This is a genomic window from Leuconostoc palmae (assembly GCF_019656075.1).
GTDB classification, from domain to species: domain Bacteria; phylum Bacillota; class Bacilli; order Lactobacillales; family Lactobacillaceae; genus Leuconostoc; species Leuconostoc palmae.
This window is the reverse complement of the sequence record NZ_BPKZ01000004.1, coordinates 1-170,274: the sequence shown is the minus strand read 5'-3', so window position 1 is coordinate 170,274 and position 170,274 is coordinate 1. Positions and strand designations below refer to the sequence as shown.

Annotated in this window: 171 protein-coding genes, 2 tRNA genes, 1 other RNA gene, 1 pseudogene and 1 riboswitch; of the genes and pseudogenes, 20 read left to right on the top strand and 155 right to left on the bottom strand. The window is 34.9% G+C overall.

The window, feature by feature from the left end; all coding sequences use genetic code 11:
- Positions 1-160 precede the first annotated feature (160 nt).
- From K5Q12_RS03570 to gmk, 5 genes are read right to left on the bottom strand one after another with little or no spacing between them, the layout of a single operon-like run.
- The gene (locus tag K5Q12_RS03570; RefSeq protein WP_220742348.1) at positions 161-529 is read right to left on the bottom strand and encodes a hypothetical protein; all 369 of its coding nucleotides are present in this window, start codon (positions 527-529) and stop codon (positions 161-163) included.
- Positions 530-538: 9 nt separating this feature from the next.
- The gene (locus tag K5Q12_RS03565) at positions 539-919 is read right to left on the bottom strand and encodes a CvfD/Ygs/GSP13 family RNA-binding post-transcriptional regulator (protein WP_220742347.1); all 381 of its coding nucleotides are present in this window, start codon (positions 917-919) and stop codon (positions 539-541) included.
- Between the two features lie 42 nt (positions 920-961).
- Positions 962-1,471: a peptidylprolyl isomerase gene (locus tag K5Q12_RS03560; protein WP_220742346.1), complete on the bottom strand. Its 510-nt coding sequence runs from the start codon at positions 1,469-1,471 to the stop codon at positions 962-964.
- A gap of 34 nt (positions 1,472-1,505) precedes the next feature.
- A complete protein-coding gene (rpoZ, locus tag K5Q12_RS03555) occupies positions 1,506-1,718 on the bottom strand; it encodes a DNA-directed RNA polymerase subunit omega (RefSeq protein ID WP_220742345.1) in 213 nt (70 codons plus the stop codon).
- 11 nt (positions 1,719-1,729) lie between these two features.
- A complete protein-coding gene (gene gmk / locus K5Q12_RS03550) occupies positions 1,730-2,326 on the bottom strand; it encodes a guanylate kinase (protein WP_220742353.1) in 597 nt (198 codons plus the stop codon).
- Positions 2,327-2,483: 157 nt separating this feature from the next.
- Here gmk and K5Q12_RS03545 point away from each other — a divergent pair, with 157 nt between their 5' ends.
- Positions 2,484-2,813: a hypothetical protein gene (locus tag K5Q12_RS03545; RefSeq protein ID WP_220742344.1), complete on the top strand. Its 330-nt coding sequence runs from the start codon at positions 2,484-2,486 to the stop codon at positions 2,811-2,813.
- A 37-nt stretch (positions 2,814-2,850) separates the two neighbouring features.
- On the opposite strand, the gene K5Q12_RS03540 is transcribed toward K5Q12_RS03545, so the two are convergent.
- From K5Q12_RS03540 to K5Q12_RS03250, 59 genes are all read right to left on the bottom strand, one after another.
- The gene (locus K5Q12_RS03540; protein WP_220742343.1) at positions 2,851-3,930 is read right to left on the bottom strand and encodes a metaphase chromosome protein 1; all 1,080 of its coding nucleotides are present in this window, start codon (positions 3,928-3,930) and stop codon (positions 2,851-2,853) included.
- A gap of 14 nt (positions 3,931-3,944) precedes the next feature.
- Positions 3,945-4,295, bottom strand: a complete 351-nt coding sequence (locus K5Q12_RS03535) for a hypothetical protein (protein ID WP_220742342.1) — start codon at positions 4,293-4,295, stop codon at positions 3,945-3,947.
- Positions 4,296-4,439: 144 nt separating this feature from the next.
- Positions 4,440-5,012, bottom strand: coding sequence for a hypothetical protein (locus K5Q12_RS03530; protein ID WP_220742341.1), 573 nt, complete (start codon positions 5,010-5,012; stop codon positions 4,440-4,442).
- Between the two features lie 2 nt (positions 5,013-5,014).
- Entirely contained in the window at positions 5,015-5,413 is a 399-nt protein-coding gene (locus K5Q12_RS03525; protein ID WP_220742340.1) for a DUF948 domain-containing protein, read from the bottom strand.
- A 119-nt stretch (positions 5,414-5,532) separates the two neighbouring features.
- A complete protein-coding gene (gene rny, locus K5Q12_RS03520; protein WP_220742339.1) occupies positions 5,533-7,089 on the bottom strand; it encodes a ribonuclease Y in 1,557 nt (518 codons plus the stop codon).
- Between the two features lie 98 nt (positions 7,090-7,187).
- Positions 7,188-7,655: an SsrA-binding protein SmpB gene (gene smpB, locus K5Q12_RS03515; protein ID WP_220742338.1), complete on the bottom strand. Its 468-nt coding sequence runs from the start codon at positions 7,653-7,655 to the stop codon at positions 7,188-7,190.
- A gap of 34 nt (positions 7,656-7,689) precedes the next feature.
- Positions 7,690-10,014 (bottom strand): ribonuclease R, encoded by a 2,325-nt coding sequence (gene rnr / locus K5Q12_RS03510; RefSeq protein WP_220742337.1) that lies wholly within the window; start codon positions 10,012-10,014, stop codon positions 7,690-7,692.
- 65 nt (positions 10,015-10,079) lie between these two features.
- Positions 10,080-10,316 carry a preprotein translocase subunit SecG gene (gene secG / locus K5Q12_RS03505; protein ID WP_220742336.1) on the bottom strand — a complete coding sequence of 79 codons (237 nt, stop codon included), beginning with the start codon at positions 10,314-10,316 and terminating at the stop codon, positions 10,080-10,082.
- A 107-nt stretch (positions 10,317-10,423) separates the two neighbouring features.
- Positions 10,424-11,197 (bottom strand): TrmH family RNA methyltransferase, encoded by a 774-nt coding sequence (locus K5Q12_RS03500; protein WP_220742335.1) that lies wholly within the window; start codon positions 11,195-11,197, stop codon positions 10,424-10,426.
- A 64-nt stretch (positions 11,198-11,261) separates the two neighbouring features.
- A complete protein-coding gene (gene yidC, locus K5Q12_RS03495; RefSeq protein WP_220742334.1) occupies positions 11,262-12,179 on the bottom strand; it encodes a membrane protein insertase YidC in 918 nt (305 codons plus the stop codon).
- A gap of 47 nt (positions 12,180-12,226) precedes the next feature.
- Entirely contained in the window at positions 12,227-12,502 is a 276-nt protein-coding gene (locus tag K5Q12_RS03490; RefSeq protein WP_220742333.1) for an acylphosphatase, read from the bottom strand.
- Positions 12,495-13,586 carry a sensor histidine kinase gene (locus K5Q12_RS03485; RefSeq protein WP_220742332.1) on the bottom strand — a complete coding sequence of 364 codons (1,092 nt, stop codon included), beginning with the start codon at positions 13,584-13,586 and terminating at the stop codon, positions 12,495-12,497. Before K5Q12_RS03485 ends, K5Q12_RS03490 begins: the two co-directional genes overlap by 8 nt.
- Before the next feature lie 5 nt (positions 13,587-13,591).
- Positions 13,592-14,281 (bottom strand): response regulator transcription factor, encoded by a 690-nt coding sequence (locus K5Q12_RS03480; RefSeq protein WP_220742331.1) that lies wholly within the window; start codon positions 14,279-14,281, stop codon positions 13,592-13,594.
- Between the two features lie 95 nt (positions 14,282-14,376).
- Complete coding sequence (locus tag K5Q12_RS03475; RefSeq protein ID WP_220742330.1) at positions 14,377-14,919, bottom strand: YceD family protein; 543 nt, start codon at positions 14,917-14,919, stop codon at positions 14,377-14,379.
- An 18-nt stretch (positions 14,920-14,937) separates the two neighbouring features.
- Positions 14,938-16,110, bottom strand: a complete 1,173-nt coding sequence (locus K5Q12_RS03470) for a nucleotidyltransferase (RefSeq protein WP_220742329.1) — start codon at positions 16,108-16,110, stop codon at positions 14,938-14,940.
- Positions 16,107-16,871, bottom strand: a complete 765-nt coding sequence (locus K5Q12_RS03465; RefSeq protein WP_220742328.1) for a class I SAM-dependent DNA methyltransferase — start codon at positions 16,869-16,871, stop codon at positions 16,107-16,109. The genes K5Q12_RS03470 and K5Q12_RS03465 overlap by 4 nt, the downstream gene beginning before the upstream one ends.
- A gap of 49 nt (positions 16,872-16,920) precedes the next feature.
- Positions 16,921-17,292: a ribosome silencing factor gene (gene rsfS / locus K5Q12_RS03460; RefSeq protein ID WP_220742327.1), complete on the bottom strand. Its 372-nt coding sequence runs from the start codon at positions 17,290-17,292 to the stop codon at positions 16,921-16,923.
- Between the two features lie 33 nt (positions 17,293-17,325).
- Positions 17,326-17,916, bottom strand: coding sequence for a bis(5'-nucleosyl)-tetraphosphatase (symmetrical) YqeK (gene yqeK, locus K5Q12_RS03455; protein ID WP_220742326.1), 591 nt, complete (start codon positions 17,914-17,916; stop codon positions 17,326-17,328).
- On the bottom strand, positions 17,909-18,547 hold the full coding sequence (locus K5Q12_RS03450; protein ID WP_220742325.1) for a nicotinate-nucleotide adenylyltransferase: 639 nt from the start codon (positions 18,545-18,547) through the stop codon (positions 17,909-17,911). Before K5Q12_RS03450 ends, yqeK begins: the two co-directional genes overlap by 8 nt.
- A 12-nt stretch (positions 18,548-18,559) precedes the next feature.
- Positions 18,560-18,874: a ribosome assembly RNA-binding protein YhbY gene (gene yhbY, locus K5Q12_RS03445; RefSeq protein WP_220742324.1), complete on the bottom strand. Its 315-nt coding sequence runs from the start codon at positions 18,872-18,874 to the stop codon at positions 18,560-18,562.
- Positions 18,874-20,019 carry a ribosome biogenesis GTPase YqeH gene (yqeH, locus tag K5Q12_RS03440; protein ID WP_220742323.1) on the bottom strand — a complete coding sequence of 382 codons (1,146 nt, stop codon included), beginning with the start codon at positions 20,017-20,019 and terminating at the stop codon, positions 18,874-18,876. Before yqeH ends, yhbY begins: the two co-directional genes overlap by 1 nt.
- Entirely contained in the window at positions 20,009-20,545 is a 537-nt protein-coding gene (locus K5Q12_RS03435; RefSeq protein WP_220742322.1) for a YqeG family HAD IIIA-type phosphatase, read from the bottom strand. The genes yqeH and K5Q12_RS03435 overlap by 11 nt, the downstream gene beginning before the upstream one ends.
- A 416-nt stretch (positions 20,546-20,961) precedes the next feature.
- Positions 20,962-22,200 (bottom strand): PTS sugar transporter subunit IIC, encoded by a 1,239-nt coding sequence (locus K5Q12_RS03430; protein WP_220742321.1) that lies wholly within the window; start codon positions 22,198-22,200, stop codon positions 20,962-20,964.
- Positions 22,201-22,326: 126 nt separating this feature from the next.
- Positions 22,327-23,325, bottom strand: coding sequence for a D-2-hydroxyacid dehydrogenase (locus tag K5Q12_RS03425; protein WP_220742320.1), 999 nt, complete (start codon positions 23,323-23,325; stop codon positions 22,327-22,329).
- A 125-nt stretch (positions 23,326-23,450) separates the two neighbouring features.
- Positions 23,451-24,056, bottom strand: a complete 606-nt coding sequence (locus tag K5Q12_RS03420; RefSeq protein WP_220742319.1) for an ATP-dependent Clp protease proteolytic subunit — start codon at positions 24,054-24,056, stop codon at positions 23,451-23,453.
- 123 nt (positions 24,057-24,179) lie between these two features.
- A complete protein-coding gene (gene whiA / locus K5Q12_RS03415; protein ID WP_220742318.1) occupies positions 24,180-25,124 on the bottom strand; it encodes a DNA-binding protein WhiA in 945 nt (314 codons plus the stop codon).
- Entirely contained in the window at positions 25,124-26,098 is a 975-nt protein-coding gene (locus K5Q12_RS03410) for a gluconeogenesis factor YvcK family protein (RefSeq protein WP_220742317.1), read from the bottom strand. The genes whiA and K5Q12_RS03410 overlap by 1 nt, the downstream gene beginning before the upstream one ends.
- A gap of 123 nt (positions 26,099-26,221) precedes the next feature.
- Positions 26,222-29,080, bottom strand: coding sequence for an excinuclease ABC subunit UvrA (gene uvrA / locus K5Q12_RS03405; RefSeq protein ID WP_220742316.1), 2,859 nt, complete (start codon positions 29,078-29,080; stop codon positions 26,222-26,224).
- Positions 29,081-29,157: 77 nt separating this feature from the next.
- Positions 29,158-31,170, bottom strand: a complete 2,013-nt coding sequence (gene uvrB, locus K5Q12_RS03400) for an excinuclease ABC subunit UvrB (protein WP_220742315.1) — start codon at positions 31,168-31,170, stop codon at positions 29,158-29,160.
- A 68-nt stretch (positions 31,171-31,238) separates the two neighbouring features.
- Entirely contained in the window at positions 31,239-33,380 is a 2,142-nt protein-coding gene (locus K5Q12_RS03395; protein ID WP_220742314.1) for an LTA synthase family protein, read from the bottom strand.
- A 45-nt stretch (positions 33,381-33,425) separates the two neighbouring features.
- Entirely contained in the window at positions 33,426-33,692 is a 267-nt protein-coding gene (locus tag K5Q12_RS03390) for a DUF1797 family protein (protein WP_220742313.1), read from the bottom strand.
- Positions 33,693-33,695: 3 nt separating this feature from the next.
- Entirely contained in the window at positions 33,696-34,721 is a 1,026-nt protein-coding gene (locus K5Q12_RS03385; RefSeq protein WP_220742312.1) for a lysylphosphatidylglycerol synthase transmembrane domain-containing protein, read from the bottom strand.
- A gap of 28 nt (positions 34,722-34,749) precedes the next feature.
- Complete coding sequence (locus K5Q12_RS03380; protein WP_220742311.1) at positions 34,750-35,757, bottom strand: LTA glycolipid anchor biosynthesis glycosyltransferase, IagA/BgsA family; 1,008 nt, start codon at positions 35,755-35,757, stop codon at positions 34,750-34,752.
- A 1-nt stretch (position 35,758) separates the two neighbouring features.
- A complete protein-coding gene (locus K5Q12_RS03375; protein ID WP_220742310.1) occupies positions 35,759-36,988 on the bottom strand; it encodes a glycosyltransferase family 4 protein in 1,230 nt (409 codons plus the stop codon).
- Positions 36,989-37,132: 144 nt separating this feature from the next.
- Positions 37,133-38,914, bottom strand: a complete 1,782-nt coding sequence (locus tag K5Q12_RS03370) for an ABC transporter ATP-binding protein (protein ID WP_220742309.1) — start codon at positions 38,912-38,914, stop codon at positions 37,133-37,135.
- The gene (locus K5Q12_RS03365; RefSeq protein WP_220742308.1) at positions 38,911-40,635 is read right to left on the bottom strand and encodes an ABC transporter ATP-binding protein; all 1,725 of its coding nucleotides are present in this window, start codon (positions 40,633-40,635) and stop codon (positions 38,911-38,913) included. The genes K5Q12_RS03370 and K5Q12_RS03365 overlap by 4 nt, the downstream gene beginning before the upstream one ends.
- 110 nt (positions 40,636-40,745) lie before the next feature.
- The gene (locus K5Q12_RS03360; RefSeq protein WP_220742307.1) at positions 40,746-42,728 is read right to left on the bottom strand and encodes an ABC transporter ATP-binding protein/permease; all 1,983 of its coding nucleotides are present in this window, start codon (positions 42,726-42,728) and stop codon (positions 40,746-40,748) included.
- 63 nt (positions 42,729-42,791) lie between these two features.
- Entirely contained in the window at positions 42,792-43,286 is a 495-nt protein-coding gene (locus K5Q12_RS03355) for an NUDIX domain-containing protein (protein WP_220742306.1), read from the bottom strand.
- Between the two features lie 17 nt (positions 43,287-43,303).
- Positions 43,304-43,966 carry a YfbR-like 5'-deoxynucleotidase gene (locus K5Q12_RS03350; RefSeq protein ID WP_220742305.1) on the bottom strand — a complete coding sequence of 221 codons (663 nt, stop codon included), beginning with the start codon at positions 43,964-43,966 and terminating at the stop codon, positions 43,304-43,306.
- 33 nt (positions 43,967-43,999) lie between these two features.
- Complete coding sequence (gene mprF, locus K5Q12_RS03345) at positions 44,000-46,567, bottom strand: bifunctional lysylphosphatidylglycerol flippase/synthetase MprF (RefSeq protein WP_220742304.1); 2,568 nt, start codon at positions 46,565-46,567, stop codon at positions 44,000-44,002.
- Positions 46,564-47,292 (bottom strand): alpha/beta fold hydrolase, encoded by a 729-nt coding sequence (locus K5Q12_RS03340; protein ID WP_220742303.1) that lies wholly within the window; start codon positions 47,290-47,292, stop codon positions 46,564-46,566. Before K5Q12_RS03340 ends, mprF begins: the two co-directional genes overlap by 4 nt.
- Before the next feature lie 50 nt (positions 47,293-47,342).
- On the bottom strand, positions 47,343-47,714 hold the full coding sequence (gene yajC / locus K5Q12_RS03335) for a preprotein translocase subunit YajC (RefSeq protein ID WP_220742302.1): 372 nt from the start codon (positions 47,712-47,714) through the stop codon (positions 47,343-47,345).
- Positions 47,715-47,797: 83 nt separating this feature from the next.
- Positions 47,798-49,015 carry a tRNA guanosine(34) transglycosylase Tgt gene (gene tgt / locus K5Q12_RS03330; RefSeq protein WP_220742301.1) on the bottom strand — a complete coding sequence of 406 codons (1,218 nt, stop codon included), beginning with the start codon at positions 49,013-49,015 and terminating at the stop codon, positions 47,798-47,800.
- A gap of 126 nt (positions 49,016-49,141) precedes the next feature.
- Entirely contained in the window at positions 49,142-49,756 is a 615-nt protein-coding gene (locus K5Q12_RS03325; RefSeq protein WP_220742300.1) for a JAB domain-containing protein, read from the bottom strand.
- Positions 49,757-49,784: 28 nt separating this feature from the next.
- Complete coding sequence (locus K5Q12_RS03320) at positions 49,785-51,179, bottom strand: MFS transporter (protein ID WP_220742299.1); 1,395 nt, start codon at positions 51,177-51,179, stop codon at positions 49,785-49,787.
- Entirely contained in the window at positions 51,176-52,360 is a 1,185-nt protein-coding gene (locus K5Q12_RS03315; RefSeq protein WP_220742298.1) for a bifunctional folylpolyglutamate synthase/dihydrofolate synthase, read from the bottom strand. Before K5Q12_RS03315 ends, K5Q12_RS03320 begins: the two co-directional genes overlap by 4 nt.
- Before the next feature lie 112 nt (positions 52,361-52,472).
- Positions 52,473-54,035, bottom strand: a complete 1,563-nt coding sequence (gene cshA, locus K5Q12_RS03310) for a degradosome RNA helicase CshA (protein WP_220742297.1) — start codon at positions 54,033-54,035, stop codon at positions 52,473-52,475.
- Between the two features lie 33 nt (positions 54,036-54,068).
- The gene (locus K5Q12_RS03305) at positions 54,069-55,196 is read right to left on the bottom strand and encodes a serine hydrolase domain-containing protein (protein ID WP_220742296.1); all 1,128 of its coding nucleotides are present in this window, start codon (positions 55,194-55,196) and stop codon (positions 54,069-54,071) included.
- A gap of 27 nt (positions 55,197-55,223) precedes the next feature.
- A complete protein-coding gene (locus tag K5Q12_RS03300; protein WP_220742295.1) occupies positions 55,224-56,552 on the bottom strand; it encodes a UDP-N-acetylmuramoyl-tripeptide--D-alanyl-D-alanine ligase in 1,329 nt (442 codons plus the stop codon).
- A 47-nt stretch (positions 56,553-56,599) separates the two neighbouring features.
- Positions 56,600-57,976 carry a 23S rRNA (uracil(1939)-C(5))-methyltransferase RlmD gene (gene rlmD / locus K5Q12_RS03295; protein ID WP_220742294.1) on the bottom strand — a complete coding sequence of 459 codons (1,377 nt, stop codon included), beginning with the start codon at positions 57,974-57,976 and terminating at the stop codon, positions 56,600-56,602.
- Positions 57,977-58,095: 119 nt separating this feature from the next.
- Complete coding sequence (locus K5Q12_RS03290; protein WP_220742293.1) at positions 58,096-58,362, bottom strand: type B 50S ribosomal protein L31; 267 nt, start codon at positions 58,360-58,362, stop codon at positions 58,096-58,098.
- A 103-nt stretch (positions 58,363-58,465) separates the two neighbouring features.
- Entirely contained in the window at positions 58,466-59,752 is a 1,287-nt protein-coding gene (gene murA, locus K5Q12_RS03285) for a UDP-N-acetylglucosamine 1-carboxyvinyltransferase (protein ID WP_220742292.1), read from the bottom strand.
- A gap of 77 nt (positions 59,753-59,829) precedes the next feature.
- Positions 59,830-62,286: a phenylalanine--tRNA ligase subunit beta gene (pheT, locus tag K5Q12_RS03280; RefSeq protein ID WP_220742291.1), complete on the bottom strand. Its 2,457-nt coding sequence runs from the start codon at positions 62,284-62,286 to the stop codon at positions 59,830-59,832.
- Positions 62,287-62,288: 2 nt separating this feature from the next.
- A complete protein-coding gene (pheS, locus tag K5Q12_RS03275; RefSeq protein WP_220742290.1) occupies positions 62,289-63,338 on the bottom strand; it encodes a phenylalanine--tRNA ligase subunit alpha in 1,050 nt (349 codons plus the stop codon).
- 351 nt (positions 63,339-63,689) lie between these two features.
- Positions 63,690-64,058 (bottom strand): winged helix-turn-helix transcriptional regulator, encoded by a 369-nt coding sequence (locus K5Q12_RS03270; protein ID WP_220742289.1) that lies wholly within the window; start codon positions 64,056-64,058, stop codon positions 63,690-63,692.
- Positions 64,059-64,128: 70 nt separating this feature from the next.
- A complete protein-coding gene (locus K5Q12_RS03265) occupies positions 64,129-64,995 on the bottom strand; it encodes an ROK family protein (RefSeq protein WP_220742288.1) in 867 nt (288 codons plus the stop codon).
- 282 nt (positions 64,996-65,277) lie between these two features.
- Positions 65,278-65,661 (bottom strand): VOC family protein, encoded by a 384-nt coding sequence (locus K5Q12_RS03260; protein ID WP_004907397.1) that lies wholly within the window; start codon positions 65,659-65,661, stop codon positions 65,278-65,280.
- Positions 65,662-65,726: 65 nt separating this feature from the next.
- The gene (locus tag K5Q12_RS03255; RefSeq protein ID WP_220742287.1) at positions 65,727-66,458 is read right to left on the bottom strand and encodes a DUF6198 family protein; all 732 of its coding nucleotides are present in this window, start codon (positions 66,456-66,458) and stop codon (positions 65,727-65,729) included.
- Positions 66,459-66,462: 4 nt separating this feature from the next.
- Positions 66,463-67,479, bottom strand: coding sequence for a zinc-dependent alcohol dehydrogenase family protein (locus K5Q12_RS03250; protein WP_220742286.1), 1,017 nt, complete (start codon positions 67,477-67,479; stop codon positions 66,463-66,465).
- 163 nt (positions 67,480-67,642) lie between these two features.
- Here K5Q12_RS03250 and K5Q12_RS03245 point away from each other — a divergent pair, with 163 nt between their 5' ends.
- Positions 67,643-68,626, top strand: coding sequence for a LacI family DNA-binding transcriptional regulator (locus K5Q12_RS03245; RefSeq protein ID WP_220742285.1), 984 nt, complete (start codon positions 67,643-67,645; stop codon positions 68,624-68,626).
- An 11-nt stretch (positions 68,627-68,637) separates the two neighbouring features.
- Here the strand turns inward: K5Q12_RS03245 and K5Q12_RS03240 are convergent, their stop codons facing one another.
- From K5Q12_RS03240 to K5Q12_RS03210, 7 genes are all read right to left on the bottom strand, one after another.
- The gene (locus tag K5Q12_RS03240; RefSeq protein WP_220742284.1) at positions 68,638-69,555 is read right to left on the bottom strand and encodes a phosphoglycerate dehydrogenase; all 918 of its coding nucleotides are present in this window, start codon (positions 69,553-69,555) and stop codon (positions 68,638-68,640) included.
- Positions 69,556-69,589: 34 nt separating this feature from the next.
- Positions 69,590-69,991: a cytidine deaminase gene (locus K5Q12_RS03235; protein ID WP_220742283.1), complete on the bottom strand. Its 402-nt coding sequence runs from the start codon at positions 69,989-69,991 to the stop codon at positions 69,590-69,592.
- A gap of 33 nt (positions 69,992-70,024) precedes the next feature.
- Positions 70,025-71,824 (bottom strand): oligoendopeptidase F, encoded by a 1,800-nt coding sequence (pepF, locus tag K5Q12_RS03230; RefSeq protein WP_220742282.1) that lies wholly within the window; start codon positions 71,822-71,824, stop codon positions 70,025-70,027.
- An 85-nt stretch (positions 71,825-71,909) separates the two neighbouring features.
- On the bottom strand, positions 71,910-72,941 hold the full coding sequence (locus K5Q12_RS03225; protein ID WP_220742281.1) for a competence protein CoiA: 1,032 nt from the start codon (positions 72,939-72,941) through the stop codon (positions 71,910-71,912).
- A gap of 48 nt (positions 72,942-72,989) precedes the next feature.
- Entirely contained in the window at positions 72,990-74,429 is a 1,440-nt protein-coding gene (locus K5Q12_RS03220; protein WP_220742280.1) for an ABC transporter substrate-binding protein/permease, read from the bottom strand.
- Positions 74,430-74,518: 89 nt separating this feature from the next.
- On the bottom strand, positions 74,519-75,271 hold the full coding sequence (locus tag K5Q12_RS03215; protein ID WP_220742279.1) for an amino acid ABC transporter ATP-binding protein: 753 nt from the start codon (positions 75,269-75,271) through the stop codon (positions 74,519-74,521).
- A gap of 191 nt (positions 75,272-75,462) precedes the next feature.
- Positions 75,463-76,524 carry a BMP family lipoprotein gene (locus K5Q12_RS03210; protein ID WP_220742278.1) on the bottom strand — a complete coding sequence of 354 codons (1,062 nt, stop codon included), beginning with the start codon at positions 76,522-76,524 and terminating at the stop codon, positions 75,463-75,465.
- Positions 76,525-76,726: 202 nt separating this feature from the next.
- Between K5Q12_RS03210 and K5Q12_RS03205 the strand changes: the two genes are divergently transcribed.
- Positions 76,727-77,704, top strand: a complete 978-nt coding sequence (locus K5Q12_RS03205; RefSeq protein WP_220742277.1) for a sugar transferase — start codon at positions 76,727-76,729, stop codon at positions 77,702-77,704.
- 34 nt (positions 77,705-77,738) lie between these two features.
- On the opposite strand, the gene K5Q12_RS03200 is transcribed toward K5Q12_RS03205, so the two are convergent.
- The 13 genes from K5Q12_RS03200 to K5Q12_RS03140 form a co-directional block, all read right to left on the bottom strand.
- A tRNA-Cys gene (locus tag K5Q12_RS03200) sits at positions 77,739-77,809 on the bottom strand.
- Positions 77,810-77,890: 81 nt separating this feature from the next.
- Complete coding sequence (locus K5Q12_RS03195; protein WP_220742276.1) at positions 77,891-78,286, bottom strand: immunity protein Imm33 domain-containing protein; 396 nt, start codon at positions 78,284-78,286, stop codon at positions 77,891-77,893.
- A gap of 36 nt (positions 78,287-78,322) precedes the next feature.
- Positions 78,323-78,625, bottom strand: a complete 303-nt coding sequence (locus tag K5Q12_RS03190; RefSeq protein WP_220742275.1) for a hypothetical protein — start codon at positions 78,623-78,625, stop codon at positions 78,323-78,325.
- Positions 78,609-79,391 (bottom strand): YibE/F family protein, encoded by a 783-nt coding sequence (locus K5Q12_RS03185; protein WP_220742274.1) that lies wholly within the window; start codon positions 79,389-79,391, stop codon positions 78,609-78,611. The genes K5Q12_RS03190 and K5Q12_RS03185 overlap by 17 nt, the downstream gene beginning before the upstream one ends.
- Positions 79,388-80,467, bottom strand: a complete 1,080-nt coding sequence (locus K5Q12_RS03180) for a YibE/F family protein (protein ID WP_246570479.1) — start codon at positions 80,465-80,467, stop codon at positions 79,388-79,390. Before K5Q12_RS03180 ends, K5Q12_RS03185 begins: the two co-directional genes overlap by 4 nt.
- A gap of 5 nt (positions 80,468-80,472) precedes the next feature.
- On the bottom strand, positions 80,473-81,399 hold the full coding sequence (gene dnaI / locus K5Q12_RS03175) for a primosomal protein DnaI (protein WP_220742273.1): 927 nt from the start codon (positions 81,397-81,399) through the stop codon (positions 80,473-80,475).
- A 1-nt stretch (position 81,400) separates the two neighbouring features.
- Positions 81,401-82,738, bottom strand: coding sequence for a DnaD domain protein (locus K5Q12_RS03170; protein ID WP_220742272.1), 1,338 nt, complete (start codon positions 82,736-82,738; stop codon positions 81,401-81,403).
- The gene (gene coaE, locus K5Q12_RS03165; protein WP_220742271.1) at positions 82,713-83,345 is read right to left on the bottom strand and encodes a dephospho-CoA kinase; all 633 of its coding nucleotides are present in this window, start codon (positions 83,343-83,345) and stop codon (positions 82,713-82,715) included. The genes K5Q12_RS03170 and coaE overlap by 26 nt, the downstream gene beginning before the upstream one ends.
- Complete coding sequence (locus K5Q12_RS03160) at positions 83,345-84,076, bottom strand: DUF975 family protein (RefSeq protein ID WP_220742270.1); 732 nt, start codon at positions 84,074-84,076, stop codon at positions 83,345-83,347. Before K5Q12_RS03160 ends, coaE begins: the two co-directional genes overlap by 1 nt.
- Positions 84,077-84,084: 8 nt before the next feature.
- Positions 84,085-84,924 carry a bifunctional DNA-formamidopyrimidine glycosylase/DNA-(apurinic or apyrimidinic site) lyase gene (gene mutM / locus K5Q12_RS03155; protein ID WP_220742269.1) on the bottom strand — a complete coding sequence of 280 codons (840 nt, stop codon included), beginning with the start codon at positions 84,922-84,924 and terminating at the stop codon, positions 84,085-84,087.
- 170 nt (positions 84,925-85,094) lie between these two features.
- Positions 85,095-87,500, bottom strand: coding sequence for an endonuclease MutS2 (locus K5Q12_RS03150; RefSeq protein ID WP_220742268.1), 2,406 nt, complete (start codon positions 87,498-87,500; stop codon positions 85,095-85,097).
- A gap of 37 nt (positions 87,501-87,537) precedes the next feature.
- A complete protein-coding gene (locus K5Q12_RS03145) occupies positions 87,538-88,059 on the bottom strand; it encodes a CvpA family protein (protein ID WP_220742267.1) in 522 nt (173 codons plus the stop codon).
- Positions 88,056-88,460, bottom strand: a complete 405-nt coding sequence (locus tag K5Q12_RS03140) for a cell division protein ZapA (protein ID WP_220742266.1) — start codon at positions 88,458-88,460, stop codon at positions 88,056-88,058. Before K5Q12_RS03140 ends, K5Q12_RS03145 begins: the two co-directional genes overlap by 4 nt.
- A gap of 74 nt (positions 88,461-88,534) precedes the next feature.
- On the opposite strand from K5Q12_RS03140, the gene rnhC reads away from it, so the two are divergent.
- The 3 genes from rnhC to K5Q12_RS03125 all read left to right on the top strand — a co-directional run bounded on the left by rnhC (position 88,535) and on the right by K5Q12_RS03125 (position 90,456).
- Positions 88,535-89,473: a ribonuclease HIII gene (rnhC, locus tag K5Q12_RS03135; RefSeq protein WP_220742265.1), complete on the top strand. Its 939-nt coding sequence runs from the start codon at positions 88,535-88,537 to the stop codon at positions 89,471-89,473.
- A 20-nt stretch (positions 89,474-89,493) separates the two neighbouring features.
- A complete protein-coding gene (locus tag K5Q12_RS03130) occupies positions 89,494-89,790 on the top strand; it encodes an AFWIR motif membrane protein (RefSeq protein ID WP_220742264.1) in 297 nt (98 codons plus the stop codon).
- Positions 89,791-89,958: 168 nt separating this feature from the next.
- Positions 89,959-90,456 carry a hypothetical protein gene (locus K5Q12_RS03125; RefSeq protein ID WP_220742263.1) on the top strand — a complete coding sequence of 166 codons (498 nt, stop codon included), beginning with the start codon at positions 89,959-89,961 and terminating at the stop codon, positions 90,454-90,456.
- A 9-nt stretch (positions 90,457-90,465) separates the two neighbouring features.
- On the opposite strand, the gene K5Q12_RS03120 is transcribed toward K5Q12_RS03125, so the two are convergent.
- The 3 genes from K5Q12_RS03120 to K5Q12_RS03110 form a co-directional block, all read right to left on the bottom strand.
- Positions 90,466-91,383: a DMT family transporter gene (locus K5Q12_RS03120; RefSeq protein WP_246570477.1), complete on the bottom strand. Its 918-nt coding sequence runs from the start codon at positions 91,381-91,383 to the stop codon at positions 90,466-90,468.
- A gap of 104 nt (positions 91,384-91,487) precedes the next feature.
- Positions 91,488-92,060, bottom strand: a complete 573-nt coding sequence (locus tag K5Q12_RS03115) for a uracil-DNA glycosylase family protein (RefSeq protein WP_220742351.1) — start codon at positions 92,058-92,060, stop codon at positions 91,488-91,490.
- 141 nt (positions 92,061-92,201) lie between these two features.
- The gene (locus K5Q12_RS03110; protein ID WP_220742261.1) at positions 92,202-92,807 is read right to left on the bottom strand and encodes a TetR/AcrR family transcriptional regulator; all 606 of its coding nucleotides are present in this window, start codon (positions 92,805-92,807) and stop codon (positions 92,202-92,204) included.
- A gap of 99 nt (positions 92,808-92,906) precedes the next feature.
- On the opposite strand from K5Q12_RS03110, the gene K5Q12_RS03105 reads away from it, so the two are divergent.
- A complete protein-coding gene (locus K5Q12_RS03105; RefSeq protein WP_220742260.1) occupies positions 92,907-93,428 on the top strand; it encodes a folate family ECF transporter S component in 522 nt (173 codons plus the stop codon).
- A 142-nt stretch (positions 93,429-93,570) separates the two neighbouring features.
- Positions 93,571-93,861, top strand: coding sequence for a hypothetical protein (locus K5Q12_RS03100; protein WP_246570475.1), 291 nt, complete (start codon positions 93,571-93,573; stop codon positions 93,859-93,861).
- A 233-nt stretch (positions 93,862-94,094) separates the two neighbouring features.
- Here K5Q12_RS03100 and K5Q12_RS03095 read toward each other — a convergent pair whose 3' ends face one another.
- The 18 genes from K5Q12_RS03095 to metG form a co-directional block, all read right to left on the bottom strand.
- Positions 94,095-95,057 (bottom strand): cation:proton antiporter, encoded by a 963-nt coding sequence (locus K5Q12_RS03095; RefSeq protein ID WP_220742259.1) that lies wholly within the window; start codon positions 95,055-95,057, stop codon positions 94,095-94,097.
- A gap of 512 nt (positions 95,058-95,569) precedes the next feature.
- Positions 95,570-95,927: a transfer-messenger RNA gene (gene ssrA / locus K5Q12_RS03090) on the bottom strand.
- 62 nt (positions 95,928-95,989) lie between these two features.
- Complete coding sequence (gene accA, locus K5Q12_RS03085; RefSeq protein WP_220742258.1) at positions 95,990-96,790, bottom strand: carboxyltransferase subunit alpha; 801 nt, start codon at positions 96,788-96,790, stop codon at positions 95,990-95,992.
- A gap of 1 nt (position 96,791) precedes the next feature.
- Positions 96,792-97,631, bottom strand: coding sequence for an acetyl-CoA carboxylase carboxyltransferase subunit beta (locus K5Q12_RS03080; RefSeq protein ID WP_220742257.1), 840 nt, complete (start codon positions 97,629-97,631; stop codon positions 96,792-96,794).
- Positions 97,632-97,766: 135 nt separating this feature from the next.
- A complete protein-coding gene (locus K5Q12_RS03075; protein WP_220742256.1) occupies positions 97,767-99,143 on the bottom strand; it encodes an acetyl-CoA carboxylase biotin carboxylase subunit in 1,377 nt (458 codons plus the stop codon).
- Between the two features lie 2 nt (positions 99,144-99,145).
- Complete coding sequence (fabZ, locus tag K5Q12_RS03070) at positions 99,146-99,577, bottom strand: 3-hydroxyacyl-ACP dehydratase FabZ (protein WP_220742255.1); 432 nt, start codon at positions 99,575-99,577, stop codon at positions 99,146-99,148.
- Positions 99,578-99,651: 74 nt separating this feature from the next.
- Complete coding sequence (accB, locus tag K5Q12_RS03065) at positions 99,652-100,119, bottom strand: acetyl-CoA carboxylase biotin carboxyl carrier protein (protein ID WP_220742254.1); 468 nt, start codon at positions 100,117-100,119, stop codon at positions 99,652-99,654.
- 3 nt (positions 100,120-100,122) lie between these two features.
- Entirely contained in the window at positions 100,123-101,385 is a 1,263-nt protein-coding gene (gene fabF, locus K5Q12_RS03060) for a beta-ketoacyl-ACP synthase II (RefSeq protein WP_220742253.1), read from the bottom strand.
- Positions 101,386-101,400: 15 nt separating this feature from the next.
- Positions 101,401-102,132: a beta-ketoacyl-ACP reductase gene (locus K5Q12_RS03055; RefSeq protein WP_220742252.1), complete on the bottom strand. Its 732-nt coding sequence runs from the start codon at positions 102,130-102,132 to the stop codon at positions 101,401-101,403.
- A 1-nt stretch (position 102,133) separates the two neighbouring features.
- Entirely contained in the window at positions 102,134-103,078 is a 945-nt protein-coding gene (locus tag K5Q12_RS03050; RefSeq protein ID WP_220742251.1) for an ACP S-malonyltransferase, read from the bottom strand.
- 51 nt (positions 103,079-103,129) lie between these two features.
- Positions 103,130-104,095 (bottom strand): nitronate monooxygenase, encoded by a 966-nt coding sequence (locus K5Q12_RS03045; protein ID WP_220742250.1) that lies wholly within the window; start codon positions 104,093-104,095, stop codon positions 103,130-103,132.
- 59 nt (positions 104,096-104,154) lie between these two features.
- Positions 104,155-104,394 (bottom strand): acyl carrier protein, encoded by a 240-nt coding sequence (locus K5Q12_RS03040; RefSeq protein WP_220742249.1) that lies wholly within the window; start codon positions 104,392-104,394, stop codon positions 104,155-104,157.
- Between the two features lie 80 nt (positions 104,395-104,474).
- Positions 104,475-105,446, bottom strand: coding sequence for a beta-ketoacyl-ACP synthase III (locus K5Q12_RS03035; protein ID WP_220742248.1), 972 nt, complete (start codon positions 105,444-105,446; stop codon positions 104,475-104,477).
- An 11-nt stretch (positions 105,447-105,457) separates the two neighbouring features.
- Positions 105,458-105,916, bottom strand: a complete 459-nt coding sequence (locus K5Q12_RS03030; RefSeq protein WP_220742247.1) for a MarR family winged helix-turn-helix transcriptional regulator — start codon at positions 105,914-105,916, stop codon at positions 105,458-105,460.
- On the bottom strand, positions 105,909-106,355 hold the full coding sequence (gene fabZ / locus K5Q12_RS03025) for a 3-hydroxyacyl-ACP dehydratase FabZ (RefSeq protein WP_220742246.1): 447 nt from the start codon (positions 106,353-106,355) through the stop codon (positions 105,909-105,911). Before fabZ (K5Q12_RS03025) ends, K5Q12_RS03030 begins: the two co-directional genes overlap by 8 nt.
- A gap of 157 nt (positions 106,356-106,512) precedes the next feature.
- Positions 106,513-107,322, bottom strand: coding sequence for a metallophosphoesterase (locus K5Q12_RS03020; RefSeq protein ID WP_220742245.1), 810 nt, complete (start codon positions 107,320-107,322; stop codon positions 106,513-106,515).
- A 111-nt stretch (positions 107,323-107,433) separates the two neighbouring features.
- Entirely contained in the window at positions 107,434-108,453 is a 1,020-nt protein-coding gene (gap, locus tag K5Q12_RS03015; RefSeq protein ID WP_220742244.1) for a type I glyceraldehyde-3-phosphate dehydrogenase, read from the bottom strand.
- Positions 108,454-108,704: 251 nt separating this feature from the next.
- On the bottom strand, positions 108,705-110,825 hold the full coding sequence (gene metG / locus K5Q12_RS03010) for a methionine--tRNA ligase (RefSeq protein ID WP_220742243.1): 2,121 nt from the start codon (positions 110,823-110,825) through the stop codon (positions 108,705-108,707).
- Positions 110,826-111,054: 229 nt separating this feature from the next.
- On the opposite strand from metG, the gene K5Q12_RS03005 reads away from it, so the two are divergent.
- The 4 genes from K5Q12_RS03005 (at position 111,055) to K5Q12_RS02990 (ending at position 114,391) form a co-directional block, all read left to right on the top strand.
- Entirely contained in the window at positions 111,055-111,711 is a 657-nt protein-coding gene (locus K5Q12_RS03005; protein WP_220742242.1) for an HD domain-containing protein, read from the top strand.
- A 216-nt stretch (positions 111,712-111,927) separates the two neighbouring features.
- Positions 111,928-112,722, top strand: a complete 795-nt coding sequence (locus tag K5Q12_RS03000) for a transporter substrate-binding domain-containing protein (RefSeq protein WP_220742241.1) — start codon at positions 111,928-111,930, stop codon at positions 112,720-112,722.
- A gap of 21 nt (positions 112,723-112,743) precedes the next feature.
- A complete protein-coding gene (locus K5Q12_RS02995) occupies positions 112,744-113,445 on the top strand; it encodes an amino acid ABC transporter permease (protein WP_220742240.1) in 702 nt (233 codons plus the stop codon).
- Positions 113,446-113,521: 76 nt separating this feature from the next.
- The gene (locus K5Q12_RS02990) at positions 113,522-114,391 is read left to right on the top strand and encodes a DNA/RNA non-specific endonuclease (protein ID WP_220742239.1); all 870 of its coding nucleotides are present in this window, start codon (positions 113,522-113,524) and stop codon (positions 114,389-114,391) included.
- An 85-nt stretch (positions 114,392-114,476) separates the two neighbouring features.
- Here the strand turns inward: K5Q12_RS02990 and K5Q12_RS02985 are convergent, their stop codons facing one another.
- The gene (locus tag K5Q12_RS02985; RefSeq protein WP_246570474.1) at positions 114,477-116,042 is read right to left on the bottom strand and encodes a zinc ribbon domain-containing protein; all 1,566 of its coding nucleotides are present in this window, start codon (positions 116,040-116,042) and stop codon (positions 114,477-114,479) included.
- A 7-nt stretch (positions 116,043-116,049) separates the two neighbouring features.
- Positions 116,050-116,931 (bottom strand): hypothetical protein, encoded by an 882-nt coding sequence (locus K5Q12_RS02980; protein WP_220742238.1) that lies wholly within the window; start codon positions 116,929-116,931, stop codon positions 116,050-116,052.
- A gap of 271 nt (positions 116,932-117,202) precedes the next feature.
- On the opposite strand from K5Q12_RS02980, the gene K5Q12_RS02975 reads away from it, so the two are divergent.
- Entirely contained in the window at positions 117,203-117,472 is a 270-nt protein-coding gene (locus tag K5Q12_RS02975; RefSeq protein WP_246570473.1) for a hypothetical protein, read from the top strand.
- Between the two features lie 330 nt (positions 117,473-117,802).
- On the opposite strand, the gene K5Q12_RS02970 is transcribed toward K5Q12_RS02975, so the two are convergent.
- Positions 117,803-118,273, bottom strand: a complete 471-nt coding sequence (locus K5Q12_RS02970) for a helix-turn-helix domain-containing protein (RefSeq protein WP_220742237.1) — start codon at positions 118,271-118,273, stop codon at positions 117,803-117,805.
- 130 nt (positions 118,274-118,403) lie between these two features.
- Complete coding sequence (locus K5Q12_RS02965) at positions 118,404-119,399, bottom strand: NAD(P)/FAD-dependent oxidoreductase (protein ID WP_220742236.1); 996 nt, start codon at positions 119,397-119,399, stop codon at positions 118,404-118,406.
- A gap of 173 nt (positions 119,400-119,572) precedes the next feature.
- On the opposite strand from K5Q12_RS02965, the gene K5Q12_RS02960 reads away from it, so the two are divergent.
- Positions 119,573-120,532 carry a nucleoside hydrolase gene (locus K5Q12_RS02960; RefSeq protein ID WP_220742235.1) on the top strand — a complete coding sequence of 320 codons (960 nt, stop codon included), beginning with the start codon at positions 119,573-119,575 and terminating at the stop codon, positions 120,530-120,532.
- A 31-nt stretch (positions 120,533-120,563) separates the two neighbouring features.
- Here K5Q12_RS02960 and K5Q12_RS02955 read toward each other — a convergent pair whose 3' ends face one another.
- The 3 genes from K5Q12_RS02955 to K5Q12_RS02945 form a co-directional block, all read right to left on the bottom strand.
- Positions 120,564-121,814 carry a glutamate-5-semialdehyde dehydrogenase gene (locus tag K5Q12_RS02955; RefSeq protein ID WP_220742234.1) on the bottom strand — a complete coding sequence of 417 codons (1,251 nt, stop codon included), beginning with the start codon at positions 121,812-121,814 and terminating at the stop codon, positions 120,564-120,566.
- Entirely contained in the window at positions 121,801-122,631 is an 831-nt protein-coding gene (gene proB, locus K5Q12_RS02950; protein WP_220742233.1) for a glutamate 5-kinase, read from the bottom strand. The genes K5Q12_RS02955 and proB overlap by 14 nt, the downstream gene beginning before the upstream one ends.
- Before the next feature lie 153 nt (positions 122,632-122,784).
- On the bottom strand, positions 122,785-123,714 hold the full coding sequence (locus tag K5Q12_RS02945) for an alpha/beta hydrolase (protein ID WP_220742232.1): 930 nt from the start codon (positions 123,712-123,714) through the stop codon (positions 122,785-122,787).
- Between the two features lie 145 nt (positions 123,715-123,859).
- On the opposite strand from K5Q12_RS02945, the gene K5Q12_RS02940 reads away from it, so the two are divergent.
- Positions 123,860-125,659, top strand: a complete 1,800-nt coding sequence (locus K5Q12_RS02940; protein ID WP_220742231.1) for a M3 family oligoendopeptidase — start codon at positions 123,860-123,862, stop codon at positions 125,657-125,659.
- A gap of 104 nt (positions 125,660-125,763) precedes the next feature.
- Here K5Q12_RS02940 and thiE read toward each other — a convergent pair whose 3' ends face one another.
- The 7 genes from thiE to K5Q12_RS02905 all read right to left on the bottom strand — a co-directional run bounded on the left by thiE (position 125,764) and on the right by K5Q12_RS02905 (position 131,421).
- Entirely contained in the window at positions 125,764-126,411 is a 648-nt protein-coding gene (gene thiE / locus K5Q12_RS02935) for a thiamine phosphate synthase (RefSeq protein ID WP_220742230.1), read from the bottom strand.
- Positions 126,401-127,234 (bottom strand): bifunctional hydroxymethylpyrimidine kinase/phosphomethylpyrimidine kinase, encoded by an 834-nt coding sequence (thiD, locus tag K5Q12_RS02930; RefSeq protein ID WP_220742229.1) that lies wholly within the window; start codon positions 127,232-127,234, stop codon positions 126,401-126,403. Before thiD ends, thiE begins: the two co-directional genes overlap by 11 nt.
- Positions 127,227-128,003 carry a hydroxyethylthiazole kinase gene (gene thiM / locus K5Q12_RS02925; RefSeq protein ID WP_220742228.1) on the bottom strand — a complete coding sequence of 259 codons (777 nt, stop codon included), beginning with the start codon at positions 128,001-128,003 and terminating at the stop codon, positions 127,227-127,229. The genes thiD and thiM overlap by 8 nt, the downstream gene beginning before the upstream one ends.
- A 123-nt stretch (positions 128,004-128,126) precedes the next feature.
- Positions 128,127-128,215: riboswitch (TPP riboswitch) on the bottom strand.
- A gap of 61 nt (positions 128,216-128,276) precedes the next feature.
- Entirely contained in the window at positions 128,277-128,780 is a 504-nt protein-coding gene (locus K5Q12_RS02920; protein WP_220742227.1) for a hypothetical protein, read from the bottom strand.
- The gene (locus K5Q12_RS02915; RefSeq protein ID WP_220742226.1) at positions 128,777-129,073 is read right to left on the bottom strand and encodes a hypothetical protein; all 297 of its coding nucleotides are present in this window, start codon (positions 129,071-129,073) and stop codon (positions 128,777-128,779) included. The genes K5Q12_RS02920 and K5Q12_RS02915 overlap by 4 nt, the downstream gene beginning before the upstream one ends.
- Before the next feature lie 21 nt (positions 129,074-129,094).
- Entirely contained in the window at positions 129,095-130,267 is a 1,173-nt protein-coding gene (locus K5Q12_RS02910) for a vWA domain-containing protein (protein WP_220742225.1), read from the bottom strand.
- The gene (locus K5Q12_RS02905) at positions 130,264-131,421 is read right to left on the bottom strand and encodes an ATP-binding protein (RefSeq protein WP_220742224.1); all 1,158 of its coding nucleotides are present in this window, start codon (positions 131,419-131,421) and stop codon (positions 130,264-130,266) included. The genes K5Q12_RS02910 and K5Q12_RS02905 overlap by 4 nt, the downstream gene beginning before the upstream one ends.
- Before the next feature lie 63 nt (positions 131,422-131,484).
- On the opposite strand from K5Q12_RS02905, the gene K5Q12_RS02900 reads away from it, so the two are divergent.
- Positions 131,485-132,102, top strand: a complete 618-nt coding sequence (locus K5Q12_RS02900) for an NAD(P)H-binding protein (protein WP_220742223.1) — start codon at positions 131,485-131,487, stop codon at positions 132,100-132,102.
- A 30-nt stretch (positions 132,103-132,132) separates the two neighbouring features.
- Here the strand turns inward: K5Q12_RS02900 and K5Q12_RS02895 are convergent, their stop codons facing one another.
- Positions 132,133-134,181: a penicillin-binding transpeptidase domain-containing protein gene (locus K5Q12_RS02895; protein ID WP_220742222.1), complete on the bottom strand. Its 2,049-nt coding sequence runs from the start codon at positions 134,179-134,181 to the stop codon at positions 132,133-132,135.
- 95 nt (positions 134,182-134,276) lie between these two features.
- Between K5Q12_RS02895 and K5Q12_RS02890 the strand changes: the two genes are divergently transcribed.
- Both K5Q12_RS02890 and greA read left to right on the top strand, forming a co-directional pair.
- Positions 134,277-136,886 carry a YfhO family protein gene (locus K5Q12_RS02890; RefSeq protein WP_220742221.1) on the top strand — a complete coding sequence of 870 codons (2,610 nt, stop codon included), beginning with the start codon at positions 134,277-134,279 and terminating at the stop codon, positions 136,884-136,886.
- A gap of 57 nt (positions 136,887-136,943) precedes the next feature.
- Positions 136,944-137,426, top strand: a complete 483-nt coding sequence (gene greA / locus K5Q12_RS02885) for a transcription elongation factor GreA (RefSeq protein ID WP_220742220.1) — start codon at positions 136,944-136,946, stop codon at positions 137,424-137,426.
- Between the two features lie 40 nt (positions 137,427-137,466).
- Here the strand turns inward: greA and K5Q12_RS02880 are convergent, their stop codons facing one another.
- The 22 genes from K5Q12_RS02880 to rihC form a co-directional block, all read right to left on the bottom strand.
- Entirely contained in the window at positions 137,467-138,423 is a 957-nt protein-coding gene (locus tag K5Q12_RS02880) for a GRP family sugar transporter (protein WP_220742219.1), read from the bottom strand.
- 156 nt (positions 138,424-138,579) lie between these two features.
- On the bottom strand, positions 138,580-139,914 hold the full coding sequence (locus K5Q12_RS02875) for an endolytic transglycosylase MltG (RefSeq protein ID WP_220742218.1): 1,335 nt from the start codon (positions 139,912-139,914) through the stop codon (positions 138,580-138,582).
- A gap of 108 nt (positions 139,915-140,022) precedes the next feature.
- Positions 140,023-141,279 carry an acetate/propionate family kinase gene (locus tag K5Q12_RS02870; RefSeq protein ID WP_220742217.1) on the bottom strand — a complete coding sequence of 419 codons (1,257 nt, stop codon included), beginning with the start codon at positions 141,277-141,279 and terminating at the stop codon, positions 140,023-140,025.
- Between the two features lie 103 nt (positions 141,280-141,382).
- Positions 141,383-142,393, bottom strand: coding sequence for a class I SAM-dependent methyltransferase (locus tag K5Q12_RS02865; RefSeq protein WP_220742216.1), 1,011 nt, complete (start codon positions 142,391-142,393; stop codon positions 141,383-141,385).
- A gap of 31 nt (positions 142,394-142,424) precedes the next feature.
- The gene (locus K5Q12_RS02860) at positions 142,425-142,718 is read right to left on the bottom strand and encodes a hypothetical protein (RefSeq protein ID WP_220742215.1); all 294 of its coding nucleotides are present in this window, start codon (positions 142,716-142,718) and stop codon (positions 142,425-142,427) included.
- Entirely contained in the window at positions 142,715-143,137 is a 423-nt protein-coding gene (locus tag K5Q12_RS02855; RefSeq protein WP_220742214.1) for a ComGF family competence protein, read from the bottom strand. The genes K5Q12_RS02860 and K5Q12_RS02855 overlap by 4 nt, the downstream gene beginning before the upstream one ends.
- On the bottom strand, positions 143,121-143,321 hold the full coding sequence (locus K5Q12_RS02850; protein WP_220742213.1) for a hypothetical protein: 201 nt from the start codon (positions 143,319-143,321) through the stop codon (positions 143,121-143,123). Before K5Q12_RS02850 ends, K5Q12_RS02855 begins: the two co-directional genes overlap by 17 nt.
- Positions 143,308-143,703 (bottom strand): prepilin-type N-terminal cleavage/methylation domain-containing protein, encoded by a 396-nt coding sequence (locus K5Q12_RS02845; RefSeq protein WP_220742212.1) that lies wholly within the window; start codon positions 143,701-143,703, stop codon positions 143,308-143,310. The genes K5Q12_RS02850 and K5Q12_RS02845 overlap by 14 nt, the downstream gene beginning before the upstream one ends.
- Complete coding sequence (locus K5Q12_RS02840) at positions 143,687-144,007, bottom strand: competence type IV pilus major pilin ComGC (protein WP_220742211.1); 321 nt, start codon at positions 144,005-144,007, stop codon at positions 143,687-143,689. The genes K5Q12_RS02845 and K5Q12_RS02840 overlap by 17 nt, the downstream gene beginning before the upstream one ends.
- Positions 144,004-145,041, bottom strand: coding sequence for a type II secretion system F family protein (locus K5Q12_RS02835; RefSeq protein ID WP_246570471.1), 1,038 nt, complete (start codon positions 145,039-145,041; stop codon positions 144,004-144,006). The genes K5Q12_RS02840 and K5Q12_RS02835 overlap by 4 nt, the downstream gene beginning before the upstream one ends.
- Positions 144,992-145,951 (bottom strand): competence type IV pilus ATPase ComGA, encoded by a 960-nt coding sequence (gene comGA / locus K5Q12_RS02830; RefSeq protein WP_220742349.1) that lies wholly within the window; start codon positions 145,949-145,951, stop codon positions 144,992-144,994. The genes K5Q12_RS02835 and comGA overlap by 50 nt, the downstream gene beginning before the upstream one ends.
- A 102-nt stretch (positions 145,952-146,053) precedes the next feature.
- Positions 146,054-147,406 carry a glucose-6-phosphate isomerase gene (locus K5Q12_RS02825; RefSeq protein ID WP_220742209.1) on the bottom strand — a complete coding sequence of 451 codons (1,353 nt, stop codon included), beginning with the start codon at positions 147,404-147,406 and terminating at the stop codon, positions 146,054-146,056.
- Positions 147,407-147,487: 81 nt separating this feature from the next.
- Positions 147,488-148,189 carry a glucosamine-6-phosphate deaminase gene (locus K5Q12_RS02820; protein WP_220742208.1) on the bottom strand — a complete coding sequence of 234 codons (702 nt, stop codon included), beginning with the start codon at positions 148,187-148,189 and terminating at the stop codon, positions 147,488-147,490.
- Positions 148,190-148,529: 340 nt separating this feature from the next.
- Positions 148,530-149,615 (bottom strand): sensor histidine kinase, encoded by a 1,086-nt coding sequence (locus K5Q12_RS02815; RefSeq protein ID WP_220742207.1) that lies wholly within the window; start codon positions 149,613-149,615, stop codon positions 148,530-148,532.
- Positions 149,615-150,304 carry a response regulator gene (locus K5Q12_RS02810; RefSeq protein ID WP_220742206.1) on the bottom strand — a complete coding sequence of 230 codons (690 nt, stop codon included), beginning with the start codon at positions 150,302-150,304 and terminating at the stop codon, positions 149,615-149,617. Before K5Q12_RS02810 ends, K5Q12_RS02815 begins: the two co-directional genes overlap by 1 nt.
- 12 nt (positions 150,305-150,316) lie before the next feature.
- Positions 150,317-151,018: a DUF1129 domain-containing protein gene (locus K5Q12_RS02805; protein ID WP_220742205.1), complete on the bottom strand. Its 702-nt coding sequence runs from the start codon at positions 151,016-151,018 to the stop codon at positions 150,317-150,319.
- Between the two features lie 49 nt (positions 151,019-151,067).
- Positions 151,068-152,168, bottom strand: coding sequence for a redox-regulated ATPase YchF (gene ychF / locus K5Q12_RS02800; protein ID WP_220742204.1), 1,101 nt, complete (start codon positions 152,166-152,168; stop codon positions 151,068-151,070).
- Between the two features lie 72 nt (positions 152,169-152,240).
- The gene (locus K5Q12_RS02795; RefSeq protein ID WP_220742203.1) at positions 152,241-152,444 is read right to left on the bottom strand and encodes a DUF951 domain-containing protein; all 204 of its coding nucleotides are present in this window, start codon (positions 152,442-152,444) and stop codon (positions 152,241-152,243) included.
- Position 152,445: 1 nt separating this feature from the next.
- A complete protein-coding gene (locus tag K5Q12_RS02790; RefSeq protein ID WP_220742202.1) occupies positions 152,446-153,354 on the bottom strand; it encodes a ParB/RepB/Spo0J family partition protein in 909 nt (302 codons plus the stop codon).
- Positions 153,344-154,105, bottom strand: a complete 762-nt coding sequence (locus K5Q12_RS02785; RefSeq protein WP_220742201.1) for a ParA family protein — start codon at positions 154,103-154,105, stop codon at positions 153,344-153,346. Before K5Q12_RS02785 ends, K5Q12_RS02790 begins: the two co-directional genes overlap by 11 nt.
- 53 nt (positions 154,106-154,158) lie before the next feature.
- Positions 154,159-154,878, bottom strand: coding sequence for a 16S rRNA (guanine(527)-N(7))-methyltransferase RsmG (gene rsmG / locus K5Q12_RS02780; protein WP_220742200.1), 720 nt, complete (start codon positions 154,876-154,878; stop codon positions 154,159-154,161).
- Positions 154,879-154,953: 75 nt separating this feature from the next.
- Entirely contained in the window at positions 154,954-155,907 is a 954-nt protein-coding gene (gene rihC, locus K5Q12_RS02775; protein WP_220742199.1) for a ribonucleoside hydrolase RihC, read from the bottom strand.
- A gap of 448 nt (positions 155,908-156,355) precedes the next feature.
- On the opposite strand from rihC, the gene K5Q12_RS02770 reads away from it, so the two are divergent.
- The gene (locus tag K5Q12_RS02770; RefSeq protein ID WP_220742198.1) at positions 156,356-156,565 is read left to right on the top strand and encodes a hypothetical protein; all 210 of its coding nucleotides are present in this window, start codon (positions 156,356-156,358) and stop codon (positions 156,563-156,565) included.
- Positions 156,566-156,691: 126 nt separating this feature from the next.
- The gene (locus K5Q12_RS02765) at positions 156,692-157,852 is read left to right on the top strand and encodes a DUF2075 domain-containing protein (protein ID WP_220742197.1); all 1,161 of its coding nucleotides are present in this window, start codon (positions 156,692-156,694) and stop codon (positions 157,850-157,852) included.
- Positions 157,853-157,883: 31 nt separating this feature from the next.
- On the opposite strand, the gene K5Q12_RS02760 is transcribed toward K5Q12_RS02765, so the two are convergent.
- From K5Q12_RS02760 to K5Q12_RS02700, 13 genes and pseudogenes are all read right to left on the bottom strand, one after another.
- Positions 157,884-157,967: transfer RNA gene (locus K5Q12_RS02760), tRNA-Leu, on the bottom strand.
- A gap of 76 nt (positions 157,968-158,043) precedes the next feature.
- On the bottom strand, positions 158,044-158,343 hold the full coding sequence (locus K5Q12_RS02755) for an ArsR/SmtB family transcription factor (RefSeq protein ID WP_220742196.1): 300 nt from the start codon (positions 158,341-158,343) through the stop codon (positions 158,044-158,046).
- Between the two features lie 306 nt (positions 158,344-158,649).
- Complete coding sequence (locus K5Q12_RS02750) at positions 158,650-159,120, bottom strand: universal stress protein (RefSeq protein ID WP_220742195.1); 471 nt, start codon at positions 159,118-159,120, stop codon at positions 158,650-158,652.
- Positions 159,121-159,151: 31 nt separating this feature from the next.
- Positions 159,152-160,549: an Nramp family divalent metal transporter gene (locus K5Q12_RS02745; RefSeq protein WP_220742194.1), complete on the bottom strand. Its 1,398-nt coding sequence runs from the start codon at positions 160,547-160,549 to the stop codon at positions 159,152-159,154.
- A 359-nt stretch (positions 160,550-160,908) separates the two neighbouring features.
- Positions 160,909-161,814, bottom strand: coding sequence for a cation diffusion facilitator family transporter (locus K5Q12_RS02740; RefSeq protein ID WP_220742193.1), 906 nt, complete (start codon positions 161,812-161,814; stop codon positions 160,909-160,911).
- Between the two features lie 72 nt (positions 161,815-161,886).
- Entirely contained in the window at positions 161,887-162,588 is a 702-nt protein-coding gene (locus tag K5Q12_RS02735; RefSeq protein WP_220742192.1) for an NAD-dependent protein deacylase, read from the bottom strand.
- Between the two features lies 1 nt (position 162,589).
- A complete protein-coding gene (locus K5Q12_RS02730) occupies positions 162,590-163,546 on the bottom strand; it encodes a nitrate ABC transporter ATPase (protein WP_220742191.1) in 957 nt (318 codons plus the stop codon).
- Positions 163,536-164,756 carry a hydroxymethylglutaryl-CoA reductase, degradative gene (locus K5Q12_RS02725; RefSeq protein WP_220742190.1) on the bottom strand — a complete coding sequence of 407 codons (1,221 nt, stop codon included), beginning with the start codon at positions 164,754-164,756 and terminating at the stop codon, positions 163,536-163,538. The genes K5Q12_RS02730 and K5Q12_RS02725 overlap by 11 nt, the downstream gene beginning before the upstream one ends.
- On the bottom strand, positions 164,737-165,669 hold the full coding sequence (locus K5Q12_RS02720; protein WP_220742189.1) for a Ppx/GppA family phosphatase: 933 nt from the start codon (positions 165,667-165,669) through the stop codon (positions 164,737-164,739). Before K5Q12_RS02720 ends, K5Q12_RS02725 begins: the two co-directional genes overlap by 20 nt.
- A gap of 305 nt (positions 165,670-165,974) precedes the next feature.
- A pseudogene (locus K5Q12_RS02715) lies at positions 165,975-166,972 on the bottom strand (phosphatase PAP2 family protein).
- A 120-nt stretch (positions 166,973-167,092) separates the two neighbouring features.
- The gene (locus K5Q12_RS02710; protein WP_220742188.1) at positions 167,093-168,307 is read right to left on the bottom strand and encodes an LCP family glycopolymer transferase; all 1,215 of its coding nucleotides are present in this window, start codon (positions 168,305-168,307) and stop codon (positions 167,093-167,095) included.
- A gap of 92 nt (positions 168,308-168,399) precedes the next feature.
- Positions 168,400-169,650 (bottom strand): peptidoglycan bridge formation glycyltransferase FemA/FemB family protein, encoded by a 1,251-nt coding sequence (locus tag K5Q12_RS02705; protein ID WP_220742187.1) that lies wholly within the window; start codon positions 169,648-169,650, stop codon positions 168,400-168,402.
- 71 nt (positions 169,651-169,721) lie between these two features.
- Positions 169,722-170,274 (bottom strand): CAP domain-containing protein (locus K5Q12_RS02700; protein ID WP_220742186.1); only part of this gene is annotated, 553 nt, incomplete at its 5' end.

Sequence of the window (170,274 nt, the reverse complement as noted above, 5' to 3'; positions counted from 1 at the left end):
ATGTTTTTCTCTCTCGCGCTTTCCGCTCTTAACACAACTTTATTACTATACTATCTCTTCTCAAAGTTGTCAACCCTTTTTAAAGTTTGCAAAAATCAGAATATTTGTGAGACAACTATTACTACTATACTAGTAATTTTAAAAAAGTCAATACTTATATTTATTCTTCAAAACTAACAAATGATGTTGTTTGCAGAGTTTCTAACAATTTATGCAATTGATTAGCTGGAACAAATTCTAATTTACCTTCTAGACATTCCTCAACCCCAGACATTTCAGGAACTTCAAATGAATATAATGACATAAGAGCGCCTTCTCTATTAACACTTGTTAACTCTCCTAAGTGCCAAGTATCAAAATTAACTATACCTATTGATTTAAAAGCTCTCAATACTGCACCTAAAGATGTATCCTGATTATGACGATGCATTTTTGCAGTATAAAATTGATAGCCTTTTTCACTGTTCTCGACCAAAAAATAAGGCAAATTGTTTTTTACTGATATTACTGTTGCTGCAATGAGGGACATTTTTTTCTCCTACTTATTTGTACGCTTCAATCCTTCTTCAATCCACTGATCTAACTGATCTTCAATGGGTTTAAAACCTATATTCAAGTGATTATTTGTCCAAAATCTTTTTCGGTAATTAACATTTTTTGTTGGTCCATTACTCTTGGGTATATCTTCTTGACGTAATGATAAACTAATTTTTTTGTTATATTGTTCGATGTCTAATATGGTGACTGAGACTTCTTTTCCAACACGAAGTTCGCTTTTTAGGTCATGCACAACACCTGATTTGCATTCAGATATATGAATTAACCCTTGCGTTTGATCATCTAAAGAAACAAATGCACCGTACGGTTGCACGCCAGTGATTCTGCCATGTACAGTCTGCCCAATATGATAAATTGTCATAAATAAATCCTCAAAAACAATTATAACAAAAAAAACAGACTATCAGTCTGTTATTTCAATAGTTTCTATTTTTACTTCTTTTTTAGGCTTATCGTACATATCAACAGCAACGCCAGCAATTTTGTCTACGATATCCATACCTGAAATCACTTGTCCAAATACAGTATGTTTACCATTAAGCCAAGGCGTTTCTTCAGTTTGTACAATAAAAAATTGCGAACCGTTTGTATTTGGGCCTGCATTAGCCATTGACAGCGCACCACGTATATTTATCAGTTTGTCCGAAAATTCATCTTGGAAACTGCCGCCCCAAATACTTTCTCCGCCCATTCCCGTACCATCTGGGTCTCCGCCTTGAATCATAAAATCTTTAATAACTCTATGAAAAATACTATTATCATAATAACCATTTTGTGCGTGAGAAATAAAATTTTCTACTGTTTTTGGTGTAATATCTGCAAAAAGTTTAATCGTTATATCACCTAAATTTGTCTTAAAGACAGCAGTAGGCCCTGTATATTCTTCAGCATTATGTTGAGGATATTCCGTCATTTTAACCGTTCCTTTAGTCTAATAGTTTATAAATTTAAACTTGATCTTCCAAATCGGGATCAATAATGACATCCCCATTTTCAATTTCTTCCAATGCTTTACCGACAGATTTATTAGAGTCAAATTTTTCTTGTGTTGCTGGCAAACCAGCATCTAATTCACGAGCACGTTTTGCACCAAGTGCAATTAATTTGTAGCGCGAATCAACTTTCTCAAGCAATTTATCAACAGATGGATATAATAGCATAATAAATCTCCCTATAATGTTTTTTCAAAAACACGTGCAACGCGTAAACGTTCTGACGTAATAATAGACTTAATACGTGATACTGCTTTTACCACTTGATCATTTTCTACAGCATAATCATAATTAATCATCTGTTTGAGTTCATCACGTGCAGCACTTACTCTTTTTTCAATAACTTCTTGTGAATCAGTTCCTCTACCAACTAAACGCTCTCTTAAATTAGTTAAGTCAGGAGGTGTTAAGAAGATATAAATGCCTTCTGGCATTTTTGATTTAACTTGCAAAGCACCTTGTACATCAATTTCCAGAAATACATCGCGACCACTAGATAGTGTTTCGTCAATAAAACTTTTTGGTGTGCCATAGTAATTATTAACATACTGAGCATACTCTAACATATCACCATTCGCTATTTTTTCTTCGAACTCATCTTTTGAAACGAAAAAATAATCTTCACCATCAACTTCGCCAATTCTTGGTTGTCTTGTTGTTGCTGAAATAGAATATTGAAAATCAATACCATCTTCTTCGAAAATAGCTTTACGAACTGTCCCTTTACCAACACCTGAAGGGCCAGATAACACTATCAGTAAACCACGCTGCGTCATCATTTTTCCTCTTTATGTACTAATGTGAATATTATACAGGCTTTCCAGTTGATATACAATAACTGTTTTATATAGATTATTTAAATTGAAATTTTGTTTGTTTTTGTGAACACTTGTTCGTATAATATAGATAGAAAAAAATTAAGGAGTGAACAGCATGCAGAACTATATCGCACAAAACTCAATTAATTCACCTTTTTTTAACGGTATTCGTATATTGGAAACAATCAAGCAACTATTCATTCCTAAAAAAAGAGTGCCTATCAAACAACAATTGAATGCGAATACAATCATTAGATTATTGGAAGATGCTTTAAATTCAAACAAGAGTGTTACGATTCAAATTAATCAATCATTACTCTCTGAAGAAGTTGAAAATATTCACGGTGTCGTTTATCAAAATAATGAAGGCCAACTACTTGTTCAGTCACTAATCGATCATAAATTTACCATTATATTACCTGGCACAATTAGACATATATCATAAAAAGAACTCGAAAATTGACATAATTTTCGAGTTCTTTTTATGATAGCTCTGCTACTTGATCAAGCGTTAACTGTGCCAACAAATAATTTATGGCCTTAACATCGATGTATCGCCCAATTGATTCAATATTATTGGTTTCAGATTTAAACCCACTAATTATATTTTTCTCACTCAAGAACAACAAATATGACTTCACTTCTCCACCTATACCGTCTAAATTGTGCCACTCTGGTGTCCAATAATCAAGTAAATGATCCATAATAAATTGATTAATGATAATCGGTGTCCACTCTCTATGCGTTAGATTATATTCCTTTGCAATACCTTCATGTAATGCAAAAAGCATCTTCAAAACGTTTTCAGATATAACATCCTTGACTGAGGTTGCCTTAAATTGTGATAATTTAAGTTCTGCATAGGCTAGTTCATTATTAATATCGTCAGTTGTTAAATTAATATCCGCATTGCCAATATTCCCCTCCACCTCTACTAATGGTTTTAACTTTGGTTGGAGACCTTTGAACGTTTCTGCGATAATCTTTAGATTAAAATCATCATCTTTTTCATTTTCCAATAAAAATTTAAATTGCAGATCATCAATAGCTGATGAAGTCTTAATCATCTCAGAAACATCTTTATTTTGCCATTTGAAAAAATTGATCGACATAATTGTCCTCATAATCATACGCCAAAAATTAATATCAAACTTACTTGTTTCAGTGATAAATCTTGGGTTAACACTAGACTCTTTAACAATAAATTGCTGGATATCATATATTACTGGTACTAATAATACAAAATACCGCCAATCTTTATCATCACTATTAACCAAAGTTGCTTGCATAACTTCATTCATTTTAACAACTGCTTGCTCGTTACTGGTAAACTTTGAGAAACTCTGATTAACCATCATAGCGATAAGATCATCTAAGAAAAAAGAGGCAACCTCAAAAGTTTTTTCATCATATTTATTATGGTGTGTCAAAAAAAATCTTGCGCGAAGAAATCCTGCAAAATCATTATAGTTAAATGGTGGTAATTTTTCTTGCATGTTAAATTTTTGTTTCCGCTTGCGATTTTTTATTTGTTTAATTTGAGCTGATTTTCCTTGTTTCATAATGTCAAACCTTTCTAAATACTTAAATCTAAATTATATTTCCCATTACCAAATTCTTTTAATTTGAATTGAAAAACCTGTTCTTCTCTCTCTAAGTTTAACGTTTTCACTACAGCTTGTCTTTTGCCTTCAAGTTCTGCAATTTCTATTGCAGCATTTATTGAAGATAATACGCTAGCGAAAACTTTTGGCTCAGCAGAGACATAAAACATTTCAGCATGCCCATAAGTACTAGATTTTCTAACGAGGTTAACAGAAATTTTATATCGATTTACATCAAAAACAATATGATTGAAATTAAAATCACGTGCGTAATGAAACAAAGAAGATAAAAAAGCTGTTGAATCAAATTTTTCTTTTATCATGACATTTTTAATGTGCTTAATTGCACTTCCTTTTTTTGAATAGATTATCACTTTTATTGTACCTATAAAAAGTAATTTATACAAAAACTTATTACTTGAAAATAGTTTTGAATAAAAAAAGCCTAAATCAGCTTAGACTTTTTATTACTTTGTTTTATCTTCAATTTTTTCAGTAATATCAGCTATTTTCTTGTTAATTTGACTTTTAGTAGTATCAATATTTTTTTCAACATCTACTTTAACGTCTGCAACTTTAGCTTCTGCTTCTTCAGATAAATCATTCAAATCATCTTCAAGATGCAAATCACCTTGTGTTAATTCAATATCTTCATTACTAAACTTATCTTTTAAATCTTGCAAAGAATTTTGTGCTTTATCAACATATGTCGTTGCAAAATTTTTTGCTTTATCAACATATGGTGCAGCTTGATCAGTTAAATTTTTGACTTTATCATTTGCCAATTCAACTTTTTCAGCATATTTTTCTTGACTTTTTTCTTTCAAATCCATAGCTTTGTCTTTTGCTAAAGTAGTAACATCCCCAGCCAGTTCAGCCCCAATATACGCCGCATCATAAGCTTTATTTTTAACTGATTCAGCCGTATCTGCTGCTACTCTCTTCAACTCATCTTGTTTATCTTTAGGTAACGCTTTAAATGCAGCATATGCTGCAACACCTGCTAATACACCTGCTAAAAATCCTTTTGCTTTTGACATGATTATTTCTCCTTCTTATGAGATTTACGTTTTTTGTAATTACCCATTACTGTTTTTGCTACTGCCGCTGCAACCCCACTAGCACCAAAACTCGTCGCTGCTTTTGCTGATGAAAATTTATTAGTCACTACTTGTATCGAACTATTTAATTGTGAAACAGTAACAGAAAGATCAGCAACGGCCTGGACTGTAGGATCAAGTGTTTTCACTTTCTCATTAACATCATCTAGCAATGTATTTGCATTTCCTAAAATTTCGTTACTTGATCGTGCTATTGTATCAACATCCATTGTTATAATACTCAAAGAATGTGTTAATTTTAGTAAAAAAACACCAATAAACAGCACTAACAAAAGAAACGCAACAGCAAAGATAATGAGTGCAAGTTGTCCTAGTTCCATAATCCCCTCCAAAATATTAATAGTCATAAATCAACAATGTAAATACTAATATGAAAATTTAATGACTTTCATATGATATCAGTATAACAAAAAAAACTACTCATTGAGTAGTTTTTATATTAATGTGCGTAATCAGTTGCTCTTGTTTCACGAACTACAGTAATTTTAACATGACCTGGATATTCAAGATTTTCTTCAACATCCATTTTGATATCATGGGCTAATACAGTGGCTTGCAAATCACTAAGTTTTGTAGGTTCGACAATTACACGAACTTCCCTACCTGCTTGAATTGCAAATGCTGTTTCAACTCCATCATATTGATTAGCTATTGATTCCAACGCTTTTAACCGCTGAACATAATTTTCTAGTGATTCACTACGTGCACCAGGTCTTGCAGCACTTATACCATCTGCGGCTGCCACCAATTCTGAAATTGGTGATATAGCCTCAACATCACCGTGATGCGATGCAATTGCATTAATAACAACTGGTTTTTCATTAAACTTTTCTGCTAAACGGACACCAAGTTCTACATGAGAACCTTCTACTTCGGCATCCACCGCTTTTCCAATATCATGTATTAAACCAGCGCGCTTCGCAAGCGCGACATCCATTTTAAGCTCGGCTGCCATCATTCCCGCAAGTTTTGCGACCTCTATTGAATGTTGGAGCACATTTTGACCATACGAAGTACGATAATTCATACGACCTATCATTTTTATTAAATCAGGATGAATACCACGTAATCCTAATTCAAAGACTGCTTCTTCGCCTTTTTCACGAATTGTTTCATCAATTTGTCGTCGTGCTTTTTCAACCATTTCTTCAATTCTAGAAGGATTAATACGACCATCTGAAACTAGTGTATCGAGCGCCATTTTGGCAATTTCACGTCTAATTGGATCAAATCCGCTCAATACAACTGATTCTGGTGTGTCGTCTATGATTAAATCGATTCCAGTTAATGATTCAAGTGTCCGAATGTTACGACCTTCACGACCAATGATACGACCCTTCATGTCTTCACTTGGAAGATGAACAACCGATACTGTAACATCAGCTACAGCATCGGCTGCTGAACGTTGAATAGCCTGTACAACAATATTTTTGGCGCGCTTATCAGCTTCGCTTAGAGCATCTTCTTCATACTCCTTGATCAAAGAAGCTCTTTGTTGTATTAGTTGATCTTTGGTTTTGCTTAAAATCTGATTTTTGGCATCTTCAGGAGTTAATTGTGCAATTAACTCTAGCTTTTCCTGTTGTGAAATTACCAGGCTTTCAGCAACCTGTTGTTTATGATTTACATCATCAAGACGCTGCTGAACCTGATTCTCTTTTTGAATCATCTGAGCATCTCTTTGATTTAAGGCTGCATCTTTTTTATCGAGGTTTAAAATGCGGTCTTCAAGCCGTTGTTCTTGTTGCTGCAACTGTTTTTGACGGTCTTTAAATTCGTTGTCTATTTGATAACGATAATCTTGAGCCATTTCTTTTGCATCAGTTCGAGCTGCACGTGTTAAACTTTTAGCTTCATTATTAGCTTGTTCAAGAATGTTTGCTGCAATTTGTTTCGTTGAAGCTATTTGCTTTTTGTCATGCGACATATGCAAATAATAGCCTAAACAAATACCCATTACAATTGCGAAGAGCACTGAAATGATTGTAACTACCATGAGTTTTTTCCTTTCAGTTTGTGAAAATTTAATAATCACATGCTTTAAGTATATCTATAAAAAAGCTTAAGGTCAAACAAAAAAAAACTAGAAAATACTTAATGCTTAAGTCGTCTCCCTAGTTCTCTTTCTTGATCTCTACGCTTGATATCATCGCGTTTATCGTACTTCTTTTTTCCACGACCAATACCTATTAACACTTTTGCAAAACCATTTTTGAGATACACTTTTAGCGGGACAATTGTCACACCAGGCTCACTACTAGCCTTCAATAAGGTCTTTATTTCTCGTTTATGCAATAATAGCTGTCTAGTTCTCAATGAATCAACATTAAAGCGATTTCCCTGTGTATAAGGAGCAATATTAACATTTGTTAACATCGGATTACCATTATGAATAGTAACAAAACCATCTCCAATAGTGATCTGCCCAGCACGTACAGATTTAATTTCTGTTCCTGTCAGTGCTATTCCTGCTTCAAACGTTTCAGATATTGCATAATTAAATCTTGCTTTACGATTTTGTGCCAAAATGCCTTTATGGTCATTTTTCTGAATTTTTGACATGCTATGTTAGTACCACCTTTTAAAAAAGAATAAACTAAAAATTACGCTTCGAGTCTCGTCTTTGCCCTTGTTTTTGGTCTAATGGACCTTTTTTAGTTATTGGTCCTTCAGACTTTCCTCTTCTTTCATTTTTTCTACGTTCATCACGATTACGGCCTTTGCCAAACTTACCTTTTGTTTTTGATGCAACTCGTATGTCTGTAGTTGGTGCACTTTCTGGGTCAACTAAAATAAAATCAACCGTTCGTTCTTCCTTATTAACACGTAATACTTTAACTCTAACTTTTTGCCCAATTTGAAAAATACGGTGTTTAGATCGACCAATTAAGGCAGCATGGCTCTCATCATACTCATAATGATCATCAGTTAGATTAGAAATATGTACTAATCCTTCAACTGTATTCTCCAAACTAATAAATAGACCAAACTTTAAAGCAGAATTAACAACACCTTCAAATTCTAAGCCAACTTTATCCATCATATACTCAGATTTTTTCAAGGCATCAACATCACGCTCAGTATCAATAGCTCGACGTTCTCGAGTACTGGTATCTTCACCAATTTGTTGCAATTTATCAGCATACTTTGCTTGCGATTCAACGCCTAGACCATGTTTTTCATACCATTTAATTAAACGGTGTACTGTTAGGTCAGGGTATCGACGAATTGGCGATGTGAAATGTGTATAGTATGATGCACCCAAACCAAAGTGGCCAACAGGATCAGGTGAATATTTTGCTTGTTTCATTGCACGTAACATCATCGTTGAAATCATTTGTTCAGCCGGATCACCAGCCACGTCTGCCATTAGTTTTTGTAACATGGCTGGCGTAACTTTACTTGGATCACCATAAACAGGATGCCCCAATGCTTTAGAAAACTCAAAAAATGATTTTGCTCTTTCTTCATCGGGTGTTTCGTGGATACGATATAAGAAAGGCACTTCTAATTTATCAAAATGTTCAGCAACTGTTTCATTTGCAGCTAACATAAAGGATTCGATCATGCGCTCTGCAGTACCGCGCTCTCTAAGTTTAATATCAATTGCCTTACCGTCATCATCAACAATAATTTGCGCTTCTGGTGCATCAAACTCTATAGCTCCACGCCTTTTACGCATATTATAGAGAATTTCATGAAGTTCCCCCATCACTTTAAACATTGGGGTTAACTGTGCATACTCTTCTTGAACAAAAACATCCCCTTCAAGAATTTTATTCACAGCGTCATACGTCATCCGAGCGTGTGATTTAATAATTGAGGTATGTAAACGGTGATTAACAATACGTCCCTCTGGATTAATTTCCATCTCAGCAGACATCGCTAAGCGATTTACGTTAGGATTTAAAGAAGCAATACCGTTAGAAATATTTCTTGGTAGCATAGGTATAACTCTGTCAGTCAAATACACAGATGTGCCCCGACGATAAGCTTCTAAATCAATTAATGATCCTTCCGTAACATAATGAGAAACATCTGCGATATGGACCCCCAAATGATAGTTACCATTATCTAATTTCCAAGCAACTACTGCATCGTCAATATCTTTGGTATCGGCACCATCTATTGTAACTAAGGTTTGTTCAGTAATATCTTCTCGACCCTTAAAATCAGTAGCATTAACTTCATTCGGAATTTTTTTAGCTTCATCCAAAACTTCTTGTGGAAAATCACTAGGAACTTTTTTAGAGTGAACAATCTGTAAAATGTCCATACCTGGCTCATCTTTAAAGCCAAGTGTTTCTGTTACATGTGCTTCAAGTTCACGAGGATGTGTTTTATCAGGAAAACGAGTCACTTCAGCTACAACAACTTGTCCATCACTTGGAACCAACCCTTTGTCGTTAACCAAAACTTTATAGTTCATGGCTTTCTTATCACTAATTCGCAATTCTCCAATGGCGTGCTTAGCTTCTGAACCCAAAGAAAACGTACCCACGATTCTTTCATAGGCATGCTCTAGAATTTCTGAAACTTTACCCTCCGCGCCACGATCTGGTGAAGATGATGGTTTAAGTGTGATAACTCTAACTTTATCGCCTTGCATTGCCTGTAATGTATTTTCTGGGTTTATAAAAAAATCAGGTAACTCGTCATCGTACTTAACAAAACCAAATCCTTTGTCATTGGCACGATAGTCACCCACAGTTTCCCCTGACTTTAAATTAAAAGTATATTTGTCAGATTCAACTGTCAGTGTTCCTTCGCGAACTAATGCGTTCATTGCATTCACGACTTTTTTATATTCAGATGCCGAATTCATACGTAAGCCATCTGCTAAATTCTGTGCTGTAAAACTCTGCCCTTGATTTGCTTTTAAAAATCCACTTATTTGGTGTTTTAATTCTTCTATTATCATTGATTATTTCTTTCTTTTTTCAAAAAAAAAGTCAGTCTACAAAAAAGCAAACTGACCATCATATTCTAGTGTGCTGATAGATACATCAGAGCAAAACCGATAATAAACCATACAGTGCCTAAAGTCGCAGTTGCTCGTCGCATAATTGCCTCAAACCCCCGAGATTTACGCTCAGCAAACAGTTCCCCAGCGCCACCTGAGAGAGCTGACAATGCATCTTGTTGTTTACTTGGTTGCATCATGACTGTCACTATGAGTAAAAAACCCACAACAATCAAAGCAACAGTTAGTACTTGTTCCACAGTCGTTCCCTCTACTTTAAATCGTTAATACCAATTATAGCAAATTACTAATAAATTTGCACATGATATATTTTAATATGAACTTAACCTGTTCAAAAGTATAAAATTTAGTTTCCAGCCAATAAACTAAACATCAAAATGCCACCTGCAATTCCAACGTTAAGGCTTTCTGCTTGACCTTGAATAGGAATGTATAAGTTAGCAGTTGTTTTACTTGCTAATTCATCTGACATTCCTTGTCCTTCATTACCCACAATTAAACCAAATTGTGTACTAGGTTCAATTGAACGATATGATTTAGCAGACTCATTTAATTGAGAACCATAAACAGGCAAACCATTAACAGATAAGGCTTCTGTCCAAACTGTCAAATCTCCACTTAATACCTCTAAATGAAATTGAGACCCCTGCATTGCACGAACGACTTTTGGTGAATAAACATCTGCTGTTCCTGCACCAATTACCACACCCTTGAAACCAGCAGCATCTGCTGTTCGTACCAAAGTTCCTACATTTCCAGGATCTTGAACATTATCTAGTAATAACCACGCACCATCATGAACATAACTTGGATCAAATGTTTTTTCGGGTAATGAAATTTCTGCAAAAATACCCTGTGGCGTGTTAGTTCCTGCAATATGTTTTGCTACTTCTTCACTAATTTCAAATGCGGGTACCCCATGAGGAACATCGCTCAAGTGAAGTGCCATTTGCGCTTCAGTAGCCATAACAGCATGGAATTTTGCATTAGCTTTGATAGCTTCTTCTACCAAATGCCAACCATCTAATAGATAGGTACGATTTTCTTGTCTTCCTTTTTTAGTAGCTAGCTTTGCCCATGCTTTAACACGATTATTTTGATTTGATAAAATACGATCCATTTTTTTACGCTTTCTTTATTATAAAAACTGACAAAAGTACGCCAAAAAATGACGTACTTAACTATTAACGTTGCTGTTTTCCAGCATTACGTTTTGAATTATTGCTCTTTTGGCTTTTTGATGCCGTTTTTTCTTTAATATCTGTATTAGAGGTTGCTTGACTAGGTATTTTAGTCTCTGCTAATAAATCATCAGCTGTTTTTTTAATTTTAAATTCCAGACCAACTCTCTTTTCAAGACCTGGACGTTGAAAATGTAAAATCAATGTTTGTAGTAATGCAAATAGTCCGCCCACTACAAAGTATAATCCAATGGCACCACTTGCAATCATTGCAAAAACAAAAATCATTATTGGACTAATAAACATCATTGCAGCTGAAGTCTTTTTTTGTTCCTCAGGCATATGTTGCATTGCAAGCCAAGCTTGAATTAAATAAATAATTCCCGCAAGTATTGCAAAAACAATTTGCGGATTAGTTAGATTAAACCCTAAAAACGTTGCACCTTTTAAAGATGGAGAATGTAAAATGGCAGAATAGAGACCAGAAAAAATTGGTAACTGCATTGCCATCGTTAAGAAAGAGATACCGCCAATTACGCTAACATCATTTTCACGATATAATGACATCATTGCCATGCTTGCTCGTTGTTGTTCTTCAGTTGTACCAGCTTTACGAGAACGTGCTTGAAGCTTATCTATTTCCGGCTTAAGCGTTTGCATCTTAATTTGATTAATAGTTGTGTTGACTTGTTGATTTAAAAAGAAAGGTAATAATACTAATCGCAAAACTGCTGTGATAATAATAATTGCCCAACCAATCCCATCTACACCACCAATTAAATGTGCAATATTGGACATAATGTCAGCCAATGGGTGCCCAATCCAACGATACATTTTACTATGTTGATCATAGCCACCGGTAATTAAAATAATGTCTAAAATGACAAAAGCTGCTGTTAAAATGCGCTTTACTTGTTTCATATTTTTTATTTTCTCCTGATTATTACAGAAGTTAATTATACCAATAATTACGACACAATAGCAAAACTATTCGCTTGAAAATGATCAATAGTTTTTTGTTCAATTCTATCAACATGCGCAAAAAATCCCGGACCTTTCGACAAATCATATAGAAAATGCTGCATAAGTATATCGTCTGACTGTGCATGAATTATTACAGATCCATTATCTTGATTCATAACCCAGCCGATAATACTGTACTGCTCAGCTAGTTGTTTTGTAAACCACCTAAATCCAACACCTTGAACTTTGCCAAACACAGTGATTTCTAAACTTTTAGTCATTAGCATTCTCACGATACAATGGCATTCTTACTGTAAAAACTGATCCTGATCCTAAAGCGCTTTCTAGAGTTATTTCACCACCATAGGCATTGACTAATCTTTGCGCAATACTTAATCCTAAACCGTTACCCCCTTTTGCGCGAGATCGAGCTTTATCAACACGATAAAAACGATCAAATACGCGTGAAGCATCTTCTCCTGATAGTCCTTCGCCAAAATCCTGTACACCAATTTCTACTCGATTTGCTGTTTGCGATAAAGCAAAATGTATTTCTTTACGCTCTAAGGAATATTTAACAGCATTATCAGCAAGTATGATCAATATTTGTTCCATGTGATCCTGGCGGACTTTAACATTTGCGATTTGGCTTAAATCGTCATCAAAAGTAAAAATAAATTCTGGATGTATTAACTTAAAATTATCAAAGACACGATGTACTAATCCGCCCATATCAGTTATTTCACTAACATTTTCAATCGGAATCTGTTCCGCACGCGTTAAATTAAGCATTTCATTAATCAATGTTTCCATTCTTTGCATTTCGGCAAGAGATGATTTAATTGAGTCTTCTAACACGTCTGGTTCATCTTTTCCCCATCTATTTAGCAAGTCCATATGTCCTTTAACAATAGTGACAGGTGTACGTAACTCATGTGAAACATCTGAAACAAACTGCTGTTGTGCACTAATTAAATTTTGCAAACGATCAATCATACGATTTAAAACGTTGACTAAATCAGAAAATTCATCATTAAGTCCCGATCGCTTTGCTCTAACATCTGTCATTGGATCATCTTCAAATGCTTCAATAGTGGCCTCAATAGATTTAACAGGACGCAAAATATACCTTAACAATAAAAACGCATACGCAAATACGCAGGCACCACCAATAATAATAGTAACGCCTAACCATTGATATAGTGCTTCAGGGATTTTGCCATAATATTGACGAATGATTTGGGACAAAATAAATGCAAACACTAAGAATATAATAAAAAAACCAGACGCCATTCCTAAAGAAAGTTGCCAACTTAATGAGAAACGACGCGCGGTTTTTTCGATTGTTTTTTTATTAACATTCATAGTCATTAGCTACGCATAACATATCCGGTACCGCGAACAGTTTGAATATACGATGCCTTACTTTCTGGATCATCAATTTTGTTACGAAGATATCTAATGTATACATCAACAACATTTGTCTCTACTTCAGAATCAAATCCCCAAACCTCTTTTAGTAACTGCTCTCTTGACTGCACCACATTGATATTTTCAACCAACGTCAGCAACAAATCATATTCACGTTTCGTTAAATTAATAATTTGATCGTCACGTCGGGCAATACGATTTTCTTTTTCAATACGCAAATCTTTAAAATTGATAATTGAACGGTGCTTATCACTTGATTCAGTTTCAATAGCAATTCGACGAAGCAATGAGCGGATACGTGCCAAAAGTTCTTCTATTGCAAAGGGTTTTACTAGATAATCATCAGCACCGTAATCCAAACCAGACACACGATCAATGACTGAGTCACGGGCTGTCATCATGATAATAGGTGTTTTTTTAGATTCACGTAAACGTCGAGCTACTTCCAAACCATTTAATTCAGGCAGCATTAAATCAAGCAAAATAACGTCGTAGTTATTCTCTAAGGCTGCATCTAGTCCTGATCTACCGTCCAAAACGGTTTCAACTTCGTAGCCTTCGTGCTTGAGTTCAAGACCAACAAACTTTGCCAAGTTTTCTTCATCTTCAATAACTAATACTTTACTCATTCTTTGTCCTCAACATTTAAATCGGCACTAGCCAAATTAATTTCTTTTACTTCTCCCTATTTTAGAGTAGTTTCTAAACTTTTGCAAGGTTTTTCTCATTCTTTGAAAAAATCATCTAATTTAGCAAGCCTAGGGTCAAGCTGTGCTTCATTCCTATCTTTTTTCTCATTTTCAAAATTTATCTGGCTCACAACATGCCAATCATTTCCAGAGGGCAATGTATCTGATTGCTCTTCTGTTGGTGTTAAAATTTGAAGTGGCAATTCAGCAATAATATTATCTAAAATTGCCTCATCGACATTCAATGTATCATTTTCTAATAGAAATACTGCTTCTGTTTCTTCAAAATCATCTAGTTTTTTTTCATCTTCTATATAGCGTTCATTAATTATTAAATCAACATCTCGGACAACGGGATCAAGCGAACGTGATGACGGTACTGTTATTTGCCCAGATACCGATGCATTTAACAACAAATCATCATTATCATACTGAATATTACCAATGACCTGCAATGGTGATAAGCGAATTACGGTCTGCGGAAAACGTTCTCTTGCATCATGTTCAAGTGATAATACTTCGTTAAATTCTAATGGTTTTTGGCGGAATTTTTGTAATTGGTTCTTGAGAAATTTCATAAAATAACTCCTTTTTTATTATCTTTTATAATATATTGGTTGACGTTTCACATCTTGCTCATTTCCAGATTGACTAGCCAACATTTGCCAGAGTTTTCCTGCTTTATAATCTAATCGTAAGTTTGCTTTAGCTAAACTCTGATCTACTTTGCTAATTAAAGGTAACGTCAACTGTTTTTTGACGTTATTTAAATAAGCTTGTCCTTGTTCTGTAAATCCTAAAATCCTTAAATAAGGATCCTGCATAGCTGCTTGCATTTGATCAACTTTAACGTTTAACAATGTGTAAAACAACGTTCTTTGTATTCTTGAAAAGGTATAGCGTTTTGACTTCACCGATTTTATGAAACTTTGATAACTTTGTGGTCCGTCATCGCTTAAAGTTGTCGCTGCTAAACGATGTTCTAAACCTTCTGCCATTTGATAAACTTGTCCTAATTGCCCAATTGTGTCAGTTGTTAAACGGTACTTTAGCAACTGCCAAAAATTTTTTTCAAAATCAATAGTATGATTAGCCGTATTAATATTTTTTAATGTCTCCAATGGTACAACATCTTGAACTTTTTCAAGTTTTGACTTATGTAAAGCTAAACGAATAGATGAGGCAGAAGCAATTATTTGATTATTAGAAAATGTTTGATCATGATAACCCGCTGCAATGCGTTGAATTGCATGTAAGTTAATCGGTGATTCAATATTTAGTGCTGCTTTTGCATATCCAAAAGCTAAAATATCATTTGGATCTTCTAATTTAAAACCTGTTTCGGCTTCTAACTGTGTTGCATATGCCTGTGCAAATGTTTGATTTTTTTCCTGAAAATGCTTACTATTTTCGATGCTTGGTGCTTGCTGAGCTAACAATTTAAAATCAACATCAGCATGTTCACTACCAAAAACCATATCGGTCACTCCTAATGCCGTTAACAATTTAACAGCACCTTCAGCAAAAATATGACTAGGTTGAACAGCATAAAATGTGGGTAACTCAATAACCAAATCAACGCCGTTAGCAAGGGCTGATTCAGTTCGTGTCCATTTATCAAAAATAGCCGGTTCTCCACGTTGCACAAAATTGCCAGACATAACAGCAACAACAACATCAGCATCTGTCACTTTTTTTGCTTGTTGAATATGATAAATATGTCCGTTATGGAATGGATTATACTCAGTTACCAGGCCAACTGCTTTCATGACTTCACCGCCTTAAAAAACCATCTTGTTGTCTTATCAGTAATCGAACCATTGCCAAAATCTGAGGATACTTCAATATTTTTAAATCCCGCATTGATTAATGATTGTTTGTATACAGATAATGCATAAGTTTGTTCATGGTGAATTTCGCGAATAATTTTAAATCCGTCAATAGTTGTGTCATATTCAAAAAACTTCAAATCATGATCAACGCTGTCAGGATTTTCACCGGGATAAGATGTCCACATAAAAATGTTATCTTCATCTTCATCATTATTATAATAATATTCCTGATACAAAACATTCACTTGGTACGGCGTAATAACATCAAACAAAAGTTGCCCACCACTATTTAGATGATTAGCGACTTGATCCAGAGTCTCCTGAAAGTCTTTCAAAGTAGATAGATAGTTAAACGAATCCGCAAAACTGATAATAACATCATACATTTTTTGCCAGTCAGACCAGTCCCGCATATCGGCCTGTAACAAATTAATATTTACATTATCATGATTCGCATGCTGTTGAGCTAAAGACAACATTTCTTGTGAAATATCCAAAACATCTAGCTGATACCCCGATTTAGCCAATAACACTGCTAATCTACCAGAACCACCACCTAAATCTAAAATGGTCTTTGTTTTTTTATCAACGTTTTGCTTCACAAAATCAGCCCAACTTTGATACATTTCACTATCAAAAAGTTGATCATACTTTGCTGCAAAAGTAGAATAATTGTTTTGTAAGTTTTCATTTTTCATATTATCATTTTAACAGAAAAAAACGAGCCGTTGCTCGTCTGTTAAGTATTTAATCAGCAACCAACAATGTTGTTAAATCAACATAAGGTGCATCATTCCATAAACGCTCTAAATTGTAAAAATTTCGTTGTTCAGTAGAAAAAACATGAACAATAACATCCCCTAAATCAATCAGTACCCAATCAGCTGACTGATAACCTTCAATTAACTTAATAGTACCTCCAGCTTCTTGGACCTTATCTTTAACTTCAGTCACGATGGCTTGTACCTGTCTATTTGAAGCAGCATCCGCAATGACAAAATAATCTGCCATTAAACTAACATTGCGCATATCTAGAGCAACTATATTGTTAGCCTTTTTATTATCAACTGCCTTTACTGCAGTTTCTAAAATTGTTTGTACATGTACTGTCGTTGTCAACTGTCTTTCCTTTACTTTCTATAAATAAATGATCTAATTACCATTGCCCTTATCCAGCCAGTAGTTATAAGTTTCAATACTTTTAGGATAAATTTTAGTTTCCTTTGATACTAATCTCGAAATTGTATGAACGATTTGAAACCTAACACCTGCTGCTAACGATTTTTCAGTAATGGCTCGAGCCTCTTCTACGCCTTTAAAATGTCGCCCTAATTCTAAATAATCCGCCATAAAAATGACCTGAGACAATTTTGACATAGTTTCTCCTGCTCCTGTTGTGTGTTCTCTAACCGCATTTAGAATTTCAGAATCATCAATATTCAATTCATCGCGAATTATTTCTGCACCAACTACACCATGCCAAATGTAATTACCCCAATTTTCCAAATCTTTATCTAATGACTTTAGCTCAATAATTGATAAAAACTCTCGATCTGATCTTTCTTTAGCATAATCATGCACTAATGCTGCGATTTCTGCTTTTTCAGGATCAACACCATTTTTTTTAGCCAATTTAACAGCATAGTCGCGCACTCTTAAAACATGTTGAAAGCGGTAATCAGATAATTTACTAGCAACTTTAGTTTCTAATTCTTGGATTGTCCCATTAAAGTATTTAGTCATATAGCCCTCTGTATAAATTATACTCCTCAATGAAGTAAGCTTCACGTTCAGGAACTAAATAATTAATGCTTTGGTTCATACGTCTTTTAGTTCTGATTTCAGAAGATGAAATATCGATATTTGGTACATCAAACCATAAAACAGGATAATCACATTGTTTTCGTTTACCACCACGTGCACCTGCTGCAAATGTAACAATTTTAGATAATTCATCAATATAATCCCACGTGGTAATCTTATCAACTTTATCACCACCCAAAATGAAAAAATAGTCGTTTTCTGGATGTCTTTCGATTAATTCTCGCATTGTTTGATACGTATATGACTTACCACCATTCTTGATTTCAATTAATTCAATATCAAAAAATGGGTTCCCCATAATCGCAGTTTTTACCAATTGTGCACGATATGAAGGCTCAATTGCACTTGAATGTGTCCCATCCACAGGCTGAGCATTGGGCATCCAAAAAACTTTTTCAAGTCCTAACTGTTTCCCAACACTTTCAGCTAGAATTAGTTGCCCAATGTGTGGCGGATTAAACGTGCCACCAAAAATACCAATACGCTTCTTTGATTTTAGTGTCATTGTTTCTGGACTAATTTTTGGATAAACTGTGTACGTATCATTCATGGTCATTACCCTTTACATTTTAGCAAGCAATAAGGATACTTTTTTATATTTGTCTTCTTGAGCGGGCAAATATAAAACTAAAGTACGTCCAATAGATTGGACAACCGTGATAGATGATGCTTTTTCAATAAATTCAGCAACCTCTTTAACCGTTTGTTCGGCCCCTTGTTGCAAACTAATTTTAATCAATTCTCTCTTAGCAATCGCCATAACAACTTCATCAACCCAGACCTGTGTTAAGCCGTTCTTTCCCACTGAAAAAATTGGAGTTAATGTATTTGCTTGAGCACGCAAGAAGCGTTTTTGTTTACCTGTAAGTTGTAGCATTAAATCATTGCCTTTCTAATAATAACTGAAACATTTTCTGGTGCCCAACCAGACACCTTGATACCTGCGGGAAGCGTTATCCACCCTAATCCAGAGAAAACAAGATCACTTTTCTCTGAAATATTAAAACTATGACGAATTAGTTTTGGTTGTCCATTTTGATTTGTAATCGGAGATAGTAGATGTCCAGCATGTTTGGTATAGAATTCATCGGCACCAGCTAGTTTTGTACGATGTAACATCAAATTGTTTTCAAAATAGGCTGTTACAGACGATCTGTTCCCCTTTTCAAAATCAAATCTTCCTAATCCACCTAAGAAAATAGTTTGCCCTTCATTAAGTTGGTAAGTTTTTGGCTTAATTTCATTTTTAGGTAATGCATACTTTAAATTCTTATCATCCAAAACATGTGCAAACTGTTCTCTCTTGATAATTCCTGGTGTATCAATAAGGTAATGTCCATCATCAAGCGGTATTTCAATACGATCTAGCGTTGTTCCCGGAAATCGAGATGTTGTTATCAGATCTGCAACACCTGTTCGTGATTTAATAATCTGATTAATTAATGTTGACTTTCCCACATTAGTTGCACCAACGACAAAAACATCTCTATTCTGTCGCAAAACATCTACTTTTTCCAGTAGATCGTCTAGATTTTGTGGTTTTGCAGCAGATGTTAACAAAATATCAACTGGATTTATACCCTGCACTTTTAATTCTGAGCGAATCCAATTTTTTAGATGATTTTTGTTTAATAACTTTGGTAATAAGTCTACTTTGTTACCAACTACTAAAATAGGATTGTCTTTACCCACAAATCTTGGTAAACCTGATATTTCTGAACCATTAATATCAAAAACATCGATTACATATAAAATGAGTGCATGACTATCTGAAATTTGATGTAGTAGCTTTGCAAAGTCATCATCTGTCAGCTCAACAGGCTGTATTTCATTATAATGTCGTAATCTAAAACAACGTTGGCAAAATAATTCATCGTCATTAATTGATTTTTTTAGTGCACTTAAGGGTAAATAACCTGAAGTTTTTGGACTACTGATTTGCATGTTTGCTCCACAGCCAACACAACGTAGACCCTCTGCTAATTGTTCTTGAATATATTCATCTGTTATTTCAGTTGTCACGAAGTGATTTCTCCCATTTTAATTGTGGATGTGCTTTAAAAACAATTTTCTTAACTAATTTTTCAATATTACGATTTAACCATGTCTGCCACATATCAGATTCTATTAGTCGTTTAACTAAAACACTACGTACGCCAGCTCCATGTGCAGCCCAAATATCAGTTAACATCTGATCTCCAACCATAATGACTGATTCTCGCTTTAAATGATGGGTCCGGATAACATGTAAGATACCTCTTGGCAGTGGTTTGAGAGACCAAGACACAAACTTAACACCTAATGGTTCCACTGCTTTAGCAACTCGCGAGGTCGTATTATTTGAAACTACAATAAGTTCAATACCACCTTCTCGTAAATCATCCAGCCATTGCCTTAATTCAGGAGTTCCTTCAGGATTATTCCATGCCAACAGCGTATTATCTAAATCAGCCAGTACAGTCTTGACACCGTGCTGTTTTAAATCATCAACTGTTAAATCATATATTCTTTCTACCATATAAGTAGGCGTAAAATGTTCTAAGCGCATTAAAAAACCATCATCCAATTTATTTATTCTTTACTATTATACACTAGAATATCATTATTTTATAAACTAAAAAAGTAGTCTCAATGGCTACTTTTTAAACTGCTACCAATTATTTGATTGTCAGTGATAAATTACGTTGTCAACAGTATCATTTTGATTCTATTATTATCCTTAAGTAATTGAATTAAGTTTATAGTGATATTTTATTTTGTTGTTATCGTACTGACTAGATTAAATGTCAAACCACCCAATCGATTATGACAAGTAATAAATTTTTGAATGGCATGCCAACTATTTTCACTCTGATTTCTTACGTTATTATGACGTCATGTAGCAATTTAGTATACAATCAATTGATAATCGATACTATCTATAATTAATTAGTGTTAAAAAAAGCATGCTTAGCATGCTTTTTTTTAAAGATCTTGTTGAAAATCAAGAGGCTTGTATAGTTTTAACACATTACTAAAAATTAATTGTGAAATTAATCCAGCAATAATAGGTACAACGACCCAAGCAATTAGTGCCACTACTGGATTGATAAAATGATTCATCACCGTTGTAGGAACTGTGGGATCTTTTACCATTGATTGTATTGGAGAAACTAATCCAATATAACCAAATCCAGCTGTCGTTGGTGTTCCTTGTATATTAAACAATGCTACCGGAATACCAGAAATAGCAGCAGTTAGCAAGAATGGTAACATCGTTACTGGTTTAGCAAAAATTGATGGCATCATGCCTTTCATAGCTCCTAAAGCAATAGCAATAGTTACACCTGGTTTATTAACACGCCAAGAATTAATTAACAGTACAATTGTTGTAGCAACAACTCCCATGGCAGCTGCACCAGAGCCAATTCCAGATAATGAAATCGCCAAAGCAATCCCAACTGTTGATATTGGCGTAATAATGATAATTGAAAATGCCATAGCGATTAAAATTGCCATAGGAATCGGTGCAAATTTCGTAAATGTTTCAACAATTTGTCCAATCCATGTCGTCAAAGCACCAACATATGGTGCAATTGATTTACCAAGTAAGCCAACACCACCACCTACTAAAATAGGACTCAAAATAATAGCAATTGATCCAAAACCTTTAAGATAACGTGCTACCAACCAGGTAACCAGTACAGCAATAGCTGCAACTATCATCGCATTGATAACATCCCCAGCACCATTAGCAATAAAAATATTTGCAGGTGCCGTCGCTTTAACATGAGTAACTGGGTTAACAAATCCCGGTGACACTTTTGTCCATTTGATAGACCCAGACGCGACTGCTGTAGCAATTGCAACGACACCAACATCTAAGCTTTTCATCTTAAATTGCAAGGCTACTGCCATACCAATAAGAAATGGAATCAGCGACGTGAACAATGTCAATATGGCACTAAGATTAGCACCAAAAGCTGTTGTTCCTAATCCAGAATACTGGATAATGTATTTCATGACAGCTGAAGGCAAAACACCAATCAAAATACCTTGAGCTGATCCAGATAATACTTTAAAGAAAAAATCTTTTAATTTTAGTTCGGTTGATCCATTAAAAACTTCTGTCACGTTTTCAGATGCTTTTCGTGCGTACTCTTTGTTGCGCACAAGTTGTGATTCTTTTGTGGCCCATTTTTGACCATCTGCTTTAATTGTCATATCATTTTCCCACTAATTTAGTAGCTGTTTAATAAATACTTTTTCAGTAGCATGAATAGCCAGTTAACTTTGCAACAATTTAAATATAGATTAATTACTCAGCTTTTCACAACTCTGAACAGAGAATTAATATTTCACAGCAATTGATGGTGTATCCCCTTTTGCAAACGACACAGCTGCATCAAATGATTGATGTACCATTTCTTGAACAGCATGAGTCGTATAGAATGCTGTATGCGGTGTCACATAAACATTCTCACGAGAAATCAAATCATCCAAGCGGTGGTCATCAAGTCCATTAGTGGACCAATCTTTGTTAAACACACCTACTTCTCCCTCATATGTATCCATTACAAAGCCAAATAATTTTTTTGTATCTAATGCTGATACAACTGCATCAGTATCAACAAGTAGTCCACGAGAAACATTGACCAACACAGCATTATCTTTCATTTTAGCAATTGTGTCAGCATTAATCATCTGATCATTACTACCTGGGATGTGTGGTACGTGCAAAGAAACAATGTCTGATTGAGCTAATAATTCATCAAGCGAGTCAACATAAACACCTGTTTTTTCAAGTTCGGCATTACGGTAAAGATCGTAAGCAATGACTTTAGCACCAAATCCTTGCATAATTTGCATAAAGACACGTCCAATATGTCCAGTCCCAACCACGCCAACTACTTGGTCTCTAACCTCACGACGAATAGTTGGTTCCCAACGCAAATCACGCTTTTGAACTTTATTTTCCATGACTTTTGATTGTGACAACAAGGCGGCAACTTGAATAGCAGCATGTTCTGCAATAGCATTTGGTGAATAAACTGGCACATTTGATACATTAAAGTTAAATTCTTTAGCTGCTTCAAAATCAATGTTATCTGTTCCCACATTACGCAACGATAAGTTTGTTACACCGTTTTCTGATAATGCTTCCAAAGTCTCGCGTGTGTAGTCTAATTGCTGATAAACAACAGCTGAATCTGATCCTTTAGCTAATTTCGCTGTTTCAGGTGTCAATAACTGTTGTGTGAAATCAACTTCAACTTCAGGATGTGCAGCTTTCCAATCTTCAAGTGATGGTTTCTCATCATCTCTAATTCCATATGCAAAAATTTTCATAAGATCCTCCAAGTTTTTTATTACAAGACCATTTTACCTTATTTTGTGCATTTTTGCACGTGTAATATCACAGTGAAAACAAATGGTATAAATAAAAAAGCAGGACCTTTTAAGGGTCTGCTTTTCTACTTATTTGATTGCGGTTTTTCACCTGATTTAGTTAAAATACCATCAATGAATCCATATTCAAGCGTTTCTTTAGCACTCATCCAATGATCTCTCTCAGTGTCGCGAGCAATTTCTTCTAAATCTCGTCCTGACGCATCAGCTAAAATTTTGTTTAATTTGTTGCGTGTTTTTGTCAGCTGATCTGCGATAATTGCCATATCAGTTTGTTGCGTACCACCAACTGCTCCACCCATTGGTTGGTGAATTAGGTACTCAGCATTAGGAAGCATGAAACGATGTCCTTTTTCTCCTGAACTTGCAATGATGGTTCCCATGGACGCAGCTAACCCCATAACAATTGTTGTAACAGGAGCTTTAATAAAGTTCATAGTATCAGTTATGGAAAGTCCTGCCGTAACAGATCCCCCGGGAGAGTTGATATACATTGAAATTTCTTTATTTGGATCTTGGGCTTCTAAGAAAAGTAATTGGGCAACAATTGAAGTTGCCATGCTATCTTCTACTTCACCTTGAACCAAAATAATACGATCTTTTAATAAACGTGAAGGTAAATCATAACTTTCTCGTCCATTGGCTGTTTGTTCAATAACTCCTGGCCACATAATTGTTCAACTCCTTGTTTTTAAATGCGCAAAAATTAACTTTTGCATACGTACAAATATCCCATTGATAAAAGGATTAATTACATTTTAGCACAAACATAATTAGAGTGCTAACTTTAAAATTCAAAGTTTCTCAAAGTCATAGTCAATGCCATCAATAATCAACTGTTCCAATTTTTTCAATTTACGCATACGATGATTAGCACCTGACTTACTAATATTCAAATGTTCCCCTAACTCTGCCAGGGAATCATCTGGATATTCAAGTCGCGTCTTGGCAATATCTCTCAATTTTTTTGGCAACAAATCTAAGTCTCCTATCTCATTAGCGATAAATAGAATCTGTTGCACTTGTTTGTTAGCCGCATTAGCTGTTTTTTGTATATTAGCCATTTCTGCATTAGTCATGCGATTAACCGAATTACGCATATCACGCATCATACGAATATCTTCAAATTTAAGCATTGTTTGCGTGGCTCCAATTGTCGATAGAAAATCGACAATTTTTTCTGCACGTTTGATATAAACGATATAACCCCCCGTCTTATCAGTAATTTTTGCCGGCAAACCAAATTCACTCATTAAACGTCTCAATTCTTCAGCTAGTTCTTCATGAGAAGTAAAAATTTCAAGGTGATAGTTTGCTTTTTCTGGCGAATTAACAGATCCTGCAGCAAGAAAGGCTCCTCTTAAAAACGAACGTCGCTTATCAACTTGATTTAAAATCCGAGACGGTATTTCAGGATGCAATCCAAAAGCATCCACACCCAAATCTACCATAACATCATGAGATTGATTTTTTACCAAAACACCATATGCCTTATGATGAGACATATGATTATTCTCACTAACTTGAACTTCAACATCAATCTCAGAATAATTTTCTTTAAGTAATGTGTATATTCTTCTGGCAATAGCCGCGTTTTCAGTTTTAACAGTAACTGTTTGATCAAAGCCAAGTGTGCTAACACCATTCATTCTCATAAGAGCAGATAACTCAGCCTTAGCATTACCATCGTGTACTCTGAGACTAGTTAGTTCTTTTTTTACATCAGATGCATAAGACATTATTTTTTCTCCAAAATATCTAACAACTCTACCATGATTTTGTTGCCATCATGAAATGCGCCAGCGTCACGCAATTGTAAAAAGTCTCCTGGAATTTGAATTGCTCCTTGTACTTCAACAGCTGCTTGATCTACTTTGACTTGATGAGAGATTTCATGCCATTTTTGATAATCAACGAAATCTTCAGGAACTTTAGCATTGTTTGAAATCACGTAATTAATTACTTGTTTACCAACATGCGAGTTTAAAGCGAGCAAGTGTTGTGCATCTGTGTAAGCATCGGTTTCACCTTTTTGTGTCATAATGTTAGAAATATATACTTGCTTAGCAAGTGTTTTTTTTAATGCTTCTTGGACTTCTGGCACCACGACGTTCGGCAAAATAGATGTAAACAAACTACCTGGACCATAAACAATCATATCCGCTTCAATAATTGCTTTCACTACCTCAGGAGCAGCTTTAGGTTCTTCACCAGGTTCATCCCCGGTAACCCACACATGATCAATTACTTTGTGTGCCTTTGTGATTTCAGATTCACCTGCAACAATATCCCCATTTTTAAACTCAGCATGTAAGATTAATGGCTCATTTGATACGGGATATATTTTGCCATCAACTCTCATAAATTTTGCTAAGTGTTGTACTGCATCAAAAATATTCCCATACATTTCAGTCATAGCGGCAATAACCAAATTTCCAACAGCATGTTTAGCAAAAAAATCATCTTTTGCATCAAAACGATATTGCATAACTTCAGTTACTTCAGGATTCACGCGTGACATTGCTACTAGAATGTTCCGAATATCACCTGGTGGCACAATGTTAATATAATTACGTAATAAGCCACTTGATCCACCATCATCGGCGACTGTCACAATTGCTGTTAAATCAATTTTTTCTTTTACCAATGGTTTGATAATAACAGGCAGCCCTGAACCACCACCAATAATTACAATTTTAGGTTTTTTTAACATATAATATTTTTAATGTTTCTTTTTACTAATTAAGCAAAAATAACCGTTACCACCTTTCTTTGTCTAGTGATAGTTATCTACATTATTCTATCACGTATAACATTTTTTAAAAATATCATACACCTAAACTCTGGCAATATCGCGTTCGATAACTGCTTTTAAATATTTTCCTGTGTAGGATTGGCTACTAACCATAATTTTTTCAGGTGTTCCTGCAGCTATAATTTGTCCTCCACCTTCTCCACCTTCAGGCCCCATATCAATGACCCAATCAGCAGATTTTATAACATCTAAATTATGTTCAATGACAACAATTGTATTGCCCGCATCAACTAATCTCTGCAATACCTGTAGTAGCCTAGAGATATCATCAACATGTAATCCCGTCGTTGGTTCATCTAGTATGTACATTGTTTTACCATTTGAACGCCGATGTAGTTCAGAAGCTAATTTCATACGCTGCGCTTCACCACCAGATAATGTTGTCGCTGATTGTCCCAATTTAATATACCCTAAACCAACATCACTAATGGTTTGCAATTTACGGGCAATTTTAGGAATCGGTGCAAAAAAAGCCAATGCTTCGGTAACAGACATATTCAAAACATCCGAAATAGTCATATTTTTGTATGTAACCTCAAGCGTCTCGGAGTTATATCGTGTGCCATGACAAACCTCACAGACAACATAGACATCCGGCAAAAAATTCATTTCAATTTTAATAACACCATCACCACGACAATTTTCGCAACGTCCGCCTTTAGTATTGAATGAAAAACGTCCTTTATTATAACCACGCATTTTAGCTTCATTAGTCTGTGAAAAAAGTTCTCTAATATCATCAAACACACCTGTATAGGTCGCCGGATTAGATCGCGGCGTTCGCCCAATCGGAGTTTGATCAATATCTACGACTTGATCAATATAATTCACACCTTCAATACTTCTGTACTTTCCTGGTTTTTCAGAGTTGTTATTTAATTTTTGTTTTAATGCACGTTTTAGAATTTGATTAACTAAAGTTGACTTGCCTGATCCTGATACCCCAGTCACTGACACAAATTTACCTAACGGAATCTCAACAGTGATATTCTTCAAATTGTTTTCCTGTGCACCTTTTATCGTGACAAACTCACCATTACCCGCCCGCCTTTTAGTGGGTACTTGAATAAATTTTTTACCAGATAAGTACTGGCCTGTAAGTGATTTTTTGCTTTTTGCGACTGACTTTGGCGTTCCCGTTGCAACAATTTCTCCACCTAAAATACCAGCACCTGGTCCAACATCTATTAGATAATCAGCAGCCAACATCGTATCTTCATCATGCTCAACAACGACTAAGGTGTTTCCTAAATCACGCATATTTTTCATCGAAGCAAGTAACATATCATTATCTCGTTGATGCAATCCAATGGATGGCTCATCTAAAACATAGAGTACCCCTGATAAGTTAGAACCAATTTGGGTTGCTAAACGTATCCTTTGGGATTCTCCACCCGAAAGTGTTCTAGCCGATCGAGAAAGAGTTAAATAATTCAGTCCAACGCTGGCTAAAAATCCTAGACGATCTTTTATTTCTTTAATAATAGGTGCTGCAATTTCGGAATCTTGTTGCCCTAATGTTAATGTTTCAAAAAATAATATTTCTTGATTAACTGGTAACTCAGATACCTCACCAATATGTTTCCCATTAATTTTTACAGATAATGCAGCCTTATTTAAGCGATAGCCGTGACATGCTTGACATGTCAATTCAGTCATATAATTAGACATCTGATCTCTGGTGAAATCAGAATTTGTTTCATTAAAACGTCGTGAAATGTTTGTCATAACGCCTTCGAATGGTATATCTACATCTCGCACACCACCAAAATCATTTTGATAATGGAAATGAAAATTTTTAAGGCCAGAGCCAGTGAGAATCAACTTTTGGTCTTTTTTACTTAATTTTTCAAATGGTGTATCCATATCAACATTAAATTGCTCGGCAAATTGTTTTAACATTTCAGGATAATAATTCGATGATATTGGATTCCACGGTGCTATCGCACCCTCACGTAATGTTTTTTTACTGTCAGGTACAACTAAATCTAAATCTACTTCACGTGTCACACCCAGTCCTTGACAAAATTCACAAGCACCTAAAGGGGCATTAAAACTAAATAATCTAGGTTCTAATCGTCCAACACGAAAATCTTGTAATTCTCCAATATAATGGTCAGAATACTTTATTGATGGGATTTTTTCCGACTCACCTCTAGTCAAAGCATCTAGTTCGACTGACCCATTGGTTAATTTAACTGAAGCTTCAATCGAATCAAATAAACGTGATCGCGAGTCATCACGCAAAACGATGCGGTCTACCATTACATCAATTGTATGCTGTTTATCTTTATCTAGAGTAGGGGGAACCATATCTAATTCAAAGATTTCCCCATCAACTCTAGCCCTTATATAACCTTGCTTCCGCATGTTTTCAAAAGCTGTTTCGTGAGAACCTTTTTTTTGTGAAATAATTGGTGCAAATATTTGTAAGCGAGAACCTGAAGGAAAACTTTTATAGGCATCTTCCACCATCTGATCAACAGTGGTCATTATTCTAGTACCATCATCAGGGTTATCAGGTCTTCCTACACGTGCATACAATAATCGAAAATAATCGTTAATTTCAGTTACCGTTCCTACTGTTGATCTCGGATTATTCGAAGTTGTTTTTTGATCAATTGATATTGCTGGTGATAATCCATCAATTGAATCAACATCTGGCTTATCCATTTGTCCTAAAAATTGACGTGCATAAGATGATAAGCTTTCTACATATCTTCGTTGTCCTTCGGCATAAAGTGTATCAAAAGCTAAAGAAGATTTTCCTGATCCTGATAACCCCGTAATAACTGTCAATTTATCTTTTGGAATGTCCACATCGACATTTTTTAAATTTTGAGTACGCGCACCACGTATTTCAATGTTCTTTTTTGCCATATTATTTCACTTTCAACCTTTGATTATTATTTTTAATACAAACCAAAATGAACTCATTTAATTATTCGAAATAAAAATTATTTGGAAATTGTCGCTTTTAGAGCCATAACATTATCTCTTAACTGTGCTGCTTCTTCAAAATCTAATGCTTTAGCTGCTGCTTTCATTTGACTCTCAAGATTTTTGAGAATTGCGCCTTGCTCATCCTTTGGTAAATCTCTAAATGCAATTTCAGTTAAATCTATTGGCTTAGATTCATCACCACTCTTTGTTCTGACAGATATTAGATTTCTAATATCTTTCTTAATTGTCGTTGGGGTAATGCTATGATCAACGTTATATTTTATTTGTATCTCTCGGCGCCGTGCAGTTTCATCAATTGCTATCTGCATTGAACGAGTTATGTTATCAGCGTACATGATAACATGCCCATTAGAATTACGAGCAGCACGTCCGACAGTTTGAATCAATGAACGCGGATTACGTAGGAACCCTTCCTTATCTGCATCTAAAATGGCTACTAAGGACACCTCTGGCACATCAATACCTTCTCGTAGCAAATTAATCCCAATTAGAACATCATATTTTCCCAAACGCAAATCTCGAATAATTTCTGTTCGCTCTAACGTTTTAATATCAGCATGCAGATAGGCTACTTTAATACCGATATTTTTTAAATAATCAGTCAGATCTTCGGCCATACGTTTCGTTAACGTAGTAATGAAAACACGTTCATCCTGACTGGCTCGTTTATTAATTTCACCAACTAAATCATCAATCTGCCCCATGACTGGTCTAACCTCAACTTCAGGATCTAATAATCCAGTCGGTCTGATTATTTGTTGAGCAACATGTTCCTCAGAAACACGTTCAGTTTCATAATCACCTGGTGTTGCTGACATATAAATAATTTGATTGACATGCTTTTCAAATTCTGGTAATTTAAGTGGTCGGTTATCTAACGCAGAGGGCAGCCGAAATCCATAATTTACTAACGTTTCTTTCCTTGCTTTGTCGCCATTAAACATACCTCTAACTTGAGGCATAGTAACGTGACTTTCATCTACAATAATCATATAGTCTTTTGGAAAAAAATCGAGCAAAGTAAACGGTGCTTCACCAGGTTGGCGACCATCCATCCATCGTGAATAGTTTTCAATTCCTCCAACGAATCCCATTTCTTCAAGCATTGCTAAATCATATTCGGTACGTTGTTTAATTCTCTGTGCTTCAATTAGTTTACCTTCAGATTCAAATTTAGCCACCTGATCAGACATTTCTTGCCTAATACCAGACAACGCATATGTCATTTGATCATCATCCGTCATAAAATGCTTAGCAGGATATATGGAAACGAACTCACGCTCAGATATTGTTTCCCCGGTTAACGAATTAATTTCTCGAATCCGATCAATTTCGTCACCAAAAAACTCAACCCGTAACGCCAACTCATCTTCTGATGCTGGAAAAATCTCTACAACATCACCACGAACACGAAAACTACCACGATGGAAATCAATGTCGTTTCTTATAAATTGGACATTAATCAGATCTTTCATTAGCTGATCTCGCCCATATTCGTTTCCTATACGTAAATTAATGACGTGTTCTTGGTATTGATGCGGATCTCCCAACCCAAAAATTGAGCTGACTGATGCAACAACGATAACATCACGCCTAGATAACAAAGAACTAGTTGCTGAATTACGTAGTTGATCTATCTCATCATTAACAGCAGAATCTTTTTCAATAAAAGTGTCAGAGCTTGGAACATAGGCTTCTGGTTGATAATAATCATAATAAGAAACAAAATACTCAACAGCATTATTTGGAAAAAATTCTTTCAGCTCACTGTATAATTGACCAGCCAGTGTTTTATTATGACTCAACACTAATGTTGGCTTTTTCACGTTCTTAATCACATTTGAAATTGTGAAAGTTTTGCCCGTTCCAGTTGCACCTAACAGTATTTGTTCTTTTACGCCTGCATTAATCCCTCTGACTAACTGATTAATAGCTTGCGGTTGATCACCAGTTGGCTGATATTTTGAAACAAGATCAAATTCTTGAGTTGCAACTTTTTCACGCATTGGATTCTTCCTTTTCACTTTTTTCCATTATACAATAAAACGAACAAACGTTCTAATGTTTGTTCGTTTTATTTACTAGTGTTATTGTTGTGATTGTTAGACAATTCCGGTGCATCAGTTTTATACATTCCTAATGTAGACTGTCCTTTATTTTGGGCCAAGATACTTGATGGATTACTTTCTTGAGCTGCTTTTAATTGTGCTAACCCTGAAGTTTTCTTATAATCAAAACTCTTTTTATTAACCGCATTAAAATCTGAACGATTTTTATCGAAACGTAATAAGTCACCAGTAATGACGGCATCAGAATAACTTAACACTTTATCGACATAAGATTGTGTTTTAGTGGCTACTTGTTTCAAGTCACTATTATCATTTAATATTTCTTGCTCTCCACTTTGCGTATTAAAATACTGATTGTTAAATTTCATATACTGTGGCGTTATCCAATCACCATCACGCATGGCAACTACGCCTTGATATTTTGGTGATAATAAATCTTGTCCAAACATCGTCATGTTATCATCTGGTACACCCAACAAATCCAATAATGTTGGTAACATATCAATTTCACCACCATAAGTATGATTAATGCCACCTTTTAAATTGTTAGCATGAATCATAAATGGTACTTTTTGAAACTGTGCCAAATCATAATTAGTAACTTTATCTTTACCTAGTAGTTGCGCAATCGCTGGTTGATGATTTTCAGAAATACCATAATGATCCCCGTATAATACAAAGACAGAGTTATCATAAAGTCCTGCTTTTTTAAGATAATCCATTAGCTCAGCAAATGCCGAATCTAAATAATGCGCAGTTTGCACATACCCATCAACAGTGTTATCTCCTGTTTTAGTCGCAGGAAAATCAATATTTTCTTTATCTAAATCATAGGGATAATGATTAGTGACAGTAATTAATTTTGCATAAAATGGCTGCGGTAGTTGTTCAATATATTTTGCACTATCTTGTAGGAAAATTTTATCTTTCAACCCATACCCAACATTAAAATTGGGTTTATTGGCATTAGGATAATATGCTTTAGAAAAGAAATAATTGTACCCAAAAGATTTATAAGTATTGTCTCTATTCCAAAAACTGGCTACATCCCCATGAAAAGCAGCACTAGTATAGCCACGTTGATTCAAAATGGCTGGTAAAGATTCAAAAGTATTGTTTGTCCCATATTTAACCATGGCTGAACCAGTTGCTAATCCAAAAAGGGAATTTTCTTGCATCATTTCAGCATCTGATGTTTTACCTTGGCCAACTTGATTATAAAAGTTGTCAAAACTAAGCGTACTTTGATCATGATAGAACTTATTTAAGTTAGGCGTTACTTCTTGACCATCTACTTTGTAATCAATTAAAAATTGTTGGAATGATTCTAAATGAATCATAAAAACATTTTTACCTTTTTGTGTGCCATAATACTGAATGTTGTCAGGTAATTTTTGTGTTGACACAAACTGCTTAATTTTATCTAAATCAGCTGGTTTAGCCCTTTTTCGACTTTCTGTTTGATTATATGTTTGAACAGCGTTAAACGCAGCATATTCATTCAAGCCAAGATATTTAACAATATAATTATTATCAAAGGAACGTGTCAACAAACCTGAACGATCTGAGGAAGCTATGCCGTAATCTACCAGCATCAAAACAACTCCTAAAACTGTTGTTAACACCGCAAACTTTTTTTGTACTCCTTTACGATCAATTGTTAGTTGTTTAAAAATAACTAACCCAATCAAAATAATGATATCCAAAAAAATTAAGTAATCAGACCAATGGATGATAGCAGCTATAGATTTTCCTAAATTATTGCCAGTTGAGCTACCAGAACTCAAAATACCCATCGATAAAAAGTCCGAAAACTCCCGATAATATAACATATTTGAAAACAACCACAAGGATTGAATTGCATTAAATAATATAGCAATCCAATAGCTCAAGGCGCCCCTAAAATAAAGTGCAATACTCAAAAATATAATCGCAGTTGGAATTGGATTTAAAAATAGTAAAAATTGTTGAATCGCACCCTCAGCACCCAAGTTAAAATTCATATGATAATTGACAAATGTCTTAAACCAAACCAAAATAACGTTAAGTACAAAAAACCAAACTAACGGTGCTGAAGTATCCATTGTTTGTTTTATTTTTTGCCAAATTAATTTAGGGCTAGGTATTTTTTTTAAGAAGTTTAGCATAATCTTTTCTTTCAAACATATTTAACTAGTTATACAAAGATACTCTTAGAAAATCAAATTAAAATCATGTAAGATATCATATATTTCAATTGCTACTAAGTCGACATTATCAAATTGGAAATTTTTGGACTGTCGATGTTCATGTATCGTCCATATTTTAGTTAACTGATCATAATCAACACTTAGAGCTTCAATACCAAACGCATCAAAACTTCTTGTTTGAAATTGACTATCTGTTGAATCAACCATAGCTCGTAAGCGATTTAATATTTTGTTAAGATCTGTTAATTGCTGTGTTTCTGATATTTTCATACGTCACCTCTTTACTCGTCTTGCAGGTATAATATAAGCGATAATTCCGGCAAACAAACCAAAGTAATAGGTAATCAAACGCCAAATAAGAATGACTAAAATTAATGTCGCGGGATTTTTAACAAACGGTGAAAATAGTAACTGAAAACTTAATTCTGCACCACCCACGCCTCCTGGAATCGGAAATAATGAAATGACCATTACAATCATAATGTTCATTGTTACAATTAGCCACGGATTAACGCTTTCATAACCAAAAGCTCTAATTACAAAATAAGGAATCATATAAAAAACAAGTAGTTGTAAAATAGTAAAAAAAGTTGCACCTACTAATGCTTCCCAACTACTAATCACACGTCGCGATTCTTCATGAAAATTAGCAATTTTTTGTTTAATTGTTGTTATTATTTTATCAAAGCGATGCTTAGATAATATTTTACCAAATAATGGTGCAATAACATCGACTAATTTCACCGTAAGGGCTGGCCAAAACATTACGAGCGCAATACCAACAATCACAATAGCATGAATTGTAATTGCAAATGGAATAAATGTTGCAAAGGTTGGGTCAACCTGCGCATAAATAAATTGATCGGCTGCAAAGTATGCAATAATGAAAAAAATAACCACAACCACTTGGTAAACCAAAAATTTCATTAGTATAACTGAGAGTGCACGTCCAGACTCAACTCCTGATCTAGCTAAACCAAACAGTTGAGCTGGTTGCCCACCAGTAGCAAACGGTGTAAGTCCTGTTCCTAATTGATTTAGTAAAGGAACACGTAGAAGCGAAACAATAGATGTTTCGTGTCTATCTTTTTTATTAAGCATAGTATAAGTTGCTGCTGACTCTAAAAACAAAGACATAATCATCATGATTAACCCTAAAATTAACCATCGCCAATCAAGATGTTCTAATGCTATTTTAAGTTCATGACCTTTTCCGTACAATTCAGTTGTTAAAAAATAGACAACTGCTGCAGTAAGAACAATCACTACAATGGCAGAAATCTTATCAGTTTTTGACATATTTCTGACTCCTTAATAAAATCATGCCTTAACTTTCTAGAACTGAGCGATATACTGTTGACAGTTGCTGTCCTATTGCTGGCAAATTACGTTCAACTGCAAGTTGATATCCTGATTCATTAACTTTAGGCAATTGATTATTTAATAGGCTAACCATTTTTTCTTCAAATGTCTCAAAACTTGAAGCCTTGTAACAGTTCACACCATCAATAAGCCAATTACTGTACACTGGAATATCTCTAAGCAAAACATTTTGTTTAGAAGCCAATGCTTCTAATACAACAATGCCTTCTGTTTCTTCAAAGGATGGATACAAGAAAAGATCAGCGCCTTGATAAGCACCCTGAATAACATCCCCTGTAATATATCCCGGAAAAATTAAATTACGTGGATGATTGCCTTTAATTAACCGACTAATTTTTTTTGGTACCAAACGCAAATCGGTATAACCAAACCAAATAAACACGTATTCTGGATGTTTTTCAGCTAATGCTACAAAATCTAATATTCCTTTTCTTTCAAAAAAAAGTCCTACACTCATAACAACTTTTTGATCTTTTGATAAATCAAAGTATTCTCGGAATTTAGCTACCTTATCATTATTAGACTGGTACTTTTCAAGTAAGATACCATTCGAAATTGGAAAAATAGGTTGTGTTAAACGGTACCCTCTTAACAACTGTTTAGAATATGGTGTTGGTGTAATAATAGCATCAGCTTTTCTATAAAGTGAGACGAGATATTTTTTAAATAATGGTGCTATTGTATTAGATCCAGTAAACGAATTACGGAAATCTTCATAAGTTGAGTGCCCATGATAAATAACTTTTTTATTCATTTTATGTGCCTTATCAACCATATGGTGACTATTAATACCATAGGTGTTAATATGCAAAATGTCATAATCTGTTGACTTTGGATCAGTTGTAACTTCTACATCTGTATATGCTAAAGCAGCTTTTTGTAACTTCAATGCTCTACCAATACCCGACTTAGCAATCCATTTTTGATTTTCAAAATAAAGCAATACTTTCAACTTAATTTCTCCTAAATGGATTGCGTAAAATCCTTTTCATATATCCCACTTCATCATCTGTCGGATAGTCATCGCCTGCATCATCTGGCTGATGATGCTCCGACAATACAAATTCGTAAAAATTTAGCACACGACTAGCAAATGTATTAGCATCTACGTCTTTCATTTTCATATCTCGAATTTTTTTATCCATGTCAGTTAATGGTCGCAATAGATATTTTTTGATACCAGATAAAAGTTCGTCATAATCTGATACCAGTGTACCAATCGCCTCGTTATCGACTAAATTATCTAAATAAGGAGAATGTATCGCCACAAATGGCCTATTAGATGCCATTGCTTCTATAAACGTTAACCCTTGGGTTTCTGTATCTGATGAGCTCACAAAAACATTACTCATTTTGTAATAATCAGCAATTGATTCGTGATCAACCATACCAGTAAACACAACTTGCTCAGTTAAAGAAAGTTCCGAAACCTGTTCCTCCAGTGATTTTCTAGCAGGTCCATCACCTGCTATTACAAGACGCGCTTCTGGATATTGTTGGCGTAATTCTGAAAAAGCTGATATCGTCAGAGCAATGTTTTTTTCAAAAGCCAGTCTACCTAACGATAAAATAATGGGTTGTGTTTCTGTAAATCCAAATTTGTGTCTTAAATCATTATTGGATGCATTCGTATCTGGTAACGAAATACCCGTTGGAATAATTCGAATAGGTGATTTAACACCATATTTCAACAGTGTCTCTTGCACTAATTGAGATGGCGCAATAACCCCAGACATTCCCATCATATAGGCTTTCATAATCGTGCCAACACCTTTAGCACCAATCAATAAGCCTTTGGCAACATAGTGTGTGTAGTCCTCATACATGGTGTGGTAAGTATGTACGGCAGGAATTTTTAATTGTCGTGCAACAAATTTACCAAGCAATCCTAATGAGAATTCTGTTTGTGTATGTACAATATCCAAGTTTACTGACTTAGCAATTTCCACAGCTTGAATTAAACCTCGAAATGCCAAGCGCCTGTCCTTGAACCCAACATAAGGTACACTTGAAAATCTATAAATATGTGGTTCAAATTGATTTTTTGATACTTTTGGATCGGTAGAAGTGAAAATATACACTTGATGTCCTTGCGCTTCAAGGGCATCTTTTAGCGTTTTAATCGAAGTCGCAACACCACTTACTTGTGGAAAATACGTATCCGTGAAAAGGCCAATATTCATTGTCTCCTCCAAAAATTATATAGACATTAAAAATTTATACGCCAAGGAATGGCAATATTAGTATTATATCACAGATTGTTTGAACACCTCATCTGTGCCTCGATATAAACAATAAAAAGGTTCTCCCATAATGGGAGAACCTTTTTATTCAAATACCATTTGATTGTGGTATAACTCTGCATAGAATCCATTCTCTTTTACTAACGCATCGTGTGATCCTTGTTCAATTACACGTCCATTTTTCAATACTACTATTTTGTCAGCACCTAAAATAGTTTTCAAACGGTGTGCAATCACAAAACTTGTCCGTCCCGCAATCACATTGTCCATTGCAGCTTGTATTCTAGATTCAGTAACTGTATCAACATTGGAAGTTGCTTCATCAAGAATTAAGAAATCAGGATCAGTCAATATAGTCCTAGCTATAGAGAGCAACTGTTTTTGTCCTGTTGAGAAAACTGAACTTTCATCATTAACCATGGTCTCATATTTATCAGGTAAACTCATAATAAAGTCATGTATATTTGCTTGTTTTGCTGCAGATATCATGGCATCATTACTAGCATTTGGCTGTCCAAATTTGATATTATCTGCTACTGTACCACTAAATAAGATAGCATCTTGTAACACAATGCCTACATTATTTCGCAACGATTTTAAATCAAATTGACGTACGTCAGTATCATCAAATTTGACTGTCCCAGAATCAACATCGTAAAAACGATTCAACAAATTCATTACTGTTGTTTTACCTGATCCAGTAGGACCTACAAGCGCAACCATTTCGCCTTTTTTAACATCAATAGTGACATCATGAAGTATCAATTGATGATTATTATATCCAAAATCAATATTTTCTAGTTTCACACCATCTTTCAATTTATCTAATTTTATACCTTTTTCAGGACTCATTTCTTCGCCTTGGTCATGTACATCAGATAATCTTCTAGCACCTGTTATGGCTAACTGTAGCATATTATATATTGAGGTAACCTGAGTAATGGGTTGATAATACTGTTGAGAATAATTGACAAAAACAACAATCAAACCAAGTCCCGTACCGGCACTTAGACTATTATTTACTACAAGCCAAGAACCAAAGAAAATGACTATAGCTAAATTAAGCAATGATAAACCTTGCATTAGTGGGAATAATACACCAGAGTATACTTGACCCTTAAACGTTGCTTGTCTCACCTTTTCATTGTACGGCTGAAAGCCTACTATCGATTTTTTTTGTAAACCTTGCGTAATAATGATTGCTTCGCCATTAACTTGTTCATTAATATAACCATTCATTTCTCCAATAGCATCTTGCTGTAAATTAATAAAAAAGCGAGCATGAGATATAACAAACCATGCTATGACAATTGCAAAAGGGGTTGATGCCATCGTAACCAATGCCAAATGTATATTCTGATTAAACATCATCCAAATAACGCCAATAAATAATGCTAATTGTGAGACTAACTGAAAAATAGCTTGATTCATAGCGTTGAAAATATTGTCTAAATCTGACGTGAACAAAGATAAAATTTGTCCATCTCTATGTGTATCAAAATATTTAATTGTCATTTTTTGCAACTTGCGAAATAATCCAATACGCATTTGACCAGAAGTTTGAGCAGATATTCTGGAAGATAAGAAACTAGAAATCAGCATTGTGATTGCCGTCAATAAAAAGAATAGCATCATAGCTTCTAATGCATGATAAAAAGGTTCTTTGCTAGCCATTGGACGAGTATTTGGATTAAAATATTGTCCTAAAAAAACCGATAGGTCAGTAATTGCCTTTCCCATATATATGGGTGCTTGTACCTGAAAAAAAGTAGATATTGCTGTTATAGCAACTGTAAAACTTAATCCTAACCAGTAACGTCTAAGATATCTGGAGAAATAATTGAAAGCCCGTGTTAAATCTCTCATCTTTCCTTATCCCCTTTTGCTTTTTGAGTTTGGTAAATTTCTGCATAAATTGTCGATGTTTGTAACAATTCTTGGTGAGATCCAATACCAACTAATTCACCTTTATCTAAAACCAAAATACGATTAGCATGAATCACAGAACTAATTTTCTCAGCAATAACAATTGTCGTTGTCCCTTTTAGTTCTTTATTAATTGCTTCTCGAACTTTAACTTCAGACTTGGCATCAAGAGCCGAGGTTGAATCATCTAATATTAAAATTTTAGGACGTCCAACGACCCCTCGTGCTATTGATAGCCTCTGCTTTTGTCCTCCTGACAAATTAGCTGATCTTTCTTCAACCATATGCTCAAACCCATCTTCATATTGCTCAATAAATTCTGTGGCTTGGGCAATATCTGCTGCCTTTCTAATTTCTTCTTGTGTTGCATCTTTTTTCCCCTGACGTATATTGTCTGAGATACGTCCGCTAAACAAAATACTTTTTTGTAAGACATAAGAGACAGTTTCCCGAAGAGCATCTTCATTAATTGATTTAAGATTAATACCGCTTACAAATACTTCGCCTTCAGAAGGATCATACAATCTAGGAATCAATTGTGCCAGAGTTGATTTACCGGATCCTGTAGCACCAACAATACCAATCATTTCTCCCGGCTCAATATCAAATGAAATATTTTTTAAAGAAGGTAAATCATCGTTTGGATAATTAAAAGTAACATTCTTAAATGAAATGGAGCCTTTTAAGTCCGTTTTTTCGGCATTAATATCATATGATAAATCAATTTTTGTATCTAGAACTTCTTTAATACGTCCAATTGAAATAAAACCTCTTGAAGCAAAAGTGGAGGTCAATCCTCCAATCATGAAAGCAAACAAAATCTGCATTAAATAGGAAATAAAAGATGTGATGGCAGCTAAATCACTAGGGTGATTAACAACTCCTTGACCAACAAAATAGATGGCCGTTCCAATACCAATATAAGAAATCAACATAAACATCGGGATTAGAGTAGAAAATAAATAACCAATCATTGTTGTCGTTGCAGTCAAATCATTAGAATTATCAACAAAACGTTTAATTTCATTGTCTTCTTGATTAAATGACTTCACAACACGAACACCCTGTAGGTTCTCTTTAGCTAAAGTATTTGTTTTGTCAATTAACTTTTGTATCCTACCAAAATACTTACCCATTCGTTTAAAGATCATTTGAGATGATAATACAATTAAAACAATCATCAAGACCACAATCCACCATAGTCTAGGTATAGTTAAAATAGCTAGTATAAATGAGCCGATAAATAAGATAGGTATCCGTGTCAAAGTTTGCAAAAGTGTCATTACCAATTGTTGCACTTGGTTAACATCATTAGTCATTCTAACGACAAGATTTCCAGCTGAAAACTGTTCAACATTTCCAAATGAAAAAGATTGTATTTTTTTATACTGACGTTCTCTCAGATCAGCCGCAATACCTTGGGATATCTTAGCAGCAAAAATTGTATTAGTCACACCAGCAATCAACCCAATTATTGCTAATGAGATTAATTCAACACCATATATTGTGACATCGTTTTTATCGTTATTAATAATTGCTGTCATCACATATTGTAATAATTTGGGTTGCCAAAGTGCTGCCCCCGACATAATAACAACGGCTAAAATAGAAAAGAATATGTCTCTACGATATGGTTTAGCTTGCTCTTTTAAAATTTGCATAATATCCTCTATCATGTGTTTTGATGTCATAATGTTTACTTTATAAATCTGACATCTGATTTATAAAGTAAACTATAACACAAAAAAAGTGCAGAGAACTGCACTTTTCATTAATCTGCTGCTAACGCATCAATTGTATTTAGCTTGGCTGCACGCCGTGAAGGAACAAAGCTCGCAACTAAGGCAATTATAATTGAAATAACCACCGCAAATATAACATTCCCAATCGAGACACGTACAATATCAAAATGAATTAAACTTTTCAATGCTAAATTCATGGCGATTTGAGCACCATAAGCTAAAACAATCCCAACAACTGCTGAAATCATTCCAATTAAAAGTGCCTCATTAGTAAATAACCCACGAATATCTTTAGCACGAGCACCTAAGGCTCTGAGTACACCGATTTCACGTGTACGTTCTGAAACAGACATATACGTTGTTACAATAATCATGATGGCTGATACAAGCAATGAAATACCCGCAATGGCTGCTAATACATATGAGGCCAAGCTAGTTATTGTATTAATTGTGCTAAGAATATCGTCCAATGAGACCCCAGCAAATTCTTGCATCCCATTATTTTTAACTTGATTAATACGTTTCATAGTTGCTTTAACTTCTTTAGTGTCTTTAATTTCGACGGAAGTATAATTAGCATCAGTAACAGCACCACTCTTTTTCAAATCACCTTGTATTGTTGACCAGTTTTGAATAAACAGCGCACCAGACTGTCCACCATCTGTAATACCAGCTATTTTAGCTGAAGTCACAATAGGCACTGGTCTATTATTTTGATCAAACGCAACATAACTAAATGAAATTGTTTTGCCAATTAAGTCAGAATAATTAGACTGTATTTTTTTTGCAAAGTCCTTATCAATAACAATTTCACCATTTCCAGGGCGATGTCCATTCTTAATGGTTTTTTCAGAGTATTGTGGTGTCCAAGACTGTAACTGGAAAGGTTGTGACTTAACATTACCATAGGTAAATACGGTATTGTTGAAACGTCCACCAGCATAAACATTATCTACACCCTTAACTTCAGATAACCGTTTAAGCATCGAATCATTCATCGTTGTTGAGCTGTAGTCTGTGGCCATTGCACGCATTGTTTCCTGTACACGTTGTCCTGGGCTTGCCTTCGTGTCATTGGTAACGTTTCGAACAACTGTTTGATAATTAGGATTGACTAAATCGTTTACTTGATCAGCTATGTAAGCTTTTATGCCATTTCCTAATCCTAAAAATAAAATAACTGAAAATACACCAATTGCTGATCCAAGAATAATTAATGCATTTTGTAATTTTTTATATTTTAAATGATCAAAAGCCATATTCCAAATTGATGATTGTTTTAATGGTTTAGATTTAAACTTATCGAGAGATTCAGGGACAATAAATTTGTCTTTTAACTGCTTCTCCTCATCAATTTTACCGTCTGCCATATGTACAATACGTGTACCATAGTCAGCGACTGCTTGCGAATGCGTGACAACAATGACTAACTTGCCTTCTTCAGCAATTTGCTTAAGTAGCTCTAAAACTTCTGATGTGTTTACTGAATCTAAGGCACCCGTTGGTTCATCAGCAATCATAATATCGGGATTGGAAGCCAAAGCTCTGGCGATTGCAACACGTTGTTTTTGACCGCCTGAAAGTTGAGAGGGATATTTATGAACATGTTCACCTAGCCCTACTTTATTAAGCAATTCAACGGCATACTTTTTACGTTCAGAGCTAGACAAATCTGTCATATTGAGACTAGTTTCGACATTTTCCAGATTAGTTTGATAATTTATTAAATTGAAACTTTGAAAAATATAGCCAACAGTCTCTCGCCGATAAATATCTAACTTTTTTTCCTGAGTATGGTCCAGTTTATCACCATCAACTAAAACCGTACCATCAAAATTACGATCTAAGCCACCGATGATATTCATCAACGTTGATTTTCCACCACCAGATTCACCTAAAATTGAAACAAATTCTCCTTTTTCAAATGATAAATCAATACCTTTCAAAACAGGAAATGCTTCCTTACCTAAATAATAAGATTTTTTAATGTTTTGTAATTCTAAAAATGCCAAGGTTACTTACCTTTCCTCTCGAATACGCATATTATAAAGTGAGATCATCATAACACAAATTATTTATTGTCTTGTTTCTCTGAACCATGGCTGTTGACTTTGTTCATTTTCAGTTAAAATACGATGCAACGTATCTTGAGCCTGTGGGACAAACATGGTTGGTTCGGGATTTATCGGAACAAAAGCTAAATCTAAAGTTTCGGTTCCGTCTTTTTGTAATTCACCACCTATCTTTGATACCTCAAAACCGACACCAATCGTTTCTTGTGCATCACCCCAACTATTTTTTCCCGTTAAATGTGTTGTTAAACTCAACATACGTTCAACTTTCACATCTAATCCTGTTTCTTCCTTAAATTCTCTAATCACAGCCTGCATAGGCGAATCACCATATTCAAGATAGCCACCAGGAAATCCCCATCCTTTATCTGAATCCCAACGCTTTTCTAATAAAATCGCATCGTGTGCTTCATTCCACAAGACACCAAACGCCGAGACAAAGATCATCCCTTCATGTCCAACCTTTTCTCGCATGCGAGCAATGTAATTTTTTGCCATTATGGATTAAATCCCTTCTATTGATTTGATTTACACTGAGATTCATAAAAATCAGGTAATAAGCTCTTTGCCAGATCATATAATTGATCTTTATGAATAAAACTTTCCAAGAAAAGATCAGGTAAAATATCTGTGGCAATATATTTAACGCTTGCCATATGTTTAAACTCTGCTAAAGCTTCTAGGCTACTTTGGAATATGTTGACGAAAACAGGTTCAGGATTAAACTTCTCTAATTCACCATACGCTTCGTACATTAAATCAAACTTATCTGCAATAGATAGGATTTGGCCTTCGATGGTATCATCTTTGCCCTCTCCAAGACGCCTTGTATATGCCGACTGATATTGGACTGGAATTTCTGTTTTAATGAAATTTTCAGTCATTGACTCTTCAACATCTGCTAACATTGAGCGCAAGGTCGACGTAGCATATTTAACAGGTGTTTTAATGTCGCCAATGAATCGTTCTGTGTAGTCATGATTCAAGGCTTTTTCATAAACTGATTGCCAATTAATAGTCGCACCGTTTTGTTCCTCAACATCCGCTAAAAATTGAGCTATTTGCGTTACTTTCCAAGAATGCGCTGCTACGTTATGTGGTTGATATTTAAAAAAACCTGGGGCACGATTAATTAATTCTAATTGATTCATTCCCATAAAAAACTCATGCATTGGCATATAATTATTTTTATAACACACTAATTTAATGTGTTATATCTCCTCTCCTTTAGTAATTTCATTATCTTTATCATACAGGAATTTAACTTCAGGCGCATGATTAACACCTTTGTTGTCTATCTTTAATAATCCTATCATAACCATAATAATCCAAGATTTTCTTGAGTAGGCGATATACATTGGCACCCAGTTTTTTGTAAATTTATTTTTATAATGGTGTAACCCTTCAAATGAATAAACCCGTGATCCAAATTGATATACCAAATTTGCCAGTTTTTCTCTCCCAAAACTTTGTCGATGAAGACCAACATTTGCCAGTGGAGACATGCCTAAATTTAATGTTTCTAAACCGAGTGATTTAGCATAATTAATTGTATTGACGAATAAAACGTCCATTACACCGCTCGGTGCTTTTTTAGTAAATCGCATTAAATCAACTGCCATTTGATTTTCCGTATGAGATGTTACCAATGTTGCATAAGCTTCAATTTGATCATCTTTTGATAAAATAGCGATAGGGTATCGTTGAATGTAATTTTCATCAAAAAATCCCAACGAGTAGCCTTTTTCTTCTCGACCATTAAGCCATTCACGGCTAATATCACTAAGCTGTTTCATGACATTGGTATTGAACGGTGGTTGCAAAACTTTGAAAGAAAATCCTGCTCTCGTTGACTGGTTAATGACAGATCGAACATTTTGCATTTTTTTGCCTGCAGTTGAAAATTCGGCCAAAATGACTTGTGCTTCTTCCCCTAATTTAAAGAAATCATATCCGAATTCATGAGCTAGCATGGCAATTTTTTCACTCACTTCATAAAATACCGGTATGAAATTCAATTTGTCTGCTTCTTCTACAAATTCTTGCATTGCTTCTGAAAAATAGCCTACATCTCCGAACGGATCTCCCATAACCATAGCCTTGTTATTCACTATTCTAAATTGTAATCCTACTTTGTCTTCTTGATTAACTTGGAAATAATAAAATCTTTTATCTCCCAAAAAAGCTAGATTTGTATAATGTGTGTCACCAACTGTTAACAAATTTTGTAATCGTTTTTCATCAAAAAGCTCCCCAAGTTTTTTTTGCCGTGCACGAAGATACTTTGATAAGATCAAGCTAAACAATGAAACCACACTTATAATAACAACACCAATAATCCACCAATGAATGGAAGGAAGCATACTGGTTTCATAAAAATGGTTAAAATGGCGTTTAATAAGTGGCGCATTCATAACTCCCAATAACAGGTAACTAATAATTAGCGCTCCCCATATAATACCGTCAATAACTTGTTCTTCCCAAGCATAAATAAATTGTTCACGATATAATGTTCTTTTCGTAGTAATAAACAAAATTAGCAAAATACTGACAAAAACCATTGGTATAATGTGACGATATTCAAATAACGCATAAATGATAATGAGCATTAATAATGCTATTGTGGAATCATAAGCTCGTTTAACGCAGTTAGCTACTCCTCTAGCACTAATTAATAATAGGAAACCTAGTAAAATATTAGGTAACTGATTAGCCAGTGCATGCGTAATTGGCCAAGATCTAAAACTGTTTAATACAACAACACGTGTTACAACCGTTGGCATAGTGCCTGATAATACTAGTAAAATACCTGTCATATACAATGCTACCGTAGTTAATTTATGAGTGATAACCCCCGCAACATAGTGTGGTACCCCTCGATAAGTTTCATTAATTTGCTTTGATAAACGGTATCCAAATAATATCAGTGCTGATAATAACGGTATAATATTGTAAACCAGACGATACAATATTAACCAAACAACAACTTTATCTTGTCCGACTGCAATATCAGACATAATAATTAAAACTGCTACATCAAATGATCCCCATGTTCCAGGGGTCATTGTAATTAATGCAATAACGCTAGCAATTGTAAAAATAATGCCCATATCAGGGATATCTATATCAATCCCAACAGTCAATCCAATAGTAATGAATAATATTGCTTGAATGACAAAAGATAATAGCGATACACCAGCTAATTTTTTAAGCACACTACCTCGCATACCTTGCCAAAAGTTGATTCTTGGAATGAGTAAAATACTAAATATAATTAGGGCAAGAATCACAATTGCAACAAACCAAATAATGTCATCTTCAAACCCTTTCACAATATCGAAAAAACAAACAATACCAACTAGCGTGCTAGCGATTAATAATCCAAGTAAACCAATAACATACATTTGTACAAATGTTTTGATTCGATTATTTTTTTCTTGATCGAAAAAGAACACTCTACGTAGTAATATGCTCACAAATCCAATAAATCCAGCATTAATATTAAAAACATTGATTTGCCAAGAACGCTGTATTAACTCAATAGTACTGATTTTATATTCTTGCCACCGAGCCAGTATGAAATCATTTAATATTGAAGGTACAATAGCCATAAATCCAAAAACAATTAGCAGAGAGGTCTGCCACCAAGCGATGTTCCCAATTGTTTCTAGAATCATATCCCATGTAATTTCTCTAGTCATAAATACTAACTGACTAATTAAGATAATGGTTACAGCTGGCACAATTAAATGTGACAAAATTTTTTTGATTTTATTCATCGATAAATTCCTTTGAGTAAATATGGCATAACAAGTTGACTAAATTTTTTAGGGTTAGTATAAGTTATAAAATGACTATGTCTAGGAATAATCATAACTTCTGAGTTCGGTATTAATTCGGCAATTCTTTCAATATGTCGGCGTTTCACTAAATCAAAACTACCAATTACCAATAATGTTCTAGAATTGATTAATAATAAGTCTTTTCGAGAAATATTCAATGGCTCACTCATAACATGCAATTGTTTATGTCGACGTTCGGCATAGTGGCTAATAGGTGCTAGTACTTTCGTTATAAATTGTGCGATACTATCCAACCACCAAAGAATCTGATATATTCCTTTTTTGGATAGGTTGGGCGCATTCAAAACCATTTGAATAACCCGATTTGGGTATAATGTTGCATACTTCACTGCAATATTAGCACCGTCACTATAACCGAGTATGGATATGTGTTTTAAATTTAGCTTGACACGCAAACACTCAATATCAGAGACAATGTCTAAGATTTCAATGCTTTTCTTAACGTTATTAGAACGCCCATGTCCTCTTGTATCGATAGCTATAACATGAAAATGACTAATATATTCAGCAATTTGTCGCTTAAAATATTTTGCTGAGCTACCGTTACCGTGGAGTAAAAAGAGCGTCTCTGTATGTTCACTGGCGTACTCATCGTATACAATTTTTGTACCATCTTTAACATTAATTGACTGTGTTATCATAAATTTTTCCATTCAAAAAAAGAGAGCCATTGCTCTCTTAATTATACCGCTTATTTTTCTGATGGCTTGTCAGCATCAGAGGTAATTGTTTCTTTATTGTCAACAGTTTCTTCATCGCCTAAAGGTTTCAAATCTTCAACTGCTACTGCATCATTTGCCTTTTCAACTTGAGGTAACACAGTACGAATCGCCGCCATATCAAAAGTTAAAATCACACCTTCAGCATCCAAATCAACTGTTTTATCTTCCTTATTTATAGCATCAACGACAGCATGTAATCCACCAATAGTTACTACAGAGGCGCCCTTAGCCAAATTATTTTGACGTTCTTCTTGGGCAGCACGCTGCTTCTTTTGTTGGCGTCCCATAAACCAAAACATACCAACAATTAAAATTAATGGGAGAATTAAATTCAAATTCATAAAATTTTTCCTGCTTTCTTAATATACGTGGGAATAAAAATAATTCATACCATATAATTATAACAAAAAAATACTAGCTTGTTTTAAAATAGTCTGGCATTTGGTTTATTATATCCATATTCCTCCATCACAGTCTCTCTAAATGCCAACAATTCATCATTTTCAATAGCCATTCTCATATCTTCCATAAATTGAAGTAAATATCTCAAATTATGTTGTGAAGCCAATTGAGCGCCTAAAATTTCGTTTGCATTAAACAAATGATGTAAATATGATCGCGTAAGCGTGTTAAAAGGATTATATTCAGGATTGTCAAACTGTGCCAAATTACCAAATTGTTCATGCCGTATTTTATTTGAGGAATAATAACTCAAATCAGGATCAAGTGGCGTGAAATCATGTTTATATTTCGAATTTTTTATAACAACACGACCAAATCTCGTCATTAAAGTACCTTTACGTGCAATTCGCGTCGGCAACACAGAATCAAACATGTCAACACCCCGTATAACACCGTCAATAAGCGAATCTGGAGCAGCAACTCCCATTAAATAGCGTGGCTTGTTTTCTGGCAACAAAGGCATTGTAAAATCTAGCACACGGTTCATTTCGATTTTTGACTCACCCACTGATAAACCACCAACTGCATACCCTGGTAAATCCATTCCTACAAGCCCTTTTGCTGATTCTGTTCTCAATGCTTTAAAACCAGCACCTTGAACAATACCAAAAAGGGCTTGCTTATCTGGGCTACGATGAGCAATTTGAGCACGATCAGCCCACCGCAAAGAACGTTGCATTGATTCTTTAATATACTGGTAACTTTCAAAGTATGGTATAGCTTCATCCAATTGCATCATCACATCTGATCCTAAGTTATTTTGAATGCGCATAGCCACTTCAGGTGATAAAAACATCTTATCACCGTTAACATGATTTTGAAAAGTTACACCTTCTTCTTTTAGTTTTCGTGCATCTGATAAAGAAAACACCTGAAAACCACCTGAATCGGTTAATATAGCTTGATCCCAACCCATATATTTATGCAACCCACCAGCTTGAGCAATTAGCTCATCTCCAGGGCGCACCCATAAATGATAAGTATTACTTAAAATGAACTGCGATCCAATCTCTTTTAATTCTCTTGTTCCAACGCCTTTAACTGTCCCTTGTGTCCCGACTGGCATAAACATGGGGGTTTCAAAAGTACCGTGAGGAGTATGAATCCTCCCACGACGTGCCCCAGTATATTTCTCGGTGTGTAAATGTTCATACCAAACTGCTGGTTTATTTGTTGTCATAAATATATTGCATTGATTAGTTGCCTAGAAATCGCACTAATCATATTCCTTTTCTATAGTTAAATTAATCTCTTTTATTTTACCAGTTTTATCAAGAAAGCACATTAAGATAACTACTATACAGCATTATGCAGTAATTACTTTCAGTTGGCCATTTTCTGATAAGCTCCAATAACTATCATGCGTCACAACAAATGAGTCAAACATAGGCGCTGCCATCTCTTCTCCTAAAATATTTAATCTTCTACTGAAATTAATATCGGCTTCAGATGGCATAACATTACCACTGGGATGATTATGGATAATCATAAAACCTAAAGCATTAGCTTTTAATACCCGTTGAAATATTTCACGTGGTGAAGCCTGCACTTGAATTAAACTACCTATAAATACTGTTTCCCAACCAATCACATTCAACTGAGCATCAAGTAATGCAATGCATAACTGTTCCTGACGTAAATGGCCTAATTGTCGTTGTGCGTAACGGCCGATTTCTTCTGAAAATTTCGCATTCAAAATTTTTGGCCGTGTTACTGATGCTACCATTTGGCCTATTTCAATGGCAACTAGTAGTGCCTTGTTAACCGATTGATTTTGTAAGATAAAGTCCTCAGCACTATTAGTCGTTATTTCAGCTAAATCATAATCATTGGGGAAGTGTTGTCTTAACACATTGACACTTTTATCGCCTTCGTGCCCTAATAATTGATAAAATTTTTTAATTTGATTATTGATTGTCATTCTCTACCTCTAATGAGATAGTACGTAATTAATGACGTTGCGTAACAACCCTTAGGGCACTCAATGATAGTAGCGATGCAATAAAAATCAATGCAATGTCTAATCGAAATACCAATGATGTAGCAAACTGTGTGCCAGTTATATATGAACCTTTATTTTGACAAATTGTCATAATACCTGCTGCTAGTGCGATTCCAACAGCTGCTGAATAATTATTGGTCGCTGAAAAAATAGAATTACCAGCACTATGATACTGAGTTGGTACATGGCTAATAGCATGTGTCATGTTATTACCAAACCAAAAACCGGCACCTAATTGCACAAACATAAAACTAACCATCATATTAAACACACCTATTGGTAATATAGCCATCATAATTGTTCCAAAAACCATAAGTACAATACCTGTATATATCGGTACTTTTGGGCTAAAACGATCGTACAATCGACCAGAAATAATTGCCATAATTGCATATCCTAAAGCACCCGGTAGCAAAGTTAGTCCCGCAACTTGAGAGTTTTTAACTAATACTATTTGTAATACCATTGGAATAGTATAGTTGAATGTTAAGTTAGTAACTTGTGTTATAAATGAAGCCATGACACTAAGTGAAAATGTTTTAAATCGAAATATTGCAGGGCTAATCAGGGGATGACTAATTTTATTGCCCCATATAACGTAACTTACTAAACTGATACACATGATAACAATCAACAATAAACTCAATAAATTAAGCAAGCCGTGTGTGCTAAATCTTTCAATCATAAATATACCTGAGACAAAAAATGAGCTCAACAGTAGCCAACCAACCCAATCTAATTTTTCATGTGTTACTTCAGCAACTTGTTTAATCGTAAACCAACCTAAAATCAATGATCCTAGTTGAATAGGTAATACAACCCAAAAAACCATATGCCATCCATAGTTTTGAGTTAAATAACCACCAAAAGCTGGCCCGAGTGCCGGTGCAAAAGATATAATAAGTGATCCTAATCCTACCATTGTACCACGCCTATTTTCAGGAACCTGTTCAAAAATCACATTATACATCAGTGGCATTCCTACACCACCACCAATACCCTGTAGTAGCCTACCAAATAAAATTAAATTAAAATTATTACTTGTAGCATCAATTAATACACCAATCAAAGAAATAATCGTGGCTACAATAAACTGACTCCGATTTGTAAATCTCTTTTTAAGCCACGGTGATAATACCACAACGATACTAGTCAATAAAATAACACCCGAGGTTAACCATTGAACTGAATTTGACGAAATATTAAAACGCTTCATTAAGACTGGAAAGCTAACATTCAATGCTGTTTCTAGCATGATATCTGAAAATCCTAACAAACCTATGGCTAAAATACTCATTACTAATCTTGGTGTCAGTTGTTTTTCTAGTGTTATATTATTCATAGTTTGTCTCTCACCTCACTTACAAAGTACAATGACCCAGTAAATACAACAGGATTGTCTTTTACTTTTTGATAAGCTTCCTGCCAACTTTTATATGATCTAATTTTATATTTCTGGGCTACTTTTTCTATATCTAAACTAGGTCTTCCATTAGGTCCCATAAAAGGAACTAATATCATTTGAAAGTCTTTTTTTGACATAATTTCTTCAAATGCCTTAACAACATTTTTGTCCATCAAACTACCAATTATCAGTGTCTTTGTTTTACCTTCGAAAGGACGATACTCTGATAATGATTCAACCAACTTTAACAGACCTTGTTCATTGTGTGCGCCATCAATCATCACGTTTGGCTTAATTAATTCAAAACGTGCATTGAAATTACTTTCCAATAAGCCCTTTTTTATGATTTCAGGAGAAATACTTGCATTAAATGCCGTAACTGCTGCAACAGCAGTAGCAGTATTTTCAATCTGATAGGAACCAGGCAATCCAGGATCATATATACCACTTTTCCCCTCTATTAAGGGGTGAATTGATCGTTTTTCAATAACCTTCTTCGCTTCAGCAGGTATATTACCCACAACCACAGACATACCTTCATGAATAATTCCAGCTTTTTGTTCTGCAATCTCCTCTATTGAACGACCTAGAATTTCTTGATGATCTAGTCCTACACTTGTAATCACTGCAACTTTTGAGTTTTTCATAACATTAGTTGAATCCAGCTGTCCACCAATTCCAACTTCAATAACTAAGGCATCTAAAGATTTCGTAGCAAAATATGTCATCATGATGGCAGTCAAAACTTCGAATTCGGTTGGAATATCAGGTTTCAATGCATCATCAACTACTGACAGCTTATCAAATACTTCAACTGTTGCGTGGATTAAGTCATTTTGGCTGATCATATCATTATTAATTTGAATCCGCTCTCTAAAATTTACAATATATGGTGATATGAATAATCCAGTTTTATAGCCAGCATTTCTTAAAATATTACTAGTCATGGTAGCAACAGACCCTTTACCATTGGTACCTGTTATATGAATAGTGGGAGGCAATTTTTCTTGTGGGTGATCTAGCGCATCCAAAAGAGTAAACATGCGATATAAAGATTCTTTTTTCCCACCTTTTGGACGAGCATGAATCATATTAATAGCTTCTTCTACCGAAATCATAATTTTAAACTATTTCTCCTCTATCTCGAATATGAAAAACCGTTCAAAGTGTTGTTTGAACGGTTTCATCGTAACTATTTGATTAAAATTAAGATTAATTTGATAATTAGGCTTAGTCTTTTTCACGAACAGTAAATTCACGCTTTTGGCGAGAAGCACCAGTATTAGAAGATGAACGACGATCTGTCGAACGTCCATCACGTCGCTTATAATCACCAAAACGTCGCTCACTGTTGCCACGTCGCTCACGACCACTATGATTTCCGCGATTACCACCACGGTAACCACCGCCATTGCTACGGCGATCGCCACCACGGCCACCACCATTACGTGACCCATTACCATTTCTGCGGCGTGGTAATGGTCGTTCGCGGGTAATTTCAACTGGTGTATTTTGCTTTTCCAAATCTGCAACTGAGGCTAATAAAGCCCCGGCTAATTGTTCAGATGAGTATTGATTAATCAATTTATCAACTTCAGATTGAATTTCACTAATATCCGTTGTTTTAACAATTTTGTGAACTTCACTAGTTGCATTCTTAATTTTACCAATACGTGCATCTTGAAGAGAAGCTGGTTGAAGCGCGGTCATGCGTTTCTTTGTCAAATCTTCGACAGCACGTAAGTAATCCATTTCATTAGGTGCCACAAATGTTACAGAAACACCTGCTGCTCCGGCACGTCCTGTACGTCCAATACGGTGTACATATGATTCAGGGTCTTGAGGAATATCAAAATTATAAACGTGACTCACATCTTTCACATCTAATCCACGCGCTGCAACATCAGTCGCTACTAAAATATTGATTTCATGAGACTTAAACTGAGCGAGAACACGAGAACGCATCTGTTGTGTTAAATCACCGTGCAATCCTGCAGCACGATAACCACGTGCTTCAAGCCCTCTAGATAATTCTTCAACACGACGCTTTGTACGTCCAAAAACAATTGCTAATTTAGGTGCTTGAACATCAAGAATGCGCGTCATTGTATCAAACTTTTCATTCTCTCTCATGCGAACAAAATATTGATCAACTAAATCAGTTGTCAACTCCTTGGCCTCAATTTGAATATGTTCGGGATTAGTCATAAACTTGACACCAATGCGTTTAATAGCAGGTGGCATTGTTGCTGAGAAAAGTAATGTTTGACGCTCTGCAGGTGTGTTTTTAATAATAGATTCAATATCATCCAAGAATCCCATATTTAACATCTCATCAGCTTCATCTAACACTAATGTTTTAACATGATCAATTTTTACTGTCTTACGGTTAATATGGTCTAATAAACGACCAGGTGTCCCCACCAAAATTTGCGGATGAGACTTCAAATTTTGAATTTGACGTCTAATATCGGCGCCACCAAATACAACTTGAACATCAACACGCTTGTCTTGCCCCAACTTCTTTAATTCATCAGCTGTTTGAATAGCCAATTCACGTGTTGGTGAAACAATAACAGCTTGGATGTTCTTGTTGTCTAAGTCAATATTTTCTAGAATAGGTAACCCGAACGCTGCTGTTTTTCCAGTTCCTGTTTGTGCCTGTCCAATAACATCCTTACCAGATAATGTTAGCGGAATTGTTTTTTCTTGGATGGGTGTTGCTTCAACATACCCGTGTGTTGTAATTGAATCCAAGATATTTTGTGATAAACCTAATTCACTAAACTTCAAAATTTTTCTCCTCTGCGCATTTAGCGCTTATAATTATTTAACGTTAATATTTGTTACTTGCATAAAAATCTGTTTGGTTAATGGTTGCCAACTGCTACCCTCTAAGTGACGATTACTTAATAAAATAACACAATTTTTACCATCTTTAGTAAGAAAAACCGTTGGCTCAAAGCCTCCAAGAAATCCATGTCCATAGTGATAATCTTCATAATGGTATAACCCACTAGCATAGGCAGAATTATAAGGATGTGTCCACATATCAGCCAAAAACTGTTTTTTCAAAATCTTGTTATCTATTAACAATTTATAGTACTGATATAGCATTCCAGCAGACATTGCCACATTTCCAGTACCAGTTTCTTGCGCATAGTTTTGCTGACTAATATTAGATACTTTTTTACCTGTATAGCTTGTTGTGCTATAAACATTATCTTTAAAGTGTTTATAATCGACTACGTTCAACTTTAGTTGTTTGTTAAAAAAATTATCAACTAATGACGTGTATGACTTATTCGTAATCTTCATTAAAATACCAGCCAACAACCTAAAATTGATTGATTGGTATGTCCACGTTTTGCTTGGTAATAATTGAGTATGGATAGCATCAAACTCAATATTTTCCTGTTCAGAAGATACATTCTCGTTAATATCGGATTCTTTTAATCCACTAGTCATAGTCAACAATTGCCTAATCGTAATGTGTTTAGCATCGGGAATCCGTGGATAAAATTGACTCAGTGTAGTATTCATCTGAAGTTTACCTTGCTCAACTTGCTGCATAATCAAAGTAGCTGTCAAACTTTTTTGTAAAGACGCAATTTGATAAAGCGAGCGCGGGGTATTTAATTGATGTGTATCTAAATTAGCATATCCATAGCCCCTGTTTAGAACGACCTGATTATTTTTAACAATCAGAGCAGTACCAGTAAACCGACTTCTTTTCAACTGTTTATCAATCGCAACAGACTCATGATTACCTGGTAAATATACCTCTTGCCGAAATGGGTCAGTGATCTTTGAGGTTATAGATTGATTATTAACTGATACTACAGTTGTAACTACAATGACCGTAGCAATCAGTACTAGAGCAATTACGATCACCGGGCTCAATGTTGTATGCGATAAATTACCTTTTAATTGTTGATGTTGTTTACGTTGCACATTCGCAGACCTGAACTCTCTTTATAATTATAAAGTCATCAACAACTTAACAACTTCTTCCAAATGAATGCCATGGCTTCCTTTTAAAACAATTAGATCATCCTGATTAGCTATAGTCGATAATTCATTCGCTAGTTGATCAAGTTGCTTAGCTCTATACTCATGTACGTTATCTCTACCCATTGCCTTTATAAGTAGTGGTGCAGTATTCAAAATAAATAAATCACCAACTAGAAATACACCATCGACATTACTGTCTAATATTTGAGTTGCCAAGCTAGCATGCAACTTGTCAGCTTGTTCACCCAATTCTAGCATATCCCCCAAAACAACATACTTTCGACGAGCTGGAATCGTCTTAATTGTTTTTAATACAGCAGCAACAGCTGTGGGATTAGCATTGTAAACATCACTAATTAAAACAACACCTTTGCTGGTTACCATTTTTTCGGTGCGGTTTTTTGTTAAATCAAATGTTTTTAATGCCAGAGTGGCTTGTTTTAAATTAATACCTAATAACATACTCGCAGAAATCGCTGCGAGCGCATTCATAACATTATACCTACCTATGACAGGAATTGCAAATCTTTCGTTTTTAAAAACAAAAGTTGTCTCGTCTGATTTTGCTTCAATTTGCTCGACTTCTTGTCCAAAAAATTGCATTGACTTGTCCAAATTAGCTTTTACTAGTAGTGGTTCATCAAAGGGTACTAATAATATCCCGTTCTTTTTTAACCCCTTTGTAATTTCAAGCTTTGCTTTAGCAATATTATCTCTAGTTTTGAAAAATGCTATATGAGCTTCCCCAATCATTGTAATAATAGCAATATCAGGTTGGACTAATTTTGAAAGTATCGTCAGCTGACCAGATCTATCCATTCCCAGCTCAATTACTAACAATTCAGTATCTTCAGGCATTGCTAATAACGTTAGCGGCACGCCAATTTCATTATTATAATTTTCTGGGGTTTTAAAGGTTTTAAACTTTGTTGATCCAATAGCAAACATCATATCTTTAGTAGTTGTTTTACCATTTGACCCAGTAATAGCTATCACTTTCGGATTAATTTGTTCACGTCGAATACGTCCCCATTGCTGTAGTGCTATTAACGTATCCTCGACAATGATTGTTGGTACATTTTTTAATATTTTGTGTTTGTGATCAATCATCACTGCCGAAGCACCACGTTCGATTGCTTGTGTTATGTAGCGATGCCCATCATTTGCAGCGACTAAAGCAACAAATATATCACCAACTTTAACTTGTCTAGAGTCAAAAGCAACTCCTGTAATAACTGCATCACCACGAACGTCTGCTTTCAGTAGACTAGCAATATTTTTTAATGATTCATTCATTTTCCACCCCAAGATCATACATTTTTATTTAAATAAAATTGATAGCATTAAAATCTTTTCTTAAATACAGTAATACTTTCAACATGAGAAGTTTGAGGAAACTGATCAACCGGAATAATCGGTCCATCAATTTGATAACCACTAGCTATAATTTCTTCTGCATCTCTAACTAGACTCACTGGATTGCAACTGATATATACGATTTTATTTGGTGCCATATCAACAGTAGCTTGAATAAGTTGTGTCGTTAAGCCACGGCGTGGTGGATCAACAAAAACAACATCTGGATTTAATTTTTCTGCTTGCCATTTCTTAAATTGTTCAGGCGCATCTGACAAAATATATTCAGCATTTCTAATATTATTATTACGCAAATTTGATTGTGCATCTACCACGGCACCAGGAACGACTTCCACACCTAAAACTTTTTTGACATGTTTTGAAATTGTTATACCTATTGTTCCGATCCCTGAATATGCATCAATTACCGTATCAGTTGATTTTAATTTTGCTTTTTTAGCTGCTAAATCATATAGTATTTCAGTAGTCTGTGGATTGACTTGGTAAAAAGAATTTGGCCCAATGATAAATTGATATCCCAACAAAGTATCATTTATAGTAGTCTGCCCCCAAAGCGTTCGATTATTTGGGCTTAACAATACAAAATCTTTTTTGGGACTATAGTTAAAAATCAAGCTTTTTAACTCCGGTAATTCAGACTTGATATCATCTATAATTTCAGCTTCTGATTTTATCTGCTTTTCATTTGAAACTAACACAACCATTAATTCATGTGAATAATATCCACGCCTTATCATGATATATCTTATTGCGCCAGTTTGCGTATCAGGATCAAAAGCACTAATAACGTATTTTTCTAAGATGTTTCTAACGATAATAATCGCCTGATCAATTTTTTCATCATTTACAAAGTAATCATTCATTGGAACCAAATCATGAGTCCCACGACGATAAAAACCACTAGTTAAACGTCCATTTTGCCACTTAACAGGTACAATAGTTTTGTTTCGATAATAGGTAGGATTTTCCATACCGATAGTATCACTAACAATAACATCTATATTTTTCTGTTCAAATAAGCGTCTAACTTGCTGTTTTTTCAAATCAAGTTGTGCATTATATTTCAAGTTAACTAATGGTGCTGTTCCGGCATCAATCAAATATTGTCGATCACTATTTTGACGCTTATCTGATGCTATTAATCTTTTGATAATTTTTCCGTAACCCGAGAATTTGTCAACTTGTGTCACTTCAAACAAAATTTTTTCATCGGGAATAGCATCTGCTACAAAGATTGGATAATCAGGTGTGATATAGACAATACCCATACCGTCAATACGAATATCATCAACATCGGCTGTAATCTTTTGATTCAACTTAACTGGAAGTACTGTTCTTGTCATGTTTATTCTATAGTGCAGAGTTAATAGCTATCAAAAAGCATATTAACCTACAGTATCCCTCCATCTGTTTTAATAAAAAATAAAAGCGTTCACTTAAGTGAACGCTTTTAACAGAACAATTACTTATCTTCGTTGTTCTTGAAACCAAATCCAGCAAACTTCTTGTTGAACTTGTCGACTGCACCATCAGCTTGCGTAAACTTTTGCTTACCAGTGTAAAATGGATGTGAGTCTGATGTAATATCCATACGAATTACAGGATATTCTTGTCCTTCAAAATCAGTTGTATCATTTGATGTTACTGTTGAAGCTGACAAAAACTTTTTACCTGTAGTAGCATCAAGAAAAACTACTGGACGGTAATCTGGATGAATTTCTGCTTGCATAACTATTTCTCCTTAGCGCCCTGATACTTCTGTAACAGAGTCAGTATATAACCAGTATATTTTATCATGGTACACAATTTGTTGCAAGAACTTAAATTATTATTTAAGGCATTAAATTAATTAAATCAATACCTTCAATTGTTATATCAGCACCTAACGCTGTCAACTTATCTTGTATACGATCATAACCACGCAAAATGTGATCTGCATCATTAATGACTGTTTGGCCTTCTGCCATAATAGCAGCTATAACAAGGGCAGCTCCTGCTCTTATTTCTGCGGCTTCAACAGTTGTTCCGATTAATCGTGGCGAATGATTTACCCTGATTTTCCCTGGAATTTCAGAATCAATATCTCCTCCCATTCGTCTTAATTCAGCAATATGTTTAACTCGCTTTGGATAAATGGTATCACGAATAAGACTTTCACCTTCTGCCATAAGCAATAATGGTGTGATTGGTTGCTGTAAATCGGTGGCGAAGCCAGGATAAGGCATTGTTTTAATGGTAACTGGTTGCAATGTGTTTGATGGATAAACATGGATAGTATCTTCACCTATTTCAAGATTAACCCCCATTTCAATTAATTTTGAAGTGTAAGATTCCAAGTGTTCAGGAATAACATTTTTAATCGTTACGCCATTACCAAACGCAGCAGCCATACTCATATATGTTCCTGCTTCAATCCTATCAGGAATAACAGTGTGTGTATTCCTTGCTTTCAAACTTGGTACACCCGCAATACGTATTGTATCTGTTCCTGCCCCGCGAATGTTTGCTCCCATGTTGTTTAAAAAAGTTGCAATATCAATAATTTCGGGTTCTCGTGCAGCATTTTCAATGACTGTCTGTCCCTTTGCACGAACAGCAGCCAAAATAATATTGATAGTCGCACCTACAGAAACAGTATCTAAGGCAATGCGAGCCCCAGTTAAACCATTCTCAGTAGCATCTATATGAATAATATCATTTGATTCTGTTACACTAGCTCCAAGTGCTTCGAAACCTTTTATATGCTGATCAATAGGTCGACGTCCTAAATTATCACCGCCTGGAAAAGTGACAGTAGCACGATTAAATCTACCCAACAGTGCACCCATAAAATAATAGGAAGCTCTCAATGATTTAATCGCACCACTAGGTAACTCACTTTCCGCAATTTGTGTTGGATCAATATCTAAATCACCATTTTCAAATTTCGAATGTACATTCATTGCATCTAAAATCAATTGCAAGTTTTTAACATCGAGAATCTGAGGTACAGTATCAAATTTTACTGGCGTATCAGCCAAAATAGCAGCGGGTATTAACGCTACTGTCGAATTCTTGGCGCCACCTATTGTGACCTCTCCTTGAATGCGCTTTCCACCATTTACAATTATTTTAGCCATGAATTTTCCTTAAAACGTTATAGTCCACAGTCAATTATACAGGGAAACTGTACTTAACTCAAATTAATTTAAATTGACTAACGAATTTCTGCTTTTATTTCTGATACTAATGCTTGCAAAACCCTATTAAAAGCAACATTTATTTCTGATTCGACTAATGTCGTATTCTCGTCTTGGAAAACTAAGTTATATGCCAATGATTTTTTACCTGCGGGTAGTTTATCGCCAACATATACATCAAATAATTTAACTTCAAACAGTTTATCTCCTGCATAATTTTGGATCACTTCAATAATATCTTCATGTGTGATTTGATTATTAACGAGTAACGCAACATCACGGCTGATTTGCGGGAATCGCGACACAACTTTATATTCCGTAGAATGATTTGTAGCAGAAAGCACAGTAAATAAATTCAATTCAAACCCAAAAATTGCAGGTAGCTTTTGTGATTTAGTTAATTTAGGATGAATTTGTCCTACAAATCCTAAATAAGTATTATCACTGTATACATCAGCGGTTTGTCCTGGGTGCATATTATCATGCCGTGTTGTGGCACGATATGTTACGTTTGCAACACCTATTTGTTCGAGATATGAGTCAACAATTCCTTTGATATCATAAAAATCTACAGGTTGAGCCATTTTTGACGTCTGCCAAGTTGAGGTTTGTAAAGTACCCGTTAGTACTCCTGCAATATGCTCAATTTCTGTTGGCAATGATTCTTTGTTATTTGATATAAAAATTCGCCCTTGTTCATAGAGTGCAATATTATGAACAGAATGACTAACATTATAAGAAACATCTTCTAATAAACCGGCCAGTAAATTTTGACGAACAGTTGTACGATCAGAACTCATTGGATAATCTAATGATACAACTTCATCGATAGCATTTTCAGCAAATTGTTTAGCTTTTTCAGGTGTCGTTAACACATATGAAATAGCCTGATTCATCCCTAAACTTTCCATAATGCGTCGACTCGCTCTAATTTGTCTCTGCGTTGTTGTCAATTTACCCGGTGTTGTTGGTCCATAAGGTAATGTCATTGGTAAGTTATCATATCCATAAAGGCGAGCTATTTCTTCAATCAAATCCGCCTCAATAGACAGATCAGGACGGCGAGCAGGTAATACCACCTCAAAAACATCTTTGGAGACTGTATATTGAAAATTTAGTTTAGCAAAAATATCAGATATTTCTTTTTCAGATAAAGCTGTCCCTAGGATTTTATTAACTCTCCGGATACTTAACTTTTGTTTTTTTGTTTCATATGGTTCGTCTACTGCAACAACCATACCATGACTAATCTGGCCATGGGCTACTTCATCAGCTAACTGGGCTGCATGGTCTAAGGCAACAAACGTATTATCTCTATTGATGCCTCTTTCAAATCGCGCAGATGCCTCTGAATGTATATTATGGCGACGAGCAGTAGCTCTAATCAAACTAGCATTAAAAATGGCACTTTCAATTACAATATTTTTTGTATTGCTATCAACTTCTGAACTAACACCACCCATTACACCAGCTAACATTAGTGCTTCATCATCTGTAGCTACCACAATATCTTCATTAGCTCTTAAATCACGTTTTTGTCCGTCAAGTGTTGTGAGAGTCTCGCTATTTTTTGCGCGACGTACAATAATTTTATGGCTGTGTAACTTATCAAGATCAAATGCATGAAGGGGTTGTCCATACATAAGCATCATATAATTTGTGATATCAACAATGTTATTGATTGGTCGCATACCAGCGTTCCATAATATTTTTTGTAACCAAAGCGGGGAATCCGTCACAGAAACGTTATTAATCACTCGAACTGCATATTTAGACGTTAGGTCTTTATCTTGAATATCTAAGGTAATTTGATCCTTCGTCTCTTTTTCATATTCTGCTAAATCAAATTCAGGAAGTAATACTGATAAATTGAGCATAGCTCCAAATTCGTACGCTGTGCCAATCATTGATAGCATATCTGCACGATTTGGTGTTAAATCAGTATCTATAACCGGTTCGTTCATCCCCAAAACTTCAAGCGCATCTTCTCCTACTTGCATACCATCTTGTTCATCAAAAACAAAAATGCCTGCTTCAAAATCTTTTGGCGCAATTTTATTATCAAAACCAATTTCTTGTAATGCAACTAACATACCAAATGATTCTTGACCACGTAAATTAGCTACTTTAAGTTCAACAAGTTTACCTGTTGCAGCATCCAAAATATGCGCTCCAACTTTTGCTAAAATAACTAATTGCCCTTCAGCGACATTAGGTGCACCTGTAACAACTTGGACTAACTCTTTTTGACCAATATCTAATTGTGTGATGACCATATGATCAGAATCAGGGTGCGCTACTATGGAACAAACTTTTGCAACAACCAACCCATCTTGTTTTTTTGCAAGTGTTGAAACAGAATCCACCTCAACACTTGTTCGTTCAACTTTTTCGGCCAAGTCATTCACAGTTTTTTCATCAAGCGAGATATTTTCTGACAAAAATTGATTTAACCATTTCAAACTAATCTTCATTTTTAATTACCCTTTCGATTAAATTGTGATAGAAATCTAACATCATTTAAGTAAAATTGACGTATGTCATCAACACCATATTTCAGCATTGCAAATCGGTCCGGTCCCAATCCAAAGGCAAAAGCTGAATACTTTTCTGGATCTATACCGTCCATCCGTAGTACATTTGGATGAGTCATACCAGCACCAAGCACTTCAATCCACTGAATATCTTCTGGTTTCATGTCAGGTGTGACTTCATTCCAAGAAACATCTACTTCTACTGATGGTTCAGTAAATGGAAAATATGATGGTCGCATACGTATTTGATGTTTTTCACCAAATAATTCTTGCATGATTGAAAGTAATGTACCTTTCAAATCAGCCATGGTAATATTTTCTCCGACAACCATTCCCTCTACTTGATGAAATTGATGTGAATGCGTTGCATCATCAGTATCCCGTCGATAAACTTTTCCTGGTGCAATCATTTTCAATGGTCCCTTTGAAAAATCATGCTTTTCTAACGAACGCGATTGAACAGGAGAAGTTTGCGTTCTGAGTAAGATTTCGGGCGTAATATAAAAAGTATCTTGCATATCTCGAGCAGGATGATCTTTAGGTAGATTTTCTCTTTCAAAATTATATTCATCAGTTTCCACTTCAGGTGAATCAACAATATCATCAATCACTTCAAATCCAAGTCCTAAGAAGTGTTGTTCTATCTCATCAATAATTTGTTGTAAAACGTGTGGTTGTCCAACGTGATGATTGCTACCAGGCATAGTAACATCAACAGTTTCAGAAGCTAATTGTTCGTTTAGACGTTGCTCTTCGATTGCAGCTTTTTTTTCAGATAATAATGTCGTAATTTTTTGTCTAACATCATTTCCAATTTCACCAACTGTTTTCCTATCTTCAGGAGCGACATCCTTCATACCTTTTAGTAATAACGTTAATTCGCCTTTTTTTCCCAATAATCCAACTCTCAGTGCTTCTATATCCGCTTCAGTTGCATTAATACGCTTGACAGCTGTTTCTTTAAGGGACTTTAAATCCTCAATTAAACTCATAATTATTCCTTTCAAACTATACTAGAATCTTCAAATAACTTTTTGTGGACTTTTTCAATAAAAAACGTCCCATGTTATCTAATATTAGATAACATGGGACGTTTTAAACCGTGGTACCACCCAAATTTCCAGCATTAACACTGGCTTATGTAGCGATATCGCTGCTATGCGTCGACCATTACGTCAAAACACTCCTGACTGAAATTCAATGTTCATAATAAGATGGTCTTTTCATCAAAAATTAACCACTCGCTAAACAGATTATGACAAATACTAGGTCATTCACAGTGTTAGAAAATATTTAAACTGAACGTTTTATTTTACTTTCGCTCAATCCCTACTAACAGTATATCATGACAAAGCGTTGCTGTCCTTATGTTTGGCAATAGTTAGACTATTGTATTTATCTGACCACTCATGAATAGCCGCCATCATAGGTCTCATAGCTTCACCAGCCTCTGTCAGTTTATATTCAATTAAACTTGAATCCTCATAAGTCACTCGTTTTACTAAATTAGCTGCTTCTAGTTCTTTCAAACGTTCAACTAAAACACGGTCAGAGCAGGCTGGAATAGCTCTTGAAAGTTCAAGAAAACGCTTTTTTCCACTAATTAAAAATATCTCAATAATTAAGCCATTCCACTTACGTCCTAAAATTTTAAACGTATTGGTAAAATTTTCGCATATCGCAATATCATTGTCCTTGATTGTTTTCGCCACACTTTTGTCCTCGAAATATTAATATGTTCATAATAACATAAAAACATTACGTCGACAAAAAGTAAGAGAATTACAAAAGTGTTTTAGCTAGATAGAAACAACCCAATATGCCAGCATTATCACCATTAGCAACAGGAACAATATAATCATCCAAGTCCGGTACATCAAGATAATCACTCATTTGTTCTGCAAAGCTTTTTCTAATTAATGGAAATAATGTTTCTCGGTGAGGTACACCACCACCAAGTACAATCTTTTCTGGACGCAAAATCATCGTATAATCCACTGCTGCTTGTGCCAAGTAGTATGCCTCAATTTCCCAAGCCTTGTGCCCATCTGGAATTTCCTTAGCGCTCATTTGCCAACGATCTTCAATAGCAGGACCAGCTGCCAAACCTTCCAAACAATTATCACCATGGAATGGGCAATGACCTTCATATTTGTCTTCTGGATGTTTTTGCAAGAAAATATGTCCTGCTTCTGGATGTCCATAACCACTCACTAAATGCCCACCAGAGACAATACCAGCACCAACACCAGTACCAACTGTTAGATAAACCATATTGTTGACATCTTTAGCAGCTCCAGTTTCAAATTCTGCCCATCCAGCACCATTAACGTCAGTCGTCCAGAAATATGGAATATCACGCCATGCCTTCATACGTCCAAGGAAGTTATATCCTGACCAACCTACTTTTGGTGTGGCTAGCACATATCCGTAGGTCTTAGATCCCTCAACAATATCAATTGGTCCAAATGCAGCAATTCCAATAGCATCAATGTTTTCAAATTTATCAAAGAAAGCAATAACTTGATCGAGTGTTTTTTCACCGTCCAATGTTGGAAAGGCTGTTCTTTCAATAATGTTAAAATTTTCATCTGCCACAGCAACAACAAATTTTGTTCCACCAGCTTCAATTGCACCTAATAATCCCATGACTATTCTCTTTTCTTTTTATAATCTAAGTATTTGTACACCACAGTGTAACAATGCACTACACAAGTATCATACTAGGCACTTTATCAGTTAAATAATAAATGATGTTAAGCGCTTACATGAATAGTTTAATAGATTTTATATTCCCGTGTCAAGCGATTGTCACATAAATAAATAACTTAACCAAATGAAAATTATGTAACATTTTCTGAAATAATGTTGAAAACATTTTTAAATCAATACTTCTAAAAAAAAGGGACACAGTAAACTGTGTCCCTTTTTTTACTTAACAATTTCGCAAAATTCAACAATAACTGCATCAGGTCCCTCAATGTTAAAGAACTTAATACCTTTTTCCCAGAAAGCTAAATGTTGCACTTCTGAATCAATTAGTTTAAAACCTTCAGCCTTAGCAGCAACAAATGCTGCATCAGCATCTGTAGTATCCATAGAAATATGATTAATTGCGCCAGGTTTTCCAGCAACTTCATCTTGTTGCCAAGTTTCAATCACAAGATTGTCGCGCTTCATGAAAATAACATTTCCAACTGGAAAATCACCTGTTTTAGTGAAACCTAGCTTTGTCCAAAAAGCTTCAGCAGCTGCTAAATCTTTTGTTGGAATACCAATGTGTTGTACGCCTGAATAATAATCTGAAAATGACATGATATGCTCCTATAATTTAGAATGCAAAGGCCGGAACTATCTTTTGTTCCACGTCTTCATGATAATTAAATCCCTTGGTGCTTAAGATTTGGAAAAATTGCTTTGTCTCCCCAACCCGTAATGCCACCTTGAAATAGAAATGCGAACACTGTACCGACACCATAATTGGTAAAATCAGGTAAGATAATAATAGCAATAATACCAATAATTGTTGGCGGAATATATGACGCCCACATCGCTTTAGCGGCAGAGCCTTTGAAATACTTAAATCTCAAAATCTGCATTAAATCATCTGCTGGGTGTAATACAAGATTAGTGCGCTGATAAATTGAAATAGCGATTGCAATCATCGCAACGCCAACAAAATTCAGTACCGTGTAAATTACGGTTGTTACGAGACTATGTGATTCAGGTAATACTTGTGAAAACAGGCCCGCAAAAAAGCTAATTAGAACTGAAAATGGCACCATAAATGCTATATTACCAACAAACTTTTTCCAATCGAAATAACCTTGTAAAAATACATTTAAAACGGCAATTAAAACCCCTACAATGAAAAACACCCAACCAAGCATCAAGTTTGATCCTTGAAATACTGCTTTATTAAAACCAGACTCTGCGGCTGTCCAATAAGCAGAACCCAGAAAAGCTGGGTGGATTTTTTGACTTGTAACGACTGTTAAGACATTACCAGCCGCGTTGATTACCAAAGAAATCACAAAATATGATAATGAAGCGCCAATCGTCAGCGTGCGACCAGTTTTAGATGTCGTCTGTGCTACGTTTTTAGCGTTCATCGAATTATGCCTCTTCTCCACCAACTTTAACAACGGCCTTTGAAACTACGCCAAGCTTACCATTAACAAAGTCGTCAACTGTGTTATAGTCCAATTCGTGTGACATCAATGCTTCAACGTTCAACTTACCTGATGACAACAAGGCCAATGAATCTTCAAATGCATTAGGGTTAATAAATGAACCTTGAATTGTCAATTGCTTTTGGAAGACTTCATATGTGTTCATTTCGAACTTGGCATCAGGACCACCAACACCAAACATCAAAACTTGTCCACCACGAGCTGCTGCTTCAATTGCAGCTTCTTGTGTTTGTGGCATACCTACTGCTTCAATCACAACGTCATATTCACCATCTGGGATCTTGTCACCCTTCATTGTGTTAAATGTATTCTTTGCGCCAAACTTTTCTTTGTTCATTGCCAACTTTTCGTCAACAATACCTGCCAAGTCAACTTGGTGAATACCGTAGGCTTGCAAAATTTGTACAAAAAGTTCACCCATGAAGCCATCACCAATAACCAAAGCTTTTTGATATGGTGTAACCTTCAATAATTTAATACCATGAACAGCACATGAAATGGGTTCAACAACAGCTGCTGACTTCAATGAAACATTATCAGGAATTGGGTAAACAACTGATGCTGGTGCTGTGAAATATTCTTCAAAACCACCATCACGAGTAACACCAACAGCTGACAAATGTTCACACAATTCTGGACGTCCTGTACGGCAGAACTTGCATTGTCCACAATAAATGTTAGGATCAACAGTTACACGGTCACCTACTTTAACATTTGTTACAGCCGAACCAACTTCGGCAACAACACCTGAATTTTCGTGTCCCAAAACGATTGGAGGTACAGCAGGTGCTGAACCTGGCAAACCAGCGTACAATGCATGGTCTGTACCACAAATACCAGCAAATGCTGTGTGAATCTTAACCTCGTTTGGTTTTACTTCTGGTTGTGCAATGTCTTGCAACTCTAATGACTTGATGCCTGTCAATACTAATGCATCCATGATTAATTCTCCTCTTCTATTGTGATCTATTTAACTTACATGGACAATGTTAAACCTTTGTAATTTTATTGTCAAGGCAGAATTATGAGAAAATTATGCAACATTAAATTTTCACAAAAAAGTGTATAATGGATTAAAGAAAACAAATTATTTGGAGGTTTCCATGGTTGCAAAATTAAGTGACGTTGCTGAACTAGCAGGTGTCTCTGTAACAACAGTTTCCCGTGTTATCAATAACTACGGTTCATTGAGCCAAAAAACAATTGATAAAGTTCATGATGCTATGCGTGAACTTCATTACCAACCAAACGCAATGGCAAGGTCTCTACAAGGAAAATCTTCACAATTCATCGGTCTAATATTTCCTAACATCCAAAATCCATTTTTTACTGCTTTAGCCAGTGAAATTGAACAACAATTATTCGAAAAAGGTTATAAAGTGATTATTGCCACAAGTGCTAATAATATCGAAAAAGAAGAGCAATATTTACAAATGCTTGCTGCTAACCAAGTTGAAGGCATTATTACATCATCACATAATCTGGGTATTGAAGACTATAAAAACGCATTCTTACCAATTGTTGCCTACGATCGCCATTTAGCAGATAATGTCCCAATAGTTAGCGAAGATAACTATCAAGGTGGCTATTTAGCCGGCGACTATTTACTCAAACAAGGGGCTAAAAACCTACTTGTGCTAAATGATAATGATAACTCACTTTCTCCGACAACAAAAAGATATGACGGATTCATGGATGCTGTTGGTAATCAACAAAAAGTAGTTACCTTAGAATTCAACTCAAATAGCACACCTGATTCAGAAGTTATAGAGCGTGTTGTTAATCATATTAAAAACCAAAAAGTAGATGGTGTCTTTGCTTATAACGATGTGATGGCTATTCAACTTAAAAATACGTTGGAATCTCTTGGATTTAATGTACCAAAGGATGTCATAATTGTTGGCTATGATGGTTCCCCGATCGTACAATCACTACATCCAAATTTACCAACAATTGTACAGCCAATTCATGAAGCAGCTACAAAACTGATTGATGTATTATTTGCTGAAATTTATCAAACGCCAGAAATTAGTACTGAACCACTACCAGTCAAACTTTATGAACCGAAAAAAAACAACTCGCTATAAGCGAGTTGTTTTTAATTAACTTGATTTAATGGTTTCTCATTATTTAATACCCTTACAACCTCTTTAGCTGCTGCTAATCCAACAGAATCAAAGGCTTCTATTGATTTAGCAGCAATATGAGGAGTAACAAAAACATTAGGCATTTTAAGTAAAGGATTATCTTTAGTCGCTGGTTCTTCGGTAACCACGTCTAAACCTGCACTTGCTATTTCACCATCTTGCAATGCATTAATTAAAGCTGGTTCATCAATCACTGCGCCACGTGCAATGTTCACAAGTACAGCAGTATTTTTCATTTTCTTGAAAACTGTTTCATCAATCATATGTGTTGTCTCAGGAGTTGCGGGTAGGGCAAGAATAATAAAATCAGACTGTTTATAAATTTCTTCTAATGATGCCATTCTGCCATTTCTCACTGTTTTAGCATGGCGTGCATAAGCTAAAATATTGACATTAAAACCCGAAAGTAATTCATCAATTTTTTGTCCAATAGCACCAAAGCCAATAATACCCACTGTTTTACCAGTTATTTCTTGCCCTTTTTGTGGTTTTAAAGATTCACCTGTAATACTTTGCCGTTCCTGATAAAAGTATCTCCCCGCCATTAGCATATGCATAACAGCAGTCTCAGCAACAGCTGTCGCATTCGCACCAGGTGTATTTGTAACAACAACACCATGTGACTTAGCGTCTTCTAAATTGACATTATCATACCCCACACCATAACGCGCAATGATTTTAAGATTATTCAACTGATTTAATATTGGTTCAGCTATTTGATGCATCATTAAAATGATCGCATCAGCATCCTGATTATCTAAAAAATCACTGTCACGACTTTGTTTATTAGACACAACTGTTAAATTATTTTCTTTTAAGTAATCAATCGCCTTTTGTGCAATACCATCAAAAACTAAAACTTTTTTCATAAATAATCCTCCGATTTTCAAACGGCTATTATGCTCAATTGAGCGATTTAAATGAACCTGGCATTAGAGACTCAACATTAGTTAAAATTTCATCACCTTTATTATTAATCAACCATATAAGCATATCAGGTTCGAAAAATTCCACCATTACTTGGCGGCATGCCCCACATGGTGTAATAGGTTTCTGCGTTCGACCAGATATAACAAGTCCCTTAAATTTGCGATGTCCCTGAGCTATTGCACTAAATATAGCTGTTCTTTCTGCACAATTTGTTAGTCCAAACGAAACATTTTCAATATTAATACCCTTAAAAACTTCATTACTGTTAGTCAATAAAGCTGCCCCAACAGGAAAATGTGAGTAAGGAGTATAGGTTTCTTCTAATGCTGATAGCGCAATATTTTTGAGTTGTTTTGGTGCTTTGTTATCCAACATTTTTTCCTCATCACATCACAAATTTATTAAATATTATTGTTCATTAGTTTTTGTTAAAAGCAATTCTAACTGCGTTAATCGAGACTCGAATACATCAAATGCTTGCTCTAAATAAGTATCACTCTCCATGTCCACACCTGCTTTTGCAATAACATTTAGTGGATAATCTGAAGAGCCAGCTTTCAAATAATCTTTATATGAATCAGCTCCATTTTTGTTAATAATACGATCTGCCAATGTTGTAGCAGCTGCCTCTCCAGTAGCATATTGGTAGACGTAATAATTATAATAAAAATGAGGAATGCGCGACCATTCATAGGCAATTTCTTCATCTGGAAACAAGTCTGGACCATAATATCTTTGATTAAGCTCTGCATAATAATTACTCATTTTATCAGCAGTCAATGCTTCTCCAGCAGCAGATTGTTCATGGATCCAGTGTTCAAACTCAGCAAACTGCGTCTGTCTGAACACTGTTCCCTTGAAACCATCCAAGTACTGGTTTAATACATATGCTTGAAACTTAGGATCATTATTAGTTTTCAAAAGATAATCTGTTAATAAGCTCTCATTTGTTGTAGATGCAATTTCTGCCAGAAATATTGGATAATCACCATAATGATAATCTTGTGTTTTCCGAGTGAAATAAGAATGAACAGAGTGTCCCAATTCATGTACCAAAGTGTAAACATTATTCAAATTATTTTGCCAATTTAACAAAATATAAGGATTGGTATCATACGCACCACTTGAATAGGCACCAGTTCTTTTCCCTTTATTTTCTACAACGTCAATCCATCTTTCATTGAACGCCCTTTTCACAATGCTTATATAGTCATCTCCCAATGGTGATAGCGCATCAAGAACAATATTTTTTGCCTTATCATAGGAGACATCAAAATCAATATCTGCTACCAGTGGCACGTACAAATCATAGCTATGGACATCCTCTACATTCAAAAGTCGACGACGTAATGCCACAAATCTATGCAATAAAGGTAGATGGCTATTTACTGAACTACGTAGTGTCTCAAAAACACTTGTCGGCACATTATGTGGCAAAATAGCAGCCTCTTTAGCAGACTGATAATGATGCACCTTAGCTAGAAAATTATGCCCTTTAATATGCGATGACAAAGTTGATGCAAATGTATTTTGTAATCCAATGTAACTGTCATATAAGGTTTCAAAAGCTTCTTTCCTAAGTGATCTATTTTGTGACTCTAATAGCAGACTGTATAAACCGTTAGTTAACGGCACTACCTCACCAGATTCAGTATGTACATTGCCAAAAGTCAAATCAGAATTATCTAGTGCCCCGAATGTATTCTCAGATGCACTAAAAATATCACTTGCTCCCGCCAATAACGCTTCTTGATCAGCTGGTAATGTATGTGATTTCTGTGCTAATATTACCTCAAAAAGATGCCTATACTTTTTGAGACTAGGTGTTGATAAATAGTCGCTCAACGTATCATCTGGAATATCTAGAATTTCTGGTTGGAAATAAGCTGTTGCTTCACTTACTTGAGCCCATAGCGCTTGCACTCGTGCATTAAAACCAGCATATTTTTGATTTGTCGTGTCTTGATCGTATATTTGATGAGCATAAACATAAACTTTTTCTAATCTACGTTCAACAGATAAGTTTGATTCCAAAGCTTTTAGCAATGTTTCTGCCGAATCACCCACATGTCCCATAAATTTAGTTAAATGATTTACTTTTTCTTTTACTTCAGCAAAGGCTTTCTCCCACTCATCATCAGAATTAAAAATACTCGTCAAATCCCAAGTTAATGCTTGAGGTACTTCTTCACGACTTAATTGTCCCATAATTTGCTAAACGTCAATTATAGTTTCTACTATGTTATAGCCAACTAAATTGATATGCCTTTCTTAAATATAATATCTTATTTTATCACTTTTCTCTCACTTTAGATAATTTTTCACTAAAAGAGTCATACCAAGAAAATTGATTAACTATCATTAAATCTGATTCCTTTATTCTAACAATGTTCAATCTTTCAAGATCTGATAATAATCTACAGACCTGGTTTGTCTGATAATTTGACGTCCCGAGAACATATAACTTAAGCTGTTGTACAACTTTAATTAAACTTATTTTATTTCCTATTCCCACTTCTCTCAATAAAGAAATAGCAATTAATCGCCAATGCCAATTCGCAATTTTTAAACCAAAAGTTGAACCACAATGAATCCATATTGGTGCGTTTAGCAAAGATAATTTATTTTGATAGAGATAATTTACTAATGCTTTATCGATTCTCTTTTGCAGTAAAAGAGTTTGTAATTTATAAAGTTGTTTTTCAATTTCAACTGTCCTTATAACATAATCAGCTGGTTGAGTTCGTAAAGGATAGTTTGTCTCAATGAAATTAAGTCGTTGAAAATCTATTTTTTGAAACTGTCCTCTATAATAAAATTTTTGACGGCTACTTAGATAAAAAATCAGCTGTTCACGTCTATCGATAAATTTCATAATGGTTGCTTGAGTGAGATTTTTAAAGTAATAGCTATCTCCTAATATCCAAATCACCTCAATATTTAATGTATCATATCCTTGATTACGCTCTTTCAACCGTTTTTCTGAAATAGGACTACATTGATATTCAATTGCTATTACTCTATTATTTTTTACTAACAATATATCAGGACGTTGCTTAATGCCTTTTAAAACTGCCTCAATTTTAACTTCCCCATGCCTCATAAGTCGGTTGGCAATTTGTAATTTCCCCATCAAATGCTCTTTGGTTTCATTTTCGCTTAAAGTATTACAATTTGAACTGACAAGATGAGCAAAATGACGTTGCTTGATTTCTCCAGTTTTTAACATAACGGTTTCCAAACAACTAGGACAACGATATGTATTTTCTTTGTCAGCCTCATGTGCTTGAATGTACTGATTAGTTGTATTGACTGCAATTAACATAAAAACCTCCAATTCATTATACGAATTGGAGGTCAGTATTAGAAAATACTATTTTAACTTTTTTTCCACCCAGTTGCTTAACCAAGTAAGTAATGTAATTACAATCAGATAAATAACAGCTACAATTGCCCACACACGGAATCCTTGAGAGTTTCGAGCAACAATCAAGGTTCCTGTCTGCGTCAATTCTAGTAAGCCAATTGCTGATAGAATTGAGGTATCTTTTAGCGTAATAATAAACTGATTAATGAAACTTGGTACCATGATTCGTAATCCTTGAGGCATAATTACTCTACGCATAGCACTACTATAATTCATTCCAAGTGAACGTGCTGCTTCCATTTGACCTCGTTCAACTGCTTCAAAACCGCCACGCACAAAGGCACCTGTGTAGGCTCCTTCATTTAAAATCAACGTAATAATTCCCGCGGTAAATGCAGGTATTTTAACCCCTGTTACACCAGGTAAACCAATGTAAATGAAGAATGCCAATACCATTAGTGGCAACCCACGGAAAAGATAAATAATTGTCGTTGAGATACCACGTACCCACTGAGATTCGCTAACTCCCATAATGCCTAATAACGTACCCCATATCGAGGCTAGTACGATTGCAATAATGGTAAGTTCAACAGTTTGCCATAATCCTTTTAAGAAAGCTGACTTATTAGATTTTAGAATACCCCAAACAGAGCTATTATCTTGTTGGGAGCCTGAAAATGTTTGTTGAGTCGCTCCAAGATATTTAGCTGTTATTTTGTCATAAGTGCCATCAGCTTTAATTGCAGCAAATCCCTTATTGAAATCGGCTAGTAACGCTTTATTTTTACCTTTTTGAACCGCAAAACCATAATAACCTGCGTTTCCTGGATGGTCCGCATTCATAATTTTAAGTTTCATACCATTTTTAATGGCATATTGAATCACTGGCATGTCTTCAAAAGTTGCAGCTGAATTGCCTACAGCGACATCATTGTACATTGTATCAGTATCATTAAAATACTTCACTTTAAAACCATACTTTTCCTGTAATGACTTACCATATTCTGATGCTGCCGTACCTGTTTTCAATGCAACAGTTTTACCTTTTAAATCGTCTAAACTTTTAATCGTACTATTTTTTTTAACTATCCAAGCAACACCAGTTTTATAGTATGGTGTACCAAAATCATAAACCTCTTTACGTTCTGGTGTAATAGACATACCTGCAATAATACCATCTGCTTGACCATTTGAAACCAATTGAGCGGCTGAGTTAAAACTCATTGGCTTCATTGTATAAGTAAAACCTTCTCTTTTAGCAATTGCTTGCATCATGTCTTGTTCAATACCGACATAATTATTATTTTTATCTTGAAATGTAAATGGTGCATATGTTGCATCTGTCGTAATAACATAGTGGGGTTGAGATGCTTGAATTGATGAAACGAAAGCAAAAAAAGCAGCAAACGTTGCCAAACCAAGTAAAAACTTTTTTAAAATACTCATCACCTTTTCCTTTCTCACAAAAAAATCGACCTATTGGTCGCTTTTTAATATTTTTACATACTTATAAGCTTAATGATATTAATGTTAACTTACGCATGCATGACTTTACTTAAAAACTCCTGCAAACGTGCATTCTTCGGCGCATTGAATACTTGCTCTGGAGAACCTGACTCCTGAATTTTACCTGACTCGAAGAAAACCACACGATCCGCGACTTGCTTAGCAAATCCCATTTCGTGCGTAACGATAATCATTGTCATACCAGATTCAGCAAGATTTTTCATAACTTCTAGCACATCTCCGACCATTTCAGGATCAAGTGCAGAAGTAGGTTCATCAAATAGCATAATATCTGGCTCCATTGCTAAGGCTCTAGCAATCGCAATACGCTGTTTTTGTCCACCGGACAAAGAATTAACTGAAACACCTGCTTTATCTAATAATCCTACCGTATCAAGCAATTCACGCGCTTTTTTCTCTGCAGAGGCTTTATCCATTTTACCAAGTTCAACTGGTGCCAACATAATATTTTCAAGAACAGTATAGTTATTGAACAAATTAAAATTTTGGAAAACCATTCCAATATTTTGGCGTACCTTATTAATATCTGTTTTCTTATCAGAAATATCAAAACCATCAACAATGATTTTGCCATTATCAGGCATTTCAAGTTGATTAAGCATACGCAAAAACGTTGATTTTCCTGAACCTGATGGGCCAATCATTACGACAACTTCATTTTCTTGAATATCTAATGATATATCACGTAGCACGTGGTTATCACCGTAAGACTTATTTACTTTTTCAACATGTACTTTAACTTTATTGTGCGTTTCACTCATGCACCTGACCTCTTTTCTAACTAATTACTCAATTTGAGTAAAAGTAATCACATTTCAGTATATCATAGCTACAAAGTTCATTGAATGGCAAAATATAATTACACTAAAACAGCTGTTTTACTTTGATCATATGTCAATACTAGATAAAAATGCTCTCAATAATAATTGAGAGCATTCTTAATTTTTAAAAATTATGGATGCACCGGAACATTAATGTCACCATCGATAATCTTTTTCTGTGCTTTTTCTACAGCTGACCATACTTCTGAAGAAGCTGAATCATTTGTTAAGCCAACACCGTTTTCTTTCATACCATAAGTGATTGTTTGACCACCTGGGAACTTACCATTACGTGCTTTATTAGAAAGCGATTTAACCGCATTATCAACACGCTTAACAGCTGAAACGAGTGTAAAGTTAGACTGCTTGTTATCCTTGTCTGTATATTGACCATCACGCTTTTGATCCATATCTACACCAATAACCCAGACTTTTTTATCTGAATCTGCAGTTAGCTTTTGGTTTGTTGCCTTTGCTTCAGCAAATACACCTGACCCCGTTCCACCAGCTGCTTGGAAAATAACATCGGCATTACCTGCAATCATTGAGGCAGCAATTGTTTTACCTTTGGCTGCATCTGTAAATGAGTCAGCATATTGCGTTACAACTTGAACATCAGGATTAGTTGCTTTGACACCAGCCTTAAAGCCGGCTTCAAATGTATCAATTACATCACCATGGATTCCACCAATGAAACCAACTGTCTTTGACTTAGTTTGTTTAGCCGCAGCCACACCGGCTAGATAAGATGACTGTTCAGATTTGAATGTTAATGATGCCACATTTTTGTCTGGAACCACTGAATCAATAATAGCGAAGTTAGTCTTTGGATTTGCTTTTGCAACAGTATTTATTGCTGGTGCAGCAGCAAAGCCAACGCCATAAACTAACTTATAACCACCTTTAACGGCTGTTTGTAAGTTTGTTTTAATATCTGAGGCATCAGTACTTTGGAAATAGTTGTAACCTTTTGTACCTTGAGATAACTTATTTTCCTTACCATAAGCTTTCAAACCTGACCAAGCTGATTGGTTAAATGAACGATCGTCAACACCACCGCCATCAGTCACCAAAGCTACTGTATAATTGTCTTTACCTGCTGACTTAGAATTTGTTTGTGTAGCAGCATAAATACCACCACCAATAACCAAAACTGCTGCAATACCAATACCAATTTTTGCTGAGCGTTGCATATTATCTATAACGTATCCCCTACTAAAAGTGATACATCTCCTCTCAAATTTATAATTCTATTATGCGACTTTTGATGATGAAAACCATGATAAAAAGATTAAAAAATTAAATTTAAAGCGAACATTATTATTACAATCAAAATATAGTTCGTATTTTTATTATTTACCAGAAAAAACGTTCGGTTTTTGTTAGAATTAAGCTATGACAAAATATGTGACACAAACAATTGAACCTTGGATGCCCCTAGGCGCACTTAAAGCTAAGGCTGATTATGCTACAATTGCTTCTTACTCAGGTTGGCAAGTACTACCTATAGAACGCTATAATGATACGCGCTTTGATAATCAAATACTTCACGATAAAATTAAACATTGGCTTTCAAAAGTCCAATCAAAAGATGTCGTCATTCACCAATTCCCCTCTTATATGAGTAAAAATTTTGAACTGTCTTTTGTAAATATGCTACATCATCTTGATATTAAAAGTGCAGTTCTTATCCACGATATTGAACCTCTTAGGTTAGAGAAAACGTTTGTTTGGGAATTTGAATTACTGAAAAAATACGACACAGTTATCGTGCATTCAGAAGCTATGAAAGCACGGCTCCAAGAGGCAGGTGTTTCCACTAACTATATTATTCAGCCTTTTTTTGATTATTTAGGTAAAACACCAACATTAGCAACGTACAATAAAAGCATTAATTTTGCTGGTACATTTCAAAAATCTCCATGGTTGCAAAATCCTTTAGCGTTCAGTATTAATTTATTTGGGTCAATACCTAAAAAATGGCAAAATATTGAGTTACCTCAAAATATTAATTATTGTGGTAATTTTGATCCAGAAGACATCGTTGAACAGTTACAAGGCGGATTTGGATTGATTTGGGATAGTGATTTTGAAGATAAAACCTATCAAACATATACTAAATATAATACGCCACACAAAGCCAGCTTATATTTAAAAGCCGGATTACCACTAATTGCATGGAAAGAAAGCGAGATTGGAAAATTAATTGTTAAATTTAATATTGGCTTTGTCATATCGAATTTAGATGACATTCCTGATATAATTGCGCATACCTCTAGTAACCAGTTTGCTTTATGGCAAAAAAATATCCTCCCTCTTAGAAGCAACATTTCAGAAGGTATTAATACTCAAAATACGTTAGCTCAATTGTAAAAAAAAAGCATTGCCTACGGCAATGCTTTTTTTAAGGTAATAACCGGAGTCGAACCGGCGATCACGGTTTTGCAGACCGTTGCCTTACCACTTGGCCATATTACCATCATAATTAATTGTGCAATTTTATTATCACAACAACGCTTATAATTATAGGGTAAAACATTAAAAATTACAATCTTTTTATCATTTTGAACTTTTTTCAACCACCTCACCATTATTATAACTAATATTCGTTTTGACAGAGCCATCAGACAACCACACGGGTGTGTGGGTTTTTGGATCCCACCATCCAAGCGTTCCCATCCTTTTATCAAGCATTAAGTCTGTTCCATATGGTAAATCTAATACATGTGTTAGGCTAGATTCTAAGGCAATAGCTGTTTCAATGACTATTGGTAAAAAGTTGTCTGGTTCTTGATTCCATTTAGCTGTATCGTTATCGGCAAATAATAGCCATCCTGTATCTTGCGATGTTGTTGGCGCTAATTCCCGATAAATCCATCTCAAATTACCTGTTCCATCGAGTAAATGTTTTGAAGCAAGTACAACTGCCTCCGGCTGACTGAATACTGATTGCAAAATAAATTCCTTTCAAAATATATTATTCTTTGTTGGTTACCCTAATTTATTTTCTAATAAAATATGGGTCATGGCCTCTTCCATTTCAGGTGTGCGTACCCACTCTTCCCAACCCTCATACTCAAGAGGTAATAACTGATAATGACTATTAATATAGCTTTCTAATTTTTCGACATAGCCAGATCTGGCTATATTGATTTTTAAAATTCTAACACTTTTAATATAACCATGTTCAGCAGCAAATTCTGCCCGCCCATTATGTGTAATATTACCTAGCTCATGATAAATTGTATCATCTAAACGGGTTATTTCTTCAATTAAATTAAATATTTCTTTCATCAGTTATCTTTAACCTCTTTTGTCGCATGTGTTCGTGAACCGTTAACCAGCTCGCTACCCAAATACTGAGTAAAATCCCCAACATTCCAAGTAACATGGTTACAATTTCAGCTGCTAAAAGCTTCGCATTTATGAACATCGCTAGGGAGTATTTTAGTCGCGTAAACCAAATAAGCAATGGTAAATTACTGCCCAATACACCAAAAAATAATGTATTGATAGCTGTTCCTAAAATTTGTTCACCAATAATTCTAGAATGTGCGTACAGACTACTACTAGTCATGTCTGGAGTTCGTTCAAGCACTTCATTTAAATCAGCTACGATTGCCATGGCAGCTTCAGCAACAGCACCTAAAACAGAAATTACCATTACTGCCATGGCAATATTATTGAAATTAAGACCAACTGTCATAGACAGACCTTCCAATTCCTCAGAATTTTCAGTTGTAAACCCTTGAAATTGACCAAAATATTGCATCATAATAGTTAGTAACATTAACAAGCCAACAACAATAAGACTCGTTTTGAATGCTCTATTTGTCACCAAACTACTATCAGCGCCAAGATAAATTGCAATTGCTAAAATAATGACACTTATTACTGCTATCACAACATAGACATTAAACTGCCAGTTAATTAAAATAATCATAGTAAATATAGCAACAAAGTTAAATATTAAACCCAAAAATACTTTTAGACCTTGCCATCGCCCCACAAACAGCATAAGCATTAATAGAATAATAATTAAAACACTAATAGAATTCATTTGGTTACTCGCTTTCGTGTCACAACTAATCCAACAATGATACTCGTTACTGGAATTGCCAACACAATACCTATTGCAGACACCACAGATTGTAAGATTCCTAAATTCATAATCTGATCCATAATATAAGACCAATTATTGCCGTTTCTTAGCATTAAAAAAACCATTGGTAATGTTTCAGCCATAAATATCATGAACAACACATTAATCAAAGTACCCATGATATCTCGTCCCACAGACATTCCAGCATCCCAATACTCAGAAAACTGACGTTGATTATTTTCTCGTCGCATACCAAACTGCATGGCAACAATATCTGAAGATTCATCCATTACAGCTCCTAAGACACCAATGACTGTCTGTGCCATAAACAAACTTGATGGTACTTGGGTAACATAAGACATAGTCTCAAAATGTACCCCAACATTATGTGTTATTTTCAGAACAATCATTAATATGATTATAGTAAAAATAGTCGTTAACAATGTCGCTAGTAAAGTCAATAACATTTGAAGTGTTTTACCCAAAACTAATAGTAAACTAATCGTTGCAAATAAAATACTTAAAACACTAAAAATTAGCAAAACATTGGCATTTTTGTCATGTATGTCTATTAATAAAGCTAAACCAAAAAGAACCAAGTTCACTAAAACACTGAGTAACAACCATCTAGATGAACGCCATTTACCATAAACTATCAGCAGAATAATTAGCAAAACAGCCAGCGTCCCAACCCATACATCTCTTTTTAGAGACAAAATATGCATTGTCCCATCAACATTTTCTAGTAATAATTGATCTCCGATACGGTAACGATTAGTAATGACTTGAGATTCTGCATAACTATTCTCAATTTTTAAGTATCCATGATTTTTATTTAAAAGCCTCACACTCAACCGCTGATTTTTTATGACATCATTATTATTATGCTCATCTGTTGTTTTTTGATTAATAGTCTCTTTAACGCTGACGACTTCCCCAACAGGATTAGTATACAAAAAAGCGTCATGTCGTAAAAAAATCCACACAGATAACATAACTAAAAATAATACGCCATATTTTATTATGTTCTGCAATTTAATCACTGATTTAACCGTCTATTTTTTCCTGTTACTGTGACTTGTTTAGTCAAAAACTGAATGCGTTGCATTAAACGCGCTGCCTTCCCAGCATCGCGATCATCACGTGTCTCTGCCAAGTAGGCAGTCATCTCGTCCATATCTAGATTTGAGGTAATAAAGGTTGAAAGCTCGTTTTGCATTCGATATTCTAATATCACACCTAAAATATCATCGCGGATCCACATACTTAAATTTTCAGCGCCAAGGTCGTCTAAAATAAGTACGGACACTGTTTTGGCTTGGTTCATTAACGTCGTCTTTAAGTTATTTGATTTTCCAATGGCATCTTTTAAATCGACAGCAAATGATGGAAAATGCAACATCATTACATCAACATTATTAGCAGCCAATGCATTGGCTAACGCACCCAGCAAATAAGTTTTCCCAACACCAAATGATCCATACAAGTACAATCCTTGAACATAGTTCAAACTATCATCTAGTATGTTAGTTAATACATTAACTATTTCCGTAACCGCCTGTGCTCTACCAGGTTCAAGAGCAATGGTCTGTAAATCAGCATCTGCAACCGCTTTTGGCATCTTGTAAGTTGTTAATTTTTCAGACTGCATACGCTTTTTTTTCGTTTGCTCATCAGCAACGTAACGAACGTGTGGATAACCTTTTTCAATTTCAAGTTGTGGATAATATCCCGGATAAAGTGACTTTTCACCAGCTTTTATGCGTTCTTTTTGTTGTACAAACTCATGCAGATCTATTAACTTTCTTTGAAAAGCATCTGAACGCAATTCATCTTGATGTGTTTGCCAAAAATTGCGTACATCATCATCTTCAGAAATTTTTTGAATCATCTCTGTAATATTTGTTTGTTCAATTTTAGGATACTGTTTTTGAAATTGTTTGAGCACTTCTGATAAATTTTGCATATTAGTTTTTCGTCTTTATATTTTTTAATTTTGCCAATGCTGCTGCAGCTTCGTCAGATGGCACACTGTCCAATGAGCCACTTTCTAGAGTGGCTTCTGCTTGCTTTAAAAACTTAGGAGTCGTTTTTTCCATTTTTTTAGAACGACTAAATCTTTTCTCCTGTCTTGTTTGACTTGCTTGTTGATGTTGTTGAATCTGAATGAGTGCTTTTTCTGGTGAATCAACATGATTTTGTGTCCAAGAGTCAGCAATGGTTGTTACTAAAGCTGCCTTTAAGCTATCATTTTGCAATCCAATCAAAACATAATGAACTAATATATTAATGACCGCCATTGATAAAGCACTTTGAGCTAATAAATAATCGACTAAGTCGCGTTCATTTTTTAGAACTAATCCGTTTTTTAGTGTTGTCTTCACATACATCAAAAAGTCCTGTGCATTAGTATGACGTGCTAGTTCAATTAAAGCACGTGCTTCTGAATTTTTAATTTCTGGTACTTGCTCATCATTTGGCCGCAGTATTTTTTCAGTAGCTGTCTTGCTCAATCGCATATTATTCGAGATACTCCGCAATTGTCTTTGAATATCTCGTTCATTAATTTCATGTTTATCCAAGGTCACACTTTGACTGACTACGTTAGCAAGCGTGACTTCATCCACACCATAGTTTAGATGCATCGCAACCAAGAAATTATGGTGTTTCTCAACTTCATCGCGACTCGCACCATGGATCATATCAGCAAAATCATCAAATTTAAAATTAACCGGATCAATTTGTACTTGGGCTTCTTGATAAACAATGGGTGTTTTGGGGATATTCATATCATTTTGATTTTGAAACACATGTAAAAATCTTGCAGAAATGTCATTTCCAACCAAGACATCTTGTCCTTGTTTATCATAACGTTTTTGAAGTTCCAAATATCGTTCCTCACCAACAAATTTATATAGCAAACTTGCCAGTAATGGCTCTTTAAAAAATTTTTCGGCACTTAAAGGTGTCAGCAAACGATATCCGTAAACTTCACCAACAGCATCATTTTCATGATAAGTCTTAATTAGACCAGCAGCTTCTAAACGTCTCCTAAATTTAACAAAATTCGGTAAACTAACATTTAAACTGTCAATTAAGAAGTTATGATCTTGTCTATGTAAATGACTGTTAGCAAATGGTAACTCGTTTACCAATAGATGATACAGTGCATAACTAGTGGCACCAATAAATGGTAAATAAAGATTAAACACACGTTCTAAATCATCTGGGTTAATTAAGTGATCACTTTGTATAAACACACCCGATGTGGCATGAAATTCAATTGTCTCGTGGCTCTTTGTCATAAGCGATTGCAATCCTTTTTAGTTCGGAAATCAAGTGATTTACATTACTTACCAGCTGGTCTTCATCCCCATTATTATCAATAACATAATCTGCTTGTGACACTTTTAATGACATGGGTAGCTGTGCTTTAATTCGATTTTGTGCCTGAAAATTATCAAGTTGGTCTCTTAATTTCAAGCGTTTAAATTGTATTTCTGAAGAAGATTTAACAACAATAATTTTATCTACAGGATATTTTTTGTGATAGTTATGTTCAAATAACAATGGTATATCTAATATTAATATAGGTGTTTTTTGTGCTCGCCAGAAAGCAATTTTGTCAGCCATGGCAGAACAAATTGCTGGTTCCATCAATTTATTCAGACGAGAAAGCGCATGAGGATTACCAAAAACAATATCGCCCAGTTTTTTACGATTTAAAACACCATTATCGATCATATCAGCACCAAACTCTAATTTGATAGATTCTAAGGTATGTGTTCCTGGTTCAACAACTTCTCTAGCAACCAAATCAGCATCTACAATTGGTAATCCTGCTGCTTGCAAAAGTCGACTAACGCTAGATTTCCCGGTAGCAATACCACCAGTTAAACCAACAATCATCATTAGTCTACCTGCCTTTCTGCTAGCGTCAATGTTAACAAATGTCTAGAATAAGCAACGCGTGTCGCATTAAGATAAGGTACAACATAGATGTACGCTAAACCAAGCGTAATAATCCCCAGAACATGCCAACCTATAAAGCTTAATTCTAACAAAAACAATTCCCACTTACGCCCATCCATAATACGACGGCTAATAGTAATATAATCGGTAAGTTGGCGCTGTTGCTTCCCATTTTCAATATCAATTTTATAAATAAAATAAGTTTGCGAATAAGAAAATGATTTAATAACACCTGGGATAACAAAAAGCAGTGTCCATAAGAATTGCAAAATACTTTGCACAATTACTAGAATGAGCGTATGCCCAAGATTGCCTTTTCTTATAATTTGAAATACTGACTTTGCAACTGGTTTAGCTCTTGGGTTTTCGTACCAGTCAATTAATGTCCAGTAAGTACCCCATATTAACATCATCTCAATAGCATCGCTCAAAATATTTTGAATGATAGAGAACATTTGGGAAAAATTATCATTTGTATCAGTATCTGCTACGACACCATTGCGCATCTGTGCAAAGATCGTGTAGATTGTCAATATAAAACTAATTGTTGTTATAATTGTTAAAATAATTGGTATGATATTAACTTTGATAGCTAAGCCCATTCTACCACGATATAACAATTTCGCTTCATGTTTGACAGCTTTAATACTAATTGTTTCTGTTGACTTCATTACTTCTCCTAAGGGGTATTTATATTTATCTGACACTGCGGACAAAATGTGGTCCCACGTTGTCCAACTTTAATTTTAACCATTGGTGTTCCACATCTTAAGCATGGCAGGCCTACACGACCATATGCCTGTAATTGATTTTGAAAATTTCCAACTTCCCCAAAAACATTACTAAAACTATGTACAGTAGTACCATGATGCGCTATTGCTCTTGACATCTCATCAATAATATTTTTTCTCAATTCAGCAAGTTGTTCAACTGAAAGTTTATTAGCCGAAACCTCAGGGTGTATCTTACTTTGCCACAATACCTCATCAGCGTAAATGTTTCCAATACCAGCAATTTGATTTTGATCAAGTAGAAAACTTTTAACAGCTTTTTTAGAACGGGAAAATGCATTAACCATGTAATCAAGTGTTAATTCAGATTCTGTTGGTTCAGGTCCTAATTTACCTAAAGTCGGAACATCTATCATCTCATGATTGGTTGTCGTTAAAGTCATACGACCAAATCGACGTGTATCATTATAAAAGACGGCTCTATTATCTGTTAACTCAAAAATTATTTCGGTGTGCTTATGTGGCTTGGATGTAATGGATTCGACTGAATACTGACCTTCCATTCTTAAATGAGAAACTATGGTATGCCCGTTTGACAGCCTAATAAAAAGATATTTGCCGCGACGATCAATTCGTGTAAACTCAGTGTTTAACACGCCTGCTATAAATGCTTGCGAATCGCCATTAATGACCTTAGGATAAGGAATTTTCACATTTTTAATTTGCCCACCAATGATTAGATTTTCTAAACCACGTCGAACAGTTTCAACTTCTGGTAACTCTGGCATAGTAATAGGGATCCTCTCAAACTTATAGTGTTTTATCTGATATTTTTTGACATAAAATTGATATCAACACTCATTTTACCATAGAATAACAACCACATTTTCATAGTTCAATATGGTTATTATGATTAAAAAAAAGAAGTTTGCCTAATGTAGACTGACTTCTTTTTAATTTAAGCTAATTCCGCAATAGTGGCACCATCTCCACCAGCATTAGCATTAGCAAAGTGAAAAGTTTTGACACGTCGATCTGAACGCAAAAACTCTGTGACACCCTTTCTCAGAGCACCAGTTCCTTTACCGTGAATAATTTCTACTGTGCCTAAGTTTGCCAGTACCGCTGTATCCAAATACCTATCTAATTCAGACAAAGCAGCTTCGTAACGAACACCACGTAAATCCAGACTTGATTTAGCAGTAGCACGTGCAGATCCTCCATATGTCTTTGTTTTAATCATTTTCTGTTGTTTTTGCTTGCGCTTTTTCTCCTGTGCTTTAGCAGTTGCCTGTGTTTTAATAATGTCCTCTTCATCAACAAGCATTTTTAAAATGCCCATCTCAACTTCCCACTGTCCATTACTATGTTGTTTAATCAACGTACCTTGTTGCCCATAAGATTTTACAACAATTTCATCACCTTGACTTAGTTGCTTGGCTTGCTTAGCTTTTTGCAAAATTTTATTTTTTTCAAGATGATTATTCTGTTTTAATTTATCAAGCTGACTTTTTTTAGCTTGTAATTCTTGTTCAGTTAAGTTACCACTTTGTTGACCAGAATTTAACCTATCTTTTCTGATTTCCGAAATTAGCGCTTCAGCTTGCTTTTTTGTAGCAGCAACAATATGGTTAGCTTCATTTTTAGCATCTAAAATCAGGCGTGCACGCGATTTTTCAAGTTTTTCTTCTTTTTCAATCAGATCATCCGCTTTTTTTTGAGTTGCTTTGAGTTTTTCTATTAATTCGTCATCATGTTGTTTCACTGCATCACGTTGAATCACCAGATCTTCAATCATATGATTTAAGTCTTGATCCGCTTCATTTGTCAATGCTGTTGCAGCACCAATAACATCTGATCCAAATCCAAGTCTCTTGGCAATAGCTAACGCATTAGACTGACCTGGTACGCCGATTAAGAATTGATAAGTTGGTTTCAAAGTTTCAACGTCAAAAACCATTGATCCGTTAATGGTTTCAGGCCTATCATAACCATACAATTTGAGTTCAGGGTAATGTGTTGTAGCGATAACGTATGCACCTAAGCTTGCCATTTTATCTAAAATAGCAATAGCAAGAGCTGCACCTTCTGCTGGATCTGTCCCTGCTCCTAATTCGTCGAAAATAATCAACGTTTTATCATCGACATGATCAATCATCGATACAATATTTGCCATATGTGAACTAAATGTCGATAAGCTTTGTTCAATAGACTGTTCATCCCCGATATCGGCAAAAATTTCGTTAAATATACCAACAGTAGATGGCCTTTTAGTCGTAATGAACAGACCCGATTGCGCCATCAGTTGCAATAATCCAAGTGTCTTTATCGTAATTGTTTTACCACCAGTATTGGGTCCGGTAATGATAATTGCTTTATAGGCATCTCCCAGAACAATATCATTCGCAACTGCACTATTTCTATCAAGCAAAGGATGCCATGCTTGTTGTAAATTAACGTGATTTTCTGAATTAACTGTTGGCTGCATAGCATTGAAGCGACTGGCTAACCGAGCCTTAGCATTAACAAAATCAAAGTGTCCGAGAATAACAACATTTTGGTTAATTTGTTCTGCATAAGGTGCTAATTCAGCAGATATTTGCTGTAATATACGCTGCTCTTCAGCTTTTTCTTTGACACGTAATTCGCTTAATTTGTTATTAATTTCGACAACAGCCTGTGGTTCAACGTAAAGTGTTTGCCCAGTTTGACTTTGATCATGTACCACACCACCAAACTGACTACGATACTCTGCTTTAACGGGTAAGACATACCTGTCAGATCTTATTGTCACAATTGGATCACTTAAGTATTGAGCCGTTTTACCGCGTGTATACGCCTGCATTTTATTTTTTACAGATTGCTCATTACCAGTAATTTTAGCTCGAATTTGCTTAAGCTCATAAGACGCTTCATCAGTAATATGACCAGTTATATCAATAGCCTCTTGTATGGTGCGACTAATTTCTGGTAAAGTTTCTAATTCTGTTGCTTGGTGTGGCAACGCTACTAAAGAGTCCCCAATTGTTTCATCCGTCATTTGTTTAAAAAAATTAGCAATGGTATTCGTATTACGAAGCACCACACTAATTTCAGACAATTCTGTAGCACTTAAACTTGCATTAATATTTAACCGCTTTAAATGAGGTGTAATATCCGATAACTTACTCAGCGGAATACCACCTTTTAAACGATCAATTAAAACAGCATCTGCTGTTTCAAGTAACCATTGATTAATAACGTCAGAGTTCGTACTAGGCTCTAAATTATATGCCTCTTGTCTGCCAGTAGGTGTTGTCAAAAAATCTTGTAATTGTGCCTTGATTTTATCGTACTCTAAAGTTTGTAATACCTTTTGATTCATATCTGTTTAGTCATTCTTCCTTTTTGATAATAATCAATTAAAGCCACCATTGATAAATTTGTCCTGCAAAAAATGGTGCTTGATCTAATATTTGATTAAGTTGTGGTGTATTTAAAAACTGATCTTGCACCCAAGGTTCTGGGATGACTGATAACAATTGCAAAACAAAAAATGAAATAACAGCTCCTATGGTTCCATATAAAATGGCACCTAATAACCCATCAACCCACCCTAGAAAGGGAATGCGACGAATAATACTCATGGAACGAAGCACATAGTGACTAATTACGCCACCAAGTATCAAGAGAACAGTAAAAGCAATACCAGAACCTAAAAACTGTGACCCATGGCCTGCAACGTCTTGTGGGATAGTTGTCCTTATAAATTGTCCATTAACAAAGTTAGCAATATAGCTACCGACTGGCTTTGAAAACTTAATTGCGATGTACCAAACAATAATCCAGAGCGCCAATCGCAATACACCATTAACAAAGCCATGCTTATAACCGGATATTATCCAACATAAAATAAAAACGGCAGAAATGCCTAAAATAATCATAGTGTTTTTCCTTGCTTAAAAAGTTTGTCTGTTGTATGTGTTTGACTGTCTTGACGAGCGTTGTCAATAATAGAGCCTATTGCATTTTTAGGTTCTCGTTTTATCGAGTGTTTTGCCATTTGTGCTTGATTTGCTATTTTCTCTTCTAACTCTGCCACACGTTTTTTTAAATGGTCAATCTCAATTTGTTTATAAAGCTGGTCTGAAATTGTATTAAATGTTAACAAAATGGCTTGATCTATTTGTGACAGATTGGGGGCAACTGTTTCTATTTGTACCCATTGTTGATTATAAATTTTTTCAGTTGCCTTAAAATGTGATAAAGTGGCCTGCCCCGAGATGGTATAGTTTTTTCCAGCCAAGTTAGCTTTATATTGGCGTTTCTTATTTTGTGTTACCATATCATTTTCCTTCATTATGTTCTATTAATTATACACCATATATGTTTATCAACAAAAACTGATATACTTATACTATGCAAAGTGTAATTCAAGTGTCAATGCAACAATTAAAAATAATGGCTGACTATTATCAACAATTTTCGATTGCAAAGATACCAGTTGGCGCTATTTTCTCTGCAAAGACCAATCATGGTGTTGTAACAGGTTATAAATCAGGAAAAATTCTTTTTCAAGGTAATGGCTTTGAAAAAGAATTGTCTCGTTGGCAATCACATGCTATCACCCCTAATAATGCACTAAAACCCAAAAAAACCTTTTCAAAAACTATTCCTGGTGAAAATATTCCCGCTAATTTTTCTGAATGGTCGGTTTTGGGTTCAGACGAGGTAGGCGCTGGCGCTTATTTTGGTCCATTAACTACTGCTGCAGTATATGTATCTAAAGAAAATCTGTCTTGGGTTAAACAATTAGGTATTGCAGATTCAAAAACGCTAACGGACGACAAAATGAGACAAATTGCACCGCAGATTATTGAAAATCTACCTCACCATGTGGTTAATTTAATGCCTGAGAAGTATAATCAGCTGCAACCTAAGCATAATGTTAATCAGATGAAAGCTATTTCACATAATTATGCTCTAAATAAAGTGCTTCAAAAAATTTCACCCGATCAACCTCAAGGCATTTTAATCGATCAATTCGCACAGAAAACAACCTACTATAACTATCTTTATCGTGCTCAACAGTCTCCTATTGTGAAAGATAATGTTTACTTTTCAACTAAGGGTGAGCAATACCATCTAAGTGTTGCTGCTGCATCCATTTTAGCAAGAGTTGTTGAACTTAATGCATTAGAAGAACTAAGTGCTAAAGCCGGTATTGTTTTACCAATTGGTGCTGGCAAGCCAGTTGATTTAGTTGCAGCAAAACTCATTAAAAGTGGTCAAGATCTCAAGTATTTTGCTAAGCTCCATTTTGCCAACACTCAAAAAGCCCAACACCTTATTCACTAAACTATATTGGAGATAAACTTATGTTTACATTATTATTTTTCCCTTTAATTATTATTTTATCGGTTGTTTATTTTTTCGCTTTTTTGTTCTCAAATACTTTCGGTGTTATTCCTAGATTAATTTTGGCAATTATTCTGGTGCTCATTGTCGCATTTGTGATTAAAAACTTTTTTGCAATCGTTGGTATTTTATTCCTTATTGGACTGGCTTTTTATATTCGATTCAAGTTTATTCTTCCCAAAAGACAATCCTATCAAGACACCACAAGTCACACTTTCGATGGTGAGTTTGAAGAAATTGATGACAACAAAAAATAATTTTCTAAAAAACACGTATTGATCCTATTAATACGTGTTTTTGTTAACAATATCTATTAAATATTACCAGTAAATATGCTTTATATTTATTTTCTTATCTGATAGAACGTTTATATTTGAGTCTTAATTTTATTCCCCTTACATTTTTATCACAAGGAAGTCAATTATATGAATTTGTTGCGTCGTAAGTTCAGTCAAGTGTTACATCACCCTAATACTCTAGTGGTCACAATATTAAGTACCATGGTCATGATAATGTTAAGTTATAACACCATTATACGGTATGGCATATCTCTTTCTGTGATCCTAACTATTGTCAAAGTATATCCTGCAGCGGTTATATTTATATATTACTTAAGGCGGTTTGTCACATTGCCACTTGTTTTACGGCTTCATGATTTCTATCCCAATATTTTTTCAAAAATGGCGCCACGTCATGTCACAATACCTTTTTTGGTGATTGCAGGGAATGTATCTGTAATGATGGTTATTCTAACCGAAACACATCGTAGCCTATACCCACTTTTCTTACAAGGTTATATCGATAACTGGTTCAAAACATTTCTGGTAGCTGTTCCACTGTTCTTTTTTATTGTTCGTCCGCTTATTATATTAATTTTTGACCAGCTCAAAACGATTTTTCCATTAGTTGACGACTTAAGTTAAAAGGCATCCCTAGTTAAGGGGATGCTTTTTTATTTTATTTAGTTGTTTTACCGGTAGACTAATCAGTAAAACCGTTGACAATATCAATAAGATACCGACAAATTGAAAGGCTTCCAAACGTAATTGTAATAATGTAACTGAAAGAGTAGTAGCAGTAAGTGGCTCTACTGTCCCCAATAAACTAGCAACTGTTGGTGGTAATGCAGATAAACTAGCAATATATAATGCATAAGCTAGTAATGTACCGCCTAGGGTAATAAAAATAATAAGTAAAATACTATCTTCATTCATGTTAATAGGTATGATCCAAATCGGATGAATGCTATTTTCAACAACCCCACCGATGAATAATCCCCAAGCAACAACAATTAAAGCATTGTTATTTTTTAATAATGGTCGAGGAATTAAAGTATATCCTGCCACACCAAAAGCTGAAATAATTCCCCAAATAATTGCTTGCCCATCAACATTTAAATGTGTCAAGCTACCATTAGTAACCAATAAAAAAACACCTATTAATGCTAAACTAATTGTAATATATTCTATTCGACTCGGTAAAACACGATGCTTAAAACTGATTAATAACACAATAATTGTTGGCCCTAAAGACTGTAAAACAGTCGCAGTTGCAGCATCCCCATAGTATACTGACATAAAAAAACTTGATTGCGCCAAAAAAACGCCTAAAATGCCAAAACTAATGAGTAAAATCACGTCATTTCGATGCTTAAATAGAGTAAAAATATTATAGCCTCTGATCGCCAATAGTGTCAGTAAAATAATGCCACCAAAAAACATGCGAATGCCAACCAACCATTCAGGTGAAATGCTCTTATTTCTAAACACAAAACTCGCTAATATGCCACTAACTCCAAAGAGAATTGCACTACCAATACCGTAACAAATACATTGCCTTTTTTTCTGCATAACCATTCTTCCTGATTTAAATCTTCCATGTATATGTTACATTATTTTAATGTTTAATTCATCTTTTTATCATAATATGTAGTAATGTTTAACTAAAAGTGTTCTTAATAATCTAGTGTTTGTTTTACTTTTTTTTGCAGATAAGGAATTACAGATTCCTCAAACCATTGATTTTTAGTAATCCAAATATTATTTCTTGGTGAAGGATGTACAATTGGAAAGTATTTGGGTAAGTACTTCTTAAATGACTTAACCGTTTGCGTCAGTGTATCTTGATAACTTAAATGTAAGTAGTACTTTTGTGCATATAACCCCACTAAAATGACTAACTTAACATTCGGCATTTCTTGTAAAAGTCTTGAATGCCATTTTTCTGCAATGCCTTTACGTGGTGGCAAGTCGCCGGATTTACCCTTTCCAGGATAGTAAAAATCCATCGGAATGACACTAATCAGACCAGAATTATAAAAAATATCATTATCTATGCCCATCCACTCCCTTAGCCTTTCCCCAGATGCATCGTTCCACATGATACCTGTATTTTGAACTTTTAATCCAGGTGCTTGCCCAATAATAACAATTCTGGCATTTTTTGAAACGGCATATATTGGTTTTAAGCCATTTTGAGTATATGTTTTATTCATTTCATCATTAACAATCTCATCAAAAATATTCATTGCCATCATCTCTCATCTTCATAAACAATCCAACTGCTTATTCAAAATTATTCTTTATGCTAACCCAATTCTATATACTGATTTTATTTTTTTCAAACAAAACTAGCATGCTATCTATCCCCATTCTTAGTTATGTTCAGTTTATAAATGAATAATTTCTTTATAAAACATGTCAAACTGTTCATCAATTTGCTTTTCTTTCAAATTACCAGTTAAAGTCAAAATACTCATACCTTCAATAAGTAACATAAAATTGTCAGAAATTAATTTTACTTTCTCACTACTTACTTGGTTTTGTTGCACACCGACATCTAATACCGACCTAACAGTTGCTCTTGTAGCATTTATTTGTTTTTGCTTTAATTTTTTGTCAGTATCAGAATTGTGTGTGAAAGAATATTCATACATTGCTCGTAATAACGAGCAGTCATTATTGATATGATTGATTAACCTTTTTTTATGTTCCATTAAGTAGTCCTCTAACAGTTCATTAAAAGGCGGATTATCTTGTATTGCTAGTCTAATCTCATCAAACTGACGTACAGATCTCTGTGTAATCGTTTCAAAAAAAAGTTCGTCTACTGAATTAAAGTACAGATAAATACCACCACGACTAATGTGACACTCATCAATAATATCCTGCATTGATACGGATAAAAATCCTTTTTTTGAAAAAACTTTTCGCGCACCATTTAAAATCGCTAGTCTTTTAGATTCACTTTTGTTACTTACATTTGTTTTAATCATATAGGTTCTCCTTAAAACAAAAATGACACATGTGTCATTTTATAGTACAATTATATTTAATTAATGACATACGTGTCATTTTTAAGAAAGGTATTATTTATGAAATTTACTGTTTATCATATTTCAAGTACTGCAGTATTAGTTGCGCTAAATATCATTTTAGGCAAGATCAGTATTGGTCCATCATTTGCTAGTGTGAATTTAGGCTTTATTGCACTTATTATTTGCGGTTATTTGTACGGCATTAGACTAACAATATTAACTGCTGTAATCGCTAATCTATTAGCTTTCACAATCATGGGACATGGAACGTTCTCTATTTTATTTATTATTCCAGCTCTTTTAGCTGGCGCAACATACGGCATTTTACAAAAGCTAACATTATGGAAAATCATTGTTGTCAATGTCGTTGTCGTGGTAGGCATCAGTTTCTTTATAAACACACATCTAATTGCATATGTTTATCACTTAAATTATACAGCCTTATTAAGCACTAGATTATTTAAAATGATTGCTAGTTTAATTGTACAAATTATTGTAACCTATTTCCTATTGAAACAATCAGCAATTAAAAATTTTAAGACGAAATTACATATAATGACCAATAGAAAATTAAGTTAATGGTTTGCCAACAGTATAATCAATAATATGATTTAAATAAAGAATTCATACTATATAATAAATAATATATAAAATAAGATTAATCAATGTCACTTTACGCATCCAATAACTAGTTAAACTATACACAAAAAAGATAAACCCTATGAACAATGCAAACCTAACTCTATCATTTCATCATATCGGAAAGCCCGTACCATTAATGGAAATTAAAGATAATGAGCAAACAAGATATAGTCCACTTTTTGATATGTATACTTTTGACATTCTTAATGACTTATCTTTGCCAATACAGTTACATGCATTTGGACCATCATCAAGTTTAAATGTCAAAATCCAAACAGAGTCTCATGGTGCTTTTAAAGTTTCTAACATCCAAAAAGCCTTACAAGGTAAACAAATTGTTATGCCCTTATATGAACCCTTTGCTGGCTAGCAATGTGCCATGATTCTAGTGAACCAACAACTTATTGAATTGATTGAAACGCATTTATCAGAAAGGGAAATTTGGGGAGACGGCGTTTTTAAAAACAGCATTTTGTATCCCTAAATCTCGCTCTCCAAGACATGGAGAACGGGATTTTTTTTAGTGTAAACAAAAAACAATACGGTTATTATGATACTGGATATCTTAATTGAATCAGTCCATACCTCATATAAATCAATAGATCAGATCTTGTTAAACAACGGTTTCATAATTATCGGTGCTACCATCGTTGAAATAATCACGGTAACAATAAACTCTGCTGAAATATTATCATTAATAATATGTGATGATATCCCTATTTGAATAACAACTAGAGCCATCTCACCTCTAGAAATCATACCAGCTCCGATTGCACTTGCAATATGAACACCTATTCCCGCTAATCTTGCACCAATATATGAACCAAAAAACTTTGTAAAGATAGCCAAAATACTCACTATTAGTATTAAACCTACTTTATTATTTAATCCTTGAACCACTAATTCTAGTGCAATAGATCCAAAAAAAATGGGGTAGAAAAACCACTTACCTAATTTTGTACTTATAGTAGCAACCTGGTGAGACACATCAAACTTTCTGACAAACATTCCAAATAAAAATGCAAACAAAGGTAGTAAGCTAGTCAAGCGAAACGTTTCTACACCAACAAATATAGAGAATAATGTTACTGCAATAAGAGCTATAATGTCATCCAAAACAGCTGCTGAAAGTATGATTGCTCCCGTTGGGGTAGCTAATTTGTCTTGTTCAGATAGCACAGCTAAAGTTATTGAAATAGAAGTTGCCGAGAAAACAATACCTGCAAATACAGAAACTTGTAAACTGTATCCGATCATCAAAAATGAGATAGGAAAAGCAATTGCAGGTAATAACACTCCCATCATCGCAATAAGTGTCGACGCTTTGATATGTTTTTTCATTTCTTTTAAATCAGACTCTAGCCCTGAGTGAAACATTAATAAAAAGATGCCTATCTCAGCACTCAAATGTATTAAATTACTTGGTTGTACAATATTCAATAGACTAGTTCCTAAAACAATACCTGCTAATAATTGCCCAACTACTTCTGACAATCCAAACCATCTACCTACCTTTCCAAAAATAACCGTAACGACAACCAACAACAAAATTAATAGATAGTCCATTATTTCTCCTAACAATTAAAAAGCTCCAAAAACAGTTAGTTCCCCGACTAACTATTCTTGAAGCTTACGCCCAACCGTCTACGTTTAATTAAGATAAATATATCATATTTTTGCTATTCAAATCAAATTTTGTTAGTTAACTCACTAGATAATTCATATAAACAATCTGTAATGTCATTGCGTCCTGTAAAGTATTTTCTTAGTATCTGTCTATTAGTTCATTGGGTCGTCATAGTTCACTCGTTAAACAACATGATTATCTATGAATATTATACTGTATATATACAGTTATTTTCGCATATATTTTACATATTTACCATATTTTGGTTTGTGTGCTATTTTGTATCATTTAGACAAATAAAAAACCGCTTAAACGCCGCCATCTCAATCAATCATCCGTTTAAATTTTGTGTTATTTTTCCTGAAATCCCATGCAATCTAATGAAATCTTTTTCATAAGAAAAGGCGCTACATTAGGCTTTTTAAAACCTTATGCAACGCCATGAAATGATTAGTGGAGTCGAGGGGAGTTGAACCCCTGTCCAGGCCACCCGGTACATCAACATCTACGCTTATAGTATTGTCATTTAAAATTCATATTTTGAAACGCCACAACACACGGCTCACACAAAATACAAATCTGAAATTTTAACTTGCATTATCCAGATTTAATAATACAAGCGATCTGACCTTTTATGACCTAACCTTAGACGTCAGCTACCAAAGTTAAGTTACGCGTCACTGGTTTTTAAGCAGCGATTGCGAAAGAGTTTTCGTTTTTTGCAGTTAAAATTTCTGCCCGTTTTAACGCCCGGATGGCGAAACGCAGTCAATGCCCTAAATAACCTGTCGAATTCCAAAAACGACCCCAAGTATTATGACTTTAAGCAATAAAAAAATCATTAACCTAAGTCAATGACTATTATAACACATTAAAAAGCTCTAAAACGTGCACGACGCTTTTGAATCAACTCTTCTGGAGACAATTCATTTAAGAGTGAAAATTCATCATCCAGTTTCTTGCGAATTAAATTAAACACACGTGGATGATTGCGTGATTCTGGTATAACATACTCAATAACATTTTTTTCTAACAAATCTTTTGGGGTAAGCCCCATAACTGCTGCTGCCTCTTCAGAACGCTTACTGTCTTTCCATAGGATAGAAGCAAATCCTTCCGGAGACAAAATTGAATAAGTTGCGTTTTGAAACATCCAAACTTGATCAGTTGTGGCCAAAGCTAATGCTCCGCCAGATCCACCTTCACCGTATATGATAGAAATCATTGGAACCGCCAGTTTCATAGATTCTAAGATAGACTTAGCAATCGCTTCACCTTGCCCTTGTACTTCAGCAGTTTTGCCAGGGAAAGCACCAGGCGTATTAATAAATGTCACAATAGGACGATGAAATTTGTTAGCTTGTTGCATCAACCTTTGAGCTTTTCGATATCCCCAAGGTTCTGGCGAACCATTGCGTTTGCTTAACTTATCATGAATATCAGTCCCTTTATCAATTACAATAACAGTGACTGGTTTGTCATTCAATGTCGCGATACCACCAATAACAGACATATCATCCCCGCTTTGACGATCACCATGAAACTCAATAAAATCATTAAAGACACCATCAATGATTTCTCGAGCAAAAAAACGATCTTCACGTGATTTTTTAACTACTTCAGCAGGTGTGGGTTCGTGTTTAAAAAGTTTTAAGCCAATATTAACTGCCATGTTATGCCTCCGCTCTATAGTGTAACTTTACCAATTGACTAATAACATGCCCCAGTTCTGGTCTTGGCACAATTTTGTCAACGAAACCATTTTCAAGTAAAGTCTCAACACGTTGAAAATCTTTTGGTAATTTTTCATGAATCGTAGATTCAATGACTCTAGCACCTGCAAATCCTACTAACGCATGAGGTTCTGCTAAAGTGATATCTCCTTGCATAGCAAAACTAGCTGTCACACCACCTGTAGTTGGATCGGTCAGTACTACAAGATACAATAGCCCAGCTTCTTGATGTTGAGCAACAGCTGCAGAGACTTTAGCCATCTGCATTAATGAATTGATGCCTTCTTGCATTCTAGCACCACCAGAAGCAGTAAACAAAACAACAGGCAATTTTTTTTCTGTTGCATATTCAAACAAACGGGTAATTTTTTCACCAGTCATTGATCCTAATGACCCCATCATGAAATAGGAATCCATGATACCAAGTGCCACTTTAGCATCTTCAATTGTTGCGATACCTGTTAGAACAGACTCACCCAACTCGGTTTGTGACTTTGCGCGAGCAAGTTTATCAGCATAACCTGGAAAATCAGGTGCAACTATTTCAATGTCTGAATCCATTTCTTCAAATGATTGTGTCAACAGTGCAACACGTTCTCGAGCTTGAAGTCTAAAACCATAACCACAGTGTGCACAAACACGATGTTCACCTAATTGTTTATTATACATTTGTACCCCGCAGTAGGGACAAGCTAGAAATAGACCATCTGGTATGCGATCATTGACAGAAGCATCCCGTTTAATTTTAGAGGTTGATTTTTGATTATCGTATAAATCCATTGTAGTCAGGCGAACTGGTTACCAAAATAATTGAATAACCAAGCACACACATCTCCTTTTCATTCTCGTAGAACTTAATAATAGTTAGTATTAAGACAACAATACCGCATATGTGAACCATACGCGGTAATTTTTTTATTCACTATCTGGCAAACTTTCAACCCATCTAGGTAAAAATTCACTTTCTAGGTAACGCGTATCAAATTCACCACGTTCAACTTGTGGATCTTGTAGCAATGCTTTTTGGAAACTACGGCTAGTTTCAACACCCCGAATAACCGTTTCGTCCACAATACGGCGAATCTTTGCCATGGCTTGCTTTCTGTCATCAGCATGTACAATAAGTTTTCCAATCATCGAATCATAGAATGGTTGTACTTTATCCCCATTAAATAATGCTGAATCAATTCTCACACCCGGTCCACCTGTTGGTAGGAACACAAAGTCAACTTTACCTGCACTTGGCGCAAAATTCTTTTCAGGTTGTTCAGAAGTGAGACGAACTTCAATTGAATGTCCTTGAACTTCGATTTCATTTTGAGTAACAGGAATATCTTGTCCATCGGCAACTAAGACCTGTAATTCCACCAAATCTAACCCTGTCACCATTTCAGAAACAGGATGTTCCACCTGAATACGCGTGTTCATTTCCATGAAGTAAAACTTACCTTCACGATCTTGCAAAAACTCAATTGTACCAGTATTAACATACTTAAGCGCTTGAGCAGCACGTGTAGAGATATCACCCAAATGAGCACGCATTTCTGGTGTCATACCTGTTGCCGGTGATTCTTCAATTACTTTTTGATTATTGCGTTGTAGAGAACAATTTCGCTCAGGTAAATAAATCACATGGCCATTTTCATCTCGTAATAACTGCATCTCAATATGACGGACGTGCTCCATCACTTTTTCGATGTACATGTGATCATCACCAAATGATGCGCGGGCTTCATTTTGAGCATCATCAAACTTGTCTGATAGTTCATCTTCACCGTAAACGAAACGCATCCCTTTACCACCACCACCGGCAGCAGCCTTTAATAATAATGGATAACCAATACGATCAGCAACTTCTTTAGCTTCTGAAAAATTTCGTATAAATCCTTCAGATCCAGGAATCACAGGTACACCAGCACGTCTCATTTCTTCACGAGCGTTAGCTTTATTTCCCATTAAGTCAATCGTTTCAGGTCTAGGACCAATCCACTTAATTCCAACCTCACCAATCATTTCAGCAAATAATGAATTTTCAGCTAAAAAACCATAACCTGGATGAATAGCTTCAGATCCTGATAGCAATGCCGCACTCAATATATTTTTCATATTCAAATATGAATCTTTTGGTTTTGGTCCACCAACACAAATTGCTTCATCAGCAATTTGAACATGTAAACTATCTTTATCAGCTGTTGAATATATCGCAACTGATCCAATACCCATCTCTTTTAATGTTCTGATAATACGAACCGCAATTTCGCCACGGTTTGCAACCAATACTTTTTTAAACACGATTAATCTCCAATGATGAATGTTAATTCAGCTGTCGTTGCTTTTTTGTCACCAATCCAAACAATGCCTTTACCTGTTCCGATTGGTCCGCGCAAGCGATCAATAGTAACCTCAAGACGCAAACGATCGCCTGGACGAACCATTTGACGATAACGTGCCTTTTTAATACCACCAAAGTATGCTGTCTTGCCTTTATACTCAGGTAATGATAATAGTGCCACTGCACCGGTTTGTGCTAGTGCTTCAACTGTTAATGCACCCGGAAAGGTAGGATTGCCTGGAAAATGTCCTTGAAATATTTCCTCATTAATTGAAATGTTTTTAAAAGCTACTGCTTTTTCACCAGGAATCAGCTCTTCCACAGTGTCTAACATCAACATTGGGTAGCGGTGAGGGATAATTTCCATAATTTGTTGTGTGTTCAATACAGTCATTTTATTATAAACACATAGCGTCCTGCTACGTGCATTTCCTCCTATTCAGGTATGTACGCGGGTAAACCCGCATTTTAATCTTCTGTTACTAAGTATAACGGTTTATTGTAATCTACAACTTCTTCATTTTCCACAAGAATTTCGGAAATTGTACCAGACACTTCACTGTGTATTTCTGTCATCAATTTCATTGCCTCAATGACAGCAACTGTTTCACCAACAGAAACTTTATCACCAACTGATTTAAACATAGGTGCATCAGGCTTAGGTTGCAAGTAAACAGTTCCAACCATCGGTGCTACAATTTCTTTTCCTGGTTTCACAGGTTTAGCTAATGGATGTTCAGTGGAGGCCACTTCAGAAGTCACATTAGGCGCCATTGTAGGAGTAACAGCTGGTGATGAAATCGGACTAACTGTAGCGACATTTTCATTCTTTGAAAGATGTAAACTAAAGTCTCCATCTAATATTTGGAATTCTCTTAATGAACTATTTTCTAAATCATTCATTAAATTACGTATTTCTTCAATTGTTAAACTCATGTATTAAGCCTCTTCGTGCCAATTCTTGAAAATGATAGCGGCATTATGTCCGCCAAAACCATAGTTTGCACTCAAAACATATTCTGGTGCTTGTTGTTTTGTTGCTGTTGATACTAAATTAACCAACTTGGTATCTTCGTCTTGTTCGTCCACACCAACGTTAACTGGTAATTCACCACGTATAATTGATCCAACTGATATCACCGCTTCTATGGCTCCCGCAGCACCCAACAAATGACCAGTCATTCCCTTAGTTGATGAAACAGGCAATGAGTTTTCTCCGAATACTAATGCAATGGCATGCGCCTCACCAGAATCATTTGCGCCAGTTGCTGTACCATGAGCATTGATATAAGAAATCTTTTCAGGTGACAAGTTGGCATCACGCAAAGCATCATTCATTGCGCGTGCAGCTCCTTCACCATCTGGAGATGGTGAAGTCATGTGATAGGCATCAGATGATGCACCATAACCTACTAATTCAGCTAGGATTTTGGCACCACGAGCTTGTGCATGCTCTAAACTTTCAATAACAAGAATACCTGATCCTTCGCCAAGAACGAAACCATGACGATTCTTATCAAATGGCTTCGAAGCGTCTTTAGGATCTTCTTCTGTTGATAATGCAGTTAAGGCAGCAAAACCAGCGATTCCGATTTCATTGACAGTAGCTTCTGAACCACCAGTAAGCATAACATCTGCCTTCCCTGATTGGATACGCCAGAAGGCTTCACCAATAGCGTTAGTTGCCGAAGCGCATGCCGTTACTACTGTGTAATTCACACCTTTAGCGCCAAATCGAAGCGAAACATTTCCAGAAACCATATTAGGAATTGATTCAGGAACGAACAATGGGCTAACACGTTGTGGTCCTTTTTCATGCATTTTGATTACTTGTTCTTGAATAGTTGTCAAACCACCAATACCATTACCAAGAATAACACCAAAACGGGTTGGATCTGCAACCGTTGTTGGATTTTCAGAACCTTCTTCAGACTTTAATCCAGCATTTTCTAATGCTTGATCAGCAGCATCAATAGCATATTGTGAAAACAAATCTAATTTTCGAGCATCACGCTTACCAACGCGCTTAGCAGCATCGAATCCATCAACTTGCCCTGCTACAGAAATACCTGTCTCTGAAGCATCAAATTTTGTAATTGGCTTAATGCCAATTTCTTCATTAAAGATACCATTTAAAAATGATTCTGTATCGTTACCTAGTGGTGTCACTGCACCAAGACCAGTAATTACTACTCGTGACATGTGATTCTCCTTTAATTAAATATACAAACCGCCATCAATAGTTAATGTTTGTCCTGTAATGTAATTATTTTTAGCTAAAAATAATACTGCATCCGCAACTTCTTTTGCTTCTCCGAAACGTGACAATGGAATATTTTTAAGTATTTCAGCCTGTGTTTCTTGAGGCAAAACAGCTGTCATATCTGACACAATCATACCTGGTGCAACTGCATTAACACGAATACCTCTACGAGCACCTTCTTTAGCCAATGACTTTGTAAACCCAATTATCCCGGCTTTAGATGCAGCGTAGTTAACTTGCCCCATGTTTCCCATAAGACCAACAACTGAACTTAAGTTAACGATGGATCCATGCTTTTGACGTATCATTTTTTTAAAAATAGGTTGTGTCACATTAAATGTACCATTCAGATTAACATTAACAACATTTGCAAAATCTACTGGAGACATTGCCATTGCCAATTGATCCTTTGTAATACCAGCATTATTAACTAAAACGTCAATTCCTTCAAAACCTTCTTGTTTATAGAGTTTCTTAATATTTTCTTCAACAGCTTCAGCATCAGAAATATCAAATTGAAGTGTCTGGGGTGTTTTTGTAAATTCGGCTAAAATTTCCGGATTAATTTCAGAACGCGCATGTAAAATTAAGTTCGCGCCAGCAGCATCAAATGCCTTAGCAATTGATAAACCAATACCACGCGATGATCCTGTCACCAAGACAGTTTGATTAGTAAAATCTGTCATATTAAGCTTTCTCCTTTTCTGACAATAGTAGTTCTTTAACTTTATTAAAACTTTCTAAATCAGTGATAGCATATCGTTTCACATCTTTTGGCGCTATCTTCTTAGCAAATTTAACAAGTGTTTCTGAGGGGCCAACTTCTAGAAATGTGTCTACACCCTCATCTAACATTTTTTGCATTGCTTGTGCAAAATAAGTTGGTGAAATAATTTGTTTAGTCAGGGTGCCGAATAGTTCTTCTTTGATAAACGGATTACTTGTTGTATTTGAATATACTGGGTAGTTAAAGTTACTGAACGTTTCACCCTCTAATCGTTCACTAAGCATGTCTGCTGCTTTAGTTAACAATGGTGTATGAAAAGCGCCAGAAACTGGCAACTCAACAATACGTTGTATACCAGCTTCTGTTAATGCAGAGATAGCAATATCAACATCTTCGGGCACACCACCAATAACCAATTGAGCAAACGTATTATAGTTAGCAGGATATACTTGTTTACCATCAGCTCGTAACTTGGCCAGAACATCTTCAACTAGTTTTTGGTTTTCACCCATGACAGCTGCCATTTTACCAGGTGTGGCATTCCCTACCGTTTGCATATACATGCCTCGGTCTTTGATGATGGCAACTGCTTGTTCAAATGACATAGCACCACTGGCAGTTATGGCTGAGTATTCTCCCAAGCTCAATCCCAATCCAGCAACAGGTTGTGGCAGTAAATCACCCAAAGCATTAATAATTGCAGAACTCATTGCTAAAATAGCTGGCTGAGCATACATAGTCTGTGCTATTTTAACTTCGTCGTTTGTTATTTCTTGTAGATCGTAACCAAGTATTGCAGAAGCACGATCAAATGTTGCTCGATATTCAGGTAATTGCTCGTATAAGTCAGAACCCATACCAGCTTTTTGCGCCCCTTGTCCGCTAAATAAGATGCCTAATTTCATGTTAAACCCCATATACTATCTATCTATAACAAATGGCAATAGCCATTTAGTTTATAGTGTTTTATTTTCAATACCCATTAGTTCAGTTGCTTGTGCCCAAATATCTGATAAAATATCTGCGGCTGGCTTTTCATCTTTAATCAAACCAGAGATTTGACCAGCCATGAATGCCCCTTTATCTTTATCACCCTCTTGAACGGCACAACGTAATGTTCCTGATTCAAGTTTTTCAATAGCAGCTGCATCTGGCTTTTCTTTTTGAATTTCGATCACTTCATTTTTTACAAAATTTTTAGCCATCTTATTTTTAAGCACACGTGCACGGTTACCCATTAAATTACCTGTAACAATTGTGTCAATATCTTTTGCTTTAATAATTTTAGCTTTAAAATTAGGATGAATTTCTGATTCAGTAGCTGTTAGGAATCGTGTACCCATTTGAGCACCAGAAGCTCCAAGCATAAATGCAGCAGCAACACCACGTCCATCAGCAATACCACCGGCAGCAATAACTGGAATGCTAACAGCATCAACAACTTGAGGTACAAGTGTCATAGTGGTTAGCATTCCAATATGACCACCTGATTCCATACCTTCAACAACAACAGCATCAACACCTTTTTTTTCCATCATTTTTGCTAATGAAACGGAAGGTACAACTGGCATAACAATTATTCCTGCCGCATGCAATTCATCCAAGAATGGCGAGGGATCTCCTGCTCCAGTTGCGACAACCTTAACACCTTCTTCAATAATGACATCAAAAACTTCACGAATATGTCTACTCAACAACATAACATTGACACCGAATGGCTTATCTGTCAAAGCTTTGACACGCTTAATTTCTTTACGAACATCTTCACCGTGCCAATATCCCGTACCGATGAAACCTAGTCCGCCTGCTTCTGAAACAGCCGCTGCCAATGCGCCTGTTCCTGCCCAAGTCATACCACCTTCAACGATTGGGTACTTCATGCCTAATTTTTTAAAAATTGGGTTTTCTACATTTATTGCCATATTATTGTCCTTTAAGTAACTATGTACGTGATTATCAAATTGATAATCACCTGTAACATTTATGCTGTCAATTGTTCTTTAACTTTGTTAACCAAGTCTTGAGTTGTCTTAATATCTTCAGCTACAGCTAACTTAATATCAAAATCATCTTCAACACGATTCAAAACTTCAAACAAGTCCAAAGAATCTGCATCAATATCATTAGTCAAATCAGTTGTCAAAGTTACTTCATCTTCTTCTAAATCAAATTGGTCAACCAAGATTTCCTTAACCTTGTCGAAAATTTCTGCGTCTGTCATAATTACTGTCTCCTAGTATAATTTTTATGTATTTTCGTTAGATTTTTGCGGTGCAGCCGTTCTACACCGATTATGGTTAATTAAATTGTCCAAATTTGGGCCCCAACAGTCAAACCACCACCAAAGCCAACAAAAGCTATCTTTTGTCCTGAGTGAACCTTGCCACTCTCAATTAAGTCATCTAACAATAGGCCAACACTTGCAGCACTTGTATTACCATTATTAGACATATTCATTGGAAACTTTTCAATGGGTTGCCCGAAACGTTTGGCAATCGAAGATACAATTCTGGCATTAGCTTGATGTAATAAATAATAATCAATATCATTTGCTGTTAAATCGGCTTTTTTCAACGCGTTTTCTAATGCTTCTGGCACTTCTCTAGTAGCGAAATTGTAAACTTCACGCCCATTCTGAGCAAAATACGGATCTAACGTTGAAATTTCACCTGAAAATGGATTTTGATTAGCTAATCGACCTGCAACGAGATGATGCCCTTTATCGCCAAATGTCCGTAATTCTTCACTGAGTAATCCTATTGATTCTTCAGTCCTTTCAATTAGAACACCGGCTGCACCATCTCCAAATAATACAGCCGTTGTACGATCTTCCCAATTCACTAACTTTGATAAAACTTCCGCACCGATTACTATCCCCCGACGATATCTTACTGATAGTAAACTAGAAGCAACACTCATACCATAAATCAATCCTGAACATGCTGCACTTAAATCAAATGCAAATGCGCGCTCTGCGCCAATGTTCCCTTGAACAATAGCTGCAGTGCTTGGCGATAGTGTATCTGGTGACATGGTACTTACAATAATAAAATCAAGATCACTAGCCAAAATATTAGCTTTATTTAATAATTGTTCAGCAACACTTGTTGCTAGATCACTTGTATTTTCAGTTGTCACAATATGACGTTCATGAATCCCTGTTCTACTAAATATCCATTCATCATTTGTTTCCATCATTGTGCTCAATTCATCATTAGTCACAATTTTTTCTGGAAGTTGTTTTGCTGATGCCACAATTTTTAAATGTTCCATGGTGCCCCTATTTAATGTTTAATGACATTTGCTAAATAACAAACTAAATTATGGATTGCTTTTTTGACAACAACCATTTCTTCAGGTTCCATGTTATTTAACAAATTATGCGCTAAGTCACGATGAAAACCCTGATGTGCACGGTAAACAACACGTCCTTTGTGTGTTAAACCCAATCTAACAACACGACGGTCTTGATTAGAACGTCGACGCTCAATGTATCCTTTATCAACCAATTTGTCAATTGCAGTCGTCATAGCACTAGGTGTTAGATGTACTATCCTAGCAACTTGAGATGCACTTTTTTCAGAATACATAGAAATAGCGTCAATAGTGTGCATATCTTTTAGCGTAATATCAGAAAAATCACTTTTCTTTAAGGCAGCCTCTTCAATCCACATAACATTGTTAAATACATCAACTAATTCATCATTGAGTGATTCAAAATCTAATGGTGCAATTTCATTCATTTTTTTCATCTGGTGAAACAACAAACATCAATTCTGCAGATGTTGCTGTCTTTCCGTCAACTTTTGCTTCGACAATAACACTTCCCATGTTTGAACGTAACTTACCAAAAGTAACATGTAACTTCAAAACATCACCTGGAACAACCATTTTTTTGAACTTAGCATCATCAATTCCTGTCATGTAAGCTGTTTTACCTTTAAATTGAGGAGATGATAAAATCAATATTGATGCTGCTTGTGCAAGTGACTCGATAATTAAAACACCTGGCATGACTGGATTTCCAGGAAAATGACCTTGGAAGAATTGTTCATTGATTGTCACATTTTTTACAGCAACGATTGACTCACCTGGAACCATTTCTTCTACATAATCCATGTATAAGATGGGATAGCGATTAGGTATAAGATCCATAATTTCTGTGGTTGTAAGAACTGGCATAATTTATTTTTACTTTAACTTTAACTAGTGAGTTAAAGTTTATTCCTTTCGTGAAATACTTCGATAATCGAAATATATAATAGTCAAATTATCTCATGGATTATTTCGATAGTCAAACTAATTATTAAAAATTTAAAAAGATGTCTTAAATGACATCTTAAAACTGTAACATCAATAACCGGCTTTGCCATTCGGTAATAAAATTATCAGATGCCCATTCATGCACCCTTGCAGTATTATAACCGACAGCAACATTATTATACACATTATTTCCCACCTTTAATGGTGATGGATGTAAGTGTAAGTGCCCTGTGATTGTGTTTGTTGTATATGACTTATCAAGTAAATCACCCACTTTTGTACTCCCCAAAAGTGCGTTGGCCATGTCTAGTCGTGTATTTCTATTGGGAAAACGTCTGATGTAATCATTACGTGGGACAAAATGAGACACAACAATTGTTTCTTTACGTCCGGCCTTAGCTAATTGCGTTTTAATCTGGTTAAGGTTGATATCAAATCGTTCCTTATCAGACATAGGTTGTTTTATACGTCGATCATACCAAAAAGCATTCTTAAATTGCAAAATTTCATCATCTGAATAATCATTGCCAATAAAATCGTAATCATACCAACCATTATTACCAATAATACGAACTTCATCTGTAATGTCAATAAATTTATTATGAAAATAAAGCGGATCAACATCACTTTCAAGTTCATCATAGGTGATTCCTTCACCCATTTCATGATTACCTGCAATAAAACGAATCATTACTTTATCTCCCAAAGCATCTTGCATGTCTCGGGCAAATTTTAAAGATTTATTGAAGTCATTGAAAAGATCACCAGCTAGAATATAAAGATCAACATCATTATTCAGTAAATAGAGTGCTTGAATATGCATCATTCGCTGAGCATCAAGCTTGTTCAGATCAAAATGATTATCAGATGAGAATGCAACTTTCACAAATAAACCCTCTTTCAAATAGATGAATAAAGTATAGCATATATTATTCTGAAAAGTGACAAACAAAAGAGCTTACAATTAATGTAAGCTCTTTCAAAAAGTCAACTGATATTACAATGTAGCAAAGTGCAACAATGTACGGATCATGTTTGAAGTGAAACCGTATTCGTTATCGTACCATGCAGCAACCTTAACAAGTTGAGCATCTTCACCTGAAACGATTTCAGTTTGTGTAGGATCGAATACTGTACCGTGTGTGTCACCAATGATGTCTGTTGATACCAAACCGTCACCATTGTAACCGTATGAATCTGATTCATACTTCTTCATAGCTGCGTTAACTTCTTCTACAGTTACTTCTTTTTCCAAAACAACTGACAATTCAGTGATTGAACCTGCAGGAACAGGCACACGAATAGCTGAACCAGTCAACTTACCATCCAATTCAGGAACAACAAGACCAATAGCCTTGGCAGCACCTGATGAGTGTGGCAATGAATTTGAAGCAGCATCACGGTTAGCTTGACGCTTTTCAAACTTTGAACTCTTAGGTCCATCTTGCAAGCTTTGTGAAGCAGTGTATGCGTGCACTGTCAACATCAAACCAGTCTTAACACCAAATTCCTTTGACAAAGCATTAGCCATTGGTGCTAATGATTGCGTTGTGCATGAACCGGCGGAAACAATCTTATCTTCTGCTTTCAGAATGTTTTGGTTAACACCATAAACAACTGTTGGCACCTTACCTGCTGGTGCAGAAATCAAGACTTTCTTAGCACCTGCATCCAAGTGAGCTTGTGATTTTTCAGCTGATGTATAGAAACCAGTAGCTTCCAATACATATTCAACACCATCATTTTGAACCCACTTTAGATCGGCAGCATTACGTTCTGCGTAAACTGTGTAGTGCTTACCATCAACGATGATACCTGTTTCATCTGATGAAACTTCTGCCTTCAATACACCATGAATTGAGTCATACTTCAACAAGTATGCCAACATTTCTGGTGAAGTCAAATCGTTAATTGCAACTACTTCAATATCTGAAGCTGTATCTGACAATTCAAGGATACGACGGAAAGCCAAACGGCCAATACGTCCAAATCCGTTAATACCAATCTTAACAGTCATGTGTTTAGATCCTCCAAAAATTTTTGACTTATGTCAACACCAATATTATAGCACAAAGTTATCTTTTGAGCGAAACAAACCAATCGATATCGCTCAATTTATCACTTTATCTGATACTGTCCCTATCACCAAATCAACTGGTTATAAAACCGTTATTTAGTCTAATTTTATCTACAAAGACAACATTTTATTAACTTAACATGTGAAAAAATAATCATTCAATTTAAAATACAAATTCTCGTATTAATTTTTTATTCAATGCCTGATCCCGCTTCAATCGTATCAGGCAAAATAGTCACTGTCACAATATTATTTTTCTCAGCCGATAAAATCATACCTTCAGATAATTCTCCCGCCATCTTCCGAGGCTTCATATTAGCGACAATAGCTACTGTTTTACCTACCAATACTTCTGGATTTGGATACCACTTACGAATACCAGATAAAATTTGACGTGTATTACCTGATCCGTCATCAAGTTTAAATTTCAATAATTTATCTGATTTTTCAACGATTTCTCCAGAAATAATTTTCGCCGCTAAAATTTCCACTTTATCGAAGTCATCATAAGTAATTAATGTCTTACCTTCAATAGGCGTTTCTACTAATTTCGATGCTTTTTTAGCTTCTTCTTTAGCTGCGCGACCTTTCCCTTTAGTATCCTTAGAAACTAAGCCAGATATGAAGGCAACTTCTTCTTCGACATTTTGTCGAGGGAAAATTGGCTCACCTCTATCAACTACTTTTCCACCTGTTGGTAACTTACTAAAAGTTAATCCGGCAATTTTTACACCATCTTTAGGATACTCAAACCCTAGTTGTTCATATATTTTCTTTGGTGCTTGAGTTAATACAGGTTGCAACAAAACAGCCACAACACGAAGTGCGCCTGCTAAATGAGCCATTACACTGGACAATACAGCCTTTTGTGAATCGTCTTTTATGAGTACCCATGGCTGTGTTTCATCAATATATTTATTTGCACGTCTAATAATTGTCCACACTGATTCTAAAGCATCTGCTGTTCTCATAGCCTGAAAATGATCGTTATAGTTAGCAATCGCTTCCTCTATTGTTTTTACTAATTCTTCGTCAAACGCTGTTTTACCTGTATTAAGTGCTGGAACAACACCGTTTTCATATTTATTAATCATCGCAACTGTACGATTTAATAGATTGCCTAAATCGTTAGCCAAGTCAAAGTTTACACGTGCTACAAAGTCTTCAGGTGTGAACACACCATCATTACCAAATGGCATTGCTCTTAGTAAATAGTATCTAACAGCATCAAGTCCATAACGATTTTCAAGTACTTCAGGGTAAATAACATTCCCCTTTGACTTAGACATTTTGCCATCTTTCATAACCAACCAGCCATGTCCAATCACAGACTTTGGTAATTCTAGTCCCAAAGCATGCAACATTATTGGCCAATATATAGTGTGAAAACGCACAATTTCCTTACCAACCAATTGTACATTTGCTGGCCAAAACTTTTCAAACAATGCGGTATCATCAGAATCATATCCTAAAGCTGTAATATAATTAGACAACGCATCAATCCAAACATATATGACATGCTTTTCATCACCAGGAACTGGAATACCCCAATCAACCGCTGTACGTGTTACTGCTAAGTCTTCTAGTCCTGGTGCAATGAAATTATTGATCATCTCGTTCATTCGTGCTTCAGGTTGAATGAATTCTGGATGACTTTTATAATAGTCAAGCAACCAATCAGCATATTTACTCATTTTAAAGAAATAGGCTTCTTCTTTAACAAGTTCAACATCATGACCTGAGGGCGCTTTACCACCAATCATCTTACCAGAGTCGTCCCGATAAACTTCAGCCAATTGAGATTCTGTAAAGTATTCTTCATCAGAAACTGAGTACCAGCCTTCATACTCACCTTTATAAATATCCCCCTTTTCTAGTAAAGTCGTAAATATTTTTTGAACAGCTTTTTCATGACGTTCTTCTGTCGTACGAATAAAGTCATCGTAAGAAATATCCATCAATTGCCACAGTTCAATAATCTGTTTAGCCATGCCATCGAGGTAATCAATTTCAGAAGTACCAACTGCTTCAGCCTTTTGTTGAATTTTAAGGCCATGTTCATCAGTACCAGTTAAAAATCGTACCTGTTCCCCTAACAAACGATGATATCGCGCAGCAGCATCTGCTAAAACTGTTGTATAAGTATTCCCTAGTTGTAATTTACCCGAAGGATAATAAATTGGTGTTGTAATATAAAAAGTTTTATCTTTTTGAACAGAAAATTGTTGTTCAGCTTTTGAAAACTTATCGTATACAACGGTTGAATCAGTTAAATTAGCCGTGTTGAATAAAACATTATTTGGTTCTGACATATGAGTCTCTCTTTCTATCTATACGATTGATATGCAATCACATATTCTTGCCATATGAGGCTTAATTACTATGATAATTATAACGAATGTTGATATAATTTCATAGTTTTTATTCTTGGATAAGCTCCCCTTATAATAACCAATACTGGTAATTTGACATCAATTAATCTTTTGCTAAACTAATACTACATCTTTAAATGTTTTTAAAGCTTAAATCATAGGAGAAAACATGACACACATTGAATTAATTTCAGATTATATGAAACAAGTATTATGTAATGATGACACCGGACACAGTGTTGATCATATTAATCGAGTTGTAGCCTTGACAGATAAACTTTTGATCGCCGAACCAAAAGCAGATAAATTTATTGTACATGCTGCAGCTTTACTTCACGATGTTTATGATGATAAGCTTTTTGAAAGCGACACAGACGCAACAGCTGCTAAAGAAAAACTTGTATCGTTTTTACAGTCAATTCCTGTAAGTCATGATGTGATAGACCAAATTTTATATATCATCGACAATATGTCTTGGTCTAAAACAATTGAAGGTCATGCTAAACCACTAGACATTAATGGACAAATTGTACAAGATGCTGATAGGTTAGAAGCTATGGGAGCAATTGCAGTAACACGTGCTATCACTTATGGTGCTGTCAAACATCGCGTTCTTTATGATCCCAATATTCCACCACGTATCGCCAAAACTAAAGCTGAATATCGCAATACAGATAGTACAACAATTAATCATTTTTACGAAAAATTATTATTGATCAAGGATCAGTTAAACACTGAAGCAGCAAAACAAATTGCTGACAGTCGTCAACAATTTATGATTGATTTTCTGAAACAATTTAAGGCCGAATGGCATCTAGAAAAATAATCATCGTTGACAAATAGCACAATACTATTTAGAATATAGATATTTTGGAGGATGTTATGTTCAAATTATTAACAGGAACTGTATATTGCTCAAACCGGCGCATGATTTAGCACCGGTATTTTGTAGAACATTCTATCAAATTATCATACGGACTAAGCAAGCGCTAACTAGAAACATTACTAGTTAGCGCTTTTTTATATTCTCAGGAGGATAAAAATGAGAAAAAAAATCACTATTAGTGTTGTTATCACCTTAATCGTTGTAACAATTGGTTGGATTACTCTTCAAAGTAATACTAGACATGAAAAGCAATCATTAACTGTTAAACCTGGGATTTTAACAATTGGGCTAGAAGGTACGTTTGCCCCATTTTCTTATCGCCAACATGGTAAACTAACCGGTTTTGAAGTTGAACTATCAGAAGCAGTTGCCAAAAAAATGAATCTCAAACCTAAATATGTAGAAACAAAGTGGGATTCTTTAATTACTGGATTAGATGCCAATCGTTATGATGTTATATTTAACGATATTGGTATTACACCAGAAAGAAAGAAAAACTATCTTTTTTCAACACCATATATATACTCCAAAACAGTTTTAATAAAGCAAAGTAACAATTTAAGTTTGAACCACTTAACCGATTTAAATCACAAAAAAATGGCCCAATCAACAACATCAAACTTCGGTACCTTAGCCCAAAAAAATGGTGCTAATATCGTAGCAGTACCAGGTATTGTTGAAGCCATGAATCTGATTACAACCAATAGAGTAGACGGGACATTAAACGATCTTGGGGCTTATAACACTTGGAAAAAATCAAATCCAAATGCAAAAACTGTAGCCATCGATATCAGTAAGGAAAGTCCTGCTATACCCGCTGCACCGCTAATACAAAAAAATAATAAAATATTGCAAAAACACATTAATAGTGCACTGACAGAACTAAATAATGATGGCACGCTCAAATCACTCTCAATGAAATATTTTGATACTGATTTAACGACAAAATAATTTAATTAATTAGGATATAACATGATAGAATTCCTCCAAATAACAATAGAATATTTACCAGAAATTCTAAAAGCAGCTCTGGTTTATACAATACCCCTAACAATCATTTCCTTTGTACTAGCTATTATTTTTGCAACAATAACAGCAATCATCCGCGTTGTACCTATGCCATATCTACCTTCTTGGGCGCACCTTATGATGCACACTATAAAAATATTCGCTAATTTTTATGTATGGATTTTCCGTTCAACACCAATGATTGTGCAGTTATTTATTGTTTTTTACGGTCTTCCAAATGCCCACATCACAATATTTTCAAATGCATGGGTGGCAGCAATTACTGTTTTTTCGTTAAATACAGGTGCATATGCTTCGGAAAGTATACGTGCTGCCATTTTGTCAGTTTCTTCTGGCCAAAGTGAAGCTGGTTTATCATTAGGTATGTCAATAGGACAAGTGTATAGGTATATTGTCATACCTCAAGCTGCACGTATGTCTATTCCACCACTTAGCAATTCCCTAATTAGTTTATTAAAAGATACCTCTTTAGCCAGTGTTATTACAATCGTTGAAATGTTTTACTTAAGCCAGCAAATTGCTGCCGCAAACTATCACGTTTTAGATTTATATATTTTAGTAGCCCTCGTATATGCATTCATGACTAGTATGTTATCATTTGGACAACGTTATCTTGAAAAGTATACAACCAAATATAGGAATTAATGACGGTACGGTCAATTATTCAACAAAAATATTGATATGGTCTTTTATGGTAGAATTGGTTTATTGGAGCAAATACATGGCAAGAAAACGATCGTATAAAAACAATACCAATCAATTACAAAGTAAAATCATATCTGTGCTAATTGTTTTAGCAATTGTTATGTTTTACTTATGGCAAAATCATCGTCCTCAAAATCCTACAACAGAAACAAAAGTTTCAAAATCTATTGTTGCTAATGACAATCAAGCACTGTTAAATATACAGTGGGATGGCACACTTGATGGTGATATTGTCCATATCAATAATAACCAAGCTAATTTCTCTGATACTGAATTAAAAGACACATTCCCATCGCAAGGTTCTAAGTTACGTCCCGTTGATGGACTGAGTTTGTCCCCTTTAGATGCATTGGGGAGATCTCAACAAGGAAACTTCTTGGCTAGCCAATCCAGTATGGACAAAGTAACTACTAGGCCCCAGCGTATTGGTTATGATGTGAGACCTTCTGGATGGTTTATTAATGATCATTATGATGGTACTAAATGGGTTGGGGGTTATCATAATAATCCAAATGTTAAACTTGGGAAAAGTAAACAACCTCTATGGAATAAATCACACATTGTTGGTTATCAATTTTTTGGATTACCCACCATGGTGACAGAAAACATGACTACTGGCACCCGAGTAGAAAATGCATATCCTGGTCAGTTAGCAGCTGAAGATGACATCAGAAATGCTATTAAAAAAAATCCCACTGTTAAAATACGAGGTCAAGTCACCCCTTTATATTTAAATTCAGAGCGCATTCCACGCGGAGTTCATTATATGGCTAAATCAGTTGATGATAATGGGAAAACATTGAATTTCAATTATTGGATTTTCAACGTTCAGCCAGGAATCACAATTGATTATGCTACTGGAAAGGTAACCGTTAATGAAAAATAAAAAATCAAACCGCAATATTACGGTTTGATTTTTTATTGCTATGAATTTATCATTCTCTTAATTTTCAAAACATTAAATGACTGACTTACTTTACATTATTATCTTCTGAAATTTTCTTTTGATTTGAATCAATAGAGTCAATTTGCCATGTTTTAGATTGCTTATCATACATCATGTGTGCTGTTAATTCAAATGTTTGAGTTAAATCACCAGAAGTATCACCATCATGGTCAGAACTAGATGAATAGTAAAAATCAGTTTTAACTTGATAAACAGCATCAGCAGTATTCAATCCAGTTTGATTCACTGACTGCACCTCAGGAGAATTAAAACTTACCGATTGGGCGTTTCGCTTTGCATCATGTAAATTATGCTTAATCATTTGCTTATAATCTTGATAAGATTTATTGTTTGCACCATTTTTAAACATAGTTAAATCATTTGAATCTGATTCATTTGAAGCATAAGAACTTAGCGCACTATACATGCTGTTGATCGTTGAATTGGCATCATTTTTTGTCATCAAACCATCTGCATCTAAATTAATACTTTCGCCGTCGTATAGATCACTTAAATTCATCTTTTCAGACCTAACTACTGTCCCATTAAAATTAGATTGAACATAGGCTTTTGCACCTTTACTGATTGGCATTTTATTAACTTTTAAAAGACCATCATTAAGTTTTCCAACCTTTTTTCCTCCTACATATAAATCCCCGGAAGTTAAATTAGAATTAACGTCAAAACTAATCATATTTATAGACAAATTAATATCATCATTTGTCATTATCATTCGTGAATCATTAGCAGAAACATTTTGACCACTAACGTTACCAGTGGCCTTGAATTTATATAAACCACTTGCCTGATGAATTAACTGTTTCGTATAAGTATCAGAATCTGATTCACCAATTGATTTACCATTCATCTCTAGCTGAATACCTTTGTTGTTTGTGGTTACACTTAAGTTTACCGGATTAATTTCAAGTTGATATTTCGGAAAAATAAAGAAATTACTACCTGTTTGCTTAAACACAAAGCCATTATCATCTTTTTGACTAAGTAGTTGACTATAAATATCATTCTCTTGATTAGCAGACCATTTGCTAGGCATACTATTAACGAATGGCATAACATCTTTTTTATTAATGCTTTTTTTTGTATCAGACCACACAAAATTATCAGCGTATGTTTTACTATTGCCCGACTTCAACACTTTAATCACGCGTTTTGCAGTCTCACCTTGAGAGTAGTAATGATTGCCCCAAGAGTAAAGTGCAATCAGAATTCCTAAAACAACAAGTAACGTACTAATCAACCATCTATTTTTTTTAGATAATTGTTTTTTAGGATAATCAATCACTTTATCAGATACTGAAGAATTTACATTGCTAAAGTTATTACTTTTGGCTTCTTTTAATTCCTCTATATTCGGTTGTCGCCCATTGTTTTGAACAAAATTCTTTTTCCATTCAATAGCAGTATCTGACACCTTATTTTCTATATCGTGATAATCGTTTTCATTAGCCGACTCTGTAACACTGTCCACCTGGAAATTATGCTTTGAAGCTTCAGTCACTTCTTCAAGTGTAGGATTCCTGTTATAAGTTTTTCTAAATGCAGCTAACCATTCTTTTTTTTGATCTATCATTCTTATTTCACCCTAAAACATTTGTAAATACGCGACCCAAGTTTTCAAACATAGGTATAATAATTACTCTTAATTCAATGATAGTAATTATTATACTAATCACTACTTGTAGTAACATTAACCACAGTAAGTCGATTTTTTCTGGTTTAGAATGCGCTTTAACAATCACTAGTTGTTGTCCAATTATTAGAGTAGTTATCCCAAACTCTAGAACGATTAAAACAAGGTTAAATGAACTTGTCATTGTTTTCATTAATGTGTCTAAATTATCTAACGATAAATTATCAATTAATGGCAGTGGCACGATAAATGATAGTCCTAAAGAAACAAGACTAAATAAAGATACTGGTACTAACCATTTAAGATATTGATTAATGGTCTGTTTAATACTGGCTTGATTACGATTAATTAAAACAAGACCTGGTATCGCAGTCACATAGGCTAAGGCGAAAGTTACGAGGATGCAAAAGAAAAATTGTGAATTGAAATTACTAATCACAGTTGCTACCTGTTCAGGAACTGCCCTAAACTTTGAATAGCTTTGCATCGTACTATCAAGTAATCTTCTAACAAGTGTTGTAACTGTTAATGTACTCGTTAATGTGGCAAAAACGTATATTATCCACAAATACAGTGTACGTGACGTCTCTGTTTGACTTGGGTGAACAACAAGTGGCTTCACCCAAGTGAAAAAATTGCCAATGCTTCCCTTAGCATTGGTATATACTCGGTCTGCATCAGCAGATAACTCTGACGGCTTTACAGTTGATTTTTCGGTAATTTTGACATCAATTTCACCCTCTTCAATTGCCTTAACAATCTCTTTATCAGTAGGTTGCCTCTCATTAATCAATTCAAAATACTCAATCCATTCTTTTTTTGTAGCCATTAACATCCTCCCCTGTGATATTCATTTTTGTATAAAATAGCCTTTTTAATTATATACTATTCCGCTGATAAAGAGTAGAAAATCCCCTAAAATGAGCAATGACACGTGTCTAGATGATAACAAATAGTTAATTCAATATATAATAAAATGATTTTTTACATGCATTAATAACTCTTTTTTATATTAATTAACTATTTACAAAAATATAAAAAAAGCTTATCAATCGTATGCTGATAAGCTTTTAACATAATAAAAAGTTAGTAAGCAAATTATGCTTGACGATAAACATAATAATAAGGGTACCCATAATGTGATTACTTATTTTACTTTACGGCAACGTACCGTACCTAAAGAAATATTAGGTCGAGTAGTATCTGTAACACGTATGATTTCTTATGCTTCAATTCCGGTGGGATCATGGTTTGAGGGACTACTCTTAGGATGGGGACAGCCTATGTTTTTAGTGATTATGATTGCTGGTGTTATTCACACTTTAGCAGGAGTTATAGCTAGAATTTCTCCTCTTGGAAAAGAGATTTGATATAAATGAAATGTTATTTCTTAAATCATCATCACAAAAAGAGTGACAAAAATTGAAGTAAGTCAAGGTGATTTTTCAATTAATTGCAATAAGTTTTTTTAATATTGAATACTTGAATCGTTGCTATAAAATGATCTTGTTTGTTTTTAAACATCAAAATTGAGCATAAAGTACCCTAACATTCTAATTGAATCAAATCAGAAAAATCCTGTAACGTATTAATTATAAGAAATATACCAATTATTTTTCAATAACTTCACAGAAACAGCGCTCTACCTACTAAAAATAGGTTGAACGCTGTGTTGTTAATACTGAGATGGTTGTTAAAAATTATCGATATAATAGTGCTTTTATTTTTCTTTGCCAATTATATTTAAAGTCCATAGTGTTAGATTCATCAAATTTGCTCAACATGTCAAATGCACGGACACTCATCACAAATATTCCCCAAATTGTCCATCCTAATACCCCGCCTAATTTAATGACACTAAAACAATCTAGTATTTCTATAACTAATAGAATAAGGGAAATTAATAACAAAATACGATAAACTGGTTTCAATTCACTTTTAACTGATTTCTTATCTAAAAATAAACGCATTTGCTTGTCTTCACGCAATATTTCATCTATCGAGAATCCAAAATAATCACTTAATTTAATTAGTGTCATAACATCTGGATAACTATTTCCGTTCTCCCAACTAGATATTGTTTGTCTAGTAATAAAGAAATCATCAGCGATTTTTTGTTGCGTTAAATTCATAGCCATACGTGCCGTTCGTAATTTTTTTCCAAAGGTCATAGGTCTCTCCTCTAAACATATTATTACATTATGAACTTTGATACATCAAGCAAATCATATTTGCTACTGTCTAGAGTCTCGTGTTGTAGTCTAAATTTTGGATATATCACATATTGTGACAGATTTTCATTTATATACTCAAAGAACTGGAATGTCCTGGACCACCACGATGTGGATCAAAATGACGAATTGCAGCATTAACTGCAATTGGTGCCTCACCAAAACCAACAGCAATTAGATCTGATTTCCCATCGTAGTGATTAGCATCCCCAATCGAAAAAACACCTGGAATATTAGTCTGCATTTTTTGATTCACATTAAAAGAGAAATTTTCTTGTTGAGGCTTGACTTGCCATGATTGTATAGTTTTACTTTCAGATATAAAACCATAGCTAACGATAAGATCATCAACTGTAATAGTATTAATCATTTGATTATCTTTAACATGTGACAAAGTGAGTTCTAACTGCCCATTGTATTTTTTCGATACTTCAATAACTCTCTTTGGTGTTTCTTGGATCACAGTTGACTCACTCAACTTTTGGACACTTTGTTCCATTGCTCTGAAATGATTACGCCTATGAATGATAGTTGTTGATTGCGTCACATTATTCAACATGGTTGCCATATCAACAGCTGAGTCACCACCACCAACAATAGCGACATCTCGGTTACGGAAATCCTCTTTGTTTTTGACAAAATAATGTACCCCTTGACCCACTAAATCATCCACTCCCGCAATTTGCATTTTTCTAGGCTCAAACGCTCCCTTTCCCGTAGCAATAATAATTGTCTTTGAAACTATTTTTTGGTGATTACTAGTTGAAATAATAAATAAATTATTGTGTTCTTTAACATCATCCACCGTTGTACTTGTTCTAATTTCTACTGGAAACAATGCTAATTGTTCGTTTAATGCCTTAATAAAATTTTCTCCTGTCACGCCAGCAAAACCCGCAACATCTAAGAGTGTTTTTTCAGGATATAATGCCGTAACTTGACCACCAAGTGTCGCCAAACTCTCAATCAATATGACTTTTGTATTTCGTAACCCTGCATAAAAAGCAGCGAACATGCCTACAGGTCCACCACCAATAATTGCTATATCATATATTTCTTCTGTCATCGTTTACCACTTCTATTTCTTATAATTATGTCTATATTTTTTCAATCTTAGTTATCATTATACCGATAATTAACTCTTTTAACCCAATTTAAAAGTATAATCGGTATAATAAAAGTATTAATAATTCGGAGGATAACTATGACACTCTCTTTAACGTGTCATACATAATGAACATGGCTCAAAAAAAAATGATTTTAGATCTCGACACTGGTATAGATGATGCTTTAGCTTTAGCTTATGCTGTTAGTGATCCAAATGTTGATTTAATTGGTATTATCTCAAGCTATGGTAATACGCTGGTTAAAACTGCTGCTCAAAATTCGCTGAATCTGTTGCATTTATTAGGTGCTGATGATGTTCCTGTATTCTTGGGTGAAAGCCATTCCTCAACAACTGATCATTTTGATGTTATGGAAATATCACAATTAATACATGGTAAAAATGGCGTTGGCGATGTCACTTTGGAACAATCACCACGTGACGTTGAATCACAATCAGGCATTGACTTTTTAATTTCAGCTGCACATCAATATCATGATAACTTGATTTTCATTCCTACTGGTCCACTAACTAACTTAGCAACAGCTATTAAAAAAGATCCCGAAGTAGCAAAATTAATTGGTAACACAACACTTATGGGTGGTGCATTAACTGTTCCTGGAAATGTTTCACCGTTTACCGAAGCTAATATTCACCAAGATCCTGAAGATGCAGATTACGTTTTTTCACATCAAAAAAACCTGACGATGGTTGGTTTGGATGTCACATTACGTACATTATTAACAAAAAAAGAGACAACCGCTTGGCGTGCGCTTGGCACAAAAGCTGCTGAAAAATATGCTGATCTTATGGATTTTTATATCGATGCTTATTTTAAACTTAGTATTGATAAAAAAGGTGCGGCCTTACATGACCCACTAGCTGTAGCTGTTGGGATTGACCCAACATACGTCACAACGTTGCCTTTAAATATGAAAGTGACTTATGATCGTCAAAGTGGTGATTATGGTAGAACGATAGGTAACAAAGAAAAACTACTTGAACCAACTACGACTAAAGCTGCTATTTTGGTTGATTCTCCACGATTTGTTTCTGACTTTCAATCAACTATGCTGTCTATTCTATCTAAATAAAAAAGTTGCAACTAATAGCGTTGCAACTTTTTTATTTTCTAATTTGCCCATCACCAAATACTTCGTACTTTATCGTGGTTAGAGCTTTCAGCCCCATTGGTCCTCGAGCATGCAACTTTTGAGTAGAAATACCAATTTCCGAACCAAAGCCAAATTCAAAACCATCAGTAAATCGACTAGAAGCATTTTGATACACAACTGCTGCATCAACTAGATTCATAAATTGAACGACATGATCTGTTGTTTGACTAATTATTGTTTCTGAATGATGTGTTGTATGTTGATTAATCCAACTAATAGCTTCATCTAAGTCTTGTACAATTTTAATGCTCATAATTAAATCATTATACTCAGTATCCCAGTCTTTTAGAGAAGCGGGAATAATGCGCGAGTCAATAGCTCGACTTAATTCATCTCCACGTAATTCAACTCTCGCAGCCAATAATTTATCGACAATTTTGGGTAAGAATGTTTTCGCAATATCAGTATGAATTAATAGTTTTTCGGCTGCATTGCACACTGATGGCTTTTGAGTTTTAGCATTATGAATAATATTGAGCGCTTGTTCTTGATTTGCCGAATCATCCACAAAAATATGTGTATTTCCAGCGCCAGTTTCAATGACTGGCACTGTTGCATTCGTAACCACAAAGTCAATAAAATTAGCAGAGCCTCTAGGAATCAAAACATCTACTGTCTCTCGCATGTGGAGCAACTCATTAACTGCCTCATGAGACGAATCTTCTATTAATTGAATAAAATCCGGATTGAACTTATTCTCTTCTAGTACTCTCCTCAATATGTTTGCCAAACATTTATTGCTATTTAAAGCCTCTTTCCCACCTCGTAAAATAACTGAATTTCCTGATTTTAAAGTTAAAGACGCAGCATCTACTGTTACATTAGGTCGCGCTTCATAAACCATAGCGACAACACCTATTGGGACAATTTTTCTTACAATTTTTAAATCAACATGGTTTCTCCACGAGTCAAAAGGCCCGGCAAGTGGATCATCTAGTTTGGCAACTGCTACTAGTGAAGTAACCATATCATCAATAACCTGATCGTCCAAAGTTAAACGCTTTTTCATTGATTGACTTAAAACATCCCCATATTTCGCAAGATCAATCTTATTAGCGCTAATAATAGCATCTTTATTATTTAATAAAGATTGCGCCATTTTCTTCAAAAGTGTATTGCGTTGATCATATGAAAGTTGAGACACTTCCATAGCTGCTGCTTTAGCTCGCAGGCCAATTTCAACCATACTATTTGTTGTCATCGTTTTCTCCTTCAAACAATGTGCCGACGTACTTTCCCTCAACAACATCTAAAATAGTTGCCGGATTTTCACCATTAATTAGCACCATCTTTCTACCGTTTTTAATAATATAATCAGCTGCTTGAAGTTTGGTTACCATGCCACCTGTTCCAAGAGTAGAAGAGCCATTAGCACCAGATAAAAGTTTTTCAGTAACTTGATTAACTTTAGCAATTGGTTTGGCGTTCGGATTAACATGCGGATTATCAGTATAAAGTGAATCAATATCGCTTAAAATAATCAGACCATCTGAATTTGTTTCATGAGCAACAATCGCTGCTAAACGATCATTATCACCAAAAGAATGCTGATGATCCAATTCATCAACAGCTATAACATCATTTTCATTGATAATTGGTATAACCCCTTGTGACAACATAGACTCTAGTGCATCTATCGTATGTTTCAGCATTTGCTTGTTATTAAAAACATCGTATGTCAGTAATACCTGGCCAACATGTTGCTGGTAAAATGCAAAACTTTGATTATAAATTGCCATTAAGTAACTTTGCCCAATAGCTGCTAATGCTTGTTGTGACGGTATATCGGTGGGCCTTTTTTTAATATTCATTTGTTCTAAAGCCACACCAATCGCTCCTGAAGTAACCAAAATGACTTGATACTTAGATTTCTGTAACTGGGCTAATGTTTGTGATAGCCGATTAATAACAGGATATTTTATTTCTCCACTAGCATCAACAATGGTGCTGGTTCCAACTTTAACAACTAAACGTTGCCAAGATTTATTGGTGTCTTTCTCTAAGAAATTGATTGACATTTTGATAATCCTTTTTTATAAATCAGTATTAGTTTTCAATACATAAATGATTTTGAAAAACGACAAATAAACAATGATTAATTAATTTGAATATTATTATATCATGAAAAATTCCTAATAAATAAGCAAAGAAGTCTTATGTACTATCTCGAATCAAGGGTTGTACTGATTTAAAAAATACGTTATTTTTTCTTTGTATAGCTCTGGATAGTCATTAAAGCTCTGGACATGCTTTGTTCCTTTAGTAACCCACAGTTCTTTAGGCGCATTTAAAGCATGATATAGTGGATAAACCATTTTAGTTGGCACAAATGTGTCAGAATCACCTTGAATAAATAATGTTGGTTGCTTACTTTTTTTGACTTGTTCTAAAGGACTAGCTTCACTATAGGAGTACCCCGCTCTAATCATCGAAATACCTGAGACAACATTTACTAGCGGAAACCAAGGTAAATGATACATAGCACCTGCTTGATACTTAGTCTCATCTAACAAGCTAGTATAAGACGAATCAGCAATAACTGCTTTCACTTGTTTTGGTAGATCATCTTCTCCAGATGTAGACAAAACAGTTGCAGCACCCATACTCATCCCATACATCACAATACTTGACTCTACACCATTTTTTTGAATAATTTGATTTAACCATTGTATATAGTCACGTCTATCTAACCATCCATACCCTATCACATTACCTTGTGAATCACCATGGGCACGGTTGTCAGGAATCAAAACATTGTACCCAAGTTGGTGAAATAGCTCGCCATATATAGCCATTGTTGTTTTATTATTATGCCAACCATGAGCCAATATTGCTGTTTTATGAGTTACTTGACTTGCTGGGACGTACCAAGCTTCTAAAGTTAAATCATCTGATGTTTTTTCATGCCAAATCGTTTTTTTCCTTGATAAAAATGCATGTTCATACTGATATAATGGATTATTTTTGGATCGTAACACATCTGGTTGATTAGATTTCTCATCACGAATTTGTGCCACATGAAAAAAGTACATGCCAGCAAAGAATAAGATTATAATCATAATTAACATTATGCTAATGATCCATTTTATAAGGATATTCATTACCTATTACCTCTCAGAATATTCATTTTACACTGTTATGTGGAGGCTAGCAAACAACTAATTTTTTACTTATTTGTAGATAATATTAGAATCATTAAGAATGGTATACTTTAATAAGAATATTATGAAAGAGGTAAGTTAACAAATGAAATACTCACAAACCTGGAACTTAGAAAGTATTTATGCTGGTGGTATTAATTCAGATGAGCTAGCAAGCAAGTATACATCTGTTGCTATTGAAATTTCGGATTTCAATCAACTTGTATCAAAAGCAATATTTTCAACTGAAACGATTGCTGATTTAGCTGAATTGGCACAAGTAATAGAGTCTGGCTTAGGGACAATCAATACTTTCATTAATGGATGGGCTTCTGTGGATTATGGTAATAGTATTTACACAACTCATTTTGACCGACTGGGAAAGTTATTTGTAGACTATGCAATTCCTATGAATAAATTTAAAAAATTACTTTTACAAGCTAATGAAAGACAGTTCAATGAGAGCCTCTCTTCTTCAAAACTAAACCCAATTGCCTTTTATTTGAGAGAGCTGAGAAATGATGCAAAAAGATTATTAGATGATGACACAGAATCTCTCGTTAATCAACTAGATTTAGATGGTCAACAGGCATGGTCCAAACATTATGATACGATATCTTCAGGACTGTCAATGATTTATACGGATGAAAGCGATGGTCAATCTCATCGTATTTCAGCAGGACAAGCGCTTAATATGTTAGATGGGGAGCCTAATAAAAATACTAGAGCAAATATAATGACAAATTATGAAAAAATGTGGGGGAAAGCTGAAAATCTATCCGCTGATACATTAAATCACTTAGCCGGTTTTCGCTTAACGAATCAACGCATTCACGGGCGTCATTCACATCTAGAACAACCATTAGAGATGAACAGGATGTCTCAAGAAACTTTAGATGCTATGTGGTCAGTTGTAGATAAAAATAAATCGATGTTTAAGCCTTACTTTGAAAGAAAAAAAGCATTGTTAGGTTTAGAAAGTATTGGTTGGCAAGACCAAGTAGCACCACTCACTAATATTGGTGATTATAAACCATCGGATATTTCATATGACGATGCAGCAACATTCATTATTGAACAATTTAGTAAATTTTCTCCTAAAATGGCCGAATTTGCAAAAATGGCTTTTAAAAAGCGCTGGATTGAATCAGAAAATCGGCCAGGTAAACAACCAGGTGGTTATATGGAATCTGTTCCTGACTTAAATGAATCTCGTATTTTTCTTACCTATACTGGATCTGTAAATGATGCTGCGACTATAGCACATGAACTAGGTCATGCATTTCACTCAGCACAATTAGTAGACCTACCACTTTGGCGAGATGCCTACGCAATGAATGTCGCTGAAACTGCCTCAACATTTGCTGAACTAATTGTCAATGACGCAAATGTCAGAGAAGCAAAAACCGATGCAGAAAAATTAGTTTTATTAGATGCTAAGATGACAAACCCAATTGCAATGTTTTTAAACATTCATGCTCGTTTCTTGTTTGAAGATGCTTTCTATGCCGAAAGAAAAAAGGGGGTTTTAACACCAGAACGATTGAATACATTAATGGACAACGCTCAAATTAACGCATTTGATGGTATTTTAGAAACGCGCCACCCACATTTTTGGTCATCGAAACTGCATTTCTTTATTGATTCTATACCATTCTATAATTTCCCATATACATTTGGTTACCTATTTTCTGCTGGTATTTATGCCAAAGCTCAACAAAGTAGCCAAGATTTTGAAAATCAATATATTGCGCTACTAAGAGATACGGCAAACATGTCATCTGAAGAACTTGCGAAAAAACACCTTGGTGTTGACCTAACACGTCCTGAATTTTGGCAAGCTGGTGCCGATTTAATTAAATCTGATATTGATGAATTCCTATCTTTATCAACACAATTTATATAAAAAAGAGCTATTAAGCTCTTTTTTACTTCTTAATCTTTTCCTAGAAACATTACCTAAAAATCAACATCATTTTACTAATATTTGCGCTAACAAAAACTAATTGATCATAGCTTGCACTCAAGTTCTTGCCAATAAGCTAGCGTACGTTTAATATTATCACTTTGGCTAATCATACTAATTACCGCAACCCCATTTGTTTCTGTTGACAAAACCTCAACAATATTTTCAATCGTAATACCACCAATAGCAACTGTTGGAAAATAACTGATATTATTTAACATAGTTAGTCCTTTGATGCCAATCTCAGGTTTGGCATCTGATTTGCTTTTAGTGTTAAATATGGGTCCAATACCAATGTAATCAATACCTGATAAATTAGCAATTTTTTCATATTCTGCAATATTTGATACTGAAACACCAACAAACAAGTTGTCAGCCAGTTTAATATTTTCCGTTGGATTCCCGTCTTCTTGTCCAAAATGGATACCATCTGCATTGACTAACTTGGCTAATGGTATATCATCATCGATAATTAATGGTACGCCATACTGTTTAGTGAGTTCACGTACTTGAAAAGCAACACGTTCTTTTTCACTACTGCTTAAAGCATGTTTTCCCTTTTCACGATACTGAAAAACAGTGACCCCAGATTCTAATGCTTGCTTCAAAATGCTAAAAAAATCCGACTCACTTTGAACGTCTTGGGTTCCCATGACGAAGTATCGGGACAGTATTTTTTTATCAAATTTCATCTAAAATCTCCGGTAAATTTTCTGTCGCAACCTTAGCCAAATGATTTAATGGGCCATATTTATGCCCAACTTCTATCCCATCTCTAATGGTGGCATCAACATATGCTTTGGATTCAATAATAGCTGATTTTAAATCTAATCCCATAGCTAATTTAGCTGTAACGGCAGCAGAGATTGTGTCCCCTGTTCCGTGTGTTCGCTCAGTTTGACAACGTGTTGTTTTTAACCAAAAATGTGTGCCGTTGGCCAGTAAAACATAATCCTGAACAATTGGATTATCACCATGTCCACCTTTAAGTAATACGTTTTTAGTACCCATATCTTTCATCTTTTTAGCAGCTAGTTGAATATCTTTTGCTGTTCGAATGGTTATACCTGATATAACTTCAGCTTCGGGTATATTGGGAGTAATCAAAGTTGCCAATGGCATTAAATTCATTCTTACTGATTCTACCGCCTCTTCAGACAACAATTGCGCGCCACCTTTAGCAATCATTACTGGATCTAATATGAATTCACCAAAATCAAATTGTTTAATCGCTTCTGCAACTATTTTTACCGTATCTGAATTACCCAGCATGCCTGTTTTAAATGCTATGATTTTCAAATCGTCAGCAATCGCTTTGAGTTGCGCCATAATCATTTCGGGCGTTATCATTTGAACTTGTTGTACACCTAAAGTATTTTGTGCAGTTACAGAAACCACTACATTAGCCCCATAGACACCTTGGGCAGAGAAAGTATTTAAATCAGCTGTCATTCCGGCACCACCACTAGAGTCAGTGCCCGCAATTGTCATGACTTGTGGTGTATCGTTAACCATACTTCACCTCATTTTCTATAAATGTTTCCAGCTCAGAATCAGTTATTGCACAGCATTCATCAAGTAACTGATTGACAAAATAACCAGGTGTTTTGACTTTTAATGTTGCTTTAGTCCCTGCTAATTTCATCATTGCCATTGCACGTAATGTATTTTCTGTAGAAATAGTATCACCGTTAAAAGCACCAATTAAAGCGGACAGCGCATCGCCAGTACCAACATTTGTAGCTAAAAGCGGTACATCGACATCAATTATGTGAGCTTGTTGTCCGTCACTTACTACATCTACTTTACCGCTCATTGCAATGATCGCACCTGTTTTCTTAGCAGCTGTTTTTGCTATAGTAAGTATGTCTCCATCTCCAGTAGAATCAATGCCATGGCTAGCCAACTCAATGCCTGCAAACCATGCAATTTCCGCAGCATTACCACGAATAATATCAATATTGGAATTAGCCATTATATCATGAACAGGCAGACTGCGTGACGGAATTGACACGGCAACAGGGTCAAGCACCACAACTTTCTTAGCAAGATTAGCCAACTGGACTAGTTTGATTGTTGCCGGCAATTCTGCTCTTTGCCAAGTCCCTGTATTGACGACAATCGCATCACTAACTTGGACCAAATCAGAAAATTCTGCTAATTCTCTGGACATGATGGGTGATCCACCGACAACATTGATTGTATTTGCAACAAATTGCGCAGTAACATAATTAGCATAGTTAAACACTAATGGTGTTTGCTTCTTCAATTCAGATAAATTCATAAGATTCCTTTCAGAGATGTATCAACAGCCAACGATATTCTTCAAACAAAAAACCGTTATCTAGTTTTGCTCAGAAAAATAGATAACGGTTATCAAAAAAACTTACACTTTAAGTATTGTTTAATAATCATTAGCCTATCTCCCTTCGCGCGCATAACCACGATCAGGTTCAATGGGTATTTCTCAGCCAAAGGGCACCCCAGATAGTTTAGTTTATTTTGTTTATGGCATAATTGTAGCCTAAGTTATCTTATTATGCAACTATCAGTCTGTTTACCAACTTTTATCATCAAAATCTTTCATTTGGTGTGTTAAAGATAATTGCTCTTCAGATGTAATACGACTATAACTAGTCGTATAGGGATTTTTCATTAAATGTTTCATTTGTTCATAAATGTCACTGTTTAAAAACTCTGCTAACGCACTATGATTATCATAAAATGTCCAAAGCATGTATTCTGTCTTGCCCATCTGCGTTTGAGCTAAGACGGCATTATTGGGAAGCAGTTGCGCAATCAGCTCATCATTGTGTTCTTTAGTTTGGAACACAATTTGATGAACAACATTGCCCTTTAATGGTTGATGTGCCTCTAAAACTTCAAAAGACATTGGACGCTGGAACTGCTCTACAATTTCTGGAGAATCTATAATAAGCACATTTGTTCCCGAAAGTTGCGATTCTTTGCCTAGATAAAAAATATTTTCCTTATGCTCAGCTTGCATATTTAACAATGTCGCTGGTGCTTGTTCTGGTGCTAAAACAAGATTAATTTTCATAAAAAAGGCTCCTTTAACTTATAAATAACAGTTCGAGAAATGTATGACTGATTTAACTTAATGAAAGTTTGTACACCTGAAAAAGTTGTCAAATTAATGTTGGATTTAACTGTATGTGTTAAATTTAGCCGGCAAGCAAACATAATATCCTCATATGTCATCATTGGATTATTAGTTTGATAATTGTCAATAATTTCATACCACCTATTTGTCAATATGGCTTCGGCTCGTTTAAAACGACAATCTCTATCGATGACACTACGTAAATCTGGTGGTGAAAGCTTACTAAGCATAAAGTCCTCTTTTCAAACCTATTAAAAATCAAATGTTATTACTTTGCCAAACGGTTTTTTTAGGCTTAAATGTTTATTTTCCGGTAGAATCCAGTATACTTGATGAAAATTTCTATTTATTACCTCATTTTCACCATCGCCATCGGTCAGTATCACAATAGCGGTTTTCGTTGGTTCATAATGTTGAGCTACCAAATAATCAAAAATTGATTGGAAAGTTGTGCCTCCTCCAGAATAGCGTATGTTTTGATGGTTATATTTAACGGGCTTTACCATAGTATCAAAGTTAAAAATAGCTACTTCAGCGTCCAATGATTTTGTTATCTGTCCAACATAATCAATTATTTTTGCAACTCGTTCATCACCTATTGATGCGGAGTTATCCATAAAAATAGCTAATAAACTAGTATTCGTGTAACGCTCTCCAGGTAATTCTAAGCGATAAGGTTGCCGTCTATTAAAGCGACTATGAGTATCACTTTTCTTATTTGGCATCTGACTTAATCCTAATTTTAAAATTGAACGCCACGGTTTCTTGGGTTGCATCAATTGATCAATATGCTTTTGGATAGGTGCAGAAACTTGTGTTCCTCGAGCAGTAAATTCCGAATCTTTCCATGCTTTTTTAACTAACTGTTCTGATGCAGCATGAGCTTCACCAAGCGCTCCTTTAGCTGTCTGCCAACTATGGTGTTTAGCATGGCTCTTTGGTGTATTTTTTGACATATCATTGTTTTCTAAATCAGCAATAATCTTAATATATGATTCAGAATCCAACTTTTCTGGTATAACTTTATTATATATCTGAGAAATTGTTTGTAAAGTCACAAAGTCAGGTAATTCCTTAACATTTATTGGTAAATATTGATTTACAGCTATATCTGTCCCCATATCTATCAGCTGATCCTTATAGTTACTCTCTGCATATCGTGTTGGATGTTGCCAAAACATATGTAACGCCTCATGCGCTAAGGCTACGGCAACATCATTACTGTTATTGCCATATTGTTTTTCTAATAACACTGGATTAACAACAAGATACCAACTAAAGGATTGCCATTTTAATTGTAATGCATTAGTTGCTTCTTCATCATACAATCGATTTAAATTCATAATTATAAAACCATAAAATGGTGAAACATCTAGTAACGTTTTAATACCATTTATCAGTAATTGTTTTTTAAATGTCGTCATCGGGTAGCAATATCCATAATTTGCTGGTACAGTACATTAGCATAATGATTATCTGATAAATACAATTGATCTAATAAACTGGTAGATGTCATTTTTTTAACTAAAGCATATTGACTATCTAATGCCAGCTGGGTTATCAATTCACTATATCTCCCAGCATTACTATTGGAAACAATATCAGCATACGACAAGAGCGATTCAGCTATATTCAATTTTTGTATCTCAGACATAGCTTGAAATTGATCTTGAATATTTTGAGGTAATTTTGGCCCTTGAGGAGACGAATAAAATATATCTTGAGCAGTTAAACCAGTAATTTTACCTCTAACAAAACTCACAAATTGACTAGACACAGCTTCTCCCAGATCCCCTGAGATGATATCAAACAATAAATCATCTTGATTTTTCTGAGATAAACATTGCAGCTGATATAAATTATCAGATACTCTTTGCCATGCTCGAGGTGTTGGATTTAGATCTATTCGCCTGAGTTCTGGGTACAATAACTCAGGATTTTCTGCTATAAAACTTGTCACTAAAGGATTAATATTACTGTCATTAGACGCTTTTTTTTGGTTTGCCCATATTAACCAATCATCAACTGATACTTTCATAACAAGACGAGTTGTTCGATCCTTAATCGCATTATCAGAGATCTGAACGCTATACTCTGATGATTCAAATCCAGTCATAGAATCATCCGGGTTTTCAGCAAGAACTAATTTAACATTTGAGGGCAAAACAATATCGTTAATTTGTCTTTGTAAGACTAAATTCATTAATTCAGCTTGTACTGCCTGAGAACCACGATTAAATTCGTCTAAAAACCATATAATTGGTCGTTCAGGAAATGACTCAGCATGTTGAATAATTTGAATCAATGTATGCGTGTAGCCAAATTTCACATCAGCTAACTGTCCATAGTTTTTGGTAACTAAAAAAGCAGATTCAGTCATTGGTGGAATTGGAATAGCTAAATCACCTTTTTCAGATAAAGAAACTACTGTTGTAAATAGTTTAGCATTCATATTGCTAGCTATTTTAACTACTAATGCTGTTTTTCCAATGCCGGCTTCCCCCACAAGGGTTGGGACATTCCCACCATTTAGAATAAGTGGTACTGCCGTTAGTAATTGTTGAAAAGATAGTGCCATAATTTACCTCGACTTTACAATATCATTTTACCGCTTATTGAATTTTCATGCTAAAATTAAACCATGAAAAAATTACTTATTCTTGGTGCCAATGGACAAATCGCTAAATTAGTTGTTCCGATTTTAGCCAATACCAATATCAATGTTAGCTTAACTTCATTGCATGCCAGACCTGAAAAAAATATATCAGCTTTAGATGCTGTCGATACAGCCAAACTCATACCAGCACTTCAAGAAGTAGACATTGTCTATGCTAATATTGGTGCCGAGGGGCGTCAAAAGTCAGTTGCTAATAGCCTTGTTAATGCTATGCACGAAGCAGGAGTTAAACGGTTAATCTGGGTGGCCACAGTTGGTGTTCATGATGAACTACCCAAACATCAACGTGACTTATGGCAAAATATTCTTGGGACAACTGATAATGAAAATACCTACATGGGTAATCAAGCCGCAGCTGTTTCCCGTATTATGTCATCAAACTTAGATTACACCATTATTCGACCTAACGAATTAACTGATGATAACATCATGCAAGATATTAATGTACAAACGGACATCACAGAAATAATTGTAGGTGGCCCTATTTCAAGGTTAAGTGTTGCTGAATTTATTTCTCAACTCATCTTAAACCCTGATAGATACATTTCACAGTCAGTCGCTATTTCAAATCGCATTTCATAAAAAAGGAACCAACACTTGTTGGTTCCTTTTTTATTTTGGTTTATTAGCAACATATTGCCAATAAGCATCAATTATTTTAGCCGAAATTTTACCATTCGTACCGTCTAGGTAACTATTCATCCCTGGAATAGCCATAGCAACGGCAAATGGCTGTCCCGGAACATACGCAACCATTGATTCAGTATAAGTATCATGACCATTAGTTTTTGTCTCAGCCGTTCCAGTCTTAGCATAAACATGAGGTTCTAGTTTGTGCATGTTAGCACCACCAGTATTCCATGAATCTGAACCGTTAGCAACCCTATTCATCCCCTCTTTAATGACATGCCATTCATCTGGAGTCAAATTAACTTGTCCTTGTATATTTGGCTTAGCTGTCCATACTGTTCGTTGGTTATCACTATTGGGAATGCTTTGCTGTACAGATCCCACGATATGTGGTGCCACTAAGTAACCACCATTAGCAATAGTTGAAACATACCGAGCTAATTGTAAAGTTGTATAGGAATCATATTGACCAAATGACTCATACAAATACTTTCCTCGTGCTTCTCCTGTAGTAGGGCCACGATAACCAGCTGTTTCTCCACCAATGTCGATACCAGTTTTTGTACCTAACCCAAATTGTGCAAAACCATTACGTAATGTTTGAAAAGCATCTGCTTGAATCGCCAATGGTGAACCAGGTGAGTATGTCTGTCCCCCAATTTTCATACCCAGTTGAACAAAGTAAGTGTTAGAGGATCGTTCTAGCGCTGTACCTGCATCTATTGGAGTTGGTGCACCGGATTTATTCCAATAGGAGGTTATGTCAGGTGTCCCTGCAATTTTAATGGCTTGGTCTGTTAGAACTGTATTTTGTGGCGTAATAACTCCCTTTTGAAATGCCGTTGCTAAAACTGCTGGTTTAACAACAGATCCCATGACAATGCCTTGATTCATATTCCCCAACGGATTCGCTGTTTTTTGACCAGTGGTAGAATCTCTACTAACACCTGCCATTGCATAGATACCACCAGTGAATGGGTTTATAACTGTTGCGTAAGCACCCTCAACATCGCCACCTGGTAAATTATCTTCCAAAATTTTTTGTACTTCATTTTGGAATTTAGCATTAATCGTTAATTTTAAATTATCTCCGGCCTGTCCATCATATTTAATTTGAGATGACTTAATTTTTCCATCACCACTAGTTGTTACGATCGTCTGGGATGCTGATCCTTTTAAAATAGACTCATAAGCCATTTCAAGACTTGAGTTACCAACTGGCTCATTTTGTGAATAGCCCTGAGCCAATAATGTATGTAGACGATTGTCAGGTAATCCAGTCGCTTCGTTAGTAACAGTACCAACTAATGCTTTAAACTCTTCACCTTGAGGATACTGCCTTGTCCAACTTGTGCCAAGTTTAATTCCTGGAAAATCACTAAGACGTTCCCCTACTTCAGCAAGCTCTGTATTGGAGACATCGGACTCTTTTATAAATGTTGTGGATAATGTGTAAGCACCACTCATTCTTTGAAATATCATAGCTGCATTAGGATCCACATTATCAGCAAGATGGTTATCTTGAACGTAACTAACCATATACTTGTTAATTTGATCAGCCGTTAACGTATTTTTCCCTTTTTGATATTTCTTAATAATTTGGTTAGTGATATTGGTACTATTTTTGTCATCTGCCAAATAGAAATCTGTTTTTGCACGCTCACTTAACCTCTTTGTATCAATAGTCACAAATTTTGCGAGTTGAATAGCCGTTTTACGCATTGATATTGGATTAGCAGACGTACTTCGTGTAAATGTAATTGCCGCTTGAGCTTTATTACCTACAATTACTTGTCCAGAAGAATCAAAAAACATGCCACGCGGTACATTACCTTTTTCAATTGTTTGATCACTTCGGTTCACTTCGGCTTGATAATATGCACCTTGTTTGATTGTCAAAAAAGCTAACTGGATAATTAATGCAATCATCAAGGTTAGCGAAATACCTAACAAAATATTTAAACGTGCTGGCAGATTAGCACTAGCACTATTTTTTTTATCACGATCTTCTAAATAAGGATTACGCTTCATAATTACCCCAAATTTATCAATAAGTTACTTAAACTAGATTACCACAAATCACGTTTTTGCGCTAAAAAACACAATAAATTTGGTATATTAAGAACATGAATAAATTAAAATGTATCTTAACACCGTTAGCTATGTCTTTTTGGTTCCCAATGCTTATTATGTTGGGGTATTTTATATACCGTGGCATGGCACCGTTTGGTAATCAAACGATTCTAACTGTTGATCTCGGACAACAATATATTGATCAATTTGCTACTTTTAAATACACAATATTATCACATCCCAGTAGTTTTTTTTACTCATTTAGTAATGGTTTAGGAGGCGACATGATAGGTGAATGGGCCTATTATTTAATGAGTCCATTTAATTTTATTTATCTCTTTTTTCCTATAGCCAACTTTCCTACTGCCATTTTAATTGTAACTGTATTAAAATTTGGTAGTGCTGGTCTAAGTATGGGTTACCTATTAAAAAAACTTAAGCTACAATCTGGTTATGCCATTCCTCTATTTGCGATTAATTATGCTCTTTCAGGTTGGTTTGTCGCAAATGACTTAAACTTGCTTTGGCTAGACGCAGCAATATTGCTACCTTTCCTTATTTTACAACTTGAATTACTTTTGAAACAAGGTACTTGGTATCGATATGCCATTGTTTTAGCTCTAACAATTATCAGTAATTATTATATTGCTTACATGATTGCCATTTTTATTATTTTATATTTTTTATGGCGTATCTCTTGGCCACAACAACACACTCTTAGATGGCGGTCAATTAAAAATTTTTGTTTAGGTAGTTTAATCGGTGGTGGCCTTAGTGCTTGGTTAATTTTACCTATGTATTGTCAATTAAAATTAGGTAAAACACAGTATAATACACCTTGGTCCTTTAAATTCGACAATGATCCAATAAAGTTATTACTAAAACTAATACCTGGTAGTTTTGATTTTAATCAAATGCAAAATGGCCAAGCTAATTTATTTGTTTCTATATTTATTATATTTACCGTTTTTTTGTTTTTCACAAGTAAAACTTTCAATTGGCGTATTAAATTTGGTGCACTAATTATATTATTTATACTTATTTTGGCGACTACATGGGCGCCACTCACCTTATTATTCCACGGCATGCAATATCCTGTTTGGTATCCATACCGATTTAGCTTCATAATTAGTTTTGTGTTAATTTATTTAGGTGCGCTCTCATGGCAATCAATAAAACCAGTCAATTTGAAACATATTTTGAGCTACTTTATTTTAATAATTTTAATAACATTTTACGCTTTAACGCAACTGAAACATATATCATATATTGATTATAGCAGTGTGACATTATTTGCCGGATTAGCGATTTTAACAATAACTCAATTAATAACAAGAAATCCTAACCAACAACTATGCTTACTATTTTTAGTGACTACAGTAACTTTAATATCAAATGTCACACTAACTTTGAATCGTTTTTCTTATATCTCTAATGCAGAATACCAACGTACGATTCATTCGTTATACTCTGCTAATCAACAACTCAAAGATGACCATTCTTTTCATCGCGTTGCCCAAACTTTTCAACGAACACGTGGTGATGCATTAATGTTAAATTTTTATGGTGGTTCTCATTTCAGCTCAACCTTATCAAAAAATACGACTACTTTTTTTGCCAATATAGGCCAACCTGAAGGGGATAATTATGTTGCTTATACAAATGGTAGCCTTTTGTCAGATGCGTTGCTAAATATGAAATATTTGATTACACCTAATAATTCTAGTAATACCAAAGCAGGTAGTCCAATAACACGTTTAACAGGGTATCGTCCTGATTCTAAACTATATCAACCTGCTAAACATAATCAAGATAGTGAAATTTGGCAAAATCCGTTTGCTCTTCCTCTCACTTTTGCTGCAAACGAAAAAGCACTGCAAACACGCATGTTAACTAATAATCCGCTGCAAAATCAAAATAATTTACTACAAAATCTAAGTGGTGGCTTAAATCCGAGTGTGACAACAGAAAATTTCAGTCAGGCAATTGGTTATAACCTTAATGTACCAAACGAAATTACTGATGCAGTATTGATGAAAAAAAATATTAACCAACCTGCAAGTCTTGATTTGAAATTCACGCCAAAAACTGATGATAGTTATTATCTAACCATTGGTGCAGGATTACCTATTAAAGATTTTGATTTATTGATTAATAATCATGTTATTACACAATTCAACTCATACCGACACACTGTCATAGTTAATTTAACCACTAAAGCTCAAAACACTCCTCAAACAATTACCATTAGATTTAAAAATACAAAAACACTATTTCTTAATAATTTAACTTTATACCGAATTAACCAAAAAATATTTGACCAACAAATTAAACGACTACAAAGTAACTCACTGATAATTAATAAACGTAATGACCGTTTAATTAGTGGACGAATCCATGTGGACAAGCATGATTCACTTGTCATGTCAACTATTCCTGATGCCCCAGGTTGGCATGTTTATCTTGATGGTCATCGCGTCAAAAAATTAACAGTAGCTAATTACTTTATCGCATTCAAAGCATCTCCTGGTTCTCATGAATTAACTTATAAATATACACCACCATTTTTTGAAGCTGGTGTTGCATTAAGTTTACTATCATTTATTTTTATTTTATTTAGTTGGATATTAAGAAAAAAGCTTGCAAGAAGACTTTCTCCATGATATGCTCGTCTTGCTATTATTTGTGGAAAATCCACAAAATTGAAAGGAATCTCTACTATGTCAGAAGAAAAAGTATTTCCAATGACTGCTGAAGGTCGTGAAAAGCTTCAAGCTGAATTGGAAGACCTTATTAAAAATCAACGTCCTGAAATTACATCTCGTATTCAAATTGCTCGTTCATATGGTGATCTCTCAGAAAATTCTGAATATCAATCAGCCAAAGATGAACAGGCATTCGTTGAAGGCAGAATTTTAACTTTAAGAAAAATGATTGAAAATGCAGAAATCATCGATCCCAATGCCACGGCTGCTGACGAAGTTTCACTAGGAAAAACAGTAACCTTTAGAGAGTTACCTGATGAAGAACCTGAAACATACGCTATTGTTGGTTCTACTGAATCTGACCCACTATCAGGTAAAATTTCTAACGAATCAGCTATGGCTGTTGCTTTACTCAGTAAAAAAGTAGGTGACAAAGTATCTGTTCCATTACCTAGCGGTGTTAATATTGAAGTTGAAATTTTAAAAGTTGAAAAGTAATAAAAAAGCTCACTAATGTGAGCTTTTTTATTATAATCAATTAAGCAAATTGATTAATATTTCCAATTATTATTGCCCCAATAACAACCAACACAGTCCCTAAAATGATTAATTTCATTTGGTAATGAGTCTTCTTTTCACCCAATAAATATATTCCTCCAAACGTTGCCACGATTATACCTAATTGTGAAAAAGTTGTGGCAATTGTTTGTCCAATAGCAGGATTGGCAGCAGCAATAAACATAAAAATGTTTCCAACAGCCCACACTAATCCTGTTAATATATTCCGCCAGGTTGCTCTCTCAAACATTTTGTTAGCTTCTCTTAGAACAAAAATAACAATAATGAAGGCGCCAATAACTTGACCAATTGCTTGTGGTCCAACAATAGCAGTCATATAGTCAATACCATTATGCTGATTTTTGATTTCATCTGAAATATAATTTATTTTATTTAAAAAGTTAGGTAATACAAAATAAATCATAAATCCAACTGTAGAAACAGTTAGATATACCAAACCTTTCGTCATATTATTTGCTTGTTCACTAGCACCAGATTTAGTGGCTTTATCGCGTGCTGAGATTAATGTTGCGCCAATAACCACAATAACGATAGAGACAACACCTACAGCCCACATCTTACCTGTTTTCCAATCACCTAAAACGGCTGCTGCCATTAAAGCATTAGCAACAATTTGCCCTGCTGTGGAAAGCGGAATTGCCAGAGATACTCCTAAATCTTTGATTGCAAGAAATTGACCTGCTGTTCCAATAGCCCATACTAAACCAGATACTATACCAACAGTCCATATCTCTTTCCCTAAATACGCATGGTGAGGTATCACATAAAAAAACATCGTTGCTAATCCAAATATTAGTGCGCCAAATGTCATTCCTAAAGTCTGTTGCCCAGCTGACCCACCCATCTTGGTGTTTACAAGACCAACTGATCCCCATGCCAATGCTGGAATTAATGCCAGCAATATTGTTGCATTCATTTCAAAACATACTCCTTTTGCTATTAATCATCTTTTAACTGATGCAAATCACAATTATCATTCTACATCAATGTAAACGGTTACACAAGCGTTTTCGGTAATTCTGTAAACGATTACAATATAACAAACAAAAAAACTACAAAATAGTTTGTAGTTTTACTTGTCATAACGTTGCATATTCCAAGTCTCTATAACATTAATCAATAACTTTGTATAATTGACATCAGTTGCGTAATGGTCATCATAAAGCGCTTTTGCAGCCTGCTTATAATTTTTGGCAGCTAAAACGTCTTTAAATTGGTCTGGATTCCATGAGTTACCATTAACAATTGTTTCAGCATGTTCTTTCATGCTATCTTTCCAACTATCATAAACAGCAAATCGTGCCTGCTGGGTTTCTGGTTTCCCATCAACATATTCAGTTGTATCTAATACAACTGATTTACCAGGTGTTTCATCTTGAGTTTTAACTCCATAAAAGTTATTATACTTTGATGAAAGCTTTGAATTATCCCAATTAGATTCATGCGCAGCTTGTGCAATAGAAACTGAAGCCAGAATGCCATATTTTTTGGACAAAGTTTGAGCATATGGTGCAATTTTTTTCACAAATGCCAAACGCCGTTCAAATTCTTCTTTTCCTGATGTTGCGATTAAAGCCATAACATTGGGTGTGGCCATGCCATTTTCTTTTAAAGTTGAATAATATGGTGCCATTGTTTTATTCGATGTTGCTAACAAAGTTTCTACAACATCATTTGCATTTTTTGCAGACGTTAAATCAAATGCTTGTGGATAAACATAGTCTAATAGTTTAGCACTTTTTGTACTTGAGCTATTAATTCCTCTCAGTAAATCCGGATATTTTTTATACATTTTATTAGTTAAGTCTTTATCATTTAAAGCATTCACTACAGATTGCTCAGATACGCCTTTGACTTCATCAGAAATATTTTTAGCTACTTGGCTAGGAGTTTGTCCTATACTGACAAGTACATAACCTTTAGGTAATTTTGGCGCTGCTGACGGCCCACTAGTCATCTGACTATATATTAGTTGTACTGTTTGTGAAGGTGATAATTGGTAGCTACCAGCTTGTAATTTCTCCGCTCCTTGAGAAACTGCATATTTATAAAATGCTTTCGAGCTCTTAATTATTTTCTTATCTTCTAGAGTTTTCCCCATTTGTTGTGCCGTTGAACCATCGGCAATTTTAACTGTTTTAAAAGTTGTGTCCTTAGGATCTAAAGCAGCCTTATCATCTCCAAAAATAAGCTTCATCACAATAACCAAGCCAATTACTGTTATGACAGCTAGTATAGATAGCATAATTTTTCGTTTCAGACCCTTATGATATTTTTGAGGATCGTTGCCTCTTCCAATAGGTTGCATAAATGGATCGTCTATCCGCTCATTATTCTTATTTTTATTAGCATCTAAAGCTTCTGCAGCTAAAATTTCATGCTGATGTTTTTCTTTTCGAGATTCCATAGTTCATCCTCTAAATATAACGTTATAATTACAGGCCGACTCACAAAAACATATGAGTCGACCTGTAATATTTTATCATATTTATTTATAAGATAGATTAAGAAGAGATTACTTAAGTTCTTCAACATCACGAGCAATCATCAATTCCTCGTTTGTAGGTATTAACAATGCCTTAACATTGGAATCCTTAGTTGATATTTCTATTTCGTCCCCACGCTTATTATTAGCGACAGGATCTAGTTTAACACCAAAATAACTCAATTTGTCTATTATTCTTTGCCTAATAGGTGCTGAGTTTTCACCGATTCCTGCTGTAAAGACGAGTGCATCGACACCGTTCATTTCAGCTACATACTGACCAACATACTTAACGATACGGTTAATAAAAATATCAATTGCTAATTTTGCATGATCATTTGTTTCCTCTACTTCGAGTAAATCACGCATATCAGAAGAAATTGTTGAAACACCTAGTAATCCTGATTTTTTATTTAAAATATTTAACATTTCTTCATTAGAAAGATTTTCACGTTCTTGGATATAATAAACTAGGGAAGGATCTACATCCCCCGTTCTGGTTGCCATTGCAACACCAGCAAGTGGAGAAAATCCCATTGAGGTATCTAATGACTTTCCATTTTGGACAGCCGTAATAGATGCTCCAGCACCTAAATGTAGTGTAATCAGTTTCAGTGAAGCTAATGGCTTTCCCAGTAATTCAGATGCTCGTAATGATACATATCTATGTGATGTACCATGAGCGCCATATTTTCTAGCACCATATCTCGTGTAATATTGATAAGGTAAAGGATATAAATAATTTGATTTTGGCATTGTTTGATGAAATGATGTATCAAATACTGCAACAGATAAAGCATTAGGCAATAAGCGTTGAAATGCTCTAATACCCATAGCATTGGCAGGATTATGCAGTGGTGCATAATCTGCTAATCTATCAATTTTTTCTAAAACAGAGTCTGTAACAACAACGGAATGATTAAACCATTCACCACCAGCTACTACTCTATGTCCAACACCAGTAATTTCTTTAAATTCACTAATGATATTCAAGTCAGTTAGTTTCTGAAGCATATAATTAATAGCTTGTTCGTGATCACCTATAGGAAGAACATTTTCATATTTTAGTTCTGAACCGTTTTTAGAGAGTGAAGTATGCTCCTTATCATCACCTTGTTCCAATTCACTTACAATACCAGATTTAGCATTGTACTTGATTGTGACAATCGCATCATTCATTCCGATTCTTTCAATAACTCCTTGGGCAATTACTTGCTCTTGAGGCATCTCTAATAGTTGAAACTTCAGAGATGAACTTCCAGCGTTAACAGCCATTGTTTTAGCCATGATTTGATTTTTACCTATCTTTCTTAAACCACATCATATTAATGCTTAAAAATTTAGGAAAATATCTCACTATTGCCCTAATATTTTCAGGCATTATTATAATTTATGCTTTACCATTTTCTTTAATTAGTGTAACCCAAGCTTTAATATCTTGCAAAAATTTTTTCAATGTTGCAATGTCTTTCAAGTTTGGATATTCTCCCATTAGTACTTCGCTAGTTGGTTTGGCATCTTTTTTCTGTATTACTAGAATGGCTTTAGCGGCTCGTGGGTCTTTAAAAAAACTACTTGGTAATCTCAAAAATGCTCTCATTCTAGTTTGTGTTGCAATAAATTTTAATATGTTAGTAGCGTTTTCGCCCGTCAACATTGAAGCTGGTACAATAAAATAAGCCCACCCATTATCATCCAGAAAGTTCAGACTTCGTTCTATCATCAAATAATGGCTATAAGACAAGCCATCTTCCACCTTAGTTTGATAATCATCATTTATTTCTAATGGGTAATACCCTACTGGTAAATCAGCAATAATTGCTTTTGCTTGTATTTGTTCGTCAAAATGAATCACATCATCATGATAGAATACTGCTGGTTTTTTATTTATCATGGCATCCACGCCTACAGCTGTCGCTATCTGAGACTCATCACTGTCAACTCCTACACGTTTAACATGAATTTTATTCATCTCTAAAACATCATTAACTGTATTGAGTAAATTACCCGTTCCTACTGTTAAATCGAGTAACGTATCATTATCTTGCAAATCAGCCGTTTGTACTAAAAAATCGGCCAACAAATAGCCAATACCATCAGGGGTTATCTGCTTGTTGGCTTCTACGTTATCGTTCTTATTCACCTGTAATATGACTAACTGCATTAATTTTCTTAATTCTGACGTTGATATTATGTCAGCATTAAGCCGATGTGATAAGCTTTGCAAGTTGTTAGCGATTAATTTTGATTGCTCATCAAACATATTGTCAGGTTCTAAACCATTTAATATATCAATTGATTCAATTAAAGCCTCTGTCTCACTAATTTTCAGTGTTTCTGATAACTTTTTATTTAAAGTTGTTATTTGGTCGAAATAGTATGCTATTTTTTCTTGTGTCATATGATAATTTTAGCTTTTCTAAGATACAATATCAAGGATCGTATACTAATACACTTCGTCTGTAACTTTTAGACTTTAAATGAATTGTCATATTATTGTTCGCAATTTCAACATGATTTCCATTAACTTGTTGTTCCAACTTTTTGTGTTTATGATAATACAAACTCGCTTCGATTTGAATCCTATCTAATTGCATTGCAACTATCATTTTTTCCCTCGAAGACAATTGAGTATATAATACATAGCTTTGTGCTACTACACCAACTCCTAACATACTTAGAAAAAGAACTGTTGAAACAAAGATAGATGCTTTAAATCTTTTCATTTTGATACTTTCTGTTTTAAAAATAAAAGACCTTCTAATGTTTCTCCTCCGCTATCCTGTAATACCAAACGCAGACAATACTTTTTATCTTCAATGTTTAAATGACGAACATGCTCCATTAAAATAATTTGACCTGTTTGTTCTGATTTTATCTTCAATTTTTCCTTCTCTACAAGTAAAGTCATTATTTTGCCATCCTTACTTTCCAAACTCAAATTATTTTGACTAGTATTTAGTAACTTATAATTTTGTGATTCAATTTGGTGCAATATGGTATGAAACGTGATATCGTTAGACACTTTAACATAGTTACTAAACATTGGCATGCAAGTTTGTAAAGCAACAATTATTAGTGATATAACAAATAATGTGATAACCGATTCTAAAAGCGTAAAGCCTAATCTATTTTTCGTAAACATAGTCTTGCCATAACGCCATTGCTTTTTCTCTTTCTATAATTGCTTTATTATATTGTGACTTCAAAATTTTTTCTTGCTTTTTGAACATAACCAATTGCTCATGTTCAAAAATAATTACAGTTGTGATCATCATAAGAGATAATATTGCCTCAATTAAGATAAAGGCTTGCTTACGAGTTTTCAATCCGATATTCTCCACCACCAAAACTGAAAATTATTTTAAGGATTTTTTTACCATTTGTCAGCTTAATAGTTGTCGGCGCAACATACCCTGTTGTTAATATATCAATGCTTTGATCTTTACTTGCATAATATCCTTTTGGATAAGGAATTTTTTTATTAGGTGTTTCTATATACTGTTTCTTAAAATGAATTCTTGTACGTTGTTGACTTTGTTGAGTGGATAACCTTACATTTTGCCAATGTGATTTAAAAACATTTTCCCATACTTTAATTTCATTAGATCTCTTCGCATAATTACCAAAGCTAAATAATAAAATTGAGCTAATTATACTTAAAACAATTATTGATTCCATTAATGTATAGCCTTTACTGGTGCGCTTCATTGTTTGTCACTGAAATATTAAGTTCTTTAATTTTTTCAACTTGTCTTTCTGTCAAATAGCCGCTACTATGAAGATCGTCTACTGTAACATTCTTTTTTTCAGGAAACATATTAACATACATATCAACTTGACTTTGAACAGTAGCTATCATTGCCGTTTTATGTGTTTCCATCGCCTTTTTTCTTTGAACATTCAAGTTCGGCAGAACAAGTAACATCAGTAAACTAATGATAAACAGCACTATCGCTGCTTCTATCAGTGTGAATGCCTTAAGTTTTGATCGGTTGAACAACTTTTTTGTCATTGATATAATCCTCCTATACTCTGGTACATCGGTAATAACATTGATAGATATACACCTATAATGGATAATCCAATCACGCCAAAACAGACTGGTTGTATAATGTTAATTAATGTATCAATTTTTTGAATTAATAAGTTAAATTGTGTTTTACTAAAATAAGATAGATGTTTCGCAACTAATCTAGAACTATGCCCTCTACTAAAATAGCCTGCAAGTGATTTATTAATATAAGGTTGTTCTAAAATGTATTTTTCCACTGGATACCCTTTCTTCAAATACGATTGCGCATGCCAAATTATTGCAACAGGAATTTTGGGTAAATGACTATGTTTAGTGTCCTCCACCAATTCATCTAATACTTCTGATAGCTGTAATCCGCTAGATAATAACGACGACAACTGTTGTGAAATATGATATGTAATCATCGTTTGAATAATTTTACCAACTACTGGTATTTTGATCATTAAGAATAGTTGTTGTCTTGTATTCAAATGTTGCCATAAAAAAATACAAGTGATTAATAAAAATCCCAGTAAAATTATGACTATTTTGAAACTATAAGAAATACTCAAAAAGTCATGACTAACTCCTGTATGCCATTGCTCTAATATCGGATATAAAAAAAACTTAATCCCTAATAACATACCAGATAAAATAACAAACAATAGTAATGGATATTTCATAATTTGTTTAATTTTATTTTGATGTCTTTGAATCTCACCTAATGACCTTCCAATTTGTATTAAAGTTTCGGGCAAATTACCGTGATTTTGGGACAATTTGAGTTGTAGTAGAATATCTGGTGCAACAAAATTAGCAAGACAACGATAAAATAAATAGCCAGAACATAATTTCTCATCAATTTCTTGTAAAGTATCAGACCAGTCACGATGTGCGTAAGTGAGAACTTCTATACTTTCGGATAAACTATATCCTGATTGCAGTAACTCTCCCATTTCTTGAAAAAAAATGACCTGTTGCTTTTTATTCAAGATTTTTGAATTTTTCAAATGTTTTGTTTGAAATAATTTCATGTTCAATACCATAATTTAGCCCATTATGCCAAAAATCCGAAAACTTTGACATATTTCTCTCTGAAAAAATTGTATTCACTTGCTCTTTAGATAAATAATCTATTAGAGCACCTTGTTGATTCTTTTTTGTTGGTAGCAATCTTTGATACACTGTGCCATTTAAAGATAAAAGCAATTGGCTTTTATCAACACCCAAATCTAATAATCGCATAACAACATCTCTGGCTGACATTGCATGTATCGTTGACAGCACTAGATGACCACTTAAAGCAGCCCTAATTGCTGCCTGAGCTGTTTTCTTATCCCTGATTTCTCCTATAAGTAATACTTCTGGTCTATGTCGTAATGCCACCTTAATTAAATCGTCATAGGTCATTTGTGCTTCTTCATTAACCTGTAATTGTACAAAATTTGGTTCTTGTATCTCAACAGGATCTTCAATGGTCAATATGAGTTTGCTATCAGAAAGTTTTTGAAGCATATGATAGAGTGTCGTTGTTTTGCCAGAACCAGTTGGCCCAGCAATAACCACTAAACCTGAACTAGGCAAACTTTCTTGAATTATCTGTATTTGTTTAGGCATTATCCAATTTTGCTGGCATTGATTCGAATAAATAATTCGTAAAACTAGTGTTTCTTGATTTAAAAAGTTACTAACAGTTGAGACTCTTATCCATATATTTTGATAATCAAAACGGCCAATCTGTGGCCTTCGACGTTCCGAAATGTTCATTTTTGCACGGTATTTTATTTTTGATATTAAAATCTGAGCTTCATCACTTGATAGCTCTGTAAAAACTTTTGTTTGCCCATCTAAATGATATTTGATATTGTATGTATCTGTATTTTTGGGAATAACATATACATCATTCACAAAAAGAGCAATTGCTTGATTAATTATTTTTTCCATCATTACTCCTCTCTACACTACATATTACGATCAATGATAAATATGCACACAAAAAAAGTTATTTACGATTTTTTCGTAAATAACTTTTTTTAGACAATACCCTTATTCCCCTAAACGCGCTCTGAAATCTTTAGTTTGTTCTTCATAACCAGGCTTACCCAATAATGCAAACATAGCTGTTTTGTACGCTTCAACACCAGGTTGATTAAAAGGATTGATACCAAATGTGTAGCCTGATGCGCCTACAGCCATTTCAAAGAAATAAATCATATAGCCCAAAGTGTACGCATCTTGTGCAGGTAGATGCAAAGCTAAGTTTGGCACACCACCATCAACGTGAGCTAAAGTGACACCCTGTGATGCTTTTGTATTAACTTCGTCAATTGTAATTCCTTCTAAATACTGAAGACCGTCATTATTCCCTTCTTCATGTGGCAAATCTAAATTAGAGACTGGGGAGTCCAACTTGACTACTGTTTCAAACAAGTCTCTACGACCTTCTTGTATGTATTGTCCAAGAGAGTGAAGATCTGTTGAATAGTTAGCTGATGATGGATAAATTCCCTTTTGATTCTTGCCTTCTGATTCACCCATCAATTGTTTCCACCATTCTGACAAATATTGCATAGAAGGTTCCCAATTGATTAGCAATTCAGTAGTATATCCCTTATCATAAAGAATTCTACGTGTTGCCGCATATTTGTAGGCTTCATTTTTAGTAATGTCTGCTTCCGAATATTCAACTTGTGCGTCATGAGCACCATCCATCAAAGCTTGAATATCAGCACCACTAGCTGCAATTGGTAACAAACCAACAGCTGTTAATACAGAGAAACGTCCACCAACACCATCCGGAATAGTAAACATTTCATATCCTTCTGCCACAGACTCATCGTGCAATGCACCACGATTAGCATCCGTAGTTGCATAGATACGCTTCTTAGCGTCAGCAGTACCATACTTTTTTTCCAAAAGTTGTTTGAACACTCGGAAAGCAATTGATGGTTCTGTTGTTGTTCCCGACTTAGAAATAACGTTAACAGAGAAGTCTTGGTCACCAATCACACGTACTAAATCATTCAAATAAGAAGCAGACGTTGAATTCCCTGCAAAGTATACCTTGACACCTTGACGATCACGTTCTGGCAACTCATTATTGAACATAGGATTTAGAAAATCAACTGCCATTTTGGCTCCGAGATATGATCCACCAATTCCAATGACAACCAAAACTTTTGAGTCAGACATAATTTGTTTTGCTGCCTTCTGAATACGTGAAAACTCATCTTTATCATAATCAGTTGGTAGTGTAATCCAATCAGAATAATCTGCCCCTGCTCCTGTGCGGTTGCGCAGTTGTTGATCAGCCATTGTAATTAATGGTTGCATTTCTGCTAATTCATGATCCGCCACGAAATTTTCAATATTTTTTGTATTAAATGTGATATGTGCCATAACTTTTGTTGAGTAACACACTTTAAAAGCTGTATTACAGTTCCTCCTTTGAATTTGTTAAGCGCTTACAAATTTATTTTATCACAAATTTGTTGCAGCTGCGTTATCAATAATAATTGTAACATCATTATGACGTTGAAGTACTGAGGCTGGCAAATCCTCCGTAATTGGTCCATGAACCATCTTTGCCACAGCCTCAGCTTTTTCTTTTCCAAATGCCATTAACAGGATTTTTTGGGCACTCATAACTGAAGCAATTCCCATAGAAATAGCTTGAGTTGGTACATATGATTCTTTTTCAAAAAAACGAGCATTGGCATCAATGGTTGACTGCGTTAAATCAACAATATGTGTCGTCGTATCAAATGGTGTACCCGGCTCGTTAAATCCAATATGTCCATTTCTGCCTAATCCCAACAATTGAATATCAATTGGATTTTCTTGAATAATTTGATCGTATGATTTTGTTGCAGCATTATGGTCAGGATTTGTTCCATCAGGCACAAAAGAAGCTTTAAATGTTTTGCTATTAAACAGGTTTTGATTCATAAAATAACGATAACTTTGCTTATCATCTCCTGATAATCCGAGATACTCGTCTAGATTTATAGCGGTACTATTTGAAAAGTCTAAATCACTCTCAACAAATCTCTTATACAGTTCAATTGGCGTTGAACCAGTGGCTAATCCAAAAACATTAGCCCCTTGGGATAATGCAACTCGATAAATCTCAAATGCACAATTTGCACCAATAGATGGATTTTCAACTTTGATAATTTTCATGATGACATCTCCTGATTTTGGTCTATACCAATATGGTCTATACCAATATAATAACATATATTAATCAATTTGGATAGAATATTTTATGTAAAAAAGATTTCTACCACTAAATGACAGAAATCTTTTTTAACAATCAAATAAATGATGTCATATTTTAACACAGCAAATAGCTTGCCCATTACTCTGAGTGGTTTATCAAACAATACATCGTGATTCTTTTTGTGTATTAGAAATACACTCAGCTTTTCAAGTAATTGGTACATCATCATTACAATTCAATTTACCATTTTTAATTGAGCGTCAACTGACTATATTATTTTGGCCCGCTGCATTTTTTCTCCTAGACTTTTTGCTTCAGTGGCATCAATATTTTAAAAACTGTTAATTGATCATCTGACGTTGCACTGACAGAACCACCATGCTGATTAATGATTCCTTTAACAATCGCCAAACCCAATCCTGTTCCACCAGTTTGGCTGTTTCTAGAACTTTCCACGCGATAGAATCGATCAAAAATGTCAGTTAAAGCTTCTTTAGGAATTCGTAAACCATCATTAATCACTTTAATTTCTACCATGCTATCTTTAACTTGCGCTGTCAGTTTGATAAATGTTGCCCCTGAACCATATTTAAAAGCATTTGTAATTAGATTAATGAACACACGCGCTAATTTATCAGAATCTGCTTCTAGAATGATTAAATCTGGATTGGTCAGTTGCATCATTTGAATTTTATGTTCTTGAGCTTCAATTGCATAGCTAGCAAGTAATTGAGCAAATAAATCACCTAAACTTAACATCGTCAAATTTAGTGTTGCATTGTGTGCCTGCGTTTTTGAAAACTCAAACAAATCTTCGACCAATACTTTCATCTGATTAGACTTGTCGTAAGCTGTGTGAATATACTTAGAACGATCATGTTCGGATAGCGATTGTCCGTTCATCTCTACTAATCCAAGATACCCGATAATTGCGGTTAAAGGTGTGCGCAAATCATGTGAAATATTAGTGATCATTTCATCTTTAGAACGCTCACTTTCACGTTCTTCTTCTCTAATTTTACGGGTATTTTTAGCAATTTTATTAGATACGTCTATTAAAGCTTGTGTTTTAGGCGCATATGGAGCCTGCCAATCTATTAATCTATCGGAGTTTTCACTAGCAATTTTTCGCATTTCACGAATTAAGTGTACTAAGCTTTTCTCCTGACGCCATCTAATAAACTGCCAAACTATAATCAAAGCATTTCCAATGAGTAATACTACAAGTTTACCAATTATAATTAGTTGCTCAGATAAATAACTACTTACTCTCTGCACAGGTATCGTAATAATAAACCAACTAAAAAGCAGTAATAACAATAATGTCATTACCGCATAATATAGTGTTATGCGATTGTGCTTTTGAATCTCAACTAATTTTTTCATCAGTTCACTTCTATTTTATAGCCGACACCCCATACCGTTTGAATAACTTGATCACCATTAGTGGCTTCTTCTATTTTATCTCTCAAATGTGACACATGAACCATAACTGTTTTAGCTGAAACAACTGATTCTTGTTGCCAAACACGCTCAAAAATATCATCAGCTGAAAAAACGCGATTAGGATGAGAAGCCAATAAATATAAAATACCAAATTCTAACGCTGTTAAGTTAACAATATCTCCACTAGAAGTTTTAACTTCATGACTATCTTTGTTAATAACTAACGATCCAATGTCTAATACATCTGGCGTTTGATCTTGCACTGAGTTTTCAGCGCGACGAAGTAATGAGCGAATACGTGCCATAACCTCAAGAGGGTTAAATGGTTTCGTCACGTAGTCATCAGCACCCGTAATAAGACCTTGTATTTTGTCCATGTCACCTGATTTTGCAGACAACATCAAGATGGGAATTCGACTATCTTTTCGGACAACCTTGACTACTTCAAGACCGTTCATGTTAGGCATCATCACATCTAAGACCATTAAGGCAATATCTGGATTGGTATGTAATTTAGATATTGCTTCTTTGCCATCAGAAGCCATGATTGGATCATATCCTTCATTTTTTAAATAGATTTCCAGTAACTCGGCAATTTCAAGATCATCATCTACAACTAGGATTTTCATGGCAAGGCTCTCCTATTTTTTATTTTTTGTGGCATCTAACCGTGCTTGCTGTGATAATTGACTAATCGCAAAGAATCCGCCTTTTAATCCTGCTTGTTTGCGATTCCATTTGAAAACACCATAGGCAACAATTGCTAAAATGATGTAGGCAATTGAAGGTAAGGTTGGATTAATAACCGTTGGAAGCATCCCCAATACTAAGAAACCAACTAGCCAGGCTATGACAGCTCCAGCTAAATATAGCCACCGTTTTGTTGAAGATGGGTCTTGTGACAATTTTGGATTGGGTGTCAGCTTTAAAACAATGTTAGTGTAGATAGATCCCCCTAGAATTGATATTAGTAGCAAAGATACAATGCCCGCTCCTTGATTAGTTTGTTGTTTTGCAAAAAATAATGACAATCCAAAAACAGCACTAAATAATATGAAGATAACCAGCGATGTATCTAAAGACAATACCCAAAACTTGTAGTCATGTAACTTTTTAGCTGTTACTTTTGGGTCTAAATATTTTTGCGCTGCTTGCGTGGGTGTTCCAAAAATTTGGGTAGCTGTTACACCTGTCCCTTGTGCTTCACGCAGTTGCGTACTAACATCTTCTGTAATATCTTCTAATTGTTCAGCTGTTAATTTGCTGTCTTGAGCCAATATTTTCTTAAATCGAAATATAAAATCTTCATTCTTTTTAGTTAATTGGAAATTATCTTCTTTCATGGGGCTCTCCTCAAAAATTATGTACGTAACCAGGCTGGTTACATTTTAGTTATACATTAAATCTATATTCGATAATATCGCCATCATTGACGACATATTCTTTACCTTCAGAACGTAGTTTACCAGCTTCTTTTACGGCCTTCATTGACCCTAATTCATCTAAATCGGCAAAAGCTACTGTTTCAGCTCTAATAAAACCACGCTCAAAGTCTGAATGAATAACTCCTGCAGTTTGTGGTGCTTTCATTCCTGCTTTAAATGTCCATGCACGTGTTTCCTTACCACCTGCAGTAAAAAACGTACGTAAATCTAATAAATGATAGGCCGCACGAATCAGTTTGTTTAATCCTGGTTCTGTTACGCCAGCCATTTCCAAAAATTCAGACTTATCTTCATCAGCTAGCTGTGCTATTTCTTCTTCAGCACTGGCTGACAAAGCAATAACATCAGCACCTTCAGTTGCTGCAAAATCTTTAATATCATTAAAATATTTTGATTGTTCTGGTGCCGCCATATCATCTTCAGCAATATTAGCAACATACAACACTGGTTTTGTTGTTAGCAGAAATAAACTTTTCACAATTTTTTGTTCTTCATCTGTAAATTCAAGAGTACGAACTGAGTGGCCTGACTCTAATACTGGTTTTATTTTCTCTAGAACTGCAAATTCTGCCTTTGCAGACTTATCTGCTCCTTTAGCAGCACGGGCCACTTTCGAATATCTTTTATCTATAGTTTCAAGATCAGCCAATATTAACTCAGTATTGATTGTATCAATATCGTCTAAAGGATTCACCACGCCATTAACATGAATAATATCGTCTCCGTCGAATGCTCTCACTACATGAACAATTGCATTCACTTGACGAATATTATCTAAAAATTTATTTCCTAATCCCTCGCCTTTAGATGCACCCTTTACAATGCCAGCAATATCAGTAAATTCAAAAGTAGTCGGAATAAGTTTATCAGCTGGAACAAGTTCTTGGATTCTAGCCAAACGGTCATCTGGAACTTCTACCATACCAACGTTTGGTTCAATAGTGGCAAATGGATAATTTGCCATTTCCGCTCCAGCTTTGGTTATTGCGTTAAATAATGTTGATTTGCCGACATTGGGTAGACCTACGATTCCAGCAGTTAGTGACATAATTTAGGTATGTGATGCTACTATGATTCAACATCACATCCTCCTTTCTTTATAATAAATTAATAACTTAAGTCAGTTACTATTTTTAGAAATAATAACTCTTTTAAGTCGCTTATTAAAGTCAAACCTTGACATCATGATACTTCGGCCACAATTTGTACAAGACAACTTTATATCAGCACCAATACGTTTAATTTCCCAAGAATTTTCACCACAAGCATGTGGCTTTTTCATTTCGACAATATCATGTAATTCATACGCCAATGGTTCAACCATACTAATCAACCTCTATTTCAAGTATGTTTAAGATACGCTCCAAATCTTCATTGGAAACATAATTAATTTCAATTTTACCAGTACCTTTATCGCTCGTGTTAACTTTAACTTTAGTACCAAATTTTTCCTCAAGTTGAGTCGAAAGTGCTCTTACATATGGCGAAATTTGTTGATTAACCTGATGATGACTTTCAATACTACCTATATTTAATTGTTTCACTAAAGACTCAACTTGTCGTACGCTAAGTTGACGCTTAATAACTGTATGAGCAACTGATTCAATTCGCTTTTTATCTTTTAAACCTAAAATTGCACGCGCCTGACCCATAGATAAATTACCATTTCGAACCATATTTTGAACAGTTTCAGGTAATTTCAACAGCCTAATGGCATTTGCAACCGTTGTTCTTTCTTTACCAACTTTTTTAGCTAATTCAACTTGAGTCAATCCCAGTTGAGACATTAACGCTTCATACGCAGTGGCTTCTTCAATTGCATCTAATTCATCTCGTTGCAAATTTTCTACTAATGCAACCGCTGCCATGGTATTATCATCTACTTCTCGAATAATCGCAGTTATCGTTGATTGTTTAGCTAATTTAGATGCCCTGACACGTCTTTCCCCAGCGACGATTTGATAGCCTTTGTCATGCTTTCGCACAATGATAGGTGTTAGAATACCATTTTCTATAATAGAATTGGCCAATTCTTTTAATTTATCATTATCAAAATGGTGTCTTGGTTGAAATGGATTAGCTGCAATATCAGCTAAGCTAATTTTAGTAACGCTTTCAAAAGATGCAGGGGTTTTTATTACATTTTTAGTGTGTTCCAGTGCTTCTTCAGTGACACTATTAGCATTAAATAATCCGCCAAGCCCTTTCCCTAATCCACCTTTTTTACTTACCATATTGTTTCAAAACCTCCTCTGCGAGATCTGTATAAACTTTTGCGCCAGTAGATCTTGGATCGAAGTCAATAATTGCCTGTCCATAAGAAGGTGCCTCACTTAATCTTACTGTACGAGGAATGACTGTATCGTATACTTTGTCACTAAAGTAGTTCCTTACTTCTTCAGAAACTTGTTTGGCTAAATTAGTTCTCCCATCGTACATCGTTAACAAAATACCTGCGATGGCTAAACCATCATTAAACTGTTGTCGTACTAATTCTATTGTATTGAGTAATTGACCTAGACCTTCTAAAGCATAGAATTCAGTTTGTACAGGAATCAGAATTGCATCTGCAGCAGTAAAGGCGTTTACTGTTAGCAAACCAAGGGCTGGTGGATTATCAATTAATATAAAATCATAGTCTTCAGAAACTTCATCTAATGCCTTTTTTAAGCGATACTCGCGTTGATCTTTATTAGCTAACTCGATTTCTGCCCCTGACAACTGAATTGTAGCTGGTAATAAATCATAGTTATCAGTTGGCACGATAACTTCTTTAATTGGACTGCCGTCAACAATGACATCATAACTGTCTTGTTCTAATTCTGACTTATCAATACCAGAACCACTTGTTGCATTTCCTTGTGCATCAATATCTATCAACAAGACACGCTTCCCTGATTGAGCAAGTGCCGCACCTAAATTAATACTGGTCGTTGTTTTACCAACACCACCTTTTTGATTAGCTAATGCAATAATTTGTGCCATAAGCTGTTGGGATCCTTTCTATCAATCTAACTGACTATAGATTTTTTATCTCTTTATTGAATGGGCTTTTTACTGGGTGTTCCCGCTTGGCGTGGATACTTTTTTGGTGTATGTGTAACTTTGCTAACAATTTGAATATATCGTTGATCACCGTTTGGCAACTTAAAATCGAATGATTTTACTAATGATCCACCAAGTGTGGCTAACGCTTTCTTACTGTCGGCCAACTCTTGTTCAGCAGCAGCGCCTTTCATTACTAAAAATTCGCCACCCAATTTGACAAATGGTAATGTATATTCCGCCAAAACACTTGTCCGTGCTACAGCTCTTGCTGTTGCGAAATCAAACTGTTCTCGGTAACTATTGTTTTGACCGATATCTTCGGCGCGACCGTGTACTATATCAACATTCGACAAATCTAGCAATTCTACTACTTCTTTTAAGAAGTTAACACGTTTTTGAAGAGCATCCACCATTACTATTTTAAGTTGTGGAAAAGCTATTTTTAGAGGTAATGATGGAAATCCAGCTCCCGTGCCAATATCGATAAGTGTCTTGCTTTCATTCTGCAATGGCTTAACATAGTGAGCTAATATCAATGAATCATAAAAATGCTTCAGATATACTTCTTGCTTATCTGTTATAGCTGTTAAATTAACATGTTCATTGGTCTTAATCAGTAAATTAAAATATTGTTCAAATTGTTGAACTTGTTTTTCAGTTAAAGAAATGCTAGCGTTTTTTAATGCTAAAATAAACTCGTCGATTGTCAATTTTTTGCTCCGTTTCAAGTTTGTACAGCACAAAAAGCGCTAATTACAACTAATACAAGAATACCTGAAAAAACGCTATTTTTCAACCTTTCCAGCATTCACTGCTGTATCAGTAATTTTGGCAATTTCTAACAAATACCAAGCATTAAAGGCCTCTGAATCAACATCAGTTGCAACGTGTATATTTGTGCTTTGATGATCGAAAGATTGAATGTCTGCTACGGTGGCACCAATAGCTGGTCCATCAGTTACAACATCAATCCAATAATCATTCAGTACATATTTATTAGGTGCTAAAAGAAAAAACAACGTGTTTACGTCATGCATAGGTTTTCCATTAGCCAAATTACCATCTCCATAAAAAGAAAATAATTGTGTCAGCATGTTACCCGTCTCATTCATATGTGACAATACGTTCATAGATTCATTTGTTAAAAGCGCTTTTTGGGTTACATTTAATCCAATCATTGTAATATCTAGCCCACTGTCAAACAGGATTTTAGCTGCATCAGGATCTGTATAAACATTAAACTCTGCTACAGAAGTCATATTCCCTCCAGCAATGGATCCTCCCATGACAACTACACGATCTATTTTTTCTAGCGATTCAGGGTACTGCTGAATTAGCTTAGCTAAATTAGTAAATGCACCGACAGCAACAATAGTGATTTTGTCCGTACTTTCAGTTAATGTTTTTCTGATTGCTTCCACTGCATTAAGAGACAACGGTTTCTGATTCGTTGCCTCAAATTGGTATCCCGGCATACCATTGACACCATGAATATTAGAAGCATCCTTAAAAGCTTTTACCAATGGTTTTTTGGCTCCTTGAGCAACTGGTACATCTCTACGATTAAAAAAATGGGTAAGTTTCAAAGCATTAGCAGTTGTTTTATCAACAGAGACATTACCAGCCACAGTGGTAATTAAGCGAACATCGAACTGTTTGTTACTTAATAAAACTGTTAGTGCTGCTGCATCATCAATTCCAGGATCAGTATCAAAAATTATGGGTATTTTTTTTGTCATTAGTCACAAACGCATACGGCTTTGATAGTTTACTATATGGCTATTAAAGAACAACACGTATTCCTCCATTCCTTGTCTCAATGTCATTATAACAAACAGCATTGATCATCATCGAATTAGTTTACTTGATGCCTAATTAAGTTAATACTGTACTAAAGATTTTATTAATATAATTTTTTAATTATTTTTTAAAATTATTTTTTATTTAATCATCTATCATATTTAAAACATTTTTTTATAATGAATAAAGATATATAAGCCCAAACAAATATTTTATAAAAATACTAATATATTGGTTTAAACCTTTATCAATATGAGAATAAAATAACAGTTTATCGTTATTTAAAACACATTATTACTTGAAATAAGTGATTATATATGCGATTTTAAAATTATATGTTATAGTATATATCTAACAAAAATATAACATATAAAGGTAATCATTATTATGACTGGATTGGCATATAACATCATTACAGAATGGGGACGAGAAGTTTACGCTAGTGAAACTGGCGACACCTCATTTAAAAATGTTCCAGAACGTGTCCAAAGATTGTGGCACGATTTCCGTTATGCCTATCAATTGTCAAACGAAGAGCGCAATTTAGAATTCAACCGTATCTTAACTGATTTTCAAACAAACGGTTGGTCAAAATAATTGATTTTAAAGTAAAAGCCTATATTTTTAGGCTTTTTTATTTTCAAAAGAAATCATTTTGGAAAAATATGTACGTTAAAACTCATGTTAAAATAATAAACATAGACAATAATTTGGAGAAAAAAGATGAATCAAATCTTAAAAGAACAATTTCTATTGGATAATCTTTCTCAAGATCAAACTAACGTTATTCATGATATTAATCAGTACATTCATCAAGGTATCAAGGATGACAATCATTCGGTTGCGATTATTGAAGGTGCTGCAGGGACAGGAAAGTCTGTCGTATTAATGCAATTGGTTAAAAGTTTTATGACCAATAAATCATTTAATTCTGCCCTTGTCGTTAACCATCCTGAGTTGTATAAAGCTTATCAAGATATGGCAAAAGATTTCCCTGGACTCAATACTAAATCTATTCGTCGCCCAACTGCACTAATTAATGATGCCAACAAAAATAATCGCAAATATGATGTTATTTTTGTGGATGAAGCTCACTTACTGTATTCTAAATCAGAACCGTATGCTCATTATCGCGGCAACAATCAATTAACGGATCTAATGTCTTTGTCCAAAGTTGTTGTGGTCGTTTATGATTTCAACCAAGTTTTTCAATCTAAAATGTATTGGACAAAATCATTACTTTATCAAACAATAGCCGGACACCCTTATCGTGAATATAACATGAATTTTCAGTATAGGATGATTGCTAGTAATGAGCAAATAGACTGGATAGATAACCTAACTAGCCAACACCGTATAAACAAGTTCCCTACTAATAGTCAGTTTGATTTCAAAGTTTTCCCAACTGCCGCAGCATTATATGAAAAAATCAAAGAAAAAAATAGCGATGTCGGATTAAGCCGTGTCGTGGCTACATCGGGGTTCCCTAGAATTGACGGTCGTCACAATGTTGAAATGGACAATTTTTCATTACCTTGGGATGAATGGGATCCACAACGCACACATTGGGCGAAGAGAGAATCATCTATTTCACAAGTTGGTACAATCTATACGTTACAAGGTTTTGATTTGAATTATGTAGGCATGATTATTGGCCCTTCTTTTGGCTATAATAAACAAAAAGATTGTCTAACAATTATACCGGAAAAGTATTCTCATAAAGAGATATTTAAAAAACGATCAGATATACAATTGTCATCAAAAGAATATCAAGCATTTATAGCTAATGTTTTAAATGTTTTAATCAAACGAGGTAAGTACGGTTTGTACTTAACAGCCTATGACGACGAATTACGGAACCGATTACTACAAACACAGGCATAAAAAAAGCACACTGTATAGTGTGCTTTTTTTATGCCGTCGGTGGGAGTCGAACCCACACGGTGTTGCCACCACTGGATTTTGAGTCCAGCGCGTCTGCCAATTCCGCCACAACGGCATATAAGTTATTTAAGTAAACAACTATATTATAATATCAAATTATATTGATACGGTCAAGCGTTTCTAAATTATTTTCATTCATTTGAATTAAATGCATGATCAACGTGCTTCGAGGCATTTTCTAGTAGAATTAATATGTGTGAATCGCTTAATGAATATAAAACTACCCTACCTCGTTTAACTGTTTGAACCAATTTTGCTTCTCGTAACAATTTAAGTTGATGCGAGACAGCTGACTGTTCCATGTTTAATAAATTCATAATCTCGCTGACTGACAAAGAATTTGATTTCAACAATTCTAAAATCGTCAAGCGTTGTTTATTACCCAAAATTTTAAATATTTGTTCTAACTCTTCAATCGTTTTAGTCTTCATGATGAATATTATAACAGCATTTCAAAAATTATTTTTTTAAATGCTAGTTTTTTATACTGATTTAATATTACTACGTTATATTTTACTCAAGAATAAAACAAGTCATCTCAAACAACGACGCGTTTTGGAAAGGCAGGAAAATGCATATGACATAATTTGCTAATGAGCTATCATTAGCGCACGAAACCCCATGGCTACTTTTCCTAATAATCCTCTCAATATTCTCTTCTAAAAACTCTCTTAAAAATAAAAAGCCCCGATAAACAGGATAGTTTATCGGAGTTTCGTGCTTTAACTATTAATATCTTATCGAATTGGCCTACGCGCAACCATTGAAGAAATTTTTGCGTGGCGTGCAATATATGCTGCTTGTGATCCAAGTGATTCCCAAAAGCCCTCACGTGAATGTGCACCAACAATTATGAGATCAGCATCGACCTTTGGCACAATATCTTGCAACAACGTTTCTCCGGCTTTTGCGCCATCACCAAATATCGTCGTTACGTTTTCAGCTCCTTTAGATTCAGCATACGCTTTATATTTTTCAAGGTTAGCTTCTATTTCAGCTCTACGTTCTTTAATAGCATCTAGGTGTAACGCATCAATTGCTGATAAATCTCCCATTTCCAAAACAGAAGCAATAATTAATTCAGCTTCATCCTCGCTTGCTTGATGAATGGCATTAGCCAAAGCAACATACCCTTGTTCAGATTCATCGACACCAACTAAGACACGCTTAAATTGAATCGGTTCGATGTTTAAGTTTAATTCACTCATATTATCTCTCCTCTAAGTATTAATTCTTTACTTAAGCGCCCATCATTTGCTGAGCTAAGTTAATAATGATTTGGATATTCAACCCTGTTAAGACGATAAAAGTTATCCAAGCAAGAACCGTCATCCAAGCTGGATTGGCGTACTCACCCATAATCTTTTTTGATGATGTAAAGTAAATTAATGGTGCCATGGCAAATGGCAAAGCAATTGATAAGAATACCTGTGAATATACAAGTAATTGATCTAACTTATCCTCTGAACCACCATAAGCTAATGTAAATATAACAACAGGAATCAATGCTAATCCACGTGTTACAACACGACGTAGCCACATCGGAATTCTCATGTGGATGAAACCTTCCATGATAATTTCACCAGTTAGTGTACCCGTGATTGTTGAGTTTTGACCTGATGCTAACAATGCTACAGCAAACAATGTTGATAATACAGGTGATGCAACAGCGCCAGCTATTTCTTTATTATTAAGTGCATCATACATTGATCCGAATGTACCAATCTGATCACCATGTCCAAAGAATAATGCTGCGCCTAAAATTAACAACAAAGAATTAATCACAAATGCTAATGAAAGTTGAATATTTGAATCCCATGTCATTAATTTGACAGCTTCTTTCAATTCGTTAGCATTTTTACGATCAACTTTACGAGTTTGCGCAATTGATGAATGTAGATATAAGTTGTGGGGCATTACTGTAGCACCAATAATACCAAGTGACATTAGAAGCGGTGAATCCACTCCTTTAGGTCCATGAGGAGAAACTGCTTGTAATTGTGGCAAATAACCGCCAAACAAATCAACAATATCAGGGTTTGATAGTGCAACTAAGTAAGCAAATATAACCAAAATTGTGATGATTAATGTCATAACAATAGCTTCAATCTTGCGGAAACCAAATCTCATTAACAGCAATAACAAGATAACATCAAATGCTGTTGTCAAGACGGATGCAATCATTGACCAGCCAAATAGCAAGTGCAAAGCAATAGCGCCACCCACAACTTCAGCAATATCTGTTGCCATTAAGGCTAACTCTGTAACTATCCAAAGTACGAAGCCACCTTTTTTGCTGGTACGTGCACGTGTAGCTTGAGCCAAATCTTCCTGTCTTACAATACCCAACTTACCAGCCATGTATTGCAACATCATTGCAATCAATGATGAAATTAAAACAATTGACAACAAAACGTAGTGGTACTGTGCACCACCACCTACTGAGGTAACCCAGTTACCTGGATCCATATAGCCTACAGCAACCAAGGCTCCTGGTCCTGAAAAAGCTAGTAATTTACGCCAAAAAGACCCATCTTTAGGTGCTTCAATTGAGCCGTTAACATCGCTCAAGCTCAAAGTGTCATCTGCCTTTTCTAGCAGATGATTTTTTGGTTTAACACTGTTAGAATCTTGCATTCTAATTCTCCTTTAGATTTCTCTTCAGAGCAAATAAAACGAATTGATTCAAATACGTATTTAGTATTCACTTTTATCAGCTACTTAATGGTGAGCTAAACACGTATTAGAATGCTAAATAATTTTCATAAAGGATTTCATTCAACAATGTTGAAAGCTTATGAAAGGTATCTAACTCGATTATCCTACTCTAATACATATTACATATTACACGTTTTAAATTATACGTCAACTAAAAAAAAAGAAAGAATCACTTATCTTCCTTAAGTATCCCGTTGTTTTTTATTAAATGATAAATATATTTATACATCTAAAGTCTTTTAATCTACTTTATTAAAAAATTAAATTTAGGTAATAATTTAAATAATATTACAAGGTTGATCAAATATTTTAGTTTCAATTTGGATTGTGACATGATGAATATCAAAATCATGGCGGAGAACTGTCGTGATGTCTTCCAGTAATTCTTCAATATCTACATTGTCTGCAACAGATAAGTGAACCGTAAGCGCTGTTTCAGTTGTTGAAAGTGGCCAAATGTGTAAATCATGTAATTTTTTTACCCCATCATGATGACTAAGGTACTTTAAAATAGCTTCTTCATCAATTGATTCTGGTACGCCATTAACTGCCATTGTAATTGTTGAAGCCATAACTGGCCAAGATGTCACTAAAATGATTATCCCTATAATCATCGAAACAATGGCATCAATTACCATAATACCTGTAAATTTAATCAAAAGACCAGCAATGATAACACCTACAGACACACCTGCATCTGCTAATAAATGAATGTAGGCTGTTTTAGCATTTAAATCCTGTTCCTGATGATGCCCATGTTCATCTGGTGCACCACTAACCTTAAACAACATGGCAGTGAAAAAATTGATCCCAATACCAATGGCGGCAACTATTGTCACCATCATACCGTTTGTATGAACTAGTGGCGGCATAATAATATCTCTAATCCCTTCATAAAAAATTGTAATTACTGCAAACATCAATAAAATTGTATTGAATAGACTTGCCAAAATAGAAACATTATGCCAACCATATGTATGCTTTTTAGTTGCTTTTAAACCAAATGCAATAACAGCTAACCACGCAATCACCAAAGCCAAAACGTCACTCAAATTATGAAAGGCATCAGCAAATAGTGCTGTTGAATGTGCTAGTCTTGCAAAAATTAATTCAGTTAGGACAAAAATAAGATTTAACACAATACCTATAATATAAGGTGTTTGTTTCATTTTTACTTGTTCCATGTTTTTCCCTCCAACTTCACTATATCACACATGAATTTTTTTTCATATATATAAGTTAAAAAAGCCTTAAGCTTAAATTTTTAGTGATTGAAAAACATCAACAGCATCACCAATAATTTGTTCAACCTTAAAAGGTGTCTGAATAAATTCCAAATTAATAGCTACAACTGGAACCGACTGTTGCACATAGTTTAGTAATCCTGCAAATGGATACACTTGAAAACTAGTCCCGACAATAATTACCAAGTCTGATTGTTTTATCCATGACACGGATTTTTCGATGTCAAATGGCATTTCTTCATAAAAAGTGATTTTAGGTCTTAAATAATTGTTTTCTTGATCTAAAGGGCTTTTCAAATAATCATCAACTTTATATTTTTTATTGTCCGTTGGTGAGTATATGTCATATAAAGAACCATGAAATCGAATTAAATTTGATATTTTAGTATTAGCTTTAACATGTAAGTCATCAACATTTTGCGTTATTATTTTGGCACGATTCAGTTGTGTTAACGTTGCCATTTTTTCATGAATAATATTAGGCTGTGCATCTGGAAAATACATATTATCAATCATAAATTGATACTGCTTGAGTGGTTCTTTTAAAAAAGCAGTTAAAGATAATAAATATTCAGGACGTAATGTTTGTCCATTATATATACCATTTTTTGAACGATAATCAGGAATACCCGATGCAGTTGAAACGCCAGCCCCTGTTAAAAAAATAATATGTTCTGCTTCGTTAATTTTTTGCTGCAATCCTGATGTCATCATCTTATTTTCCTTCTTCCGTTCCTCTAACAATATATGGTAGTGCCACTTTTTGGAAAAAATCTCCGACTTTCATTTGATACAGGTCTTTAAAAAATGTTGCTGAATCCTGATTCTCAGGTTTAGTTATGATAAAACTGTTTTGCCCGTCCACTTTATTCAGACCCACATAGGCTGTTTTGTGTGTTTGAAAATCAAACATTTCAGAATGATATATTCTAAATACTTGACTGATTGATTGATTGAGTTGACGATTAGAAAATACACTAGTTAGTGCGACGTATTCTTTAGCATTAATTGTTGGTTTTCCCCATTTTTCCATCACACTATCTATTGATGAAAACAGATTAACTACTTGTCGACGAACATGTCTTGGCTGCTTCAAATCAGCTAATAAAATAGGTGCCACTAATTCTTTTGCTGCTGTATAAGCTAATGGATATACATCAGCAAGTTCATTAAAGTCAAAGTCACCAGCATCTGCAAAAATTAATGCATCAACCAACATTAATAATCGCCATAAAATTTCATCATCAATGTCTCCGGTTTCAGGAGATAATTCTGACATCACACCGCTCAAATAAGCTTTGCCAGTTAATTCTGTTAAAACATCTTGTTTTCTTAATTCGCGGTAAGTTATCGCATGTATCACACTACGGTGCATTCTTGCGGCAATTTGAATCAACTGTTGATCTAATTTTTCATCTTGAAACGTCAACGAAAAAAATATTTGTGGTGTTATACCATTTAACGTTAATAACATTTTCAACAATTCATTGGCAAACAAAAAGTCACTTTCTGTATCTTCAGCCAACTCTATCAACAACCGATCACCAAATGCTTCTTGGGAAACACGATCCACATGTAACCGTCCATCCCCTTTACCAGCTACTCTTGTCATCACTGTTCCCGGGTATATCGCATTCACTTGTTCTAGTAAATTTTCTACTTTATGTTTCATTTCTAAGCTCCATTAATTTCATTTTAGCAATTGATTCATCAACGTACGCTTCCGCAACTAATTTACTAACCAACTCTGGTATTTCATTTTTATTAGCCCCAATTTGTAAAGCCAATGCACGATACTGCATACGCATGTGTCCTCGTTGAATGCCACCATTTGCAATTGCTTTTAAAGCTGCTAAATTTTGTGCCAATCCAACTGCACCAATTACAGATCTTAATTCATCAGCCGAGTCAATATTACAAATAGCCAAATTGATTTGTGACTGTGGCATCGCTGAAATTGCCCCACCAACTATACCAACTGATATTGGTAGTTTTAACGTTCCCACTAATAAGTTCCCATCTATATGCCATGAAGTCAGCGATTGATATTTACCATGCCTACTTGCATATGCATGACCTCCTGCCTCTACTGCGCGCCAATCATTGCCCGTAGCTAAAACCACTGCGCTAATGCCATTAAAAGTCCCTTTATTCTCTGTTGTTGCCCTATAGCAATCATTTTGTCCAAACTCACTTAATTCTACAATTTTTTGAGCGGCTTGTTTACCACCAACTGCCGGTATCGCCACACTACCTGTTATGGTGACTACTTGTGCTGTGGCATAGTTTGATAAAATCGCTCCCACAATATTTGATTCATACATATTAAACAGTACTAACTCAGCTTCCAATATCGTATTGACAATATTAGCCCCCATAGCATCTTTAGTGTCAATCATGAAATCTATACTAACTTGCTTTTTAGAAACTTGTCTTGCATGAACTGACTTTAAACCACCACCGCGTTTATAAATACTAGGTTTAGCCATTTGCGCCGTTTTGAATAATTGTACTTGATTGCTTTTTACAAAGATATTAATTTCTTCAAAATCAATATTTTTAAACATGATTTGCCCAATCATTACTGTTGGACTTGATAAGGTAGCTTTAATGCCACCACCAGTTTTTAATAACTTTGCACCATAATTGGCCGCTGCAATCACACTAGGCTCCTCAATTGCCATTGGCACATTGTATGATTTACCGTTCAGTTGTATATCTTTCAAAATACCTATTGGGACATTTAAATCTGAAATATAATTTTCAACTAACTGTTCATGAATACTATCTTGATGATTATGTAGATATTGCTTGTCTTGCTCTAGTAAATTTAAAGACGCCAAACGTTCATCTGGCGTCATTTCATAATATTTTTTTATCATCTTTTATCATCATTTCCGCAATTAATCCTTCACGAACACCGCTTTCTGAAAAAACTACTTTGGGTGCGTGAATAAAGTTCATCAAATTAAGTAATGGTAGCAGCCCACTAATGATGATGTCAGCACGCGAGGTCTCGAGTCCCGCAAGATTTTCACGTTCTAATCGAGTCATATGTCTCAGACCACTAAATATGTCTGTCACTATAGCTATAGGCATTTCAAACCCATGAATATCATTGACTTCATTTTCTTTTAAGATGGTACGCCCCATACGTGCCAGTGACCTGTTTGCACCACCTAATAGTATTACCGGTAAGTTGTGAATATTTTGAAGCCAGTTTAATTTCTGATATTGCATTAAAATATGCTTACAAGCTGATTCAATATCGGTTTGTGTCACATTATTGGCTAAATTATAGTCTTCTGATAATGTAACTGCACCAAAGGGCAAACTAACTGCTTCTTTATTTCGACCATTTTCTACTAAAATCAGTTCAATTGATGCGCCCCCTGTATCTAAAATGATTGCATCTTTTATGTCAAGTGTTGAGACAACACCTAAATAATCATAATAGGCTTCTTCATCGCCTGTGAGTACTTGAAATTGTATATTCAGCTCATTTTTTACACGATTTAAAAACACATCCTGATTTGTAGCAACACGAACAGCTGCAGTAGTTATAGCTCTTACTCTCGGAGTATATTTCTTATACTGCTGTTGAAACCTTTTCAAAGCAGCTATTGTTCTTCTTATAGGTTCTTCCTGTAGAATCTTATCATCACCCATATTCTGAGCAATACGTGTATCTTCCTTTTCACGAATGATTTCTTTATAAGTGCCATCACTGTTCAACTCTTCAACAACCATACGCGCTGAGTTACTACCTAAATCAACAATTGCTAAATAATCCATCCCAATACCCTAAAAATATTATTTATTAAATATAAGTATAACAAAAAAGATAGCCATCGGCATTGAAACATATGATATTATATTCATTTTTCATCATAACACCATGCTTATTAAAACACCTCATTAACAAAAAATGACATCCTCACAGATGCCAGCCTTCTCAATGCTTTGCAATACTAACGTCAGAAGAAGTGACCAACGCACCGCAAGTCATCGAAATAATATGTTTACTTTAATCATAAATTCAGGAATTTCCCTGCTTGCATCGCTATTTCTCCGTAAAGCATTAATGAACGATTACTAATTTACAAATTTTTTGATTCTACGAAATGAGCCCCAATCAAACGGCTTGCTGCAAAAATTAACAAACCAACTAAAATAGAAGAAACCGTGACATCACTCAACCAATGAGCTCCAATACGGACACGGCTCATTGCTGTTAAAATGCCCATTGCAATGTCGAAAATTGTCATTTGCTTTTGAGCAGAAATGTTTTGACGTGAAACAAACAATGCAAGATATAGAAATAACCATCCTGACATCGTATGTCCCGAGGGAAAGGAATTATGACCGTTAACACCATTCATATGATACCAAGGTGTAAATTCACTGTATGCTTGCCCAGAAACTGTTGTCATTTCATATGGTCGAAACCTTCCCCAAAGTGTTTTCACTTCACCAATCATTGTTTGTGCAATAAACACCGTAACCAATCCAACAACTGCAACAGTCACTAAATAATTTAAATCAGCATCACTTTTTTGATTAATCCAGCGTGCAAATAAAGTGGATAAGACTAATGTTATAATCGCAGCTAGTGTCCAACGCAATAATTCTGGGTAGTTTTGAACTGCAGCAGTATTATTTGCTACACCCATTGGTATCCCCTTTGAAATATTATTTAACATGGAAAATGTATAACTAAGTGCATTTTGAAGTAGAGATAATGATTGATTAAATGCAAAGACAAGCATTCCACCTGTCATAATATACTTAATAAAATTATCTGACACACGTCGCCAAATGTACCAAGCCATTACTTCTGAACAAACAAAAGCTACTACTTGCGCCCCCTGATCAGCATAGTTTTGAAAAATATTCCCGAATATTGAATTCTGGTTCATAACCGCTTGTGTCACATTTTTATCAAAAAAAGTTGCAGTCAATAATGATACAATCCCAATTCCTAAAAGTGAAAAAACTACTTTTTTTCAATACTCGTTGTTTTAAAGACACTATGTTTTTGGTTAACGCCAAAGCTCCAATTACTCTGACGATTACTGACATCCCCTGTAAACTGCATAACATAATACTCCGTTTCCTTTTCTATAGTTTCATTGTAAATAATCATTGTGGATATTACGTCAATGTTTCATCAAGAAAATGTAAAAAGCTGATTGTTTCCAATCAGCTTTTTACATTTTTACTGTGCATCTAATATTTCATTAATTACATTTAAATTATTTTGTGCTATACCTGAAGATCCAACGGGAACCTCACTACCAAACTGCGTGCCAGTCTTTTTACTTGATAGTTCTAATGATTGTCTCAACTTGTTGGTAACACGTTGCTTTTCTTTTTCAGGCACCATTTGATAACTAACCCCCTCATACATGTCACCGACACCTTGCATATGGTCTGAAACTTGATTCTTGGTTGCTGGCATGTATTTTTTAGCCAGTTGCATAATCTGATTATAATTCATATCAGTTTCAACGTTTGTTGAAATCGAATTCATAAAATTAGCATTCATCAATGTCGAAATGCTGGCTGATTTTTCCAACAATGCTTTCAAAACAAGACGTTGACGGTATTGACGACCATAGTCACCCTGAGGATCATCATAGCGCATACGAGAAAATGATAAAGCAGCATCACCATTCATAGTAGTATAGGACTTAAAGTTCTTACCGTCTTTAGCATATTCAAATTTTTCCTGACCTTTAAAAAACTTGTATGTCGCTGGTGTGGTATCTGCTTCTGGTGTATAGGTAAAGGTAAGTGGCGAAGAAACATTTACACCGCCAACTTGATCAATCAATTTTTCTAATCCACCCATATTAACTAATACATAAAAATCAATTGGCACATTTAAGTAATTCTGTAATGTCATCATAGATGCGCCAACCCCAGCTATCGGAAAAGCCGCATTTAATTTTTGAGGAAATGTATTTTCAGCACCAACAATAGACATCATAATATCACGCGGTATTGACATCATAGTTGTCGTTTTAGTTTTAGGATTAACTGTAATTAACATCATAGAGTCTGTTAATCCTGTACGGTCTCGCTTCAAAGCGCCGGTATCTGTACCTAACACTAACATAGAGAAAGGTTTCCCAGATTTCAACACCTCAGAAACATTCCGTGCCTTCGTGACATTGGCACTACGCTGCATCTTATTAATCGACTGATGTACATTATTTAATATAGTTGCAAACACAATTGCACCAATAATAGAGCACAACAAAACAATTACAATCACAATGCGCCAAATTCTTAATTTACGTTTTCTTCTTTTTTTAGGTGGCTTAGGCCCCCCCATATTCCCTGAAACATTTGAATTAAGTTGTTGTGAATTCATACTATTGTGTATCTGTTGACGTCTTGAAGTGCGACTCAAATCTTGGTTATTCATGCTTGCCCCCATTTGGTATGAACTATTATACCATTAAAAATGATACTCTAATATACGATCGTACACCCTCAGACTAGTTTTTAAAACAAATTTTAAGCACGTCCAGATAATTTTTTTAATAGTCTATACGCTTTATATTTGATTGGATTGACTGGTAGGATAAAGCTACCAATCAATTGTCTAGCATAACCATTAAAAGCTGTTTTAAATCCTAATACACCATCTGAACCATCAAACAATCCGGATATACCGTAAAAATTATATATAGGAATATTTTCTGTCATAGCTGAACGAATCATTGTATCTTGAATTTGATACGGACCGTAATAATCCATATATTCTTCGTATGTCCCAGAATAAAGATACGTTATCTCTTGTGGTTGCTTAATAAATAAAGCACCAGCTACAACAACTTTTCTTTTCCTAGCCTTCTCATATTGTTGAGTTGCTTTTGCTATTCGACTATCATGATGATTTTTTTGATCTTCAAATTCTTGATACTGTCGTTTAAATTTATTTTGTAAGGGATATTTATCAATTTTATGTTGTATATTAACCAACTTTGTTATTAAATTATCACGCTTAGTTTGTTCTGAATTAATATACGTCTCAAAATCTAGTTCAGCAAAAATAAATGTGGCATCTTCTCCATATATATCGTAAACATCTTCGTAAAACGCCAAACTTTTATCATGATAATGTAATCTATCAGCTGTTTTTTGGGTTAATTTTTTAAATTCAGATAGTTCTGAACGCTTTAATTGCCTAAGTTGAATACCAAACTGCTGATTTTTCTTCAAATAATACTGTACATTTTTGGTATAACTCTTCGTTAACTCAGCGTTATCTACAATACCAGTTAACTTCTTTTGATATTCCCAAGTAGGTGAGCCATTTGTTGACATACCGAAACTAAAGGGCTGATGTTGGAAGTTATATTTTTCTAATTTAGCAATTAGCTCTTCATTGACAATTTTTTGCGTAACACCTTTATTATCAGTTAATTGATAACTGACATTAGGAACCCACTCTATATATAAAACACCATGTTTTTTTGCAAACTGTACACATGAATTTACAAAGTAACTAACTAAAGAATCATCAGAAAAATCAATTAATGGCCCTCTATCAAATAAAAAAACAGAACCAAATTTCGTTTTTTCTGTTGTAATAAGCGCTGCAGCAACAATAGTATTATCGTCTTTAACGCCAATTAAAATAGGATTTCTACCACGAGTGCTTAATAACTCATACTGCTTAGCAGACTGAGTATACGAGCCCATACTGTGATTCAATTCAAATTGCTCGTATTCTTCTGGTGATAATTCTGTAAATCGTCGCATTTTCGATTGTTATCCTCTATTTATTATTATACAAAAAAAACGCCCCGAGGACGTTTTAAAAATTATTATTATTAATATTGTCCAACATTTGATTCTGCAACAATTGTACCACCAACAACACCGAAACCAACTGAAGTTGCGTTTGGGTTTGCAACCCACATGCGGTGGCCAGGAGTACCATTAGTCATCATATTTGTTTCATTATACCAAGCATCAACCACTGATCCAACACCCAAACCAATAGCAACAACTTCACCATTAGTTTGGAAATGATTTGTTGGTAAACCACCATTAGCAACAGCATTATTTGCACGTGACTGCGCCTGATTTGTCAATCCTGAGTCCAAAGATACAGGTGCCAATCCCAATGATGCGCGCTTTGCATTCAAAGAATTCAACAGAGCTTGTGCTGTCGAATTAGCTACAGGTTGTGCTGATGCTGCTACAGGTTGTGCTGACGCTGCTGCAGGTTGTGCTGATGCTGCTGCAGGTTGTGCTGATGCTGCTGCAGGTTGTGCTGATGCTGCTGCAGGTTGTGCTGACGCTGCTGCAGGTTGTGCTGACGCTGCTGCAGGTTGTGCTGACGCTGCTGCAGGTTGTGCTGACGCTGCTGCAGGTTGTGCT

Bases quoted from the DNA above. Each gene is read 5' to 3' on its own strand.
- K5Q12_RS02710 (WP_220742188.1), bottom strand. From the start codon at position 168,307: ATGAATAACCAAGATTTGAGTCGCACTTCAAGACGTCAACAGATACAC.
- K5Q12_RS03095 (WP_220742259.1), bottom strand. From the start codon at position 95,057: ATGGACTATCTATTAATTTTGTTGTTGGTTGTCGTTACGGTTATTTTT.
- murA (WP_220742292.1), bottom strand. From the start codon at position 59,752: ATGGCTAAAATAATTGTAAATGGTGGAAAGCGCATTCAAGGAGAGGTC.
- K5Q12_RS02745 (WP_220742194.1), bottom strand. From the start codon at position 160,549: ATGCAAGATTCTAACAGTGTTAAACCAAAAAATCATCTGCTAGAAAAG.
- yidC (WP_220742334.1), bottom strand. From the start codon at position 12,179: ATGAAACAAGTAAAGCGCATTTTAACAGCAGCTTTTGTCATTTTAGAC.
- thiE (WP_220742230.1), bottom strand. From the start codon at position 126,411: ATGAAATTTGATAAAAAAATACTGTCCCGATACTTCGTCATGGGAACC.
- K5Q12_RS02815 (WP_220742207.1), bottom strand. From the start codon at position 149,615: ATGAAAAAATTAGTTGAGATTCAAAAGCACAATCGCATAACACTATAT.
- K5Q12_RS02785 (WP_220742201.1), bottom strand. From the start codon at position 154,105: ATGGCACAAATTATTGCATTAGCTAATCAAAAAGGTGGTGTTGGTAAA.
- K5Q12_RS02855 (WP_220742214.1), bottom strand. From the start codon at position 143,137: ATGTTTACGAAAAATAGATTAGGCTTTACGCTTTTAGAATCGGTTATC.
- K5Q12_RS03105 (WP_220742260.1), top strand. From the start codon at position 92,907: ATGAAATTTACTGTTTATCATATTTCAAGTACTGCAGTATTAGTTGCG.
- rnr (WP_220742337.1), bottom strand. From the start codon at position 10,014: ATGATAATAGAAGAATTAAAACACCAAATAAGTGGATTTTTAAAAGCA.
- K5Q12_RS03320 (WP_220742299.1), bottom strand. From the start codon at position 51,179: ATGAATAATATAACACTAGAAAAACAACTGACACCAAGATTAGTAATG.
- K5Q12_RS03355 (WP_220742306.1), bottom strand. From the start codon at position 43,286: ATGGCAAAAAATTACATTGCTCGCATGCGAGAAAAGGTTGGACATGAA.
- K5Q12_RS02890 (WP_220742221.1), top strand. From the start codon at position 134,277: ATGAATAAATTAAAATGTATCTTAACACCGTTAGCTATGTCTTTTTGG.
- K5Q12_RS03000 (WP_220742241.1), top strand. From the start codon at position 111,928: ATGAGAAAAAAAATCACTATTAGTGTTGTTATCACCTTAATCGTTGTA.
- K5Q12_RS02920 (WP_220742227.1), bottom strand. From the start codon at position 128,780: ATGAAAATTAATCTTGTTTTAGCACCAGAACAAGCACCAGCGACATTG.
- K5Q12_RS02735 (WP_220742192.1), bottom strand. From the start codon at position 162,588: ATGATGACATCAGGATTGCAGCAAAAAATTAACGAAGCAGAACATATT.
- K5Q12_RS02955 (WP_220742234.1), bottom strand. From the start codon at position 121,814: ATGACAACAAATAGTATGGTTGAAATTGGCCTGCGAGCTAAAGCAGCA.
- K5Q12_RS02795 (WP_220742203.1), bottom strand. From the start codon at position 152,444: ATGGTTGAACCATTGGCGTATGAATTACATGATATTGTCGAAATGAAA.
- K5Q12_RS03145 (WP_220742267.1), bottom strand. From the start codon at position 88,059: ATGATTATTTTAGGCATTTCTGCCGTTTTTATTTTATGTTGGATAATA.
- fabZ (WP_220742246.1), bottom strand. From the start codon at position 106,355: ATGCCAGTTCTTACAACCACAGAAATTATGGATCTTATACCTAATCGC.
- K5Q12_RS03340 (WP_220742303.1), bottom strand. From the start codon at position 47,292: ATGATAACACAGTCAATTAATGTTAAAGATGGTACAAAAATTGTATAC.
- K5Q12_RS03325 (WP_220742300.1), bottom strand. From the start codon at position 49,756: ATGACAATCAATAATCAAATTAAAAAATTTTATCAATTATTAGGGCAC.
- K5Q12_RS03500 (WP_220742335.1), bottom strand. From the start codon at position 11,197: ATGGATCGTATTTTATCAAATCAAAATAATCGTGTTAAAGCATGGGCA.
- K5Q12_RS03315 (WP_220742298.1), bottom strand. From the start codon at position 52,360: ATGATTTCGGTAGAAGAAGCTATTAATATGATTCATGCTCGTCCAAAA.
- K5Q12_RS03290 (WP_220742293.1), bottom strand. From the start codon at position 58,362: ATGCAAGCAGAAATTCATCCAGATTACCGTCCAGTAGTTTTTCTTGAT.
- K5Q12_RS03470 (WP_220742329.1), bottom strand. From the start codon at position 16,110: ATGAAAGCAGTTGGCCTGGTAACTGAGTATAATCCATTCCATAACGGA.
- K5Q12_RS03120 (WP_246570477.1), bottom strand. From the start codon at position 91,383: ATGCAGAAAAAAAGGCAATGTATTTGTTACGGTATTGGTAGTGCAATT.
- rihC (WP_220742199.1), bottom strand. From the start codon at position 155,907: ATGACAAAAAAAATACCCATAATTTTTGATACTGATCCTGGAATTGAT.
- K5Q12_RS02860 (WP_220742215.1), bottom strand. From the start codon at position 142,718: ATGAAAAGATTTAAAGCATCTATCTTTGTTTCAACAGTTCTTTTTCTA.
- K5Q12_RS03450 (WP_220742325.1), bottom strand. From the start codon at position 18,547: ATGAATGATACGTACACAGTTTATCCAAAAATTAGTCCAGAAACAATG.
- K5Q12_RS02870 (WP_220742217.1), bottom strand. From the start codon at position 141,279: ATGGCTAAAACAATGGCTGTTAACGCTGGAAGTTCATCTCTGAAGTTT.
- K5Q12_RS02940 (WP_220742231.1), top strand. From the start codon at position 123,860: ATGAAATACTCACAAACCTGGAACTTAGAAAGTATTTATGCTGGTGGT.
- K5Q12_RS03535 (WP_220742342.1), bottom strand. From the start codon at position 4,295: ATGATAAAAGAAAAATTTGATTCAACAGCTTTTTTATCTTCTTTGTTT.
- K5Q12_RS02755 (WP_220742196.1), bottom strand. From the start codon at position 158,343: ATGAAGACTAAAACGATTGAAGAGTTAGAACAAATATTTAAAATTTTG.
- K5Q12_RS02960 (WP_220742235.1), top strand. From the start codon at position 119,573: ATGGCTCAAAAAAAAATGATTTTAGATCTCGACACTGGTATAGATGAT.
- K5Q12_RS03420 (WP_220742319.1), bottom strand. From the start codon at position 24,056: ATGTGGCCAGGAGTTATTGAACAAACAGCCAATGGACGAGAAAGTTAT.
- tgt (WP_220742301.1), bottom strand. From the start codon at position 49,015: ATGACAACAAATAAACCAGCAGTTTGGTATGAACATTTACACACCGAG.
- K5Q12_RS03530 (WP_220742341.1), bottom strand. From the start codon at position 5,012: ATGTCAAAAGCAAAAGGATTTTTAGCAGGTGTATTAGCAGGTGTTGCA.
- K5Q12_RS03040 (WP_220742249.1), bottom strand. From the start codon at position 104,394: ATGACAGACGCAGAAATTTTCGACAAGGTTAAGGAAATCTTGGTTGAC.
- K5Q12_RS02750 (WP_220742195.1), bottom strand. From the start codon at position 159,120: ATGAGTGAATTAAACTTAAACATCGAACCGATTCAATTTAAGCGTGTC.
- coaE (WP_220742271.1), bottom strand. From the start codon at position 83,345: ATGATGATTGTTGGTTTAACTGGTGGTATTGCTACCGGGAAATCTAGC.
- K5Q12_RS03485 (WP_220742332.1), bottom strand. From the start codon at position 13,586: ATGAATGTTAATAAAAAAACAATCGAAAAAACCGCGCGTCGTTTCTCA.
- yqeK (WP_220742326.1), bottom strand. From the start codon at position 17,916: ATGACTAAATACTTTAATGGGACAATCCAAGAATTAGAAACTAAAGTT.
- K5Q12_RS03100 (WP_246570475.1), top strand. From the start codon at position 93,571: ATGAACAATGCAAACCTAACTCTATCATTTCATCATATCGGAAAGCCC.
- K5Q12_RS03350 (WP_220742305.1), bottom strand. From the start codon at position 43,966: ATGCCAATGCATGAGTTTTTTATGGGAATGAATCAATTAGAATTAATT.
- K5Q12_RS03540 (WP_220742343.1), bottom strand. From the start codon at position 3,930: ATGAAACAAGGAAAATCAGCTCAAATTAAACAAATAAAAAATCGCAAG.
- K5Q12_RS02770 (WP_220742198.1), top strand. From the start codon at position 156,356: ATGACTGGATTGGCATATAACATCATTACAGAATGGGGACGAGAAGTT.
- K5Q12_RS02995 (WP_220742240.1), top strand. From the start codon at position 112,744: ATGATAGAATTCCTCCAAATAACAATAGAATATTTACCAGAAATTCTA.
- K5Q12_RS03370 (WP_220742309.1), bottom strand. From the start codon at position 38,914: ATGAGAGATTTAACACGGGCTTTCAATTATTTCTCCAGATATCTTAGA.
- K5Q12_RS03250 (WP_220742286.1), bottom strand. From the start codon at position 67,479: ATGGATGCATTAGTATTGACAGGCATCAAGTCATTAGAGTTGCAAGAC.
- rpoZ (WP_220742345.1), bottom strand. From the start codon at position 1,718: ATGCTATTATATCCATCTGTTGATAAATTGCTTGAGAAAGTTGATTCG.
- K5Q12_RS03490 (WP_220742333.1), bottom strand. From the start codon at position 12,502: ATGACTAAAAGTTTAGAAATCACTGTGTTTGGCAAAGTTCAAGGTGTT.
- K5Q12_RS03245 (WP_220742285.1), top strand. From the start codon at position 67,643: ATGGTTGCAAAATTAAGTGACGTTGCTGAACTAGCAGGTGTCTCTGTA.
- K5Q12_RS02835 (WP_246570471.1), bottom strand. From the start codon at position 145,041: ATGAAATTATTTCAAACAAAACATTTGAAAAATTCAAAAATCTTGAAT.
- K5Q12_RS03545 (WP_220742344.1), top strand. From the start codon at position 2,484: ATGCAGAACTATATCGCACAAAACTCAATTAATTCACCTTTTTTTAAC.
- whiA (WP_220742318.1), bottom strand. From the start codon at position 25,124: ATGTCTTATGCATCTGATGTAAAAAAAGAACTAACTAGTCTCAGAGTA.
- mprF (WP_220742304.1), bottom strand. From the start codon at position 46,567: ATGAATAAAATCAAAAAAATTTTGTCACATTTAATTGTGCCAGCTGTA.
- K5Q12_RS03050 (WP_220742251.1), bottom strand. From the start codon at position 103,078: ATGAAATTAGGCATCTTATTTAGCGGACAAGGGGCGCAAAAAGCTGGT.
- K5Q12_RS02725 (WP_220742190.1), bottom strand. From the start codon at position 164,756: ATGATAAAAAAATATTATGAAATGACGCCAGATGAACGTTTGGCGTCT.
- fabF (WP_220742253.1), bottom strand. From the start codon at position 101,385: ATGTCACGAGTAGTAATTACTGGTCTTGGTGCAGTGACACCACTAGGT.
- K5Q12_RS02720 (WP_220742189.1), bottom strand. From the start codon at position 165,669: ATGGATTATTTAGCAATTGTTGATTTAGGTAGTAACTCAGCGCGTATG.
- dnaI (WP_220742273.1), bottom strand. From the start codon at position 81,399: ATGCAAAATTTATCAGAAGTGCTCAAACAATTTCAAAAACAGTATCCT.
- K5Q12_RS03560 (WP_220742346.1), bottom strand. From the start codon at position 1,471: ATGACGGAATATCCTCAACATAATGCTGAAGAATATACAGGGCCTACT.
- thiD (WP_220742229.1), bottom strand. From the start codon at position 127,234: ATGGTTAACGATACACCACAAGTCATGACAATTGCGGGCACTGACTCT.
- uvrB (WP_220742315.1), bottom strand. From the start codon at position 31,170: ATGCGTGAAAAAGTTGCAACTCAAGAATTTGATCTTGTTTCAAAATAT.
- K5Q12_RS02845 (WP_220742212.1), bottom strand. From the start codon at position 143,703: ATGAAGCGCACCAGTAAAGGCTATACATTAATGGAATCAATAATTGTT.
- K5Q12_RS02705 (WP_220742187.1), bottom strand. From the start codon at position 169,650: ATGCGACGATTTACAGAATTATCACCAGAAGAATACGAGCAATTTGAA.
- K5Q12_RS03035 (WP_220742248.1), bottom strand. From the start codon at position 105,446: ATGGAACATTTAAAAATTGTGGCATCAGCAAAACAACTTCCAGAAAAA.
- K5Q12_RS02945 (WP_220742232.1), bottom strand. From the start codon at position 123,714: ATGAATATCCTTATAAAATGGATCATTAGCATAATGTTAATTATGATT.
- K5Q12_RS03080 (WP_220742257.1), bottom strand. From the start codon at position 97,631: ATGGATTTATACGATAATCAAAAATCAACCTCTAAAATTAAACGGGAT.
- K5Q12_RS02985 (WP_246570474.1), bottom strand. From the start codon at position 116,042: ATGATAGATCAAAAAAAAGAATGGTTAGCTGCATTTAGAAAAACTTAT.
- K5Q12_RS03030 (WP_220742247.1), bottom strand. From the start codon at position 105,916: ATGAATGAAATTGCACCATTAGATTTTGAATCACTCAATGATGAATTA.
- accB (WP_220742254.1), bottom strand. From the start codon at position 100,119: ATGAGTTTAACAATTGAAGAAATACGTAATTTAATGAATGATTTAGAA.
- proB (WP_220742233.1), bottom strand. From the start codon at position 122,631: ATGTCAATCAATTTCTTAGAGAAAGACACCAATAAATCTTGGCAACGT.
- K5Q12_RS02905 (WP_220742224.1), bottom strand. From the start codon at position 131,421: ATGGCACTATCTTTTCAACAATTACTAACGGCAGTACCACTTATTCTA.
- smpB (WP_220742338.1), bottom strand. From the start codon at position 7,655: ATGTCAAAAATTCAGAAAAATGACCATAAAGGCATTTTGGCACAAAAT.
- K5Q12_RS02790 (WP_220742202.1), bottom strand. From the start codon at position 153,354: ATGGTAAGTAAAAAAGGTGGATTAGGGAAAGGGCTTGGCGGATTATTT.
- K5Q12_RS03480 (WP_220742331.1), bottom strand. From the start codon at position 14,281: ATGAGTAAAGTATTAGTTATTGAAGATGAAGAAAACTTGGCAAAGTTT.
- pheT (WP_220742291.1), bottom strand. From the start codon at position 62,286: ATGAAGATTAGTTTGAAATGGTTAAATCAATTTTTGTCAGAAAATATC.
- K5Q12_RS03210 (WP_220742278.1), bottom strand. From the start codon at position 76,524: ATGCAACGCTCAGCAAAAATTGGTATTGGTATTGCAGCAGTTTTGGTT.
- K5Q12_RS03110 (WP_220742261.1), bottom strand. From the start codon at position 92,807: ATGATTAAAACAAATGTAAGTAACAAAAGTGAATCTAAAAGACTAGCG.
- yajC (WP_220742302.1), bottom strand. From the start codon at position 47,714: ATGAATTTGAATTTAATTCTCCCATTAATTTTAATTGTTGGTATGTTT.
- rnhC (WP_220742265.1), top strand. From the start codon at position 88,535: ATGCAAAGTGTAATTCAAGTGTCAATGCAACAATTAAAAATAATGGCT.
- gmk (WP_220742353.1), bottom strand. From the start codon at position 2,326: ATGACGCAGCGTGGTTTACTGATAGTGTTATCTGGCCCTTCAGGTGTT.
- K5Q12_RS03465 (WP_220742328.1), bottom strand. From the start codon at position 16,871: ATGAAAAATGAAAACTTACAAAACAATTATTCTACTTTTGCAGCAAAG.
- K5Q12_RS03185 (WP_220742274.1), bottom strand. From the start codon at position 79,391: ATGAATTCTATTAGTGTTTTAATTATTATTCTATTAATGCTTATGCTG.
- K5Q12_RS03435 (WP_220742322.1), bottom strand. From the start codon at position 20,545: ATGCGCTTAGAACATTTTACGCCTACTTATATGGTAGAAAGAATATAT.
- K5Q12_RS02840 (WP_220742211.1), bottom strand. From the start codon at position 144,007: ATGACAAAAAAGTTGTTCAACCGATCAAAACTTAAGGCATTCACACTG.
- K5Q12_RS02910 (WP_220742225.1), bottom strand. From the start codon at position 130,267: ATGACGACATTTAAAAAACAATTACTGATAAATGGTATTAAAACGTTA.
- K5Q12_RS03140 (WP_220742266.1), bottom strand. From the start codon at position 88,460: ATGGTAACACAAAATAAGAAACGCCAATATAAAGCTAACTTGGCTGGA.
- K5Q12_RS03425 (WP_220742320.1), bottom strand. From the start codon at position 23,325: ATGAAAATTTTTGCATATGGAATTAGAGATGATGAGAAACCATCACTT.
- K5Q12_RS03055 (WP_220742252.1), bottom strand. From the start codon at position 102,132: ATGACAGATTTTACTAATCAAACTGTCTTGGTGACAGGATCATCGCGT.
- K5Q12_RS03430 (WP_220742321.1), bottom strand. From the start codon at position 22,200: ATGACAATTAAAGCAGATGGTCAAAAATGGGCCACAAAAGAATCACAA.
- pheS (WP_220742290.1), bottom strand. From the start codon at position 63,338: ATGAGTTTAATTGAGGATTTAAAGTCCCTTAAAGAAACAGCTGTCAAG.
- K5Q12_RS02880 (WP_220742219.1), bottom strand. From the start codon at position 138,423: ATGAATGCAACAATATTGCTGGCATTAATTCCAGCATTGGCATGGGGA.
- K5Q12_RS02980 (WP_220742238.1), bottom strand. From the start codon at position 116,931: ATGGCTACAAAAAAAGAATGGATTGAGTATTTTGAATTGATTAATGAG.
- K5Q12_RS03170 (WP_220742272.1), bottom strand. From the start codon at position 82,738: ATGACAAAGAGCCACGAGACAATTGAATTTCATGCCACATCGGGTGTG.
- K5Q12_RS03150 (WP_220742268.1), bottom strand. From the start codon at position 87,500: ATGAATCAAAAGGTATTACAAACTTTAGAGTACGATAAAATCAAGGCA.
- K5Q12_RS02900 (WP_220742223.1), top strand. From the start codon at position 131,485: ATGAAAAAATTACTTATTCTTGGTGCCAATGGACAAATCGCTAAATTA.
- K5Q12_RS03045 (WP_220742250.1), bottom strand. From the start codon at position 104,095: ATGGCAATAAATGTAGAAAACCCAATTTTTAAAAAATTAGGCATGAAG.
- K5Q12_RS03365 (WP_220742308.1), bottom strand. From the start codon at position 40,635: ATGCAAATTTTAAAAGAGCAAGCTAAACCATATCGTAGAGACATATTC.
- K5Q12_RS03475 (WP_220742330.1), bottom strand. From the start codon at position 14,919: ATGAAATTTCTCAAGAACCAATTACAAAAATTCCGCCAAAAACCATTA.
- K5Q12_RS03565 (WP_220742347.1), bottom strand. From the start codon at position 919: ATGACAATTTATCATATTGGGCAGACTGTACATGGCAGAATCACTGGC.
- K5Q12_RS03205 (WP_220742277.1), top strand. From the start codon at position 76,727: ATGACAAAATATGTGACACAAACAATTGAACCTTGGATGCCCCTAGGC.
- K5Q12_RS03225 (WP_220742281.1), bottom strand. From the start codon at position 72,941: ATGTTAATTGCAGTCAATACAACTAATCAGTACATTCAAGCACATGAG.
- fabZ (WP_220742255.1), bottom strand. From the start codon at position 99,577: ATGACTGTATTGAACACACAACAAATTATGGAAATTATCCCTCACCGC.
- K5Q12_RS03525 (WP_220742340.1), bottom strand. From the start codon at position 5,413: ATGGAACTAGGACAACTTGCACTCATTATCTTTGCTGTTGCGTTTCTT.
- K5Q12_RS03265 (WP_220742288.1), bottom strand. From the start codon at position 64,995: ATGGGATTATTAGGTGCAATTGAAGCTGGTGGAACAAAATTTGTTGTT.
- K5Q12_RS03005 (WP_220742242.1), top strand. From the start codon at position 111,055: ATGACACACATTGAATTAATTTCAGATTATATGAAACAAGTATTATGT.
- K5Q12_RS02875 (WP_220742218.1), bottom strand. From the start codon at position 139,914: ATGGAATCTCGAAAAGAAAAACATCAGCATGAAATTTTAGCTGCAGAA.
- mutM (WP_220742269.1), bottom strand. From the start codon at position 84,924: ATGCCAGAGTTACCAGAAGTTGAAACTGTTCGACGTGGTTTAGAAAAT.
- K5Q12_RS03395 (WP_220742314.1), bottom strand. From the start codon at position 33,380: ATGCTAAACTTCTTAAAAAAAATACCTAGCCCTAAATTAATTTGGCAA.
- K5Q12_RS02765 (WP_220742197.1), top strand. From the start codon at position 156,692: ATGAATCAAATCTTAAAAGAACAATTTCTATTGGATAATCTTTCTCAA.
- K5Q12_RS02990 (WP_220742239.1), top strand. From the start codon at position 113,522: ATGGCAAGAAAACGATCGTATAAAAACAATACCAATCAATTACAAAGT.
- K5Q12_RS02730 (WP_220742191.1), bottom strand. From the start codon at position 163,546: ATGAAACATAAAGTAGAAAATTTACTAGAACAAGTGAATGCGATATAC.
- K5Q12_RS02805 (WP_220742205.1), bottom strand. From the start codon at position 151,018: ATGAAAGAAGATAATTTCCAATTAACTAAAAAGAATGAAGATTTTATA.
- K5Q12_RS02895 (WP_220742222.1), bottom strand. From the start codon at position 134,181: ATGAAGCGTAATCCTTATTTAGAAGATCGTGATAAAAAAAATAGTGCT.
- pepF (WP_220742282.1), bottom strand. From the start codon at position 71,824: ATGGGACAATTAAGTCGTGAAGAAGTACCTCAAGCATTAACTTGGGAT.
- metG (WP_220742243.1), bottom strand. From the start codon at position 110,825: ATGTCAGAACCAAATAATGTTTTATTCAACACGGCTAATTTAACTGAT.
- gap (WP_220742244.1), bottom strand. From the start codon at position 108,453: ATGACTGTTAAGATTGGTATTAACGGATTTGGACGTATTGGCCGTTTG.
- K5Q12_RS03240 (WP_220742284.1), bottom strand. From the start codon at position 69,555: ATGAAAAAAGTTTTAGTTTTTGATGGTATTGCACAAAAGGCGATTGAT.
- thiM (WP_220742228.1), bottom strand. From the start codon at position 128,003: ATGAATTTATCTGAATTGAAGAAGCAAACACCATTAGTGTTTAACTAT.
- K5Q12_RS03220 (WP_220742280.1), bottom strand. From the start codon at position 74,429: ATGAGTATTTTAAAAAAGTTTTTACTTGGTTTGGCAACGTTTGCTGCT.
- K5Q12_RS02970 (WP_220742237.1), bottom strand. From the start codon at position 118,273: ATGACCTTTGGAAAAAAATTACGAACGGCACGTATGGCTATGAATTTA.
- greA (WP_220742220.1), top strand. From the start codon at position 136,944: ATGTCAGAAGAAAAAGTATTTCCAATGACTGCTGAAGGTCGTGAAAAG.
- K5Q12_RS03190 (WP_220742275.1), bottom strand. From the start codon at position 78,625: ATGAAAGAAATATTTAATTTAATTGAAGAAATAACCCGTTTAGATGAT.
- rny (WP_220742339.1), bottom strand. From the start codon at position 7,089: ATGGTAGTTACAATCATTTCAGTGCTCTTCGCAATTGTAATGGGTATT.
- ychF (WP_220742204.1), bottom strand. From the start codon at position 152,168: ATGTCACTAACTGCTGGAATCGTAGGTCTACCCAATGTCGGCAAATCA.
- K5Q12_RS03385 (WP_220742312.1), bottom strand. From the start codon at position 34,721: ATGTCAAAAACTGATAAGATTTCTGCCATTGTAGTGATTGTTCTTACT.
- K5Q12_RS03125 (WP_220742263.1), top strand. From the start codon at position 89,959: ATGAATTTGTTGCGTCGTAAGTTCAGTCAAGTGTTACATCACCCTAAT.
- K5Q12_RS03410 (WP_220742317.1), bottom strand. From the start codon at position 26,098: ATGTTAAAAAAACCTAAAATTGTAATTATTGGTGGTGGTTCAGGGCTG.
- K5Q12_RS03300 (WP_220742295.1), bottom strand. From the start codon at position 56,552: ATGAATGAATCATTAAAAAATATTGCTAGTCTACTGAAAGCAGACGTT.
- K5Q12_RS02810 (WP_220742206.1), bottom strand. From the start codon at position 150,304: ATGAAAATCCTAGTTGTAGATGATGATCTTGAAATTGCCGAGTTACTG.
- yhbY (WP_220742324.1), bottom strand. From the start codon at position 18,874: ATGCTACAACTTACAGGTAAACAAAAACGCTTCTTGCGTGCTCAAGCA.
- K5Q12_RS03115 (WP_220742351.1), bottom strand. From the start codon at position 92,060: ATGAATATTTTTGATGAGATTGTTAATGATGAAATGAATAAAACATAT.
- K5Q12_RS02740 (WP_220742193.1), bottom strand. From the start codon at position 161,814: ATGGAACAAGTAAAAATGAAACAAACACCTTATATTATAGGTATTGTG.
- K5Q12_RS02820 (WP_220742208.1), bottom strand. From the start codon at position 148,189: ATGAAAATTATCAAAGTTGAAAATCCATCTATTGGTGCAAATTGTGCA.
- K5Q12_RS02975 (WP_246570473.1), top strand. From the start codon at position 117,203: ATGCTTGACGATAAACATAATAATAAGGGTACCCATAATGTGATTACT.
- K5Q12_RS03260 (WP_004907397.1), bottom strand. From the start codon at position 65,661: ATGTCATTTTCAGATTATTATTCAGGCGTACAACACATTGGTATTCCA.
- K5Q12_RS03160 (WP_220742270.1), bottom strand. From the start codon at position 84,076: ATGAAGTCAACAGAAACAATTAGTATTAAAGCTGTCAAACATGAAGCG.
- K5Q12_RS03390 (WP_220742313.1), bottom strand. From the start codon at position 33,692: ATGAAAATATCAGAAACACAGCAATTAACAGATCTTAACAAAATATTA.
- K5Q12_RS03375 (WP_220742310.1), bottom strand. From the start codon at position 36,988: ATGAATATTGGCCTTTTCACGGATACGTATTTTCCACAAGTAAGTGGT.
- rlmD (WP_220742294.1), bottom strand. From the start codon at position 57,976: ATGACAAGAACAGTACTTCCAGTTAAGTTGAATCAAAAGATTACAGCC.
- K5Q12_RS03235 (WP_220742283.1), bottom strand. From the start codon at position 69,991: ATGTTGGATAACAAAGCACCAAAACAACTCAAAAATATTGCGCTATCA.
- K5Q12_RS03215 (WP_220742279.1), bottom strand. From the start codon at position 75,271: ATGAGTGAAACGCACAATAAAGTTAAAGTACATGTTGAAAAAGTAAAT.
- K5Q12_RS03130 (WP_220742264.1), top strand. From the start codon at position 89,494: ATGTTTACATTATTATTTTTCCCTTTAATTATTATTTTATCGGTTGTT.
- K5Q12_RS03255 (WP_220742287.1), bottom strand. From the start codon at position 66,458: ATGAACGCTAAAAACGTAGCACAGACGACATCTAAAACTGGTCGCACG.
- comGA (WP_220742349.1), bottom strand. From the start codon at position 145,951: ATGGAAAAAATAATTAATCAAGCAATTGCTCTTTTTGTGAATGATGTA.
- K5Q12_RS02865 (WP_220742216.1), bottom strand. From the start codon at position 142,393: ATGACACAAGAAAAAATAGCATACTATTTCGACCAAATAACAACTTTA.
- K5Q12_RS02965 (WP_220742236.1), bottom strand. From the start codon at position 119,399: ATGACAGAAGAAATATATGATATAGCAATTATTGGTGGTGGACCTGTA.
- uvrA (WP_220742316.1), bottom strand. From the start codon at position 29,080: ATGGCAAAAAAGAACATTGAAATACGTGGTGCGCGTACTCAAAATTTA.
- K5Q12_RS02825 (WP_220742209.1), bottom strand. From the start codon at position 147,406: ATGGCACATATCACATTTAATACAAAAAATATTGAAAATTTCGTGGCG.
- K5Q12_RS02915 (WP_220742226.1), bottom strand. From the start codon at position 129,073: ATGCTTAGTAAGCTTTCACCACCAGATTTACGTAGTGTCATCGATAGA.
- accA (WP_220742258.1), bottom strand. From the start codon at position 96,790: ATGGCAGTTAATATTGGCTTAAAACTTTTTAAACACGAACCCACACCT.
- K5Q12_RS03570 (WP_220742348.1), bottom strand. From the start codon at position 529: ATGTCCCTCATTGCAGCAACAGTAATATCAGTAAAAAACAATTTGCCT.